The 223,672-nt window shown below is 70.7% G+C and carries 232 protein-coding genes, 4 tRNA genes and 1 pseudogene (2 of these 237 only partly in view); 72 read left to right on the forward strand and 165 right to left on the reverse strand.

Annotated elements, in window-relative coordinates; translation table 11 throughout:
- The 5 genes from H4696_RS29455 to H4696_RS29475 form a co-directional block, all read right to left on the reverse strand.
- Positions 1-43, reverse strand: the 5' portion of a protein-coding gene (locus tag H4696_RS29455) for an acyl-CoA dehydrogenase family protein (protein ID WP_192782604.1). The gene continues 1,064 nt to the left of window position 1, outside the view; 43 of the gene's 1,107 nt are visible here — the first part of the coding sequence; the start codon lies at positions 41-43; its stop codon lies off the left edge, out of view.
- Between the two features lie 56 nt (positions 44-99).
- Complete coding sequence (gene yhjD, locus H4696_RS29460) at positions 100-1,110, reverse strand: inner membrane protein YhjD (RefSeq protein ID WP_086865623.1); 1,011 nt, start codon at positions 1,108-1,110, stop codon at positions 100-102.
- 45 nt (positions 1,111-1,155) lie between these two features.
- The gene (locus H4696_RS29465) at positions 1,156-1,653 is read right to left on the reverse strand and encodes an ATP-binding protein (protein ID WP_086865622.1); all 498 of its coding nucleotides are present in this window, start codon (positions 1,651-1,653) and stop codon (positions 1,156-1,158) included.
- Positions 1,650-2,684 (reverse strand): tryptophan--tRNA ligase, encoded by a 1,035-nt coding sequence (trpS, locus tag H4696_RS29470; protein ID WP_086865621.1) that lies wholly within the window; start codon positions 2,682-2,684, stop codon positions 1,650-1,652. Before trpS ends, H4696_RS29465 begins: the two co-directional genes overlap by 4 nt.
- A gap of 173 nt (positions 2,685-2,857) precedes the next feature.
- Positions 2,858-3,235 carry a hypothetical protein gene (locus H4696_RS29475; RefSeq protein WP_086865620.1) on the reverse strand — a complete coding sequence of 126 codons (378 nt, stop codon included), beginning with the start codon at positions 3,233-3,235 and terminating at the stop codon, positions 2,858-2,860.
- Between the two features lie 524 nt (positions 3,236-3,759).
- Here H4696_RS29475 and H4696_RS29480 point away from each other — a divergent pair.
- Positions 3,760-4,394 (forward strand): annotated as a pseudogene (locus H4696_RS29480) (chitinase); the annotation flags it as partial.
- Between the two features lie 57 nt (positions 4,395-4,451).
- On the opposite strand, the gene H4696_RS29485 reads toward H4696_RS29480, so the two are convergent.
- The gene (locus H4696_RS29485) at positions 4,452-4,952 is read right to left on the reverse strand and encodes a MarR family winged helix-turn-helix transcriptional regulator (RefSeq protein WP_086865149.1); all 501 of its coding nucleotides are present in this window, start codon (positions 4,950-4,952) and stop codon (positions 4,452-4,454) included.
- Between the two features lie 82 nt (positions 4,953-5,034).
- Between H4696_RS29485 and H4696_RS29490 the strand changes: the two genes are divergently transcribed.
- Positions 5,035-5,508 (forward strand): cupin domain-containing protein, encoded by a 474-nt coding sequence (locus tag H4696_RS29490; RefSeq protein WP_086865148.1) that lies wholly within the window; start codon positions 5,035-5,037, stop codon positions 5,506-5,508.
- Here the strand turns inward: H4696_RS29490 and H4696_RS29495 are convergent.
- Positions 5,505-6,311, reverse strand: a complete 807-nt coding sequence (locus H4696_RS29495) for an exodeoxyribonuclease III (RefSeq protein ID WP_086865147.1) — start codon at positions 6,309-6,311, stop codon at positions 5,505-5,507. The genes H4696_RS29490 and H4696_RS29495 overlap by 4 nt on opposite strands.
- Before the next feature lie 91 nt (positions 6,312-6,402).
- On the opposite strand from H4696_RS29495, the gene H4696_RS29500 reads away from it, so the two are divergent.
- The 3 genes from H4696_RS29500 (at position 6,403) to H4696_RS29510 (ending at position 8,705) form a co-directional block, all read left to right on the forward strand.
- Complete coding sequence (locus H4696_RS29500; RefSeq protein WP_086865146.1) at positions 6,403-7,152, forward strand: MBL fold metallo-hydrolase; 750 nt, start codon at positions 6,403-6,405, stop codon at positions 7,150-7,152.
- Between the two features lie 343 nt (positions 7,153-7,495).
- On the forward strand, positions 7,496-8,077 hold the full coding sequence (locus H4696_RS29505; protein WP_086865145.1) for a TetR/AcrR family transcriptional regulator: 582 nt from the start codon (positions 7,496-7,498) through the stop codon (positions 8,075-8,077).
- Between the two features lie 79 nt (positions 8,078-8,156).
- Entirely contained in the window at positions 8,157-8,705 is a 549-nt protein-coding gene (locus H4696_RS29510) for a permease (protein ID WP_192782606.1), read from the forward strand.
- 4 nt (positions 8,706-8,709) lie between these two features.
- On the opposite strand, the gene H4696_RS29515 is transcribed toward H4696_RS29510, so the two are convergent.
- Both H4696_RS29515 and H4696_RS29520 read right to left on the reverse strand, forming a co-directional pair.
- Positions 8,710-9,006 carry an SH3 domain-containing protein gene (locus H4696_RS29515; protein ID WP_086858088.1) on the reverse strand — a complete coding sequence of 99 codons (297 nt, stop codon included), beginning with the start codon at positions 9,004-9,006 and terminating at the stop codon, positions 8,710-8,712.
- Positions 9,007-9,188: 182 nt separating this feature from the next.
- On the reverse strand, positions 9,189-10,412 hold the full coding sequence (locus tag H4696_RS29520; protein WP_013222746.1) for an NADP-dependent isocitrate dehydrogenase: 1,224 nt from the start codon (positions 10,410-10,412) through the stop codon (positions 9,189-9,191).
- Positions 10,413-10,669: 257 nt separating this feature from the next.
- Between H4696_RS29520 and H4696_RS29525 the strand changes: the two genes are divergently transcribed.
- The 4 genes from H4696_RS29525 to H4696_RS29540 are packed head-to-tail and all read left to right on the forward strand — an operon-like array spanning position 10,670 to position 12,896.
- Positions 10,670-11,179 carry a hypothetical protein gene (locus H4696_RS29525; RefSeq protein WP_086858089.1) on the forward strand — a complete coding sequence of 170 codons (510 nt, stop codon included), beginning with the start codon at positions 10,670-10,672 and terminating at the stop codon, positions 11,177-11,179.
- 25 nt (positions 11,180-11,204) lie between these two features.
- A complete protein-coding gene (locus H4696_RS29530) occupies positions 11,205-11,585 on the forward strand; it encodes a DUF2203 domain-containing protein (protein WP_086858090.1) in 381 nt (126 codons plus the stop codon).
- Positions 11,586-11,595: 10 nt separating this feature from the next.
- Positions 11,596-12,213, forward strand: coding sequence for a class I SAM-dependent methyltransferase (locus H4696_RS29535; RefSeq protein WP_086858101.1), 618 nt, complete (start codon positions 11,596-11,598; stop codon positions 12,211-12,213).
- On the forward strand, positions 12,210-12,896 hold the full coding sequence (locus H4696_RS29540; RefSeq protein WP_086858091.1) for a hypothetical protein: 687 nt from the start codon (positions 12,210-12,212) through the stop codon (positions 12,894-12,896). Before H4696_RS29535 ends, H4696_RS29540 begins: the two co-directional genes overlap by 4 nt.
- On the opposite strand, the gene H4696_RS29545 is transcribed toward H4696_RS29540, so the two are convergent.
- Together H4696_RS29545 and H4696_RS29550 are read right to left on the reverse strand one after the other, a co-directional pair.
- On the reverse strand, positions 12,886-13,374 hold the full coding sequence (locus H4696_RS29545; protein WP_249026915.1) for a hypothetical protein: 489 nt from the start codon (positions 13,372-13,374) through the stop codon (positions 12,886-12,888). The two genes, H4696_RS29540 and H4696_RS29545, sit on opposite strands and share 11 nt — an antisense overlap.
- 83 nt (positions 13,375-13,457) lie before the next feature.
- Entirely contained in the window at positions 13,458-13,871 is a 414-nt protein-coding gene (locus tag H4696_RS29550) for a DUF2000 domain-containing protein (RefSeq protein WP_086858093.1), read from the reverse strand.
- A gap of 50 nt (positions 13,872-13,921) precedes the next feature.
- On the opposite strand from H4696_RS29550, the gene H4696_RS29555 reads away from it, so the two are divergent.
- Both H4696_RS29555 and H4696_RS29560 read left to right on the forward strand, forming a co-directional pair.
- Positions 13,922-14,698, forward strand: a complete 777-nt coding sequence (locus H4696_RS29555) for an AraC family transcriptional regulator (RefSeq protein WP_086858094.1) — start codon at positions 13,922-13,924, stop codon at positions 14,696-14,698.
- A gap of 31 nt (positions 14,699-14,729) precedes the next feature.
- Positions 14,730-15,311, forward strand: a complete 582-nt coding sequence (locus H4696_RS29560; protein WP_086858102.1) for an HhH-GPD-type base excision DNA repair protein — start codon at positions 14,730-14,732, stop codon at positions 15,309-15,311.
- Here the strand turns inward: H4696_RS29560 and H4696_RS29565 are convergent.
- Together H4696_RS29565 and H4696_RS29570 are read right to left on the reverse strand one after the other, a co-directional pair.
- Entirely contained in the window at positions 15,308-15,859 is a 552-nt protein-coding gene (locus H4696_RS29565; RefSeq protein ID WP_086858095.1) for a hypothetical protein, read from the reverse strand. The genes H4696_RS29560 and H4696_RS29565 overlap by 4 nt on opposite strands.
- 4 nt (positions 15,860-15,863) lie before the next feature.
- Positions 15,864-16,382 (reverse strand): TrmH family RNA methyltransferase, encoded by a 519-nt coding sequence (locus H4696_RS29570; protein WP_249026916.1) that lies wholly within the window; start codon positions 16,380-16,382, stop codon positions 15,864-15,866.
- A gap of 112 nt (positions 16,383-16,494) precedes the next feature.
- Between H4696_RS29570 and H4696_RS29575 the strand changes: the two genes are divergently transcribed.
- Positions 16,495-16,683 (forward strand): DUF1918 domain-containing protein, encoded by a 189-nt coding sequence (locus H4696_RS29575; RefSeq protein ID WP_086858096.1) that lies wholly within the window; start codon positions 16,495-16,497, stop codon positions 16,681-16,683.
- Here the strand turns inward: H4696_RS29575 and H4696_RS29580 are convergent.
- The gene (locus tag H4696_RS29580; protein WP_086858097.1) at positions 16,680-17,858 is read right to left on the reverse strand and encodes an MFS transporter; all 1,179 of its coding nucleotides are present in this window, start codon (positions 17,856-17,858) and stop codon (positions 16,680-16,682) included. The two genes, H4696_RS29575 and H4696_RS29580, sit on opposite strands and share 4 nt — an antisense overlap.
- A gap of 108 nt (positions 17,859-17,966) precedes the next feature.
- Here H4696_RS29580 and H4696_RS29585 point away from each other — a divergent pair, with 108 nt between their 5' ends.
- Both H4696_RS29585 and H4696_RS29590 read left to right on the forward strand, forming a co-directional pair.
- A complete protein-coding gene (locus tag H4696_RS29585; protein ID WP_086858098.1) occupies positions 17,967-18,290 on the forward strand; it encodes an ArsR/SmtB family transcription factor in 324 nt (107 codons plus the stop codon).
- 183 nt (positions 18,291-18,473) lie between these two features.
- Entirely contained in the window at positions 18,474-19,655 is a 1,182-nt protein-coding gene (locus H4696_RS29590) for an MFS transporter (RefSeq protein WP_086858099.1), read from the forward strand.
- Here H4696_RS29590 and H4696_RS29595 read toward each other — a convergent pair.
- Positions 19,652-19,975 (reverse strand): DUF3017 domain-containing protein, encoded by a 324-nt coding sequence (locus tag H4696_RS29595; protein WP_086858100.1) that lies wholly within the window; start codon positions 19,973-19,975, stop codon positions 19,652-19,654. The two genes, H4696_RS29590 and H4696_RS29595, sit on opposite strands and share 4 nt — an antisense overlap.
- Complete coding sequence (locus tag H4696_RS29600; protein ID WP_086858104.1) at positions 19,972-20,829, reverse strand: bifunctional methylenetetrahydrofolate dehydrogenase/methenyltetrahydrofolate cyclohydrolase; 858 nt, start codon at positions 20,827-20,829, stop codon at positions 19,972-19,974. The genes H4696_RS29595 and H4696_RS29600 overlap by 4 nt, the downstream gene beginning before the upstream one ends.
- Before the next feature lie 187 nt (positions 20,830-21,016).
- Between H4696_RS29600 and H4696_RS29605 the strand changes: the two genes are divergently transcribed.
- Positions 21,017-23,917 carry a TNT domain-containing protein gene (locus H4696_RS29605; protein ID WP_192782608.1) on the forward strand — a complete coding sequence of 967 codons (2,901 nt, stop codon included), beginning with the start codon at positions 21,017-21,019 and terminating at the stop codon, positions 23,915-23,917.
- Positions 23,918-23,963: 46 nt separating this feature from the next.
- Here the strand turns inward: H4696_RS29605 and H4696_RS29610 are convergent, their stop codons facing one another.
- Together H4696_RS29610 and H4696_RS29615 are read right to left on the reverse strand one after the other, a co-directional pair.
- Positions 23,964-24,551, reverse strand: coding sequence for a pentapeptide repeat-containing protein (locus H4696_RS29610; protein ID WP_086865555.1), 588 nt, complete (start codon positions 24,549-24,551; stop codon positions 23,964-23,966).
- 28 nt (positions 24,552-24,579) lie between these two features.
- Positions 24,580-25,047 (reverse strand): VOC family protein, encoded by a 468-nt coding sequence (locus tag H4696_RS29615; RefSeq protein ID WP_086865554.1) that lies wholly within the window; start codon positions 25,045-25,047, stop codon positions 24,580-24,582.
- 77 nt (positions 25,048-25,124) lie between these two features.
- On the opposite strand from H4696_RS29615, the gene H4696_RS29620 reads away from it, so the two are divergent.
- Genes H4696_RS29620 through H4696_RS29630 form a run of 3 tightly spaced genes read left to right on the forward strand, consistent with a single transcriptional unit; the run spans position 25,125 to position 27,118 of the window.
- Positions 25,125-25,961, forward strand: a complete 837-nt coding sequence (locus H4696_RS29620) for a helix-turn-helix domain-containing protein (RefSeq protein WP_143265516.1) — start codon at positions 25,125-25,127, stop codon at positions 25,959-25,961.
- Positions 25,927-26,358, forward strand: coding sequence for an acyl-CoA thioesterase (locus tag H4696_RS29625; RefSeq protein WP_192782609.1), 432 nt, complete (start codon positions 25,927-25,929; stop codon positions 26,356-26,358). Before H4696_RS29620 ends, H4696_RS29625 begins: the two co-directional genes overlap by 35 nt.
- A 31-nt stretch (positions 26,359-26,389) precedes the next feature.
- Positions 26,390-27,118: a class I SAM-dependent methyltransferase gene (locus H4696_RS29630; protein WP_086858955.1), complete on the forward strand. Its 729-nt coding sequence runs from the start codon at positions 26,390-26,392 to the stop codon at positions 27,116-27,118.
- 1 nt (position 27,119) lies between these two features.
- On the opposite strand, the gene H4696_RS29635 is transcribed toward H4696_RS29630, so the two are convergent.
- The 4 genes from H4696_RS29635 to H4696_RS29650 all read right to left on the reverse strand — a co-directional run bounded on the left by H4696_RS29635 (position 27,120) and on the right by H4696_RS29650 (position 33,427).
- Positions 27,120-30,431 carry an error-prone DNA polymerase gene (locus H4696_RS29635; protein ID WP_086858956.1) on the reverse strand — a complete coding sequence of 1,104 codons (3,312 nt, stop codon included), beginning with the start codon at positions 30,429-30,431 and terminating at the stop codon, positions 27,120-27,122.
- Positions 30,431-31,039: a hypothetical protein gene (locus H4696_RS29640; RefSeq protein ID WP_086858957.1), complete on the reverse strand. Its 609-nt coding sequence runs from the start codon at positions 31,037-31,039 to the stop codon at positions 30,431-30,433. The genes H4696_RS29635 and H4696_RS29640 overlap by 1 nt, the downstream gene beginning before the upstream one ends.
- 2 nt (positions 31,040-31,041) lie before the next feature.
- Positions 31,042-32,649 carry a DNA polymerase Y family protein gene (locus H4696_RS29645; protein WP_476693079.1) on the reverse strand — a complete coding sequence of 536 codons (1,608 nt, stop codon included), beginning with the start codon at positions 32,647-32,649 and terminating at the stop codon, positions 31,042-31,044.
- A gap of 79 nt (positions 32,650-32,728) precedes the next feature.
- Positions 32,729-33,427, reverse strand: a complete 699-nt coding sequence (locus tag H4696_RS29650; protein ID WP_086858958.1) for a hypothetical protein — start codon at positions 33,425-33,427, stop codon at positions 32,729-32,731.
- A 226-nt stretch (positions 33,428-33,653) separates the two neighbouring features.
- On the opposite strand from H4696_RS29650, the gene H4696_RS29655 reads away from it, so the two are divergent.
- Together H4696_RS29655 and H4696_RS29660 are read left to right on the forward strand one after the other, a co-directional pair.
- Entirely contained in the window at positions 33,654-34,115 is a 462-nt protein-coding gene (locus H4696_RS29655; protein ID WP_086858959.1) for a GNAT family N-acetyltransferase, read from the forward strand.
- Between the two features lie 64 nt (positions 34,116-34,179).
- Positions 34,180-34,938, forward strand: coding sequence for a hypothetical protein (locus tag H4696_RS29660; protein WP_086858961.1), 759 nt, complete (start codon positions 34,180-34,182; stop codon positions 34,936-34,938).
- Here H4696_RS29660 and H4696_RS29665 read toward each other — a convergent pair.
- From H4696_RS29665 to H4696_RS29705, 9 genes are all read right to left on the reverse strand, one after another.
- Positions 34,935-35,696: a hypothetical protein gene (locus H4696_RS29665; protein WP_192782610.1), complete on the reverse strand. Its 762-nt coding sequence runs from the start codon at positions 35,694-35,696 to the stop codon at positions 34,935-34,937. The two genes, H4696_RS29660 and H4696_RS29665, sit on opposite strands and share 4 nt — an antisense overlap.
- A 90-nt stretch (positions 35,697-35,786) precedes the next feature.
- On the reverse strand, positions 35,787-37,346 hold the full coding sequence (gene purH / locus H4696_RS29670; RefSeq protein WP_086865345.1) for a bifunctional phosphoribosylaminoimidazolecarboxamide formyltransferase/IMP cyclohydrolase: 1,560 nt from the start codon (positions 37,344-37,346) through the stop codon (positions 35,787-35,789).
- Positions 37,336-37,953, reverse strand: a complete 618-nt coding sequence (gene purN / locus H4696_RS29675; RefSeq protein ID WP_086865346.1) for a phosphoribosylglycinamide formyltransferase — start codon at positions 37,951-37,953, stop codon at positions 37,336-37,338. Before purN ends, purH begins: the two co-directional genes overlap by 11 nt.
- A 77-nt stretch (positions 37,954-38,030) precedes the next feature.
- The gene (locus H4696_RS29680) at positions 38,031-39,470 is read right to left on the reverse strand and encodes a cell division protein PerM (RefSeq protein ID WP_143265482.1); all 1,440 of its coding nucleotides are present in this window, start codon (positions 39,468-39,470) and stop codon (positions 38,031-38,033) included.
- Between the two features lie 143 nt (positions 39,471-39,613).
- Positions 39,614-40,405, reverse strand: a complete 792-nt coding sequence (locus tag H4696_RS29685) for a DUF5336 domain-containing protein (protein ID WP_086865347.1) — start codon at positions 40,403-40,405, stop codon at positions 39,614-39,616.
- A 207-nt stretch (positions 40,406-40,612) separates the two neighbouring features.
- Positions 40,613-41,503 carry a succinate--CoA ligase subunit alpha gene (gene sucD / locus H4696_RS29690; RefSeq protein ID WP_086865348.1) on the reverse strand — a complete coding sequence of 297 codons (891 nt, stop codon included), beginning with the start codon at positions 41,501-41,503 and terminating at the stop codon, positions 40,613-40,615.
- A 1-nt stretch (position 41,504) separates the two neighbouring features.
- Complete coding sequence (gene sucC / locus H4696_RS29695; protein ID WP_086865349.1) at positions 41,505-42,674, reverse strand: ADP-forming succinate--CoA ligase subunit beta; 1,170 nt, start codon at positions 42,672-42,674, stop codon at positions 41,505-41,507.
- 132 nt (positions 42,675-42,806) lie between these two features.
- Positions 42,807-43,100: a hypothetical protein gene (locus tag H4696_RS29700; RefSeq protein WP_225955841.1), complete on the reverse strand. Its 294-nt coding sequence runs from the start codon at positions 43,098-43,100 to the stop codon at positions 42,807-42,809.
- Positions 43,090-44,886, reverse strand: a complete 1,797-nt coding sequence (locus H4696_RS29705; RefSeq protein WP_192782611.1) for a hypothetical protein — start codon at positions 44,884-44,886, stop codon at positions 43,090-43,092. Before H4696_RS29705 ends, H4696_RS29700 begins: the two co-directional genes overlap by 11 nt.
- A gap of 1,040 nt (positions 44,887-45,926) precedes the next feature.
- Here H4696_RS29705 and H4696_RS29710 point away from each other — a divergent pair.
- Complete coding sequence (locus H4696_RS29710) at positions 45,927-46,607, forward strand: M23 family metallopeptidase (RefSeq protein ID WP_086862096.1); 681 nt, start codon at positions 45,927-45,929, stop codon at positions 46,605-46,607.
- 753 nt (positions 46,608-47,360) lie between these two features.
- On the opposite strand, the gene pcrA is transcribed toward H4696_RS29710, so the two are convergent.
- The gene (gene pcrA, locus H4696_RS29715; RefSeq protein WP_086862095.1) at positions 47,361-49,775 is read right to left on the reverse strand and encodes a DNA helicase PcrA; all 2,415 of its coding nucleotides are present in this window, start codon (positions 49,773-49,775) and stop codon (positions 47,361-47,363) included.
- Between the two features lie 465 nt (positions 49,776-50,240).
- Here pcrA and H4696_RS29720 point away from each other — a divergent pair, with 465 nt between their 5' ends.
- From H4696_RS29720 to H4696_RS29750, 7 genes are all read left to right on the forward strand, one after another.
- Positions 50,241-50,666, forward strand: a complete 426-nt coding sequence (locus H4696_RS29720) for a DUF1707 SHOCT-like domain-containing protein (protein ID WP_086862754.1) — start codon at positions 50,241-50,243, stop codon at positions 50,664-50,666.
- A 166-nt stretch (positions 50,667-50,832) separates the two neighbouring features.
- Complete coding sequence (locus H4696_RS29725) at positions 50,833-51,129, forward strand: chorismate mutase (RefSeq protein WP_086862755.1); 297 nt, start codon at positions 50,833-50,835, stop codon at positions 51,127-51,129.
- A 64-nt stretch (positions 51,130-51,193) separates the two neighbouring features.
- Positions 51,194-51,511, forward strand: a complete 318-nt coding sequence (locus tag H4696_RS29730) for a hypothetical protein (RefSeq protein ID WP_086862756.1) — start codon at positions 51,194-51,196, stop codon at positions 51,509-51,511.
- Positions 51,512-51,845: 334 nt separating this feature from the next.
- Positions 51,846-53,198 (forward strand): hypothetical protein, encoded by a 1,353-nt coding sequence (locus H4696_RS29735; RefSeq protein WP_086862757.1) that lies wholly within the window; start codon positions 51,846-51,848, stop codon positions 53,196-53,198.
- A gap of 259 nt (positions 53,199-53,457) precedes the next feature.
- A complete protein-coding gene (locus tag H4696_RS29740; protein ID WP_086862758.1) occupies positions 53,458-54,315 on the forward strand; it encodes a hypothetical protein in 858 nt (285 codons plus the stop codon).
- Between the two features lie 215 nt (positions 54,316-54,530).
- Positions 54,531-56,150, forward strand: coding sequence for a serine/threonine-protein kinase (locus H4696_RS29745; protein ID WP_086862759.1), 1,620 nt, complete (start codon positions 54,531-54,533; stop codon positions 56,148-56,150).
- 13 nt (positions 56,151-56,163) lie between these two features.
- Positions 56,164-57,264 carry a serine/threonine-protein kinase gene (locus H4696_RS29750; RefSeq protein ID WP_192782612.1) on the forward strand — a complete coding sequence of 367 codons (1,101 nt, stop codon included), beginning with the start codon at positions 56,164-56,166 and terminating at the stop codon, positions 57,262-57,264.
- Here the strand turns inward: H4696_RS29750 and H4696_RS29755 are convergent.
- Entirely contained in the window at positions 57,261-58,163 is a 903-nt protein-coding gene (locus H4696_RS29755) for a LysR family transcriptional regulator (RefSeq protein WP_086865731.1), read from the reverse strand. The two genes, H4696_RS29750 and H4696_RS29755, sit on opposite strands and share 4 nt — an antisense overlap.
- Positions 58,164-58,267: 104 nt before the next feature.
- On the opposite strand from H4696_RS29755, the gene H4696_RS29760 reads away from it, so the two are divergent.
- A complete protein-coding gene (locus tag H4696_RS29760) occupies positions 58,268-59,170 on the forward strand; it encodes an EamA family transporter (protein WP_192782613.1) in 903 nt (300 codons plus the stop codon).
- Here the strand turns inward: H4696_RS29760 and H4696_RS29765 are convergent.
- Positions 59,167-59,835, reverse strand: a complete 669-nt coding sequence (locus H4696_RS29765; RefSeq protein WP_476693080.1) for a response regulator — start codon at positions 59,833-59,835, stop codon at positions 59,167-59,169. The genes H4696_RS29760 and H4696_RS29765 overlap by 4 nt on opposite strands.
- Before the next feature lie 19 nt (positions 59,836-59,854).
- Positions 59,855-61,147, reverse strand: a complete 1,293-nt coding sequence (locus H4696_RS29770; RefSeq protein ID WP_225955843.1) for an ATP-binding protein — start codon at positions 61,145-61,147, stop codon at positions 59,855-59,857.
- Between the two features lie 134 nt (positions 61,148-61,281).
- On the opposite strand from H4696_RS29770, the gene H4696_RS29775 reads away from it, so the two are divergent.
- Both H4696_RS29775 and H4696_RS29780 read left to right on the forward strand, forming a co-directional pair.
- On the forward strand, positions 61,282-62,562 hold the full coding sequence (locus H4696_RS29775) for a PspC domain-containing protein (RefSeq protein WP_086856210.1): 1,281 nt from the start codon (positions 61,282-61,284) through the stop codon (positions 62,560-62,562).
- Positions 62,555-62,797 carry a hypothetical protein gene (locus H4696_RS29780; RefSeq protein ID WP_086856211.1) on the forward strand — a complete coding sequence of 81 codons (243 nt, stop codon included), beginning with the start codon at positions 62,555-62,557 and terminating at the stop codon, positions 62,795-62,797. The genes H4696_RS29775 and H4696_RS29780 overlap by 8 nt, the downstream gene beginning before the upstream one ends.
- A 61-nt stretch (positions 62,798-62,858) precedes the next feature.
- On the opposite strand, the gene guaA is transcribed toward H4696_RS29780, so the two are convergent.
- Positions 62,859-64,415 carry a glutamine-hydrolyzing GMP synthase gene (guaA, locus tag H4696_RS29785; RefSeq protein WP_086856212.1) on the reverse strand — a complete coding sequence of 519 codons (1,557 nt, stop codon included), beginning with the start codon at positions 64,413-64,415 and terminating at the stop codon, positions 62,859-62,861.
- Positions 64,416-64,525: 110 nt separating this feature from the next.
- On the opposite strand from guaA, the gene H4696_RS29790 reads away from it, so the two are divergent.
- Together H4696_RS29790 and H4696_RS29795 are read left to right on the forward strand one after the other, a co-directional pair.
- On the forward strand, positions 64,526-65,071 hold the full coding sequence (locus tag H4696_RS29790; protein WP_086856213.1) for a DinB family protein: 546 nt from the start codon (positions 64,526-64,528) through the stop codon (positions 65,069-65,071).
- A gap of 67 nt (positions 65,072-65,138) precedes the next feature.
- A complete protein-coding gene (locus tag H4696_RS29795; protein ID WP_086856214.1) occupies positions 65,139-65,570 on the forward strand; it encodes a hypothetical protein in 432 nt (143 codons plus the stop codon).
- On the opposite strand, the gene H4696_RS29800 is transcribed toward H4696_RS29795, so the two are convergent.
- A complete protein-coding gene (locus tag H4696_RS29800) occupies positions 65,558-66,154 on the reverse strand; it encodes a rhomboid family intramembrane serine protease (protein ID WP_086856215.1) in 597 nt (198 codons plus the stop codon). The two genes, H4696_RS29795 and H4696_RS29800, sit on opposite strands and share 13 nt — an antisense overlap.
- A gap of 74 nt (positions 66,155-66,228) precedes the next feature.
- Between H4696_RS29800 and H4696_RS29805 the strand changes: the two genes are divergently transcribed.
- Positions 66,229-67,263: a zinc-dependent alcohol dehydrogenase family protein gene (locus H4696_RS29805; protein WP_086856216.1), complete on the forward strand. Its 1,035-nt coding sequence runs from the start codon at positions 66,229-66,231 to the stop codon at positions 67,261-67,263.
- A 56-nt stretch (positions 67,264-67,319) separates the two neighbouring features.
- A complete protein-coding gene (locus H4696_RS29810; RefSeq protein ID WP_086856217.1) occupies positions 67,320-68,765 on the forward strand; it encodes an aldehyde dehydrogenase family protein in 1,446 nt (481 codons plus the stop codon).
- On the opposite strand, the gene H4696_RS29815 is transcribed toward H4696_RS29810, so the two are convergent.
- The 3 genes from H4696_RS29815 to H4696_RS29825 form a co-directional block, all read right to left on the reverse strand.
- Positions 68,762-70,288: an FAD-binding oxidoreductase gene (locus H4696_RS29815; protein WP_249026828.1), complete on the reverse strand. Its 1,527-nt coding sequence runs from the start codon at positions 70,286-70,288 to the stop codon at positions 68,762-68,764. The two genes, H4696_RS29810 and H4696_RS29815, sit on opposite strands and share 4 nt — an antisense overlap.
- 99 nt (positions 70,289-70,387) lie before the next feature.
- Complete coding sequence (locus tag H4696_RS29820; RefSeq protein ID WP_249026829.1) at positions 70,388-71,098, reverse strand: maleylpyruvate isomerase family mycothiol-dependent enzyme; 711 nt, start codon at positions 71,096-71,098, stop codon at positions 70,388-70,390.
- A 10-nt stretch (positions 71,099-71,108) separates the two neighbouring features.
- A complete protein-coding gene (locus H4696_RS29825) occupies positions 71,109-72,821 on the reverse strand; it encodes a GMC family oxidoreductase (protein ID WP_086856220.1) in 1,713 nt (570 codons plus the stop codon).
- Positions 72,822-72,987: 166 nt separating this feature from the next.
- Between H4696_RS29825 and H4696_RS29830 the strand changes: the two genes are divergently transcribed.
- Entirely contained in the window at positions 72,988-73,188 is a 201-nt protein-coding gene (locus H4696_RS29830) for a DUF397 domain-containing protein (RefSeq protein WP_086856221.1), read from the forward strand.
- Positions 73,189-73,339: 151 nt separating this feature from the next.
- Here the strand turns inward: H4696_RS29830 and H4696_RS29835 are convergent, their stop codons facing one another.
- The 4 genes from H4696_RS29835 to guaB form a co-directional block, all read right to left on the reverse strand.
- Positions 73,340-74,473, reverse strand: a complete 1,134-nt coding sequence (locus tag H4696_RS29835; protein ID WP_086856222.1) for a GuaB3 family IMP dehydrogenase-related protein — start codon at positions 74,471-74,473, stop codon at positions 73,340-73,342.
- Between the two features lie 81 nt (positions 74,474-74,554).
- Entirely contained in the window at positions 74,555-75,079 is a 525-nt protein-coding gene (locus tag H4696_RS29840; RefSeq protein WP_086856223.1) for a hypothetical protein, read from the reverse strand.
- A gap of 74 nt (positions 75,080-75,153) precedes the next feature.
- Entirely contained in the window at positions 75,154-75,606 is a 453-nt protein-coding gene (locus H4696_RS29845) for a DUF3574 domain-containing protein (protein WP_169734804.1), read from the reverse strand.
- A 74-nt stretch (positions 75,607-75,680) separates the two neighbouring features.
- On the reverse strand, positions 75,681-77,192 hold the full coding sequence (gene guaB, locus H4696_RS29850) for an IMP dehydrogenase (protein ID WP_192782615.1): 1,512 nt from the start codon (positions 77,190-77,192) through the stop codon (positions 75,681-75,683).
- 129 nt (positions 77,193-77,321) lie between these two features.
- Here guaB and H4696_RS29855 point away from each other — a divergent pair, with 129 nt between their 5' ends.
- Positions 77,322-77,717, forward strand: a complete 396-nt coding sequence (locus H4696_RS29855; RefSeq protein ID WP_086856224.1) for a DUF5319 domain-containing protein — start codon at positions 77,322-77,324, stop codon at positions 77,715-77,717.
- A 62-nt stretch (positions 77,718-77,779) separates the two neighbouring features.
- Here H4696_RS29855 and H4696_RS29860 read toward each other — a convergent pair whose 3' ends face one another.
- The 5 genes from H4696_RS29860 to H4696_RS29880 form a co-directional block, all read right to left on the reverse strand.
- On the reverse strand, positions 77,780-78,709 hold the full coding sequence (locus H4696_RS29860; RefSeq protein ID WP_192782616.1) for an anti-sigma-D factor RsdA: 930 nt from the start codon (positions 78,707-78,709) through the stop codon (positions 77,780-77,782).
- On the reverse strand, positions 78,710-79,282 hold the full coding sequence (locus H4696_RS29865; RefSeq protein WP_072474704.1) for a sigma-70 family RNA polymerase sigma factor: 573 nt from the start codon (positions 79,280-79,282) through the stop codon (positions 78,710-78,712).
- 397 nt (positions 79,283-79,679) lie between these two features.
- Positions 79,680-80,276 (reverse strand): response regulator transcription factor, encoded by a 597-nt coding sequence (locus H4696_RS29870; RefSeq protein ID WP_003073605.1) that lies wholly within the window; start codon positions 80,274-80,276, stop codon positions 79,680-79,682.
- 131 nt (positions 80,277-80,407) lie between these two features.
- Entirely contained in the window at positions 80,408-81,265 is an 858-nt protein-coding gene (locus H4696_RS29875) for a hypothetical protein (RefSeq protein ID WP_192782617.1), read from the reverse strand.
- Between the two features lie 479 nt (positions 81,266-81,744).
- Positions 81,745-82,689, reverse strand: a complete 945-nt coding sequence (locus tag H4696_RS29880) for a MerR family transcriptional regulator (protein ID WP_338078706.1) — start codon at positions 82,687-82,689, stop codon at positions 81,745-81,747.
- 209 nt (positions 82,690-82,898) lie between these two features.
- On the opposite strand from H4696_RS29880, the gene H4696_RS29885 reads away from it, so the two are divergent.
- Positions 82,899-83,201, forward strand: a complete 303-nt coding sequence (locus H4696_RS29885) for a WhiB family transcriptional regulator (protein ID WP_043792619.1) — start codon at positions 82,899-82,901, stop codon at positions 83,199-83,201.
- A 122-nt stretch (positions 83,202-83,323) separates the two neighbouring features.
- On the opposite strand, the gene groL is transcribed toward H4696_RS29885, so the two are convergent.
- Both groL and groES read right to left on the reverse strand, forming a co-directional pair.
- Positions 83,324-84,937 (reverse strand): chaperonin GroEL, encoded by a 1,614-nt coding sequence (gene groL, locus H4696_RS29890; protein ID WP_086857308.1) that lies wholly within the window; start codon positions 84,935-84,937, stop codon positions 83,324-83,326.
- Positions 84,938-85,035: 98 nt separating this feature from the next.
- Entirely contained in the window at positions 85,036-85,329 is a 294-nt protein-coding gene (gene groES, locus H4696_RS29895; RefSeq protein ID WP_004559922.1) for a co-chaperone GroES, read from the reverse strand.
- Positions 85,330-85,637: 308 nt separating this feature from the next.
- Between groES and H4696_RS29900 the strand changes: the two genes are divergently transcribed.
- On the forward strand, positions 85,638-87,512 hold the full coding sequence (locus H4696_RS29900; protein WP_420831518.1) for an N-acetylmuramoyl-L-alanine amidase: 1,875 nt from the start codon (positions 85,638-85,640) through the stop codon (positions 87,510-87,512).
- A 21-nt stretch (positions 87,513-87,533) separates the two neighbouring features.
- Here H4696_RS29900 and H4696_RS29905 read toward each other — a convergent pair whose 3' ends face one another.
- Together H4696_RS29905 and xrtP are read right to left on the reverse strand one after the other, a co-directional pair.
- On the reverse strand, positions 87,534-88,910 hold the full coding sequence (locus tag H4696_RS29905) for a glycosyltransferase family 2 protein (RefSeq protein WP_086861810.1): 1,377 nt from the start codon (positions 88,908-88,910) through the stop codon (positions 87,534-87,536).
- Positions 88,907-89,416, reverse strand: coding sequence for an exosortase P (gene xrtP / locus H4696_RS29910; RefSeq protein ID WP_192783088.1), 510 nt, complete (start codon positions 89,414-89,416; stop codon positions 88,907-88,909). The genes H4696_RS29905 and xrtP overlap by 4 nt, the downstream gene beginning before the upstream one ends.
- Before the next feature lie 362 nt (positions 89,417-89,778).
- Between xrtP and H4696_RS29915 the strand changes: the two genes are divergently transcribed.
- The 4 genes from H4696_RS29915 to H4696_RS29930 all read left to right on the forward strand — a co-directional run bounded on the left by H4696_RS29915 (position 89,779) and on the right by H4696_RS29930 (position 92,750).
- Positions 89,779-90,546 (forward strand): choice-of-anchor P family protein, encoded by a 768-nt coding sequence (locus H4696_RS29915; RefSeq protein WP_086861811.1) that lies wholly within the window; start codon positions 89,779-89,781, stop codon positions 90,544-90,546.
- Positions 90,547-90,557: 11 nt separating this feature from the next.
- Entirely contained in the window at positions 90,558-90,737 is a 180-nt protein-coding gene (locus H4696_RS29920) for an LPXTG cell wall anchor domain-containing protein (RefSeq protein WP_086861812.1), read from the forward strand.
- Positions 90,738-90,833: 96 nt separating this feature from the next.
- Positions 90,834-91,985: a non-hydrolyzing UDP-N-acetylglucosamine 2-epimerase gene (gene wecB, locus H4696_RS29925; RefSeq protein ID WP_086861813.1), complete on the forward strand. Its 1,152-nt coding sequence runs from the start codon at positions 90,834-90,836 to the stop codon at positions 91,983-91,985.
- 309 nt (positions 91,986-92,294) lie between these two features.
- Positions 92,295-92,750 (forward strand): hypothetical protein, encoded by a 456-nt coding sequence (locus H4696_RS29930; protein WP_086860099.1) that lies wholly within the window; start codon positions 92,295-92,297, stop codon positions 92,748-92,750.
- 393 nt (positions 92,751-93,143) lie between these two features.
- Here the strand turns inward: H4696_RS29930 and H4696_RS29935 are convergent, their stop codons facing one another.
- From H4696_RS29935 to tsaB, 4 genes are all read right to left on the reverse strand, one after another.
- Positions 93,144-93,323 carry a hypothetical protein gene (locus tag H4696_RS29935; protein ID WP_143265071.1) on the reverse strand — a complete coding sequence of 60 codons (180 nt, stop codon included), beginning with the start codon at positions 93,321-93,323 and terminating at the stop codon, positions 93,144-93,146.
- Positions 93,324-94,014: 691 nt separating this feature from the next.
- Positions 94,015-95,061 carry a tRNA (adenosine(37)-N6)-threonylcarbamoyltransferase complex transferase subunit TsaD gene (gene tsaD, locus H4696_RS29940; protein ID WP_086860103.1) on the reverse strand — a complete coding sequence of 349 codons (1,047 nt, stop codon included), beginning with the start codon at positions 95,059-95,061 and terminating at the stop codon, positions 94,015-94,017.
- On the reverse strand, positions 95,061-95,540 hold the full coding sequence (rimI, locus tag H4696_RS29945; RefSeq protein ID WP_086860105.1) for a ribosomal protein S18-alanine N-acetyltransferase: 480 nt from the start codon (positions 95,538-95,540) through the stop codon (positions 95,061-95,063). The genes tsaD and rimI overlap by 1 nt, the downstream gene beginning before the upstream one ends.
- Entirely contained in the window at positions 95,537-96,199 is a 663-nt protein-coding gene (tsaB, locus tag H4696_RS29950) for a tRNA (adenosine(37)-N6)-threonylcarbamoyltransferase complex dimerization subunit type 1 TsaB (RefSeq protein WP_086860125.1), read from the reverse strand. The genes rimI and tsaB overlap by 4 nt, the downstream gene beginning before the upstream one ends.
- Positions 96,200-96,299: 100 nt before the next feature.
- Between tsaB and H4696_RS29955 the strand changes: the two genes are divergently transcribed.
- The 3 genes from H4696_RS29955 (at position 96,300) to H4696_RS29965 (ending at position 100,098) form a co-directional block, all read left to right on the forward strand.
- On the forward strand, positions 96,300-97,727 hold the full coding sequence (locus H4696_RS29955; RefSeq protein ID WP_086860107.1) for an acyl-CoA synthetase: 1,428 nt from the start codon (positions 96,300-96,302) through the stop codon (positions 97,725-97,727).
- Positions 97,720-99,048, forward strand: a complete 1,329-nt coding sequence (locus tag H4696_RS29960) for a carboxyl transferase domain-containing protein (RefSeq protein ID WP_086860109.1) — start codon at positions 97,720-97,722, stop codon at positions 99,046-99,048. Before H4696_RS29955 ends, H4696_RS29960 begins: the two co-directional genes overlap by 8 nt.
- 87 nt (positions 99,049-99,135) lie before the next feature.
- On the forward strand, positions 99,136-100,098 hold the full coding sequence (locus tag H4696_RS29965; protein WP_086860111.1) for a serine hydrolase: 963 nt from the start codon (positions 99,136-99,138) through the stop codon (positions 100,096-100,098).
- Positions 100,099-100,131: 33 nt separating this feature from the next.
- Here the strand turns inward: H4696_RS29965 and tsaE are convergent, their stop codons facing one another.
- The 8 genes from tsaE to glmS form a co-directional block, all read right to left on the reverse strand.
- A complete protein-coding gene (tsaE, locus tag H4696_RS29970; RefSeq protein WP_192782619.1) occupies positions 100,132-100,593 on the reverse strand; it encodes a tRNA (adenosine(37)-N6)-threonylcarbamoyltransferase complex ATPase subunit type 1 TsaE in 462 nt (153 codons plus the stop codon).
- Complete coding sequence (locus H4696_RS29975; protein WP_169734980.1) at positions 100,590-101,690, reverse strand: alpha/beta fold hydrolase; 1,101 nt, start codon at positions 101,688-101,690, stop codon at positions 100,590-100,592. Before H4696_RS29975 ends, tsaE begins: the two co-directional genes overlap by 4 nt.
- Entirely contained in the window at positions 101,687-102,802 is a 1,116-nt protein-coding gene (gene alr, locus H4696_RS29980; protein WP_086860113.1) for an alanine racemase, read from the reverse strand. The genes H4696_RS29975 and alr overlap by 4 nt, the downstream gene beginning before the upstream one ends.
- A gap of 29 nt (positions 102,803-102,831) precedes the next feature.
- Positions 102,832-103,923, reverse strand: coding sequence for an ABC transporter ATP-binding protein (locus H4696_RS29985; protein ID WP_086860115.1), 1,092 nt, complete (start codon positions 103,921-103,923; stop codon positions 102,832-102,834).
- A 3-nt stretch (positions 103,924-103,926) separates the two neighbouring features.
- Positions 103,927-105,354: a xylulokinase gene (gene xylB, locus H4696_RS29990; RefSeq protein WP_086860117.1), complete on the reverse strand. Its 1,428-nt coding sequence runs from the start codon at positions 105,352-105,354 to the stop codon at positions 103,927-103,929.
- Complete coding sequence (locus tag H4696_RS29995; protein ID WP_086860119.1) at positions 105,344-106,180, reverse strand: DeoR/GlpR family DNA-binding transcription regulator; 837 nt, start codon at positions 106,178-106,180, stop codon at positions 105,344-105,346. Before H4696_RS29995 ends, xylB begins: the two co-directional genes overlap by 11 nt.
- A gap of 92 nt (positions 106,181-106,272) precedes the next feature.
- Positions 106,273-107,712, reverse strand: a complete 1,440-nt coding sequence (locus H4696_RS30000; RefSeq protein WP_086860121.1) for an NAD(P)H-hydrate dehydratase — start codon at positions 107,710-107,712, stop codon at positions 106,273-106,275.
- A gap of 15 nt (positions 107,713-107,727) precedes the next feature.
- Positions 107,728-109,590: a glutamine--fructose-6-phosphate transaminase (isomerizing) gene (glmS, locus tag H4696_RS30005; protein WP_086860129.1), complete on the reverse strand. Its 1,863-nt coding sequence runs from the start codon at positions 109,588-109,590 to the stop codon at positions 107,728-107,730.
- 332 nt (positions 109,591-109,922) lie between these two features.
- On the opposite strand from glmS, the gene H4696_RS30010 reads away from it, so the two are divergent.
- Positions 109,923-110,747, forward strand: a complete 825-nt coding sequence (locus H4696_RS30010) for a dienelactone hydrolase family protein (protein ID WP_192782620.1) — start codon at positions 109,923-109,925, stop codon at positions 110,745-110,747.
- Positions 110,748-110,781: 34 nt separating this feature from the next.
- Here H4696_RS30010 and H4696_RS30015 read toward each other — a convergent pair whose 3' ends face one another.
- The 5 genes from H4696_RS30015 to H4696_RS30035 all read right to left on the reverse strand — a co-directional run bounded on the left by H4696_RS30015 (position 110,782) and on the right by H4696_RS30035 (position 116,116).
- Complete coding sequence (locus tag H4696_RS30015; RefSeq protein ID WP_086860123.1) at positions 110,782-111,258, reverse strand: hypothetical protein; 477 nt, start codon at positions 111,256-111,258, stop codon at positions 110,782-110,784.
- 19 nt (positions 111,259-111,277) lie between these two features.
- A complete protein-coding gene (locus tag H4696_RS30020) occupies positions 111,278-113,827 on the reverse strand; it encodes a WXG100 family type VII secretion target (RefSeq protein WP_192782621.1) in 2,550 nt (849 codons plus the stop codon).
- Positions 113,827-114,108 carry a hypothetical protein gene (locus tag H4696_RS30025; RefSeq protein WP_086857626.1) on the reverse strand — a complete coding sequence of 94 codons (282 nt, stop codon included), beginning with the start codon at positions 114,106-114,108 and terminating at the stop codon, positions 113,827-113,829. Before H4696_RS30025 ends, H4696_RS30020 begins: the two co-directional genes overlap by 1 nt.
- Positions 114,109-114,285: 177 nt before the next feature.
- On the reverse strand, positions 114,286-114,546 hold the full coding sequence (locus tag H4696_RS30030; RefSeq protein WP_086857641.1) for an acyl carrier protein: 261 nt from the start codon (positions 114,544-114,546) through the stop codon (positions 114,286-114,288).
- Positions 114,539-116,116 (reverse strand): fatty acyl-AMP ligase, encoded by a 1,578-nt coding sequence (locus tag H4696_RS30035; protein WP_086857627.1) that lies wholly within the window; start codon positions 116,114-116,116, stop codon positions 114,539-114,541. The genes H4696_RS30030 and H4696_RS30035 overlap by 8 nt, the downstream gene beginning before the upstream one ends.
- A gap of 30 nt (positions 116,117-116,146) precedes the next feature.
- On the opposite strand from H4696_RS30035, the gene H4696_RS30040 reads away from it, so the two are divergent.
- Entirely contained in the window at positions 116,147-117,028 is an 882-nt protein-coding gene (locus tag H4696_RS30040; protein ID WP_086857628.1) for a cytochrome P450, read from the forward strand.
- On the opposite strand, the gene glmM is transcribed toward H4696_RS30040, so the two are convergent.
- The 3 genes from glmM to rplM form a co-directional block, all read right to left on the reverse strand.
- Positions 117,014-118,348 (reverse strand): phosphoglucosamine mutase, encoded by a 1,335-nt coding sequence (glmM, locus tag H4696_RS30045; protein ID WP_086857629.1) that lies wholly within the window; start codon positions 118,346-118,348, stop codon positions 117,014-117,016. The genes H4696_RS30040 and glmM overlap by 15 nt on opposite strands.
- Before the next feature lie 173 nt (positions 118,349-118,521).
- Positions 118,522-119,043: a 30S ribosomal protein S9 gene (rpsI, locus tag H4696_RS30050; protein ID WP_086857630.1), complete on the reverse strand. Its 522-nt coding sequence runs from the start codon at positions 119,041-119,043 to the stop codon at positions 118,522-118,524.
- Between the two features lie 14 nt (positions 119,044-119,057).
- Positions 119,058-119,510 carry a 50S ribosomal protein L13 gene (gene rplM / locus H4696_RS30055; RefSeq protein ID WP_086857631.1) on the reverse strand — a complete coding sequence of 151 codons (453 nt, stop codon included), beginning with the start codon at positions 119,508-119,510 and terminating at the stop codon, positions 119,058-119,060.
- A 260-nt stretch (positions 119,511-119,770) separates the two neighbouring features.
- Between rplM and H4696_RS30060 the strand changes: the two genes are divergently transcribed.
- Complete coding sequence (locus H4696_RS30060; RefSeq protein ID WP_086857632.1) at positions 119,771-120,664, forward strand: hypothetical protein; 894 nt, start codon at positions 119,771-119,773, stop codon at positions 120,662-120,664.
- A 29-nt stretch (positions 120,665-120,693) separates the two neighbouring features.
- The gene (locus H4696_RS30065) at positions 120,694-121,407 is read left to right on the forward strand and encodes a DUF4333 domain-containing protein (protein WP_086857633.1); all 714 of its coding nucleotides are present in this window, start codon (positions 120,694-120,696) and stop codon (positions 121,405-121,407) included.
- A gap of 78 nt (positions 121,408-121,485) precedes the next feature.
- Here H4696_RS30065 and H4696_RS30070 read toward each other — a convergent pair whose 3' ends face one another.
- The 5 genes from H4696_RS30070 to eccCa all read right to left on the reverse strand — a co-directional run bounded on the left by H4696_RS30070 (position 121,486) and on the right by eccCa (position 128,869).
- Positions 121,486-121,779 (reverse strand): WXG100 family type VII secretion target, encoded by a 294-nt coding sequence (locus H4696_RS30070; RefSeq protein WP_086857634.1) that lies wholly within the window; start codon positions 121,777-121,779, stop codon positions 121,486-121,488.
- A gap of 53 nt (positions 121,780-121,832) precedes the next feature.
- A complete protein-coding gene (locus H4696_RS30075; RefSeq protein ID WP_086857635.1) occupies positions 121,833-122,153 on the reverse strand; it encodes a WXG100 family type VII secretion target in 321 nt (106 codons plus the stop codon).
- Between the two features lie 254 nt (positions 122,154-122,407).
- Positions 122,408-122,755: a hypothetical protein gene (locus H4696_RS30080; protein ID WP_086857636.1), complete on the reverse strand. Its 348-nt coding sequence runs from the start codon at positions 122,753-122,755 to the stop codon at positions 122,408-122,410.
- A 14-nt stretch (positions 122,756-122,769) separates the two neighbouring features.
- A complete protein-coding gene (locus H4696_RS30085; RefSeq protein ID WP_086857637.1) occupies positions 122,770-124,752 on the reverse strand; it encodes a type VII secretion-associated protein in 1,983 nt (660 codons plus the stop codon).
- Between the two features lie 103 nt (positions 124,753-124,855).
- Positions 124,856-128,869: a type VII secretion protein EccCa gene (eccCa, locus tag H4696_RS30090; RefSeq protein WP_086857638.1), complete on the reverse strand. Its 4,014-nt coding sequence runs from the start codon at positions 128,867-128,869 to the stop codon at positions 124,856-124,858.
- A 468-nt stretch (positions 128,870-129,337) separates the two neighbouring features.
- Here eccCa and eccD point away from each other — a divergent pair, with 468 nt between their 5' ends.
- Both eccD and H4696_RS30100 read left to right on the forward strand, forming a co-directional pair.
- Complete coding sequence (gene eccD, locus H4696_RS30095) at positions 129,338-130,702, forward strand: type VII secretion integral membrane protein EccD (protein ID WP_086857640.1); 1,365 nt, start codon at positions 129,338-129,340, stop codon at positions 130,700-130,702.
- A 20-nt stretch (positions 130,703-130,722) separates the two neighbouring features.
- Entirely contained in the window at positions 130,723-132,351 is a 1,629-nt protein-coding gene (locus tag H4696_RS30100; protein WP_192782622.1) for a S8 family serine peptidase, read from the forward strand.
- 27 nt (positions 132,352-132,378) lie between these two features.
- On the opposite strand, the gene H4696_RS30105 is transcribed toward H4696_RS30100, so the two are convergent.
- The 3 genes from H4696_RS30105 to eccB all read right to left on the reverse strand — a co-directional run bounded on the left by H4696_RS30105 (position 132,379) and on the right by eccB (position 135,479).
- Entirely contained in the window at positions 132,379-133,461 is a 1,083-nt protein-coding gene (locus H4696_RS30105; RefSeq protein ID WP_169735059.1) for a WXG100 family type VII secretion target, read from the reverse strand.
- On the reverse strand, positions 133,458-133,778 hold the full coding sequence (locus H4696_RS30110; RefSeq protein WP_249027083.1) for a hypothetical protein: 321 nt from the start codon (positions 133,776-133,778) through the stop codon (positions 133,458-133,460). The genes H4696_RS30105 and H4696_RS30110 overlap by 4 nt, the downstream gene beginning before the upstream one ends.
- Positions 133,779-133,841: 63 nt before the next feature.
- On the reverse strand, positions 133,842-135,479 hold the full coding sequence (gene eccB, locus H4696_RS30115; protein ID WP_086862312.1) for a type VII secretion protein EccB: 1,638 nt from the start codon (positions 135,477-135,479) through the stop codon (positions 133,842-133,844).
- Between the two features lie 699 nt (positions 135,480-136,178).
- On the opposite strand from eccB, the gene eccE reads away from it, so the two are divergent.
- The gene (gene eccE, locus H4696_RS30120) at positions 136,179-137,360 is read left to right on the forward strand and encodes a type VII secretion protein EccE (protein WP_169735060.1); all 1,182 of its coding nucleotides are present in this window, start codon (positions 136,179-136,181) and stop codon (positions 137,358-137,360) included.
- Positions 137,357-138,076 (forward strand): hypothetical protein, encoded by a 720-nt coding sequence (locus H4696_RS30125; protein ID WP_086862313.1) that lies wholly within the window; start codon positions 137,357-137,359, stop codon positions 138,074-138,076. The genes eccE and H4696_RS30125 overlap by 4 nt, the downstream gene beginning before the upstream one ends.
- 70 nt (positions 138,077-138,146) lie before the next feature.
- On the opposite strand, the gene truA is transcribed toward H4696_RS30125, so the two are convergent.
- The 40 genes from truA to H4696_RS30325 all read right to left on the reverse strand — a co-directional run bounded on the left by truA (position 138,147) and on the right by H4696_RS30325 (position 163,313).
- Positions 138,147-138,974 carry a tRNA pseudouridine(38-40) synthase TruA gene (gene truA / locus H4696_RS30130; RefSeq protein WP_086862314.1) on the reverse strand — a complete coding sequence of 276 codons (828 nt, stop codon included), beginning with the start codon at positions 138,972-138,974 and terminating at the stop codon, positions 138,147-138,149.
- Positions 138,975-139,047: 73 nt separating this feature from the next.
- The gene (rplQ, locus tag H4696_RS30135) at positions 139,048-139,602 is read right to left on the reverse strand and encodes a 50S ribosomal protein L17 (protein WP_086862315.1); all 555 of its coding nucleotides are present in this window, start codon (positions 139,600-139,602) and stop codon (positions 139,048-139,050) included.
- Between the two features lie 40 nt (positions 139,603-139,642).
- Positions 139,643-140,713 (reverse strand): DNA-directed RNA polymerase subunit alpha, encoded by a 1,071-nt coding sequence (locus H4696_RS30140; protein WP_004558887.1) that lies wholly within the window; start codon positions 140,711-140,713, stop codon positions 139,643-139,645.
- Positions 140,714-140,815: 102 nt separating this feature from the next.
- Entirely contained in the window at positions 140,816-141,421 is a 606-nt protein-coding gene (gene rpsD / locus H4696_RS30145) for a 30S ribosomal protein S4 (RefSeq protein ID WP_086862316.1), read from the reverse strand.
- A 23-nt stretch (positions 141,422-141,444) separates the two neighbouring features.
- Positions 141,445-141,852: a 30S ribosomal protein S11 gene (rpsK, locus tag H4696_RS30150; protein WP_004558885.1), complete on the reverse strand. Its 408-nt coding sequence runs from the start codon at positions 141,850-141,852 to the stop codon at positions 141,445-141,447.
- 18 nt (positions 141,853-141,870) lie between these two features.
- Positions 141,871-142,056 carry a hypothetical protein gene (locus H4696_RS30155; protein ID WP_013222623.1) on the reverse strand — a complete coding sequence of 62 codons (186 nt, stop codon included), beginning with the start codon at positions 142,054-142,056 and terminating at the stop codon, positions 141,871-141,873.
- A complete protein-coding gene (rpsM, locus tag H4696_RS30160) occupies positions 142,053-142,433 on the reverse strand; it encodes a 30S ribosomal protein S13 (protein WP_034285908.1) in 381 nt (126 codons plus the stop codon). Before rpsM ends, H4696_RS30155 begins: the two co-directional genes overlap by 4 nt.
- A 205-nt stretch (positions 142,434-142,638) precedes the next feature.
- Positions 142,639-142,752 carry a 50S ribosomal protein L36 gene (rpmJ, locus tag H4696_RS30165; RefSeq protein ID WP_004558882.1) on the reverse strand — a complete coding sequence of 38 codons (114 nt, stop codon included), beginning with the start codon at positions 142,750-142,752 and terminating at the stop codon, positions 142,639-142,641.
- Positions 142,753-142,785: 33 nt separating this feature from the next.
- The gene (gene infA, locus H4696_RS30170; protein WP_004558881.1) at positions 142,786-143,007 is read right to left on the reverse strand and encodes a translation initiation factor IF-1; all 222 of its coding nucleotides are present in this window, start codon (positions 143,005-143,007) and stop codon (positions 142,786-142,788) included.
- 265 nt (positions 143,008-143,272) lie between these two features.
- Positions 143,273-144,049 carry a type I methionyl aminopeptidase gene (gene map / locus H4696_RS30175; RefSeq protein WP_086862321.1) on the reverse strand — a complete coding sequence of 259 codons (777 nt, stop codon included), beginning with the start codon at positions 144,047-144,049 and terminating at the stop codon, positions 143,273-143,275.
- 44 nt (positions 144,050-144,093) lie between these two features.
- Positions 144,094-144,648: an adenylate kinase gene (locus H4696_RS30180; protein ID WP_086862317.1), complete on the reverse strand. Its 555-nt coding sequence runs from the start codon at positions 144,646-144,648 to the stop codon at positions 144,094-144,096.
- Positions 144,645-145,952 (reverse strand): preprotein translocase subunit SecY, encoded by a 1,308-nt coding sequence (gene secY / locus H4696_RS30185; protein WP_086862318.1) that lies wholly within the window; start codon positions 145,950-145,952, stop codon positions 144,645-144,647. The genes H4696_RS30180 and secY overlap by 4 nt, the downstream gene beginning before the upstream one ends.
- 256 nt (positions 145,953-146,208) lie before the next feature.
- Entirely contained in the window at positions 146,209-146,820 is a 612-nt protein-coding gene (locus H4696_RS30190; protein WP_249027085.1) for a LysE family translocator, read from the reverse strand.
- 22 nt (positions 146,821-146,842) lie between these two features.
- Complete coding sequence (locus H4696_RS30195) at positions 146,843-147,616, reverse strand: hypothetical protein (RefSeq protein WP_225955845.1); 774 nt, start codon at positions 147,614-147,616, stop codon at positions 146,843-146,845.
- Positions 147,617-147,917: 301 nt separating this feature from the next.
- Entirely contained in the window at positions 147,918-148,364 is a 447-nt protein-coding gene (rplO, locus tag H4696_RS30200; protein WP_086857318.1) for a 50S ribosomal protein L15, read from the reverse strand.
- On the reverse strand, positions 148,361-148,546 hold the full coding sequence (rpmD, locus tag H4696_RS30205; RefSeq protein WP_033291195.1) for a 50S ribosomal protein L30: 186 nt from the start codon (positions 148,544-148,546) through the stop codon (positions 148,361-148,363). Before rpmD ends, rplO begins: the two co-directional genes overlap by 4 nt.
- A gap of 1 nt (position 148,547) precedes the next feature.
- Positions 148,548-149,192 (reverse strand): 30S ribosomal protein S5, encoded by a 645-nt coding sequence (rpsE, locus tag H4696_RS30210; RefSeq protein WP_004558874.1) that lies wholly within the window; start codon positions 149,190-149,192, stop codon positions 148,548-148,550.
- A 34-nt stretch (positions 149,193-149,226) separates the two neighbouring features.
- Positions 149,227-149,625 (reverse strand): 50S ribosomal protein L18, encoded by a 399-nt coding sequence (gene rplR / locus H4696_RS30215; RefSeq protein WP_169734862.1) that lies wholly within the window; start codon positions 149,623-149,625, stop codon positions 149,227-149,229.
- Positions 149,626-149,627: 2 nt separating this feature from the next.
- Entirely contained in the window at positions 149,628-150,167 is a 540-nt protein-coding gene (gene rplF, locus H4696_RS30220; protein WP_086857320.1) for a 50S ribosomal protein L6, read from the reverse strand.
- Between the two features lie 16 nt (positions 150,168-150,183).
- Positions 150,184-150,582, reverse strand: a complete 399-nt coding sequence (rpsH, locus tag H4696_RS30225; protein ID WP_004558871.1) for a 30S ribosomal protein S8 — start codon at positions 150,580-150,582, stop codon at positions 150,184-150,186.
- Positions 150,583-150,667: 85 nt separating this feature from the next.
- Positions 150,668-150,853 carry a type Z 30S ribosomal protein S14 gene (locus H4696_RS30230; protein ID WP_004558870.1) on the reverse strand — a complete coding sequence of 62 codons (186 nt, stop codon included), beginning with the start codon at positions 150,851-150,853 and terminating at the stop codon, positions 150,668-150,670.
- Between the two features lie 4 nt (positions 150,854-150,857).
- Complete coding sequence (rplE, locus tag H4696_RS30235; RefSeq protein ID WP_086857321.1) at positions 150,858-151,421, reverse strand: 50S ribosomal protein L5; 564 nt, start codon at positions 151,419-151,421, stop codon at positions 150,858-150,860.
- Entirely contained in the window at positions 151,421-151,735 is a 315-nt protein-coding gene (rplX, locus tag H4696_RS30240; RefSeq protein WP_086857322.1) for a 50S ribosomal protein L24, read from the reverse strand. Before rplX ends, rplE begins: the two co-directional genes overlap by 1 nt.
- On the reverse strand, positions 151,735-152,103 hold the full coding sequence (gene rplN, locus H4696_RS30245) for a 50S ribosomal protein L14 (protein WP_004558867.1): 369 nt from the start codon (positions 152,101-152,103) through the stop codon (positions 151,735-151,737). The genes rplX and rplN overlap by 1 nt, the downstream gene beginning before the upstream one ends.
- A 79-nt stretch (positions 152,104-152,182) precedes the next feature.
- The gene (rpsQ, locus tag H4696_RS30250; protein WP_086857323.1) at positions 152,183-152,461 is read right to left on the reverse strand and encodes a 30S ribosomal protein S17; all 279 of its coding nucleotides are present in this window, start codon (positions 152,459-152,461) and stop codon (positions 152,183-152,185) included.
- Positions 152,458-152,703, reverse strand: coding sequence for a 50S ribosomal protein L29 (gene rpmC, locus H4696_RS30255; RefSeq protein WP_086675500.1), 246 nt, complete (start codon positions 152,701-152,703; stop codon positions 152,458-152,460). The genes rpsQ and rpmC overlap by 4 nt, the downstream gene beginning before the upstream one ends.
- Positions 152,703-153,122, reverse strand: coding sequence for a 50S ribosomal protein L16 (rplP, locus tag H4696_RS30260; protein WP_004558864.1), 420 nt, complete (start codon positions 153,120-153,122; stop codon positions 152,703-152,705). Before rplP ends, rpmC begins: the two co-directional genes overlap by 1 nt.
- Before the next feature lie 3 nt (positions 153,123-153,125).
- The gene (gene rpsC, locus H4696_RS30265; protein ID WP_086857324.1) at positions 153,126-153,953 is read right to left on the reverse strand and encodes a 30S ribosomal protein S3; all 828 of its coding nucleotides are present in this window, start codon (positions 153,951-153,953) and stop codon (positions 153,126-153,128) included.
- Complete coding sequence (rplV, locus tag H4696_RS30270) at positions 153,953-154,369, reverse strand: 50S ribosomal protein L22 (RefSeq protein WP_086857325.1); 417 nt, start codon at positions 154,367-154,369, stop codon at positions 153,953-153,955. Before rplV ends, rpsC begins: the two co-directional genes overlap by 1 nt.
- A 31-nt stretch (positions 154,370-154,400) precedes the next feature.
- The gene (gene rpsS, locus H4696_RS30275) at positions 154,401-154,682 is read right to left on the reverse strand and encodes a 30S ribosomal protein S19 (RefSeq protein WP_003102083.1); all 282 of its coding nucleotides are present in this window, start codon (positions 154,680-154,682) and stop codon (positions 154,401-154,403) included.
- A gap of 18 nt (positions 154,683-154,700) precedes the next feature.
- Complete coding sequence (gene rplB, locus H4696_RS30280) at positions 154,701-155,537, reverse strand: 50S ribosomal protein L2 (protein ID WP_086675502.1); 837 nt, start codon at positions 155,535-155,537, stop codon at positions 154,701-154,703.
- 15 nt (positions 155,538-155,552) lie between these two features.
- A complete protein-coding gene (rplW, locus tag H4696_RS30285; protein ID WP_003102087.1) occupies positions 155,553-155,864 on the reverse strand; it encodes a 50S ribosomal protein L23 in 312 nt (103 codons plus the stop codon).
- Positions 155,861-156,550 carry a 50S ribosomal protein L4 gene (gene rplD, locus H4696_RS30290; protein WP_086857326.1) on the reverse strand — a complete coding sequence of 230 codons (690 nt, stop codon included), beginning with the start codon at positions 156,548-156,550 and terminating at the stop codon, positions 155,861-155,863. The genes rplW and rplD overlap by 4 nt, the downstream gene beginning before the upstream one ends.
- Complete coding sequence (gene rplC, locus H4696_RS30295) at positions 156,547-157,203, reverse strand: 50S ribosomal protein L3 (protein ID WP_086675504.1); 657 nt, start codon at positions 157,201-157,203, stop codon at positions 156,547-156,549. Before rplC ends, rplD begins: the two co-directional genes overlap by 4 nt.
- A gap of 31 nt (positions 157,204-157,234) precedes the next feature.
- Positions 157,235-157,540, reverse strand: coding sequence for a 30S ribosomal protein S10 (gene rpsJ, locus H4696_RS30300; protein WP_003102098.1), 306 nt, complete (start codon positions 157,538-157,540; stop codon positions 157,235-157,237).
- A 406-nt stretch (positions 157,541-157,946) separates the two neighbouring features.
- A complete protein-coding gene (gene tuf / locus H4696_RS30305) occupies positions 157,947-159,140 on the reverse strand; it encodes an elongation factor Tu (protein ID WP_086857327.1) in 1,194 nt (397 codons plus the stop codon).
- Positions 159,141-159,269: 129 nt separating this feature from the next.
- Positions 159,270-161,369 carry an elongation factor G gene (fusA, locus tag H4696_RS30310; RefSeq protein WP_086857328.1) on the reverse strand — a complete coding sequence of 700 codons (2,100 nt, stop codon included), beginning with the start codon at positions 161,367-161,369 and terminating at the stop codon, positions 159,270-159,272.
- A 63-nt stretch (positions 161,370-161,432) separates the two neighbouring features.
- On the reverse strand, positions 161,433-161,903 hold the full coding sequence (gene rpsG, locus H4696_RS30315) for a 30S ribosomal protein S7 (RefSeq protein ID WP_003102106.1): 471 nt from the start codon (positions 161,901-161,903) through the stop codon (positions 161,433-161,435).
- Positions 161,903-162,277 carry a 30S ribosomal protein S12 gene (gene rpsL, locus H4696_RS30320; RefSeq protein ID WP_003102113.1) on the reverse strand — a complete coding sequence of 125 codons (375 nt, stop codon included), beginning with the start codon at positions 162,275-162,277 and terminating at the stop codon, positions 161,903-161,905. The genes rpsG and rpsL overlap by 1 nt, the downstream gene beginning before the upstream one ends.
- Positions 162,278-163,157: 880 nt before the next feature.
- Complete coding sequence (locus H4696_RS30325) at positions 163,158-163,313, reverse strand: hypothetical protein (protein ID WP_086857727.1); 156 nt, start codon at positions 163,311-163,313, stop codon at positions 163,158-163,160.
- 161 nt (positions 163,314-163,474) lie between these two features.
- Here H4696_RS30325 and H4696_RS30330 point away from each other — a divergent pair, with 161 nt between their 5' ends.
- Genes H4696_RS30330 through H4696_RS50345 form a run of 4 tightly spaced genes read left to right on the forward strand, consistent with a single transcriptional unit; the run spans position 163,475 to position 166,194 of the window.
- Positions 163,475-164,038, forward strand: coding sequence for a YbaB/EbfC family nucleoid-associated protein (locus H4696_RS30330; RefSeq protein WP_086857726.1), 564 nt, complete (start codon positions 163,475-163,477; stop codon positions 164,036-164,038).
- Complete coding sequence (locus H4696_RS30335; RefSeq protein WP_086857725.1) at positions 164,038-164,379, forward strand: hypothetical protein; 342 nt, start codon at positions 164,038-164,040, stop codon at positions 164,377-164,379. The genes H4696_RS30330 and H4696_RS30335 overlap by 1 nt, the downstream gene beginning before the upstream one ends.
- Positions 164,380-164,392: 13 nt before the next feature.
- Complete coding sequence (locus H4696_RS30340; protein ID WP_086857724.1) at positions 164,393-165,583, forward strand: WXG100 family type VII secretion target; 1,191 nt, start codon at positions 164,393-164,395, stop codon at positions 165,581-165,583.
- Complete coding sequence (locus tag H4696_RS50345) at positions 165,583-166,194, forward strand: hypothetical protein (RefSeq protein ID WP_225955846.1); 612 nt, start codon at positions 165,583-165,585, stop codon at positions 166,192-166,194. The genes H4696_RS30340 and H4696_RS50345 overlap by 1 nt, the downstream gene beginning before the upstream one ends.
- Here H4696_RS50345 and H4696_RS30350 read toward each other — a convergent pair.
- Positions 166,178-166,402 (reverse strand): hypothetical protein, encoded by a 225-nt coding sequence (locus tag H4696_RS30350; RefSeq protein WP_086857723.1) that lies wholly within the window; start codon positions 166,400-166,402, stop codon positions 166,178-166,180. The two genes, H4696_RS50345 and H4696_RS30350, sit on opposite strands and share 17 nt — an antisense overlap.
- A 58-nt stretch (positions 166,403-166,460) precedes the next feature.
- Here H4696_RS30350 and H4696_RS30355 point away from each other — a divergent pair, with 58 nt between their 5' ends.
- Positions 166,461-166,940: a GNAT family N-acetyltransferase gene (locus tag H4696_RS30355; RefSeq protein ID WP_249026896.1), complete on the forward strand. Its 480-nt coding sequence runs from the start codon at positions 166,461-166,463 to the stop codon at positions 166,938-166,940.
- On the opposite strand, the gene H4696_RS30360 is transcribed toward H4696_RS30355, so the two are convergent.
- The 6 genes from H4696_RS30360 to H4696_RS30385 form a co-directional block, all read right to left on the reverse strand.
- Positions 166,933-167,391, reverse strand: coding sequence for a hypothetical protein (locus H4696_RS30360; protein ID WP_086857722.1), 459 nt, complete (start codon positions 167,389-167,391; stop codon positions 166,933-166,935). The two genes, H4696_RS30355 and H4696_RS30360, sit on opposite strands and share 8 nt — an antisense overlap.
- 56 nt (positions 167,392-167,447) lie before the next feature.
- Positions 167,448-167,666 (reverse strand): hypothetical protein, encoded by a 219-nt coding sequence (locus H4696_RS30365; RefSeq protein WP_086857721.1) that lies wholly within the window; start codon positions 167,664-167,666, stop codon positions 167,448-167,450.
- Between the two features lie 14 nt (positions 167,667-167,680).
- Positions 167,681-167,887, reverse strand: coding sequence for a hypothetical protein (locus H4696_RS30370; RefSeq protein ID WP_086857720.1), 207 nt, complete (start codon positions 167,885-167,887; stop codon positions 167,681-167,683).
- 24 nt (positions 167,888-167,911) lie between these two features.
- Positions 167,912-169,597, reverse strand: a complete 1,686-nt coding sequence (locus H4696_RS30375) for a hypothetical protein (protein ID WP_086857719.1) — start codon at positions 169,595-169,597, stop codon at positions 167,912-167,914.
- A 50-nt stretch (positions 169,598-169,647) separates the two neighbouring features.
- A complete protein-coding gene (locus H4696_RS30380; RefSeq protein ID WP_086857718.1) occupies positions 169,648-171,495 on the reverse strand; it encodes a hypothetical protein in 1,848 nt (615 codons plus the stop codon).
- A gap of 306 nt (positions 171,496-171,801) precedes the next feature.
- Entirely contained in the window at positions 171,802-172,443 is a 642-nt protein-coding gene (locus tag H4696_RS30385; protein WP_225955847.1) for a zinc ribbon domain-containing protein, read from the reverse strand.
- 346 nt (positions 172,444-172,789) lie between these two features.
- Here H4696_RS30385 and H4696_RS30390 point away from each other — a divergent pair, with 346 nt between their 5' ends.
- Entirely contained in the window at positions 172,790-173,563 is a 774-nt protein-coding gene (locus H4696_RS30390) for a M15 family metallopeptidase (protein ID WP_086857716.1), read from the forward strand.
- Between the two features lie 49 nt (positions 173,564-173,612).
- Here H4696_RS30390 and H4696_RS30395 read toward each other — a convergent pair whose 3' ends face one another.
- The 17 genes from H4696_RS30395 to rplJ form a co-directional block, all read right to left on the reverse strand.
- A complete protein-coding gene (locus H4696_RS30395) occupies positions 173,613-174,224 on the reverse strand; it encodes a hypothetical protein (protein ID WP_086857715.1) in 612 nt (203 codons plus the stop codon).
- 253 nt (positions 174,225-174,477) lie between these two features.
- The gene (locus H4696_RS30400) at positions 174,478-174,909 is read right to left on the reverse strand and encodes a hypothetical protein (RefSeq protein ID WP_143264988.1); all 432 of its coding nucleotides are present in this window, start codon (positions 174,907-174,909) and stop codon (positions 174,478-174,480) included.
- Between the two features lie 87 nt (positions 174,910-174,996).
- Positions 174,997-178,908, reverse strand: coding sequence for a DNA-directed RNA polymerase subunit beta' (locus tag H4696_RS30405; RefSeq protein WP_192782623.1), 3,912 nt, complete (start codon positions 178,906-178,908; stop codon positions 174,997-174,999).
- Positions 178,909-178,994: 86 nt separating this feature from the next.
- Positions 178,995-182,498: a DNA-directed RNA polymerase subunit beta gene (rpoB, locus tag H4696_RS30410; RefSeq protein WP_086860672.1), complete on the reverse strand. Its 3,504-nt coding sequence runs from the start codon at positions 182,496-182,498 to the stop codon at positions 178,995-178,997.
- Between the two features lie 966 nt (positions 182,499-183,464).
- Positions 183,465-184,442 carry a hypothetical protein gene (locus H4696_RS30415; protein ID WP_086860674.1) on the reverse strand — a complete coding sequence of 326 codons (978 nt, stop codon included), beginning with the start codon at positions 184,440-184,442 and terminating at the stop codon, positions 183,465-183,467.
- An 82-nt stretch (positions 184,443-184,524) separates the two neighbouring features.
- On the reverse strand, positions 184,525-185,103 hold the full coding sequence (locus H4696_RS30420) for a hypothetical protein (protein WP_086860676.1): 579 nt from the start codon (positions 185,101-185,103) through the stop codon (positions 184,525-184,527).
- Positions 185,104-185,139: 36 nt separating this feature from the next.
- Complete coding sequence (locus H4696_RS30425; RefSeq protein WP_086860678.1) at positions 185,140-186,405, reverse strand: MCE family protein; 1,266 nt, start codon at positions 186,403-186,405, stop codon at positions 185,140-185,142.
- The gene (locus tag H4696_RS30430) at positions 186,405-187,583 is read right to left on the reverse strand and encodes an MCE family protein (protein WP_086860680.1); all 1,179 of its coding nucleotides are present in this window, start codon (positions 187,581-187,583) and stop codon (positions 186,405-186,407) included. The genes H4696_RS30425 and H4696_RS30430 overlap by 1 nt, the downstream gene beginning before the upstream one ends.
- Positions 187,580-188,764: an MCE family protein gene (locus H4696_RS30435; protein ID WP_086860682.1), complete on the reverse strand. Its 1,185-nt coding sequence runs from the start codon at positions 188,762-188,764 to the stop codon at positions 187,580-187,582. Before H4696_RS30435 ends, H4696_RS30430 begins: the two co-directional genes overlap by 4 nt.
- Positions 188,761-189,747, reverse strand: a complete 987-nt coding sequence (locus H4696_RS30440; RefSeq protein WP_086860683.1) for an MCE family protein — start codon at positions 189,745-189,747, stop codon at positions 188,761-188,763. Before H4696_RS30440 ends, H4696_RS30435 begins: the two co-directional genes overlap by 4 nt.
- Positions 189,744-190,772 carry an MCE family protein gene (locus H4696_RS30445; protein WP_086860685.1) on the reverse strand — a complete coding sequence of 343 codons (1,029 nt, stop codon included), beginning with the start codon at positions 190,770-190,772 and terminating at the stop codon, positions 189,744-189,746. The genes H4696_RS30440 and H4696_RS30445 overlap by 4 nt, the downstream gene beginning before the upstream one ends.
- Positions 190,769-192,094, reverse strand: a complete 1,326-nt coding sequence (locus H4696_RS30450; protein WP_086860687.1) for an MCE family protein — start codon at positions 192,092-192,094, stop codon at positions 190,769-190,771. The genes H4696_RS30445 and H4696_RS30450 overlap by 4 nt, the downstream gene beginning before the upstream one ends.
- A complete protein-coding gene (locus tag H4696_RS30455) occupies positions 192,091-192,927 on the reverse strand; it encodes an MlaE family ABC transporter permease (protein ID WP_003060266.1) in 837 nt (278 codons plus the stop codon). Before H4696_RS30455 ends, H4696_RS30450 begins: the two co-directional genes overlap by 4 nt.
- 4 nt (positions 192,928-192,931) lie before the next feature.
- Positions 192,932-193,684: an MlaE family ABC transporter permease gene (locus H4696_RS30460; protein ID WP_013222532.1), complete on the reverse strand. Its 753-nt coding sequence runs from the start codon at positions 193,682-193,684 to the stop codon at positions 192,932-192,934.
- A gap of 38 nt (positions 193,685-193,722) precedes the next feature.
- Entirely contained in the window at positions 193,723-194,928 is a 1,206-nt protein-coding gene (locus H4696_RS30465) for an ABC transporter ATP-binding protein (RefSeq protein WP_086860689.1), read from the reverse strand.
- A 386-nt stretch (positions 194,929-195,314) separates the two neighbouring features.
- Positions 195,315-195,701, reverse strand: coding sequence for a 50S ribosomal protein L7/L12 (gene rplL, locus H4696_RS30470; protein ID WP_086860691.1), 387 nt, complete (start codon positions 195,699-195,701; stop codon positions 195,315-195,317).
- Between the two features lie 49 nt (positions 195,702-195,750).
- Positions 195,751-196,305, reverse strand: coding sequence for a 50S ribosomal protein L10 (gene rplJ / locus H4696_RS30475; RefSeq protein WP_086860692.1), 555 nt, complete (start codon positions 196,303-196,305; stop codon positions 195,751-195,753).
- A 308-nt stretch (positions 196,306-196,613) separates the two neighbouring features.
- Between rplJ and H4696_RS30480 the strand changes: the two genes are divergently transcribed.
- On the forward strand, positions 196,614-197,516 hold the full coding sequence (locus tag H4696_RS30480) for a hypothetical protein (protein WP_086860694.1): 903 nt from the start codon (positions 196,614-196,616) through the stop codon (positions 197,514-197,516).
- Between the two features lies 1 nt (position 197,517).
- Here H4696_RS30480 and H4696_RS30485 read toward each other — a convergent pair whose 3' ends face one another.
- The 6 genes from H4696_RS30485 to H4696_RS30510 all read right to left on the reverse strand — a co-directional run bounded on the left by H4696_RS30485 (position 197,518) and on the right by H4696_RS30510 (position 201,115).
- A complete protein-coding gene (locus H4696_RS30485; RefSeq protein WP_086860696.1) occupies positions 197,518-198,291 on the reverse strand; it encodes an alpha/beta fold hydrolase in 774 nt (257 codons plus the stop codon).
- A gap of 70 nt (positions 198,292-198,361) precedes the next feature.
- Positions 198,362-199,081 (reverse strand): 50S ribosomal protein L1, encoded by a 720-nt coding sequence (rplA, locus tag H4696_RS30490; protein WP_086860697.1) that lies wholly within the window; start codon positions 199,079-199,081, stop codon positions 198,362-198,364.
- Between the two features lie 80 nt (positions 199,082-199,161).
- Positions 199,162-199,599, reverse strand: coding sequence for a 50S ribosomal protein L11 (gene rplK, locus H4696_RS30495; RefSeq protein ID WP_043781763.1), 438 nt, complete (start codon positions 199,597-199,599; stop codon positions 199,162-199,164).
- Positions 199,600-199,674: 75 nt separating this feature from the next.
- Positions 199,675-200,511 (reverse strand): transcription termination/antitermination protein NusG, encoded by an 837-nt coding sequence (nusG, locus tag H4696_RS30500; RefSeq protein WP_086860699.1) that lies wholly within the window; start codon positions 200,509-200,511, stop codon positions 199,675-199,677.
- 64 nt (positions 200,512-200,575) lie between these two features.
- Complete coding sequence (secE, locus tag H4696_RS30505; protein WP_086860701.1) at positions 200,576-201,016, reverse strand: preprotein translocase subunit SecE; 441 nt, start codon at positions 201,014-201,016, stop codon at positions 200,576-200,578.
- 26 nt (positions 201,017-201,042) lie between these two features.
- A tRNA-Trp gene (locus H4696_RS30510) sits at positions 201,043-201,115 on the reverse strand.
- Positions 201,116-201,321: 206 nt separating this feature from the next.
- Here H4696_RS30510 and H4696_RS30515 point away from each other — a divergent pair.
- The 4 genes from H4696_RS30515 (at position 201,322) to H4696_RS30530 (ending at position 204,560) form a co-directional block, all read left to right on the forward strand.
- Positions 201,322-202,251: a TIGR03619 family F420-dependent LLM class oxidoreductase gene (locus tag H4696_RS30515; protein ID WP_169734997.1), complete on the forward strand. Its 930-nt coding sequence runs from the start codon at positions 201,322-201,324 to the stop codon at positions 202,249-202,251.
- A 64-nt stretch (positions 202,252-202,315) separates the two neighbouring features.
- Positions 202,316-202,666: a GntR family transcriptional regulator gene (locus H4696_RS30520; protein WP_086860703.1), complete on the forward strand. Its 351-nt coding sequence runs from the start codon at positions 202,316-202,318 to the stop codon at positions 202,664-202,666.
- Positions 202,663-203,619: a hypothetical protein gene (locus H4696_RS30525; RefSeq protein WP_086860704.1), complete on the forward strand. Its 957-nt coding sequence runs from the start codon at positions 202,663-202,665 to the stop codon at positions 203,617-203,619. Before H4696_RS30520 ends, H4696_RS30525 begins: the two co-directional genes overlap by 4 nt.
- 35 nt (positions 203,620-203,654) lie before the next feature.
- Positions 203,655-204,560, forward strand: coding sequence for an SGNH/GDSL hydrolase family protein (locus tag H4696_RS30530; protein ID WP_086860706.1), 906 nt, complete (start codon positions 203,655-203,657; stop codon positions 204,558-204,560).
- Here the strand turns inward: H4696_RS30530 and H4696_RS30535 are convergent.
- From H4696_RS30535 to H4696_RS30560, 6 genes are all read right to left on the reverse strand, one after another.
- Positions 204,557-204,955 (reverse strand): MaoC family dehydratase, encoded by a 399-nt coding sequence (locus H4696_RS30535; protein ID WP_086860708.1) that lies wholly within the window; start codon positions 204,953-204,955, stop codon positions 204,557-204,559. The genes H4696_RS30530 and H4696_RS30535 overlap by 4 nt on opposite strands.
- Entirely contained in the window at positions 204,952-205,401 is a 450-nt protein-coding gene (locus tag H4696_RS30540) for a MaoC family dehydratase N-terminal domain-containing protein (RefSeq protein WP_143265107.1), read from the reverse strand. The genes H4696_RS30535 and H4696_RS30540 overlap by 4 nt, the downstream gene beginning before the upstream one ends.
- A gap of 78 nt (positions 205,402-205,479) precedes the next feature.
- On the reverse strand, positions 205,480-205,644 hold the full coding sequence (gene rpmG / locus H4696_RS30545; protein WP_005152047.1) for a 50S ribosomal protein L33: 165 nt from the start codon (positions 205,642-205,644) through the stop codon (positions 205,480-205,482).
- Positions 205,645-205,693: 49 nt separating this feature from the next.
- A tRNA-Met gene (locus tag H4696_RS30550) sits at positions 205,694-205,766 on the reverse strand.
- 50 nt (positions 205,767-205,816) lie between these two features.
- Positions 205,817-205,889: transfer RNA gene (locus tag H4696_RS30555), tRNA-Thr, on the reverse strand.
- 80 nt (positions 205,890-205,969) lie between these two features.
- Positions 205,970-208,624 (reverse strand): putative bifunctional diguanylate cyclase/phosphodiesterase, encoded by a 2,655-nt coding sequence (locus H4696_RS30560; RefSeq protein WP_086860712.1) that lies wholly within the window; start codon positions 208,622-208,624, stop codon positions 205,970-205,972.
- Positions 208,625-208,924: 300 nt separating this feature from the next.
- Here H4696_RS30560 and H4696_RS30565 point away from each other — a divergent pair, with 300 nt between their 5' ends.
- The 3 genes from H4696_RS30565 (at position 208,925) to lon (ending at position 213,291) form a co-directional block, all read left to right on the forward strand.
- Positions 208,925-209,863 carry a GNAT family N-acetyltransferase gene (locus H4696_RS30565; protein WP_169734998.1) on the forward strand — a complete coding sequence of 313 codons (939 nt, stop codon included), beginning with the start codon at positions 208,925-208,927 and terminating at the stop codon, positions 209,861-209,863.
- Between the two features lie 70 nt (positions 209,864-209,933).
- Entirely contained in the window at positions 209,934-210,788 is an 855-nt protein-coding gene (locus H4696_RS30570; protein WP_086860716.1) for an SAM-dependent methyltransferase, read from the forward strand.
- A gap of 100 nt (positions 210,789-210,888) precedes the next feature.
- A complete protein-coding gene (gene lon / locus H4696_RS30575) occupies positions 210,889-213,291 on the forward strand; it encodes an endopeptidase La (protein WP_086860718.1) in 2,403 nt (800 codons plus the stop codon).
- A gap of 70 nt (positions 213,292-213,361) precedes the next feature.
- Here the strand turns inward: lon and H4696_RS30580 are convergent, their stop codons facing one another.
- Together H4696_RS30580 and H4696_RS30585 are read right to left on the reverse strand one after the other, a co-directional pair.
- Positions 213,362-214,168: a class I SAM-dependent methyltransferase gene (locus H4696_RS30580; protein WP_086860781.1), complete on the reverse strand. Its 807-nt coding sequence runs from the start codon at positions 214,166-214,168 to the stop codon at positions 213,362-213,364.
- Between the two features lie 263 nt (positions 214,169-214,431).
- Positions 214,432-214,514, reverse strand: a tRNA-Tyr gene (locus H4696_RS30585).
- A gap of 129 nt (positions 214,515-214,643) precedes the next feature.
- On the opposite strand from H4696_RS30585, the gene H4696_RS30590 reads away from it, so the two are divergent.
- On the forward strand, positions 214,644-215,135 hold the full coding sequence (locus tag H4696_RS30590) for a YajQ family cyclic di-GMP-binding protein (protein WP_086860720.1): 492 nt from the start codon (positions 214,644-214,646) through the stop codon (positions 215,133-215,135).
- 31 nt (positions 215,136-215,166) lie between these two features.
- Here H4696_RS30590 and H4696_RS30595 read toward each other — a convergent pair whose 3' ends face one another.
- From H4696_RS30595 to H4696_RS30610, 4 genes are read right to left on the reverse strand one after another with little or no spacing between them, the layout of a single operon-like run.
- Complete coding sequence (locus H4696_RS30595; RefSeq protein WP_086860722.1) at positions 215,167-216,369, reverse strand: tyrosine-type recombinase/integrase; 1,203 nt, start codon at positions 216,367-216,369, stop codon at positions 215,167-215,169.
- Positions 216,359-217,759: a replication initiator gene (locus H4696_RS30600; RefSeq protein WP_249027007.1), complete on the reverse strand. Its 1,401-nt coding sequence runs from the start codon at positions 217,757-217,759 to the stop codon at positions 216,359-216,361. The genes H4696_RS30595 and H4696_RS30600 overlap by 11 nt, the downstream gene beginning before the upstream one ends.
- 2 nt (positions 217,760-217,761) lie before the next feature.
- Positions 217,762-218,271, reverse strand: coding sequence for a hypothetical protein (locus H4696_RS30605; RefSeq protein ID WP_143265108.1), 510 nt, complete (start codon positions 218,269-218,271; stop codon positions 217,762-217,764).
- Positions 218,268-218,672, reverse strand: a complete 405-nt coding sequence (locus H4696_RS30610) for a hypothetical protein (protein WP_086860783.1) — start codon at positions 218,670-218,672, stop codon at positions 218,268-218,270. The genes H4696_RS30605 and H4696_RS30610 overlap by 4 nt, the downstream gene beginning before the upstream one ends.
- Before the next feature lie 147 nt (positions 218,673-218,819).
- Here H4696_RS30610 and H4696_RS30615 point away from each other — a divergent pair, with 147 nt between their 5' ends.
- Both H4696_RS30615 and H4696_RS30620 read left to right on the forward strand, forming a co-directional pair.
- Positions 218,820-219,587 carry a GntR family transcriptional regulator gene (locus H4696_RS30615; RefSeq protein ID WP_086860728.1) on the forward strand — a complete coding sequence of 256 codons (768 nt, stop codon included), beginning with the start codon at positions 218,820-218,822 and terminating at the stop codon, positions 219,585-219,587.
- Positions 219,584-220,087: an HIT family protein gene (locus H4696_RS30620; RefSeq protein WP_211299691.1), complete on the forward strand. Its 504-nt coding sequence runs from the start codon at positions 219,584-219,586 to the stop codon at positions 220,085-220,087. Before H4696_RS30615 ends, H4696_RS30620 begins: the two co-directional genes overlap by 4 nt.
- Before the next feature lie 375 nt (positions 220,088-220,462).
- On the opposite strand, the gene H4696_RS30625 is transcribed toward H4696_RS30620, so the two are convergent.
- Both H4696_RS30625 and H4696_RS30630 read right to left on the reverse strand, forming a co-directional pair.
- Complete coding sequence (locus tag H4696_RS30625) at positions 220,463-222,028, reverse strand: SIR2 family protein (protein ID WP_086860730.1); 1,566 nt, start codon at positions 222,026-222,028, stop codon at positions 220,463-220,465.
- A 284-nt stretch (positions 222,029-222,312) separates the two neighbouring features.
- Entirely contained in the window at positions 222,313-222,972 is a 660-nt protein-coding gene (locus H4696_RS30630; RefSeq protein ID WP_086860732.1) for a hypothetical protein, read from the reverse strand.
- A 179-nt stretch (positions 222,973-223,151) separates the two neighbouring features.
- Here H4696_RS30630 and H4696_RS30635 point away from each other — a divergent pair, with 179 nt between their 5' ends.
- On the forward strand, positions 223,152-223,672 hold the beginning of the coding sequence (locus H4696_RS30635) for a sialidase family protein (protein WP_192782624.1). It continues 616 nt past the right edge of the window; 521 of the gene's 1,137 nt are visible here — the first part of the coding sequence; the start codon lies at positions 223,152-223,154; its stop codon lies off the right edge, out of view.

Below are 223,672 nucleotides of genomic sequence, written 5' to 3' on the forward strand. Positions count from 1 at the left end.
GCGTCTTGGCGAGCGCGGCGCACTCGCGGGCGGCATCCAGCATGAAACCTCCGGTTCAGATTTCTTACCGGTTCAGTTTCTTTACCGCCTGGTCCGCTGTCAAGGCTTGCGGCGGCCGCCGAACCACGCGAGCAGCGCCCCGGCGCCGAACGCGCCCGCGACGGCCCCGAGGCCGGGCCCGCGCTGCACGGTGACGTTCTGCTCCAGCCGCACCGGCGGCGGGGGCTGGACGACCTTGTGCTGGTTCTCCTTCGCCGTCGCGGTCCACGCCGTGACCAGCAGCAGGAAGCGGGAGACGAGGTTCGCGAACACCAGCAGGCCGATGACCGGCCCGAACAGCGCGAACGCCGGCGACTTCGTCACGCTGGCGAGGTAGAAGGTGGCGGCCTGCTGCAGGATGACGAACCCGACGGCGGCGAACGCGGCGCCCTTCACGGCGCTGCGCAGGGCGACGCGCTCGCGGGGCAGCCGCGCGATCACCCAGAGGAAGACGAGGGTGTTGGCGGCCAGGCCGAGCACGATGGTCGCGCCGCGGAGCAGGACGATCGCCCAGGTCTGCTGCTCGAGCCCGACGAGCTCGAGCAGGAACTGCCCGACCCCGCCGCCGACCGCGGTCAGCGCGAACGAAACGACCAGCGCCACGCCGAGCCCGACCAGCGCGACGAGGTCCTTGGCGGTCTGCTTGACGAACGGCTGCGACTGCTTCTCCTGGCCCCACTGCGCGGTGAGCGCGTCACGCAGGTTCGCCATCCAGCCGATGCCGGAGTAGAGGGCGATGAGCAGACCGAAGATCCCGACCCCGCCACCGGACTTGAGCGCGGCGTCCACGATGCCCTTGACCAGGCTGCGCAGGCCTTCGGGGACGGAGTTGTTGATGCTGTCGGAGATCTGCTTGATGATCGCCGGGTCGTTGTTGACGACCAGCCCGACCACCGCGAAGGCGACCATCAGCAACGGGATGACCGACAGCACGCTGAAGTAGGTGATCGCGGCGGCGTAGTGGTTGCCGTACCGCTCGGTGAAGGCGTCGTTGGCGCGGATCAGGTGATCGAGCCACGGGTACTTCCTGCGCAGGCGCGGCAGGAGCTTTTCCTTCTCTTCGTTCGGCACTGTAAAACGCTAACCACGCCCGGTGACTCCTGCAACGCGAGCGGCTCACGTGAGGGAGGTTCGCAGCGCTTCGTAGGCGTCCGCACCGGTCAGGACCCGCGCTCGACGGCTCGCGGCGAACGCCTCGACCGCCGCGTAGCTCCGGGCGAGTTCGGCGCTGCTCAGCGGCGTGGCCGTCTCGATTTCCGAGTCGCGCGCCTCGAAGCGGCGCCGGACCACTTCGAGGCCGGGGAGCAGCACGAACTCGTGGAAGGCTGCCCCCGTTTCGCGGGCCAGCGCTTCGAGGCGCTCCGGGAAGCCCGGGCGGGCCACGAGCTGCGGTACGACGACGTCGTGCCCCGCGGTCAGGTGCGTGCGCGCGGCGGCGACCGCGATGTCCCGGGCCAGCGGCCCCGCCTCACCGGGATTCGCGCGCCACCCGCCGATCATCGCCCGGACCCGGTCGACGTCCAGCGCCAGCGCCGGCGGGTGGGCGTCGGCGTAGCGCCGGGCGAGCGTCGACTTGCCGCTGCCCGGCGGGCCGTTGAGCAGGATCAGCTTCACCGCACCGGCGGCAGGAACCCGATCCGCTGGTAGGTCTTGGCCAGTGTCTTCGACGCCACCTCACGGGCGCGCTCGGCACCGGCGGCGAGGACCTTGTCCAGCTCCGCAACATCGTCCAAATAGGACTTGACGCGCTCCTGGATCGGCGTCACCCACTCGACGAACACCTCGCCGAGGTCCTTCTTCAAGTCGCCGTAGCCCTTGCCTTCGTAGTCGCCTTCGAGGTCGGCGATCGTCCGCTCGGTGAGCGCCGAGTAGATGCTGAGCAGGTTCGACACGCCGGCCTTGTTCTCGGCGTCGAACTTGACCTCACGGCCGGTGTCGGTGACCGCCGAGCGGATCTTCTTCGCCGAGCGCTTCGGGTCTTCGAGCAGCTCGACGAGACCGTTCGCGGTGGACGCCGACTTGCTCATCTTGCTCGTCGGGTCCTGCAGGTCGTAGATCTTCGCGGTGTCCTTGATGATGAACGGCTCGGGCACGACGAACGTCTTGCCGAGGCGGTTGTTGAAGCGCTGCGCGAGATCGCGCGTGAGTTCGAGGTGCTGGCGCTGGTCCTCGCCGACCGGGACGGCGTCGGCCTGGTAGAGCAGGATGTCCGCGGCCTGCAGGATCGGGTAGGTGAAGAGGCCGACGCTGGAGCGGTCGGAGCCCTGCTTGGCGGACTTGTCCTTGAACTGCGTCATCCGGCCGGCCTCGCCGAAGCCGGTCTGGCACTCGAGGACCCAGCTCAGCTGCGCGTGCTCCGGCACGTGGCTCTGCACGAACAGGGCGCTGCGCTGCGGGTCGATGCCGATGGCGAGCAACTGCGCGGCCGAGACGCGGGTGCGCTGCCGCAGCACCTTCGGATCCTGCTCGACGGTGATCGCGTGCAGGTCGACCACGCAGTAGAAGGTCTCGTGGGTGTCCTGCATCCGCACCCACTGGCGCAGGGCACCGAGGTAGTTCCCGAGGTGGAACGAGTCGGCGGTGGGCTGGATCCCGGACAGGACCCGCGGACGGCGTGCGGCTGCGACGGTCTGCTCTTCGGACACGGTGGGATTCTTCCAGGCGGGAGGAGAGCCCGGGTTGCGAGGGCCCTCGGCGGCGCCGGGCCGTCCTTCCGACGTTGGCTCAGAGGGTCAAGCGAGCGTCGTCCACGCTCCACGGACGCGGCTGACCAGCTGAACAGGCGCGCGCGAGTCACCCCCGTATGCGAGCCGACGGGTCAGGCGTGCGGGTGCTGGGTGAGGAACGGGCGGGTCGGCGTGGCGTCGGGCTCGCCGAGGACGGCTTCCGCCATGGCCGTGACCGGGCCGGGGGTTTCAGGGGTGGCCGGGGCGGCTTCGGCGACGCGGTTCTTGCGGCGCTGGCGCAGCACACCCAGTGTCATGCCGACGATGCCGAGCGCGACCGCGACCAGGCCCACCGGGCCGAGCACGCCGAAGCTCTCCGCGGTCGTTTCGGCCTGTGCGGTCGTCGTGACGTCGGCGAACGCGCTGCCGCCGCCCGCGACGAGCAGGGTGGCCGGGACGAGCGCCACCACCGCGGCCGCGCGGAAGACGCGCAGCGTGGACCGCAACAGGAGATGACCTGGGTTGCGCACCGGAGTGCCTCCCGCGATTGACGAGCGAAACGCTCACCCATCCGAGTGAGACGCTGCGTGTTGCTGGTCAAAAAGCTACCGAGCGTGTCAAGACCTGTCGGTCCGATCGGCTCGGGGGCTGAGACTAGCGCCCAACTCATACCACGGTCCGGGCACCCCTGCGGTTCACTCCAACCGCCCAAGTGGGTGTTGCGGAGGACGGAACGCTCGCACTCAAAGTAGAGACTGACTGATTCGTGTCCACTCGATCGTCACCCGATCGTCGCAAGAACGGCTCACGGTGCGCCATTCGCTGCAGCGCCCACTGCTCCGATCGCGTCGTCTTAATCGGAAAACTTTTCACACGATAGTGATTGGTCTATACCTCTTGGAGTAGCCCATTCGGCTCGGTCGGACCGCGCACGACCGGCGTGATCAAGAGGAGTCCCGAATGTCGATTACCCGGTTCTTGAAGCGCGCCGGAGTGGCGGTGAGCGCGCTCGCCGCGGCGAGCGCCGCCGTCGTGCTCCCGGCCACCAGCGCGGCCGCCGCGGCCGACGCCTCATTCGTCGTCAGCGAAGCCCAGTTCGACCAGATCTTCCCCAACCGCAACAGCTTCTACTCCTACAGCGGCCTGACCGACGCGCTGTCGGCCTACCCCGGCTTCGCCACCACCGGCGACGACACGATCAAGAAGCAGGAAGCGGCGGCGTTCCTCGCGAACGTCAACCACGAGACCGGCGGGCTCGTCTACATCGTCGAGCAGAACACCGCGAACTACCCGCACTACTGCGACGCGAGCCAGTCCTACGGCTGCCCGGCCGGCCAGGCCGCCTACTACGGCCGCGGCCCCATCCAGCTCAGCTGGAACTTCAACTACAAGGCCGCCGGCGACGCCCTCGGCATCGACCTGCTCGGCAACCCGTACCAGGTCGAGCAGGACTCGGCCGTCGCGTGGAAGACCGGGCTCTGGTACTGGAACACGCAGACCGGGCCGGGCACCATGACGCCGCACGACGCGATGGTCAACCAGCGCGGGTTCGGCGAGACCATCCGCAGCATCAACGGCTCCATCGAGTGCAACGGCGGTAACCCCGCCCAGGTGCAGAGCCGGATCGACAAGTACACGCAGATCACCGGGATCCTCGGGGTCCCGGCCGGAGACAACCTGTCCTGCTGAGCCGGGCGCGGCGAGAAGGGCCTTCCCGGCAGCCCGCCGGGGAGGCCCTTTTCGCGCTCACGCCTGGGGATCGAGGTGCCCCAGCAGCTTGCGCAGGACGTCGTCCAGCAGGCCCAACTCCTTTCCGGACAGTCCGGACAGCAGCTCGGAGACGTTCGCGGTGTGCTCGGTCATCGCCGCGTCGACGGCGTCGAAACCCTTGTCCGTCAAGCGGATGCGGAAGCTGCGGCGGTCGTTCGGGTCGAGCGCGCGCTCGACGAAGCCGGCCTTCTCCAGCCGGTCGAGCCGGCTCGTCATGCCGGCGCGGGACATCATCAACGTCGCGGACAGCTCGGACGGGATCAGCGTGTACGGCGTCCCGGACCGGCGCAGCGCCGCCAGGACGTCGAACTCCCCGCGCTGCAGGCCGAACTTGCCGAACACGCGCTCCTGGGCCGGGCCGAGCACGAGCGCCAGGCGGCCCATCCGGCCGGCGACGCCGATGGCGGTCAGGTCGAGGTCGGGGCGTTCACGGTGCCAGGCCGATACGACGGCGTCGACGGCGTCTTCGTCACTCACCCGGCCCACTCTATTCGACGTCAGCACTATTCGCTGCCTGATAGTTTGACAGCAAACTATCAGGCATGGAACCATCTTGGGCATGACGACATTGCTGGTACGCCACGACGAAGCCGAGCAGCTCGGCTCGACCCCCGACACGATGACCCTGCTCGCGGACGTCTCGCAGACCGGCGGGCACCTGAGCACGAACCGCGCGTCCCTCGGCCGCGGGCACGACGGGGCAACCCCGCACTTCCACACCTCGTCGGCCGAGATGTTCTTCATGCTGGACGGCGAGCTGGACGTGCTGAACGGCGACGACGTCGTGACGGTGCGGACCGGCGACATGCTGTTCGTGCCGCCGCACACCACTCACGCGTTCGGCGCGACCGCGCGGTCGGGCGCGGACGTGCTGATCGTGTTCACGCCCGGCGTCGAGCGCTTCGAGTACTTCCGGATGATCGACCGGATCCGGCGTGGCGAGGCGTCGCCGACGGAGATCCTGGCGTCGCAGAACCGGTTCGACAACCACTTCGTGGACAGCGCGGCCTGGCGCGCGGCCCGCGCGGCCTAGATGTCGTAGGTGGCGGTGACCGGCGCGTGGTCGGACCAGCGCTGGTCGTACGCCGCCGCGCGTTCGACCACGACCTCGACGACCTTCTCGGCGAGACCCGGTGTCGCGAGCTGGCAGTCGATGCGCCAGCCGGAGTCGTTGTCGAAGGCCTGGCCGCGGTAGGACCACCAGGTGTAGGGGCCGGGGCCGTCGGGGTCGAGCCGGCGCTGGACGTCGGTGTAGCCCGCCTCGGTGTAGACCCGGCCGAGCCACTCGCGTTCCTCCGGCAGGAAGCCGGAGTTCTTGCGGTTGCCGCGCCAGTTCTTGAGGTCGACGGTGTCGTAGGCGATGTTCCAGTCGCCGACGACCACGACCTCCCGCCCGGCCGCGGCGGCCTTCGCCCGCAGCTCGACCAGGTAGGGCAGGAACGCGGCCATGAAGCGCTCCTTCTCGTCCTGGCGTTCGGTGCCGACGTCCCCGCTGGGCAGGTAGAGGCTCGCGACGACCACACCGGGCAGGTGGACCTCGAGGTAGCGCCCGCTGTCCTCGAACTCGGGCTCCCCGAAGCCGACGCGCACCTCCTCGGGCTCGATGCGGCTGTACACGGCGACGCCGTTGCGCCCCTTGACGGCCGACGGCGCGTGCGCCGTGAACCACCCTTCGGGCTCGACGACCGACGCGGGGAGCTGCTCCGCGGTGGCGCGCACCTCCTGGCAGCAGACGACGTCGGCCTTCGTGGCGGCGAGCCACTCGACGAAGCCCTTCTTGGCGGCGGCACGCAGGCCGTTGACGTTCACGGTGGAGACGGTCAGCACGCCTCGCACGCTACCGGCCGGGCGGACGCGTCCGGACCATCGGGGCCGGTCGGCGAAAACCGTGCCGCGCCGCCGCGCGCGCTCTGCCAGACTGCCGCGCATGGGTGACGCCGTGAGCAGCCTGACCGTGCTCGGCAGCTGCGGCGCGTGGCCGGAACCCGGCCGGGCGTGCGCCGGATTCCTGCTCTCGCACAACGGGTTCCGCGTCGTGCTCGACCTCGGGTACGGCGCCGCGTCACGGCTGTTCGCGCACTGCCGGGGCCGGCTGCCGGACGCCGTCGTCGTGACGCACGAGCACCCGGACCACTGCGCCGACGTCAGCGCGCTCGGCCGTGCCTGGCACTACACCGGCCCGCCTGGCGAGCGCTTGCCGCTGCACTGCACACCCGGCACCCTCCGCCGGCTCGAGGCGATGGAGCCGCGGCCGCACCCGGCGGAGCTGTTCGCCGTGCACGACCTCGGCACCCCGGCCGACGTCGGGCCGTTCCGCCTCACGCCCTACCCGCTGCCGCACCACCAGCCGAACTTCGGCGTGCGCCTCACCGCGCCCGGCCTCACCGTGGCCTACACCGGGGACACGGGACCTTCGCCGCTGCTGGCCGACCTCGGCCGCGACGCGGACCTGGTCATCTGCGACGCCACCCTCCGCACCCCACCGGCGGAGGGGGAGCCTCGCTATCTGATGACCGCCGCCGAAGCGGGCCAGTGGGCGGCGAGAGCGAGCGCTCGGCGGTTGCTGCTCACGCACTTCTGGCCGGGCACCGATCGTGCCGCCGCGGCCGAGGAGGCTCGGGCCGAGTTCGGCGGTGAGGTGCTGATCGCGGAGGAGGACCTCACGATCAGGCTCTGACGCCGAGCCAGTCCGCCGAAGATCTCCCCTCGCGCTCGGACCCCCGTCCGAGGGCGTTCCCCAGGTTCGATCGTCGCGCGCCACCGAAGCCCGCCGATCCGCACCGCACCTCACCGGCTTTCGCTGCCCGCGAGACTCCCCCTGGAGACCTCGCGGACGTCACGTCCGGCTCGTGCCGCATTCAGTTGTCGCCCGTCCCCGGGCGGTGCCTCCTCTCCGACAGCCATGGGCCGTCACCTGCGGTTTTTGACGTGATCAGTTCTAGCAGCCACCACCGACAAAAACGGTGCCTTGACGCTCCAAGCTACGAGCATTAGCTTTAAGGCTATGCAGAGTAGTCACGATGTCCCCTAGAGCCGGCCTGACCACCGACGCGGTCGTCAGCCTCGCCATCGCCGTCGTCGACGAAGCCGGTCCCGAAGCCCTCACCCTCGCCAAGATCGCCGAACGGGCCGGGGTCGCCGCACCTTCCCTGTACAAGCACGTCAAGAACCTCGCCGACCTGCGACGGCTCATCGACCTCCGCGTCGTCAAGGAAATGGCCGAAACCCTCCGCACCGCCGCGACCGGCCGCGAAGGCGAGGACGCCGTGGCCGCGCTGGCCGATGCCTACCGCGGCTACCTGCGGCAATACCCGCGCCGCACCCACGCGCTCGTCACCGCGCCGGACGAAACCGACACCGAGCTGAGCGACGCGACCCACGCGGTCGCCGAGGTCGTGTTCGCCGTGCTGCGGCCGTTCGGCTTCGACCACGGCCAGGCCGTGCACGCAACACGCTGCATCCGCGCCGCCGTCCAGGGGTTCGCCGGGCTCGAAGCGTCCGGCGGCTTCGGACGCCCGGAAGACGTCGGCGAAAGCTTCGAAGTGCTCAAGAAGATGCTCGTCCAGGGTCTGGCGAGCTACGCAGAACAGGAAACGAAATGAGCTTCATCCTCGCCGTGCTCCTCTTCACCGTCGGGCTGGGCGTGCTCGACGCCCGCTTCCCGTGGACGGAGGCCCGCGGATGATCGCCGGTCACTTCGGGCTGGCCGCCGCCGTCAAGGCGGGCCGGCCGTCGATCCCCGTCTGGACGCTCATGCTCGCCACCGCCTGGCTCGACGTCGTGTTCGCGCCGCTCTACCTGAGCGGCGTCGAGACGGTCGACGGCGCGGGCTACGGCGGCGGCGTCATCCACGCCGACTACACGCACTCGCTCGTCGGCGCGCTCGTGCTCGCCGCGCTCTTCGGCGCGGTCGCGGCCATCAAGCTCGGCCGCGAAGCCGGGCTGATCCTCGGCAGCGTCGTGTTCTCGCACTGGCTGCTCGACCTCGTCGTGCACCGAGCGGACCTGCCGATCCTGCCCGGCAACGCCGGTGACCTGCCCACGTTCGGCTTCGGGCTCTGGCGGCTGCCCGCCGTCTCGGCCGTCGTCGAACTGCTGATGCTGGCGATCGGCATCGGCCTCTACTGGCGCGCCGCCGCGAAAAGCGATCCGAAGCGCGCTCGCACACTGGGCCTCTCGGCCGCGGCGTTCGGTGTCGCCACCCTCGCGGCCGATCTGCTCGGCGTCTGAAGGATCAGCAGGTGGAACCCTCGACAGGCTGGGTGAAAGCGGCCGCCACCCACTTGTCGTCGGCCACCTTCCGGAACCCGTTCTGCACGCCCGGCAAGGCGTCGAACTGGGCGTCGCGGAGGTACTTGCCGACGATCTTGGCGTTGCCATCCGCCGTCTCGCGGGCGTTCAGGACGTCCGCGGTCACGGTCACCTTGCAGCCGGTGGCCGAAGCGCCCGAAGCCTGCTTGCCCGTGTTCATGGCGTACACGACGATGACCAGGACGATGGCGCCCAAGATGATCAGAGTCTTCTTCGACATGCCTTCCTCCAACCAGCGAGCCCCGTCCCCCGCCAAGGGTAGGCAATCCTTTACCCGGACCGACAGCGCCGTACGCAGCAACCACCCGGAGGCGCCAATCAAGGCGTTTCACCGTGACGCGCTGTACACGAAGAAAGCCCCCTTCCCGACGAATCGGGAAGGGGGCTCTTCGAGGGGAGAACTCAGCCCTGGGCGATCTTCTTCGCCAGGTTGTCGTCCAGCGTCGCGAGGAACTCCTCGGTCGTCTGCCACGGCTGGTCCTTGCTGATGAGCAGCGCGAGGTCCTTCGTCATCTGGCCGCTCTCGACGGTCTCGACGACGACCTGCTCCAGCGTGTTCGCGAAGCCGATCAGCTCCTGGTTGCCGTCCAGCTTGCCGCGGTGCTCGAGGCCGCGGGTCCAGGCGTAGATCGACGCGATCGGGTTGGTCGACGTCGGCTTGCCCTGCTGGTGCTGGCGGTAGTGCCGGGTGACCGTGCCGTGCGCGGCCTCGGCCTCGACGGTCCGGCCGTCCGGCGTGCGCAGCACCGACGTCATCAGGCCGAGCGAGCCGAAGCCCTGCGCGACCGTGTCGGACTGGACGTCACCGTCGTAGTTCTTGCACGCCCAGACGTAGCCGCCCTCCCACTTCATCGCCGCGGCGACCATGTCGTCGATCAGGCGGTGCTCGTAGGAGATGCCCTTGGCGTCGAAGTCGGCCTTGAACTCGTTCTGGAAGATCTCCTCGAACACGTCCTTGAACTGGCCGTCGTAGGCCTTGAGGATGGTGTTCTTGGTGGAGAGGTAGACCGGCAGGCCGCGGTCGAGGCCGTACTGCAGCGATGCGCGCGCGAAGTCCTCGATCGACTTCTTGAAGTTGTACATCCCCATGGCGACGCCGCCGCCCTCGGGGAACTGCGCGACCTGGAACTCCATCGGCTCGGAGCCGTCGTCCGGGGTGTAGCTGATGGTCAGCTTGCCCGGGCCGGGGACCTTGAAGTTGGTCGCCTTGTACTGGTCGCCGTGGGCGTGGCGGCCGATGATGATCGGCTTCGTCCACGTCGGCACCAGCCGCGGGATGTTCTGGATGACGATCGGCTCGCGGAAGATCACGCCGCCGAGGATGTTGCGGATCGTCCCGTTCGGGGACAGCCACATCTTCTTGAGGCCGAACTCCTCGACGCGCGCCTCGTCGGGGGTGATCGTGGCGCACTTGACGCCCACGCCGTGCTTCTTGATCGCGTTCGCGGAGTCGACCGTGACCTGGTCGTCGGTGCGGTCCCGCTCCTCGATACCCAGGTCGTAGTAGTCCAGGTTCACGTCCAGGTACGGGTGGATCAGCTTGTCCTTGATGAACTGCCAGATGATGCGGGTCATCTCATCGCCGTCGAGTTCGACGACGGTGCCCTGGACCTTGATCTTGGCCATGAGCAGCGGTGCTCCTTCCGCGGATCTTCGCGTTACTTCGATACGTCTCGCCGGTAGCGGTACAAGCGTACTGCTTGACCGAGCTGGATGGTTCCAGTAGTGGCCGGTATCAAGTCTCCACCCGCCACTTGTGGCACAGCTCACGGGGCCGAGCCGACCGCTCGGCTCAGCCGACCGCTCGCCGAGCGAGCGTCGCGTTCCGGGGTGAACCAAGGCACGATGCCACCCGTGAACTCATCATGCGGGAGGTGACGGCCATGTCGACCCATCGGTACGCCGACTACGAAGACGATTACGAAGACTACGAAGACAGCACCGACGTTCTCGGCGAACGGCCGCGCCGAGGTGGCGCGCACGTCGTCAGCGCGCTGGGCGGGCTCGTGCTGACGCCGGTGGCCCTCGGACTGCTGAGCTGGGGCGGGCTGCGCCAGCAGCAGCTGGTCCAGGCCACCCTCAGCACCAACCGCGACGCGCTGGGCATCGCGCTGCTGGCCGGCGGGGCGATCCTGCTGCTGGTCGTCGCCGCGCTCGGCGCGCTGTCCGCGGTCGGCCCGATCCTGGGCGGGCTGATCTACGGCGTGCTGCCCGGCGTCGCCGCCATGGCGGTGCCCGAATGGGGGTTCCGGCTGGTCAACCTGATGCCGAAGAGCGACATCGCCTACGGCGTCATGGACTTCCTCTTCATCGGCGGGCTGCTCGGCGTGGGCTTCCTGCTGGTCGGCAGCGGACTGGCCAACGCACTGGTGCGGCGGCGGCGCGAGAGCTGAACCCCGCCGGTGGCAAAATCGGCGGATGGGACTGTTCACCGTCGCGGAAGCACGCGACGAACTGGCGCGGCTGCGGCCGGTCCTCGACGAACTGGTGCGCGTCCGCGCCGACGCGGCCGAGCTCGCGGCGTCGCTGCGCCCGGGCGGCCCGGCCACCGCGCTGGGCGGGCTGCCGGAGTGGAAGGCCGCGCAGGCCCGCCTCGACGAACTCATGACGACGGTGCAGCGCACCGGTGCCGAGCTCAAGGGGTTCGCGCCGCTGCTGGTCGACTTCCCGGCCGAGCTCGACGGCACCGACGTGCTGCTGTGCTGGCTCGAGGGTGATCGCGAGCTGGGCTGGTACCACCGCACCGACCTGGGGTTCGCCGGCCGTCGTCCGCTGAAAACCGCTGGTGGGCCCGGCTAGGTTGGGGTCCGTGGACCACGACTCGAGGGCAGCCCTCTTCGACAGCACGGCCGAGCACTACGACGAAGACACCTTCCACGCTTCCGTGGCCGACGCGCTGGTCGAGCCGCTGCCGGCCGAGCCGGGGCTCGTGCTCGACGTCGCCACCGGGACCGGCTTCGCGGCGTACGCGGCGTTGCGGCTGAAGCCCACTCGCGTGCTGGCGGTCGACTTGTCGCCGGCGATGCTGGCGCGCGCTTCCGCGAAGGCGCCTTCGCTGGACCCGTCCGGGGTGATCTCGTGGCAGGTCGCGCCCGCGGTCCCGATGCCGGCGGCGGACGGCTCGGCCGACGTCGTGCTGTGCGCGTCCTCGCTGCACTTCCTCGGCGCGGTCGCGTTCGCGGACTGGCTGCGCGTGCTCCGGCCGGGTGGGCGGCTGGCGTTTTCGGTCGTTTCGGGCGCGCGGTTCAAGCCGTCGGGCGCGTTCGCGGACTTCGTGCCCCGGGACCTGTCCTTCCCGACCGACGAGGCCGGGGCGGCGGCGCTGGCTTTTTCGGCGGGGTTCGTGGACGCTTCGGCGCGGACGTTCACCGTCGAGGGCGGCGACCGGGTGCGCAGCGTGTTCCTGGTGCACGCGACGGCTCCGTGAAGCTGGAACGGTTCGCCGACGGCCACCTGACCGAGGCCGTCGCGGACGGGAGCCGGGTTTCGCTGCGGCTCGAGGCCTACGTGGAGTACCGGCTCGTACCGGGAGAGATCTCGGTCGTCGAGGTCTTCGAGCTGAGCGCCGACCCGGCCGAGCTGGACGCGGCCGAGCCGCCGTCGGCGGACCACGCGCTGGAAGAACCGTGGAGCTGGGAACACGACGGCCTCGTGACGGTCGAGTTCATCGCCCCGCTGCGGATCCGCGTGACGGCCGCCGCCTTCGAACTGAAGTCGCTGGGGGTCGAGCCGCGGCCGGTGCCGCCCCGTCCGGACCCGAGGCGCTGCACGTTCGAGTCCGCCGACGCGCTCGACCTCGCGACGCGGCTCGACTCGGACGTCGTGTGGCGCACCTACGGCGGCGAGACTGGCACGCCCGCCGATCCCGGCGGCTGGTTCCTCCAGCGCCGGGACCGGCTGGCGAATTCGCTCACCGGTGTCTTCTGCCGGGCGACGGACCCGGTCGCGTTCGAGCGCCACGACGCCGACGACGAGCTGTGGCACGCGGTGCGGCTGCTCGGCCGCCACGCGAGCCGCGTGCGGTCAGGCAACTGCGTTTTCGCGCCCGCGGACTGGGTCACCTGGGTGACCACCGGGGCGCTGCCACCGGTCGGGCGGCTCAGGCCGTGAAGTGGACCTCGCCGCGGGTCGCCGGGCCGTCCGGGCTGCCGCAGCGCTGGACGAACGTCAGGTCCACGCCGGTCTCGTCGAGGCGGTCGATGGTGAAGTCCGCGTAGTCGTCGCCGCAGCCGAAGCCGGCGGTGACCGCCGAGAAGCCCGGCGTGCTCAGCGCGGGGTCGTCCGGGCTGCGGTAGCGCGCGCCCGTGTACGTCCCCGTGTGGAGGGTCTCGCCGGCCGGGGCGCTCAGCTCGACGCGCAGGTAGTCGAAGTTCGCATCGACGTCGATCGTCAGCTTGCCGTCGCGCTGCCACACGTTGATCTCGGCGCCCGGCGACGTGTAGTGGGCGCTGCCGACCATCGGCCAAGCGCCCGCTTCCGAGGTGTAGTCCACCGTTCGCAGCGGGTCCGCCGAAGCGACCGGGACGAGCGCCAGGCCCAGCCCGGCCGCCGCCGTCAGGACCACGCCGGCGCGATGCAGTGATTTCACGGATTCTCCCCATTTCCGGCCGCTTTTCGCGGCACGCCGATCATGCTGGCAGCGCGCCCGGGCGCCGTACAGGGGGTTTCTACTCACCGGTGCAGGGAAGCGCCCTTGAGGATCTTGTCGACCGCGTTCTTCGGGCCGTGCACCGCGAGCCCGGCCAGCGCCAGCTTCTCCCCCGGCACCGCGCGCACCGCGGCCCGGTTGTCGACGTCGTTGCCGGTGTGGAACAGCTCGTCGGTGAAGATCGAGAACCGCAGGCCGCGGCTCAGCGCCCGCGCGTGCGCGGTGGTCAGGACGGCCGCGGTGCCCGAGAACACCAGCACCGGCTGGCCGAACATCGGCAGGTACTCCGTGCCGTCGGCGTCCGCGTAGGGCTCGCCCATCAGCTCCGGCGTCACGTGGGCGATTCCGCTCACCAGGAACGCGGTGACGTTCAGCCGCTGCCAGGACGCCAGGTCGTCGCGGAGCAGGACGGCGATCTTCGTGTCGAAGGAACTCATGCCCCGAAGACTCGCCCGCCGGCCACCCGCGCGTCTTGTACGTTCTTGACATGGCCCACGTCGAAGCCTGGCGGCCGGCGGTCCCGGGGATCGCCGAGGTCTTCCACGCCCGCTTCACGACGCACGCCTACCCGCTCCACACGCACGACACGTGGACGCTGCTGATCGTCGACGACGGCGTCATCCGCTACGACCTCGACCGCCACCACCACGGCGCGCTCGGCCCGGCCGTGACGCTGCTGCCGCCGAACGTCGCCCACGACGGCCGGGCCGCGACCAGCCACGGCTTCCGCAAGCGCGTGCTGTACCTGGACACGTCGGTGCTCGGCGACGACCTGATCGGGGCCGCCGTGGACCGGCCGAGCGTCGCCGACGGCCTGCTGCGGACTCGCATCCACCAGCTGCACGAGTCCCTCGCTCACGTCGGCGACGCCCTGGAGGCCGAGAGCAGGCTCGCGCTGGTGGCCGACCGGCTGCGGACGCACCTGGGGCGGCCGGTCGCCCCGGAGCCGAAACACGGGCTGGCGGAGGATCTGCGGGAACTCCTCGACGCGAAGCTGCCCGAAGCGCTGACACTCGCGGAAGCCGGGGAGACGCTCGGCGCGCACCCCGCGTACCTCGTCCGCTGCTTCGGGGCGCGGTTCGGGCTGCCGCCGCACCGGTACCTGACCGGCCGGCGCGTGGACCGCGCCCGTCGGCTGCTGCTCGATGGGGCGCCGGCGGCTGAGGTCGCCGCGGCGGCGGGGTTCGCCGACCAGGCCCATCTGACGCGGCACTTCAAGCGGTACCTGGGGACGACGCCGTCGCGGTACGCGAAGGCTCGGTGAGCTGCCCGCAGCCTGTGTCAAGATGACGGGCATGCTGCGCGAACTGCACCTCACCGGCGACCCGGCGGGCGACAAGCTGCTCAACGAAGACCCGTTCGCCCTGCTCGTCGGGATGCTCCTGGACCAGCAGTACCCGATGGAGCACGCCTTCGCCGGCCCGCGCAAGATCGCCGACCGGATGGACGGGTTCTCGCTGCAGAAGATCGCCGCCACCGATGTCGAGGCGTTCGTCGAGATGTGTGTCGTGCCGCCGGCCATCCACCGCTACGGCGGGTCGATGGCCCGCCGCGTCCACGCGCTCGCGCAGCACATCATCGAAAACTACGACGGCCGCACCGAGGGCATCTGGCTCGACGGGCGGCCGAAGCCCGACGGGCCCGAGGTGCTCAAGCGGCTGAAGGCCCTGCCCGGGTTCGGGGAGCAGAAGGCCAAGATCTTCCTCGCCCTGCTGGGCAAGCAGCGCGGTGTCACCCCGAAGGGCTGGCGCGAAGCGGCCGGCGCGTACGGCGACCGCGGCTCGCGCCGGTCGATCGCCGACGTCACGAGTGCCGAGACCCTCGCCGAGGTCCGGGCGTTCAAGAAGGCCGCCAAAGCCGCGGCCAAGACGGGCTAACGCACCCAGACGCGCAGCGGACCCAGCGGCTGGGCGCCGTGGTCGAGCGCGATCCGCAAGGCCTCGCCGTGTTCGTAGCCGACCACCGGGACGCCGGGGAAGGCGGACGCCACCGCCGCGACCGCGCCCGGCCAGGCCGCGGCCGAGCCCGAGAAGTTGGACAGGCCGACCACGCCCTCGCCGCGGTGGGCCACCACCTCGTGCTCGCCATGGGACAGCAGCGCGACCGACGGCCCCAGAGGTGACGCGGTCCGCTGCCAGCCCGGTTCGGGAACTCCCGGGCCGCAGGCGAGCCACGTCGCTTCGAACAGCACCGAAAAGCCCGGCAGGTCCAGGGTCTCGAAGCTGTCCTTCACCGAGCAGCCCGCGGAGCCGTCGACGAACGGGAGGACGTCGGCGGCCGTGGCGTCTCGGGTCAGGGTCACCGCGTCCGGGTAGTACTCCGGGGTGCGGGTCGGGCTCGTCCACGCGCGCGGGCCGAACCGGCCGCCGCCGCACACCAGGGCGCACCACGACGCGTTCTCCGCGACTGTCCACTTCAGACTCATCAGGTCACACCAGTCCGGCCAGTTTGTAGAGCACGAGGCTGCCCGCCACGGCGACGTTGAGGCTGGCGCCCATGCCCACCATCGGGATCTCGACGACGCTGTCGAGCAGGTCGAGGACGTCCGGCGGGATCCCGGTGCCCTCGTTGCCCAGCACGGCGATCGTGCGGCCGCGGGCCGCGGGCAGGTCGGCCAGCCGCACCGCTTCCTCGGCCAGCTCGACGCCGACCACCCGCGTGCCGGCCGCCCGTTCGCGCTCGAGCCAGCCCGGCGGGTCGTGCACCCAGTGCACGCATGCCGGGCGCCGCAACGTGTTCCCGCGTCGCAGTGCTTCGGGCACCCACGGGAACCGCGGGACGGCCAGGCACGCGCCGACCGCGTCGCACGTGCGCAGCAGCGTGCCGAGGTTCGCGCCGTGCATCGGCCAGAGCGGGGCGGCCACCAGGTGGCCCCAGCAGGGATGGGCGTTGCGCCGCCGGGTCTTCCGCAGCTCGCCCGGCGTGCGGACCCGGACCGAGGGGCTCACCGGCGCCGAGGCGCGGCGCCTCCGAATTCGCTGATCACGCCATAGAGCCTAACCCGTTCGCCGGGACCGGGCACTGGATTTCGCTCCTACCCTGGATGCGGAGGTGAAGCCCATGCACGCAGGAGTGGGAGACGAAATCCAGGTCCACGGCCGGACGGTCGGGTCGGCCGAGCAGCACGGCGAGATCCTCGAAGTCCGCGGGCCCGACGGCGCGCCGCCCTACCTGGTCCGGTTCGCCGACGGGCACGAGGCGCTCGTCTACCCCGGGCCCGACTGCGAAGTCCAGGCCCGCGCCGACTAACCGACCGCGACCGGTTCCCGGGACTCGCGGACGCGCCCCCACGCCGCGCCCACGAGCAGCAGCGCGACGAGGGTCAGCGCGGCCGCGACCTCGGGCAGCAGCAGCGGGCCGCCCGAGGTCAGTACCGCGCCGCCGGCGATGCCGGACAGGCCGACGCCGAGGTAGATCGCGGACGCGTTGAGCGAGAGCACCAAGCCGGCGTGGCCCGGGGACAGCTCGATCAGGCGGTGCTGCACCGGCGGGTTGAACGACCAAGTCGCCAGCCCCCAGACGAACAGCGAGACGCCCGCGGCGATCGGCGTCACCGTCGTGAGCGGCAGCAGCGCCATCACGACCGTGATCGCGGCCGTCACGACGAGCAGCGGTGCCCGCGAACCCCAGCGGTCGGTCACCCGGCCGCCGGCGAAGTTGCCGACCGCGCCGCCGACGCCGTAGCAGAAGAGCAGCACGGTGACGGCCGTGCCGTGGACGCCCGCGGTCGCGGCCAGCAGCGGGGACACGAACGTGTAGACCATGAACGCGGCGAGGCAGCCGAGGACCGTCACGGCCAGCATGACGAGCACACGCGGGTCCCGGCCCGCGGCGAACCGCTCGGCGAGGCGCACCTTCGGCGGCGCGGCGACGGCGGGCAGCGCGAACCGCACGGCCAGCGCGCTCGCCAGGGAGAACGCCGCGACCAGCGCGAACGCCGTCCGGTAGCCGAGGTGCTGCGAGATCAGGCTGCCGAGCGGGACGCCGAAGATGAGCGCGACCGTGAGGCCGCCGAACACCAGCGCGACGGCGCGGCCGCGGCGTTCGGGACTGCTGAGCTCGGCCGCCACCGCGCTCGCCGCCGGCGTGAACACCGCCGCGCCGATCGCGGTCACCACCCGGGCCACCAGGAGGGAGCCGTAGCCGGGCGCGAGCGCCGCGAACAGGTTGCCGGCGGCGGTGACGACGAGGGCGGCGACCAGCAGCGTGCGGCGCTCCCAGGTGCCGGTGGCGGCGGCGAAGATCGGCGACCCGATCGCGTACGCGATGGCGAAGGCCGTCACGAGCTGGGCGGCGGCCGTGGCCGAGACGTGCAGCTCGCCGGTCAGCGCGGGCAGCAGCCCGGCGACGATGTAGCCGCTGGTCCCGACGCCGAACGCGCCGAAAGCGAGGACCGAGATCCTCGAGGACGTGGGTGTGGACATGGCGGAGGCCCCCAAGCGAAGCAGGGATTGGTTCGACGAACGTCGTAGTTCGACAGTCACCGTACTACGAGGCTGCCGCAATTTCGACAGGCGTCGTACAATGGGCGCATGGCCAAGACCGCCGCGCTGCCGCCGATCGTCCACCCCGCGCTGGACGAGATCACCGTCGAAGGCGTGCTCCGCGCCCTCGCCGACCCGGTGCGACTGGACATCGTCCGCCAGCTCGCGGCGGCGGACCACGAGATCGCGTGCGGCGGGCTGACCGTGCCGGTGACCAAGTCCACACTCACCCACCACCTGAGCATCCTGCGCCACGCCGGGGTCGTGGCCGGCCGCCAGGAAGGCACCACGCGGTTCAACGCGTTGCGCCGCAACGACCTGAACACCCTGTTCCCGGGCCTGCTCGACGGGGTTCTGGCCGCTCCGCGCTGATCACCGGCGTTACGGTGTGGATCGTCACCCGATATCGGGATGACAACCGCCCCCTTCGCTTGTTGGACTGTCCGTAGGCAGCTCACGGCGCTGGGGCCGAACGGCTGTCTTTCTTTTTGCCCCCTGACTGAACCGATCCAGAGATCGGCCAAGCAATCGATTTCTCACCCTGGAAGGAGTGCCGTGCCCGTCGCGCTGCTCGCGCTCGCCATCGGAGCTTTCGGCATCGGGACCACCGAGTTCGTCATGATGGGCGTGCTGCCCCAGGCGGCCGCCGACTTCGGCGTCGACATCCCGACCGCCGGCTACCTCATCTCCGGTTACGCCCTCGGCGTCGTCGTCGGCGCCCCGCTGCTCACCGCGGCCGCCGTCCGGTTGCCGCGCAAGACCATGCTGCTGGCCATGATGGGCCTGTTCACGCTGGGCAACGCCCTCTTCGCGCTCTCCCCCAACCAGGAGTTCGGCGTCGCGTTCCGGTTCCTCGCCGGCCTGCCGCACGGCGCGTTCTTCGGCGCCGGCGCGGTCGTCGCCTCCAGCCTCGTCGGGCCGGGGCAGCGCGCCAAGGCCGTGTCGATGATGTTCCTCGGCCTGACCCTGGCGAACGTCATCGGCGTGCCGCTCGGCACGCTGCTGGGCCAGCAGGTCGGCTGGCGCGCCACCTTCGGCGTCGTCGCCGTGATCGGGCTGGCCGCCATCGCGGCGATCGCCAAGCTGGTGCCGCACCAGGGCAAGCCCGCCGACGCGTCGCTGCGCGGCGAGCTCGGCGCGTTCAAGCGGCCGCAGGTGCACCTCGCGCTGGCGATCGTCACGTTCGGCCTCGGCGGCGTGTTCGCGTGCCTGTCCTACATCACGCCGATGCTGACCGACGTCGCCGGCTACTCGCCGTCGAACGTCACGCTGCTGCTGTCGCTGGCCGGCGTCGGCATGACGATCGGGAACCTGCTCGGCGGCCGCCTGGCCGACCGCGCGCTGATGCCGGGCCTGTACGCCGCGCTGCTGTCGCTGGCCTGCGTACTGGGCATCTTCACGATCACCGCGCAGGGCAAGGTCGGCGCCGCGATCACGATCTTCTTCGTCGGCGTCGCCGGGTTCATGATCGGCCCGATGATGCAGGCGCGGATCATGGAGAAGGCGGGCGGCACACCGTCCCTGGTGTCGGCCGCCGTCCAGTCCGCGTTCAACATCGCCAACTCGATCGGTGCGTACCTGGGTGGCCTGGTGATCGCGGGCGGCCTCGGCCTGGTCGCCCCGAACTGGGTCGGCGCTTTGCTGGCGGTCTTCGGCCTGTCCTTGGCGATCGTCTCGGGCACTTTGGACCGCCGCGAGGCGAAGGCCGAACGCCGTGAACTCGTGATGGCGTCCTAAGAAGACGCGAACGGGCCGCCGATGATCGTCAAGGCCACGTACAGCACCGCGGCCGCCAGGCCGGTGTAGGTCACGACGTCCACGACGCGGCCGCGGATCGCGAGCAGGCCCGCCCTCGCGGCCGGGAGCACCGCACGCATGACCCCGGCGAGGAGGAGCGCGACGCCGATCAGCGCCGCGCCCTCCCGCCAGTGGTACTGGACGATCCGCAGCGTGGCGACGGCGGCCACCAGCAGCACCAGCGCGAACGGCAGCTGCGTGAAACGGGCTTTCCCGCCCCGGCGGTCCCCGACGTCCCGCCGGTCTTCAGTCATCGTCATCGGCCCAGGAGCGAGCGCTCCGCCGCTTCGACGACGTTGCTGACGAGCATCGCCCGGGTCATCGGGCCGACGCCGCCGGGGTTCGGCGAGAGCCAGCCGGCCACCTCGGCCACGTCCGGGTGAACATCGCCGGTGAGCTTGCCGTCCACGTGGGACACGCCGACGTCGAGCACCGCGGCACCCGGCGCGACCATGTCCGCCGTGATGATCCCGGGCACCCCGGCCGCGGCGATCACGATGTCGGCGCGGCGGACCTCGGCGGCGAGGTCGCGGGTGCCGGTGTGGCAAAGGGTGACAGTGGCGTTCTCGCTGCGGCGGGTCAGCAACAGGCCCAGCGTGCGGCCGACGGTGATGCCGCGGCCGACCACGGTGACCTGGGCGCCGTTCAGCTCGACGCCGTGGCGCTTGAGCAGCTCGATGATCCCGTACGGCGTGCACGGCAGCGCCCCGCGCTGGCCCAGCACGAGCCGGCCGAGGCTGACCGGCGCGAGGCCGTCGGCGTCCTTCTCCGGGTCGATGCGCTCGAGCACGCGGTTCGCGTCGAGGTGCTTCGGCAGCGGCAGCTGGACGATGTAGCCGTGGCACGCCGGGTCGGCGTTCAGCTCGTCGATGACGGCTTCGAGCTTCTCCTGGGTGACGTCCGCGGGCAGGTCGCGGCGGATCGAGTTGATCCCGATCTTGCCGCTGTCGGCGTGCTTCATCCGCACGTACGAGTGCGACCCCGGGTCGTCGCCGACCAGGACGGTGCCGAGGCCCGGCGTCACCCCTTTCTCGGCCAGAGCCGCGACGCGGGGCGCGAGCTCCGCGAAAATGGCGTTCTTGGTGGCTTTGCCGTCGAGAATCTTCGCCGTCACGCCGCCCATTCTGGCAAAGCGACCCCCGCGCGTCGCTTCCAGGCGCGGGTGGTCGCTGCCCGTAGACTGGCCACTACCCCACACGGTCCATTCGCGACGCTCGCCGCGATCAAGCTGTGATCTACCGCACTTCGCATCACGCGAGGTCAGACCGGGTACCACCGGGTCGTCGAGCGGCAAAACCCACATGCGGGGTGCACACGCGCGCGCGAACAGTCAAAATGTCCCCGTGGCACAACCGACGACGCAGCTGAACGCGACCGAGCAGGACACCCTGGTCAAGCAGATCGGACTTGCCCTGCTGCGTGCCGCCCCGCGCGACTGGCGCAAGGTCACCGCGGAGTACCGAGCCGTCGGGAGGTACCACGAGCTGACCGGCGAGATCGTCACCGAAGACGGGACGGTCCACGAGTGGCTCGCCACCCACGACATCGCCACGCTCTTCGGCAGGCTCCGCGGTGGCATGTACCGCGACGGCCGCGGCACCTGGTTCAACGCGCGGTACCAGCTCGACCACCCCTCGAGCTACAACCTCGAGTACAACCGCGACGAACCCGTGTGGAACCTCGCGCCGCCGCCGCAGGCCTACTCCGACGAGCTGCGGATGTTCCCGCGCACCGAGGACAACGTGCCCGAGTGGCTGATCCGGCGGATGTCCGGGCTCGGCCCGGAGCAGCCGGGGCCGCACTTCCGGATCGCCCGGATCTTCGACACCGTCGGCCCGGCCGGCCGTCCCGTCATCAACCGGCCCGACCTCGAGGTCGACGAGCAGGACCGGCTGCTGGAGTACCTCGAGCGCGCGCCGCTGGTGGTGCCCGAGCGCGGGTACGACATCGACCGGCTGGCCGCGACGCCGGAGGCGACCGTCCCGGTCGCCTTCCACAGCGACGGCCAGTGGATCTGGCCCGCCGCCGTCAACTTCTACCTGCACAAGTACGGCGTTTCGCCCGAACCGGACCTCGTGGAGCACGTCCGCGCGGTCGGGTTCAAGCTGCCGCCGGTCGACGAGCCGACGCTGCAGGCCGCGGCGGGTTACCTCACGCGGGGGAACCAGCCGCCGCCCCCGCCGCGCCCGGCCGGACCGCCGCCGCACCAGGGGCCGCCGCCGCAAGGACCGCCGCCGCAGCAGCAGGCTCCTGCGGGCCCGCCGCCCGCCGCCGCCGTCGCGCCGCCGGTCGTCCCGCCGCAGCCGCCCGCGCCGGTGGAGGCTCCGCCCGCGGCGCACGCGCCGGTGGAGCCGGAAGCCCCGGCCGAGGAGCACGAGTACGCCGAAGAGGGTCAGTACGCCGAAGACGGCTACGACGACCAGGAGTTCGACGACCGCTTCGCCGAGGACGACCAGTACGGCGAAGAGGACTACGACCAGCAGGCCGAGCACGCCGCCGGGACGAACGGCTCGTCGCCGGAGCCGGGCCGGGTGCCCGACCTCGACGAGACCGCGGAGTACGTGCCCGACCAGCCGATCGGGCACGAGCAGGAGCCGCGGGACGGCGAGCACGCCGCGTTCCGGCCCGCTGAGGCCGCCCAGGACGAGGCCGGGCACGCGTTCGACGCCGGCCCGGCGCCCCGGCACGACGAGGAGGCGCACGCCGCCTTCCAGCCGCCGCGGCACGACGCCGAGCCCGCGGGCTTCGAGCCGCGCCATGACGACGAGGCCGCGCACGCCTTCACGCCGGGCCAGGCGCGGCACGAGGACGAGCCGCCGTTCCGGTCCGGCCACGACGACGAAGCCGCGCACGCCTTCCAGGAGTCCGCGTTCCAGCCCCACGACGAGGACCAGCCGCGGCACGACGAGGAACCGGCCCACGCCTTCGCGCCGGGCCAGGGCCGGCACGAGGACGAGCCCGCGCACTCCTTCCAGCCCGGTCAGCCGCCGCGGCGGGAGGAGCAGTCCGCGTTCGACCCGGGCCCGCCGACCATGATCACCCAGCCCGAGATCCCCGGCGTCCTGCCGGTGCCGGAGCCGCCGGCACCGCAGCCCGCCGCCCAGGCGGAGCCGCCCGCGCCGGCCCCCCGGTCCGGTCGCCGGGCGCTGCGCCGGGAGACCCCGGACCACCCGGTGCTCGCCGGGCTGCAGGCCAAGCTCGACGAGCTCGACGTGCCCGAAAGCGGCTACAAGCTGGGCGAGCCCGCCGAGCACGGCTGGAGCGTCGAACAGGTCGACGACGGCTGGCGCGTCGGCTGGTACGACGGCAAGCTCAGCAACCCCGCGGTGTTCGGCGACGCCGAGGACGCGGCCGCGTTCATGCTCGGCAAGCTGCTGCTCAACCCCGAGGGCCACGTGCCGGCCGAGGAGCCGCCCGCGCCGGAGCCCGAACCGGAACCCGAGCCCGAGCCGGAACCGGCGCCGCAGCGGGTCGTCGCGACGCTGTCGCCCGAGGTCGCGACCGGCTCGTACCCGGTCCGCAAGCCCGAGCCGGTGCCGCCGCAGGAGCAGACGGCGTTCACCAGCGCCGAGGAGCTGTTCGGCGACCTCGAAGACGACGAGCCGCCGGCCCCGCCGCGCCAGCCGGTCCCGCCCGCGCCGGTCCCGGCCGGGCCGCCGCCGGTGGCGCAGCAGCAGGTCGCGCCGCCGCCCGCGCCGCCGCGGCGTGAACCGCCGTCGGCGCCGACCGTGCTGGCCCCGGTGCCGCCGGGCGTCCCGCCGGTCCAGCCCCCGGCCGCGCCGCCGGTGCCGCCGCGTCCGGAACCCGCTCGCCCGGCCGTCAACGGCGCGGGTGGCGGTGGCCAGCAGCAGTGGCCGATCGGGCCGATGGCCGGCGAGCCGCCGCTGACGCTGTTCCGCGGCAAGGAACTGCGCGAGCTGCCCGCGGGCAGCGAGCTGGACCGCTTCGGCGGCCCGACCGGCAACCTGACGTACGCGGCGGGCACGCCGTTCGCCGAGCGGTCGCTGGTGCCGGAGTGGGTCAACCGGCCGTACCACGTCTACCGCGTGCAGCGGCCGCTGGAGACGCTCGCCGGCGTCGCGATCCCGTGGTTCAACCAGCCCGGCGGCGGGTCGGCGTACCTGCTGCCGGCGTCGATCGAGGAGCTCCTCGCCGAGGGCGACCTGATCGAACTCGACCCGGGCGAACCGCCCGTCGACTGACGTTCACCCCGGAAACCGGCGGCTCCGGCCGCCGGTTTCCGCGTGTTCAGCGGATGACGAGCCCGTGGGCGGCGGCGAAGGCCAACGCCGTCTCGACGTCCACTTCGGCACCCCGCAGGTCGGCCTGGACGAGCGCGTTCGCGTCGAGGCGCGCGCCGCGCAGGTCGGCGCCGTCGAACTTCGCGCCATGTAGCCGGGCTCCGGTCAGGTCGCTGTCGCGGAGGTCGGCGCCGGAGAGGTCGGCATCGGTCAGGTTGGCCTCGCGCAGCCGCAGCCCGGACAGGCCCAGCTTGCGCAGCCGCGCCTTCGCGAGCGACGCCAGCGAAAGGTCGCATTCGGTCAGCGCGATCCCGCCGAACCCGCAGTCGGTGAACGAGGTGCCCAACAGCGAGCACGACGTCCAGCGGCTTTCGGCGAGCACCGTCCGCTCGAAGGTGCACGAGCGGAACGCCGACGCGTCGTGGCGCGAGCGCGACAGGTCGGCCCGGTCGAACACGCAGTCGTCGAAGGTGCAGCCGCGGGTCCGCAGCCCGCTGAGGTCGGCCCCGGTGAAGTCGCAGCCGGTGAACCGACGCTTTTCCCACCACTGCCCCGACAACACCGCTTCGCGGTAGTCCTCCCCGGTCTCCAGCACGGGCCCAGGGTTTCACACGCGCCCGCCGTCAGGGCTGCGCACCCTGGACGTACGCCATCGCCTCGATGTGCTCCGGCAGCCGCGCGCGACGCGCCATCTCGGCTTCGTCGAGGTCCTCGAGCCGGGTCTGGATCCACCACAGGTTGCCGAACGGATCGCGGACGCGGCCGACGCGGTCGCCGAAGAACAGCACCGTCTGGCGCGTCACCTCGGTGGCGCCCGCGGCGATGGCGCGGCGCTGGGTTTCTTCGCTGTCGGGCACGTAGAGCCGAAGGAAAGCCGGGGTCTCGGCCCAGCCGGCGGGTGCGTCGAACGCCATCACGACAGCGTCGCCGATGCGGACCTCGGCGTGCCCGATCTTCCCGTCGTCGCCGACGACCCGGCCGAGTTCCTCTGCGTCGAAGGCCCGCTTCAGGAAGTCGAGCAGCGCGGCGGTGTCGCGGCCGATGATCCACGGGGTGACGGTCGTGTAGCCGGCGGGAACGGGGCTGGCCATGGTTTTCCTCCTCGGTCGGGTGCCGGGCACGCTAGTGCCGAAATAGGACAGTTCCCGGCCGCTGCATACTGGGGTCCATGGGAGTTCCCCTGCGGCCGCTGGCGGTGGCCGGGGCGCGGTCGGTCTATCGCGAAGTCGCCCCGCCGCCCGCGCTCGCCGACGTGCTGGCCTGCGGGTGGCACGGGCGCACCGGCTGGGCGCGGCCGCTGCGCGTCCTGCCGGACGGTTGCGCGGACCTGGTCTGGGACGGCGCCGCGCTCACGGTCGTCGGCACCGTCGGCGTCCCGCTGCGGTTGTGGCTCCCGGCGGCCGAAACCCGCGTCGGCGTCCGGCTGCGCTGCGGTGCCGCCGCGGCGGTCCTCGGCACGCCGATGCCGGAGCTGCCCGCGGGCGCGACCAGGCTGAGCGACCTCTGGGGCGCGCAGGCCCGGCGTGCCGAAGACGCCCTCGCCGCCACCGCCGATCCGGTGGCGCGGCGGCGAATCCTCGAAGCGCTCGTCGCCGGCCGGGGCGTGACGCCGGATCGCCGGGTGCTGGCCGCGATCCACGCGCTGGGGCGTCCCGAGGCGCGGGCCGCCGACGTCGCCGACGAGGTGGGCGTGAGCGAACGCGCACTGCGGCGGCACCTCGTGCACGCGGTCGGCGCCGGGCCGAAGCAGGTGCACCGGATCCGGCGGTTCCAGCGCTTCCTGCGCCGGCTCGAACCCTTGGTGGCCCGGCGGACGTCGCTGGCGGGCGTGGCGGCGGACCTCGGGTACGCCGACCAGTCCCACCTCGGCCGCGACTGCCGCCGTCTGTCGGGTTCTTCGCCCGCGGCGCTCGTCCGGGTGGCCGAAAAGTTCCAGACGACCGCCGCGTCGCCGGGCCAGGATCCGGGGCATGGCTTTCCAGGTGACCATTCCCGTGCGCTGTGACGACATCGACGCCAACGGCCACGTCCGCGGCCCGGCCTACCTGGCGTACGCCGATCACGCGCGCTGGTCGTGCGTGCAGGCCGCGGGGATCGACCTGGCGGAGCTGGCCGCGCGCCGGATCGGCCCGGTCAACCTGGAGACGACGATGCGGTTCCACCACGAACTCGTCCCTGGCGGCGAGGTGACGGTCAGCTGCTCGTTCCAGTGGGGCGCGGGGAAGACTTCGCGGGTGACGCAGGAGTTCCATGTCCCGGACGGCACTTTGGTGGCTTCGGTGTCGTCGGTGTCGGGCCTGCTCGACCTCGACCGGCGACGGCTGGTCAGCGACCCGGCGGCGCACTGGCGGGAGCTGGCCGCGCGACCGGAACTGCTCGGGCTGGCCCCGAAAACCGGGTGATCTTCGCCGCGTCGGTCACTACGGTGGCGGCGTGCCCGACCACGACTACGTCGACCCCGGCCTCGCAGCGCTCTACGACGCTTTCAACCCGCGCGAAATCTCCGGCGACTTCGAGTTCTACCTGCCGATGATCATGGCGGCGAACTCGGTGCTGGACGTCGGCTGCGGCACCGGGTCGCTGCTGCACTGGGCTCGCGAATCCGGGCACCAGGGGCGCCTGGTCGGCCTCGACCCGGCCGAGGCCATGCTCGCGCAAGCCCGGCGCCGCGATGACGTCGAGTGGGTACTGGGCGATTTGTCGACCGCTACTTGGGACAGCGAGTTCGACTTCGCCGTGATGACCGGCCACGCGTTCCAGGTCCTGTTGACCGATGACGAGCTGCGCACGGCCTTCGCGGCGATCCGGCGCGCACTGAAGCCCGGTGGCCGCTTCGGGTTCGACACCCGCGACCCGGCGGCTCGCGGCTGGGAGCGGTGGACGTCCGCCCACGTGTCCGAAGTGGTCACGGCCGACGGGATCACGGTCCGGTCGTGGAACGAGGCGGGGCCGTTCGAGAACGGGTACGTCAGCTTCACGACGACGTACGAGAGCCCGGCCTGGGACGCGCCGCAGTACAGCGAAAGCACGTTGCGGTTCCTCGACGTCCCGTCGCTGGGCGAGTTCATCGCGGAAGCCGGGCTGGTGGTCGACGAGCAGTACGGCCACTGGGACCGCCGCCCGGCCGGTCCGGAGATCATCACCATCGTCCGGCGGCCCTGACTCACCGGAAGTCGCGGGACTTCGCCTTGATCCGCATCTGCAGTGGCTCGACGCGGTCGGCGAGGACGCTCACCACGCCGTCGGCCTTCTCCACCACGCCGCGGATCAGGAGCGCCGGGCTGCTGCGCGCCACGCGGTGGTAGCGCTGCCACAGGCCGAGCGTGCAGATCACGTTCACCATCCCCGTTTCGTCTTCGATGTTGAGGAAGGTGACCCCGGCCGCGGTCGCCGGGCGCTGGCGGTGGGTCACCGCGCCGCCGATCAGGACGCGGGCGCCGTCGTCGAGGGCCGCCAGGCCGCTCGCCGGGACGACGCCCAGCTCGTCGAGGTGGTCGCGGATGAACTCGGTCGGGTAGCTGTCCGGGGACACGCCCGTCGCCCAGACGTCGGCCGCCGCGAGGTCGAGGCCGTCCATGCCCGGCAGCACCGGTGCCCGCCCGCCGACCAGCCCGGGCAGCTTCTCCGGCCGTTCGCCGGCGACCGCGCCCGCGGTCCACAGCGCCTGGCGGCGGTCGACGCCGAAGCCCGCGAACGCGCCGGCCGTGGCCAGTGCCTCGATCTGCGGGGTGGTCAGCCGGACGCGACGGGCGACGTCGGCCAGGTCGCGGTAGTCGCCGTTTTCCTTGCGCTCGGCCACAATCCGCTTCGCGACGTCTTCGCCGATCTTCCGCACGGTGCTCAGCCCGGTCCGCACCGCGTGCAGCTTTCCCTTTTCCGGCAACGGTTCCAGCGTCGCGTGCGGCAGACTGCGGTTGATGTCCGGGCCGTGCACGGTGACGCCGTGGCGCCGCGCGTCGGCGACCAGCGACTGCGGCGAGTAGAACCCCATCGGCTGCGCGCGCAGCAGGCCGGCCAGGAACGCGTCCGGGTGGTAGTACTTGAAGTAGGCGCTGGAAAACACCAGGTGCGCGAAGCTCAGCGCGTGGCTCTCCGGGAAGCCGAAGTTCGCGAACGCCTTGAGCTTCAGGAAGATCTTCTGCGCCAGCTCGTCGTCGACCCCGTTCGCGGCGGCGCCTTCGAGGAACCGCTGCCGCAGCCGGTCCATCTTGCGGTCCGAGCGCTTCGAGCCCATCGCGTGCCGCAGCTGGTCGGCCTCCGCCGCGGTGAAGTTCGCGACGTCGAGCGCGATCTGCATCATCTGCTCCTGGAACAGCGGCACGCCCTTGGTCTTGTGCAGTGCCTTCTCCAGCAGCGGGTGGTCGTAGCTCCACTCCTCTCGCCCCTGCTTGCGGCGGATGTACGGGTGCACCGAGCCGCCCTGGATCGGGCCGGGCCGGATCAGCGCCACTTCGACGGCGAGGTCGTAGAACTCCTTGGGCCGCAGGCGCGGCAAGGTCGCCAGCTGGGCTCGGCTTTCGACCTGGAAGACACCGATCGCATCGGCGTTGCAGAGCATCTCGTAGATCTTCTCGTCGGCGAGGTCCAGCTCGGCGAGGTCGACGAGCTCGCCCTTGTAGTCGCGGACGAGGTCGATCATGTAGTGCAGCGCGGACAGCATGCCGAGGCCGAGCAGGTCGAACTTGACCAGCCCGGCGGCGGCGCAGTCCTCCTTCTCCCACTGGATGACGCTGCGGTCGGCCATCCGGGCCCACTCGACCGGCACGACCTGGCTCACCGGCTCCTGGCACATCACCATCCCGCCGGAGTGGATGCCCAGGTGGCGCGGGAAGTCCTCGAGCGCGAAGGCCAGCTGCACGACCTCGTCCGGGATGTCGTGGTCGTGGTCCTTTTCGGTGCTGCGCAGCGAACCCCAGCGATCGATCTGCTTGCTCCAGGCGTCCTGCTGGCCCGGTGAGTAGCCCAGCGCCCGCGCCGCGTCGCGGACCGCGGACCGGGCGCGGTAGGTGATCACGTTCGCGACCTGGGCGGTGCGGAGGCGGCCGTGCTTGGCGAAGACGTACTGGATGGCCTCCTCGCGGCGGTCGGACTCGATGTCGAGGTCGATGTCGGGGTAGCCGTCGCGGTCCGGGGCGAGGAAGCGCTCGAAGAGGAGTTCGTAGGCGACGGAGTCGACCTTCGTGATGCCGAGCGCGTAGCAGACGGCCGAGTTCGCCGCCGAACCGCGGCCCTGGCAGAGGATGTCGTTTTCGCGGCAGAAGCGCACGATGTCCCAGACGATCAGGAAGTACCCGGGGAAGCCGAGCTCTTCGATGATCTCGAGTTCGTGCTTGATCTGGGCTTTCGCCTTTTCTTCGTGGGGTTTGCCGCCGAAGCGTTCCTCCGCGCCTTTCCAGGTGAGCTCGCGCAGGTACGTCGTTTCGGTGTGGTCGCCGGGGACGTTGAACGGCGGCAGCTTCGGGGCGAGCAGCTTGAGCGGGAACGCGCATTCCATGCCCAGCAACGCACTGCGCCGCACCGCGCCGGGGTAGCGCCGGAACAGGACGTCCATTTCGGCGCCGCTGCGCAGGAACGCCGTGCCGGCCGCGGGCAGCCAGCCTTCGAGCTCGTCGATGCCACGCCGCGCGCGGATGGCGGCGAGCGCGTCGGCCAGCGGCGCCCGTTCGGGACGGGCGTAGTGCGCGGCGGTGGTGGCGACGGTCGGCAGGCCGAGCTCGTCCGCGAGCCGGCTGAGGACGTCGTTGTGAGTGCTGTCGAGCGGCTGCCGGTGGTCGGTGAGCTCGACGTAGACGTGGTCGCGCCCGAACCGGTCGACGAGGATCCGCAGCTGCTCGGCGGCGGCAGCCGGGCCGTGCGTGACGAGCGCCGAGCGCACCGCCCCCTTGCGGCACCCGGTCAGCACGACGCACTGCCCGGCGACCTCCTCGGCGACCGCGCCGAGGTCGTAGATGGGTTTGCCCTTCTCGGCGTCGGAGTGGATCTGCCCGGCGGTGATGGCGCGGCAGAGGGCGCGGTAGCCCTGGTCGCCGCGGGCGAGCAGGAGGAGGTGCTCGCCTTCGGGATCGGGGACGCCGTTCTGCGGGTTCCGCAGGCCGAAGCTGAGTTCGGTGCCGAAGACGGTGTTGACGCCCAGTTCGCGCGCGGCTTCGGCGAAGCGGACGACGCCGTACATCCCGTCGTGGTCGGTGAGGGCGATGGCGTCCAGCTTGAGGCGCGCGGCTTCCTCGACCAGTTCTTCGGGGTGGCTGGCGCCGTCGAGGAAGCTGAAGTTGGAGTGGCAGTGCAGTTCGGCGTAGGGCACGCGGACGGCTTCCCCGCCGTCGTCGGTGCCGCGCGCCGGGAGGTCTTGGGGACGCCGGTAGCCCTCGCGGTGGCGGCCCCAGGCGGGACTGTCCCCGTGGTCGCCGGGCGGGAGGTCGCCGGCGAGGGTGCGGGCGAGGTCCTTCCAGCGGACGGGTGGGTTGTTCCAGCCCATCAGCGGCTCCCAGGCTCATCCCGCTGCGGGTTTTCGGCCGCGCGGCGCCGGCGGTGCCAGTTGGCGGGGTGGTTCCAGCGGCTGCGGGCTTCGGCTTCGCTCATCGGGCTCGGCGGCGTTTGCGGCTCGGCGGCTTCCTCGCGACCAACGCTGGACGCGTGGTTCCAGCGGTTGCGGGCCTCTGCCTCGCCCATCGGCGAGTTGGCGTCCTCCGCCCTACGACCGGCGTTGGACGGGTGGTTCCAGCGGCTACGGGCTTCCGCCTCGCTCATCGGCGGCTCGGCGGCTTCCTCCCGACGACCGGCGTTGGACGGGTGGTTCCGGCGACTACGGGCCTCCGCCTCGCTCATCGGACGAGTCCGGGGGCCGCTGAGGCGGCAGCCGTTCTCCCGCGACGGGCGGGGCAGCGGGATCACCACCGCCAAGCCAGCGTCGTCGTCGGGCGCGGCTTCGGTGTGCGGCAGGTGCCCCTGGACCTGCCAGCGGTCCGCCGGGTGATGGTCGCGCGTTTCGTCCGGGGCCGGGATCTCCCGGAGCCAGCGGGGCTCGGCGGTTTCCGGCTCGGCTCGCAGCCAGTCGCGCAGGCGTCGTGCGTAGTCCTCGTCCATGCTCAGTCGTACACTCCCTCGACCGTCCACAGTGGATTTTCCGTGCCCGCGCAGTGCACGAGCACCGCCTCGGGTGGCTCGTCGCCCTCGCCGGCGAGCACCAGCTGGAGCCGGGCGCGGCGGGGGCCCGGGTGGCGGCGGTCCGGCGTCAGCGGCCACGGGCCCGCCCAGCCCACGACCTTCCGGCGCGTGCCGCCCGCGATCGTCAGGTCGCACGGGGGTGCCGTGAGCCGGTCGCGGGTTGTGAGGCCCACGCCTCGGCCGTCGGCGTCGAAGACCTGGGCGGGGACCGGGCGGTCCAGGACCGTCGCCGGGGACGGGGCGGGCAGCCGGCCCGGCCAGGTCGCGTCCGGCGGGTTCGTGCGCTCGCGGGGGTCGCCCCACGGCACCAGGCGGACGCGGCCCGCGGGGTCGCGGCCACCGTCGAGCAGGGGCGTGAGCACGCCCTCGGGCCCCAGGAGGCCCTGGACGCGGACGAACGCGCGGGCCGCTCGCTCGTCTTCCTCGTCGGAGCCGCCGTTCTGCCAGAGGTCGAGCTGCAGCGACCGGCCTTCGACCGTCTCCTCCGGTTCGAGGCGCAGCCGCACCACGCCGGACGTCGGGCGCTGGCCCTGTGGCGCGCGAAGCCAGCCCTCGAACTGCCAGCGGACGCGGTCGGCGACGCCCGCCGGGGTCAGCGGTTCGGCGCAGCGCCACACGCGGCCGAGGTGTTCGCCGTCTTCGGTGACCGCGTGGATGCCGAGGCGGGTGCAGGCCAGGCCGTGCCCGGCGAGGGCCGCGCAGAACCGCGTCGCGAGGCCCTTCGCGAGGAACGCGGCGACATCGACCCGCTCGACGACCGGGTCGAACTCCTCGGTCAGCGTCAGCTCCGGCGGCGGGCGACGGCGCAGTGGCGGCCGTTCGGAGCGGCCACGCGCCAGGCGGTGGGCGAGCAGGCCGGCCGTGCCGAACCGGTTGGCGACGTCGCGCTCCGGCAGTTCGGCGAACGCGCCGAGCGTCTTCAGGCCGAGGCGGCGCAGCAGGTCGACGAGCTCCGCGCGTTCGGCGCCGGGCTGGTCGAGCTCGGTGACCGGCAGCGGCGCGAGGAACTCGGCGACGCGCCCGGGCTCGACGAACTCCCCGCAGCGGGCGGCGAGCGTCGCGGCGAAGAGCCCCTCGGCGATCCCGACCTGGCATTCGACGCCGGCCGCGGCCGAGACCTCGTCGACGAGCCGCTCGACGAGCGCGTGTTCGCCGCCGAAGTAGGGAGCGGCGCCGTCGACGGGCACCGCGACGAGCCCCGGCCGCACGACTTCGACGCCGACGACGAGCGCCTCGACCGCCCGCGCGACGGGCTCGAAGAGCCGCGCGTCGCGTCCGTCGTCCGCGGCGAAGACGACGAGTTCGGGACAGTTCGACTGCGCCTCCCGCCGCCGCATCCCCCGCCGGATCCGGCTCCGGCGCGCGACGGCGTTGCAGGCGACGACCCGGTTCGCGCTGAAGACGGCCGCGGGTTCGGTGACGGGGGTACCCGCGACGGCCGCGGCGGCGACCGCGGGCCAGTCCGGGCACCAGAGGACGAGCATCCGGGCGGGGGTGTCGGCGGTGCCGCGCTGGGCTGGGACGGTCATGCGACCGCCGCCGGGAATCGCTTCAGCGCACCGAGGCGCCACTCGGGCAAGACCGTCCGAACCGGACGCAAGGCACCACTCATGCCGTCGCCTCTACGCCGACTTCCACGCTGCTGACCACCGGGGCCACCCCGCCCTCCGGGCCGGGCAACAGCAGCTCCGTAGATACCGGACGGGCGGCGGACCCTCGCCCGTGGACGCGGATCGCCGCTCGACGTTGCCGCAGGTGGCCGTAGCCCTCCTCCGGGCCCGTCCACGCCTCACGGCGGCACGACAGCTCGACGTCCGCTCCCGGCCAAGCCCCCGACGTCAGCAGCACAGCTCCGCGATGGCGGGCACGCGCCGATAGGCGCCGGGCCACCGAGGGCAGCACCGTCTCCGAATGGACCGCCACCACGTCCACGCCGTCGAGCAGCGCCGCCACCACCGCCGGGAACTCCGCGGCCGGGCGGGGAACCAGGGCCAGCCGGGACAGGTTCGCTCCGTGCTCGGCCGCTGCCGCCAGCCCCAGGGACGGCATGCCGACCACCGCCGCCCACGAACCCGACGCCGTGGCCGGGGCGAGGAGGGCGAGCAGCAGCGATGTCGAGCCGTGGACCGCCACCGTGCTCCCGCGCCGGAGCCCGGCGGCGGGCAGCAGCCCGGCCAGTGCCGGGGCGACCGGGAGCACCCTTCCCGTCGCCCGCGCACGCTCGGCCTGCGCCGCCACCCGGCTCGCCGTGCTGACCCCGGGCAGGGCCGCCAGCCGGGCCACCGGCGGCTCCACCACAGCGGTCACCGCACGCACCTCCCCACCACGGACTGGGCCGGCGGTCGGGCCTCTCCCAAAACGCGACCGACGGCACTGGTCCGCCGCGGGGAAGGCGGCGGCACTACGTCGAACACGTGTTCGACATGAACCATGAAACCGCGAACCGGAACCCCTGTCAAGTCACCCACAAGCGGCGTCCTCACCACCACAAACCAGTTGCCCGGGCCGCGGCGGAACAACTAGACAGACCCGCGTGGAGCTCACCGACGCCCGGCCCGAAGACGCACCGGAACTGCTGGTCCTGCAACGCTGCTGCTGGGTCCAGGAAGCCCTCCTGAACGACACCCTCGCCATCCCCGCGCTGCACGAATCCCTCGAAGACGTGCGCGACTGGACCAAGACCTGGTCGGCTTGGACCCTGCGGGAGGACCACCGCCTGATCGGCGCCGTCCGCGCCCGGCTCGAAGCCGACCGCTGGGAACTCGGCAGGCTGATGGTCGCCCCCGACTTCGCCGGACGGGGGCTCGGCCGCCGCCTCCTCGCGCACGCCGAGGCGCAGGCGCCCACCGAGGCCCGCCGGTTCGCCCTCTTCACCGGGGCCCGCAGCACCCGCAACATCACGATGTACCAGCGGGCGGGCTACCGGCTGACCGACGCACCCGAAGCCGGCGGCCACATCGCGGGCGCCGTCTACCTGGAGAAGGACCGCCAATAACCCGGTCCGCCCACCCCGCGCCACGGCGTCGGCTAGATTGCCCGGTGGACTTTGGGGGGTGGCGATGACCGAACGGCGGAGACGGCCGGTCTTGTGGATCGTCGGCGCGCTCGTCGCGGCGGGCGCGGTGCTCGCCGTCGTGCTGACCGCCGGTGGCGGGGTGCCCGGCGCCACGGCCGCGGCCCCGGGACCGACGACCATGGGCGCGGAGTGGCGGTCCTTCCGCGCCGACGTCACCGGGATCCGCCCCGGGCCGGACGAAACCACCCTGTTCGTGCAGGTCGCGCTGCCCGGCAAGGACCCCGGCTGCGTCCGGGAGCCGCGGATCGAGCAGCTCGTCGAGGCGAAGACCGACATCCGCGCCGACGTCGTCTATTCGACCCGGCCCGCGGCGGGCGGCTGCCAGGACAAGGTGCCCGCCGAGCTGCGGCTGACCACGTCCGCGCCGGTCGCCGACCGGACCGTGATCCTCAACGCCGACACCGGCAACGCCTGGCACAAGCTCGGCGCCGGCTGGGGCCACTGCGACCGCCAGGGCACCTGCGCGCCGCCCGCCGACCACTGCGACCCCGCGTGGATCGGCGCCGCGGTGTCCGCCGCGGGCGCCGAGAGCGCCGGGACCACCCGCGCCTGCGACCCGGCCTGGCTGGTCGTCGACCTCCTGGTCCGGCAGACCGAAGCGCCGACCCGCACCGCTTTCCGCTGGGGCGACGGCGGCTGGACGTCGTTCGCGCAGACGAAGTCCGCCGGCTGCGCGGAAATCCGGGCGGCCGACCCGAAGTTCCCGGCCGCGCTCTGCAAGGCGCTGCCCGCGCCCGCCTAGCGCGGCAGCTTCTTGACGACCTCGGCGCCGATCGCCTTCACCGTCGCGTCGGAGTCCTCCTGCGGCATCGGCGAGTTCGAGAAGAACCCCTTGTCCCAGCCGGAAACCTCGACCGTGACCAGGTTCGCGCCCGCGAGCACGTGCAGCTCGGCCCCGCTGAACGCGCTCTTGGTGACCAGGCGGACCAGCGCCGCCTTGTCGCCGATGCCGGGCACGGCGATCGGCGCACCTTCCGGCTTCGGCGACAGGAAGTTGTCCTTCGCCTGCCGCTCCGCGTCTTCGCCGGAGTACTCGACGACGCGGACGTTCAGGGTCGCGTCGCGGACGTTCTCATCGGGGCCCGGCTTGAAGCCGCAGCCGATCTGCTTCAAGCCGGGCAACGTGTCGCCGCTGTCCGGGTTGCCGCCGACGTAGCTCGGGAACCCGGCCTTTTCCAGCACCGGCGCCGGGATCGCGCACTCCGCGGCCGGCGCCACCGAACTCGGCGCCTTGCCCGTGCTCGCGTAGTAGTCGCTCGCGAAGATGCCCAGCGGGATGCCCGCGCCGAGCAGCACGACGACGCCGCCGATGACCCCCAAGACCAGCCCGGTGCGCTTCTTCTTCGGCGGCGGCATCGGCGCGCCGTACCCGGGCGGCGGATACCCCTGCTGCGGCGGGTAACCCGGCTGCTGCGGGTAACCCGGCGGTGGGTACCCGGGCTGCTGCGGATGGCCCGGGTACCCCTGCTGACCCTGTCCGTACTGCGGCGGTTGCTGCATCGAGCCCTCCCTCTCGAAGCGCGGGGTCGCTGACATCCGGGGCTTCGCCCCGGGGCCGGGGGCTCCGCCACCCGGAGCCCCCGAAAGCGGTCAATGCGCGAAGTGGCGCGTCCCCGTCAGGTACATGGTGACGCCCGCCTTCTCCGCGGCCGCGATGACCTCGGCGTCGCGGACCGAGCCACCGGGCTGCACGATCGCGCGGACACCCGCCTCGACCAGCACCTCCAGGCCGTCCGGGAACGGGAAGAACGCGTCCGACGCGCCGACCGAGCCCTTGGCCCGGTCGCCCGCCCGCGCGACCGCGAGCCGCGATGAGTCGACGCGGTTGACCTGGCCCATGCCGACGCCGACGGTCGCGCCGTCGGCGGCCAGCAGGATCGCGTTCGACTTGACCGCGCGCAGCGAGCGCCACGCGAACTCGAGGTCGCGCAGGGTCTGCTCGTCGGCCGGGGCGCCGGTGGCGAGCTGCCACGACGCCGGGTCGTCACCCGGCGCGTCGATCGCGTCGGCGGTCTGCAGCAGCACGCCGCCGGAGATCGGGCGGAACTCGATGGCCGACGCCGGGGCCGCGGGCAGCTTGAGCAGCCGGATGTTCTTCTTGCGCTGCAGGATCTCCAGCGCTTCGGCGTCGAAGTCCGGGGCCAGCACGACCTCGGTGAAGACCTTCTCGATCTGCTCGGCCGCCTCGCGGGTGACCGGCCGGTTCGTCGCGATGACGCCGCCGTAGGCCGAAACCGGGTCGCACGCGTGCGCCTTGCGGTGCGCCTCGGCGATGTCCGCGCCGACCGCGATGCCGCACGGGTTGGCGTGCTTGATGATCGCGACGGCGGGCTCGGCGAAGTCGAACGCGGCGCGGCGCGCGGCGTCGGTGTCGACGTAGTTGTTGTAGGACATGGCCTTGCCGTGCAACTGCTCGGCGTGCGCCAGGCCCGGGCGGTCGCTCTTGTACAGCGCGGCCTTCTGGTGCGGGTTCTCGCCGTAGCGCAGGACGTCGGCGCGTTCCCAGGTGGCGCCGAGGAAGTCCGGGAAGCCGGCGTCGTCCGCGGGCGCGTACGAGCTGGCGAACCACGAGGCGACGGCCGTGTCGTACGCCGCCGTGTGCGCGTACGCCTGAGCCGCGAGCCGCTTGCGGTCCTCGAAGTCGAAGCCGCCGTCGGCGACGCGCTCGAGCACCCAGCCGTAGCGGGCCGGGTCGACGACGACCGCGACGCTGCCGTGGTTCTTCGCCGCCGCGCGGACCATGGCCGGGCCGCCGATGTCGATGTTCTCGACGCAGTCTTCGGGGCTCGCGCCGGACGCGACGGTCTGCGCGAACGGGTACAGGTTCACCACGAGCAGGTCGAACGCCGCGATGTCGAGCTTGCGCAGCTGCTCGACGTGGTCGGGGTTGCCCTGGTCGGCCAGCAGGCCGGCGTGCACGCGCGGGTGCAGCGTCTTGACGCGCCCGTCCAGCGACTCCGGGAAGCCGGTGACCTCTTCGACCGGCGTGACCGGGACCCCCGCGTCGGCGATGACCTTCGCCGTGCCGCCGGTGGAGACGATCTCGACGCCGGCCGCGTGCAGGCCGGTCGCGAGGTCCAGCAGGCCCGCCTTGTCCGAGACGCCGATCAGCGCCCGGCGGACCGGACGCCGTCCCAGGTCAGTGCTCACGAAATGTCACCTTTCGTCCGTCCACGGTGCAGCCACCGCGGCCGAGTCGCTCGATCGTTTCCACCAGCAGCCTGCGTTCGACGGCCTTGATCCGTTCGTGCAGGACGTCTTCGGTGTCGTCGTGCTCCACGACGACGGCTTCCTGGGCGATGATCGGCCCGGTGTCGACCCCGGCGTCCGCGAAGTGCACGGTCGAACCGGTGACCTTGACCCCGGCCTCCAGCGCGTCGCGGACCGCGTGCATCCCGGGGAACGACGGGAGCAGCGCCGGGTGCGTGTTGACCACGGTGAACCGGCCGAGGAACTGCTCGCCGAGGATCTTCATGAACCCGGCGGAGACGACGAGGTCGGGCTGGTACGCCGCGACGGCCTCGGTCAGCGCCTTGTCCCAGGCGGCCCGGTCGGGGTGGTCGGCGACGCGGACGGCGAACGACGGGACGCTGAGCCGCTCGGCGCGGGTGAGGGCTTCGATGCCGGTGCGGTCGGCGCCGACGGCGACGACCTTGGCCGGGAAGCCGGACCGGCCGGTGGCGTCCAGCACCGCCTGCAGGAGGGTGCCGGAGCCCGACGCGAGCACGACGAGCTTCACCGGAGTGGGCAGCTCCAACCGTTGAGACAGAGCGGGCTCCTTGCCGCGGGCGGTGCGCAGCCGGGCGCACGGCGCTTCACCAGGTCGCGTCAACCCTAACGGTCGGTCTCGTCCGGCTCGACGTCGCCGCAGGTCTCGGTGCCTCCGGTCACAGCTTCGTCCTCGGCGGGCTCGTCCTCGAGGCCCAGTTCGGCATCGGCCTCGGCTTCGAACTCCGCGTCCTCGCCGGGTTCTTCCTCGGCTTCATCCTCTTCGGACGCTTCGAGTTCCTCGACCGCTTCGGCCGCTTCTTCGACGTCGACCTCGTCGGCGTCTTCGAAGGCTTCGTTGTCTTCGAGCGCCTCCGGCGGCGGCGCGGGCGGCTCGTGCTCGCCCGTGAAGAACGCGACGAACGACCCCGGGATCACGATCCAGCAGAACGCGACGACGGACGCGACCCCCACCGGCACGCTCACCGGGTCGAACGGGCCGTCGCCGAGCCGCCCGCCGGACAGCGTGCCGAGCAGGACGCAGCCGAGCGCGACGAGCGCGCCCGCCACCGCGACCGCGCGGATGCGCTGGGCCGGGTCGGCGTCGACCTTGCGCAGCGACCAGCCGACCAGCGCGCCGGTCGCCGCGGGCAGCACCAGCAGGGCCGGCCACCAGGCCGCGTGGTGCTCGGGCAGGCCGCCGAGCAGCGGGACGCCGGGCACGGCGCCACCGCGGTAGCCGAACATCCCGACGTTCAGCTCGCCGATCGAGAACCCGGGCCCGGTGACGAACGACAGCGCGGCGGCGACGGCGTTCGGCAGGTACAGCACCGATAGCAGGAAGAGCCCGAAGCTGGTGCCGAAGGCGGGCTCGTAGATGTCGGACACGGTCGCCCAGGACACCGCGGTCGCGACGGTGAACACGGCGGCACCGCAGGCCACGAGCACCGCGAACCCCAGCGCGCCGGCCCGGAGCCCGCGCAGGGCGAGGGGGTCGAGGCGGTCCGCGACGAAGTCCGGCAGCCCGCACGACCGGGTGAGGCCGGTGCTCGCGGCCGCCGCGGCGAGCAGCCCGGGGACGGCGAAGGCGACGATCGGGTTCGCCGACACCGGCGAGCCTTGCATGCCGAGCGCGATGACCAGCCCGAACACGGCGTGCGCGCCGGTGATGGTGAGCAGCACGGGGAGCGCTTCGCGGACCGAGCGGCAGCGGAGGCGCTGGGCGGCGCCGGCCGCGGTCCGCGCGGCGAGCATCGCCGCGCCGAGCGTCGGCAGCAGCGGCAGCACGCCGAGCGGGTGGCCGCCGAGGCCGAGCCGGACCTGGTGCGCGGCGAGCCAGCCGGGAGCGGCGGCCAGCAGCACGCCGGTGCCGGAGAAGACGGTGCGGTCGGCGGTGAGCGCGACCAGGGTCAGCACGGTCGCGACGGCGGCGTAGCCGGTGACCAGCGGGCCGAGGGCGGCGGCGAGCAACACCCGCACCCGCGCCGCCCGGGAGAGTCCGACGTCGGGATCGAGGTCGCTCACCGGCTCCTCGCGGGCGTCGGTGAGCAGGTCCATGATCCGCACCCTGACATCCGCGCTGGTCCGTCCGGGTGAGCCACGCCGCCGCCGTCCGACGTGGGGAAGCTAACCCACCCGGTCGAGTAACACCCGAAGTGCAAAACACCCGCTGTGACACTCTGCGTCACAGCGGGTGTTCCGGGACTACGTCAGTTGGACTTGCCGAAGCCACCGGGCGGGGTGCCCGGGTTGTCCGACGGCGGCTGCTGGAAGAACGACCCCTGCTGCGGGGCGTACGTCGTGGCCTGCTGCCCCGGCGGCGGCGTGGTCGACGGCGGGTTCGGCGAGCCGTACTGGCCCGGCTGCGAGAACGGCGCCGACGGCTCCCCGGTCTGGGCGACCGGGCCCGGGCCGTGCCCCGGCTGGCCGAACTGCTGGCCCGGCTGGCCGTATTGCTGCTGCTGGCCGGGCTGGCCGTACTGCTGCTGCTGCTGGCCGCCGTAGGACGGCGCGGCGGGCTTCGGCGACGGCGGCTTGATCACGTCGTGCTCGATGAGCAGCGCGCCGACCGCGACGGCCATCTGCAGGATCGCCAGGATCAGGATGACGGTGACGATGCCCGGCGTCGTGGGCAGCGCGACCAGCGAGTCCAGGGCGTCGAGCGCGCCGAGCACGCTGAACAGCGCCACGAACGGCAGCGTCTTCGGGCCCTTCGGCAGCGCGTGCAGCCCGGCGAGCAGGCCCGCGGCCAGCAGGAACGTGGTGGCCAGGCCGACGTCGGCGTTGTCGGAGAAGCCCAGGAAGTACTGGACGAGGCCGAAGACCGCGACGACCAGGGCCAGCAGCAGCGGAAGGTTCTGCGGCAGGCCCCCCGGGCCCGAGCTCGAAGGCGCCTGCGGCGCGTGCTGCTGCTGGGGGAAGCCACCGGTGGGCGGCGGTCCGGGGGGCTGCTGGCCGCCACCCTGCTGGGGGTAGCCAGGCCCGCCGCTGGGGAAGGTCATCGGATGCACTCCTGTCGGTTCGACCGGCACTCCGGGGCACGCGGGCACCCGGGGGAAGACGAGGCGGCTTGTGTGCGCAGAACGCTAGCGCACTCTCAAGCCCTCAGCCCACCAGACGCGTGAATACCTCAGGAGGTTTCGTCCCCAAACGGAGCAGGGCCGGGCACCTTGTGGGTGCCCGGCCCTACCTGCGGTTACGCGCTGTCGTCAGCCGAGGCTGTTGTACAGCTCACGCGCGAGGACGGCGGTCTCGCTCGGGGTCTTGCCGACCTTGACGCCGGCGGCCTCGAGGGCCTCCTTCTTCGCGGCGGCCGTGCCGGAGGAGCCCGACACGATGGCGCCGGCGTGGCCCATGGTCTTGCCCTCGGGCGCGGTGAAGCCCGCGACGTAGCCGACGACCGGCTTCGTCACGTTCTCCTTGATGTAGGCCGCGGCGCGCTCTTCGGCGTCGCCACCGATCTCGCCGATCATCACGATGACCTTGGTCTCGGGGTCCGCCTCGAACGCCTCGAGGGCGTCGATGTGCGTGGTGCCGATGATGGGGTCACCGCCGATGCCGACCGCGGTGGAGAAGCCGATGTCCCGCAGCTCGTACATCATCTGGTAGGTCAGCGTGCCGGACTTCGACACGAGGCCGATCTGGCCCGGGCCGGAGATGTCGGCCGGGATGATGCCGGCGTTCGACTTGCCGGGGCTGATCACGCCGGGGCAGTTCGGGCCGATGATCCGGGTCGTGTTGCCCTTCGCGACCGCGTGCGCCCAGAAGTAGGCGGAGTCGTGCACCGGGATGCCCTCGGTGATGACCACGGCGAGCGGGATCTCGGCGTCGATCGCCTCGAGGACCGCGTCCTTGGCGAACTTCGGCGGCACGAAGATGACCGACACGTCGGCGCCGGTCTCCTTGATCGCCTCTTCGACGGTGCCGAAGACCTTGAAGTCCTTGCCCTCGATGGTGACGGTCTGGCCGGCCTTGCGGGCGTTGACGCCACCCACGATGTTCGTGCCGGACTTCAGCATCTTGGTCGCGTGCTTCATGCCCTCGGAGCCGGTGAGCCCCTGGACGATGACCTTGCTGTTCTCGTTGATGAAGATCGACATCTCACGCACCTGCCGCGGCGAGCTCGGCAGCCTTGTCGGCCGCGTTGTCCATTGTGTCCACCACGGTGACCAGCGGGTGGTTCGCGTCGGCCAGGATCTGGCGACCCTCGACGACGTTGTTGCCGTCCAGGCGGACGACCAGCGGCTTGCTGGCCTCATCGCCCAGGATCTTCAGCGCCTCGACGATGCCGTTCGCCACCGCGTCGCAGGCGGTGATGCCACCGAAGACGTTGACGAAGACGCTCTTCACGTCGGTGTCGTTGAGGATGACGTCCAGCCCGGCCGCCATGACCTCGGCCGACGCGCCGCCGCCGATGTCGAGGAAGTTCGCCGGCTTCACGCCGCCGTGCTTCTCGCCCGCGTACGCCACGACGTCCAAAGTGGACATGACGAGGCCCGCGCCGTTGCCGATGATGCCGACCTGGCCGTCGAGCTTGACGTAGTTGAGGTTCTTGGCCTTGGCCTTCGCCTCGAGCGGGTTCTCGGCTTCCTTGTCCACCAGGGCCTCGTGGCCCGGCTGGCGGAAGTCCGCGTTCTCGTCGAGGGTGACCTTGCCGTCGAGGGCGATGATCTTGTCCTGCGGGTCGCGGACCAGCGGGTTGACCTCGACCAGGGTGGCGTCCTCGGAGACGAAGGTCTCCCAGAGCTTGACGACGACGTCGGCGGCCTCGTCGATGATCTCGGCCGGGAAGTTGCCGGCCTTCAGGATCTCGAGCGCCTTCGCCTTGTCGACCCCGGCGATCGCGTCGACCGGGATCTTCGCGAGCGCGTCGGGGCGCTCGACCGCGAGCTGCTCGATCTCCATGCCGCCCTCGGAGGACGCCATCGCCAGGAACGTGCGGTTCGCGCGGTCCAGCAGGAAGGAGAAGTAGTACTCGGACGCGATGTCCGAAGCTTCGGCCACGAGCACGCGACGCGTGATGTGGCCCTTGATGTCGAGGCCGAGGATGGCTTCCGCCTTCTCCTTCGCCTCGTCGGGCGTCTGGGCCAGCTTGACGCCGCCCGCCTTTCCGCGGCCGCCGACCTTCACCTGCGCCTTGACGACGACCTGGTTGCCGATCTGCTCCGCGGCGGTCTTGGCTTCTTCGGGGGTGCTAGCCACCGAGCCCGGCAGAACCGGTACTCCGTGGGCGGCGAAGAGATCCCTCGCCTGGTACTCGTAGAGGTCCACTACTCCAGTCTCCTGACGACACGCCACTGTGGTGGTCCGCGTAACCGGACCGCGCTGTCGGACCAGTCGAGGTTAGCGACCTGCGTGAACGGCGGGGACTCCGCACCTGGTGAAGTCGGTCACCGTCCGCGGTCAGACGGTGTTCTCGCGGTGTGAGACCGCCCACCGGGCCGCCTCTTCCGCGGTGGTGAAGACGGGAAAATCCGACAGCGCGGCCGCGAGCGCTTCGGTCGGCGCGGCGCCGAGAACGCCCACCGCGTCCGGGTCTTCCTGCTCGGCGGTGCGCAGGATCTGTTCTTCGGTGTCCAGGGGTCCGGCGTGGACGACCTCGACGCCTTCGTCGCGCAGGAAGCGGCCCAGCGCGACGGCGGCCGGATCGGGCCGGGCGAACTCGACGAGCAGCACCCGGCGGCGCTCACGCGTCACGGCGCTCGCCCCGACGTCCGCCCGCGGCGGCCAGCCCGGCCGCGATCAGCAGTGCGGCCGCGGCGGCGAGGGCGAGCCAGAACCCGGTCGCCGGGCTCGCGCCGCCGAGCGTCCCGCCGACGAGCGGCAGCTCCGCGGCGTGCAGGCCGGCGAGCACGGCGGCACCGGCGAGCAGCGCCGCCGCGGGCCTCGGCCGGGACCGCAGCGCGAGCGCGCCCGCGCCGACGACGGCCACGGCGGCGGTCAGCAGCCCCCACGACGGGGTGTCGAAGTCCGACCACAGCCCGGGTGCGACGTAGCCGGGCACGGTGAAGACGGGCAGCCCGAAGCCGGCGACGGCCAGCACGGCCCCGGCGACGACCGGTGTCAGCACGTTCTTGTCCGGCTCGGCGGCGTTCCCGGCGTCCTCGCGTTCGACGACCCCGGTCCCGGCGGCGGCGAGCGCGGTCACGGCCGCGAGCACGAGCGCGGCGAACGTCCAGGCGGCACCGGCCCCGAGGTCGTAGGCGAAGGCGGGGGCGGCGGCGCCCCCGAACCCGCCGAGGTTGCCGGCCTGGGTGGCGGTCAGCGCGGTGTTCAGGACGGCGGTGCCGGCGAGGACGATGCCGGCCCAGAGCAGCCCGAGCAGCGGCCGCGCGCCCGGAGCGGTCTTGGGGACGAGCACGCCGAGCGCGGCAACCGCCAGCACGACGGCGGCGACGAGCAGGTACCACCGAGCCGGGCTCTCGGCGGCGGCGCTGACCGGCGCGGTGGCCCCGGGGTTCAGCGCGGTGACCGCGACCTGCGGCGCGAAGCTCCCGATCACCGCGGCGACCGCCGTGGCGAGGCCGAGCAGGCCGGTGACGAGCCGCCACCAGAAGAGACCGGGGATCTTCAGGTCGGCTTCGTCGTGCGCGGGTCGTTCGGCGAGCCGGGTGAAGGCGAGCGCGGCGATGACGGCCGTCGCGAGGAGCGCGAGGGCGGGTCCCCAGGTGACTTCCAGGTCGCTCCGGTAGAGCCCGGCCAGCACGGGCGGCAGCGCGACGCCAAATGCGCCGGCGGCCAGCCCGAGCAGCGTCCCGCGCGCGGTCCGTTCGGCGGGCGCGGCGAGCGCGAGCGCACCGGCCAGCGGCAGCGCGGCGGCGAGCAGGAGGTACCCGCCGAGGGCGGGCCAGGGTCCTTCGAAGGACGCGCGCGCGAGGAGGAAGCCGTTGGTGGAGAAGACGGGCATGGTCAGCAGGCCGACGGAAGCGGCGACGGCGAGCAACGGCACGAGCAGCCGCCACCGCCGCCGTTCGGGCTCGTCCCCGGTCCGGCTCGCCCGCCAGGCCGCGACCCCGGCGGCCCCGGTGAGCAGGTGCCCGGCGACCAGCAGCCAGAACCCGGCCCCGACGGCCGACCCGCCGACGAACCGGTCGGCGAGGTAGAGCTCGGGACGGACGGCGAGCGGGCCGTTGACGGCGAACTGGAGGTCGAGCACCAGCCGCCCGGGAGCGAGCGCGGCGAGCCCGAGGACGATCCCGCCGGCCAGCGCGGGCCGCTTCCGTCCGGCCACGATCGCGGCGACGACGGGAGCCAGCGCGAGGACGGCCAGCCAGGGCCAGCTGGCGAACCCGGGTCCGGCGTCCGGGGAGACGTGCGCGATAGCGCCGGCGGTGAGGGCGAGGGCACCGGCGGCCGCGAGGCCGAGGGCAAGGGTCTGGGGGCGGTCGTCTTCGGCCCAGGTCTGCGGGGGTGTCCGCGCGCCGGTGGGACGAGACGGGGAGCCGGGGGCGCTTCGGCCTGGGGGTTCTGAGCGTGGGGGCATTGCGGGCGACGCTAGCAAGGTTGGGCGGGGTGGGAGGTGTCATCGGGGTGCGAGTCGGCGAACGGGCCGGGAGGGATTCGGTGAGCGGGCAGGCTCGATCGGCGCCGGGGAGGCAGAGGGCGGGAGAGCTTGGGCGCGGCGGCGGGCTCGGGTCAGTCGCCGACAAGGTGAGGTGGGACCGGTCGGCGGGACCGCGGGCAGGAATCGCGAGGCCAGGCGGCGCGGAGCCACCCGGAAGCGAGCGGCGTGGGCGCGGAGACCAGCCGATGGCGCCGCGGGCAGGAACCGGTGGGCAAGCGGTGCAGGGCCGCTAGGTGGCGAGCGGGGCCGGCGCGAGATACCGCGCGGATGCCTCTCGCGTTACCGATGGGCGTGACCTCGCGGCCCCGTAGTGACCGGAAACAGGCGCGCAAGGGGACAAATCCGACAGATAATCGCGATCTTGCCCGGTCAGTCGGCGAGCGGTTCTCCTGCGTCGATGAACGGTCGAGTTCGGAGCGCCGCGGGAGGGGACTCAACCAGCCCGGAAAGCGTCCACAACCGACTCGAGGGAGTCGAAGATGCTTGAACATCCCCAGGCAAACCCTTATTCCGCCCCTCCGGGGCCGCCCCGGGCGCTGGTTGCCTTAAACCGTCCGCAAGAGCTGTAAGGCAAGTCACAACCAAAGCAGTAAACCCCTTCTAACTTTGGGTAATTTCCACAGGTGAGCGTCTCCTCGTCGCCACCCGAACGGCCGACCGGCGGGGCAGATCTTGCCGACAGCGGTACCCCTTCGTTACTGTCCCGGGGTCCCCATTACAGTCAGGTCACGAAGTAGGACACCGAGCAAACCACCCCCGAGGTTGGCTCACCGGGTTCCCCCGCCCGCAGTCCTCGACCCGGCTCCCCGACGATGGAAGGCCCTGTCTTGGCTTCACACCGCTCCCCCGGCGGCCAAGCTCCTTCCCCGGCATTGAAGGACGCACTGGAAGGTGCGGTCGTTCGTGTCCGGGGTGCGCACCGCATCGCCCCGCCCTCCTCGGCCCTTCGTGGCCGTGTCGTGGTCGCCGCCGTTGCAGCCGGAGCGTTCGCTGCCGCAGCGGCAGGACAGACCCTCAAGACCGTCACCGACTCCGACGCGGCCGTGACGCCCCTGGCCAACAGCCAGGACGCCAGCGCTTCCCTGACCGCGGGAGGTGCGGGCAGCGGGGGCGCCCCGGAGCTCCTGCCGACCGGCCACGCCGTCGACGCTTCCGCCGAGGCCGCGAAGATCGCGGACTCCGCCTCCATCACGCAGGCCCGTGAGCAGCGCGAAGCCGACGCCGCCAAGAAGGCCGCCGAAGAAGCCGCTCGCCCCAAGACCTGTCTCCCGGCCCACGGGACGTTCACCTCGGGCTTCGGTGCCCGGTGGGGCACGAGCCACCTCGGCATCGACATTGCCAACGCCATCGGCACCCCGATCTACGCCGCCTCCGACGGCACCGTGATCGAAGCCGGCCCGGCCAGCGGTTTCGGCCTCTGGGTCCGCGTCCAGCTCGACGACGGCACGATCCAGGTCTACGGCCACATGAACAGCTTCTCCGTCAAGGAGGGGCAGAAGGTCAAGTGCGGCCAGCAGATCGCCGAGATCGGCAACCGCGGCCAGAGCACCGGCCCGCACCTGCACTTCGAGGTGTGGCAGAACGGCACGAAGAAGATCGACCCCCGGCCCTGGCTGGCCGCGCGCGGCATCGTCATCTGAGTCACCTGAACCGCCTGATCCACCCGCTCCACCCCCGCCCGGCGGCACGACCGCCGGGCGCACGGAAAACCCTGTCGCAGAGCCAGGTTCCGTCGGCGACGGACTGAGCCGCGCAGTGGTCCGGACCTCATCGGACGCGGAAACAGCCGCAGCGGCACCGGAATCCACCGGGATGCCCGGAACCCCGCCGAGGCCGAGAAAAACCCTCCAGAGGCGCCTCAGCGCCCGCAACGCACTAGCGGTGCCCGCCCGGCAGACGCCGGATGAAGTACGCCACCGCGACCTGCCACACCGTGCACAGCTCCGCTGGCCGCCGCACGGGCAGCCAGCCCCAGGGCGCGACTCCCCTTGCGCCCCCCGCGGAGCGGACACGCGCGGCACTCCGGGCCCTGGTCGTCCAGCGGCGTCCCCGGCCGCAGGTGACGCAGTGCCCGTGCGCGCCCAGCTCGTGCTGCCTGAGCAGCGCTCGCCAGGCGGCGGCCAGCCGGCACGCCTCCGCTCCCGCACGCGGGGCGGTTCCTGAGGCCCCCGAAGGCTCCCGACCCCGATCGGAAACCGTCGACCGCAGGACTCCCCGCAGGTGGTTTTGTACCCCTTCGGCCAGCAGGTGAAACAGCACCGCGTCCACACCACACTACCCCCTCCGTCGAACCTTTGTTCGATCACGGGGTCAGTTGTACCGGGTGGGTACGACGATTCCGGCGGCGATCGCGGGGATCGCCGCCGGATTCACTCGTCCGGGTTGCGCTGGGGCTAGAGCTTCACCATCGGGACGCTGCCGATCAGCATCAGGCGGACCTTGCCCGCCGCGCCGAAGTCGATCGTCGCCGTCGCGCGGGGACCGACGCCGTCACAGGAGATCACCGTGCCCAGGCCGTACTTGTCGTGGCTGACCCGGTCGCCGACGTCCAGTTTCAGCGCCACCGTGTCCTTCCAGCCCTTGCCGAACGACGGCGTGCCCGACGAAGACGACGGCGAAGAAGTCCGCCTGCCACCCCACGTGGTCGCCGCGCGCGGGGTGCCCCGCGAGCCGCCGCCGAAGCCGAAGCCCGGGCTGGAGGGCTCCAGGCGCCGCCAGTCGACGAGGTCCGGCGGCAACTCGTCGAGGAACCGCGAAGCCGGGTTCATCGACGGCTGGCCCCACGCCGAGCGCGTGATCGCGCGCGAGACGTACAACCGCTTCCTCGCCCGCGTGATCGCGACGTACGCCAGCCGCCGTTCCTCGGCCAGCTCCGTCGGGTCGCCCAGCGCCCGCATGTGCGGGAAAACGCCGTCCTCCCAACCGGTGCAGAAGACCACCGGGTACTCCAGGCCCTTCGCGGTGTGCACGGTCATCAGCGTGACCACGCCCGCGCCGCCGTCGCCTTCCTCGCCACCGTCCGGCGAAGGCACCGAATCGGCGTCCGCCACCAGGGAAACGCGCTCCAGGAACGCGGGCAGCGAACCCGGTGCCGGCACCCCGGCCTCCACGACCAGCTCGGCGTTCTCGTCCGCGGCGACCTCGGCGGTGATCTCGGTGAACTCGCGCGCGACCGTCACGAGCTCGTCGAGGTTCTCCACGCGCGTGTGGTCCTGCGGGTCGTCCGACTCCTCGAGTTCGACGCGGTAGCCGGTCTTCTCCAGCACGGCTTCGAGGACGTCGTGCACCTCCGCGCCCTGCTCGACCAGCAGCCCCAGTTCGTCGAGCAGCCCGACGAACCCGCCGATCGCCTTGACCGAGCGCGGGTTCAGCAGCGGCACCTTGCCGTCGACGGCGTCCCGCAGCGCCTGCGCGAACGAAATCCGCTCGCGCTCGGCGTGCGTCGCCACGACGGCTTCCGCGCGGTCGCCGATGCCGCGCTTGGGCACGTTCAGCACGCGCCGCAGGCTGACCGTGTCCTCCGGGTTCGCCAGCACGCGCAGGTACGCGATCATGTCGCGGACTTCGCGCCGCTCGTAGAACCGCACGCCGCCGACGACCTTGTACGGCAGGCCGAGCCGGATGAAGATCTCTTCGAAGACGCGGGACTGGTTGTTGGTGCGGTAGAAGACGGCGACGTCGGAGTAGTCGGCCTCGCCCTTTTCCGCCAGTGAGTCGATTTCCCCGGCCACGAACGCGGCTTCGTCGTGGTCGTTGTCCGAGACGTAGCCGACGATCTTCTCGCCGTCGCCCGAATCCGTCCACAGCCGCTTCGCCCGGCGATTCGGATTGCGCTCGATGACGGCGTTGGCCGCGGACAGGATCGTCTGCGTGGAGCGGTAGTTCTGCTCCAGCAGGATGGTGTGCGCGTTCGGGAAGTCCCGCTCGAACTCCTCGATGTTGCGGATCGTCGCGCCGCGGAAGGCGTAGATCGACTGGTCCGCGTCACCGACCACGACCAGCTCGGCCGGCTCGACGCCCGCTTCGTTCGGCGCGGTCCCGGCCAGCTCGCGGACCAGCGTGTACTGCGCGTGGTTCGTGTCCTGGTACTCGTCGACCAGCACGTGGCGGAACCGGCGCCGGTAGTACTCGGCGACGTCCGGGAACGCCTGCAGCAGCGAAACCGTGCGCATGATCAGGTCGTCGAAGTCGAAGGCGTTGGCCTGGTTGAGCCGCCGCTGGTACTCGGCGTAGACCTCGGCGACGCGGCGCTCGAGGTCGTTGCCCGCGTTCGCCGCCGCCGTCTCCGGGTCGGTGAGCTCGTTCTTCAGGTTCGAGATGTGCACCGCGAGCGTGCGCGCGGCGTACCGCTTCGGGTCGATGTCGAGGTCCCGCGCCACCAGGGTGATCAGCCGCTTGGTGTCGTCGGAGTCGTAGATGGAGAAGCTCGACGACATGTCGAGCGTTTTGGCTTCACGGCGCAGGATCCGCACGCACATCGAGTGGAACGTCGACACCCACATCGCGTTCGCGCGGCGCCCGACGAGCGCGGCGACGCGCTCGCGCATTTCGGCGGCCGCCTTGTTGGTGAACGTGATCGCCATGATTTCGCCCGGGTGCACCCGGCGTTGCCCGAGCAGGTAGGCGATCCGGCGGGTCAGCACCCGGGTCTTGCCCGATCCCGCGCCCGCCACCACCAGCAGCGGGCCACCGGCGTGGGTGACGGCTTCGCGCTGGGCGGGGTTGAGGTCGTCGAGCAGCTCGGCCTGCCCGCCGGCGGCGGGCTTGCGCGCAGGGGTCGCGGCGGGGAGATCGAAGAGGGTGTCCATCGTCCGTCCACGCTACCCCGGGCGGGTAGGAGGGCGGCAGAGCGTGCCACGCGGCGGGTCTCGCGCGCGGACGGGCGGACGCGCGTCCGCGCGCGAAGGGCTCCTCACCCGGCGGGCAGCAGCGGGGCGGTCCGGCGGCGAACGCCATGAACGACTCGTTCATGTCGTCGGGCGCCAGGGCTCCGGCAAAGTCGCGTCGGTGCAGCCCGCAGCGTTGCACCAGCGTCTTGAATGACTCATTCAGGACCTCCGAAGACCTGAATGAGTCATTCAAGACGTCGGGCGAGCGGGTCACCGGCGGCAGAGTGGCCCGGCCGCGTGACTTTGCCGGGGCCCTGTCGTCGGGCGCGATGAACTAGTCGTTCGTGGCATCGCGGGCCGCCTCGGGTACCGCGCCGGGCGTAGCGGGGAGTGTCGCCTGCTGCCCGACGCGCCGAAGCCTTCCCGCGCGGAGCATCGGTGGACATGAACGAACCCAACCCCGCCCGGCTCCGGGCCGCCGACGCCGATCGTGAACGCGTCGCGAAGACCGTCCAGTCCGCCGGTTCCGAAGGCCGGCTCACCCTCGAAGAGGTCGAAGAGCGCCTCTCCCGCGTCTACGCCGCGCGGTTCACCGACGAACTCGCCGCGCTCACCACCGATCTGCCGCGGCCCGCGCCGCCGCGGGCGGGGTTCCCGCTCACCCGGGACGCGCTGCGGCGGCACCCGGCGCTGCGCTTCCACCTCGCCGTCGTGGTCGCGCTCTCGGTGCTGGCGATCGTCCGCTGGGCGGTGCTCGGCGCCGGCTTCTTCTGGCCCGCCTTCCCGATCTTCTGGCTCACCGTGAGCCTCGTGGTCCACGCGGGCGCGCGGTCGTTCCGGGAGCGGTCCGGTAGCGCTGTGCCATACTGAAGGCGTGCGGCACCACGCAGAGCGATTTTTTTACGGGATCCGGACTCCGGCTCCCGTGATCGCGTAGTGCCACCACCGCCATCACCGCCAGCCCCGGAGTCCTCGGACCCGGGGCTGCCGCCGTCCCTGGGGCCGGGCGGGTCCGGGATTCGAGGAAGAGGTCCCGATGAACGCACAAGCCACGAACGCCGACGGCCAGCCCGCCGAGCACACCCCCGCGGGCGATGACATCGCGGCGCTGCGCGAGGAGATCGACTGGCTGGACAAGGAGATCCTCCGGTTGGTGAAACGCCGCGTGGAGGTCTCCAAGACGATCGGCGCCGCGCGGATGGCCGCCGGTGGCACGCGCATCGTCTACAACCGCGAGATGGACGTGCTCGCGCGCTACCGCGAACTGGGCCCGGACGGCCGCCAGCTCGCCATGGCGCTGCTGAACCTCGGCCGGGGCAGGCTCGGCCGGTAACGGTTGGCCGAATTCGGGGACTTCCCGGAGGCACCGGCGGCCCGGGCACAGGCAGACTGGGGTCATGGACTGGCTCGTGAACCTCATCGCCGTCATCGTCGCGCTCGCGAGCGTGCTGGCCGCGCTGGGCCATGTGGGGTATCTGGCGCTGCTGAACAGCGCGGCGGGCAAGCGCGGCGCCAGCGGCGCTCCGGTCGGGCAGTACGTCCGCAGCCGGTGGGCCGTCGCGGGCGGCACCACCGCGGCTTCGCTGTTCGCCTGGTTGCTCACGGCCGGGGGAACGCCGCTCGACATCGTGGCGATCCTGATCGCGGGTGGTAGCGGCGTGGTGGCCACGAAGGCCCTGCAATCCACCCGGGATCGCTACCGCACGGGAGGCTGAATCCCCTGAACTGGCTTGATGGCGCTGCGTAAAACTCCGCAGCGTCACCTTCGCCCGATCGGTCGCGCCCGACCGAGTGAAACCTCTGCAACTTGCAAGTTTGGGGGCGACTTTCCCCGCCGGATGCTTTTAGGGTTTACGTCGTGAGGACCCTTGCGTCTGGGTCGGGCGATGCCCGCGAGACGCGCGGGGGCACCGGCCCCGCGCGTCCGCTGTCGCGTGCGCGTGCATCTGCGCAGGATTCCGAACGAGATTCCGCGCGTGAGGGTGCTCCTTTCGGGTCGTTCGGCCGCCGGATGGCGTCAGGACTCCTCCGCCGGGTGGTCGAGCCCACATGAGCAACGGCACGGAGTTCCACGGACGCGGCGCCGCTCCCGCGCACCCCGGACGGCACCGGCCCGGCGGCGCGGACACCTGGACGCCGCCGGTGCCGCCGCACCGTCCGGTGCGGCACCGCGCGACGCCGGTCGACCCGCCGGTGTCCGGCTCGCTCCCGCTCCCCCAGCAGGAGGCGTTTTCCCCGTCGCCGGGTGCCGGCGCCCGCCCCTTTCGGCGGCAAGGCGGACCCGGAACGCTTTCCGCCACCCCGACGTCCGGCTCGCTCCCGCCCCTCCCGCAGCCGTCCCGCGGCTCGGTCTCGGGGTCGCTCCCGCTGCCCCAGCCGCGGGACGGGCAGCCGCTGTTCCCGGCCGCGCACGGCAGCCTCGCCCTCGGCCACGGCGACCACGACGAGTACGGCTACGACGAGTACGACGACTTCGAGCCGGAACCGGCCGCGGCGCCACCCGCCGAGTCCCGCGCCGACCAGGCCGCACGCCGCACCCGCGTTTCGCTGTCCGCGCCCACCCCGCGCGGGGTCGACCTGGACGAGGACGACGTCCGCGTCTACAGCGCGCCCCCGCTCGACGGGCTGGGCGGCTTCACCATCGGCTCGGTGCCCGCGTCGGTGACGCCGCCGAAGACGTGGCGGAAGGCCGCCTGGTTCGCCACCGGCGCGTCCGGCGCCGTGGTCGTCGGGCTGCTGTGCGCGGGGTCCTTCCTGGTCGGGAAGCCGCCGGTGGACCAGGCCGTCCAAGGCTCGTGGCCCGGCTACCAGGGCGTGCCGACGGTCATCGACCCGACCGGCGAGCACCAGCCCCCGTCGGAAGGCGGTTCCGCGCCCGGCCCGGAGAACTCGGCCCGGCCGGACAACGACAACGCCGGTGACAAGAAGACCACCGGCAACGGCGGCGCCGGGCCGGCCGACAGTTCGGCCTCCACTCCGGGCAGCACCTCCGGCACCTCGGGGACGACACCCGGCACGACCACGCCGAGCAGCGCGCCGCAGAAGCCACCGGTCACGCCCGCCCAGCGCGAGACCCCGGTCAAACCGCCGTGGTGGTACTCCTTCCCGCCGGACGCCCAGACCATGGGCGACAACACGGAGAAGTTCTTCAACACGGTCACCACCGACCCCGCCTCGGCGTCGTCGGTGACCACCGGCGAGCTGCACGACCAGGGGCCGCACGCGCTCGCGGAGCGGTACGCCGGCATCGCCTACTTCGAGGTCAAGAAGGTCAGCATCGACCAGCAACGCGGCGTCACGGTGAACACCGTCGAGGTCACCCACACGGACGGGACCAAGACGATCGAAGAGCGCACCCTGACGTTCGGCGACGGCGACAAGATCGCGGCTGACGGCCAGTAACCGCACCTGCACGTGCGGTTCGCCCGTTCCGATGCACGTGCGGTGCGCCGAGCGGTTATGCCTGGTCCGGGTGGGTGACATAAGCTGCCGCTCGTCGTATCGCGACGGCATTCCGGCGACAGAGCCTGGTGGTCGCCGTCCGCACAGGGTTACCTGACGACAGCGGATCCGGAACCGGCCACGAGTCGGCCATCCGGACCAACGGAAGCTCGGCCGAACGGCCGGGTGACCGTCCCCGGAACCCAGAGCGAGGACTTTCGTGCTTGATCGGCAGCGCACACGGCGTGAGACACCCCACGCCGTCCGCGTCGAGGACGTCATCCCGGCCGAGATTCTCGACGGCGTCGGTGACGCCGACCGCGACTATCTCGAGCAGGTCTTCCGCGACCCGCAGAAGTTCGTGCCGCCGCGGCCCGAGCCGGCGCGCGAACCGGAGCAGGCCGAAGACGCCGGTGAGCCCGAAAGCAGGTTCGCCCGCCGCGCCAAGCTGGCCGGTCTCGTCGCCGCGGGCGCGCTCGTCGCCGGCGCGGTCATCGCCGCGCCGATGCTGACCAGCTCGCACCGCGCGGTGTCCGCCGGCGGGCAGTCCACCCCGGCCGGCTTCAGCGGGGCCGCGGAGCTCGGCGGCCTCGCCGTGCCGCAGCACCAGGCCGGCGGCGGTACCCCGGCGCGTCCGGGGCAGTCGACACAGAGCTCGCTGGGCGACGGCGGCACGTCGGCCGCCCAGAGCACCGAGGGCTCGCGGCAGGAGACGGCGCCGAGCACCGCCGAACCGGTTCCGGACCAGGCGGCCGACGCGCGCAGCGCGAGCCGGAAGATCCAGGCGGTCAAGGACTTCTACGCGGCCATCGCGCGGGACTCGTCGGGCGCGCTCGCGCTGCTGAGCCCCGACCTGGCGGGCGGCGCGGCCGGCGAACTCGTCCGCACCTGGAGCTCGATGGACGCCATCGACGTGCAGGAAGCCGACACGCAGATCAACCCGGACGGCTCGATCCTCGCGGTCGCGACGATGCGCCGGCCGGACGGCGGCCTGCTGCGCGTGACTCAGCTGTTCCGGGTCGCCGACACCGGCGGATTGATCACCGAGGCCGAGCTCGTCTCGGCCCAGTACATGTAGCCCTCGGCGATCATCCCTTCACCCCTGGTTCAAGTGCCCGTGCCGGATTCGTGTGCGCAGAGTGAGCGCCTAGCCTTGTCACGGGCCGGTCTCGGAAAAGCCGGCACAGAGCCCACGACATGTGCATACGCTCCAGCGACGCGGCGTGCTCGTGGCCGCGTCACCAGGCACCTATCCTCACGCCCTGGTGAAGTCGGAGCCCAAAGGGAGGTCGCGTGAGCGACGAGGGTCGTCTGGTCGCCGATCGGTACCGCATCGTCGGCCGGATCGGCACGGGCGCGATGGGGGCCGTCTGGCAGGCGCACGACGAGGTCCTGGGCCGCACCGTGGCGATCAAGCAGCTCCTGCTCCAGCCGCACCTGGACGAGCACGACAAGGAAGACGCCCGGCAGCGCACCATGCGCGAGGGCCGGATCGCGGCGCGGCTGCACCACCCGAACGCGATCTCCGTGTTCGACGTCGTCACCGACGACAACGGCCAGCCCTGCCTGATCATGGAGTACCTCAACTCCACCAGCCTGGCCGCCGTGCTGCAGGAACGCCGCACGCTGCCGCCGACCGAGGTGGCGCGCATCGGCGCCCAGGTCGCCGCGGCGCTGCGCGAGGCGCACGCGGTCGGCATCGTCCACCGCGACATCAAGCCGGGCAACATCCTGCTCGCCGGCAACGGCACCGTGAAGATCACCGACTTCGGCATCTCGCGCGCCAAGGACGACGTCACGGTCACCAAGACCGGGATGATCGCCGGCACCCCCGCCTACCTGGCCCCCGAGGTCGCCATCGGCGGTGACCCGGGCCCGGAGTCCGACGTCTTCTCGCTCGGCTCCACGCTGTACGCCGCGTGCGAGGGCCAGCCGCCGTTCGGGCTGTCCGAAAACACGCTGAGCCTGCTGCACGCGGTCGCGGCCGGGCAGATCAACCCGCCGCGCCAGTCCGGGCCGCTGGCCAGTGTGCTGGCCGTGCTGCTGCACCCGGACGTCGAGCACCGGCCGACCGCCGAGGAGTGCGAGGAGCTGCTCGCGGCCGTCGCGCGCGGCGAGACGCCGCTGGGCGGCCCGGCGGAGGACACCATGCTGGCGCCGGCCGCCGGTGTCCTCGGCGCGGCCGCCGTCGCGGACCCCAACGCGACCCAGATGTTCGACGAGATCCCCGCCGGGCACTCGGGCAGCCTGCTCGACGGGCAGGCGCCGACCCAGGCCGTCCCGTACTACGACGAGGACGACTACCCGGAGGGCACCGGCTACCCGGAAGACGACTACGACGGGTACGACCACTACCCCGAGGACAACCGCCACGGCGGCGTGCCGCCCGGGCTGGCCGCGACCCGCGCGGTGGCGGTGCCGCCGCACGGCCAGGACCCGTACGCGGACGACCAGTACGACGACTACGACGACGAGCCGGCCCCGCCGCCCCCGCCGCGGCCCCGCCCGCAGACGCGGCCCGACGATGACGACGAGAAGCCCGGGGCGTGGAAGCGCCCGGCGATCATCGGCGGCGTCGTGGTCGTGGGCCTGGTCGCCCTCGTCGTCTGGCTGCTGAGCCCGAACAACCCGGAGGCGCCGGCCGCGCCGGTGTCGAGCAGCAAGCCGACGCCCGCCGCGACGTCGGAGTCGCTGCCGTCGACGACGGACGTGCCGACCAGCACGGTCGAACTGCCGTCGAGCACGGAGGAACAGACGTCTTCGTCGAAGAAGACGACCTCGCGGGCCACCGAGCCGGAGCGGACCACGACTCCGAAGACGACGCCCAAGTCGACGCCGCCGGACACGACCCCCGTCGAAACGACGCCGACCACTCCCGTGACGCCGACCACCACCACCCCGGCCGGCACGTGACCGAGGATCCGACTTGAGTTCTGAAGGCACCATCGTCGGCGGCCGGTTCCGGCTGGACCAGCCGATCGGCCGTGGCCGCGCGGGCATCGTGTGGCTGGCGTTCGACACGCGGCTGTTCCGCACCGTCGCGATGAAGCGGATGTACCTGCCGGTCGGCGGCGGTGACCGCGCCGAGCAGGCGCGCGCGGCCGCCATGCAGGAGGGCAAGGACGCGGCCCGGATCGAGCACCCGTGCGCGATCAAGGTGTTCGACGTGCTGCCGGAGGGCCAGGACGTCTGGCTCGTGATGGAGTACATCCCGTCCCGCAGCATGGCGACGTTCCTCGCCGAGCACGGCAGGCTCACCTCGGACCAGGCGGCGGCGCTGGGCATCCAGCTCGGGAACGCGCTGGCCGCGATCCACACCGCCGGGTTCGTCCACCGCACGCTCGAACCGGGCACGGTGCTGCTGGCCGACGACGGCGGCGTGAAGCTCACCGACATCGGCATCAGCGGCGGCGGGCCCCACGCGGCGTATGTGGCGCCCGAGGTCGCGCGGGGACTGCCGCCGACTCCGGCCGCGGACGTCTTCTCCCTCGGCGCGACGCTGTACACCGCGGTCGAAGGCGTGCCGCCGTTCGGCGACGACGGCCAGTCGTCCGAGCGCCCGCCGCAGAACGCGGGCGTCCTCACCGAGGCGCTGCGCAAGATGCTGCGCTCGGACCCGACCACGCGCCCGACGATGGCGGACACCGTCCGCTCGCTGAAGGCGATCACCGAGGGCCGCGAGACGGCGTTCATCCCGCCGACCGCGCCCGGGATGCCGCCGCCCCCGCCGCCGCCGTTCAACCCGGGGCTGGCGCCCGCCGCCCCGCCGATGCCGCCGTCGGGTCCGCAGTTCCAGCAGCAGATCCCGCTCGCGCCGCCCGCACCCGGTTACGCCGGCGCGGAAGCGACCCAGCGGATGCAGCCGGTTCCGCCGCAAGCAACGCAGTACGCGCCGCCGCCCCCGCCCGCGGCCCGGCCGGCCGAGGCGTGGAACCTGCCGGTGTCGAAGAAGACGCTGATCACCGTGGCCGCGATCCTCGCGGCGGTGCTGGTCGGCATCCTCGTTTCGGAGCTGTTCTTCGTCTAAGCCACCTTGGCGGTCGCCGCGCGCATGGCTTCGAGCAGCGTGCGGACGGCCGGGTGGCCCCAGGCGCGCGACGTGACCGCGGCGTGGATCGTGCGGACCGGCTCCGGGTTCCGGATCCGGCGGACGACGACGCCGGGGTGCTGCGCGCCGAGGCCGAGCTCCGGGATGAGACCGACGCCGATGCCGGCGGCGACGAACCCCTGCGCCGTCTGATAGTCCTCGGACTCGACGACGACGTTCGGCGCGAACCCGGCGGACGCGCACGCGCTGTCCAGGATGTCCCGGCAGATGCCGGGCAGGCCGTCGACGCCGACCCACGGCTCCTCGGCGAAGTCCGTCAGGTCCAGCACGCGCTTGCGGGCCAGTGGGTGGGTCTTCGGCAGGACCGCGCGGTACGGGTCGTCGAGCAGGTGCACCAGCTCCACGCCCTTGGCGGGCGGAGTCCGGCGCGGGAAGACGGTGATCGCGACGTCGGCGTTGCCCGCTTCGACGTCCGTCATCGGGTCGTCGGGCTCGACGAGCTTGAGGTCGAGGTGTACGCCGGGGTGCTCGCGGCGGACGGCGGCGATCGCGGGCGGCACCAGCGACGCGCCCGCCGTGGCGAAGTAGCGGATCGAGACGCGGCCGGTGCGGCCCTCCTTGAGCTCGGCCAGCGCCGCCTCGGCCTTGGCCAGCTCGGTACTCAGCGTCTCGGCGTGCTCGGACAGCAGCGCGCCAGCCGGGGTCGGCCGGACGCCGCGCCCGACGCGTTCGAGGAGTTCGGTGCCCGCTTCGCGTTCCAGCGCGGAAAGCTGCTGGCTGATCGCGGACGGCGTGTAGCCCAGGTTGCGGGCCGCGGCGGTGATCGACCCGCTGGTGATCACGGCGCGGAGTACCTGCATGCGGCGGACGTCGAGCATGCCCGGATCTTACAGCTGGGCTTAAGTGTTCCTGCAGTTATTTTCGCTTGTCCTTACGTCTGGCGCGGGCGAAGCTGGCGCTTGATCGGCGAAGGAGGCCTGGGGTGGGCGAGACGAAGACCCTGCTGAGGATCGGCGCGCTGGCGTTGATGTGGGGCTCGAGTTTCTTCTGGATCAAGCTGGGGCTGGGGATGTTCTCACCGGTCCAGCTGGTGCTGGCGCGGCTCGTGCTGGGCGCGGCCATGCTGCTGGTGCTGTGCCGGCTGCAGCGGGCGCGGCTGCCGCGCGACCGCCGGATGTGGGGCCACCTGGCGGTCGCGGCGTTCTTCCACAACGCGCTGCCGTTCCTGCTGTTCGCCATCGGCGAGACGACGGTCGATTCGGGGATCACCGGCGTGCTGAACTCGACGACGCCGCTGTGGGTGCTGCTGGCGGCGCCGCTGATGGGGACGTCGTCGCGGATGACCGGGGCGCGGCTGGCGGGCCTGCTGATCGGGCTGGGCGGGATCCTGCTGATCTTCGCGCCGTGGCAGGCGTCGGGCCTGCTGAGCTGGGGCGCGCTGGCGTGCCTCGCGGCGGCGGCCAGCTACGGCTTCGCGTTCGTCTACGAGGGCAAGTACCTGTCGGACTCGTCGTTGTCGCCGTACGCGACCGCGGCGGGCCAGATGCTGCTGGCGAGCGGGTTCCTGGTGCTGGCGCTGCCGGTCGGCGGGCTCACGCCGGTGCACGTGTCCCCCGGGCCGCTGCTGGCGATCCTGGTGCTGGGGATCGGGTCGACGGGCTTCGCGTTCGCCCTCAACTACCAGCTGCTGGCGAGCGAGGGCGCGGTGGCGGCGTCGGTGGTGGGTTACCTGCTGCCGGTGGTGTCGGTGCTGCTGGGGGCGCTGTTCCTGGGCGAGCAGCTGCACCTGCGGGTGATCGCGGGCATGGTGGTGGTGCTCGGCGGCGTCGCGTTGACGCGGCTGCCGAAGCGGGTGCCGGTGGAGCCGGTGCTGGAACGGGTCTAGACGAGACGGCGGTCGGAAGCCCAGCGGGAGAGCTCGTAGCGGTTCGACAGCTGGGTCTTCCGCAGCACGCTCGAGACGTGCGTCTCCACCGTCTTCACCGAGATGAACAGCTCCGACGCGATTTCCTTGTACGCGTAGCCGCGGGCCAGCAGCCGCAGGACGTCGCGCTCGCGGGGCGTCAGCAGGTCGAGCTCGGGGTCGTTGATCGGGGCCGAGCCGGGGCGGTCGGCGAACGCGTCCAGGACGAAGCCGGCCAGGCGCGGGGAGAACACCGCGTCGCCGTCCGAGACGCGGACCACCGCGCGGACCAGTTCCTTCGACGAGATCGTCTTCGTCACATAGCCGCGGGCGCCGGCGCGGATGACCGCGATGACGTCCTCGGCGGCGTCCGAAACCGACAGCGCCAGGAAGACGACGTCCGGCAGCTCCGGGCGGACGCGGCGCAGCACCTCGGCGCCGCCGCCGTCGGGCATGTGCACGTCGAGCAGCACGACCTGCGGCTTCGTCCGCGCGATGCCGGCGACGGCTTCGGCGACCGAACCGGCCTCGCCGACGACGCGGACCTCGTCGGTGATCGAGTCGAGCTCGGTGCGCACCCCCGCGCGGAACAGCGCGTGGTCGTCGACGAGGAACACCTTGACCGGTTCACGCTGGCTTTCCGTCACGTCGTCGAGCATAGCCGCCTCACGCCGCTCCCTTGCCCGCTTTCACCGGCATGGCGAGCTGCACCTCGGTGCCCTCGCCCGGCGCGGTCCGGACCTTGCAGGTGCCGCCGTGCCGGGTCATCCGGCCGCGGATCGAGTCGGCGAGGCCGTGGCGGTCGTCCGGGACGAGGTCGGGGTCGAAGCCCTTGCCGCGGTCGCGGACGAACACCGTCACCGCCGTCGGCTCGACCTCGGCGAAGACGCTGACCTCCTCGACGCCGGCGTGCTTAGCGGCGTTGACGATGGCTTCGCGGGCGGCCTGGACGAGCGCGACCAGCGACTCGTCGAGTTCCGCATCGCCGACGACGACCTGGCCGACGGAGATGGCGAAGGTGTCCTCGACCTCGCCGCACGCCGTCGCGAGCGCTTCGGACAGCTGGCCGGTGGCTTCCTCTTCGTTCTCGACCGGCTTGCCGTAGCCGTTGGGGCCGTAGAGCCAGCCGCGCAGCTCGCGTTCCTGGCTGCGGGCCAGGCGCGCGACCTCGCGGGGCTGCTCGCTCTGCTTCTGGATGAGCGCGAGGGTCTGCAGCACGGAGTCGTGCAGGTGGGCGGCGATCTCGGCGCGTTCGTCGGTGCGGATGCGGGCCTTGCGCTCGTCGGAGAGGTCGCGGACCAGCCGCAGCCAGAACGGCACGGTCAGCACGGCGACGCCGATCAGCGTGGCGAGGACCGCGATCAGCGCGAACTGGACCTGGTCGAGGGTGCCGCTGCGCAGCACGACGACGGTGATGCCGGTGATCACCAGCGCGACGCCGGCGACGATCCGGATGGCGGCCGACCAGCCGCCCCCACCGAGGAAGGCGCCCGCGAAGCCGTCCTTCGCCCCGACCCGCCAACGGCGGCGCTGTGACTCGTCGGCCTCCCGCCAGACGACCGCGAGACCGAGCATGGCGACGGCGAGCGGCACGGCGACCCAGCCGCTGATGAACCCGGTGAGCGTCCCGCTGGCGACAGCGAGGCCGACCCCCAGCGCGATCAGGCCGAACGCCTGCTGCCGTTCCTTCGGCGTCGGCGCCTCGGCGGCTTCCTGGGACTGCTGCTGCACGAACACCCAGAGCAGCCCGTAGGCGAGCAACCCGGCCCCGTTGAGCGCGGCGAGCAGCGCGAAGGCCGTCCGCACCCACAGGACCGGAACCCCGAGGTGATCGGCGAGCCCGCCGGCGACCCCGGCGATCGCCCGCCCGGAGCGCCGCCGGAACATCTTGGGCTTTTCCGGGACGACGACCGCCTGGTCGGTGGCTACGAGGTCGAGGGAGTCCTGCACGCCGTCCATGGTCACACGCTGGGGCTTGGGGTTCCATCGGGGAAACCCCTGATCCACCGGCCCGGGCCCGGGATCCGGGACCGGGGAAACCTCAGGGACCATCCCGGATGTCCCGCCGCCGCCGGTGCCGCATGCTTCTCGGTATGAGTGGTGCGAGCGAAAGCCGGTCCTCGAAGCCGGGGGTCTTGAACGGCTTCGAGGAGACCGTCAAGGACTTCTGGGCCAGCCGGCCGCGGCGGCCGCAGGCGGGGCGGAAGGTGGCCGGGGTGGCCGCCGGGTTCGGGTACCGGTATGGGGTGGATCCCGTCGTCGTGCGGATCGCGCTGGTGGTCGCGACGATCTTCGGGGGCTTCGGCCTGACCTTCTACCTGCTGGCGTGGCTGTTCCTGCCCGGCGAAAACGACGAGGTGTCCGGCTTCGAGAGCCTCATCGGGCGCGGCCGGTCCTCGGTGTCGCCCGCCTTCGCCGTCGTGCTGGCCGTGCTCACCGTCGTCAGTGCCGGCGGGATGTTCAGCTCCACCTGGTTCGACGGTGGCGGCCTGATCGGCTTCGCGCTCATCTCCACCGCCCTCTACCTGCTGCACCGCAGCCGCGGGCACCTGAACCGGCCGGCGCCGGTCGTGCTGCGGACGCGGAGCGAGGCCTTCACCGGGAACGGAGCCTTCACCATGACCGACACCGCCGAGGCGCCGTCGCCGGCGCGGGGGTTCGACCCCCTCGCCGCCGACCCGGCCGGCTGGGACCTGCCCGACGCGCCGGCGGAGCCGCCGCAGCCGACTCCGCCGCCGTCCTACCGGGCGCCTGAGCGGCGGCCGCACTCCAAGGTGGGCTCGGTGACCTTCGCGGTCGCCGTGCTGACCGCCGGCGCCGGCGTGCTGCTGAACCTCAACGGCGTGGACTGGTTTTCCGCGCAGCACATCATCGGGCTCGTGCTCGGCGTGGTCGGCATCGGCCTGGTCGCCGGTGCCTTCGCCCGCGGCGGGGGCGGCCTGATCGGGCTCGCGGTGCCGCTGGCGATCGTCGGGATGATCCTGACGACGGCACCGTTCGAGAACCTCGACTTCCGCGGCGGTGTCGGCGACATCAAGCCGAACCCGGCCACGATCGCCGACGTGCAGCCGCTCTACCAGCACGCGGCCGGCGACATCGACCTCGACCTGAGCAAGCTGCCCGCCGGCGACCCGTACTCGACGACGATCTCCAACGGCGCGGGCGACAGCACCGTCATCGTGCCGGCGAACGCGGACGTCACCTACGAGTGCCACACCGGCGCCGGCTCGGCCGAGTGCTTCGACCGCTCGACCGACGGCATCAGCCAGGGCGCGCTCAAGGGCACGGACAACGGCTCCGACGGCGTCGGCGGCCAGAAGATCACCCTGAAGGTGGACAACAGCGTGGGCAGCGTGGAGGTGCGACGTGGCTGAGCAGAACCCCTACGTCTACGACGAACCGGCGGACACCCAGCCCGCCAAGCGCGGCGGCGTGAACGTCTTCACCCTGATCGTCGGGATCGCGACGCTGCTCGTGTCGGCCTACGTCCTCTCGGACGGCGCCAGCTGGCTGCCCTCGTTCGACTTCCGCTGGGTGATCGCCGGCGGCGCGGTGTTCGTGGGGCTGCTGCTCCTCGGCGCGTCGTTCGGCGGCAAACGCCGGCGCTGAAAGAAAAACCCTCGAGGCCCCGGATCCCACGCCGGGGCCTCGAGCCTTGTCTACAGTGGACTCACTCCCACTCGATGGTGCCCGGCGGCTTGGACGTCACGTCCAGCACCACCCGGTTGACCTCCGCCACCTCGTTGGTGATGCGCGTGGAGATCCGCTCCAGGACGTCGTAGGGCAGCCGCGTCCAGTCCGCGGTCATCGCGTCCTCGGACGACACCGGCCGCAGCACCACCGGGTGCCCGTAGGTCCGGCCGTCGCCCTGGACGCCGACGCTGCGGACGTCCGCGAGCAGCACCACCGGGCACTGCCAGATGCTGCGGTCCAGCCCGGCCGCCGTCAGCTCCTCGCGGGCGATCAGGTCGGCCGCGCGCAGGGTTTCGAGGCGCTCGGCGTCGACCGCGCCGATGATCCGGATGCCGAGGCCGGGGCCGGGGAACGGCTGGCGCTGCACGATCGTCTCGGGCAGGCCCAGCTCCAGGCCGACCCGGCGGACCTCGTCCTTGAACAGCAGCCGCAGCGGCTCGACCAGCTCGAACTCGAGGTCGTCCGGCAGGCCGCCGACGTTGTGGTGGCTCTTGATGTTGGCCGTGCCCTCACCGCCGCCGGACTCGACGACGTCCGGGTACAACGTGCCCTGGACCAGGAACTTGTAGTCGCCCTGGGCCTTGAGGTCGCGCTCGGCCTGTTCGAAGACGCGGATGAACTCGCGGCCGATGATCTTGCGCTTCTGCTCCGGGTCGGTGACGCCGGCGAGCGCGTCGAGGAAGCGGTCACGCGCGTCCACGGTCACCAGGTTGACGCCGGTGGCGGCGACGAAGTCGCGCTCGACCTGGGTCCGCTCCCCCGCGCGCAGCAGGCCGTGGTCGACGAACACGCAGGTCAGCCGGTCGCCGATCGCCCGCTGCACGAGCGCGGCCGCGACGGCGGAGTCGACGCCGCCGGAGAGGCCGCAGATCGCGCGGCCGTCGCCGATCTGGTCGCTGATCCGCTGGATCTGCTCCTCGACGATCGACGACGTCGTCCACTGCGGCTTGATGCCGGCGATGTCGTGCAGGAACCGGCGCAGCACCTCCTGGCCGTGCGGCGAGTGCGCCACCTCCGGGTGGTACTGGACGCCCGCGAAGCGGCGCTCGACGTCCTCGAAGCCGGCGACCTCGGCGCCGTCGGAGGACGCGGTGACGACCGAGCCTTCCGGGGCCTTGGTGACGCTGTCGTTGTGGCTCATCCACGCGGGCTGGTGCGCGGGCAGGCCGGCGTGCAGGACGCCGCCGTCACCGGTCACGCGGACCTCGGTGCGGCCGAACTCGCGGACGCCGGTCGGCTCGACGACGCCGCCGAGCGCGCTGGCGAGCAGCTGGTGGCCGTAGCAGATGCCGAAGATCGGGACGCCCGCTTCGGTGAGCTTCGGGTCCATGCCCGGCGCGCCTTCGGCGTACACGCTCGAAGGGCCGCCGGAAAGGATGATGGCCGCGGGGTTCTTCGCGAGGATCTCTTCGGTGGACGCGGTGTGCGGCACGACCTCCGAGTAGATCTGCGCCTCGCGGACGCGCCGGGCGATCAGCTGCGCGTACTGCGCCCCGAAGTCCACGACGAGAACCGGACCGGTGGGACTGGGCACCTGGCGACCTCCTGGCGAGAAGCGGGAATCGGAGTCCATCGTCCCAGGTGGGCCCGGTCACTCCCGATTCAGGGCCGCCCCTGTCCGCGATCAGGCCTACGGTCCCCGGTATGGCTGTGAACTGGACCAAGGAACTTACCGACCAGCTCGACTTCCACTGGAACGTCCACACGCGCCCGAAGCTCGAGGGGCTCACCGACGACGAGTACTTCTGGGAGCCGGTCACGGGCTGCTGGACCGTGCGGCCGCGCAAGTCGGACGACGAACCCGGCACCGGGCCGTTCACCATCGACTTCGCCTTCCCGGAGCCGACTCCCCCGCCGGTCACGACGATCGCGTGGCGGCTCAACCACATCCTGGTCGGCGTCCTGGGCATGCGGACGGCGTCGCACTTCGGCGGCCCGGCGATGACCTACGACGATTACCCGTACCCGGGGACCGCCGGGGAGGCGCTGGCGCTGCTGGACGAGTACTACGCCCGGTGGGTTGCCGGCGTCCGCTCGCTCGACGAGGAGGCGCTCGCGCGGCCGTGCGGCCCCGCCGAAGGCCCGTATGCGGAGTACCCGATGGCGACGCTGGTGCTCCACATCCACCGCGAGATGATCCACCACTGCGCCGAAGTCCTGCTGCTGCGCGACCTCTATCGCCATCGGTGAGCTGTAACGGGGAGTCACCGTCGGCCCGATTCACGGGTATCGAGGTTGGCTTCCGAGGGGGACCCGCATGCTCTACCGACTCCGCCCGCAAGGCGCCCTGACCTGGTGCGACGTGCCCGGTTACGTGGTCTGCCGCGCCGACGACCAGCCCCCGCCAGACTGGGAACGGCTGTCGTGGGTGCCCGCCGAGACCCGTGCGTTCAGCACCGACCTGCTGCGGATCGCGCTCCGCTACGGCGCCCGCTCGGGCAGCGGGATCATCCTGGACGCCCGGCACACCGAAGACCTCGGCCGGGCCGACGAGCTGCGGTGCGAACGGATCGCCGCCGCGCAGGCCCGCGCGGAGCAGTGCGAAAGCGTGGACGAGCACCTGGAGTGGGAACGCACCGAGCGGGCGGCCCGCCAGGCCGAACTGGACCTCGCCGAGCTCCTGGCGGTGCCGCCGCAGCCGCACCTGGTCGCGCACTGGTGCCGGCTCGGCGGGCGCTACCCCGACTGACGTCGTGGCAGGAGCAGGAAGCCGAGGGCCAGGCCGAGCAGGGCCGGGACGCCGTGGTTGTCGTGCACCAGCGTGTCCACCACGGCCAGCACCGGCACCGCGAACGCCAGGACGCGGAACTGGACCGGCAGCACCACGCCGTAGCGGCGCGAAGCCACCATCACGACCGCGGCCAGGCCACCGAGCAGGCCCGCGACGCACATCGAGTTGCCCGCCCCGACCGGGTTGAGCCAGACGTAGCTCGTGAACTGGCCGAAGAGGCCGCAGCCGAAGTAGAGGACCAGCCAGCGGGCGCGGCCGAACACGCGCTCGGCCAGCGTGCCGAACACCGCCAGCCAGAGCAGGTTCGACACCAGGCCGAAGGCCCAGGCGTCCTGGAAGAACATGCCCGTCACCAGGCGGTACCACTCGCCGTCGTCGATGCGGACGGCGTCGCGGACGACGTGGTCGTAGAGCGGCGAGTGCAGCAGCTGCGCGATCCCGCACGCCAGCGTCACCGCGAACACCGCGGCCGTCAGGTACGGGCGGCGGGCGGCGCCGGCGAGGGCCGCGAACGGGTTGCGGGATGCGGCGCGCGTGCTCATGGACGAAAATCTAGGCGCGTCCCCGCCGCCGCACCCCCGACGTTTGTCACGTTCAGCCCAGGGAAGGCCCCAGTATGCGAGCGACAGTCATCTACGGCGCCGGCGACGTCCGGGTCGAGACCGTTCCGGACCCGAAGCTGGTCGAGCCGACCGACGTCGTGCTGCGGGTGGTGCGGTCCTGCATCTGCGGCAGCGACCTCTGGCCCTACGCCGACATGCCGCCGCGCGAGCACGGGCGGCGGATCGGCCACGAGTTCCTCGGCGTCGTCGAAGAGACCGGCGCCGACGTCACCACCCTCAAGAAGGGCGACCTCGCCGTCGCGCCGTTCGTCTGGTCCGACAACACCTGCGAGTTCTGCCGCGAAGGCCTCCAGACGTCCTGCCTGCACGGCGGCGGCTGGGGCGCGAAGGGCGTCGACGGCGGTCAGGGTGAGGCCGTGCGCGTGCCGCAGGCGGACGGCACGCTGGTCAAGCTGCCGCACACCGAGGACGACGACCTGCTCGCGTCGCTGCTGACGCTGTCGGACGTCTTCTCCACCGGCCACCACGCCGCGGTGAAGGCGCGCGTGAGCGAAGGCCAGAACGTCACCGTGATCGGCGACGGCGCGGTCGGGCTTTCCGCCGTCCTCGCGGCGAAGCGCCTGGGCGCCGACCGGATCGTCCTGATGGGACGCCACCGGGCACGCACCGACCTGGGCCGCGAGTTCGGCGCGACCGACGTCGTCGCCGAGCGCGGTGACGAGGGCATCGAGAAGGTGCGCGAGCTGACGAACGGCCAGGGCACGCACGCCGTTCTCGAGTGCGTCGGCACGAAAGGCGCGTTCGAAATGGGCGTCGGGGTCGTGCGGGCGGGTGGCGCGGTCAGCCGCGTCGGCCTGCCGCAGTACGAAGACGCGCCCGCCGGCGTGGGCGTGTTCCGGCGCAACGTCACCATCACCGGCGGCGTCGCGCCCGCGCGGCACTACATCCCCGAGCTGCTGCCGGACGTCCTCGACGGCAAGTACCGGCCGGGGCGCGTCTTCGACCGGACCATCGACGTCGAGGGTGTCCCGGACGGCTACCGCGCGATGGCGGACCGCGAAGCGCTGAAGGTGCTCATCAAGCCGTGACCCGTCCGGGTGGGGATGTTCTTTCGAGGGTTCCCATCCGGATTACGTTGGTGGGCATGGACATGATCACGCCCGAGCCGCGCCCCGCCTGGATCGCCGGCCGCCCCGAAGCGGGCGCCACCACCCTCGTCGTGCACCACCCGTACGACGGCAGCGAGGTCGCCACGGTCGCCGTGCCCGGGCCGGAGCAGGTCGAGCGCGCCGTCTCGGCCGCGGTGTCGGTCGCCAAGGAGCTGCGCGGCACGCCGGCGCACGTTCGCGCGGGCGCGCTCGACCACGTCTCGCGCGTGCTCGCCGGGCGCGCCGAGGAGATCGCCGAGGTGATCACGGCGGAGAACGGCAAGCCGCTCAAGTGGGCCGAGGCCGAGGTGAAGCGCGCGGTTTCGGTGTTCCGCATCGCCGCCGAGGAGGCCCGCCGGTTCACCGGCGACGTCCAGCGCCTCGACACCGACCCCGCGGGCGAAGCGCGGCTGGCGCTGACCCGCCGCGTCCCGCGCGGGCCGGTGCTCGGCATCGCGCCGTTCAACTTCCCGCTGAACCTGGTGGCGCACAAGGTCGCGCCCGCGCTGGCGATCGGCGCGCCGATCATCGTCAAGCCCGCGCCGCGAACGCCGTTGTCGTCGCTGATCCTCGGCGAGATCCTGGCCGAGACGGACCTGCCGGAGGGCGCGTTTTCGGTGCTGCCGCTGGGGAACGAGGAGACGCAGCAGCTCGTCGCCGACCCGCGGCTGCCCGTCGTGTCGTTCACCGGCTCGGGCCCGGTCGGCTGGTCGCTGAAGGACGCGGCGCCGCGCAAGCACGTCGTGCTCGAACTCGGCGGCAACGCGGCGGCCGTCGTGCTGCGTGACTGGCCGGACCCCGAAGGCGCCGCGCACCGCATCGCGACTTTCGGCAACTACCAAGCCGGGCAGTCCTGCATCGCGGTGCAGCGGGTGATCGTGGACGCCGCGGTGGCCGAAGAGTTCGTGCCCGCGCTGCTGGAAGCCGTCGAATCGCAGCGCACCGGCGACCCCTACGACCGGCACACCGACGTCGGCCCGGTCGTCGACGAAGCCGCCGCCGAACGGATCGTCGCGTGGGTCGACGAAGCCGTCGAGGCGGGTGCGAAGGTGCTCACCGGTGGCACCCGCGACGGCGCCACCGTCGCCCCGACCCTGCTCACCGACGTCCCGCCGGACACCAAGGCCTGGCGCGAGGAGATCTTCGGGCCGGTGCTCGCGGTGTCCGTTGTGGACGGTGTGGACGAGGCTTTCCGGTCGGTCAACGACTCCGCGTACGGCCTGCAGGCCGGCGTCTTCACCACCGACGTCCAGCTGGCGTTCCACGCCTCGGCGGAGCTCGAGGTCGGCGGCGTGATCATCGGCGACGTCCCGTCCTACCGCGCCGACCAGATGCCCTACGGCGGCGTGAAGGGTTCCGGTGTCGGCCGCGAAGGCGTGCTGGCCGCGATGCACGACCTGACCGAGGAGCGCGTGACGGTCTTCACCGGCATCGACCTTTAAGCGACGACGCCCTGCCCGAACCGGAAGACGTTGTCGGGGTCGTACTTCTTGGCGACGTCCTGCAGCCGCTGCGCGTTGTCGCCGTAGTAGGCGGTCTTCCAGTCGGGCAGGGCCGGGTCGATGTAGTTGACGTACCCGCCGCCCGCACCGGCCGCGGCGAGGCCGGCGGCGACCTCCCCCACCGACTGTGCGACCTTCTCCTGCGTCTTCGCCGTCGCGGGCGCGTAGATCTGGACGCTGGCCAGCGCGTCACGGTGCCAGAACGCGGTCGCGTTCTTCGCCGGTTCGCCGACCTTGCCGCCGAGCCCGTCGATGAGCAGGTCGGTGCCGGCGCGGCCGTCGGCGAGCGCGACGACCTTCGCGGCGTCCACCGGGCTCGTGATGATCCGCGACGACGCCACGAACGACTGCCGGTTCGAGCTGCCGGAGAAGTAGTTCATCGCGCCGAGGAAGTCGAGGCTCTTCACGGTGCGCTGGGTCGGCCGCGCGCCGGCGTTGGTGGTCAGGTTGTTGAGCAGGGTGTTCAGCCCGGACGCCCCGCCGACGTAGCAGCCGCCGACGCGGCACTGCACCGGCGAGCCGCCCGAAATCACGCAGTTCGCCCAGAGTTCCGGCGGCATGGCGGCGATCCACTGCTGCCACGCGGCCAGCACGTCGGCCGCGGACCCGGCCGGGAAGTGCAGCGAGAAGACCGTCAGGTCCGGCGCCGGGTCGGTGTCGAAGGTGAACTCGGTGACGATGCCGAAGTTGCCGCCGCCCCCGCCGCGCAGGGCCCAGAACAGGTCCGGCTCGGAGTCCGCGGCCGCCTTGAGCACCCGGCCGTCGGCCATGACGACCTGCGCGGAACTGAGGTGGTCGCAGGTCAGCCCGTACTTGCGGGAGAGCACGCCGATGCCGCCGCCCAGGGTCAGCCCGGCGATCCCGACCGTCGGGCAGGACCCGGCGGGCAGCGCGCGCCCGGCCCGCCCCAGCGCGGCGTAGACGTCCTTGAGCTTCGCGCCCGCGCCGATGACGGCCTGGCTGCCCTGGACGTCGATCTTGTCCAGCCCGGCCACGTCGACGATCACCCCGCCCTCGGGCACCGAGTAGCCGGCGTAGCTGTGCCCGCCGCTGCGCGCGGCGATGCTCGCGCGCCCGGCCACGGCCTTGACGCTGGTCTGGACGTCCTTCGGCGTCGATGCCGTCACCACGGCGACGGGGTTCCGGGTGTCGAAGAGCGGGTTGAACGCGCGCTTGGCGGAGTCGAAGCCGTCGGCGCCCGGACGCAGCAGGTTCCCGCTCAGCTGGCTGCGCAGGTCGTCCCAGTTCGGCGGCCCGGTCGGCAGCCGCGAGGTCGGCGGCCCGGACGTAGTGGGCGGCGGCGCGCTCGACGCGACCGGCGACGGCGTGCCGCCCGGCCCGCACGCGGCGGCGACGGCACCGGCCGCCGACACCCCCGCCACCCGGAGGAACGTCCTTCTGTCCACAAGGGGGTGGACGCGCGGCCGTCCGGCGGGTTGCGCCTGGTCGTGCTCACTGTCCACAGCGGACTCCTCGGGGGCCGGGACGCCCAGTCTAGGTCGGCGGGCGGGCGGCAACACCTCGGCGCCCCACCCGGTACACGTACCGCGGCGGCCCGGCGTTCAGGACCAGGCCGGGATCCGCGGCACGGTGCCGTCCAGCTCCGCGCCGTCGGAGCGCCCGCTGAGCCAGGCCAGCAGCTGCCCGGCGGTGCCGGCGACGGTCGCGCCCGGGGCCGCGCCCATCGTCCACTCGAAACCGTCGGCGACCAGGCGCACCGCGGGCAGGTGCGCGCCGCGGGAAGTGATGGCGTGCTGCACGACGTCGTCGGTGAGCGGGCCGAGCAGCCCGAGCACGCGATCGAGGTCGTAGCCGCGGTCGAGGTCGGCGAGGTGGATGGTCAGCTCGGACAACCGCATCCGCGCGACGACGGTCCCGGTGACCGGCACGCCCTGCCGGTTGCGGGCCTCGCGCGCCCAGGCGTCGTCCGGCATCGCCGCGGCGTACTGCTCGAAGCGCCCGGCGGACGCGACGAAGTCGGCCAGGAGATCCGCGGCCGGGTGCTGCGCGCAGGCTTCGATGTCGGCGTCCCGCGCCTCGGCACTGGGGTACATCGGCGTCTCGACGCCGGTGTCCGCCCAGGTCAGCAGGTTCTTGAGGCCGTCGGCGTTGCGGGCGAGGTGGGCGAGCACGTGCGCCCGCGACCAGCCGGGCAACGCGCTGGGCGCGCGCAGTTCGGGTTCGCCGAGACCACCGATGGCCCTGGCCCATTCGTCGTCGAGCTTGCGAACTCCGTCGAGGAGCGCGTGTGCCTTCTCGGATGCCGTCGTCACGGCGTCGAGTCTAGGAGGATCGGCGCAGCGCGGCGGGTGCTTCCGCGGGGACCGCGGGGTTCTTCGGCGCCACCGGCTCCAGCCGGACATAACCCGCGTCCTGTGCGGGTCGCTGGTCCGCCTCGCCCTTGTTCGGCCAGAACGAGAACGCCCGCTCGGCCTGTGCCGTGATCGTCAGGGACGGGTTCACGCCGAGGTTGGCCGTGATCGCCGCACCGTCGACCACCGACAGGCCCGGGTAGCCGAACACGCGGTGGTACGGGTCGATGACGCCCTCGTCGGCGGTGGCGCCGATCGGGACGCCGCCGATGAAGTGGGCCGTCAGCGGGATGTCGAAGATCTCGCCCCAGGTGCCGCCCGCGATGCCGCCGATGTGGTCGGCCGTGCGCTCGTTGGCCTCGTGGCCGGCCGGGATGAAGCTCGGGTTCGGCTCGCCGTGCCCCTGCTTCGACGTGTACTTGCGGCGGCCGAACAGCCCGCGCCGGGTGTACGTCGTGATCGAGTTGTCGAGGCTCTGCATCACCAGCAGGATCACCGTGCGCTCGGACCAGCGGTAGCCGTTGAGCAGCTTCGCCGTCTGGATCGGGTGCTTGACCATGAAGCTGACGGCCTGCCGCCAGCGCGGCACCGGCGAAGCGCCGTCGGTCGCGATCGTCTGCAGCATGCTCATCGCGTTGCTGCCCTTGCCGTAGCGGACCGGCTCGATGTGGGTGTTCTCGTCCGGGTGGATCGACGACGTGATCGCGACCCCGCGGCTGAAGTTCCGGCTCTCGTCGACGTCGGTCCGGGCGGCACCGATGATGGCCTCGGAGTTCGTCCGGGTCAGCTCGCCGAGCCGGCGGGACAGCTTCGGCAGCGTGCCGGTGTCCTTCAGCTTGTGCAGCAGGTTCTGCGTGCCCCAGGTACCCGCGGCGAAGACGACCTTCTCGGCCGTGATCGTCGTGCGGAACTTCTTCGACGTCGTGCCGGTCTTCTTCAGGTCGACCTCGTACCCGCCCTCGACCGGGCGCACGGACGTCACCGTCGTGAGCGGGATGACCTTCGCGCCGTCCTGCTCGGCGAGGTAGAGGTAGTTCTTGACCAGGGTGTTCTTCGCCCCGACGCGGCAGCCGGTCATGCACGAGCCGCACTCGGTGCAGCCGACGCGCTCGGGGCCGGCGCCGCCGAAGTACGGGTCCTTCGCACGCTCGCCCGGCTTGCCGAAGTACACGCCGACCGGCGTCGGGTGGAACGAATCGGCGACGCCCATGTCCTTCGCGACTTCGCGCATGACGACGTCCGACGGGGTGATCGTCGGGTTCGTGACGACGCCCAGCATCCGGCTCGCCTGGTCGTAGTGCGGCGCGAGCTCGGCTTCCCAGTCGGTGATGTGGGACCACTGCTTGTCGCGGTAGAACGGCTTGAGCGGCCGGTACAGCGTGTTCGCGTAAACCAGCGATCCGCCGCCGACGCCGGCGCCCGCGAGCACCATGACGTCGTTGAGCATGTGGATGCGCTGGATGCCGTAGCAGCCGACCTGCGGCGCCCACAGGTAGCGCTTGAGGTCCCACGACGTCTTCGCGAACTCGTCGTCGGCGAACCTCCGCCCGGCCTCTACGACGGCTACCCGGTAGCCCTTCTCGGTGAGCCGCAGCGCCGCGACGCTGCCGCCGAACCCCGACCCCACCACGACGACGTCGTAGTCGGGGCCACCCGCACTGGTGGTGGTGTTACTGGCAGTCACACCTGGGAGCGTAACCCGGGGTCCACGTTCTGACCAGAGGTAAGTTACTGGCCGGTCACCCTTCTGGACGCTTACAGGAACGCTCTTGGTGGGTACTTATCTAAGTGCTCGATGTCCACGTCGGCGATGCACCGCCGGTCGGGACACGATCCCAGGAGGCACCACGATGAGCCCACGAAAGCTCACCGGTTGGCGCAAGTCGAGCCACAGCCACTTCGAGGAGAACGCCTGCGTCGAGGTCGGCACCGGTCCCGGCGTCGTCGGCGTGCGGGACACCAAGCAGGCGGCGCTGGCCGCCCGCCCGGTGCTCGTCTTCTCCAGGACCGCTTTCGCCGCGTTCCTCGACCACCTCACCGACGGACGGTGAGGCCCACCCTAGCCGCGCTGATTGCCACGTTGAGGTTCGGCAGGAGACCGCGCTGCCTCGCGACCGGCCACCCACATCCGCGGCATCGCGGCGGGCTGCGATGCCGCCCGGCACGCCCGCCCCCACACTGCCGCAAGCGCCGGGAGGGGGCTCACCGACGGACGGTGAGGCCCACCCGCTGGAATTCCTTGAGGTCCGAGTAGCCCGTCTTCGCCATCGCGCGGCGCAGGGCACCGAAGAGGTTCACCACGCCCTCCGCGTCGGACGACGGGCCGAACAGCAGGGTCTTGAGGTCGACCGCGTAGTCCGGGCCCGCCGCCACGCGCGAGCGCGGGAGGGACGGGTGCGCGGCCGCCGCGGTCCAGTACAGGCCCTGGCCGGGCGCGTCCTGTGCGGCGGCCAGCGGGGAGCCGAGCATGACGGCGTCCGCGCCGCACGCGATGGCCTTCGCGATGTCGCCCGAGGTCGTCATGCCGCCGTCCGCGAGGACGTGGACGTAGCGGCCGCCGGTCTCGTCGAGGTAGTCGCGGCGGGCGGCCGCGGCGTCGATGATGGCCGTCGCCATCGGGACGCCGATGCCGAGGACGCGGTCGGTGCTGGTCACGCCCGGCGTGTAGCCGTGGCCGACGATGACGCCGGCGGCGCCGGTGCGCATCAGGTGCATCGCCGTGCGGTAGTCGCTGACGCCGCCGGCGATCACCGGGACGTCGAGGCGGCCGATGAACTCCTTGAGGTTCAGCGGCTCGGCGTCGCGCTGCACGTGCTCGGCGGAGATGATCGTGCCCTGCACGACCAGGATCTCGACGCCGGCCGCGATCAGGTCCGGGGTCAGCTCGGCGGCGTGCTGCGGGCTGACGCGCGCGGCCACCGTGACGCCGGATTCGCGGACCGTCTTGATGGCCTCGCTCAGCAGGTCGAGCCGGATCGGCGCGGCGTGCAGCTCCTGCAGCACGCGGCCGACCGCGGTCGGGTCTTCGAGGTCCTCGGCCGCGCGGACCAGCTGGAAGATGGCGTCCTCGACGTTCGCGTGCCGCGCCCACAGGCCTTCGGCGTTGAGCACGCCGAGCCCGCCCAGCTCGCCGACGGCGACCGCGGTGCCGGGCGAGACGATCGCGTCCGTCGGGTGCGTGACGAGCGGCAGGTCGAAGCGGTAGGCGTCGATCTGCCAGGAGGTGGACACCACCGAAGACGACCGGGTCCGCCGTGACGGCACGATCTCGACGTCGTCGAGGTCATACGCCCGCCGCGCGGTGCGGCCCATCCCGATCTCGACCAGGTCCCGCACGTGAAGCCTCCTCCGACGACGACAATCTGCCGTGCCCCATTGTCGCTAGTCCGCGTGGGTGACCTGCGCACGGGGGTGGCACTACACGCGGACGAAGACCGCGATCGGCGCCAGCGCCGCCCCCAGCGCCAAGGCCAGCCAGGTCGCCACCGGTGGGTAGACGTTGAGCCGCACCGCGCCGAAGTACACCGCGCCCAGCGCGAGCAGGGCCGCGGCGATCAGCAGGACCGGCCGGACGACGCCCGGGCGCAGGTCGACCACGCCGCCGCCCGCGCGGAGGTAGGCGATGCCGCCGTCCGCCGTGGAGACGTCGAGCACGACCGGCTGGCCGGCCGGCAGGTCGAGGCCCGCGTCGACGGCGGTGACGTGGTACTGCCGCCCGCCCGCGACGATCGAGAGCGTGTGGCTGAGCCCGCCCTCCCCGCCGACCGGGAGCGCGCCGCGCTCGTGGGACACCACGAACCCTTCGACGCGGTACGTCGGCGCGTCCCGCCCGGCCAGCACCTGGCACATCAGGCAGACGATGCCGCCGAGGAACAACGACACCAGCGCGACGGCCGTGAAGAACACCGCGCGCAGCACCCGCGTCAAGCGGCCGACCGTCATGCCCCCCAGTGCACACTACGACGGCCACGCAAGGCGATAGGCCGATCACCGTAAGCACTCTATGTCACCATAACTCAGAATGAGACCCGCTCGACGGAGTCCGAACGCAGCACTGACTCCTGCTCGAACTGCTTCCGGTAATCGGCGCGGATCTCCTCGATCTCCCGCTCGGCCGCGCGGTCGGCGAACGGGTACAGCAGCACGATCACGTGGGTGTGCTCCCGCACGATCGCGCCGGACCCGCCCCGCCACTGGCCGCTGCCGTCGAGACGCGTGAAGCCGTCCGGGAACGCCGGGGTGATCTCCCGGTCGGAGAACGCCGCGAACTCCTTGTCGGTCACCTCGGTGCCGTCCGGCTTGCCGGTGCCGAAGAACAGCTCCGTGCGCTTCCAGACCTCCCCCGGCGACTGCGCCTGCGCGAACGCGGGCGCGGCCGGGGTGCCGGCGGCGGACGCCGTGATGCCGCCACCGAGGCCGACGAGCGCTGCCGCCGCGGCCGTCACCAAAGTCCGTCGTGGCATCGCCATGCGTCCCCTCCTCGAATCGCCGCGGCCGAGTGTCCCGGCCGCGGCGGCCGGAGGGGAACGAACGAAAGGGCGGACTAGCGGGTGGTGTAGTTCGGCGCCTCGACCGTCATCGTGATGTCGTGCGGGTGGCTCTCCTTGAGCCCGGCCGCGGTGATCCGCACGAGCTGCGCTTCCTGCAGCTGCGCGATCGTCTGGGCGCCGGCGTAGCCCATGCCCGCGCGCAGGCCGCCGATCAGCTGGTGCACGACGTTCGACAGCGGCCCGCGGAACGGGATCCGGCCTTCGATGCCCTCCGGGACCAGCTTGTCCTCGTTGAGCACGTCGTCCTGGGCGTAGCGGTCCTTCGAGTAGGACTTGGCCTCGCCGCGGGACTGCATCGCGCCCAGCGAGCCCATGCCGCGGTAGACCTTGAACTGCTTGCCGTTGACCAGGATCAGGTCGCCGGGCGACTCGGCGGTGCCGGCCAGCAGGCTGCCCAGCATCACCGTGGACGCGCCGGCCGCGATGGCCTTCGCGATGTCGCCCGAGTACTGGATGCCGCCGTCGCCGATGACCGGGATGCCCGCCGGGCGCGCGGCCTGGTCGGCTTCGTAGATCGCCGAGATCTGCGGCACGCCGACGCCCGCCACGATCCGGGTGGTGCAGATGGAGCCCGGGCCGACGCCGACCTTGATGCCGTCCGCGCCCGCGTCGACCAGCGCCTGCGCGCCCGCCCGCGTCGCGACGTTGCCGCCGACGATGTCGACCGAGTCGCCCAGCTCCTTCTTCAGCAGCGAGACGGTCTCGACCACCGCGCGGGAGTGCCCGTGCGCGGTGTCGACCATCAGCACGTCGACCCCGGCGTCGGCCAGCGCCATCGAGCGCTGGTGCCCGTCCGGGCCGACGCCGACCGCGGCGCCGACGATGAGCCGGCCGTCCGGGTCCTTCGTCGCCTTCGGGTACTGCTCGGTCTTCACGAAGTCCTTGACCGTGATCAGGCCGCGCAGCTTGCCCGCGCCGTCGACGATCGGCAGCTTCTCGATCTTGTGGCGGCGCAGCAGCCCGAGCGCCGCGTCCGCCGAGACGCCGACCTGCGCCGTGACCAGCGGCGGCTTCGTCATCACCTCGGACACCGGGCGGCTGTGGTCGACCTCGAACCGCATGTCGCGGTTGGTGATGATGCCCACCAGCGTCCCGGCCGCGTCGGTGACCGGCACGCCGGAGATGCGGAACTTCGCGCACAGGGCGTCGACCTCGGCCAGCGTCGCGTCCGGCGAACAGGTGACCGGGTCGGTGACCATGCCGGCCTCGGACCGCTTGACAACCTCGACCGCGGCGGCCTGCTCGTCGATCGGCAGGTTGCGCTGCAGGACGCCGATGCCGCCCTGGCGGGCCATCGCGATCGCCATGCGCGCTTCGGTGACGGTGTCCATCGCCGCGGACACCAGGGGGACGCCGAGGGTGATGTTCCGGGTCAGCCGGGAGCTCGTGTCGACGCCGCTGGGAACGACATCCGATTCGGCCGGCAGCAGCAGCACGTCGTCGAAAGTCAGGCCGAGCATGGCGAACTTGGCCGGAACGGGGGCGGTGATGCCGTCGCTGGTCATAGCGGGTGAAGGGCCTTCCTGGCGCGGGATGAGCGGGGTCGCTGTGGCGACTCGGAGCCTTCTCCTCATGATATCCGGGCGCCGCGCCCGCCCCGGGCGGTGGGCGAGCCGTCTCGACCGCCGGGTACCGTGCAGGCCGTGGCGCACGATGTCCTGCCCCCAGACCCGTTCGCGGACGATCCGGACGACCCGGCCCGCGCCTTCGGTGACGACGAGGACCGGCTGGACGAGCCGATCAGCGACTCCGAACGCACCGAACTGCTGGCCGACCTCTCGGATCTCGCCGTCTACCAGGCGCTCCTCGAACCCCGCGGGGTACGCGGGATCGTCGTGGACTGCGGTGAATGCGACGAACCGCACTACCACGACTGGCACCTGCTGCGGGCCAGCCTCGAGCAGCTGCTGGCCGACGGGCGGATGCGCCCGCACGAGCCGGCCTACGACCCGAACCCCGGCGACTACGTCAGCTGGGACTACTGCCGCGGCTTCGCCGACGGCGTGACGGCCAACGAAAGCGCCTACTGAGCGCCTCCGCACCGACGAAAAAAGCCCTGGTGAGTTTGCTCACCAGGGCTTTTTCGTAGCCGTTATTCGCCGCCGACGCTCTGCTGCTCGCCCGCGGTCTCGCTGCGCGGGGTGCCCGGTTCGTTCCCCGTCGCGCCCGTCGTGGTCGGCGGCGGGGTGGGCGTCGGGGTCGGGGTCTCGGTGGTGGGCGGCGGAGGCGTCGGGGTCGGCGTCCCGCTGCCCGGCAGGCTGGTGGTGCCGCTGCCGCTGCCCGGGATGGACGTCGCCGAGCCCGCCGGCGGCACCTGCGTCGACGACGCGCCGGGCGGCACCGTCGGCACCGAGGTCTGGATCGGGCCCTGGACCGGCGCTTCCGGGTTCTGCAGCTGTGCGGCGAGCTGCCGGTGCTGCTCCATCAGCTGGTCGCGGTTGTCCTCGTCGCTGACCTGGGACAGCGCGGCCTGTGCGGCGTCGAGGGCTTCGCGGGCGGCGTCGAGGTTGCCGCCGGCGATGGCCAGGTTCGCCTTCTCGAGGTCGAGCTTCGCGTTCGCGGCGGCCTCGACCGAGCGGGTGTGATCGGAGTACAGGACCTTCGCGAGGCCCCAGAGGGTGTCGCCGGGTTCCGCGGAGCGCGCGGCCAGCCCGGTCCCGGTGAACGCGATCGCCAGCACGGCGGCGGCGACGGCGATGGGGACGAGCAGCCTGCGGCGGCGTCCGCTCGAGGCGTGCCGCTTCGCGAGAGCGGCGGTGCTGACGGTGCGCACGGCGGTGTCGACGTCGACGAGCTCGGCCAGCGGCTCGCTGTCGATGTCTCTTCGCCACGCGACCAGCAACGCGTTCAGCTCCTGGTCGCCGAGGCCGTCGGCCAGCGCCGGGTCGGACCCTCCGAGCGCGTCGAGCAGCGCGTCATCGGCTTGCACGGCTGACAGGTCGGCGGCGAATTCCGCCTCCGAAGCCGTCAGGCCACTGCCGAAGACGTCGTCCGGCTCGAAACCTCTCTCGTGACCGGTCACTCAGATCACCTCCTCCGCGGCCAGGACCTTTCTCAGCCGCGCGAGGGCGCGGTGCTGGGCGACGCGGACGGCACCGGGGGTGGAGCCGACCGCGTCCGCGGTCTCCTCCGCCGACAGGCCGACAACCACGCGAAGCACCACGATCTCCCGCTGCTTGTCCGGCAGCACCTGCAACAACTGGGACATCCGCTCGTTCAGCTCACCTTGCAGCGCGCGCTGCTCGGGGCCGACCCCACCTTCGATCTCGTCGGGTATCTCGGCCACCGGCTCGGCTCGGTTGCGCGCCGCCGCGCGGTGCGCGTCGGCCACCTTGTGCTGGGCGATCCCGTAGACGAAGGCCAGGAACGGGCGGCCTTGATCGCGGTACGAGGGCAATGCCGTGAGCACCGCGAGACACACCTCCTGCGCAACGTCGTCCGCCGAAGCGAACGATCGCTCCTGCCTGCCAACCCGAGCGCGGCAATACCGCACTACCAGTGGACGGATAGCAGCCAGCAGCCGCTCCACTGCCTGGGGATCTCCCTCGACAGCAGCGGCGACCGGTTCATCCAGTCCATCCCCCACATTGGCCATCGCAGACAACAGTCCCAGTGTTACGCGTAGGTGTGCAAAGAACCCGGCTCGTGGTCGCCTCCACCTCGAACCGGTGACCGCTACCGTACCTTCGGTCCGCTCCGGGCCGACGCGCGCGGTGTTCCCGGGCGCGGCGTGACTCCCGGAGCCGCGAAAATACGGATTTTCCTGCAAACCCGCGGCCTTGGTCGACGATTCAACGAGCGAACCGGGTCACGGGTACGAGATCCGTCGGAGGGACGGGTGCCGCGGCGGCGAACCGTCGCGGGGGCTGCCTCATCGGGCGCCGGAGTGTGATGGGGACCACACAGGTACGGGCCAGGGCGGTGCGCCCTGGCCCGTCGTCACCTGTATTCCGGCCGTGTCAGGATCGAGGAGAACTGCCGCGGGGACGGGGTCAGCTGACCAGGCCGCGGCGGAAGCCGTGAGCCACGGCCTGCGCGCGGTCGCGCACGCCGAGCTTCCGGAACAGCCGCCGGGCGTGGGTCTTCACCGTGTCCTCGGACAGGTAGAGCTCGCGGCCGATCTGGCCGTTGCTCTTGCCCTGGCTCATCCCGCGGAGCACCTGGAGCTCGCGCTCGGTCAGCTGGACGCCCGGGTCGGACGGCTGACGGGGCGCGGGCACCGAAGTGCTCGCGAGGGTGTGCGCGAGGGCGGCGACCAGCTCCGGCCGGGACGCGTCCCAGCGGAGGTAGCCGCGCGCACCGCCGGCGATCGCGGCGGCGATGCTGCCCGCGTCGTCCGGGGCGCCGAAGACGATGACGTTCGCCTGGGGGTTGGCCGAGACGAGCCGCCGGGTGGCTTCGACACCTGTCGGAACCGCGCGCTGCGTTCCGACCAGCACGACGTCGACGGGCTGACGGGAGTACCGGGCCAGCAGCTCGTCACCGTGCGCTACGCAGTCGATGCGACTGACCCCAGGGACCGCGGACATCACTCGGGTGAGCCCTTCACGGACACTGCGTCGGTCATCGCAGATCAAGACCGTCGTCACGGGGTTTCCTTCCTGCAGCCGGGTGACATTCCTCTTCCCCTATCGGACGCTTTAGCCCGAACCTTGACACGATCCGGTGGCTTTTTTTGAAGTTTCTTAGCCCGGATGCCGGAACACCCCATTCCGACGGCTCAACCACCCGGGTCGGGCACCCATGGCGATTCCCCCGCGATCCTCCTCCCGCAAGGATCTGCGCTTCGTAACACTGCGTGCAACACCTGGGCGACTCTGAATCGATACTCCTCGGCGTGTCCTGGGCGCAGGTCGGCCGCGACGAGGGCGGCGGGCCACAAAAGTGAAAGCAGTTCGCATTCCTCCGCGGTCGCCATCGCATTTCCGACAAGACCGTCCGAAATCTCCCGGTGATCGGGACGCCCGGCCGCCCGCACGGCGACTGCCAGCACAATCCCGGATTTCACCGCGTGCCGCCGCGCACCCCGCGCGAGCGCCGTTTCGAATGCGCGCTCGGCATGTGGGACGGCGTCAGCGCCCTGACCTGCGGCGAGCTCGATCTCGGCCCCCACCCAGCCCCCGCGGACGCAGGCCCGCCACCCGGCGTGCTGCTCGGCGGCCCGCGCGGCGAGCCGCCGGGCGGCCTTCTGCCGGCCCAGGGCGAGGTTGTCGGCGGCGAGGCCGAGGAGCGCGTCGGCCCGGGCGCCGGCGGCGTCGAGGCCGTCGGGGTCCGGGGCGGAGTCGAGGGTGGCGGCTTTGGCGAAGGCCTCGCCGTCGAGGGCGCGGGCCTGGCGGTGGCCGCCCAGCTGCCGCCGGTGAGAGGCGAGGGTGGCGGCGGCGAGGGCGGCGGTGAGGGGGTCGCGGTCTGCCCGGAGGCGGTCGAGGAGGGTCGCGGCGGCCGCGTAGCGGCCCTGGGCGCCGAGCACGATCGCGGCGAGCAGCCGCTCCCTTGGGCTGCCGCCGCTGCCGCGCAGGACGGCGGGATCGGGCAGCGGGTCACTCCCGAACGCGGCGGCCCTCAGGGCGGGTTCGTGCACCCGTCCTTTCTAGCGGTTCCCACCGACAGAAACATGATCGAACTGCCGCCGGCCGCCCCGGACCGGAGGACTCCCCCTGCCGGTGACGACAGCTCCGCCAAGGTCGCCGGCAACACCGGCCCGAAAACGTCATGAACGGGTCGTTCACCGCACCCGACGTCAGGGCTCCGGCAAAGTCGCGTCGGTGCAGCCCGCAGCGGTGCACCAGCGTCTTGAATGACTCATTCAGGACCTCCGAAGACCTGAATGAGTCATTCAGGACGTCGGGCGAGCGGGGCACCGACGGCGGAGCGGCCCGGCCGCGTGACTTTGCCGGGACCCCGGCCGTGATGTCGTGAACGACTCGTTCAGGTCGTCTGGTGAGGTGAACGACCCGTTCATGACGTCCCCGCGACGCCGAGCAGACCGCGCGACCGCGAGCCGAGTCCCCGCGCACCAGCCCGGCCGCCACCCGGGCGGCGAACAGGCCGAGGGCACAGCTAGTGGCGCCCGCCCACCAGGACGTGCTCGATGCGGTCCGCCGCGCCCGGCAGGTCGGCCAGCAGCTCCACCTTGTCCGGCAGCGCCGCCGGGTCCCACCCCGGGCCGCACGCGAACAGCCGGATCCGCTGCCGTCCCCGTGAGACCCGCGCGAACAGCCGCGTGTCCGCGACGCCGCGCCGGTTCGCCCACAGGACCACCGCGGCCGGCGCGCTCCGCCGCACCGCCACCGCCAGGACCTCCGCCGGCAGCGGGACGCCGAAGAGCTGGGCGCCGATCCGCCGTCCGGCCAGCGACGCCGCCAGCGCGTACATCGGCATGCTGTCGCGTTCCTCCGGGACGCAGCCGAGCAGCACCGGGCGGGTGTTGCGGGGCTCGTCCAGCACCGGGGTCGCGCGCACCAGGGCCGCGAACACGCACTCCGCGAGCAGGTACTCGACCTCCGCCCCCGCGCTCACCCCGCGCCAGCGGGCGCCCAGCGCCGACAGCACCGGCTCGAGCACGCCGGTCCACGCGGGGAGCACGCCGAGTTCGGTGATCGTGTCCGCGAGCATGCGCTGAACCGCGCCGACGTCCATCGCCAGCGCCGCCGTGCTCAGCCGGCGGGCGAGCCGGGAGCGGATCTCCGAACCGTCGTCGGCCACCGCCGCGCCGGCGGGTTCCGCGGGCTCCTCCGGCTGCGGCGGCCCGGAGCGCGGCATCTGCTCGAGGGCGTACTTCGCGGCTTCGGCCGTCGAAGCGCCGCTGAGGAGCGCTCGCTGCATCAGTTCGAGCCGGCCGATGTCGGAGCTGCCGTAGCGGCGGTGGCGGCCGTCCGTGTGGCGGCTGGGGCCCAGCCCGTAGCGGCGGTCCCAGGTTCGGAGGGTGGACGGGGCGACCCCGAGCCGGCGGGCGACGGAGGCCACCGGCAGGGTGGGTTCTTCGGTGCCCGACCCAGCTCCCACGAGCCTCAATATCCAGGCACTCAGCGGAGTCGGCAACCGGAGGCGAAATGCCTGCTCACACATCCGGGGGATGCCTAACGGCTGAATCAGGCCGGATCGCTTGAACAACTATTGGCGCGCTTCTAACGTTACCGCCGTTGCACCGAATGGAGTATCGGCACCACAGCAGAGCAGCTAGCGGCATCGACCGATTGACGGAGGCGGTCAGGATGGCAGACACGCGCAGGCTCCCAGGACCCAACGCCGACATGTGGGACTGGCAGCTCGAAGGGTCGTGCCGGGGGATGGACAGCGCGTCCTTCTTTCACCCGGACGGCGAGCGCGGCCCGGCGCGGGCACGGCGGGAGGCCAGGGCGAAGGCGGTCTGCCTGAGCTGCCCCGTCCTGGAGATGTGCCGCAGCCACGCGCTGGCGGTGCACGAGCCCTACGGCATCTGGGGCGGGCTCTCGGAGTCCGAACGCGAGCACCTCATCAAGTCCGACAAACGCGCGCTCAGCATGTCCGGCGGCTGAGCGCCCCACAGACATCGGAGGGCGGCACCGGGTGGGGTGCCGCCCTCCGTGCTTTCCGGAGTGCTTCCGGACAGCGGAACGGGGCGGCACCCCAGCAGGAGTGCCGCCCCGTTCCGTCGAACTCAGTGCGAGTGGCCGTGGCCCGCCGCGGCGGGCTCTTCCTCGGCCGGCTTCTCGACGATCGACGACTCCGTCGTCAGCACGAGACGCGCGATCGAGGCGGCGTTCGCCACCGCGGACCGGGTCACCTTGACCGGGTCGACGATGCCGGCGGCCAGCAGGTCGGTCAGCTCGCCGGTGGCGGCGTTGAAGCCGTGGCCCCAGCTCTGCTCCCGGACCTTGTTGACGATGACCGCGCCCTCGTGGCCCGCGTTGGTCGCGATCCAGAACAGCGGGGCGGACAGCGCGTCGCGCACGATGCGGACACCGGTCGCTTCGTCGCCCTCGAGGCCGAGGCCGCCCTCGAGCTCCTTGACCGCGTGCACCAGCGCCGAACCACCGCCGGGCAGGATGCCCTCCTCGACGGCAGCCTTGGTCGAAGCCACGGCGTCCTCGATGCGGTGCTTGCGCTCGTTCAGCTCGGTCTCGGTGGCCGCGCCGACCTTGATGACCGCGACGCCGCCGCCGAGCTTCGCGAGCCGCTCCTGCAGCTTCTCGCGGTCCCAGTCGGAGTCGGTCGTCTCGATCTCCTTGCGGATCTGCGCGACCCGCCCGGCGATGGCGTCCTTGGTGCCGTCACCGTCGACGATCGTGGTGTCGTCCTTGGTGACGACGATCCGGCGGGCCTTGCCCAGCGCGCCGAGGTCGACGTCGGCCAGCTTGCGGCCGATCTCCGCGGAGATGACCTCGCCGCCGGTGACGACCGCGAGGTCGTCCAGGAACGCCTTGCGGCGGTCACCGAAGAACGGCGCCTTGACCGCGACGGCGGTGATCGTCTTGCGCAGCGAGTTCACCACGAGGGTGGACAGCGCTTCGCCGTCGACGTCCTCGGCGATGATGAGCAGCGGCTTCTTGGCCTCGACGACCTTCTCCAGCACCGGCAGCAGGTCGGCCAGCGCCGAGACCTTCTCGCGGACGAGCAGGATGTAGGCGTCCTCGAGGATCGCCTTCTGCTCCTCCGGGTTGGTCGCGAAGTGCGCCGAGAGGAAGCCCTTGTCGAACTGGACGCCCTCGGTGATCACCAGCTCGGTCGCCAGGGTCGACGACTCCTCGATGGTGATGACGCCGTCCTCGCCGACCTTCTCGACGGCTTCGCCGAGCAGGGCGCCGATGTTGGCGTCACGGGAGGTGACCGTGCCGACCTGGGCGATGTTCTCGCGGCCCTTGACCGGGGTGGCCTTGGCCTTGAGGACCTCGATGACCTTCTCCGCGGCGGCTTCGATGCCACGGCCGATCGAGGTCGGGTTGGCGCCGGCCGCGACGTTGCGCAGGCCGACCTTCACCAGCGACTGCGCCAGCACGGTCGCGGTCGTGGTGCCGTCGCCGGCGACGTCGTTGGTCTTGGTGGCGACGCTCTTGGCGAGCTGCGCGCCGAGGTTCTCGAACGGGTCGTCGAGCTCGATCTCACGGGCGACGGTCACGCCGTCGAGGGTGATGGTCGGGCCGCCGAACTTCTTGTCGAGCACGACGTGGCGACCGCGCGGGCCGAGGGTGACCTTGACCGCGTCGGCGAGCTTGTTCACCCCGCGCTCCAGCGCGCGACGAGCGTCCTCGTCGAAACTGATCTGCTTGGGCATAGCGTGTTCCGCTGACCTTTCGGTATGTCGTGAACGCAAGAACGCCCCGCTCCCCGGCGTTGTGCGGGGCCCGGGGCGTCATGCGCTGCGAGCGGACGTCAGTTGATGACGGCCAGCACGTCGCGGGCGGACAGGATGAGGTAGTCCTCACCGTTGTACTTGACCTCGGTGCCGCCGTACTTCGAGTAGATGACGACGTCGCCGACGTTCACGTCCAGCGGGACGCGGTTGCCCTTGTCGTCGATCCGGCCCGGGCCCACGGCCAGAACCTTGCCCTCCTGGGGCTTCTCCTTGGCGGTGTCGGGGATGACGAGGCCGGAAGCGGTCGTCTCCTCGGCCTCGCTCGTCTGGACAACGATCTTGTCCTCGAGCGGCTTGATGTTCACGCTCACCGGGTTGACCTCCACGGTCGTCGAAAGCGTTGGCAGGATGTGGTTACGGCTCTACCACCCCCGCCGTCGCGGGTGCCGGGGCTGTCGGGCCGTGCGATTAGCACTCTAGCCACGTGAGTGCCAGCTTCGCAAGGAGGGTCCACCCGGCGTGCCGAAACGCCGCACGCAAGGGCCTGACCGGCGGTTTCCCGTCAGGAGGCCGTCTCCCCGGTGTTGAACGATCGAAGACGAGGAGCGGGCACAACCCTTACCCCCAGCGTGAGTTTCTGGTTAGGTTCTGACGTCTGGCACCTGAACCCTGGGGGTTTATGCCCATGCCTACCCGTCCCCTCCCGAGAACCGCGGCGCTCATCGCCGCCGTCACGCTCCTCTCCGGCCTGGCCACCGCGACGGCCCAAGCCGACACCACGAGCCAACGCCAACGCGACTTCACCGCCGCCGCGAACGAGTTCGGCGTCCCCGAGAACGTCCTGCTCGGCGTCTCCTACCTGGAGTCCCGCTGGGACTTCAACGCCGGAACACCCAGCACCTCCGCCGGGTACGGCCCGATGCACCTCACCGACGTGCGCGAAGCCGGGGTGGCCACCACCCACCACGACGAAGGCACCGAGGACCCACGCGGCGACGACGCCCGCCCCGCCCTGCACCCGCAGGCCGGCCCCGCCGCCCCACCACCGGGGCTGCAGACCGTCGACGAAGCCGCACAGCTGCTGAAGACCGACGCGCGGACGCTCCGCACCGACGCCACCCAGAACATCCGCGGCGGCGCCGCCCTGCTCGCGAAGTACCACGCCGGCCAGACCGGGTGGTACGACGCCGTCGCGCGGTACAGCGGCTCCACCGGCGACGCCGCGCAGGCCTTCGCCGACGAGGTCTTCGAGACCATCAAGACCGGCGTCGCCCGGACCACCGACGACGGCCAACAGGTCACCCTCGCCGCCGCCCCGGACACCCCAGTGCCCGCGCACGCGGGGAACCCCTCGAACGTCGAGTGCCCGCGGACCGTCGCCTGCGAGTCCGTTCCCGCTCCCTACCAGGAGCTGCCGGGCGACGACTACGGCAACCACGACCTCGCCGACCGGCCGGCGAGCCAGAAGATCGACCACATCGTCATCCACGACACCGAGGGCTACTGGGACAGCGTCCTCAAACTGGCCCAGGACCCGACGTACGTGAGCTGGCACTACACGATCCGCTCCACCGACGGCCTGATCGCGCAGCACGTGCCGACCAAGGACGTCGCGTGGCACGCCGGCAACTGGTACGTCAACGCCAAGTCCATCGGCATCGAGCACGAGGGCTTCGCCGCGAAGGGCACCTGGTACACCGAGGCGATGTACCGCTCGAGCTCGAAGCTCGTCGGCTACCTCGCGCGCAAGTACGGCATCCCGCTCGACCGCGCGCACATCATCGGCCACGACAACGTGCCGGGCACGGTCCCGTCGACGATCAAGGGCATGCACTGGGACCCGGGCCCCTACTGGGACTGGTCGCACTACTTCGACCTGCTGGGCGCGCCACTCGGCGGGTTCGGGCTGCCCGGTTCGTCGCTGGTCACCATCGACCCGGACTTCGCGAAGAACCAGCCCGTGTTCACCGGCTGCGACAGCCCCGGGACGCCGTGCGCGCCGCGGGGTTCGGAGGCGGTCGTGCTGCACTCGGAGCCGAGTGAGTCTTCGCCGCTGCTGAAGGACGTCGGCCTGCACACCGACGGCACACCCTCCACAATGGACGTTTCGGACGTCGGCAGCCGGGTGGCGACCGGGCAGCAGTACGCCGTCGCGGACGTCAGCGGCGACTGGACGGCGATCTGGTACCTCGGGCAGAAGGGGTGGTTCCACAACCCCCGCGGCGCCCGCGTGGCCAAGCCCGCGTTCGGCTGGGTCGCGACGCCGAAGCCGGGTCTCGCGACCGTGCCGGTTTACGGCCGCGCCTACCCCGAGCCGGGGGCCTACCCGGCGAACGTGACCGTGCAGGCCATCACGCCGTTGCCGTACACGCTGGCCGCGGGCCAGAAGTACTCGTCGGCGGGCACGGTGGGCTCGGAGTACTACTGGGCGACCACCTTCGACGTGGCCGACCACGTGGTGGTGAAGGGCAAGCTGAAGTACGTCCAGATCCAGTTCGGGCACCGGATCGCGTTCGTCAAGGCGGACGACGTCCGGATCGTCCCGGCGTTCTAGACCGGCCGGCGGAGGTCGCGCTCACGCGTCGAGCGCGACCTTCGCCCCCGCCGCCTGTTCGGTGTTGCGGCGCGTCTTCGCCCAGCCGTTGCGGCCGCGGACCAGCCGGAACAGCGCCCGCCACGACGTCACGTAGAACGTGTAGATGTAGGCCGCGTACGCGAAGCCGAGACCGATGCCGCGCAGGATGTTCTTGCTGCGCAAGCACTTCAGCTGGTAGATCGGGCCCCAGACGAGGAACGGCAGCAGCCCGAACGAGCCGTAGATGGCGAACAGGATCCAGGCGCCGCCGGTGAACCACGTCCACATCTGCGCCGGGTCGCCCGCGGTGCTCACCACCAGCAGGACGAACGGGATCGGGTAGAGCAGCGAGCCGAGCAGCTGCAGCCACGGCTGGGCGAGGTAGTACATCATCTCCGCCGCCCCGAGCGTGCTGACGTGCGGCGAATCCCAGATCCGGCGCAGGTACCGCGCGCACTGCATGGTGCCCTGGCCCCACCTGGTGCGCTGCACCAGGAACCGCCGCAGGCTGTACAGACCCTCTTGCGCCACATGGGAATCCGGGGTGAACCCGGTGCGCCAGCCTTCGGTGAGCAGGTGGACGCCGAGTTCGAAGTCCTCCAGCAGCGAGCCGCGCCACGGCTCTTCGGTGCTGCCCGCGATCGAGTCCAGCGCCGTCAGCCGGGTGAACTGGCCGTTGCCGCCCATCGAGATCGTGCCGGTGAAGCCGCGGGACGTCTGGATCGCCGCGATCGCCGTCCGGAACTCCAGGTCCTGCAGCTGCGCCAGCTTCAGGCCGAACCAGCGGCCGACCGGGTTGCGCGACGGCGGCGGCGTCGAAACGTTGCTCATCCAGACGTCGAGCTGCACCGCGCCGATCTCCGGGTCGCCGAAGAGGTGGTCCGCCGCGCAGACCTCCAGGCAGTTCGGCGCCGGGCGGCCATCGGCGTCGACGACCACCACGACTACGTCGTCGCGCGAGGGGTCCGGGCCCATCCAGTCGTTCAGCGCGCGGTAGGCCGCGTTGAGGGCGTCCCCCTTGCCGGTCCTGGCTTCGGGCCGCGTGCGCGGCACCAGGTGCAGGTACGGGTCGTACCCGCCGTGGCGGCGCCACAGCATCCGGACGACGCGGGCGGTGCGGTCCTCCGAGTCGTCGTCGACGACCCAGACGTGCGCCTTGCGGAACGTCGTGCGCAGGTAGCGGATCGTCTCGCGGATGACCGTCTGCTCGTCGCGGCACGGGACGAAGAAGTGCCACGTGAACTCGGCCGGGTCGCCGACCGGGGCGGGTTTGCGGCGCAGGTAGGGCACGACGATGACGACGACGTAGACCAGGAACGCCACGCTCATCGTGAGCGCGAAAGCCTGCGTGATGGCCAGCAGGACCTTGACGCTCATGCCTTCTTCTTCCGCGTGGCCAGCCAGACGAACAGGACGAGCGAGACGGCGCCGCCGAACACGCTGACCATCGAGCCGAGCAGCGTGTGACCCCAGTAGTAGCCCTCGTCGGTGCCGTAGGAGTGCACCAGCCCGACGATGGTGAGAATGCGCAGCTGGTTCACCAGCACGACGACGAGCGCGGAAATACCGAGCGAAAAGAAGAGCCGCTTCGCATTCGCGGGTCGGAAGTACAACATGATCATGGTCACAACGATCAGCGGCAGCAAAAGGAACGCCGAAGAACATTCCGGCGTCATTCTCAACCCGAACGGAGTAGCGCTCGTCAACCCAAAGTAAACGGACTCCCGATCGGGAGCGACATAAACACCCGATGTAGTGATGACGTCGAGGATCGCGCCCGCGAGCCGCACTTCCAGCTCGCGGTAGAACCGCTCGGCCAGCACCACCACGGCACCCGCGGCCGCCAGCGCGCTCAGCGCGATGACCAGCGGGAACCGTGCCATACCTGCGTTCGGAGCGCTCGCTACGGCCACGACGTTCCTCTCGGTGTCGGTTCTCGGATCAAGCTGCGGACCCCGGGGCGAGCGTAAAACACGACCGCCCCCCGTTTCCACCCGGAGGTGTGGTTTGGCTGCCCGTTCGGCAGATCCGACCGCGAACTTGCTAGGCCATCCGAGTGGTATCAAAACGACCTGCGGAAACTTCACCAGGTCATACCCGATCCGGTGATTAGGGAAATTTTGTGTGCTATTCGGGCCGCGCTTCGCGATAGTCGATTCGCGTGCCGACTCGAGGCAAGCCGGATCGATCCGCGCCGCCGTCACGCGATACCCCCGGAAAACCCAGCGAATTCGGAGGACAGTTGATGAAGAGCTCCCTCGTGCGCCGCGGCGGCCTGCTCGCCGCGGTCGTGGCGAGCGTCGTGCTCGCCGGCGCGGCCCCCGCGTCGGCCGCTCCCGGTGACGGGTCCGCGTACGGCGTGGACGTCGACGTGACGCTGCTCGGGCAGCCGGCGGTGAAGGCGGGGCCCCTCGCGGCCGCGAACACCGCGGGCCCGACGAGCAACAGCACGGCGAAGGTGAACCTGACCGGGATCCTGACCACCGGTGTGATCAACACCGAGGCCAAGCGCGACGACAACTCCGGCGCGGTGACCGCGAAGGCGAGCACCGCCGACGTCGGGCTGCCGCTGCTCAAGGCCCTCGGGCCCAACGTCGGCGCCAAGGCCGTCGAGGCGGTCTGCACGGCGACCCAGGAAGGCGTCAAGGGCAGCACCACGCTGGTCGGCGCGAACCTCGGCAGCGCCGGCGCGGTCGACGCCACCCCGGCGCCGAACACCCAGGTCAAGGTCGGGATCGGCGGGATCAACGTCGCGACGGTCATCCTCAACGAGCAGATCAAGAACAAGGACGGCAGCCTCACGGTCAACGCCATCCACGTGAAGCTGCTCGGCGGGGCCGTCGGCGCGCTCGGCTCGGGCGACGTCATCGTGTCGTCGGCGACCTGCGGCCCGGCCGCGCCGCCGATGCCGCTGGCGTCCGGTGCCGGCCTGTGGATCGGGCTCGGCCTGCTCGGCGCCGTCGCGGTGCCGGCCGGGACGCGCATCTTCCGCCGCCGCTCCGCGCAGGCCTGAGCGAGGCCCGCATGTACAAGATGCCGGGCGCCGGGGTCGGCGTGGCCGGTGGCGGGGTGGGCACCCTCGCCGCCACCGGTGCCGACATCGGGTGGTGGCTGGCCGTCGGCGTGCTCCTGGTCCTGCTCGGGACCACCGCGCTGATCGCCGTCCACCGCCGCAACCGCCGTCTCTCCCAGGCGCGGGATTGAGAGAAGGGCCGTCGGCGTGTGCCCCTCGCACGCCGGCGGCCCCCGCGGTGGAAATTTTCAGGGAAACTGGACTATGTGGAGAAGGGGCACCGCGGAGTGGATGTGATGTTGCTGGCCGGGACGCGGCCGGAAGCGCTCAAGCTCGCGCCGCTGGCGCTGGCGCTCGACGCGCACCCGGCGCTGCGGCCGGTCCTGGTCCACAGCGGCCAGCACCCGGGCATGGTGGAGCAGGCGCTGGAACCGTTCGGGCTGGCCGCCGACGCGTGGCTGGACGTGCCGCCGCGGGTCACCGGCGGGCAGGCGGAACTCGTGGCCGGGCTGCTCCCCGCGCTCGACGACGTGCTGCGCCGGCACGCCCCCGCCGCGCTGGTCGTCCAGGGCGACACCACGACGACGCTCGCGGGCGCGCTCGCCGCGTTCTGGCTGGGCATCCCGGTGGTGCACTTGGAAGCCGGGCTGCGCACGCACGACCTCGCGGCGCCGTTCCCGGAGGAGGGCGCGCGCCAGATGGTGTCGCGGATCGCGGCGCTGCACCTGGCCCCGACCCTCGGCGCGGCGGCCGAGCTGCGCGAGGAAGGCGTTGCGCGGCAACGCATCGCGGTCACCGGCAACACGGTCGTCGACGCCGTGCTGGAGATCGCGGCCCGGGACCTCCCGGCCCGCGACACGGCGCTGGCGTTGCTGGAGATGGAAATCGCCGAGGCCGGCGAGCGGCTGGTGCTCGTGACGTCGCACCGCCGGGAGTCCTGGGGCGAGCCGCTCGAGCGGACGCTGGCCGCGGTGCAGCTGATCGTCGCCGAGCACCCGGACGTGCAGGTGCTGTTCCCGGCGCACCCGAACCCGCAGGTCCGCGGCCAGGTCGAGGCGGCGCTGGACGGCCTGCCGCGGGTGACGGTCACCGACCCGCTGGAGTACCCGGACCTGGTCCGCGCCCTGCGGCTGGCGTCGCTGGTGCTGACGGACTCGGGTGGCATCCAGGAGGAGGCGCCGACGTTCGGCACCCCGGTGCTGGTGCTGCGCGACGTGACCGAGCGCGTCGAGGTCGTGGAGGCGGGCTGCGCGTGGCTGGTCGGTACGGACACCGAGCGCATCGCCGACACGGCGGCCCGCCTGCTGAGCGGCGAGCTGCGGCCGGCACACGTCGGAAACCCCTACGGCGAAGGCAATGCGGCGACGCTGGCGGTGGCCGCGATCGAGGAGCTGCTGGGTGTCGGCTCCCCGGCGCGCAACCAGGCTGTCGCCTCGTAGCTATTGCTCGCTAGCCCGTACGAGTGAACCCCACGAGCATACGGAAACCCTGCTGCCGAAGGGCAGGGAGCAACAAGCCCCTCATCCGGCCCCTGTCAGTGCTGCTCGAACCACGTCGGGGCGCGGTTTCCCGTCGCACCAGTGGCACGCCACCGCATCGGCCGCGGCTTGGTCGGTCGACTACGAGTCGGCTGAAACGGCGGCAGCTTTTGTGCTTGACCGCTCGCGTCGACTAAACCGGTCCTGCATCCCGTGCGTGTTCTCGTCGCGGCTCCTGTTCGGGCCGCGACGATGGCAGGGGAGAGAATCATGCTGAAGGACAAGGCGACGGCGAAGAGCGGCACGAGGAAGGTCGGCGCGATCGTGGCCGCGGCGGCTTCGGTTGCCGGGATGGTCTTCGCGGCTGCGCCCGCCACCGCGGCCACGACCGCCTACCCTGTGAGTTACTTCAACTTGAAGTATGGGGAGAGCTACTACAACGGTACGGCCACCTTCACCAATCGGTCGGTCGACGTCATCGGAGCGTTCAAAGCCAGCAACTCCCGGCGGATCTACGCACAAGCGTGGGCGGGCAACACCTCACTGGACTTCAAGAGCACCAGCCTCTGGACCAACCGGGCCGGGGAGGCACACCTTCCCCTCAGTGCCGACCGCGTTGGCGGGTCCGACGTCACCTGGGTCTACATGACGGACGAAAACGACAAACACCTCGCAGAACAGACCTGCTACCGCGGCTACACCTACTGCGTTGACGGTCTGCTCTAGATCGATCGTCAGGGCGCCCCGCGGATCGAGAGAGTGAAGGGCTGCCGGCGACAGCGGGGCAACAACGAAGTCGACACTCTGCACGTGATCGCGTAGGGGCACCTAGTCCGCAGGCAGGTTCGGATGACTCGGCGACCGCGTCCGGACCTGCTGGCGGGCTACAGGGGTAGCTGAATCGCGGCCGCCGCCCGCCCCTACATCAAGAAACGACTTCCCCGAAGAAGTCGCCCGCCGCGTCGGCCACGCTGAACCCGCCAAGTTCGCCAAGGCCGGCGTCAGCGTCGGCATCCGGGGCCCGGGAGACGTTCCCGAACGACGCCAAAGCTCAAGTCCGGCTGCTACCCGGCGCGCACAAAAGGGCCAGATGGAACGCCCATCAGCTCGTCGAGCTGGTCACCGATCGCGGCCGGGCCAACTCCGCCGCCGCCGGACAGCAGTAAAGGAGACGAACAGCGCGGCGATCAGGAGACCAGGGAGCGGGAACCGACGGGCGATGAGAACCACCGGCCGGGTGACCACACGGGCGTCGGCCGTCCTCAGCACGTCCCATTCGCCAGAGGTGTGCACCAGCATCAGAGTCTCCGTCCACATGCTGACCGCGGCCAACGAATTGATGGCAGAGGCGGTCAGGAGATTCAGGGCGACAGCATCACGTCTGCCTCGCACCCTTCGAGATCGCGATCCGGAACTCCTGGCCGGCCGCTACTCCCGGATCCACGGTGGATGGCTCCGCTACTGGAGTCCGCGACCTTCGACACGACCGAAGTGGTTCAGCTCGCCTACGCGCATGGAACAGTTGCGGCACTCCGCCAACCTGGACGGGAAGCTGCTGTACCGGCTCTTCCTCCTGGCGGCGGAACGCGCCCGGCAAACGTACCTGAACAGCGGCGGCGATCACTCGGCATTTGGTGGGCTGGACTTCAGGCCACGGATCCGGCTCAGAACAGCCACGCTGGAAGCCGTCGTGGATGTGCTTCTCAAGTACGCGGACAACCAACCAGCTGTGACGGAGACCGCGGGAGCAGCGGAGATGAAGACCGGTCCGATTGCCGTTCGGCTGGTCGGTCACGCCATCTTGGTGCTACCAATTCTGGTCTTCACCGTGGCCCTCGTGCCAGCGTTGACCGTCCTGCCATTCCCTCCAGCTGACCGCGATGAACAGATCATGGCGCTCGTCATTCTGGTCCGGCACTGGCACTGCGACCTGCTCGAAAAGTTCAAGTGTTGCGCAGACGGCCGACGACGGCAGCCGCTCACGAGCCTCCTAGAGCGAAACCACGTTCACCGGCAAGGCCGGGTTCGCGCTGAAGTCCAGCGCCGCCGTCGGGCGCTTCGCCGCCACCACGTGCGCGCCCAGCGCCGCGATCATCGCGCCGTTGTCGGTGCACAGGCGGGGGCGCGGGACGCGCAGCTCGATGCCCGCCGCCGCGCAGCGCTCGGCCGCCAGACCCGACAGGCGGGAGTTCGCCGCCACGCCACCGGAAATCACGATGGTGCCGATCCCCTGCTCCTTCGCCGCGCGGACCGCCTTCATCGTCAGCACGTCCGCGACGGCCTCCTGGAACGACGCCGCGACGTCGTCCACCGGGATCTCCTCGCCCCGCCGGGCCGCGCCCTCGACCCAGCGGGCCACCGCGGTCTTCAAGCCGGAGAAGGAGAAGTCGTTCTTCGCGTCGCGCGGGCCGGTCATGCCGCGCGGGAACGCGATCGCCGCCGGGTCGCCGTTCTTCGCCGCCTTGTCGATCGGCGGGCCGCCCGGGTACGGCAGGCCGAGCACGCGCGCGACCTTGTCGTAGGCCTCGCCTGCCGCATCGTCCACAGTGGACCCCAGCTCGGTGATCGACGACGCGATGTCGTCGACGCGCAGCAGCTGCGTGTGCCCGCCGGACACCAGCAGCGCCAGGCACGGGGTGGGCAGCGGCCCGTGCTGCAGCGTGTCCACCGCGATGTGCCCGGCCAGGTGGTTCACGCCGTAGAGCGGCACGTCCAGCGCCGTCGCGTACGCCTTCGCCGCCGAGACGCCCACGAGCAGCGCGCCCGCCAGGCCCGGCCCGGCCGTCACCGCGATGGCGTCCACATCGGACAGGGCGAGCCCGGCTTTCTCGAAGGCCCGCGAAGTCGTCGGGACCATCGCTTCGAGGTGCGCGCGGCTCGCCACCTCCGGCACCACGCCGCCGAAGCGCGCGTGCTGCTCGACACTGGACGCCACCTCGTCGGCGAGCAGCTCGACCGTGCCGTCGTCGTGCAGGCGGACCAGGCCGACGCCGGTCTCGTCGCACGAGCTCTCGATGCCCATGATGATGCGTGACATCAGCCCGCCACCCCGTCTCGCGTCCGCGCCGGGCGGACCATCGTGTACGCGTCGGCGCCGGAAGGCTGGTAGTAGCGCTTCCGGATGCCGAGCCGTTCGAATCCGTGGCTCTCGTACAGGCCGAGTGCCGTCGTGTTGTCCGTGCGGACCTCGAGGAAGACCGGCGCTTCGAACTCGTCGGCCCGCTCCAGCAGCGCGCGCAGCAGCGCCTTGCCGATCCCCTTGCCCTGGTACTCCGGGGCGACGCCGATCGTGTGCACGGTGGACTCGTACTCGCCGCGGCGGCGCCCGACGACGGCCAGCCCGGCGTAGCCGAGCAGTTCGTCGCCCTCGTCCGGGCGCGCGGCGAGGTAGAAGTGGCCCGCGTCCAGCTCGGAGTGGAAGGCGCGGGAGCTCCACGGGTCGTCGCCCGGGAAGAGGATCTGCTCGATCTCGACGCACCGGGCGATGTCCCGGCGGCGCAGCGGCTCGAGTCTCACCTCGCGGTCACCCGTTTCGGCGCGGCGGGCTCGGCGGCGTCCGGGCGGCGCAGGTAAAGCGGTGTCAGCGGCGCCGGCTCCGCCTTCGCCAGCAACGCGCTCCGGGCGGCCTTCACCAGCCCGGCGGGCGACGGGAAGCGCGGCTCGATCGGCTGGACGCCGAGTGCCTCCGCATACAGCACGGCGCCGTCTCCGGCTGCGACCTTGACGTCGGATTCGAGGTCGGCCGGGCGCTGGACGTGCGGGCCGTCGGTGCGGCTCCCGGCGCTGTCGTAGGCGGCCCAGTAGACCTCGCGGCGGCGCGCGTCGGTGCACACCAGGAAGGGGTCGGCCGAGGTGACGTCCGCGGCCAGCGCGTCGAGGCTGCAGACCGGGTACACCGGGAGGCCGAGGGCGTGCCCGAGCGCGGCGGCGGTCGCCATCCCGGCGCGCAGGCCGGTGAACGGGCCGGGGCCGACCCCGGCGACGATCGCGTCGAGATCCTTGAGCGCAACCCCCGCGGTTTCGGCGGCGGCCAGCGCGTGCGGCGTGATCAGCTCGCCGTGGGCTCGCGGGTCGACCGTGACGCGATCACCGCGCGTCTCGACCGCGTCGCCGGTTACCTCGACGACGCCCGCGGTGACCGCCGGGGTCGAGGTATCGATCGCCAGTACCAACACGGTGTCCCAGCCTACGACCAGCACCTTCGGCAGGTCTCTGCAGGGGACTGATCCGCACGGTAACGTGCGGATCAGAGTCCGACTCTGGGAGGTCCCCGCGGTGCCCGCCCCGTTGTTCCCCACCCTTGCCGAAGGTTCCGCCGGAGAAGCCCTGCGCTTCGGCGACCACGTTCTCACCTACGCCGACCTCGCCGCCGTGGCCGGGAGCCTCGCCGCCGAGCTGCCCCGTGGCCGCGTCGCCGTCTGGGCGACGCCGACCGTGCACACGAGCGTGGCGGTCGTCGCCGCGCTGCTCGCCGGGGTGCCGGCCGTGCCGCTCAACCCGAAGATCGGCGAGCGCGAGCTCGCGCACATCCTGGCCGACAGCGAGCCGCAGCTGGTGCTCGCCGAACCGGGCGCCGAGCTGCCCGCCGCGCTCGGCGAGCTGCCGCGCCGCGAGATCCCGCTGACCGGCGAAGCCACGACCGTTCCGGAAGAACCCGACGCCGAGACGCCCGCGCTGATCGTCTACACCTCGGGCACCACCGGGCCGCCGAAGGGCGTCGTCCTCCCCCGCCGCGCGATCGCGACCACGTTGGACGCCCTCGAAGACGCCTGGGGCTGGACGTCCGGCGACGTCCTCGTGCACGGGCTCCCGCTGTTCCACGTGCACGGCCTGATCCTCGGCATCCTCGGGCCGCTGCGCCGCGGCGGCTCGGTGCGCCACCTCGGCCGGTTCTCGACCGAAGGCGTCGCGCACGAGCTGGCGAACGGCGCCACCATGCTGTTCGGCGTCCCGACGATGTACCACCGCATCGCGGGCGAGGTCGGCACGGACCCCGCGCTCGCGGCCGCGCTCAAGGGCGCACGGCTGCTCGTGTCCGGGTCCGCGGCCCTGCCGGTGCACGACCACCAGCGGATCACCGCGGCGACCGGCCAGCAGGTCGTCGAGCGCTACGGGATGACCGAAACCCTGATGAACACCAGCGTCCGCGCCGACGGCGAGCGCAAGCCCGGCACGGTCGGCGTGCCGCTGCGCGGGGTCGACCTGCGGCTGATCGGCGACGCCGGCGAAGTGATCGACGAGCTCGAGACCGTCGGCGAGATCCAGGTGCGCGGGCCGAACCTGTTCACCGAGTACCTCAACCGCCCGGACGCGACCGCGGCGGCGTTCGACGACGGCTGGTTCCGCACCGGCGACATGGCGACGCGGGACGCCGACGGCTACGTCAAGATCGTCGGGCGCAAGGCGACCGACCTGATCAAGAGCGGCGGCTACAAGATCGGCGCGGGCGAGATCGAGAACGCGCTGCTCGACCACCCCGGCGTCGCCGAAGCGGCCGTCACCGGCGAGCCGGACGACGACCTCGGCGAGCGGATCGTCGCGTGGATCGTCCCGTCCGGCGAAGCACGGCCGAGTGTCGACGAGCTGGCCGACCACGTCGCGAAGCTGCTCGCGCCGCACAAGCGCCCGCGGGTCGTCCGGTACCTGGACGCTTTGCCGCGCAACGACATGGGCAAGGTCATGAAGCGGGCGCTCGGTGTCTAGGCTGCCGGCGCGCGAGGTCGTCGAAGCGATCGCCAACGGGTTCACGGAGTTCCCGACGCCGCTGCGCGACGAGCCGGCCGACGGGCCGATCGGCTGGCCGGGTTACCGCGAAGCCCGCTCCGCGGCGGAAGCGCGCACCCGCGAGAAGGAGTCGGTCGTCTGCGGGACGGCGAAGATCGGCGACGTCGAGGCCGTGCTGATCGCGTTCGAGTTCGGCTTCCTCGGCGGGTCGCTCGGGCAGCGCACCGGCGACCGGATCGAGGCGGCGTTCGCGCACGCCCGCGACGCGCGGCTGCCGGTGGTCTCGCTGATCGCGACCGGCGGCAGCCGCATGCAGCAGGGCATGCGGGCGCTGATGCAGCTGCAGCGCGTGGCACGGGCGGCGGCGCTGACCCGCGCGGCGGGCATCCCGCAGGTCTCGGTGCTGCGCGACCCGACGACCGGCGGCGGCTGGGCGACCCTCGGCGCGGGCGCCGACGTCGTGCTCGCGCTGCCGGAGGCGCAGGTCGGGTTCGCGGGCTCGCGGGTGCGGCCGCCGGAAGCCCCGGAGGCGTACACCGCGGAGGCGAAGCTCGAGTGGGGCCAGGCCGACGCCGTCGTCGCGCCGGCCGAACTCGGCTCGACGCTGGAACGCTGGCTGCGGCTGCTGACCGCGCGTTCTTCGGCGGCCGCTCCACCGCCTTCGGCGCTACGAGCCGCTTCGCTGCCTGCGACAGGTTGGGAGGCGGTCCAGGCGGCCCGTTCGCCGGAGCGAGCCCGGGCCACCGAGTACCTGGACGCGTACTTCGACTGGCGGGAAGACATCAGCGGCGACCGCGCGGGCGGCGTCGACCCGGGCGTGGCGTGCGGCTTCGGCTGGCGCGACGGCCGGACGATCGCCTACGCGGCGCAGTGCGGCACGCCGACGTCCCCGGCGGGCTTCCGCACGGCCGCCCGGCTGGTGCGGCTGGCGTCCCGGCTGGGCTTCCCGGTCCTGACGCTGGTCGACACCCCGGGCGCGGCGAACGACGCGGCCGCCGAGCAGGCGGGCGCGGGTCCGGCGATCGCGGCGATGTTCGAGGCGGTCGCGACGGCATCGATCCCGGTGACGACGCTGGTGATCGGCGAAGGCGGCTCGGGCGGGGCGCTGGCGTTCGCCGCGGCGGAGTCGACGTGGGTGGCACCGGACGCGTACTTCTCGGTGACGTCCCCGGAGGCCGCGGCGGCGATCCTCAAGCGGCCGGCGGAGGAGGTCCCGGAGATCGCCAACCGGCTGCACCTGCGGCCCCAGGACCTGGTGGACCTGGGCGTCGCGCGGGCGGTCGTGAGTCCGGCTCGATGATCGACGTCCGACCAGGCCCGCCGGCGGGTCCATCCGTGGTTGGATCTTGCGATGGGGTATCGACTCAACAGGCGAGCGGCGTTCGGCTTGGGGACCGCTGTCGTCGCCGGAAGCGTTCTGACCGGCTCCCCCGCGTTCGCGCAGGAAGCAGACATCGAGGCCAGCCCGGCCACACCGGACCGGGCCAGGCAGAAGGTGAAGCGCGTCTACGACGACGCGGCCGCCGAGGCGGGCGGCATCTGGAACTCCTACATCAGCGTGGCCGACCAGATGGCCGTCGACGTGGCGTCCGACGAGGTCGTCGAGGCGTACAGCGTCAACAAGGTGGCCGTCGCGGTCACCTTGATGGACAAGATCGACCGTGGCCTGCTCACGCTGGACCAGCAGGTCCAGGTGCCCGAGAGCATCGTCGTGCCGGGTGGCGACGGCATCATCATCCTGGACAAGGCGTACCCGAGCGCGTTCACGCTGGGCCACGTCCTGTCGCTGTTCCTCACCGTTTCGGACGACACGTGCGTCCGGCTGGTGGGGCTCGTGGTTCCGGCGGCCGAGATCAACCAGATCCTGGTGACCAAGGGCTTCCCCAAGACCCAGGTCACGCCGGTGGCCAACCCGAACCGCTACTTCCTCGGCCAGACCACTCCGCGCGAGACCCACGACCTGCTGAAGGCGCTGGTCGCGGGCACCTTGCTGAGCCCGGCGTCGACGGAGTACCTGCTGTCCATCCTGCGGTCGCAGGTGGCGTTCACCGACGGCATCCGCCGTGAGATGTCGTCCGCCGACCGGGCGAGGATCGCCACGAAGGCGGGCTGGCTGAACGACGGCCGCAACGAAGCGGGGATCATGTTCGACGCCGCGGGCAAGCCGGTGGTGATCTACTCGATGTTCGCGCACGGCCAGGCGAACCCGGAGGACTTCGGGGCCACGCACCCGGTCCGGCAGGCGAGCGCGAAGATGGGGCCGAAGTTCCTGCGCGCGGTCGACAAGATCGCGGGCGCCGGCACCAGGGCGTTCCGGGCACCGGCCTACCAGCCGTCCAACGGCGGCTGAGCAGCCGGCGGGAGTCCCGGAGCTGGTGTGGACTTACGCCTGCACCAGCTCCGGGACCCGCTCGGTCCACGTGCCGTGCGGTTCGAGGGTGACCTCGCGGACGTCGTCCTCGCGGCGGTCCAGCCGGACCACCAGGTAGTCGTCCGAGAGCCGCTCCGCGGAGCCCTCGCCCCACTCGACCACGATCGCCGAGCGCTCCAGGTCGGTGTCCAGGTCCAGGTCGTCGAGCTGGGAGAGGTCGCCGCCCAGGCGGTACGCGTCGACGTGCACCAGCGGCACGCCCGACGCGCCCGCCGGGTGGACGCGGGCCAGCACGAACGTCGGGGAACTGACGCGGCCACCGACGCCGAGGCCGTCGGCGATGCCGCGGGTCAGCGTCGTCTTGCCCGCGCCGAGCGGGCCCGCGAGCAGCACCAGGTCGCCCGCGCGCAACGCGCGGCCGAGCGCGCGCCCGAAGTCCATGGTCTCTTCGGGCGTGGGAAACACCATGCTCAACGCTGCCACCACCAGGTTCGCCGGGACGAGTTTTCGCCGTCCACACCGGAACAGCGTTGCAGGAGATCGATCAGATGGCTGTTCACCAGCTCGGGCTGCTCGAGCAGGACCATGTGCCCGGCGCCGCGGACGCGCACGAGTTCCGCGTCAGGCAGCTCGGCCGCGATCCGCTCGGCGTGCGCGAACGGCGTGAACCGGTCCGAGTCGCCGCCGATGACCAGCACTTCCGCGTGCTTCAAGCCGGCGAGCGCCGCGTACCGGTTGTGGCTGCCGAGCGTGTCGACGAAGTTCACGAGCCCGCGCACCGGCGTCACTTCGAGCATCTCGAGCATGAAGTCGACCAGCCGCGGCGCGACGTCCCGGCTGCCGAACGCCAGCCGGCGCACGGCCTGCCGCGTCAGCTGGCCGCCGGCCGCGCGGACGAATTCCACCAGCCCCGGCTGCCAGCCGGCGAGACCGCCGGCGGCGCGCGTCAGCGGGTTGTACTTCGAGAGCAGCGAGCGCGGCAACCCGCGTGCGCCCACTTCGCCCGCCGCCGTCGCGATGAACGCGACGCCGCAGACGCGGTCTTCGAAGATCTCGGGGAACTCGGCGGCCAGCTCCATGATCACCATGCCGCCCATCGAGTGCCCCATCAGCACGACGGGACCGTCCGGCACCACGGACCGCAGCACGCAGTCGAGGTCGCGCGCCAGCTGCTCGATCGTCGACGTCTCCGCGGAGGCCGCGCCGGACAGGCCGTGGCCGCGGTGGTCGTAGTACACCTGGCGCACGCGGGGCAGCCGCAGCGACGCGAGGTCGCGGCGCTGGAAGTGCCAGCAGCGGCGCGAAAGCGCGAAGCCGTGCACCCCCACGACCGTCAGTTCCGGTTCGCCACCGTCCTCCGGGTCGATCTCCTCGACCGAGAGCGGGGTGCCGTCCTCGGCCGCGACCGTCGACGTGCGATCCGGCTTCAGCTCCCCCAGCGGCTCGTCCACGTACGGATCCTCACTGTGCCGCCGCTGCTGCGCGGCGACGGCGATAGCGGCGGCGGCGGTCCCCGTGGCCACGGCCCCGACCCCGCCGGCGATGGCCAGCAGTCGACGTGAAGGTGTCACGAGCGCGCCCCCAGATACCGGCGCCGCACCCGCGGGCGGTACATCGAGGTGACGATCTCGTAGTCGATGGTGCCCAGCTTGTCGGCCCATTGCCGGGCCGTCGGCTCGCCGTGCGTCCCCTGGCCGAACAGGACGACCTCGTCGCCGACCGACGGCTCGTAGTCGCCGCAGTCGACCACCAGCTGGTCCATGCAGACGCGGCCGGCGACCGGCCGCCGTTGCCCGCCGAGCCACACGTCCATCCGCCCGGACAGCGACCGCGGGACGCCGTCGGCGTACCCGGCCGGGACCAGGGCGAGGTTCGTGTCGCGCGGCGTGGTCCAGGTGTGCCCGTAGGACACCGATTCCCCGGCTTCGACGCGCTTGACCAGCGCGACCGCGGACCGGAACGTCATGGCCGGGCGCAGGTCTTCGGCCTGCGGGACCGGGTTGAGCCCGTACATCGCGATGCCGGGCCGGACGAGGTCGAAGTGCAGGTCCGGCCGGGTGAGCAGGGCCGCGGAGTTCGCCAGGTGCCGCTTCGGGTCGAGCCCGGCGGCACGGGCGGCGTCGTAGGCCTCGGCGAAGCGCTTCGCCTGCATGTCGATGGAGGGGTGCTCGGGCTCGTCCGCGCACGCGAGGTGGGACCAGATCGCGACGACGTCGACCCGCGGTTCGGCGGCCGCCGCTTCGACCAGCTCGGCCCACGCGGCGGGCGGGCAGCCGTTGCGCGAGAGCCCGGTGTCGATCTTGAGGTGCACACGGGCCCGGGTACCCGGTTTCGCCGCGGCGGCGATGCGGCGTAGCTCACCCAGCGAGCTGGCGGCGAGGTCGACGTCCGCCTCGATGCCGGGCGCGAAGTCGACGTCCGGGGTGTCCAGCCAGCTGAACAGGCGGGTGGTGATCCCGGCCTCGCGCAGGGCGAGGGCCTCACCGAGCGAGCACGTGCCGAGCCAGCTCGCGCCGGCCTCGACCGCGGCGCGCGCCACCGGCAGCGCGCCGTGGCCGTAGGCGTCGGCCTTCACCACGGCCATCACCTCGGCGCCGGGCGCGCGGGCGCCCAGCAGGGTGAGGTTGTGGCGGATCGCGTCGAGGTCGATGTCGACCTGCGCGCGCGGGAAACTGGGAGTCATGGCGACTCCCAGTTTCCCATGACCCGAGGTCAGGGCAGGCGCGCCCCGGACGTGGCGGAGAACACGTGCAGCTCGTTCGGGCGGATCCGCAGGTGGAGGGTGTCCCCCATGGCCGGCGGCGTGCGCGGGTCGACCCGGACGACGACGTTGGGCCGGGTGTCGTCGGCGTCGGTCTGGGCGAGCTTGCCGTAGACGAAGGCGTCCGAGCCGAGCTCCTCGACCAGGTCCACCTTGATCGGCAGGGTGCCGTCTTCGTCGGTGGCGACCTCGAGGGCCTCCGGCCGGAAGCCGAGGGTCACGGTGTCGCCGTCGGCCGCGGCGATGGTCTCGCGGGTCAGCGGCACGCGCGCGCCACCCACCTCGGCGCCGTCGGCCGTGAGCTTCGCGGTGGCGAGGTTCATCGCCGGCGAGCCGATGAAGCCGGCGACGAAAGCGTTTGCGGGCTTGTCGTACAGGGCGCGCGGGGTGTCGCACTGCTGCAGCAGGCCGTCCGACAGCACGGCGACGCGGTCGCCCATCGTCATGGCCTCGACCTGGTCGTGCGTGACGTACACGGTCGTGACGCCGAGGCGGCGCTGCAGCGCGGCGATCTGCGTGCGCGTCGACACGCGCAGCTTCGCGTCGAGGTTCGACAGCGGCTCGTCCATCAGGAAGACCTGCGGCTCGCGGACGATCGCGCGGCCCATCGCGACGCGCTGGCGCTGACCGCCGGAGAGCGCCTTCGGCTTGCGGTCGAGGTACTGCTCGATGTCCAGCAGCTTCGCGGCCTCGAGCACCTTCTGCTTGATCTCGGACGCGGGGCGGCCGGCGATCTTCAGCGCGAAGCCCATGTTCTGCGCGACCGTCATGTGCGGGTACAGCGCGTAGTTCTGGAACACCATCGCGATGTCGCGCGAGCGCGGCGGCAGCTGCGTGACGTCGCGGTCGCCGATCCAGACGGCGCCCTCGTCGATGTCCTCGAGGCCGGCGAGCATGCGCAGGCTGGTCGACTTGCCGCAGCCGGACGGGCCGACCAGCACCAGGAACTCGCCGTCGGCGATCTCCAGGTCCAGCGCGTCGACCGCGGGGCGCTCCGAACCGGCGTAGCGGCGCGTCGCCTTGTCGTAGGTGATGGAAGCCATCGGTCAGTCCTCTCCGAGATTCCGCCGGACCCCGTACGCCGCTTCGCGGGCTTCGAGGTGGCGCTGCTGGATCCGGTGGCCCGCGGCGCGCTGCGCCTCGGTCGGCTCGTCCAGCTCGAGCGCTTTCTTGTTTCCTTGCCAGGACGGGGGTTCCGCACTGGAAGTCAGGGCCCACGCCGCCTGCCGCGCCGCGCCGATGGCGACGTACTCGGCGACTTCGGGCAGCTGCACGGGCACGCCGAACACCAGCGGCGCGACCGCGCGGACGGCGGCCGACTGCGCGCCACCCCCGATCAGCAGCACGCGGCGGACGTCGAGACCGTGCGCGCGGACCGCGTCGAGACCGGCGGCGAGGCCGCAGAGCATGCCTTCGACGGCGCTGCGTGCGAGGTTCTGCGGGGTCATGTTGGCCCTGGTCAGGCCGATCAGCGAACCGGTGGCGCCGGGCAGGTTCGGCGTGCGCTCGCCGTCCAGGTAGGGCAGGAACGTCAGGCCCTCGGCACCGGGCTCGCCGGCCAGGGCGAGCCGGTCGAACTCGCTCAGCGTCGCGCCGAGCATCGACGCCGTCGCGGTGAGGACGCGGGCGGCGTTGAGGGTGCAGGCCAGCGGCAGGAACCGGCCGGTGGCGTCGGCGAACCCGGCGACCTCGCCGGTGGCGTCGGCCGCGCCGGTCTCGGCGACGCCGAACACCGTGCCGCTGGTGCCGAGCGAGACGACGACGTCCCCGGCGCGCAGTTCGAGCCCGAGCGCGGCGGCCATGTTGTCGCCGGTGCCGGCGGAGACGAGCACGCCGTCCGCGGTGTGGCCGGCGGCGTCGGCCGGGCCGAGCACGGCGGGCAGCTCCGGCGTCCGGCCGCCGAAGGCGTGGCTCAGCACGTCGAGGCGGTAGGCGTTGTCGGACGGCGAGAAGTAGCCGGTGCCGGAGGCGTCGCCGCGGTCGGTGACCGGGTCGCCGCCGGTGAGCTTCCAGGTCAGCCAGTCGTGCGGGAGCAGCACGCGCGCGACGCGGTCGGCCAGCTCGGGCTCGTGGTCGGCCAGCCAGCGCAGCTTCGTCACGGTGAAGCTGGCGACCGGCACCGAGCCGACGGACTTCGCCCAGACGGACGGCCCGCCGAGCTCCTCGATGAGGTCGAGTGCCGACTGCGCGGAACGGGTGTCGTTCCACAGCAGCGCGGGCCGGACGACCTCGCCGGCGTCGTCGAGGGTGACCATGCCGTGCTGCTGCCCGCCGACGCCGATGGCCTTGACGTCGTCGAGCAGGCCCTTCGTGGCTTCTTGGAAGGCGTCCCACCAGGCGGCGGGGTCGACCTCGGTGCCCTCGGGGTGCGGCGCGCGGCCGGTGCGGACGATCTCCCCGGTGGCGGCGTCGCACACGACGACCTTGGTCGACTGCGTGGACGAGTCGATGCCGGCGACCAGCTCAGCTGTCATAGGGCTGCCCCTCTGCGACGTGTTCGACGATCTCGATCGCGGTGCCCGCGTTGAGCGCGGCCTCGATCTCCTCGGTGGGCGTGGCTTCGCCGGTGATCAACAGGTCGTAGTCGCCGACGTCGCCGTGCGCGTAGGTGGCGGTGCGGCCGAACTTCGAGTGGTCGACGACGAGGACGTTGTGGTTCGCGACCTTGAGGGCCGCCTTCTTGAGCTCGGCGTAGTCGCGGTCCGGGTGGAAGAGCCGCCCGACGGCGACCGCGGTGACCGAGACGAAGGCGACGTCGGCGCGGATCGAGTCGAGCAGGCCGAGCACCTCGGGGCCGGCGCAGGAGTCGTACTCGCGGGAGTAGCGGCCACCGGCGAGCACGACGTCGGCCCCGCCTTCGCCGAGGACACGCGCGGCCCGCAGGGAGTTGGTGACGACGGTGAGGCCGTCGATCTCCGCGAGCCGCTTGACCAGCGGGAGGAGGGTGGTGGAGTCGTCGACGAAGACGGTCTGCCCGGGGTGGACGTGCCGCGCGGCGGCCTCGCCGAGGGCGTCCTTCTCACCGCGGTGGAGGGTGTCGCCGAAGCGGGCGGCGGACTCGACGGTGAGCGCCGGGTAGGCCTCGACCTTGCCGCGGAGCTTGCGCAGGAGCCGGCGTTCGGCCAGGTCGTCGAGGTCGCGGTGCATGGTCATGAGGCTGACCTTGAAGCGCGCGGTCAGGTCGTCGATCCGCGCTTCGCCCTGCTCGATGACGTGGTCGAGGATCTCCTGCCGCCGCTGCTCGACGGCAGCATCGGACGGCCGGGTCTTCCGGTCTCCAGGTGCTGTGCCGCGGCTCACACGGCATTCTTACCAGATTTGGAGCCCGGAGTTAACAGAGAACTCGATAACTCTTCTCAAGCGACGCCCGCACTTTCACGTGAAAGTGCGGCTCAGGTCGTCAGGGAGCGGATGGCGCGGATGGCCTCCGGGATCGCGTGGACCAGGCCGGACGCCGAGGTCGGCGCGTTTTGGGCGGCGATCGCGCCGGCCAGCGAATGCACGTGAGCCGCCATCGCCGCCGCCTGCCACGGGTCCAGGCCGGCCGCCAGCAGGGCGCCGACCAGGCCGGACAGGACGTCGCCCGAGCCCGCCGTCGCCAGCCAGGCGCCGTGCGGCTTGTTCAGCGCGACCCGGCCGTCCGGGGCCGCCACCACCGTGACGTGCCCCTTCAGCAGCACCACCGCGTCGTACTTCTTCGCCGCTTCGCGCGCCGCTGTCACACGGTCCGCTCCCGGCTTGCGGCCCATCAGGCGCTCGTACTCGCCCGCGTGCGGGGTCAGGACCAGCGGCGTGTCCGGGTCACGGGCGTCGAGGACCTCCGGGGACTTCGCGATGATCGTCGTCGCGTCCGCGTCCGCGCAGACCGGGACGCCCTGGCCCAGCACGTGCCGCAGGACGTCGCGGCCGTCCGAGCCGGTGCCGATGCCCGGCCCGACCGCCCACGCCTGGACGCGGCCCGCGTCCGCGACCGTGCCGGTCGCGATGATCTCCGGCCACTGGGACCGGACGACGTCGGCCGCGTGACCGGCGTAGCGCACCAGGCCCGAAGTCGCGCGCACCGCCGAGCCCGCCGCCAGCACCGCCGCGCCCGGGTACGTCGCCGAACCCGCCGCGATACCGACCACACCCTGGCTGTACTTGTCGTCCGCCGGGCCGGGCACCGGCCAGGCCGCGGCGACGTCCGCGACGTCGAACCGCCGCAGGTCCGGGTCGGTCAGCTCGAGGCCGATGTCGACGAGCACGACTTCACCGCACCACGACGGCGCGAGCGCGTGCACCGGCTTGAGCGCGCCGAAGGTCACCGTGCGGGCCGCTTTCACCGCGGGGCCGTCGACCGCGCCGGTGTCCGGGTCGACGCCGCTGGGCAGGTCGACCGCGACGATCGGCGCTGCCACCAGCTCGACGAGCCGGGCCGCGTCCGGGCGCAGCGGGCCTTTGCCGGAAATCCCGACGATGCCGTCCACGACGACGTCGGCCTTCGCGATCCACTGTGGACCGTCCGCGGCGGGCACCGCCCGGCCGCCGGCCCGCTTCAACGCCTTGAGCCCGGCTTGGTGCGCCTTCTCGGGTTTGAGCAGGATCGCCGTCACGGCTACCCCGCGACGGCGCAGGAACGCCCCGGCCCAGAGCGCGTCGCCGCCGTTGTCGCCGGAGCCGGCCAGCAGCACCACCCGGCGTCCGGCGACACCGCCGGTGTGGTCTTCCAGGAAGTCGGCGATCTGCACGGCCAAGCCGAAGGACGCCCGCCGCATCAGCTCGCCTTCCGGCGTGACGGCGAACGCCCGTGCCTCCGCCTCGCGAATCCGTTCCGTGGTCCAGATTCCCTGCACGGCGAAGGCCTCCCGCTACTCGACAGTCACGGACTTCGCCAGGTTACGCGGCTTGTCGACGTCGTACCCGCGGGCGCGGGCGATCTCCGCGGCCAGCACCTGCAGCGGCACGGTGGACACCAGCGGCTGCAGCAGCGTCGGCACCGCGGGGACCTCGATGAGCTCGTCGGCGAACGGCCGGACGGTCTCGTCGCCCTCTTCGGCGATGACGATCGTGCGGGCGCCGCGCGCCTGGATCTCGCTGATGTTCGACACGAGCTTCGAGTGCAGCACCGCGCGGCCCTTGGGCGAAGGCATCACGACGACGACCGGCAGGCCCTCTTCGATCAGCGCGATCGGGCCGTGCTTGAGCTCGCCGGCCGCGAAGCCCTCGGCGTGCATGTACGCGAGTTCCTTCAGCTTCAGCGCGCCTTCAAGGGCGACCGGGAAGCCGACGTGGCGGCCGAGGAACAGGATCGCCTTCGAGTCGGCGATCCGGCGGCCGAGGTCGCGGACCTGCTCCACTGTGGACAGTACCTTCTGGACGGCCGCGGGCATGGCCTCCAGCTCGGCGAACTCGCGGGCAACCTCGTCCGGGTACTTCGTGCCACGCGCCTGCGCGAGCGCCAAGCCGACAAGGTAGTTCGCCGCGATCTGGGCGAGGAACGCCTTCGTCGACGCGACCCCGATCTCGGGCCCGGCGTGGGTGTAGAGGACGGCGTCGGACTCGCGCGGGATCTGCGCGCCGTTGGTGTTGCAGACGGCGAGGACGCGCGCCTTCTGCTCACGCGCGTGCCGGACGGCTTCGAGCGTGTCCGCGGTCTCGCCGGACTGGGACACGGCGACGACCAGCGTGTCGCGGTCCAGCACCGGGTCGCGGTAGCGGAACTCGGACGCCAGCTCGACCTCGACCGGCAGCCGCGTCCAGTGCTCGATGGCGTACTTCGCGACCAGGCCGGAGTGGTAGGCCGACCCGCAGGCGACGACGAAGACCTTGTCGACGTCGCGCAGGTCCTGGTCGGAGATGCGCTGCTCGTCGAGGATGATGCGGCCGGACTCGAAGTGCCCGCGCAGCGTGTTCGCCAGCGCCTCGGGCTGTTCCTCGATCTCCTTGAGCATGAAGTACTCGTGGCCGCCCTTTTCGGCGGCGGAGAGGTCCCAGTCCACGGTGAACGGCTTGGCCTGGGCGGCGTCGCCGTGGAAGTCCCGGACGTCGTAGCCCTCGCGCGTGATGACGACGAGCTGGTCCTGCCCGAGCTCGACGGCCTCGCGCGTGTGCTCGATGAACGCGGCGACGTCGGAGGCCACGAAGTGCTCCCCGTCCCCGACCCCGACGACCAGCGGCGACGACCGGCGCGCGGCCACGATCGTGTCGGGCTCGTCGGCGTGCGTCACGACCAGCGTGAAGGCACCTTCGAGGCGGCGGCAGACGGCGGCGACGCTCGCGGCGAGGTCACCCTTGGTGTCCCCGTCGGCGTAGGCGCGGGCGACGAGGTGCGCGGCGGTCTCGCTGTCGGTGTCGCTGGCCATCTCGACCCCGTCGGCCTCGAGCTCGGCGCGCAGCGCGGCGAAGTTCTCGATGATGCCGTTGTGCACGATGGCGACGCGCTGGGAGGCGTCCCGGTGCGGGTGCGAGTTGCGGTCGACGGGCGCGCCGTGGGTCGCCCAGCGGGTGTGCCCCATGCCGGCGGTCCCGGCGAAGGCGTCCCGCCCGACCTCGTCGAGCTCGGCTTCCAGGTTCGCCAGCCGGCCCGCCTTGCGCTCGACGGTCAGCCCGCCGGCGCCGTCGAGGACCGCGACCCCGGCCGAGTCGTAACCGCGGTACTCCATGCGACGGAGCCCGCCGAGGACGACGTCCAGAGCCGGGCGGTGCCCGACATATCCCACGATTCCACACACGCGCACCAGCCTAACGAGGGATGTTCTCCGCGCTGATGGGGTCCGGAAAGGGGAGTTGACCTGGGAAGATACGGGCTGTCGTGGTCCGGACCAATGTGCTGTCACCCACACGGGTACCGGGCCGCGGGTGGAGCGCCCCAATGTGGCGTTGGTTGCGTCAGACGCACCCAATGTGGCGTTCGGTGCGTCTGACGCACCGAACGCCACATTGGGGCGCTTGGGGCGGGCGCGCGGGCGCGGCGGAGCGGAGCGAGCGAGCGGCGCAGCGGCGGGATGCGGCGCGCCCGGGGCGGCGGCGCGCCGCTCGCGGGCGGGCACAGTAGGGTTCGGCCATGGCCAGCAAGCCCAAGCAGCTGCTCGCGGAGTTGACGCACCCGGGTCCGCACGAGGTCCTGCGGGGTGATCTTGCCCTGGTCGGGCTGCCCGGTGTGGTGTTCACGCCGCGGGCCGGGCTCGGCCTTCCCGCCATTGCCTTCGGGCACGGGTGGTTGCAGCCGCCGCACCAGTATCGGCAGCTGTTGCAGCACCTTGCCAGCTGGGGCATCGTCGCCGCCGCGCCGGCTACCCAAAAGGGGCCGCTGCCGTCGCACCGGTTGCTCGCCGCCGATCTGCTGACCACCCTCGACGTCGTCACCACCGTGCGGCTCGGGCCGGATGGCATCAGCGTCGATCCCGGCAAGCTGGGGCTCGCCGGGCACTCGACCGGGGGTGGCTCGGCCGTGCTCGCCGCGGCGCAGGACGCGCAGGCCGAGCACCCGCGGATCCGTGCGGTCGCCACCATCACCGCCGCGCAGACGCTGCCGCCGGCGCACGAGGCCGCCCGGGCCATCACCGTGCCCGGGATGCACCTCGCCGCGGACGGGGACCTGGTCGCGCCGGCCGTCGGGCACGCCGAAGCCATCGCGAACGGCTGGGGTGGCGACGACGTCCAGCTGCGGCTGCTCGGCAAGGCCTCGCACCTGGGCGTCACCGAGGGCAGGCACTGGTCGCAGCTGATCATGCACGGCAAGCCGCACCGCGGGACGCAGCAGCTGACCCGCGCGCTGTTCACCGCCTTCTTCCTGACGCACCTGACCGGCACCGACAAGTACCGGCCGCTGCTCGAGGCGGACGTCAAGCGCGCCCCGATCGAGCGCGAGGAAGAACCCGCGCACTGACGCGGAAAGGGCCCGGCCGGAGCCGGGCCCTTTCTCACACCAGCCAGCTGGTGCTGGAGAAATCGTCTTCGTCGTCCGGCTGCCGGGCGTGCCGGCCCCGCCGCGGCGGCTCCGGTGCCGAAGGGGCCGGGGGTTCCGGTACCGGCTCGGGACGCGGGGCGACCGCGGCCGGCACCGGCGCCGGCGTTCCGTAGCTCGGCGTCGGGTACGCCGTGTAGCCGGTGTCCGCTTCTTCGTCCTGGACGCCGAACTCCATCAGCGACTCGCGGGACTTGTCGGCCAGCGTCTTCTCCGTCGCCCAGCCACCCGCGCTCTGCTTGCGCTTGTTGAGCTCGTCCATGTGCTCGGCGTACTTCTGCGCGGCACCCATCTCCCGCTTCAGGCCTTCGCGCGCCTCGGCGGTGGCCTCGGCGACACGGCGTTCGCGCAGCCCCCGCTGCTCGTCCTGCTCCCGCGCCGCGGCCTCCATCGTCGAGATCGCCGCGCGATACCGGTCTTCGGCGCTGCTCATCGGCCCTCCTCAGCCCTCGTCACCGGTCGTACCGGATCGAACGGTCACCCTCGTCGTCGAGCGAGCCGCTGATCCGGCCCTTCGCGCCGCTCGTTTCGAACACGCCACCCTCGATGCGGTACTGGCTGGCCCCGCGCTGCTGGTCGCCGCCGCCACCGCCGCCCGGCGCGCCCCCCATGCCGCCCATCATCCCGCCCATGCCGCTCATCCCGCTCATGCCGGACGAGCCGCCCGCCGCGGCCTGCTGGTGCGCGCCGGCGTCGACCGGGGTCGCGCCCAGCCCGCCGCCGTCGGACATCGGCATCGACGCGTCGCTGCCCGTCTGGGCGCCCGGGTCGAGCGACACCGCGCCGGCGAAGTCCGCCGTCCCGCCGCCGCCGGTGACGGCGGAGCCGAAGTCGCTCGCCCCGGCCGTCGTCGTCGCGTCCCCACCGGCACCCGCACCGGCACCCGCGTCGGCCGTCGCCACGGCGGGTTCGGCCCCGACGCCGCCACTGCCGCCGCCGAAGTCACCGCTGACGTCGACCCCGCCCGGGGCGCTGAACCCGCTCGCCCCGCCACCGGCCGCTTCGCTGCGCGTGAAGCCCGGGTCCGGGTTGGCCGGCGCCGGGTCCTTCGCCAGCAGGGACTCGCCCTTCGGGTCGTGCTTGATGTCCGAGCCCGCCGGGTCGGTCTTTCCGTCGGTCTTTCCGTCCGCCTTGCCGTCCGACTTGAGGTCGTCCGCCTTGGGGTCGTCCTTCTCGTCGAGCGTGTAGGTGGTCGGCTCGCCCTTGCCGTCGTCGACGGTCACGATCGTCGGGCCGTCGGGACCCTCCGGCCGCTCGGCCGTGATCTTGAGGTTGCCGTCCTGGATGTGGATCTTGCCGTCCGCGCCGGGCTTGTAGCTGCCGTCGGCCGACGGCTGCCCGTCCTTGACCGCCTGCTGGCTGCCCTGCGGGCCGAAGCTGCCGTCGGCCTTGGCGCCGTCCTTGCCGTCCTTGCCGGCTTCGGCCTTGTCGTCGTCACCCCAGTCGAGGTGGTAGTCCTTCTTGTGGCCGTGGCCGTCGTCCACGGAGATGTCCTGCTTGCCCTCCTTGTCGGGCTCGGACATCTCGATCGTGTTGTCGCCCTTCTTGACCGACACCGTGTCGGTGTCGTCCATGTCCTTGATGGCTTCGCCGGTCTTCGGGTCGATCGGGTACGGCTCGCCGGTCGCCGGGTCGACTTCGAGGGGCTTGCCGGTGATCGGGTTCTTGCCGTCTTCCGGCTTCACGTGGTCGTCGGTCTTCGGCGGCTCGGTCGCCGACGGCGTCGTGCCGCCACCGCCGGTACCGCCCCCGGTGCCCCCGCCGGTCCCGCCGCCCGTGCCACCCCCGGTGTTGCCGCCCTTGTCGCCGCCGCCGGTGTGGCCGCCCTTGTCGCCACCGCCGTCGCCGGGCTTGCTTTCGTTCTTCGCCTCGGTCAGCTGGTTGCGGTAGCCGTCCATGTACCGCGCGAGCGCGCCGAACTGCTGGTCGATGGTGTCCTTGGCGGTCTTGCAGGAGCCGTCGAAGGCGTTGATCAGGCCCTTGTACTCCTTCGAGAAAGCACCGTCCCGCCAATAGCGGGTGACCTGGCGGCCGTATTCGATGTTCTCGTCGTTGAAGCCGCAGTCGTCGTTCTGCAGGCGCTCGGCGAGGTTCGACGGGTTGTTGTTCTTCGCGTTGACCGAGTCGATCCAGCTCGCGACCTTCATGAAGTCGTCGAACTCTTCGGTGTCCCCGTTGGCGATCTTGAGGACGTCTTTCGCCATCGGGATGTCGGCTTCGGCGATCACCGGGCGGTGCAGCTGCAGGACCTCGTCGACCTTCTTCTTGACGGCGTCGAAGACGTGCGTCACGGTCTGCGGGATCAGCTTCGCCGCGCCGTCGATCTGCTGCGAAAGCTCCTTGGCGTGCGGCTTGATCGTCTCGTCGTACTTGATTTCCGCCGCGTTGGCGCCCTTGCCCTTCCACTCCCCGAAGAGGGTCTGGAGCTCGGTGTCGCTCTTGCTCAGCGCGTCCTCGACGACCTTGTGCGCCTTGGTCAGGTCGTCGGCGTCGGAGAGGAACTTCTGGTACTGGATCCCGCGGTTCTCGTGGAACTTGTCCTTGAGTTCGGTCTGGGAATTTTTCTTCTCGCCCTCGCCGCCCTTGATCTGGTTCCAGACCTCGTCGGTCCACTTCGCGAGCAGGTCGACCGCGACGTTGCCCTGGTCGAGCTGCTCGTCGGAGCTCTTCGCGCCGACACCCAGCGTCGGCGTCGTGATCCCGTCCAGGTTCTTCTTCGCCTGGTCGCGCTCGTCGGTCTGGCGCTGGTGTTCCTGGTTCTTGGCCGCGGCTTCCTGCTGGGCTTCTTTCAGCGCCTCGTCGACGTCGGAGGACGAACCGGGGAGCCAGTCGTTCGTCCAGCTGTTGTCGGAGTAGTTCTCGATGTACTTCTTCGCGTACTCTTCTTCTTCGTCACTGAAGTTGAACGTGTCCTCGCCGTATTCGTCCATCAGCTTGGACTTGGCTTCCATCGACACGTTCGGGTCGTCGAGGACCTTCTTGATTTCGGCCCATTCAGCCATCAGCGGTTACCCCCGGCCTGGTTCGCCTGCGCGCCGGCGTTGGCTTCCTGCGCGGTGTACTTGGAGCCGGCCGACCCGATCCCGCTGCCGAGGTTCATGAGGGCGTTCGACAGCCCCGTCATGCCCGCGCCGATCTCGTCCATCCCGGCCTTGTACTTGCCGAAGTGCTCCTGGTGCACGCGGCCGAAGTCCACGGCGACGATCTCGGTCGGCGCGACCTTCTTCGCTTCGGCCGCCGGGTCGTCGGCGGCGTCCGCGAGGCGGATTTGCGCCCGCGTCATCGCCTCCGAACTCGCTGCATACCCGTCTGGCATGGTCGCTGCCCCCTTCGATCCCACAGTCCCTGGCTCGGGTTTTCAAGACTGTGACGCGCCCGGCCGCCGTTCGGTGCCGTCGCAGATGCACACAGAGTCTAGCGGTCGCTCCCGCGGTCTACCTGGGCTTCCGCCGAACTGCCCTCACCCGGTCGGGCGTTGCGCGGCGACCGCCTCGGAGATCACCTCGGCGACGCCGCGGACGTCCACCAGCCGGTCGAGCTCGTCGAGATCGACCGAAACGCCGTACGTCACCTCGACGCGCGAGAGCAGCTGGATCCGCTGCCGGGACGTCATGCCGAGCTCGTCGAACGGCGTCGAGTCGGTCAGCCGCTCCGGCGGGATCTCCAGCGCGAAGCAGATGGTCCGCTTGATCTCGTCGACGTAGGTGCCCGGGTCAGCCATGCCGCCCATTCTCGCCCCACCAGCGGTCGCGGGCGGCGGCGCGGGCCACCTTGCCGCTGGAGGTGCGCGGCACCGTGCCCGGCGGAACCAGCCACAGGGCGCGCAGCGGCAGGTCGTGTCCCACCGAGACGGCCCGCCGCACGGCCTGCTCCACGGACTCGTCCGGGGCCGTGCAGCCGGCCACGACCGCGACCCCTTCGCCGTCCGTCCCCGGGACCGCGAACGCGGCGACCCGGCCGGACCGGACGGCCGGGTGCGCGGCCTCGACGGTGGCTTCGATGTCCTGCGGGTAGTGGTTGCGGCCGTCCACGATGATCAGGTCCTTGAGCCGCCCGGTGACGTACAGCAGTCCTTCGTGGACGTAGCCGAGGTCGCCGGTGGCCAGCCAGCCGCCGGGCGCCAAGGGACGGTCCTGGCCCCAGTAGCGGTCGGCGACGTTCGGGCCGGACACCCGGATCTCGCCGACTTCCCCGTCCGGGAGCGGTTCGCCGGTCACTTTGTCGACGATCCGGATCCGCTGGCCGTACGGCCGCCCAGCGGACACCAGCCCGGACGTCGTCACGGTCGGGCCCTCGTCACCGGTGCTCGTGACGAAGACCGTCGCCTCGGCCAGCCCGTAGCACGGCTTGTGCGCCGTGCGCGGCAACCCGAACGGCGCGAACGCCCGCTCGAACGCCTCGACGGTGGCCGCGCGGACCGGCTCGCTGCCGTTCAGCACCGAGTTCACGTGCGAGAGGTCGACGGGCTCCAGCTCCCCCGCCGCTTCGGCGGCCAGGTCGAACGCGAAGTTCGGCGCCGCGGTGATCGCGCCCGGGTTCCCGGCCAGCAAGCGGATCCAGCGCAGCGGGTCGCGCACGAACTCCATCGGCGTGAAGAACACCGACCGCGAGCCGAGGAAGACCGGCGTGCCGATGAGCAGGACCAGCCCCATGTCGTGGAAGAACGGGACCCAGCCGGCCAGCGGGGTCGACGCGCCGGCGTGGTAGCAGCGGGTGGTCTGCCAGCAGCTGGCCACCAGCGCGCGGTGGGAGATCACGGCACCGGCCGGGCGGCGCGTCGAACCCGACGTGTACTGCAGGTACGCCGGGTCGGCCATCGCCACCGCGGCGGGCGGCTCGGCGTCGTCGGGCCCGATGTCCTCGATCGCGAGCACGACGCCGGGGCATCCGGCGAGCGCGGCGGTCTTCTCCAGCAGCTTCTTCGAGGTCAGGCACACCGACGGCCGGGCGTCGGCGAAGGCCGACTCGATCCGGGCGCTGTGGGTGCGGCCGGACGGGACCGACAGCGGCATCGCGACGAGCCCGGCGTAGAGCGTGCCGAGGAAGGCGACGACGTACTCGAGGTCCTGGCGGGCGACGATCGCCACGCGGTCGCCCGGCCGGGTGTGGCGCCGCAGCTCGCGGGCGACCCCGCGGACGCGCGCGAGCACCTGGGGCCAGGTCAGCGTGTGCTCGGCCGGGCCGGGGAAGGTCAGGCACGTGAAGGCCGGGCGGTCTTCGGCGGCATTGCGGAGCAGGTAGTCCGTGAACGGCGTGGCCAGGACCTCGTCCGGGACGGCTGCGGGCGGCACGGCCCCATCCTGCCCTACCGTGGGCGGGCGATGGACCAGTTCGAAGAGCACGGGATCGGCGTCGTCACCGGACGCGACGCGAGCGCGCGGGCGCTGCGCTCGCCGGACCTGACGTCGGATCCCGGCGTCGGCTCGCCCAGCGTGCTGCTGTGCGACGGCGAGGGCCACACCCGGTTACGCGGGGTGCTGCGGGAGATCATCGCCGGGCTGGAGCCGCTGCCTGCCCCGGTGCTCGCCGGGATCGAGGCCGTGGTGGCCGGGCTGGGTCCCGAGTTCGACCTGGTGCGCGACTTCGCGCGGCCGGTCGCGGGCGCGGTGACGGCGGCGGTGCTGGGGATCGCCCTCGACGACGGCTTCCTGGACCGCCTGGAGGCGACGACGGCGAACCTCGACGTCTTCGGCGGCACGGACCGGACCGGGCAGGCGGCCGCGTTCCGGCTCGCGGTGCAGCTCAGCCGCACCCCGGCCGGGCCGGGCGGCCTCACGGCGCTGCGGGACGCGCACGCGGCCGGACGGCTGGACGACGACGAGCTGATGTTCAACCCGGTGGTGCTCGCGCACGCCGCCTACGAGAACTCGCTGAACTTCCTGGCCTGTGCCGGGCTGGAGCTCGCCACTTCGGGACCGCGGACCGTGCGCGAGCTGGTGGCGGAGATCTGCCCGGCCCGGTACGTCCTGCGCTTCGGCGCCGGCGGCCCGGTGGCGATCTCGCTGGCCGACGGGCTGCCGTTCGGGCTCGGGCGCCACGCGTGCCCGGGTTCGGGCGTGGCGCTGGCCGAAGGCGAGATCGCGCTGGGAGCGCTGGCGAAGCTCCTCGCCGACGGCTGTGAGGTCACCGACGTCCGCTGGAAGACCCACCCGGTGTTCCACGGCCTGGCGAAGGCCGTGGTGACCCGGTCAGGAAACGGCTGAGACGACGCCGGCCAGGCGGTCGGCCGCCGCCTGGGCGGTGGCCTGGGCCGGGGCCTCGACCATCACGCGGACCAGCTGCTCGGTGCCGGACGGGCGCAGCAGCACCCGGCCCTCCTCGCCCAGCTCGGCTTCCACCTCGTCGACGGCGTCGCGGACCTCGGTCGAGCCGGCGACCGCGGTCTTGTCCGCGACCGGGACGTTCACCAGGACCTGCGGCAGCCGGTTCATCACGGCGGCGAGGTCGGCGAGGGACTTGCCCGTCTCGGCCATGCGGCTCATCAGGCGCAGCGCCGTCAGCAGGCCGTCACCGGTGGTCGCGTGGGCCGGGAGCACGACGTGCCCGGACTGCTCGCCGCCGAGCGCGTAGCCGCTCGCGCGCAGCTCCTCGAGGACGTACCGGTCGCCGACCGCCGTCGTGACGACGGTGACGCCGTGGGCCTTCATCGCCAGGTGCAGGCCGAGGTTGCTCATCACGGTCGCGACCAGCGTGTCCTTCGCCAGCTCACCGGACTCGGCCAGCGCGAGCGCCAGCACCGCCATGATCTGGTCGCCGTCGATCAGCTCGCCGGCGGAGTCCACGGCCACGCAGCGGTCGGCGTCGCCGTCGTGCGCGATGCCCAGGTCGGCGCCGTGCTTGACGACCGCCTCGCGCAGCTTCTCGGGGTGGTTGGAGCCGCAGTGCTCGTTGATGTTGACGCCGTCCGGGTCGGCGTGCAGCGCGACGACCTCGGCGCCGGCCCGGCGGTAGACCTCGGGCGCGGCGGCCGACGACGCGCCGTTCGCGCAGTCGACGACGACCTTCAGCCCGGCGAGCGAGTGCGGGGTCGCGCTCAGCAGGTGGGCGGCGTAGCGGTCGAGCGCGTCCTCGACGGCGGTGACGCGCCCGACACCGATGCCGGTGGGGCGGACCGCGTCGGCGGAGAGGCCGGCCTCGATCTCGTCCTCGATGCCGTCGGGGAGCTTGTGCCCGCCCGCGGCGAAGAGCTTGATGCCGTTGTCCGGCATCGGGTTGTGCGACGCGGAGATCATCACGCCGAGGTCGGCTTCGAGCGCGCCGACCAGGTACGCGACCGCGGGCGTGGGCAGGACGCCGACGAGGCGGACGTCGGCCCCGGCGGACGTGAGGCCCGCGACCACCGCGGCTTCGAGCATCTCGCCGCTGGCCCGCGGGTCACGGCCGACGACGGCGACCGGCCGGTGCGAGCGGTCGTGCGCAGCGAGCACGCGGGCGGCGCTCGCCGCCAGCGAGAGAGCCAGCTCCGGCGTCAGCTCGGCGTTGGCCAGGCCACGTACCCCGTCGGTACCGAACAGGCGTGCCATCGATCGACCTCCTTGTGGACCTACCACGACAACCTAGCGACCCTGACGGACCGCGTTCCCCCACCCCCGAGTGTCGCTCCGGAGCCCGGAAACGACACAACGACCAGAAAAAAACCGGAGCGCCCATCCGATGGACGGATGGGCGCTCCGGTGGGTTGCGCCTGAGGGCGCGATCAGCGCTTGCTGTACTGCGGGGCCTTGCGGGCCTTCTTGAGGCCGTACTTCTTCCGCTCCGTGGCGCGCGCGTCACGGGTCAGGAAGCCGGCCTTCTTGAGGGCCGGGCGGTCGTCGGCGTCGACCTCGATGAGCGCACGGGCGATCGCCAGGCGCAGCGCGCCCGCCTGACCCGAGACGCCGCCACCGTGCAGGTTGGCGAAGATGTCGAACGAGTCCGGCTTCTCGACCAGGACCAGCGGGTCCTTGATGAGCTGCTGGTGCACCTTGTTCGGGAAGTACTCCTCGAGGGTGCGGCCGTTGAGCTTGAACTGGCCGGTGCCCGGGACGACCCGGACGCGGACGACGGCTTCCTTGCGGCGGCCGACGGTCTGCGCGTTGCCGCCGGCGGCACGCGACGGGCGCGGCGCGGCTTCCGACTCGCTGGTGGCGACCGGGGTCTCGCTGGTGGCCACGGCGCCGGTCTCGGTCGCCTCGGTGGCCTCAACGACCTCGGGGGTCTCGGTCTCGGTGCTGGTCACAGACTGTTCCTCACTCACTGCGCGACCTGCGCGATCTTGGTGATCTCGCGCACCTGCGGCTGCTGCGCGGTGTGCGGGTGCTGCGGGCCGGCGTACACCTTGAGCTTCTTCGCCTGGGCGCGGCCGAGCTTGTTCTTCGGCAGCATGCCCTTGACGACCTTTTCGACAAGGTGCTCGGGCTTGGTGTCCAGCAGCTCGCCGAACGAGCGCTTCCGCAGACCGCCCGGGTAACCGCTGTGCCGGTACGCGAACTTCTGCTCGCGCTTGTTTCCGGTGAGCGCGACCTTCTCGGCGTTGACGATGATGACGAAGTCACCGGTGTCCACGTGCGGGGCGTAGGTCGGCTTGTGCTTGCCGCGCAGCAGCGTGGCGACCTCGGTCGCGAGCCGGCCGAGCACGACATCCTCGGCGTCGATCACGTGCCAGGCACGAGTGACGTCGCCGGGCTTGGGGCTGTACGTGGGCAAGGGTCTACCTCGTCGTCAACATTGCGTGTGGGTTCTGTGCGGGCCTAGCGCTGATGCGCCGCAACGCACAACGACATATGAAGATACCCCCACGTCCACCGCACCCGTGCATCGGGGGTGGGTGGGAGCGCCCATACTAGGCTTTCACCGGCCCGGGCGCAGCCGGACTGTACCCGGTTTTCCGGTCGAACCGCCTGCACGCGTCGCCACGACACGCGAGGATGGGACCATCCGGGCGGCACACGCGAGCAGGGGACGGCATGAGGAAACGACCGACGGCGATCTTCGTCCTGGGTGCCGTCCTGGCCCTGGTCAGCGCCTGCGGCCAGGCGAAGGCGGGCACCGCGCTGGCGAAGGGCGACGACGCGGCGGACTACGTCGGCGGCAAGTTCGAGCAGGTGATCGGCAAGCTGAGCGACGCCATCACCGACACGCGCGACGTCACCAACTCGCTGGACGCCTACTTCAAGTTCGACGAGAAGTGGATCCACAGCACGGTGACGTCGGCCCGCACCGGCAGCCCGGAGAACCGCGTCGTGCGGCACCGCTCGCAGAAGAACCCCGACGAGATCATCGACACGTACACGCCGGCGGACGGCACGGTCGAGTACACCTACCTCGGCCCGATGTACGTCCAGAAGGGCGTCTCGCCGACGGCGTGGGTGTCGATGCCGAAACCGGAGGCCGGGCTGGTCCAGCCGTGCGTCTGGGGCGGCGTGCTGACGCCGTGCCGGATGGCGGACTCGACCGTCGACGCCTACAAGGCCGACAAGCGGGCCGTGCGCGGCGCGAAGAGCCTCGGCGACGGCAAGACCGCGCTGACGGTGATGGTGCCGTTCGAGGTCTTCGTCAAGAACCGGGTCGAGATCCTGCCGAAGAGCATCACCGACCAGATCGGGCCGGAGCTGAAGAAGGCGCCGGTCCCGGCGACGATCACGCTGAACCCGGACGGCAGCCTGGTCTCGTTCGGGATGGAGGCCAAGTTCTCCGGCGACGGGCACAACCTCGAGCTCAAGTACGACTTCCGGTTCACCGGCAAGGCGAGCCTGCAGGACATGCCGAAGCTGCCGGACGCGTCCCAGATCACCGTGCTGCCCGACCGAGCGGCCATGAACGAGTTCTACCGCAAGCTCGGCGAAGCCCAAGGCAGCTGAAGCGTGACCACGACCCGAGGTGAGCTCCGATGACCCAGCCGCCGGACCAGCCGCAGCCGCGGTGGCAGCCGCAGCCGCAGCCGAACCAGCCCGCCTGGCAGCCCGAGCAGCAGGCGACCGGCCCGCACGCCGGGCAGTGGCAGCAGCAGCACGCCGACCCGGGCTCGGGTTCCTACACGGGCCCGTGGAACCAGGGGCCGCAGCCCGGCACGACGGGGTCGTTCTCGGGGCCGTGGCAGCCGGGTCCGCCGGCTCCGTGGCAGCCGCCGTCCCAGCCGACGCCGCAGCAGCCTGGCACGCCCGGTGGCGGGTGGCCCGCGCAACCCGCCCCGGGACAGCCGGGCCAGCCGGGTCAGCAGTACGGCGGCGGGTTCCAGCCGACGCAGTACGGCGGGCTGGGCGCGTTCGCCGCGGAACCGGCGAAGAAGCCGAAGTCCAAGAAGCCGTTGCTGATCGCGGGCGCGGCCGTCCTGGTGCTCGTCGTCGGCGGCGGAGCGGCGTGGCTGCTGGGCGCGTTCCGCGGGGACGTCCTCGAGCAACAGTCCCTTCAGGACGGTGTGGTCAAGGTCCTCAACGAGAACTACGGCGAGCCGGACGTGAAGGACGCGCAGTGCCCGGCGAACGAAGCCGCCCAGAACGGGACGACCTTCGACTGCACCGTCACGATCGGCGGGCAGGCGAAGAAGGTGACCGTGCGGGTGCTCAACGACCGGCCGGAGTACGAGGTCGGCGCCCCGCACTGAGTTTTTCCTGCCCCACAACGGAAAACGGCGGGCCCCGCACCGGAGTGCGGGCCCGCCGTGGTTTCCGGGGCTAGCGGCTCAGAACAGGCCCTCGACGGCCTTGTCCGTGCTCTGGTAGCCGTCGGCGATCTGCGGCAGGGCGGCGGCGATCTGCGCCAGAACCTGCTTCAGGTCCTCGAACTTCTGGTCCCAGTTGCGCTGGGCCTGGTCGTACTGGTCCTTCGCGGCACCGGTCCAGGTGGTGACCAGCGGCTTGAGGTCGTCCTTCAGGCGGTCGAACGCCTGCTGCAGCTCGTTGCCGGTGGTGCTGCAGTCTTCGGCGGCCGCGTGGATGGTGGCGTAATTGACGACAATGCCGGCGCCATCAGGCATGGTGTGCTCCTTTTGAGAATGCGGAAGTCAGGTGGTCTGGGTGAACGGGTGGGTCAGCCGAGCCGGTCGAAGCCGCGGTTGACGGCCTGCATGATCTCCTGCTGCTGCTGCTCGGAGCGCTCGTACTTCGAGCCGGCTTCCTTGAGCAGCTCCGCGATCTTCTGCAGGGCCTGGTTCATGCCGCGGGCGTCCTCGTCGAAGCGCTGCATGACGTGGTCGAACGCCTTCTGGGCCTCACCCTGCCAGCCGGCGCGGGTGGCCTCGATGCGGTCGCGCAGCGTGGAGAGGTTGGCGTCCATGCCGGCGCGCACCTCGGTGACGCGGCCTTCGGCCTCGGTGAACTGAGCCGGTGTTCCCTGGAATCCGACAGTCATGCCGGAACCCCCTTCGCAAGATTGATGATCGTCCGTACCAGGCTTGTTCGTTGTACGGCCCTACGACGCAGACATTGCCATGCCCGGTTCCCCCTTGTCGTGCTTTGCCCGCAAGTAGTTGCTTGCGTTAACGCTCGCCGCGGGAACCGATCGCCACGGGTATTCGAGCGGCGCCACGGCCCGGCGACGCGTCACCCGAAAATGTGTTCTCCACCAGCGGAGTTAGCACACGCACAGCGACCGTCGGCGCGCTCTCACTGATCGCGTTTCATGATTCGCATCTGGGAAAAGTCTTCGTCTTCGTCACCCGATCGAGGGGAGCGGGCCGGAGGTTGCGAAAGCGAAGGAACCGGATCGGGAACCACCGGGACGGCCAGCCCGCGGGCGCGGCGGAACCGTTCGGCGGCGGCGCGCAGCGCACCGGGCGTCGGGTCGCCGGACTTCGCCCCGCGGCCGCTGCGCTTGAGCAGCTCGGCGTTTTCGCTCCGGCGCCGCTGGCTGCGCGCCTTCGCGTTCCCCGCGACGCGACGGGCGTGCGTCACCGCGTCCTGCCCGATCCGCTTGAAGGACGCCGCGGCGCTTTCGAATTCTTCGGACGGCACCGCGTGCCCTCCTCTCAGTTGAGGATTTCGACCGTGGACACGGCTTGCGTGCACGCGACGGCCACCCGGTCCCGCAACTGCGCCGTCGCGTACTGGCAGCCGATGTGCACCCGCACCTTGCCCTTCGCCACGACGTACCAGTCGACCTGGAGATCCGGCCGGCCCGGTTTGCTTTCGTGGTAACCGATCACGGTCCGGCCGGCGTAGGACAGGCTCGGGGTGAACGCGCTCCAGCGGTCGGTGTCGGCGTCCGCGCTGCGCTTGAGCTCGTCGACCAGCTTCTGCGGATCGGCGGTCGCGTCGTAGTCCATCACGTATTCCTGCGCGACCAGCAGGTCGTTGCCGTCGCGGGATTCCTGCGGGTGGATCACGACCTGCCGGTCGGCGACCCGGTCGTCGGTCTGGACCCAGTCCCCCGGCGCGACGAACTTGAAGTCGTACTGCGAGAGCGTGCGGCCGCTCGCGGCGTCGTCCCCGGAGCTCTTGAACACGAAGAAGCCGGCGACGACGAGCGCGGCCACGACGACCACCGCGATCCCGGCGACACCCCACAGCTTCCGCTTGCTCTTCGCCGCCGGTTCCGGCGCGGGACGGCCGGGACTTGACGGCGGGCCGGGCTGCCCGGCGGGCGGGGTCCACGGGCGCGCCGCCGGCTGGCCGCGCGGCGGCGACGGCGGGGGCACCGGGCGGTTCGGGAACCCGCCCGGGGCGGGCGGGGTGCGCGGCGGGGCCGGGCGCGGGGCGACGTCGCCGGGCCGGACGACCTCCGTGCGCTGCGCCGACGGGCTGTGCGCGCCGCCCGGGACGGCGCCGAGCCGCGCCATCGTTTCGCCGGGGAGGGCGCCGGTGCGGTCCGGGTCCACCAGCACCGCCCGCAACGCGCCGCGCGCCACCACGGTTTCGGGCTGGTCGAGGCTCGTCGGCACGACGCCGGTGCGCTCGTGCACCAGCCGCGAGATCATCGGGATCCGGCTCGACCCGCCGACCAGGAAAATCGCTGTGAGCTGCTTCGGGCGCAGTCCCGCGTCACCGATCGCCGCGACCGTCAGCTCGACCGCGCGGCCCAGCGGCGCGGCGATCAGCCGCTCCAGGTCCTCGCGGGTGACGTGGGCGTCGGCGAACGGCGGTGGCATCGGCACGTCCGTGTAGGCGTGCCGCGAAAGGGTTTCCTTCGCGCCCCGGACGTCCTGGCGCAGCACGCGACGGCGGCGCCGGTCGACCATTTCGCGCCCTTCGACGAGCTGGCGCCACGCGTCCGGGTCCGCGGCGGACACCAGCGAGCCGACGTGCTCCAGCAGTGCCTGGTCGATGTCCGCGCCGCCGAACCCGGGGTCGCCGCGGGTGGCGAGGACCTGGAACCCGCCGCGCTGCGGCCGGCCGGCGCGGTCCCGCGCGGTCTCCGGCGGCAGCCGCCGGACCACGCTGACGTCCACCGTGCCGCCGCCGAGGTCCAGCACCGCGAGCGCGTCGCCGGGGCGGCCGCTGAACTCGACGGTGCGGTCGTTCGTCACGTCCTGCGGCGCGAACGTCGCCGCGTGGTAGACCGCCGCCGCGACCGGCTCCGGCACCAGCGCGACCTCGCGCGCCAGCCCGCCCGCCGCCTGCCGCAGCAGCCGGGTGCGGATCGCGCCCCAGTCCGCGGGGTGGGTCAGCACCAGCAGGTCGACCTCGGCTTCGCCGGCGAGCCGGCGCGCCTCGGCCACCGCGCGCCCCAGGACGGCGTGCACGACGTCGGTCACCCGCAGCACGCTGTCCCCGAGCAGCAGCTCGCCTTCGTCGATCCGCCGCTTCGGGTTCGGCTCGTACCGCGACGGGTCGACCGCCGCCTGCCGCTCGGCCTCCTGGCCGACGAACAACGTGCCGTCCGCGGCCGCGAACACCGCCGAGGACATCAGCGGCTGGCCGTCGATCACCACGACCTGCGGCTCGCGCCCGTTCACCGAGGCGACGACGCAGGTGCTCGATGTCCCGAAGTCCACCGCAACCCGGACCGTCACCAGCAGCTCCCGCAGTACTTGTCGCGTTCCCCCGCACCCCGCCGTCGGGGCGCCCCCACGGGGAGGAACCTACCCCCCGCCGTGAGGCGCCCCGCCGTCGTGCCTAGTCGGGCTGGATCCACGACACCTGGATCAGCTGCTTGCCGTTCTTCCGGGTCAGCAGGTTGCCTCGGCCGGGCGGCATCGCGCTCGGCTTGATGTTGCCGACCAGCGCGCCCTCGTCGCGGGAACCGTTCATCACCATGCCCGGCGCCGCGATCTCCTTGAGCTTGCCGATGATCGGGTCGTACATCGCCTTCGACGCACCACCGGTGCGCCGCACGACCACCAGGTGCAGGCCGACGTCCTTGGCCTGCGGCAGGAAGTCGGAGATCTTCCGCAGCGGGTTGGCCGTCGACGTGGCCACCAGGTCGTAGTCGTCGACCAGGATGAACAGCTCCGGGCCCTTCCACCACGAGCGGGTCTTCAGCTGTTCCTGGGTGACGTCCGGGCCCGGCAGGCGCCGCGTCATCGAGTTGAAGACGTCGCCGACCATGCTCTCCAGCTGGTTCGCCGACACCGCATACCCGAGCAGCGCGTCGCCCTGCACGAAGCCGAGCATCGTGCGCCGGTAGTCCACCAGCAGGATCAGCGCTTCCTGCGAGGTGTAGCGCTCCGAGATGCCCCGGGCGATCTGCCGCAGCAGGTTCGTCTTGCCCGACTCGCCGTCCGCGAACGCGTAGAAGTGCGGCTCGGCGTTGAAGTCGAGGTAGATCGGCTGCAGGTCTTCTTCGTTGACGCCGATCGGGACGAGCTTGGAGTCCCGCGCGGTGTCGAGCTTGAGCACGTCTTCGTAGGTGATCATCTCCGGCAGCAGGCGGACCTGCGGCGCGACCCGGCCGCGCCAGGCGCCCTTGATCTTCGCCACCGCATCCGCCACCCCGGCCGCGATCGTCTCCGGGTCGCTGGACCCGTCGATGCGCGGGAGACCGCCCAGCATGTGCAGCTTCTCCCGGGTCAGGCCCCGGCCCGGCCGCCCGGCCGGGATGTTCACCGCGACCCGGCGGTCGATGTCCGACTCGGTCGGGTCACCGAGGCGCAGCTCGAACCGGGTGCCCAGCATGTCCTTGATCGCCGGGCGGATGTCCGCCCACCGGTTCGCCGCCACGATCACGTGCACCCCGTAGGACAGACCCTGCGTGGCCAGCCGGGTGATCGTGGTTTCCAGCTCTTCGAAGTCATCCCGCAACGCCCGCCAGTTGTCCACGACGAGGAACGCGTCGCCGAACGGGTCCTGGTCCGGGCGGATCTCGCCGCGGCGCTTGCGGTTGCGGAACTCGGTCATCGAGTCGATACCCATCGCCCCGAACCGGCCCTCCCGCTCGGTGAGCAGGGTGGTCAGCTCGGCCACGATCCGCCGCGCCTTGTCCGGCTCGCGCCGGGCCACCGCGACGCCACCGACGTGCGGCAGGTCGGCCAGACCGGTCAGCGTGCCACCACCGAGGTCGAGGCAGTAGAACTGCGCTTCCTCGGGGGTGTGCGTGAGCGCCATCGACATGATCAGCGTCCGCAGCATCGTCGACTTGCCCGACTGCGGGCCGCCGACGATCACGCCGTGCCCGGCCGCGCCGGAGAAGTCCGCCCACAGCGGGTCGCGCCGCTGCTCGTACGGCCGGTCGATGATGCCCAGCGGCACCTGCAGCCGTCCGTTGCCGAAGAAGCCGACCGGGGACAGGCCGCGGTCGTCGGTCGGGTTCAGGTTCGGCAGCAGCGTGTCGAGCGAGTTGGGGTCCTTCAGCGGCGGCAGCCACACCTCGTGCGCCGGCGGGCCCTGCCCGACCAGCCGCGAGACGATGACGTCCAGCTCCGAGGGTTCGACCGCTTCTTCGGACTGCCGCTGTTCTTCCTTGGGGGCTTCCTCGATGAACTGCGGCTCCGGCTCCTTCGGCAGTTCCACGAAGTCCGGGACGAACAGCTGCGGCCGCTTGTCGGCGCGGACCACGGTCGCCGCCGGGCCCGCCGCCTTGAGGCCGGCCGGCCGGTACGGGCCCGAGACGTAGGAGGCCTTGAACCGCACCAGCGTCGAGGTGTCGTACTTCAGGTAGCCACCACCGGGGACCGACGGCAGCTCGAACGCGTCCGGCACGCCGATCGCGGCGCGGGATTCCGCCGCCGAGAACGTCTTGAGGCCGATCCGGTACGACAGGTGCGAGTCCAGGCCGCGCAGCTTGCCTTCCTCGAGGCGCTGCGAGGCGAGCAGCATGTGCATCTGCAGCGACCGGCCCAGCCGGCCGATGGCGACGAACAGGTCGATGAAGTCCGGCTTCGCCGACAGCAGCTCGGAGAACTCGTCACAGACGATGAACAGCGCGGGCAGCGGGTCGAGGTCGGCGCCGTTTTCGCGGGCTTTCTCGTACTCCCAGACGTTTTTGAAGTTACCGCCGTTCTTCAGCGCTTCCTGGCGCCGGTTCATCTCGCCGGCCAGCGCGTCCTTCATCCGGTCGACCAGCGTGACCTCGTCGGCGAGGTTGGTGATGACCGCGGAGACGTGCGGGGCCTTGTCCAGGCCCATGAACGTCGCGCCACCCTTGAAGTCGACGAGGACGAAGTTGAGCGTGCTCGACGAGTGCGTGGCCAGCAGACCCAGCACCAGCGTGCGGAGGAACTCGGACTTACCGGAACCGGTCGCGCCGATGCACAGGCCGTGCGGGCCCATGCCCTCGGCGGCGGCTTCCTTGATGTCGAGCTCCACCGGCTGGCCGTACTCCCCGACCCCGAACGGGACGCGGTAGCGGTCGCGGATCGGCCGGGGCCGCCACGCCTGCTGGACGTCGAAGGTCATCGGGTCGCCCGGGATGCCGAGCAGTTCCAGCAGCGAGGGGTTGGACAGCAGCGGCTCTTCGTCGCCGACGTCCTGCCCCGCCGCGCCACCGACGCGGTAGGGCGAGATGAGCCGGGCCAGCGACTCGGTCTCCACCAGGCTGAGGGTGTCGGGGCGGCCGAACCACTCGACACCGCCGGCGCTGCGGGCGCCGAGCCGGTCGGCCTCCACGACCAGCCGCAGGCCGCGGCGGGCGGCGAGGTTGCCGAGCGAGTCGGACAGGTCGATCAGCGTGACGCCGACCAGGCCCTCTTCGAGGACGATCTGCTCTTCGCGGGTCACTTCGGCGTCGTCGATGATGATGACGACGTGCGGCTGGTCCGGCGCCGGCGTGGCGTTGCGGGAGAAGCGCTGGCGGTCACGGAGTTCTTCGTCGAGCCAGTTTTCGATCTGGGCCAGCGAACCGGCCATCATGCGGAGCTGGCCGATGCCGTCCGACAGGGTCGGGTGCTGGGCGTGCGGCAGCCACTTCGCCCACTCCCACTCCTCCTTCGCGCGGCCCGCGGTGGCGACCGCGACCAGCACGTCGTCGGGGCTGTGGAAGGTGACCATCTGCGCGAGCATCGCGCGGGTCAGGCCGCGGGTCAGCGCCCGGTCGCCCTGCATGCTCACCGCGGCGAACCCGCGGAGGGTGATCTGGGTGGGCAGGTCCGGCACGATCGAGTGCGCGCGCACGAACCGGCGCAGCGCGAGGGTGGCGATCGGCTCCAGCTCGTCGACCGGCCCGGTCTGCGGCGGGACCAGCCGCGTCGCGAGGCGGTGCGAACTGCGGCCCACGCGCAGGTGCAGGAAGTCCTGGTCGTTCTGGCGGCGTTCCCACATCCGGCGGCTGGCGGCCAGCGACCACAGCGACTGCGGGTCGGGGTGCACCCACTCGAGCGCGGCGCGCTGGTCGACCATCGCCTCACGCGCGCGGTCACGCATCTGGCCCAGGTAGCGGAGGTAGTCCTTGCGGTCTTCGTCCATCTCGGCGCGCTTGGCGCCGCCGCCCTTGCCACCGCCGCCGGCCATCATCCCGAGCGTGCCGACGACCATCATGCCGCCCATGGCCATCATCATCGGGTTCCGGTTGCTGGCCTGGAACATGAAGACCATCATCCCGAGCGACGCGACGATCATCACGACCGGCAGCGCCTTCATCACGATGTTCCCGGGGATGACCCGGGGCACCTCGGGCGGCGGCTCGAGGTGCACCTCACCGCCCGGTGGGCGCGGTGCCGCCAGCCGCGGCGACTTCTTGAACTGCAGCGTGCTCATCGAAGGACCCCTCATTCAAACTCGACGATGGCTGCCACCGCTTGGTGCGCAAGGTGCGCGAACAACCTATCGAACGTGCTGGCGGAATTCCGGCGGATGCCGCAACCGCTCCCGACCTCGCCCCGCGAGTGTACGGCCCGGCACCGACAGTAATCCCACCTCGCGGCCGCCGACCTGCGGATGACGGTGAACGGGGCGTCCACGCCCTCCGGATCCCGACCTGGCTCGACTATGCCCTCCGCGGCGTCCTGAATGAGTCATTCAGGTCTTCGGAGGTCCTGAATGACTCATTCAAGACGCCGGAGGAGCCGTCACCGGGCCGGGCCACCGGTGACCTGAGCTGGGCTCGACGGTGAATTTCGGACGTTCGATGATGCCGGTGCCGGGGTTCGGTATAAGTTCCCCCGGGAGCAGTCTCAACCGAGCGGGGGCAGTGCAGTGGCTACGGGCACGACAGTTTTCAGCAGGGTGACGGTCGTCGCGCCCTCCACGCGGATCGACGTGGCGCTGCCCGCCGACGTCGCGGTGGCCGACCTCCTGCCGATGCTGCTGGACATGGCCAAGGAAACGGCACCCGACGGCGGAGCCCGCCACGGTGGCTGGGCGCTCGCGAAGCTCGGGGACGCGCCGCTCGACCCGAGCCGGACGCTGGCCTCGCTCGGCGTCGTCGACGGTGAGCTCCTGCAGCTGCGCAAGCGCAACGAGAACCCGCCGCCGCCGCTGTACGACGACGTCGTCGACGCGATCGCCGAGTCCTCCCCCGACAGCTTCCGGCCGTGGACCAAGGAGACGGCGAACCGCTTCGGGCACGTCGCGGGCGGGCTGGCGCTGATCGTCGCCGCCGTCGCGCTGTTCATGAGCGGCTCCTTCTACGGCGGCAGCGCGCTCGGCGCCGCCATCGCGGGCGGCATCGGCGCGATCGCGTGCGTCGCGATCGGCGCCACGCTCGCCAAGGGCTACCAGGCGGAAGCGACCGGCGTGCTGATCGCCGCAGCGGGCGGCCTGCCACTGGCGTTCGTCAGCGGCTTCTACACCGTGCCCGGCCTGTCCCTGCGGGCGAACCTGCTGCTCGGCGCGGTCCTCGTGATCATCGTCGCATCCGTCTGCATCATGGTCATCGGCGCCGGCATCACGACGTTCATCGCGGCGGCCACCGCCGGCACCTTCGGGGCGCTGGCGTTCCTCTTCGGCACGCTCATCGCGCACCCGGCGGCCGGCATCGCGGCTGGCACCGTCGCGGTCGCCCTCGCCTGCATCTCCATCCTGCCGCGCGCCACGATCTGGCTCGCGAAGCTGCCGCTGCCGCACGTCCCGAGCAACGCGGAAGAGCTGAAGGAAGACTCCGGCTTCCCCGACTACCGGGCGATCGAACGCCGCACGGCGGTCGCGCACGACTACATGACCGGCCTGATGGTCGGCTGCGGCGCCACGGTCGCCATCTCCGCGGTCATCGCCGCCGGCGCGCCCGGCGCGTTCGGGATCATCCTCGGCGTCGTCGCGACGCTCGTCCTGCTCCTGCGCGCCCGCGCGTACGCCAACGGCAGCCAGGCGATCGCGCTGCTCACCACCGGCCTGGTCTCGGCGACCGGGATCGGCGTCGGCTGGCTGGTCTCGGCGAGCGCCCAGAACCGCCTGCTCTACGTCTTCGGCGTGCTGATCCTGCTCGCCGCGGGCGCGCTCGTGGTCGGCGTGATCTTCCCGAACCAGCGCTTCTCGCCGCCGCTGCGCCGGACCGTCGAGATCATCGAGGCGCTCTGCATCGCGTCGGTGCTCCCGCTCGCCCTGGGTGTGATGGACCTCTACACCACCCTGCGGCACCTGAACTTCAAGTGACCGGATCGGGTGAATCTGGAATGGCTGCTCCCCGGCGTTTCGGCGTCACCGCACGGACCACGACCGCCCTTTTCGCCGGCGTCATCGGCGTTCTCGCACCGCTGGCGACCGCGCTGCCGAGCTGGGCGCAGACGGACCCGGCCAACGGCTACTTCGCGACGCCACCCCCGGTGGACGACAGCAAGCTGATCCCGGACTCGCGCCAGCCGGACAAGAAGTACAAGCAGTCGAAGGGCTGCGTCCAGCGCAGCACGCTCGGCCAGAACGTCGAGATCAAGTACCGGCCGTGGGGGCAGGACTACCTGCAGATCGCGAAGGCGCAGGAGATCGTCAAGGGCGCCACGGACGGCGGCGTCGGCCGGGGCGTGCGCGTCGCCGTGGTCGACACCGGCGTCACGCCGCACCCGTGGCTGCAGGACCGGCTCAAGCCCGGTGGCGAGTACGTGTCCAAGCAGAACGGGAAGCCGGACGGCCTCGAGGACTGCGACGGCCACGGCACCGAGGTCGCGGGCATCATCGCGGCCAAGCCGGACAACCCGGAAGTCGGGTTCGTCGGCGTCGCCCCGGACGCGACGATCGTGTCCTACCGGCAGCTGAGCGAGAACTACGAACCCGACACCTCGACTCCGACGCCACCGCCGCCGAGCAGTTCGAGCGGGGCGCCGTCGTCGAGCACCAACCCGCCCGCCGGGTCGAGCTCCGCCCTGCCGCCGAGCAACGGCGGTGGCGGCGGCTCTGGAGAAGGCGACCAGACCTCGCCCGGGCAGTCGAACGGCGGGCGCCAGCTGGAGAAGGCGGGCACCGCGGGCACGCTGAAGACGCTGGCCGAGATCATCCGCGGCATCGCCGAGCGCAACGAAGCCGACATCATCAACATGTCGGTCGACAACTGCCGTCCGGCGACCGGGTCGATCACCGAAGGCGAGCAGCAGGTCCAAGCCGCCGCGCACTTCGCGGCGGAAAAGGGCGTCGTGATCATCGCCGCCGCCGGCAACGCGACCGACACCTGCCCGCAGAACGACCAGCCGGACGCCAAGCGGCCGAAGACGATCGTCACGCCACCGTGGTTCGCCGACGACGTGCTGTCCGTCGGCGCGATCGACGAGTTCGGCGGGGTCGCGCCGTTCAGCGTCCACGGTCCGTGGGTCGGGGTCGCGGCGCCGGGGACGAAGATCGTCTCGCTCGACCCCGCCGAGGGGTCCAACGGCCTGGCGAACCTGACGTTCGAAAGCGGTGACAAGGCCAGCGAAATCCAGGGCACCAGCTTCGCCGCGCCCTACGTGGCGGGCTTGGCCGCGCTGGTCAAGGCGAAGTACCCGAACCTGAACGGCCGGGGCATCGTCAACCGGATCAAGGAGACCGCGCAGCACCCCGCCGCTCCCGGCGGGCGCGACAACTTCGTCGGCTTCGGCGTGATCGACCCGGTGGCCGCGCTGACCGCGACCCTGCCGTCCGAAGTCGGCGGCATGGCCCCGATCCCGTCGCAGCAGATGGCGCAGCTGCCGCCGGCGAACGACCGCAGCTCGACGCCGGTGATCGTGGCGCTGGCGGGCACCGGTGGTGGCGTGGTGGCGTTGCTGATCACGCTCTTCGTGATGCGCACGCTCCGCCGCAACCGCCCGGCCGAGACCGGACCGGCCCGCCGCTGAAAGTGGCGGCCCGCGAGGGCCGTCACCTCACGGCGCGGGCGGCTTCTTCTGGTCCTGCGCCGGCTTTTCGTCCTCGCCGATCACCGGCGGGGCGACCAGACCGGGCTCCCCCAGCAGTTCCGACGTCTTCGTCACCGGCCGCGTCTTGGGCTGGCGGCGGCCACCGCCACCGCCGCCGAACGCGCCGAAGCCCATCATCGGCATCATCGGGACGCCGCCTGCCGTCGACTGGTTCGCCGCGTGGTCCGGGGCGGGCGCGGGCTGCGGGGCGTCGGCGGGCTGAGCGTTGTCGGGCGTGCCCGCGCCGGTGTGCTTCGGCTCCGCCGAGGACGGCGACGTGCCCTCTTCCGACGACCCGGCCGCGTTCCCGGCCGACGACGGCGTCGTCGTCGCTTCCTCGGCCGCGGCGTCGTTCAGCGCGCCGTCGTGCAGCTTGAACTTCTCCTGCGGGTACCGGTGCCGGATCTCGATGCTCCGCGAAGCCGCGTCGGGGTCGTCGACGCCTTCGCAGAGCCGGTCGAACGCCTCCAGGACGTCCCGCGCGGTCTCGTACAGCGCCTTCGCCGACTCCTGCGTCTCCTCGAGCTGGGCCCGCGCCCGCCGGGCGCCGCCGCTCGGGAGGAGCATCGTCTCCGACGTCAGGTCCGCCGCGTCCACCAGGACTTCGACGAGGTCGACGACGACGTGGCGGACCGACTCGACCAGCTCGTCGAGCGCGCCCGCCAGGACGTTGAGCGCTTCTTCGAGGTCACCGCCCGCCGCCCCGATTTCGCGGATGTAAGCCACGAACGAATCCGCGTCGCGGCCCTCCCAGCCCGCGTCGAGGCGGCCCAGCTGGTCGTCGAGCCGGGTGGACACCTCGGCCGCGACGGACGCCGCCGCGCGCAAACGGTCCGCTTCGGCGCCGAGGTCGGCCCAGCGGCCGATCAGCGGGCGGAAGTACGTCTCGACGGGGTCGATGACCCCCAGCTGCCGCGAGAGGTCCGTGAGGTAGCCCAGGTACGGCTCGGCCGCCGCGGTGATGTCCTCGCCCTGCGGGACCGCCACCGCCACCGGCTGCTGCTTCGCCATGGGGTGCGGGATGGACTCGGTCGAGCTTTCGGCGATCATCCCTCGAGCCTCCCGGCCCGCTTGATCAGCTCCGCGGCGTCGGCGTCCTGGCCGTCGTGGCGCACCGTGACCTGCCGCAGCGCTTCCGCCGCCGAGCGCAGAGCCTCCGCGCCGTCGGCCAGCTGGCGCCGCAGCGCCCCGGCCGCGCGCCCGTACGACTCACCGAGGCCGATCCCGGCCCCCAGCGCCCCGTAGGACTCCGCGGACACGCCCTCGCCCCCGACCTCGGCCGCCGCCGCGTCCAAGTCACCCGCGGCCGCCTCGGCCGTCTTGGCGTACTCGGCGACGACGACGCCGTCCATCCTCAAGCCGGCCACGGCGCACCTCCGCTCAGCTGTTGCGTCCGGGCTGTGACGCCCGGGGCGGACCGGCGGTTCCGGTCAGTTCCCCGCTTGGGCGGTCGGCGTCGCGAACGAGCCGGCGTTCGGGTCGATCGGCACGGAGTCGAACTGCTTGAGCACGTCCTGGGTGTTCAGCGACGCCCCGGTCGGCAGCAGCCCGATGACCGACTCCGGCGCGGGCTGCCGGTTGTTCAAGCCGATCGCGTCGGCCGTCGCCGCGTCCGGGACGCTGTAGCGGATGCCCCGGTCCGAGATCAGCTGGATGGTGCCCTTGCCGAAGCTGTCCTTGCCGGTCGCGGACTGGACCACCGCGGCGAAGCCCGGCTTGAGGTAGAAGCCGTTGATCGGCACGCGGTTCGGGCCCGGCGTGGTCACCGTCATCGGGGTGAACTTCTCGCCGCTGCCCTTCTGGCCCGGCAGCTGCGTGTCGACGTACACCGAGGTGTGCGCGTCCCGGTCGGTGCCGGACCCGACCAGCGACCAGCCCAGGCAGGCGACCGAGGAGTTCTTCGTCGCGTCGAGGATCGTCGGGACCGAGCGCGGGAAGTCGTCGACCGGGATGTAGTCCTTGTCGGTGGGCTGCAGCACGCGCACACCGGCCAGCTTGTCCAGGCCGAGGACCTGGATCCGGCCCGCGCTGCCGTTCTTCGCGACGCGGATGATGTCGGCCACCGCGTTGGAAACCTTCTGGATGCCGGACGTGGTGATCGCCCAGTAGTCCGGCTGCGCGCCGGTCGGCTGCGTGGAAAAGACGTCGCCGGCGGTCAGCCCGTCGAAGTCGGCCGGGGGCTGGCCGGGCTCGATCCGGGGCGGGGCCAGGCGCGCGACCTCCGGGATCGCGTTCAGCAGGCCCGGCGTGATCTTCCGCGGCGTCGGCGGCAGCTGCAGCGCCGTCCGGACGGCGTCGTTGGCGTTGTCGACGTCGATCTCCGCGCGCACGGTGTTGGCGTTCGGCCGGTTCCGCGAGCTCGGCAGCCGGTAGACGAGGTAGGTCTTGCCGTTGTCGGCCTTCGCCAGCAGCGCTTCGTTTTCACCCAGTTCGGTGCCGAGACCGGACGGCGCGATCCCGCCGAAGACGTAGGTCTTGGTCTTGCCGGTGTCGGGGTTCGGCAGCGACGGGTCGAGCTGGACCTGGTCGCACACCGACCAATTCGGGGAAATGCGCTGCGAATCCGACGGGATCAGCTGCGGGCCGTCCGGAATTCCGGTGAGTTTGTCGCGCGGAATGGACTCCAGCTGGGCGTCCGAAACGACCGTGGGATTCTTCACACTGGCCGGGCTCGCCGCGGCGGGCGCGGCCGGTGCCGCGGTCGCGCCGCCGCTGCCGGCGCTCGACTGCTTCTGCTGCGCCAGCAACAGGAGCCGCGCGGACGCGAGGTTGAACGTGGGGATCAGCTTCTTCGGGTTGCCCGCCACGACGTAGACCGTGCCGGACTGCTCGCCGATCACGATGTTCCCGGCCTCCGGCACCGAAGGCGCCGGGCTGAGCAGGCCCCAGACGACGAACACGATCATGCCGAGCGCGCCCAGCACGACCCCCACGATGGTGGCCCTCGTGTGGGTGCGCATCGGGTCGTGCAGCATCACGGCGTCCCGCCGGACCAGCGCCGACTGCATCCTCCGTAGGACGAACTGATACGCCTGAACCTGAGACTTAGTCGTGGGTGTTGATGGCATTCTCGACCTACAGCTCTCCCCGTCGCGGTACGGTTCCGCAGGATAGCCGTACGGGGACCGTCTGGTGTGGGGTTTCTACCAACTCAAGCTAGTGTCGGACACCCCGGGACCCGGCTTCCGGGTACGCAGCAAGCACGAGGGGAAGAGAAAGCGCGGATGTCCGTCACCAACCCTCCACGTCCGCCTGGCCCGCCCGGGCCCCCGCCGCCCGGTCGCCAGCCGGGCCCGCCGCCGCGTCCGGTGAGACCCGGTGGTCCCGGCGGCCCCGGAGGCATCCCCGGTGGACCAGGAGGCGTCCCTGGCGGACCCGGTGGACCCGGTGGTCCCGGTGTACCCGGCGGGCCCGGTGGTGGTCCGGGCGGTCCCGGCATGCCCCCGCGTGGCCCTGGTGGTCCCGGCCCCGGTCCTGGTGGCCCCGGCGGGCGTCCTGGTGGACCCGGCCCGGGTGGTCCCGGTAAGCCTGGTGGCCCGGGTGGTCCCGGCGGCGGTCCGGGTGGTCCTGGTGGTCCGGGTGGTCCCGGCGGCGGCGGTCCTGGCGGCCCGGGTGGCCCCGGCGGCGGCGGACCCGGCGGCCCAGGTGGTCCCGGCGGCCCGCAGGGACCCGAAGACGGCGGCAGCCCCGCTCCCCCGTCCGGCGCGACGCGGCTGGCCGCGCCGGCGCGGCGCCGCTCGTCCGGCGTCAACCTCGGCCCGCTGCCCGTGGCGAACCTCGTCGTGCTCGAGGTCGGCCTCGCCATCGGGCTGGTGCTGCTCGCGATCGACATGTCGCTCAAGTACGTCGGGATCGGCATCGTCGGCCTCGCCCTCATCGTCGCGCTGCTGCGCTGGCGCGGCCGCTGGTTCACCCAGTGGGTCGGGCTGACGCTGCGCTACTCGTTCCGGTCCCACGACCGGACCGCGACCCCGCTGCCGCCGAGCACCGTCGAGGAGCTCGCGGCCGAAGAGACCACCGTGACCGGCCCGGACGACGCCCGCGTGAACCTGCTCCGCATCGCGGTGCCGGACCTCGTCGTGGCCCACGGCGTCGACCACGAGCGCCAGCAGGTCGGCCTCGCCTGGAACGACGGCACGTGGACGGCGGTGCTGCTCGTCGAGCCGACGCCGGCGCTGATCACCCAGGCGGGTGGCGCGCCGAGCCTGCCGCTGTCGGCGCTCGCCCCGTGCCTCGAAGACCGCGGGGTCGTCCTCGACTCCATCCAGATGATCTGGCACTGCTACCCGGGCAGCGCGGCGCTGCCGTCGGACTCGCCGGCCCTCAGCTCCTACATGGAGGTGCTCGGGCCGCTGCCCGCGGCGGCGCGGCGGACGACGTGGGTCGCGATCCGGCTGGACCCGAAGCGCTGCCCGGCGGCGATCCGGGAGCGCGGCGGCGGCGTCGTCGGCGCCCACCGCGCGCTGATCGGCGCGCTTTCGCGAGTGCGCAACGCACTCGAGTCCCAGGGTGTGCCGACGCGGCCGCTCGACCCGGACGAGCTGCTGCGCGCCGGCATCTCGGCCGCCGAGCTCACCGCCGTCGCCGGTTCGCCGAACAAGGTCACGCTGCAGGAACGCTGGTCCGGGGTGACCGCGGCCGGCATCGGCCACGCGAGCTACGCGATCACCGGCTGGCCGAAGGGCAAGATCGCCGGCAGCCTCGACGCGCTCACGAGCGTCCGCGCGCTGTCGGCGACGCTCGCGATGTCGATTTCCCCGGCGTCCGACGAAGGCAAGATCGGGCTGCGCGGCGTGGTCCGGCTGAGCGCGCGCAACCCGCGTGAGCTCGACGCCGCCGACCAGCGGCTGCACGGGCTGTCCGAGCGGCTGGGGGTGGACCTGACCCCGCTGCGCGGGCTGCAGGTCTCCGCGTTCGCCGCGACGTTGCCGATCGGAGGTACGGCATGACTTCCCGCGTCCGCGACGCCGGGCAGAACACCGGGGTGTCGCCGGAGTTCACCGTGGACCCCGCGATGCTCGACGCGATCAGCCCCTCGGGCGACCGCGGCGGCATCGTGCTCGGCTCGGGCCTCAAGGGCGAGCCGCTGACGATCTCGGCGCTGCGCTCGACCCCGACGCGGATCGTGCTGGTGGGCGGGCTGTACCTGGCCCGCCAGGTGGCGATGCGCGCGATGGCGGTCGGCGCCTGGGTTGTGGTGGCGACGGGCCGCCCGACGGAGTGGCAGGTGCTCTCCCGCGCGGCCGGCAGCCGTGACGGCCGGCCGTCCCCGCTGGTGCAGATCCGCCGGCTGTCCCCGGTCGAGCTGCCGAGGCCGTCGGAGGACGCGCCGCTGCTGGTCGTCACCGACGGCGGCCCGACCCCGCAGGACCTGTTCCCGCCGCGGTCGCCCTGGCAGACGACGATCTACGTCCTCCCGTACCTGCACCCGCAGGCGGGCGCGACGGCCAACGCGGCGGACCTGGTGCTGATGCAGCGCCTCCCGGCGGGCCAGGCCGAGCTGGCGGCGCGGATCTGGCGCCTCCCGCCGCAGATGATGCGGCAGCTGACGACGTTGAAGGACGACCAAGTCGTGGCACTGGGCCGCAACCTCTGGCGCCCCCTGCGCCTGGTGACAACAGGCAAGGAGCAGCAGCTCCTGGGCCCGGTCCGCCGCGGCGACTGACCTGCCGAACTGCCGTGAAGGCCTCCTTACCGGTCATAAGTGCCGGTAAGGAGGCCTTCACGGCTTTTGGCTAGGGGGCGGTGCGGACGTTGCGGGTTTGGTCCGCGCGGGCGGCGAGTTCGGCGTCCGGCGGGTAGTCCACGCCCAGGAGGGTGAGGCCGTGGGCCGGGGCCACCGCGCTGTCGCGGATGCCGCTCTCCAGCACCTTCGACGGCCACGCGTCCGTGCGGCGGCCGTCGCCGACCAGCAGGAGGACGCCGACCAGGCTGCGGACCATCGAGTGGCAGAACGCGTCCGCCGAGACCCGGACCTCCAGCAGGTGCTCGTCCACCCGCGTCCACTCCAGGCGCTGCAGCTCGCGGATCGTCGTGCCCGTGTCGCGCTGCTTGCAATAGGCCGCGAAGTCGTGCAAGCCCAGCAGTTCCGCAGCCGCCGCGTTCATCGCGTCCGTCGACAGTGGACGGTTCCAGGCCAGGGTGTCGTGGCGGCGCAACGGATCCACGCCCCACGGCGCGTCCGAGACCCGGTAGCGGTAGTGACGGCGGATGGCCGAGAACCGCGCGTCGAAGCCCTCGGGCGCGATCCGGGCGCCCAGCACCCGGACGTCGCCCGGCAGGAGGCGGTTCCAGCGGCCCGTCATGCGGGTCAGATCGGGGATGCCCTCGGCGGACACGGGGATGCGGCCGGAGGGCTCGGAAAGGGGCACCACGTCGACGTGCACCACCTGCCCGGTCGCGTGCACCCCGGCGTCCGTGCGGCCCGCCACGACCACGGACTTCGGGACCGACGCCCCGGGCGGCTGACGCTGCAGCGCCTCCTCCAGGAGCCCCTGGACGGTCCGGCGGCCCGGCTGGCGGGCCCAGCCCGAGAAGTCCGTGCCGTCGTAGGAGACGTCCAGGCGCAGACGAACGAGCCCGCCCTCCCCAGCGGGAGTGGCGGGCTCGTCCGGTGTGCTTCCAGCCGTCAGGACGTCAGTCCTTCTTGGCGTCCGCGTCGTCCGAAGCCGGCGCTTCGGTCTCGGCGGCGGTGTCCTCGGCCTTGGCCTCGTCGGCGGCGGGAGCCTCCTCGGCCGGAGCCTCGGTGGTGGTCTCCTCCGCGGCCGGAGCGGCGGCCTTCTCGTCCTTGGCGAACTTCGTCTTGCGAGCGCGCTCGGCTTCCGAAGTCACCGTCTTCTCGGACACCAGCTCGATGACGGCCATGGCGGCGTTGTCGCCCTTGCGCGGCATCGTCTTGGTGATCCGGGTGTAGCCACCGGCACGCTCCGCGAAGTGCGGACCGATCTCGGCGAACAGCTTGTGCAGGACGTCCTTGTCACGGACGACCTTCTGCACCAGACGGCGGTTGTGCAGGTCGCCCCGCTTCGCCTTCGAGATCAGCTTCTCGGCCAGCGGGCGGACCCGCTTCGCCTTCGCCTCGGTCGTCGTGATCTTGCCGTGCTCGAACAGCTGCGTGGCCAAGTTGGCCAGGATCAGCCGCTCGTGCGCGGACGACCCGCCGAGCCGGGCTCCCTTGGTAGGGGTGGGCATTGGTTCTCCTAGTTCAGCTCACAGCGTCCGGGCGAAGGCCTCAGAGCTGCTCGGTCTCTGCGTAGTCCTGGCCATCGTCGTGGCCGTCCGAAATCCCGTCGGCGATGCCACCGACACCCTCCGACCAGCCTTCACCGTCGTAGCTGGCGGCCGCCGCGGTCGGGTCGAACCCGGGCGGGCTGTCCTTCAGCGCGAGGCCGAGGCCGACGAGCTTGAGCTTGACCTCGTCGATCGACTTGGCGCCGAAGTTGCGGATGTCGAGCAGGTCCGCCTCGCTGCGCGAGACGAGCTCGCCCACCGTGTGGATGCCTTCGCGCTTGAGGCAGTTGTACGACCGGACGGTGAGGTCCAGGTCCTCGATCGGCATCGCGTAGGCGGCGATGGTGTCCGCCTCCTGCGGCGACGGGCCGATCTCGATGCCCTCGGCGTCGACGTTCAGCTCGCGGGCGAGACCGAACAGCTCCACCAGCGTCTTGCCGGCCGACGCGACCGCGTCGCGCGGCGTGATCGACGGCTTGGTCTCGACGTCCAGGATCAGCTTGTCGAAGTCGGTGCGCTGCTCGACACGGGTGGCCTCGACCTTGTAGGTCACCTTGAGCACCGGCGAGTAGATCGAGTCGACCGGGATCCGGCCGATCTCCGCGCCCGCCTGCTTGTTCTGCAGGGCCGGAACGTAACCGCGGCCGCGCTCGACGACGAGCTCGATCTCGAGCTTGCCCTTGCCGTTCAGCGACGCGATGTGCAGATCCGGGTTGTGCACGGTGACACCCGCCGGCGGCACGATGTCGGCCGCCGTGACCTCACCCGGGCCCTGCTTGCGCAGGTACATGGTGACCGGCTCGTCCTCTTCCGAGGACACCACGAGCTCCTTGAGGTTCAGGATGATGTCGGTGACGTCTTCCTTCACCCCGGGAACGGTGGTGAACTCGTGCAGCACGCCGTCGATGCGGATGCTCGTCACGGCCGCGCCCGGGATGGACGACAGCAGCGTACGACGCAGCGAGTTGCCGAGCGTGTAGCCGAAGCCGGGCTCCAGCGGTTCGATGGTGAACCGGGAGCGGGTCTCGTTGACCGTCTCTTCGCCGAGAGCCGGCCGCTGGGAAATCAGCATTCCTTGTTTTCCTTTCCAGACGACGCCCGCCATATGACGTCGAAGGGATGGCGCGGCGGCGGCGCACCTGTTGCGCCGCCGCCCGGTCCGACCGGGGCCGGACTACTTCGAGTAGAGCTCGACGATCAGCTGTTCCTGAACCGGAACGTCGATCTGCGCACGCTCCGGCAGCTGGTGGACCAGCACGCGGAGGTTGGACTGGACGACCTGCAGCCACGCCGGGATGGGGCGCTCGCCGAAGGACTCCTTGGCCACCACGAAGGGCAGCATCGAGAACGACTTCGGCCGCACGTCGATGATGTCCCACTTGGTGACCTGGTACGACGGGACGTTGACCTTGACGCCGTTGACCAGGAAGTGGCCGTGGCTCACCAGCTGACGCGCCTGGCGGCGGGTGCGGGCGATGCCGGCGCGGTAGATCACGTTGTCCAGGCGGGACTCGAGGATCTGCAGCAGGTTCTCACCGGTCTTGCCCGGACGCCGGACGGCTTCCTTGTAGTACCGGACGAACTGACGCTCGAGAACGCCGTAGGTGTAGCGAGCCTTCTGCTTCTCCTGCGACTGCAGGAGGTACTCGGACTCCTTGATGCGCCCGCGGCCGTGCTGGCCCGGCGGGTAGGGGCGACGCTCGAAAGCCTGGTCGCCGCCGATGAGGTCAACCTTGAGGCGACGCGAAATACGCGTCGCGGGGCCGGTGTAACGAGCCATTTCTTCTTACTCCTCCCCGTTCCTCAGACCCGGCGCCGCTTGGGCGGGCGGCAGCCGTTGTGAGGCTGCGGGGTCACGTCCTGGATGGTGCCGACCTCGAGGCCGGCCGCCTGCAGCGAGCGGATCGCCGTCTCGCGGCCCGAACCCGGGCCCTTCACGAAGACGTCGACCTTCTTCATGCCGTGCTCGGCGGCCTTGCGGGCAGCGTTCTCGGCGGCCATCTGCGCGGCGAACGGGGTGGACTTACGCGAGCCCTTGAAGCCCACGTGACCACTCGACGCCCACGCGATCACGGCACCGGTCGGGTCCGTGATCGAGACGATGGTGTTGTTGAAGGTGCTCTTGATGTGCGCGTGACCGTGCGCGACATTCTTCTTTTCCTTGCGGCGGACCTTCTTGGCCCCGGCCGCAGTACGAGACTTCGGTGGCATGTTCTGAGGGTTCTCCTGTTAGCGCGCGTTCTCTTGGTGAGCGGCGACCGCTTCGGCCTGGCCGCGCCGGATGATCGAACCGGCGTCGGTGTACAGGTTGCGGAGCGCCATCGGGCGGGCGTAGAGCGCCTTGGGCGAGACACAAGCCGAGCCGCGGCGCTGAACGCCACCCATCTGCACGACCTTCTTGCCCTGGACGCTCACTTCTTGCCAGCCTTCTTCTTGCCGGCGACCGTCTTCTTCGGACCCTTGCGGGTACGGGCGTTGGTCTTCGTGCGCTGACCACGGACGGGAAGTCCGCGGCGCCAGCGAAGGCCCTCGTAGCACCCGATCTCGATCTTCCGACGGATGTCGGCGTTCACCTCGCGGCGAAGGTCACCCTCGACCTTGAAGTTCTCTTCGATGTACACACGCAGCTTCGCGAGGTCGTCATCGCTGAGGTCTTTGACGCGGGTGTCCGCGTTGAGCTCGGCAGCCTTGATGAGCTGCTTCGAGCGGGTACGGCCGATGCCGTAGATGTACGTAAGCGCGATCTCCAACCGCTTCTCGCGGGGGAGGTCTACGCCAGCGAGTCGTGCCATTGGCGCTGATGCTCCTTCATTGAATTCATCTTCAGGTCTGCTCCCCGTCCGGTTCCGGGACCGACTCGCCTGTCGTGCCCTCGGCTTGCGCCTCGGGTGTCCCAGCCCCGGCCTGAAGCCCGGGGGTGAACCGGTTCACTCACGTGAGCCGGCAGGTGCGGGGAGGTTGTGTAGCCGTCAATCCACTCTGGTCGAGTGCGAGTGATCAGCCCTGCCGCTGCTTGTGCCGCAGGTTCTCGCAGATCACCATGATCCGGCCGTGACGGCGGATCACCTTGCACTTGTCGCAGATCTTCTTGACGCTCGGCTGGACCTTCACGTCTTCTGCTCTCCTAGTAGCTGCTCTTCGTGATCACTTGTAGCGGTAGACGATGCGACCACGAGAGAGGTCGTAGGGCGAGAGCTCCACGACAACCCTGTCCTCGGGCAGGATGCGGATGTAGTGCTGCCGCATCTTGCCGCTGATGTGTGCCAGGACCTTGTGACCGTTCTCCAACTCGACGCGGAACATCGCGTTGGGGAGCGGCTCGACTACGCGGCCTTCGACCTCGATGGCCCCGTCTTTCTTCGCCATGTCCTCCGCATTTCCTTGTCATCGACCGTCTGTCGCCACACCGTGATCAACTCGAGCACTAGTGCTGGGTTGGGTGTTGCGTGGCACACTGGTGCCCGAGTCCCAAGATCGTGAATTCACGAGCGCGCAGGATCCGGGCGCGATAAGTGCGCCGACTTGACAGTGTACGCATGCCGTGTCGCGACCCCCAAACCGGGGGTGACCATGCTAAAGGACCGTGCAGGTGGACGTGATCGCGATCACCTCGTGTGGGTGAACGTGCAGGTCAGGCGTCTTCCGGGGCGGTGAGCACCCAGGGACCCTCTTCGGTGATCGCCACCGTGTGCTCCCAGTGGGCCGCACGCGAGCCGTCGGCCGTGACGACCGTCCAGCCGTCGTCCAGCTCGCGGGTCTCGCCACCGCCGCCGGTCAGCATCGGCTCGATCGCCAGCGCCATGCCGGGCTTGAGCCGCGGGCCCTTGCCGGGCTTGCCGACGTTCGGCAGGAACGGGTCCATGTGCATCTGGCGGCCGATGCCGTGGCCGCCGTACTCGAGGATCATCCCGTACTCGATGCCGTCGTCGCGGCCCGCGCGTTCGGCGGCCGACTGGACGGCGTAGGAGATGTCGGTCAGCCGGCCGCCGGCGCTGACCGCCTCGATGCCGGCCCACATCGCCGCTTCGGTCGCCGCGGAGAGCGCCAGGTCGGCGTCGGAGACGGCGCCGATGGCCAGCGTCACGGCGGAGTCGCCGTGCCAGCCGTCGAGGATCGCCCCGCAGTCGACGGAGATGATGTCGCCGTCGGCCAGCACCTGGGTCTTCGCCGGGATGCCGTGGACGATCTGCTCGTTCACCGACGCGCAGATCGATGCCGGGAAGCCGTGGTAGCCCTTGAACGACGGCACCGCGCCGGCGTCCCGGATCGTCTGCTCGGCCAGCTCGTCGAGCTCGGCGGTGCTGACGCCCGGTTTCGCCGCGGCGCGGACGGCCGCCAGGGTACGGGCGACGACGAGACCCGCCGCCCGCATCGCCTGCAGCTCGTCCGGGGTCTTGACCTCGATCATGCGCCCGCGGCGGAGCACTTGCAGAACACGCAACCCTCCGAGATTCACGTGCGGTCGCGCAGCGCTTCCAGGACCCGGCCGGAGATCTCCTCGACGCTGCCGACGCCGTCGACGGTCACGAGGATGTCGGCGTAGTACTCCAGCAGCGGCGCGGTGTCCGACACGTAGATCTGCTGACGGCGGCGGATGACCTCTTCGGTGTCGTCCGCGCGGCCGCGCGACATGAGCCGGCCGACGACGACGTCCTCCGGCACCTGCAGCTGGATCACCGCGTCGAGCGAGACGTCGGTGTCGCCCAGGATCTCCCCGAGGACCTCGGCCTGCTTGGTGTTGCGGGGGAAGCCGTCGAGCAGGAAGCCGACCTTGGCGTCCGGCTCCGCGAGCCGCTCGCGGACCATTTCGTTGGTCACCGAGTCGGGCACGAGCTCGCCCGAGTCCAGGTAGCGCTTCGCCTCCTGGCCGAGCGGGGTCTCCTGGCCGACGTGCGCGCGGAACAGGTCACCGGTCGAGATGTGCGGGATCCGCAGCTGCTCGGACAGGGCCACCGCCTGCGTGCCTTTACCCGCGCCGGGCGGACCGACGAGAACCAGCCGCGTCACTTCAAGAACCCTTCGTAGTTGCGCTGCATCAGCTGGCTTTCGATCTGCTTCACGGTGTCGAGCCCGACACCGACCATGATCAGCACAGCCGTGCCGCCGAACGGGAAGTTCTGGTTGTTCCCGCTACCGGTCAACGACAGGAAGAAGTTCGGGAGGATCGCGATGATGCCCAGGTACAGCGAGCCCGGCAGGGTGATCCGGCCGAGCACGAAGCTCAGGTACTCCGCGGTCGGGCGGCCGGGGCGGATGCCCGGGATGAACCCGCCGAACTTCTTCATCTCTTCCGCACGCTCGTCCACGTTGAACGTGATCGTGATGTAGAAGTACGTGAAGAAGATGATCAGCGCGAAGTACAGCGCGATGTGCACCCAGCTGGACTGGTTCACGATGTAGTTCTTGATGAAGACCTGCCAGCCGGAGTTGGCGTTCTGGTCGCCGACGAGGCGGCTGATCAGGTCCGGCAGGTACAGCAGGGACGACGCGAAGATGACCGGGATGACGCCGGCCTGGTTCACCTTGATCGGCAGGTAGGTCGACGTGCCGCCGTACATCCGGCGGCCGATCATGCGCTTGGCGTACTGCACCGGGATCCGGCGCTGGCCCTGCTCGACGAAGATGACGCTGGCGATGATGATCAGGCCGAAGATGCAGACGACCGCCAGACCGACGCCACCGGCGTTGCTGAGGATGTTGCCGCCCTCGGACGGGATGCGCGCCGCGATGTTCAGGAAGATCAGGACCGACATGCCGTTGCCGATGCCGCGCTCGGTGATCAGCTCGCCCAGCCACATCATGACGGCGGTACCCGCGGTCATCGTGATGACGATGAGGGACAGCGAGTAGATGCTGTTGTCCGGGATGATCGGCTGGTCGCAGTCGGGGAAGAGCTGCTTGCGGTCCGCGAGCGCGACCACGCCGGTGGCCTGCAGGATCGCCAGCGCGATCGTCAGGTACCGGGTGTACTGGGTCAGCTTGCCCTGGCCGGACTGGCCTTCCTTCTTCAGCTCCTCGAACCGCGGGATGACCACGGTGAGCAGCTGGATGATGATGCTCGCCGTGATGTACGGCATGATGCCGGTCGAGAAGAGCGACAGCTGCAGCAGCGCACCGCCGCTGAACAGGTTCAGCAGCTGGTAGACGCCTTCCTGGCCGCCCTGGGAGCTACAGGCCTGCACGGCTCCGTACGAGATCCCGGGTGCCGGAATGGTCGCACCGATTCGGTAGACCGCGACGATGGCTAGCGTGAACAGGATCTTCTTGCGTAGATCCGGCGTCGCGAGAGCCGAGCGGAAGGCGCTGAACACGCGGGGGACCTCCTCGGCGTCGTCGGCCGTCCTCAACCGACGATCGGCTTGGCCGGCACGGTGGCCGGCGGGAACACACAGCACTACTGGCACGCAAGCCAGGAACGCTTCGGGGCACACTCGTCCCGAAGCGTGTCGCCGACTCTAACAGCTTCACCGGGCGTGTCCGCAGTCCGTGTGCGTTTTCCGTACCAAGGTTGCTCCGGCGGGTTGATCCACATCGGCGTCTTGGCGGTATTCCTTGACAGAATGTGGATCAAGCGTTGGCTGACGCGAGCACGCCGGCCAGCCCGACGAGCACCACCCCGGTGCCGCGATCGACGGTGCGCCGGGCCCGCCGCGACAGCTTGGCCTGCCGCGCGGCGGCGCCGACCCCGACGTAGACCGAGCCCGCCAGGAACTCGGCCAGCAGGTACACCGCGCCCAAAAGCGCGATCTGCCCCGGAACCGGCCCGCGACCTGCGTCGATGAACTGCGGGACGAACGCGGTGAAGATCAGGATCGCCTTCGGGTTGGTGATCGCGACGCCGAACTCCTTTCGGGCGACGCGCCACGCGCCGGCGGGCCGGGTGTCCGGTTCGCGCGTTTCGGCCGTCGACCGGAACAGGCGCACGCCGAGGTAGAGCAGGTAGGCGACACCGGCCCACTTGATGATCGTGAGCGCGGCCTCGGAGGCGGCCAGCAACTGTCCCAAACCGGCCGCGACGGCCGTGATCAACAGGGTGAACGCGGCCAGCCTGCCGCCCAGTCCGGCGAGGGCGCGGCGAACACCGTGCGTCATGCCGTGGTGGAGACCCAGCAGGTTGTTCGCCCCTGGCGTAAGCGCGATGAGCAGGGACGCCCCGAAGAAGACCAGCAGCCACGACACGTTTTCACGGTAACGCCGTCGGTCAACCGGGTTCTTCGGGCGGGAGCACGGTGATCGCGACCCCGCTGGGCGGTGTCGGCGTATCGGCGTAGGCGACGGCCGGATCGGCCCAGTCGCGGTTCCGGACGGACAGGTGCGCCACGACCGCGGCGGCGACGGCCACGGCGGTGGCCAGTACCAGCAGCCACATGCCGGCCCCGGTGACGACTTCGAGGTCGACGGTCCCGACGAGCGCGCTCAGCTCGAACCGGTTCATCGCGACGGTGCTGACCACGCCGGCGGTGAAGAGGGCGGCGCCACCGATGACCCACCGCCCGCGCGCGGGCCGCGAGAAGGCCACGAAGGCGGCGGCGAACAGCAGGACGGCGGCGAGGACGAGCGGCACGCCCAGTGGCGCGCCCGCGCGGTCGGTGGCGTCCTGGCCGGGGATTTCGATGGTGGTGCCCCAGGCGGTCTGGGTGATGGCCAGCCGGGTTTCGAAGGACCGCTGGCGGAGGTTGAGGTGCTCCTGGACGCGGAAGAGCGGCAGGAGGGTCCCGGCTACGGCCAGGAGGGCTGAGAGGAGGGCGAGGGCGGGTGGGAGGAAGCGCAGAACCCCGGCGGCGGCCGGCTTCGGGGATTCGGTGGGGGCTTGCTGGGGTGGTTGTGGTGGGTGGGGCTGGGGCGGCAGGCCGGGCAGCTGTGCGACGGGGAACGGCGCAGGTAGCGAAGGCTGTGGCGGCTCGCCGGAGAAGCCGGCCGACGCAGGTGGTGAAGGCTGTGCGGCTGGAACACCCGGCGGTCGCGGTGCCTCCACCGGGAAGTCCAACGGCGCCGGTGCCGCGGGCTGCCCTGCCTCCGCCGAAGACTCCCGAGCCTCGGCCTGCGCCTCGACCCTCGGCGTCTCCCCCGCGGGTGCGCCCGCACCAGGCTCGAGGCCGCCAGGGCGGGGTGCCTCGACCGGGAAGCTCAGCGGCGACCCTGTGGGGTCAGGCGGGTCCTGCGGTGATCTGTCCACTCCCCGATCCTCCGTCCGGATCCGCCTCCCGGCAAGGAACCCGGACACGCCGAAGGCCCGCCCGGCGCGAGCCGGGCGGGCCTTCGAAACGTGGAACAGCTCAGTTGGTGGTGGCCGAACCGCCGGCCGCCTCGAGCTTCTCCTTGGCGGAGCCGGAGAAGGCGTCCGCCGTGATGTCCAGCTTGACGCCGTTCAGGTCGCCGTTGCCGAGGACCTTGACCAGCTTGCCCTTGCGGACCAGGCCGCCCTGCACGAGTTCCTCGGCGCCGATCTTGCCGCCGTCCGGGAAGACGCGGGCGATGTCGCCCACGTTCACCGGCTGGTACTCGGTGCGGAAGCGGTTCTTGAACCCACGCAGCTTCGGGAGCCGCATGTGGATGGGCATCTGCCCACCCTCGAACCCGGCGGGCACGTTCTTCCGGGCCTTGGTGCCCTTCGTACCGCGACCGGCCGTCTTGCCCTTCGAACCCTCACCACGACCGACGCGCATCTTGTCGCGCTTGGCACCCGGAGCCGGGCGCAGGTGGTGGATCTTGATGGCCGTCATGCCTTGACCTCCTCGACCTCCACCAGGTGGCGGACGGTGTGGATCAGGCCGCGCACCTGGGGGGTGTCTTCACGCACGACGCTCTGGCGGATCTTGCGCAGCCCGAGGGTGCGCAGCGACTCGCGGTGAGCGTGCTTCGTGCCGATCTTGCTCTTGACCTGCGTGACCTTGAGCTGAGCCATGTCAGACCCCCTGGCCGGCACGCTGGCGCAGCATCCGGGCCGGGGCGACGTCCTCGAGCGGCAGGCCACGGCGGGCCGCCACCTCTTCGGGACGCTGCAGGCCCTTGAGGGCCGCCACGGTCGCGTGCACGATGTTGATCGCGTTGTCGGAGCCGAGCGACTTCGACAGCACGTCGTGGACACCCGCGCACTCCAGCACCGCGCGCACCGGGCCACCGGCGATGACGCCGGTACCGGCGGACGCCGGACGGAGCAGCACGACACCGGCGGCCTCCTCACCCTGGATCGGGTGCGGGATGGTGCCGCCGACGCGCGGGACGCGGAAGAAGTTCTTCTTCGCTTCCTCGACGCCCTTGGCGATGGCCGCGGGAACTTCCTTGGCCTTGCCGTAGCCGACGCCGACCTGACCGTCGCCGTCGCCGACGACCACCAGGGCGGTGAAGCTGAAGCGACGACCACCCTTGACGACCTTGGCGACGCGGTTGATCGTCACGACCTTCTCGAGGTGCGGGGTCTTGTCCTGGGCCGCCCCGCCACGACCGCTGTCGCGCCGGTCACGGCGGTCGCGACGGTCACCGCGGTCGTTGCCGCCCTGCCCGCCGGGTCCACCCTGGCCGCCGCCGAATTGCCGTGTACGTCCCGGCATCAGGCTTTCCTTCCGTTAACAAGCTTCTGCATCGTCAGAACTCCAACCCCGCCTCGCGGGCGGCGTCGGCGAGCGCGGCGATGCGGCCGTGGTAGGCGTTGCCGCCACGGTCGAACACCACAGCCGAGATCCCGGCGCTCTTGGCACGCTCGGCGACGAGGGCCCCGACCTTGGCGGCCTTGGCCTTCTTGTCGCCCTCGAACGTCCGGAGGTCCGCCTCGAGGGTGGACGCCGACACCAGCGTGTGGCCGGCGAGGTCGTCGATGACCTGCACGGCGATGTGCCGCGAGGACCGCTTGACGACCAGGCGCGGACGCTGGTCCGTGCCCGAGACCTTCTTGCGGAGGCGGAAGTGCCGACGGGCCTTCGCGACGCGGCGGCGGGTCGAGATGTCCTTGCCGACCGGCTTGCGCTTCGTAGTCGTGTCGCTCATGATCACTTACCCGTCTTTCCGACCTTGCGGCGGATCTTCTCGCCCTCGTACCGCAGGCCCTTGCCCTTGTACGGGTCCGGGCGCCGCAGCCGGCGGATGACCGCCGAGATCTGGCCGACCTTCTGCTTGTCGATGCCGGAGACCGAGAACCGGGTCGGGGTCTCCACCTTGAAGGTGATGCCCTCCGGGGCTTCGATCTTCACCGGGTGCGAGTAGCCGAGGGCGAACTCGAGGTCCGAGCCCTTGGCCTGCACGCGGTAACCCACGCCGTGGATTTCCATCTTCTTCTCGTAGCCGGCGGTGACGCCGACGACGAGGTTGTTCACCAGCGTGCGGGTGAGTCCGTGCAGCGCCTTGGAGTTGCGCTCGTCGTCCGGGCGCTTGACCAGCAGCGTGCCGTCTTCGTCGCGTTCGACCGTGATCGGCTCGGCGACCGTGTGCTCCAGGGTGCCCTTGGGCCCCTTGACCTTGATGTGCTGACCGTCGATGGTCACCTCGACCCCGGAGGGGACGGCGACCGGCAGCTTTCCGATGCGTGACATGTCTGTGCCCCCTTCCTTACCAGACGTAGGCGAGGACTTCGCCGCCCACGCTGTTGCGCTTGGCCTGCCGGTCGGTCTGGAGGCCGCCGGACGTCGAGATGATCGCGATGCCCAGGCCGCCGAGAACGGACGGCAGTTCGGTCGATTTTGCGTAGACCCGCAGACCGGGCTTGGAGACGCGCCGCAGGCCGGCGATGCTCCGCTCACGGTTGGGGCCGTACTTGAGTTCGACGACGAGGTTCTTGTGCTTTTCGCCCGGCTCGTCGTGGTAGCCCGCGATGTAACCCTCGCGCTTGAGGATCTCGGCGATGTTCGCCTTGAGCTTCGAGTGCGGGAGCTTGACCTCGTCGTGGTACGCCGAGTTCGCGTTACGCAGACGCGTCAAGAAGTCTGCGATGGGGTCGGTCATCGTCATGGTGACCTGTCAACCTTTCTCGCCTGGTTCCCCGCCCGCCGGAGCGGGCGGGGCCTGTGGCGAATCTGGAGTTAAAAAGAAGCTCTTACCAGCTGGACTTGCGGACGCCGGGCAGCTCGCCCGCGTGCGCCATCTCGCGAAGGCAGATCCGGCAGAGCCCGAACTTGCGGAACACGGCGTGCGGGCGGCCGCACCGCTGGCAGCGGGTGTAGGCGCGCACGGCGAACTTCGGCTTCTTCGCGGCCTTGTGGACCAGTGCTTTCTTGGCCATCGGCTCAGTTCTCCTTGAACGGGAAGCCGAGCTTGCGCAGCAGCGCCCGGCCCTCGTCGTCGTTCGTGGCGGTCGTGACGACGGTGACGTCCATGCCGCGGGGGCGGTCGATGGAGTCGGGGTCGATCTCGTGGAACATCGACTGCTCGTTGAGACCGAAGGTGTAGTTGCCGTGGCCGTCGAACTGCTTCGGCGAAAGCCCGCGGAAGTCGCGGATACGCGGCAGCGCGATGGTCAGCAGCCGGTCGAGGAACTCCCACATCCGGTCGCCGCGCAGCGTGACGCGCGCGCCGATCGGCTGGCCCTCGCGCAGCTTGAACTGCGCGATGGACTTGCGGGCCTTCCGGACCTCGGGCTTCTGACCGGTGATCAGGGAGAGGTCCTTGACCGCGCCCTCGATCAGCTTGCTGTCACGGGCGGCGTCACCGACACCCATGTTCACGACGACCTTCACCACGCCCGGGATCTGGTGGACGTTGGCGAAGGAGAACTCCGCCTGCAGCTGGCCCTTGATTTCCTCGCGGTAGCGCACCTTGAGGCGCGGCGAGGTCTTCTCTGCGGTGGTCATCAGATGTCCTTACCGTTCCGGCGCGAGATCCGGACCTTCTTGCCGTCCTCGCCGATGCGGTAACCCACCCGGGACGGCTTGCCGTCCGAGTCGACGACCATCACGTTCGAGACGTGGATGGGCGCCTCCTGCGTGACGATGCCGCCGGACTGCGCGCCGCGCTGGGTCTGGCTGATCCGCGTGTGCTTCTTGATCCGGTTCACGCCCTCGACCAGCACGCGGTCGCGCTCGGGGTAGGCCTGGATGACCTTGCCCTTGGCGCCCTTGTCCTTGCCGGCGATGACGACGACCGTGTCGCCCTTCTTCACCTTCATCACAGCACCTCCGGCGCGAGCGAAATGATCTTCATGAACTTTCGGTCGCGCAGCTCGCGGCCCACCGGGCCGAAGATGCGGGTGCCGCGGGGCTCGTTGTCGTTCTTGATGAGCACGGCGGCGTTTTCGTCGAACCGGATGTAGGAACCGTCCGGACGACGACGCTCCTTGACCGTGCGGACGATGACGGCCTTGACGACGTCGCCCTTCTTCACCCCGGCAGCCGGGATGGCGTCCTTCACGGTGGCGACGATGATGTCGCCGATGCCGGCGTAGCGCCGCCCGGAACCACCGAGAACGCGGATGCAGAGGATTTCCTTCGCACCCGTGTTGTCGGCTACCCGAAGCCGCGACTCCTGCTGGATCACGTCAACTCCTGTATGTCGCGCCGGTTCTCGCCCGACGAGCGAGCCTTGCGGAACTAAGAACTCTTGAAAAGAGCCCTGCTTACTTGGCCTTCTCCACGATCTTCACCAGGCGCCACCGCTTCGTCGCCGACAGCGGGCGGGTCTCCATCAGAAGGACCCGGTCACCCTGGCCCGCCTCGTTGTTCTCGTCGTGCACCTTCACCTTGGAGGTGGAGCGGACGACCTTCGAGTAACGGGGGTGCTTCTTGCGGTCCTCGAGCTCGACCACGATCGTCTTGTTCATCTTGTCCGAGACGACGTAGCCCTCGCGGACCTTGCGGTCGTTCCGGGCCGGCGTCTCGGTGGTGGGCTCGCTCATGCGGCACCTTCACTCTCGGCGTCGGGGGCAACGGACAGGCCGAGTTCGCGCTCGCGCATGACCGTGTAGATCCGCGCGATGTCCGTGCGGACGGTGCGCAGACGGCGGTTGTTGTCGAGCTGCCCGGTCGCCATCTGGAAGCGGAGGTTGAAGAGCTCCTCCTTGTATTCCTTCAGACGCAGGACGAGCTCTTCCGCGGTGAGCTCACGCAGCTCCGATGCCAGAGCACCAGCGTTCGCCATCAGAACTCACCACCTTCACGGGTCACGATGCGGCACTTCATGGGCAGCTTGTGGATCGCGCGGCGGAGCGCCTCACGGGCGGTCTCCTCGTTCGGGAACGAGATCTCGAACATCACGCGGCCCGGCTTCACGTTGGCGATCCACCACTCGGGCGAACCCTTACCGGAACCCATGCGGGTTTCGGCCGGCTTCTTCGTCAGCGGGCGGTCCGGGTAGATGGTCGTCCACACCTTGCCGCCACGCTTGATGTGACGGGTCATGGCGATACGAGCGGACTCGATCTGCCGGTTCGTCACGTAGCTGTGCTCAAGCGCTTGGATGCCGTACTCGCCGAAGCTGACCTTCGTGCCACCCTTGGCGGCGCCGTGGCGCTTCGGGGAGTGCTGCTTCCGGTGCTTGACCCTGCGCGGGATGAGCACGTCTCAGCCCTCCGTCTTTTCTGCGGTCTCGGTGGCCGGGGCCGCCGGGGCCTCGGTCGTGGCGGCAGCGGCCGCCCGACCGGCTTCGGTCGAGGTGGCGGTGGTGCCCGACGCGCCGGAACGACGCGGGCGGGACGGCCGGTCGCTGCGCTCGCGACGCGGCGCGCGCTCGGCGGCGTCACGGGCTTCGCGGGCCTTCAGGCCACCGACGAGCTCACCCTTGTAGATCCACACCTTGACGCCGATGCGACCGAACGTCGTCTTGGCCTCGAAGAAGCCGTAGTCGATGTCGGCGCGCAGCGTGTGCAGCGGGACGCGGCCATCGCGGTAGTGCTCGGAGCGGGACATCTCGGCACCGCCGAGACGACCGCCGCACTGCACGCGGATGCCCTTGACCTGCGGCGAGCGCATGGAGGTCTGGATCGCCTTCCGCATCGCGCGGCGGAACGCCACGCGGTTGGAGAGCTGCTCCGCGACCGCCTGGGCGACCAGCTGGGCGTCGGCCTCGGGGTTCTTGACCTCGAGGATGTTCAGCTGGACCTGCTTCTTGGTCAGCTTCTCCAGCGCGCCGCGGATCCGGTCGGCCTCCGCGCCGCGGCGGCCGATGACGATGCCCGGCCGGGCGGTGTGGATGTCGACGCGGACGCGGTCACGGGTGCGCTCGATCTCGACCTTGGAGATGCCGGCGCGCTCCATGCCCGTCGCCAGCAGCTTGCGGATCTTGACGTCCTCGGCCACGTACTCGGCGTACTGCTTGTCGGCGTACCAGCGCGACTTCCAGTCCGTGGTGATACCCAGGCGGAAACCGTGCGGGTTGATCTTCTGGCCCACTACCGGCCACCTGCCTTCTTCTTGCTCTGAGCCTTCTGCGCGACGGCCGGACGCGACTCCACCTCGACGGTGATGTGGCTGGTCCGCTTGCGGATCCGGTACGCACGGCCCTGGGCCCGCGGGCGGATCCGCTTGAGGGTCGGGCCCTCGTCGGCGTACGCGTTCTTGACCCAGAGGGTGTCCGGGTCCAGCTGAAGGTTGTTCTCGGCGTTGGCCACGGCGCTGGCGAGCACCTTCGCGACCGGCTCGCTGGCCGCCTGCGGGGCGAACCGGAGCACGGCCAAGGCGTCGGCGGCGCTACGTCCCTTGATGAGCTCGATCACCCGGCGCACCTTGGTCGGCGAGTCCCGGACGAAGCGAGCCCGCGCGTAAGCCGTAGGCAGGGCCTCGACCGTCGCGTCGTTCTGGGCGTTCATCGCTACTTCCCTTGTCTGGTTTCGTGCCCGCTCAGCGGCGGCGCGACTTGCGGTCGTCCTTGATGTGGCCCTTGAAGGTCCGCGTCGGGGCGAACTCGCCCAGCTTGTGACCCACCATGGCCTCGGTGACGAACACCGGGACGTGCTTGCGGCCGTCGTGCACGGCGATCGTGTGACCCAGGAAATCCGGGATGATCGTCGAGCGGCGCGACCAGGTCTTGATGACCGTCTTCTTACCCGATTCGTTCAGCGCGTCCACCTTCTTGAGCAGGTGGTCGTCCACGAACGGGCCCTTCTTGAGGCTACGTGGCATGTTGTTCTACCTCCCTGCTCAGCGCTTGTTCTTGCCGGTGCGACGGCGGCGGACGATGAGGGCGTCGGACGGCTTGCGCCGGCGCGTGCGGCCCTCGGGCTTACCGTTCGGGTTGACCGGGTGGCGACCACCGGAGGTCTTGCCCTCACCACCACCGTGCGGGTGGTCGACCGGGTTCATGACGACACCGCGGACCGTGGGGCGCTTGCCGCGCCAGCGGTTGCGGCCGGCCTTGCCCCAGTTGATGTTGGCGTGCTCGGAGTTGCCGACCTCGCCGACCGTGGCGCGGTTGCGCACGTCCACGTTGCGGATCTCACCCGAGGGGAGACGCAGCTGGGCGTACGGACCGTCCTTGGCGACGAGCTGCACCTTCGCGCCCGCGGACCGCGCCATCTTCGCGCCGCCACCGGGGCGGAGCTCGATCGCGTGGATCACGGTGCCGACCGGGATGTTGCGCAGCGGCAGGTTGTTGCCCGGCTTGATGTCGGCCCGGGGGCCGTTCTCGACGGTGTCGCCCTGCTTCAGCTTCTCCGGCGCGATGATGTAGCGCTTCTCGCCGTCGGCGTAGTGCAGCAGCGCGATGCGAGCCGACCGGTTGGGGTCGTACTCGATGTGCGCCACCTTGGCGGGGATGCCGTCCTTGTCGTTGCGACGGAAGTCGATGACGCGGTACGCACGCTTGTGGCCGCCACCCTTGTGCCGGGTGGTGATCTTGCCGGACGAGTTGCGACCGCCCGAACCGCTCAGCGGACGAAGCAGCGACTTCTCCGGGGTGGAGCGGGTGATCTCGGCGAAGTCCGAGACGCTCGAACCGCGACGACCCGGGGTCGTCGGCTTGTACTTGCGGATGCCCATTGTCAGCTCAGTCCTTTACGCGGTGGGTCCGCCGAAGATCTCGATCGCCTTGCTCTCGGGCGAAAGAGTCACGATGGCGCGCTTGGTGTCCTTGCGCTTGCCGAAGCCCGCGCGAGTCCGCTTCCGCTTGCCCTGGCGGTTGGCCGTGTTGACGCTGACCACCTTGACGCCGAACACCTTCTCGACCGCGATCTTGATCTGGGTCTTGTTGGCGTCCGGGCGGACGATGAACGTGTACTTGTGGTCCTCGAGCAGCCCGTAGGACTTCTCGGAGATGACCGGCGCGAGCAGGATGTCGCGGGGGTCCGGAATGGCGACCGAACTCACTTCTCGTCACTCCCTTCCGTGACCTCGCCCGACCGCGCGGAAGCCTTGACGGACTTACCGCGGACGGGGCCGGCGACGAACGCGTCGTACGCGGCCTTGGTGAACACGACGTCGTCGTTGACCAGCACGTCGTAGGTGTTGAGCTGGTCCGCCCAGAGGATGTGCACCTCGGGCAGGTTCCGCAGGGAAACCCAGCTCAGCTCGTCGTCCCGGTGCAGCACCACGAGCACGCGCTTCGCGGCCGTGACGGCGGCGAGGGCGGCCTTGGCGGCCTTGGTCGACGGCTTCTCGCCCGTCACCAGCTCGGTGACGACGTGCAGCTGGCCGGCGCGCGCCCGGTCGGAGAGGGCGCCACGCAGAGCGGCGGCCTTCATCTTCTTCGGGGTGCGCTGGGAGTAGTCACGCGGCGTGGGGCCGTGGACGACGCCACCGCCGACGAACTGCGGCGCGCGGGTCGAACCCTGGCGGGCACGACCGGTGCCCTTCTGCCGGTACGGCTTCTTGCCGCCACCGGAGACCTCACCACGGGTCTTCGTGTCGTGCGTGCCCTGGCGCGCGGCGGCCTGCTGGGCCACCACCACCTGGTGCATCAGCGCGACATTGGCCTGCACGTCGAAGATCTCCTCGGGGAGGTCCACGGTGCCGTCGGCTTTACCGGCCGGGGTCTTCAGCTCGACGCTTGTCATTCGGAGTTACCACCCTTCGCGGCGCTGCGCACGAACAGCAGGCCGCCCTTGGGACCGGGCACGGCGCCCTTGATCAGCAGCAGGCCGTCCTCGGCACGCACGGCGTGCACGGTCAGGTTCTGCGTGGTGACCCGGTCGTTGCCCATCCGGCCCGCCATGCGCAGGCCCTTGAAGACGCGGCCGGGGGTGGCGCAGCCACCGATCGAACCCGGCTTGCGGTGCACGGCCTGGGCACCGTGGCTCGCGCCCTGGCCCTTGAAGCCGTGGCGCTTCATGACACCGGCGTAGCCCTTGCCCTTGCTGGTACCGGTCACGTCGACCTCGACGCCGGCGGCGAACACCTCGGCGGTGATCTCCTGGCCGACCTCGTAGGTCTCGGCGTCGGTGGTACGCAGCTCCGCGAGGAAGCGCCGCGGGGTCACGCCCGCCTTGTCGTAGTGGCCGGTGCGCGGCTTGTTCACCTTGCGCGGGTCGACCGCGCCGAACGCCAGCTGCACGGCCTTGTAGCCGTCCTTCTCCTGGGTCCGAACCTGGGTGACCACGTTCGGACCGGCCTTCACGACGGTGACCGGGACAACCCGGTTCTGCTCGTCGAAGACCTGGGTCATGCCGAGCTTGGTGCCCAGGATGCCCTTCATCTGCCTGTCAGACATGAGTCTCTTATCTCCGCCGCTCGCCCAACGCTTACTGGATGTTGACGTCGACGCTCGCCGGCAGGTCGATGCGCATGAGCGCGTCGACCGTCTTCGGCGTCGGGTCGAGGATGTCGATCAGACGCTTGTGCGTGCGCATCTCGAAGTGCTCGCGCGAGTCCTTGTACTTGTGCGGCGAGCGGATGACGCAGTAAACGTTCTTCTCGGTGGGCAGCGGCACCGGCCCGACAACCCGGGCGCCGGTGCGCGTGACCGTCTCCACGATCTTGCGCGCCGAGGTGTCGATCGCCTCGTGGTCGTAGGCCTTGAGCCGGATGCGGATCTTCTGTCCCGCCATGGTGGCTGCTCGTTCCTTGTCGTCTCGTGCCGCTATCTCACAAACCCCGCCCGGATGTCGCCACCCTGGCTGGGTTTCCGCAGTTCAACGGCCCTGTCCCCGGTCCACGCGGTCGGGCGTGTCGCGCCCGACGCACAGACGGATCCCGCGGGATCGTCGTCTTGCCTGGTCTTCCTCAACGTGAGGAGGCTATGAGCCGGCTGGCCGTCTCACCGCCTTTGCCCGCTCGCCTACCCGAAGGAAGAGGCTCGGCGGACCGTGGCCACTCGCGCCAGGGCGGCCGGACCCCCGTGGAGAAAACCCCGACGAGGATCGGCCGCCCCAGGACGAGCAACCTGAATAGTGTCGCACACGTGATTTGACGCCCTTGAGCCGGGGGTGTATTACCCCCGGCCGGGGCGTGAAATCACTTGTTGATCTTGGTGACCTGACCCGCGCCGACGGTCCGGCCACCCTCGCGGATGGCGAAGCGCAGACCCTCGTCCATCGCGACCGGCTGGATCAGCTGGACCGAGATGTCGGTGTTGTCGCCCGGCATGACCATTTCGGTGCCCTCGGGGAGGGTCACGACGCCGGTCACGTCGGTGGTGCGGAAGTAGAACTGCGGGCGGTAGTTGTTGAAGAACGGGGTGTGACGGCCACCCTCGTCCTTCGACAGGATGTAGACCCGGCCCTCGAAGTCGGTGTGCGGGGTGGTGGTGCCCGGCTTCACGACGACCTGGCCGCGCTCGACGTCCTCGCGCTTGATACCGCGGACCAGCAGGCCGACGTTGTCGCCCGCCTGGCCCGAGTCGAGCAGCTTGCGGAACATCTCGACACCGGTGACGGTGGTCTTGGTCGACTTCTCGCGGATACCCACGATCTCGACCTCTTCGTTGACGTTGATCTGGCCGCGCTCGACGCGACCGGTCACCACGGTGCCACGACCGGTGATGGTGAAGACGTCCTCGATCGGCATCAGGAACGGCTTGTCGAGCTCGCGCACCGGGTCCGGCACGTTGTCGTCGACGGCGGTCATCAGCTCGAGCACGGCGTCGGCCCACTTCTCGTCGCCCTCGAGGGCCTTGAGACCGGACACGCGCACGACCGGGGCGTCGTCGCCGGGGAACTCCTGCGAGGACAGCAGCTCGCGGACCTCGAGCTCGACGAGCTCCAGGATCTCCTCGTCGTCGACCATGTCGGCCTTGTTCAGCGCGACCACGATGTAGGGCACGCCGACCTGGCGGGCGAGCAGCACGTGCTCACGGGTCTGCGGCATCGGGCCGTCGGTCGCCGCGACCACGAGGATCGCGCCGTCCATCTGCGCCGCACCGGTGATCATGTTCTTGATGTAGTCCGCGTGACCGGGGGCGTCGACGTGCGCGTAGTGACGCTTCTCGGTCTGGTACTCGACGTGCGAGATGTTGATCGTGATGCCGCGCTGCTTCTCTTCCGGCGCGTTGTCGATCTGGTCGAACGCCCGCGACTCGTTCAGCTCCGGGTACTTGTCGTGCAGCACCTTGGTGATCGCCGCGGTCAGAGTCGTCTTGCCGTGGTCAACGTGGCCGATGGTGCCGATGTTGACGTGCGGCTTGGTCCGCTCGAATTTCGCCTTCGCCACTGGAATGTCCTCCTGGACTGATTTGCTTCGTGCTCAGCGGGCGGCGTGGCTGCCGCCCGCTGAATGTTCCTTCGTCGGTGCTGCGGACGTTCAGGAGAGTCCCTTAATGCCCGCGAGCGCTGGGGGGAGTTACTCCCCCGTCGCCTTCGCGATGATTTCCTTCGCGACGTTCGCGGGAACCTCGGCGTAGGAGTCGAACACCATGGAGTAGTTCGCCCGGCCCTGGGTGCGGGACCGGAGGTCACCGACGTAACCGAACATCTCCGACAGCGGGACCAGCGCCTTCACGACGCGGGTGCCCGACCGCTCCTCCATGGCCTGGATCTGACCACGGCGGGAGTTGAGGTCACCGATGACATCGCCCATGTAGTCCTCGGGCGTGGTCACCTCGACCGCCATCATCGGCTCCAGGATCACCGGGCCGGCCTTCTTCGCGGCTTCCTTCATCGCCATGGAACCGGCGATCTTGAACGCCATCTCCGAAGAGTCGACCTCGTGGTAAGCACCGTCCAACAGGGTGAACTTCAACCCGACGAGCGGGTAGCCGGCCAGGACGCCGTACTGCATCGCGTCCTGCGCGCCCGCGTCCACCGAGGGGATGTACTCCCGCGGCACGCGACCACCGGTCACCTTGTTGTCGAACTCGTAGAGCGCGCCGTCGGTGCGCTCGAGCGGCTCCAGCTTCACGATGACCTTCGCGAACTGGCCGGAACCACCGGTCTGCTTCTTGTGGACGTAGTCGAGCTTGTCGACCGTCTTCTTGATCGTCTCGCGGTACGCGACCTGCGGCTTGCCGATGTTCGCCTCGACCTTGTAGTCGGACTTCATCCGGTTCACCAGCACCTCGAGGTGCAGCTCGCCCATACCCGCGATGATCGTCTGGCCGGTGTCCTCGTCCAGCTTGACCTGGAACGTCGGGTCCTCTTCGGCCAGCTTCTGGATCGCCAGGGACAGCTTCTCCTGGTCGGCCTTCGTCTTCGGTTCGATCGCGACCCGGATGACCGGCTCGGGGAACGTCATCGACTCCAGCACGATCGGGTTCTGCGGGTCCGCCAGGGTGTCACCCGTGGTGGTGTCCTTCAGCCCGATGACCGCGTAGATGTGGCCGACCTGGGCGTCGTCGACCGGGTTCTCCTTGTTGGAGTGCATCTGGAAGATCTTCCCGATGCGCTCCTTGCGCTCCTTGGTCGCGTTGATGACCTGCGCGCCGGCGGCGACCTTGCCCGAGTACACCCGGATGTAGGTCAGCTTGCCGAAGAACGGGTGCGCGGCGATCTTGAACGCGAGCGCGGCGAACGGCTCGTCCACCGAGGCCTTGCGGGACACGACGGTCTCACCGTCGGGCAGCAGGCCCTCGACGGCCGGGACGTCCAGCGGCGACGGCAGGTAGTCGATCACCGCGTCGAGCATGGGCTGCACGCCCTTGTTCTTGAAGGCGGAGCCGGCCAGGACCGGGAACGCCTCGCGGGTGATGACCAGCTTGCGGATGCCGGACTTGATCTCGTCCGTCGACAGCTCTTCGCCCTCGAGGAACTTCTCCATCAGCGCGTCGTCGGTCTCGGCGACGGCCTCGATCAGCTTCTCGCGGTACTCCGCCGCACGGTCGGCCAGCTCGGCCGGGATGTCCTCGACCGAGTAGTCCTCGCCCTTCTGGACCTCGCCGCGCCAGGTCAGCGCCTTCATGCGGACCAGGTCGACGACGCCTTCGAAGTCGTTCTCGGCGCCGATCGGGAGCTGGATCGCCAGCGGCTTGACGCCGAGGCGCTCGGTGATGGTCTTCAGCGTGTAGTAGAAGTCCGCACCCAGCTTGTCCATCTTGTTGACGAAGCAGATGCGCGGGACGTCGTATTTGTCCGCCTGCCGCCAGACCTGCTCGGACTGCGGCTCGACACCTTCCTTGCCGTCGAAGACGGCGACCGCGCCGTCGAGCACCCGCAGGTTGCGCTCCACCTCGACGGTGAAGTCGACGTGCCCGGGGGTGTCGATCAGGTTGATCTGGTGGTCGGCCCAGAAGGTGGTGGTGGCAGCCGAGGTGATGGTGATACCCCGCTTCTGCTCCTCCTCCATCCAGTCCATGGTGGCGGCGCCGTCGTGGACTTCACCGATCTTGTAGTTGACCCCGGTGTAGAACAGGATCCGCTCGGTGGTCGTCGTCTTGCCGGCGTCGATGTGGGCCATGATGCCGATGTTGCGGACCTTGTTCAGGTCGGTCAGCACTTCACGTGCCACGAGAGTGTTCCCCTGTTCTCAAGCTTGGGGCCCGGCATGGCTTGGTCGACAGCCGGGCGGTCATCACCAGCGGTAGTGCGCGAAGGCCCGGTTGGACTCGGCCATCTTGTGCGTGTCCTCGCGACGCTTCACCGAGGCACCGAGGCCGTTGGAAGCGTCCAGGAGCTCGTTCTGCAGGCGCTCGATCATCGTCTTCTCGCGGCGGGCCTGCGAGAAGGAGACCAGCCAGCGCAGCGCCAGGGTCGTGGAGCGGCCCGGCTTGACCTCGATCGGCACCTGGTAGGTGGCGCCACCGACGCGGCGGCTCTTCACCTCGATGGTGGGCTTCACGTTGTCGAGAGCGCGCTTCAGCGTGACGACCGGGTCGGTGCCCGTCTTCTCGCGAGCGCCTTCGAGCGCGCCGTACACGATGCGCTCGGCCAGGGACCGCTTCCCGTCCTTCAGCACCTTGTTCACCAGCTGGGTGACCAGCGGGGAGGCGTAGACGGGGTCGGAGATCAGCGGCCGCTTCGGGGCCGGACCCTTGCGGGGCATTAGCTCTTCTCCTTCTTCGCGCCGTACCGGCTGCGCGCCTGCTTGCGGTTCTTGACACCCTGCGTGTCGAGCGAACCGCGGATGATCTTGTAACGGACACCCGGAAGGTCCTTCACACGACCACCGCGCACGAGCACCATCGAGTGCTCCTGCAGGTTGTGGCCCTCACCGGGGATGTAGGCGGTGACCTCGATGCCGCTGGTCAGCTTCACACGCGCGACCTTGCGCAGCGCCGAGTTCGGCTTCTTGGGGGTGGTCGTGTACACGCGGGTGCACACGCCGCGCCGCTGCGGGCTCCCCTTGAGGGCCGCGGTCTTCTGCTTGGCAGCCTTGTCCTGGCGGCCCTTGCGGACCAGCTGCTGGATCGTGGGCAATGGACCAGCTTCCTGTCGTGATCTGCTTCTTCGTGTCTTCACCGGCCCCCGCGGTCGGGCGTGTCGGCCCGCGTCACGGTCTGACGACCGGTAACTTCCCGGAGGGATTTCCGTCGGAACCCCGACCTGCCGAAGCCGGTGACCGGGTGCCTGAGCACCCCGCCCATGCCGCACGGCACGCGGAGCGGCCCGACGCATGCCGGGCACGGTCTCCAAAGATACCCGCCCGGATCCGGACGGAGCGCGGCGGGGGGTCTGAAGGTCGGCGAACGTCCAGCGTACCTCTCGGCACCGCCCGGCCGGGGGATGTTCCGAAGTCCGGTCGCACCGGTGTGGCGGCCGCACGTTGGGTTCTGCCGCCGGTGTTCATAACGCGTGTGGACCGCGGGATGTTCCGGCGGTCGGGGGCTGGCTTCGACGGCGCTGCCGAGGTCATGAACGAGTCGTTCACGACGTCGGACGCCAGGGTCCCGGCAAAGTCGCGCGGCCAGGCCACTCCGCCGCCGGTAACCCGCTCGCCCCACGTCCTGAATGACTCATTCAGGTCTTCGGACGTCCTGAATGACTCATTCAAGACGCCGGCGCACCGCTGCGCGCCGCACCGACCCGACTTTGCCGGGCCCCTGACGTCGGACGCGGTGAACGGATCGTTCATGGCACCGCGCCGGGCGCTCCGAGACCCGGCGGGTGCCGCGCTGCACACCCGGCACGGCAACGCCCCGGAACGCGGGGCCCCTCCGAGCGGCGCCGGTGGGCCGCGCCGGGCCGGGCGGAGCTGCCGGAACGCGACGGTCCGGAGGTCTTGAATGACTCATTCAGGACCTCCCAAGACCTGAATGAGTCATTCAAGACGCCAGACCACGTGTCCGGGAGCGGTGCGTCAGTCCTCGTCGGGCTTCGCGTGGTCCGGCTTGCCCGGGTTCGGGTCGCGCGACAGGTCGATCAGCGGGTGCACGCCCGCCCCCTCGGGCGCCGCGTGGCTCCCGGTCGACTTCGGCTCCTCGTCGGGCCGGCCGGCCCCTTCGGTGCTGGTCATCACACACTCCTAGCGTTCATCCCTGCTTCCCCTTGCGGCCGGAAACCTACCCATTACCCGACCGGGTGACGCAGTGGGATCGGATCGGCCGTTCCGTGCGTCACACCGCCGGTGAAGGGCCACGATGGGCACGGACACGCGATCGGGAGGGGACGAGGGGCATGGCGGCCGAGTTCGAGCAACTGGTGACCGAGTTCGAGCGGTTCCAGTCGAGCATCCGGAACGTCGACGACCGGTTCGCCGGTCTCGGGGCGATGCAGCAGCAGCTGTCCGAACTGCGGGCGGGCGCGTCGTCGCCGGACGGCGGGGTGACCGTCGTCACCGGGCCCGGGGGCGCGGTGCTCGACGTCAAGTTCACCGACGCCGCGCTGGCGAAGGGCCCGCAGGCGCTGTCCGCGGCCCTGATGGCGACGCTGCGGGAGGCGGTCGGCGAAGCGGCCCGGCGGCAGGCCGTGCTCGTCCAGGAGCACCTCGGCGACGACATCGGCCTGGTCGACCAGGTCCTGGAGACCCAGGCCGAGGCGTTCGGAACCACCGTCGAAGAAATGCGGTCGAAGCTGGCGGAAGAGGCGCCCGCCCGTGAGCGGCCGGCCGCGCCGGAGGACTTCTCGGAGGAGCGGGTGCTGCGGCCGTCCGACGACGCCACGCCGCCCCCGGCACCGCCGGCGGCCGGGGGGTCCGCGGGCGACACCTTCCTGAAGAACCTGTTCGACGAGGAGGACTGATGCCCGACGGGACCGGCGGCTACCAGGTCGAGGTCGACGCGCTGCGGAAGTACGTCGGCGTGCTCGGCAAGTACAAGGACCAGGGCGCGAAGTTCACCGAGAAGGTCGGCCAAGCCGACGTCGGCGACAAGTCGTGGGGCGTGGTGGGCCTGTTCACCAAGCACGGGTACGACGAAACGCTGCACGAGCTGCGCGACCTGCTGGCGTCGATGGCCGAGGGCCTGACGTCGGCGCAGGGCAAGTTCACCGACGCGGCGAACGTCTACCAGGGCACCGAAGACGACCACAAGGCCTTCTTCGGGCAGGTCGAGGTCCTGCTCGACGGCCCGAAGAAGCCCTGAGGGGGCCACGACGATGGCGGAGTACCAGGACGTCGCGAGCGGCGTGAACATCAAGAGCGACGATCCGAACACGGTGCTGGGGGTGAACGTCGACAACGCGGTGAAGGCCGTCCCGTTCGCCGGCAGCGCCGTCACCGTGGGCAAGGACGTCGTCTCCGTGTACCAGGCGTTCACCGCGCCCCACCCGGACGGCGTCGACATCGCACTCGGGCTCGGCACGATCGCGACCGACACGACGTCCTTCATCCAGTCCAGCGCGAGCACCATCACCGACATCGCCACCGACCCGCTCGGCTGGCTCGTCGGGCAGGGGCTGAACTTCCTGATCAGCGCCGTCCAGCCGATCCAGGACGCGATCCACTTCGTCAGCGGCGACGGGCCCGCGCTCGCCACCGCGGCCGGCAACTTCGGCGCCATCGCCACCGGGCTGGACGAGCTGGCGAAGAACTTCGCCCAGGTCGCCGACACGTCGCTGGCGGCGTGGAAGGGCGACGCCGGTGACGCGGCGCGCAAGTCGCTGGGCGAGTTCGCGCACGGCATCGGCGGCGTCTCCGCGAAGTCCGGCGACATGGCGCAGATGCTGCAGCTGAGCAGCATGCTGATGAGCTTCGTCGAGGACCTGATCAAGGCGATCCTCACCGAGCTGGTCACCTGGCTGATCATGATCTGGATCCCGGCGCTGGCGGCCGCGGTGCCCACCTGCGGGGCGTCGGTCGCCACCGCGGGCACGGCGTCGGAGGTGAAGCTCGGCACGACCGCCGCGAAGACGACGAAGAAGGTCTCGAAGGTCCGCGAGCTGCTGCAGAAGATCCTCGACTGGCTGCAGAAGATGAAGGCCAAGCTGGCGGCGACGAAGCTGGGCAAGGTGTTCGCCGAGGGCAAGACCGCGGAGAAGCTGGCCGAGATCGGGCAGCGCGACGCCGGCATGGGCCTGGTCGACAAGCTCAAGGGCGCCGAAGGCATGATCGGCAAGCGGGCCGGGAAGAACGCCCTGTCCGAGATCGCGAAGAAGGGCGGGGAGGCGGCCGCCAAGGGCGTCTTCGGGTTCAACCCGGCCAAGCCCGGCGACAACCCGGCCAAGACGCTCAACGACCATCTCGGCAAGCTCAACAGCCACGTCAAGAACGCCAAGAAGGCGAGCGACTACGGCGAGACCGGCACCGGCCAATCCGACGATGAGACGCGCGAGGACCTGGACTTCTGATGGCGGGCGTGGTGGCGGTCGTCGCGATCGCGGCGGTGTTCGCGGTGGTGGCGGCGATCTGGTGGCGGTCGCACACGAAGTTCGTCGACAGCCGCAAGGAGCACTGGTTCAAGGCCTTCGCGGCCGAGCGCGGCGGCACCTTCGACAGCGGCGTCCCCAGCGACGCGCGGGCGGTGCCGACCTTCGGGGTGCTGCACCCGAGCGGCCGCCCGCTGGCCGGGAGCACCCACACGACGTGGGTCGAGTTCCGCCACGGCGACCGCCCGGTCGTCGCCATCGACGCCCAGGAGCCGTACCGGCACTTCGACGACCACACCTACTTCCGCGACATCCACGTCACGCAGGTGCGGGTGCCGCCGTGCCCGGAGCTGCGGATCACCGCGGGGCAGGTGTCGATGCCGACGGACGCGCGCCTCGAAGGCGAGCTGACCCGGTGGCTGGCCGCCAACCCGCACTTCGCCCAGCGGGACGTCGTCGTCGAGCACGGGTCGGCGCGGACGTGGGGGCAGGGCTGCGCGACCCGGCAGAACATCGTGGCCGAGGCCGGCTACCTCGACAGCTTGGCGGACAGCCTGCCCGCGGCGCTGTGGAGCGTCAGCGGCGGCGCGTAGTGAGGTGGGTCAGGCCCGCCGACAACGCGAACACCAGCCCCAGTCCGACGATGTACGGGCCGGCCAGCAGGGCGAAGCCCGCGCCGATGTTGGCGTCGGGCTGATCGGACGTCGACCGGAAGCCGATCGCGCCCACCGACAGCAGGATCGCGCCCACCGTGATCAGCAGGACGGCCACCACCGCCAGGCGCTTCGTGACAGGCGTCATCCCCCCATCGTGCCCGGGCCACGGGGAATTCGCTGGACAGCGACCCCAGGATGAGGACGTGGACTGGAAGATCACCCGGATCGACGTCGCCCACCCGGACGCCGTCGCGATCATGCGCGACTACATGGACGAAGTCGCTTCGCGCTATTACGGGCGTCCGATCACCGAAGCCGAGCTCGCGCAATACGTGGCCGAAGAACCGGGCACCGACCTGGTGCCGCCCACCGGGGCGTTCCTCGTCGGGTACCTCGACGGGGACGTCGCGGGCTGTGCCGGGACCCGGGTCGTCGCGCCGGGGATCAGCGAGCTGACGAAGGTCTTCGTCAAGCCGGCCCACCGGGGTACCGGCGGCGCGCCCGCGCTGGTGGCGGCCGCCGAGGAAGCCGCGCGGCGACTAGGTTCCCGGCTCATGCGGCTCGACACCCGCCACGACCTGTTCGAGGCCCGCGCGCTCTACGCGAAGGTCGGCTACGCCGAGGTCGAGCCGTTCAACGACGGGCAGTTCGCCGAGCACTGGTTCTCGAAGGCCCTCAGCTGACGCAGGCGGCAACTTCGCCCGGCGCCGACTTCTGCGTCTTCACCACGTGGCCGCCGACCGAGACGCGGCATTCGACCGCGCCGCTCCCCTGCCCGAGCAGCTGGATGGACCCGGGCGCCGCCCAGCTGAGTTCCTTCCGCCACGGCAACGGGACCGCGAGTTCCTGGTGGACCAGGCCGAGGCCGTTCGAGTCGTAGACGACCGTCGCCGTGCCGGTGCCCGCCAGCTCGTACGTCACCTGGTAGCCGGCCGGCGCCGGCGGGGTCGACGTGTACGTCGCCGTCGCCAGGATCGTGCGCGGCGGCACCGACGACAGCGACGGCTCCCCCACCACCGCGACCGGCGGGGCCGGTGGGGACGAGCCGTCGTCGCCGAGGATGAAGCTGCCCGCGGTCACCGCGGCGATCGCGATCACGGCGATGCCGAGCCTGCCCACCAGCTGCCGGTTCATGGGGACTCCCAAGGAAAAGGGGGCGGCCCCTCGGGCGCGAGGGGCCGCCGCCGGGGTCAGAAGGAGGGCAGGAGCTTGCCCGGGACACCGTTGACCGACTGGATCAGGCCGAGCACCGGGACGCCGAGCGGGGCGAACGTCCAGATGTTGTTCAGGCCACTGGTGTCCGGCTCGTCGACCACGACGACCCCGGGGGCATCGGCGGCCAGCGCGGGCGCGGCCGCGCCGAACAGGGCCGCACCGGTGAGGATCGCGACAGCGAGGGTCTTCTTCATGGGTTCTCTCCGTTTCAGGAAACTGCGGTGATCAGGTCGAAGACGGGGGCGAGCAGGTCGACCGGCTGGCCGAGCGGGCCGAGCACACCGCCGAGGTCGACGCCGGGCACGAGCCAGACGGAACCGTCGGTCGGGTCGGCCGAGGCGACACCGGCGGCGAGGCCGGTGAACGCCGTCGCCGCGACGAGCGGCAGCAGCACGCGGGCAGCGAGACGCTTCATGCTTTTCCTTTCCTTGCGGGGGTTTCAGCGGAGAACCGACGTGATCGGCACGATGGTTCCGTCGGGGACCCACTGGCCCGCGTAGTCGCGGTCCATCACCATTCCGGTGGCGTGGGGTTCGGTGGGGTACATCGGCATGGCGTTGACCTGGGCGGCGGCGAAGATCTGCACGTCCCCCGCCGAGTGGTCGGCGCCCAGCCAGGTCCGGAAGCCGCCCAGTGTCGGGCTTTCGCCGCCGAAGCGGTCGCCGACCGCCACGGCGTACCCGACCGCGGTCGCCTCGCGCGGGTCGAACCGCAACGGCAGCGAAGCGCTCGCCACGGCGTTGACGATCGGCCCGTTCAGCAGCCACGGCGCCAGGTACAGCCCGTACTGGTGGGTGGGTTCGAGGCGTTGCAGCTCGGCCGCCCGCGTCATCGCGGTGTACCCGGCGGCCCAGCCGGAGACGACGACGAGCGCGGTGTCGGGCCCGGCGTCCGGCCGCACGGCGAGTCCCGTGCGCGCCGCCGTTTCCCGCACCAGCTTCGCGGCCGCGACACCGCGCGGGGAGCCGTCCTCGACCAGCGTGAGCGCGGACGGCTTCCGCCCGGCGAGGAACTCGACGAGCTTGACCAGCGCTCCCCCGTCTTCCGGCGTCAGCGCGTCGGACGGGCAGGCGCTCAGCACGTCGGCGCGGCCGGCGACCAGGCCGCCGAGCGCCGCCGAAGCGCACTCCGGCGCGTCGGCGTCGGTGATCGCCGGGCCGGGCGCGGTCCCGGCGTCGACCTCGACGACGCTAGTCGTGTCACCGCGGCGGATTTCCAGGTCGCTGCGGCCGGGCGGCAAGTCGACCTCGGCCCACGTGCCCTCGGCGCCGGGCCGCGCGACGGCCTTGGTGACCAGGCCCCCGCGCACGCCGGCGGACAGGTCGTCGCCCGCGCTCGCCGGGAAGTGGACGACGTTGCGGCCCGGCCGCTGCGGGCTGACGAGCACCGGGAACCCGGCCTCGTCGGCCAGCAGCGGGACGCCGGGCACGGGCAGCGGCGGGGGCGCCGGGATCGCGCCGAGCGCGCTCCACGCGACGAACCCGAGCGCGACGCCGAGCACGCCGAACCGGTAAGCGCGGGCTTTGAAGACCCCGGCGAGCACGCTCACCACGACCGGCAGCACCACGACGGCGACCACCGCGAGCCCGAAGAGCGTCGAGTAGAGCCGCCGGTCGAAGCCGAGGCCGGACAGCCCGAACCGGACCGCGCCGGCCAGGACCAGCAGGCCGCCGAGGGTGAGCGCGAGCGGCCCGGGCCGGACGGCCGCCGTCGTGACCGGCCCGAGCAGCGCGAAGCCGAACCACACGGCCGCCCCGGCGACGAACACCGTGTCGATCGCGAACTCGACGCCGGTGCCGCCGAGCGACGTCTCCAGCACGACGAGCGCCAGCAGCGCGGCCGACGTCCAGCGGGTGGCCCGAGGGAGGAGCGGCACCGCGACCGCGAGCACGACGTGGATCGCCAGCGCGATCACGTTGACGTCGACGGCGAAAGCCGACACCACGGCGAGGAGCGCCGAAACCCCGCCGAGGACGTACAGCGTGCGAGGCGGCCGCTGTCCCGGCGGCCGCAGGAGGCCACCGCCGGCGAGGAACGCCGTGGACAGCAGCAGGGCCAGCCGGAGCACCACCGCCAGGACGTCCACAGTGGACGAACCGGTGGGCGCGGAGTGGTCGTGTTCCATCGGGACCTTCCGGGGAGAGGCGGGCGGGGCCACGGCCCCGCCCGCGTCGGCTACTTGATGTCGGCGTCCGCGACCACGAACAGCTCGGAGTGCGGCTTGGCGTTGCCGAAGTCCCCGTGCGGCCACGACTTGCGGTTGAAGTTGATGCCGACCTGGCCGGTGAACTCGTCCCGGAAGTTCGGGTCGACCGACACCTTCCCGTCCGGGCCGAGGTTCAGCAGGTTGACCTTGTGGTCACCGTCCAAACCGGACCGGGCGACGAAGTAGTTCGACACCGCGAGGTGCTGCGGCGACGTGGTTTCGTGGTAGAAACCGTCGCTGCCGAGCGCCCAGTTGTCGTAGGCGCCCCAGTGCGGGCCCGCGCCCGGCGTGCCGGGGTTGATCGGGGCCGCGCCGACGACGGTCGGCAGGTCGCCGCCCCCGCCCTGCTGCGCCTTCGCCTTGGTGTCGACCCGGCCCTGGATGTCCTCGATCCGGTCGCCGGCGTTGACCAGCTTCTGGATGTCGAGGACGTAGACGCCGCCGGTGGTGCCGGGGTCGTCGGCCCAGAGGGTGCCCTTCTGCCGCCCGACGATCGCGCGGTAGAGGTACTTGTCGTCCGGGCTCGTCTGGATCCAGCCGCCGTTGGAGCTGGCGCCGTTCGAATCGTTGTTCGCGTAGATGGACTTGTTCGCGGCGCCGTCGTCGAACACCTCGATCCAGTGCGGCTCGGCCGCGGTGATGTCCGGCGTGTAGAACACCGCGCCGCCCTGCATGGTCTGGGCGAACGCGCCCTTGTGACCCGGCAGGTTGGTCACCGTGGTCTCCATGACCGCGCGGCTCTCGGCGTGCAGCGGGTCGGCGGGATCGGCGCGCGGGCCGTCGGCCAGGTACGACACCGACTTGAGCTTCGGGTGGTTGCGGTCGGAGATGTCCCAGGTCCGCACGGTCGGCCGGCGCAGGTACGGCGACGGCTGCTTCACCGGGTCGAGGATGATGTTGCGCGGCTCGGCGTAGTCGCTCGTGACGAGCGTGTTCAGGTCCTCGCGCGCCTGGATGCCGTGCGGGTTGGCGCAGGTCGGCGTGCCCAGCTGCGGCAGGTTGTCGCAGAGCTTCTTGTTGTCGCCCTGCGGGGTCGCCGCCGGGGACTCCGAGAGCACCTGCGCGTTCTGTCCGAAGTGGACGACTTCGCCGGGGCTGCCCGCGAAGCCGTTGCCGATCTGCGTGGAGCCGTCGGCGTAGGCGTGCGGGCCGGGGACGACCGGGCCGCCCATGTAGGTGCCATACGCGGTGCCGTCCTTGAGCACCCAGTAGGCGTCCGGGACACTTCCGCCGAGCGTGTTGGTCGGCAGGCTGACACCCTTGAGCTTCAGCTGCGGCAACGCGCTGACGTCGAAGGCGTACGTCGCGGCGGCGAACAGCGCGCCGGCGTAGATGGTGTCGCCCTTGTGCCACACGTACTGCATGTGGTGCGGCTCGTTCTCGACGAGCGGCCCGACGGTGGCGGTGTTGACGACCTTGCCGTACGTCGGCGAACCCTGCGTCGCGTCGATGACGGCGAGGAAGTCCGGGCCGGGCAACGCGTTCTTGACCTTGTTGAGCCCGCCGCCGAGCGTGCCCGGCAGGTTCTTGACGTCCTTGACGAGCGTGTCGGCGATGTTCTCGTCACCGGCCCAGACGAGCAGCCACTTCTTGGGCGTGCCGGCCGCCGAGCGCGCGAGATCCTTGGTCACCAGGTGGTTCTGCACCCAGTACTGCTTGCCGTCGGACGCGGTCTTCGCGTCGGTGACGGTCTGGACGTCGGCGTAGGCGCCGGTGGACGAACCGGTGTACGTGACCGCACCGGCCGCGAGGGCGAGAGCCGCGGCGCCGGTCACCACCTTTCGCCACCGGCCCGGACGCGACGGAGTTGATCGCATGGTTCTCCCTATTCTGGGCAGACGGAAACCGTTGGGACACAACGGAAAGCTGACGTCAGCAGACCTGAACGGGATATTCGCCCCAAGCGGGCGACGGGTCCAGCCGTGATCAAAGAATGAGAACGAACCCGAACGGGTTAATCTCCCACGACGTGGGCCGAGTTGACGCGGCTCACTAGGCCGAATGGGTGAGCAGGGTATCTAGACCAACCGGCGGTGTCACGGTTGGTCACAATGGCGCAGCCCCGGCGCCTGAACGCCGGGGCTGCTCGTTATTCATTCGTTATGTAGTGCCGGGAACTTCGCTCAGAGTTTGGCGCCGCAATCCGAGCAGAACAGCGCTCCCGGCTTGTTGCCCTCGCTCCCGCAGCCGCCGCAGCCGACCTTCAAAGCCAGGGAAGTACCGCAGGACGAGCAGAACTTGCCGCCGTCGGCCTTGAGACCGCAGCCGGGGCAGGTGACCTTGGCACGGGTGTCGAGGTCGAGGTCGGTGGTCCAGTCCTTTTCGCGGGCCTTGTCCCAGATCTGGTCGCGCTGGGCCGACGCCTGGGCGCGCGAGATCTCCTCCGCGACGCTCGGCGAGCAGCGCAGGCACTGGCCGATCTCCTCGTTCCAGCACTGGTCGTGGCACATCCAGTCGCCGCAGCCACGGCACTGCCGGAAGCTCGGCGTGATCTCCTGGACGGCGGCGGCCAGCGCCTTGTCCTTGGCCGGCGAGTTCGTCGCGCGGTCGTACCGCCACTGGTCGGCGGAGTTGCTCAGGTCGCGCAGCGTGCCGCCGAAGAACGAGCCGACGGCGCGAAGCACGCTTCGCCCGGTCTCGACGTTGTCGCGCTGGAACGCGGAGCGGAAGCCGTTCCCGCAGCGCTCGCAGCGGAACTCGAACTGGTACCCCTGCGTGTTGGAGAGGTCCGCGAAGTTGTCCGTGAAGGGCACAGAGTCAGCCACGGCCCATCTTCGCCACCCGGCCGCGGCGCCGGGGACGAGAGATTTGCCGACAACGACGCGGCTACCAGCCGTTACGGGATGCCGGCAGGGCCAACGGAAGCAGCGCCAGAACGCCGCCGACGACCGCCACGAGCGAGTACCCACCACCGGCAAACAGCTGTCCGGACCCCAAACCGGCCAAAGCGGACGCTGACCAGACGACCGCGTCGACGGTGCTGCCGACGCAGTTCGAAGGCCGGCCGGTGCAGCCGCCGTCCGACGACTTCGTCCGCGCGACGACGTCGGAAGGCTGGTCGTGACCGGTCTGGCGGCTGCGCGGCCGGGGCTCGGCTGATAGACGAGAGGGATGCCGATCTTCCGCGTCTTCGCCGTCGCCCTCGCCGCCTTGGCCGGGGTCGCCGTCCCCGCTCCCGCCCGGGCCGCCCCGGCCGCCGAGTTCGTCGCGCTGTCCGACGTGGCGCCGTCGATCCGGCAGGACATCCGCTACGCGACCCGGCACAACTTCGTCGGGCAGCGGATCGACGGCTACCTCGAGCCCACCTGCATCCTGACCCGCCAGGCGGCCGACGGCCTGCGGCAGGTCCAGGCGCAGGTGCTCCGGCAGGGCTACACGCTCAAGGTGTACGACTGCTACCGCCCGCAGCGCGCGGTCGACCACTTCGTGCGGTGGGCGAAGGACCTCGCCGACGAGAAGATGAAGGCGGAGTTCTACCCGAACGTCGAGAAGGACCGGCTGTTCGAAGACGGGTACATCGCGGAGAAGTCCGGCCACAGCCGCGGCAGCACGATGGACCTCACGCTGGTGAAGCTCCCGCCGCGCCACCAGCGGCCGTACGTTCCCGGCGAGCCGCTGAAGCCGTGCTTCGCGCCGCAGGACCAGCGGTTCCCGGACAACATGGTCGACATGGGCACGGGCTACGACTGCTTCGACCCGCTGGCCCACACGGACAACCCGGCGATCACGGGGGTGGCGCGGACGAACCGCGACGTACTGCGGAACGCGATGACGGCGGCGGGCTTCCGCAACCTGCCCGAGGAGTGGTGGCACTACACGCTGAACGGCGAGCCGTTCCCGGACACGTACTTCGACTTCCCGGTGGCCCGCTGCAGCCTGCGGTGAACGGCGCCCCCGGTCCACTGTGGACCGGGGGCGCCGCACCGCCGGGACGTCAGCAGTCCGCGGGGTTGACCGGCACCTCCGGCGGCGGCGCGTCGCCTTCCTCGGCGGCGATCCGGTACGCGTAGTGGTTCGACGGCGGACCCTGGACCGCGATCCCGGTCGGGTTCTCGTACTTGGTCCTCCAGCCCGCCGGGGTCAGGAAGTACAGCCGGTACTCGGGGCCCGGAGCCACGTTCTCGAAGAGGAAGTGCCCGCCGGCGTCGCTGGTCTGCCGGCCCGCGACCGGGCAGTGCCGGTCGGACACCAGCACGACCTCGGTGCCGGCCAGCCCCTGCGCGATCCCGCCTCGGTCGTCGAGCACCCCGATGCTGCCCTCGACGACGGCCTGCCCTCCCGGCACCGCGGCCTCGGCGCGGGCGTTCGCGTGGTTGTCGATGTCGACTTCGCTGTACCCGAAGTCGCCGCGGTTCCACACGAGATCACCCCACCCGGGGCCGGTCGCGTTCAGCAGGTGACCGTCGCCGACGCGGTTGCACGCGGCCACGATGCCGGTGAGCGGGGTCGGGCCCGAGTTCGCCAGCGTCACGGTGAGGTGGGCCAGGTCGCCCGGCTGGTAGCTGTCCTGGGTGAACGCCAGCGACGCGGTCAGCGCGCCGTTCAACGGCGGCGCGCCGCCGTACGAGCAGGTCCGACATGTCCGCCGCGATCCGGAGGGTCTGCCACGGGACCAGCCAGCCGTCGACGACCTCGCCGCCGAGGGTGTAGTCCCCGGCCGGGAGGTCGAAGGTGAACTTCCCTTCCCCGTCGCTCGTGGCCGCGTAGGTCCTGGTGTTGTGGACGTACCGCAGGGTGAGCGTGGTACCGGGGAGCGGTTCGCCGCCGTCGAGGGCGCCGTTGCCGTTGCGGTCGGCGTATCAGACGCCCGTCGCGCGGCCGGGCACCTTCGTGACCGGCACCCGGGAGTCGAACGAACCGACCCCGAACCCGGTCCCGTCGAACACCCGGCCGCGCAGGGCCGTCGTGGTCTGCTCGGGGTCCCGGACCTGGCCGGACACCGTCAGCTCGAACGACCCGCCGGCCTCGATCGTCAGTCCTGGCCGGTTTTCGAGCGCGCCCCAGCCGCCGTAGGGGACGAACAGGTCGATCGGGTCGAAGTCCTGGAAAACCGTGAGCCCGGTCGCCCGGCCGGAGCCGTTGTTCGTCAGCCTGACCGTGGCGTGGATTTCGTCGCCGGTCCCATAGGACGGCTTGTCGAACGTGATCGAAACACCGCTCCGGTCCGAAGCCGCCATCGCCGTGACGAGCGCGGCGAGCAAAACCGCCGCTCTTCGCCCGGCGGAACGCATGACAAATGAAGTGGTTTACGCGGTTCCGGCCACACGGGAAAGGCCCCCGCCGGGAAACCCGGCGAGGGCCTTTCTCATGACTCAGCTTCAGCGGAAGTCGCGGCCGAAGTCGTAGTCGTCCAGCGGAACCGCGGCACCGGTGCCCGTACCGAACACGTCCGGGGTGTAGTAGCCGTCGTCGTAGGACGGGATCGCGTAAGCCGCGACCCGCGCCTCCTCGGTCGGCTGCACCTGGATGTTGCGGTACTTGTTGATGCCCGTACCGGCCGGGATCAGCTTACCGATGATCACGTTCTCCTTGAGGCCCACGAGCTTGTCCGAACGGCCGTTGATGGCCGCGTCGGTCAGGACTCGCGTGGTCTCCTGGAACGAGGCCGCCGACAGCCACGAGTCCGTGGTGAGCGACGCCTTCGTGATACCCATCAGCACCGGACGGCCCGAAGCCGGCTCGCCGCCCTCGGCGACCGCGGCCCGGTTCGTCGCCTCGAACTTGGTCCGCTCGGGCAGCTCGCCCGGGAGGAAGTCCGTGGCACCGGAGTCGATGATCGTCACGCGGCGCAGCATCTGCCGCACAATGACCTCGATGTGCTTGTCGTGGATCGACACACCCTGCGCCCGGTACACCTTCTGGACCTCGTCCGTCAGGTGCATCTGCGCCTCGCGCGGCCCCATGACCCGCAGGACCTCGTGCGGGTCCGGCGTGCCCTCGAGCAGCTGCTGACCGACGTTGACGTGGTCGCCGTCGCCCAGCGGGCCGTTCGGGGTGTTCGCGAGCCGCTGACGCTTGGACAGCTTGTCGAAGACGATCTCTTCGCCGCCGTCGTCCGGGATCAGCGTGATCTTCCAGAACCGCTCGCTCTCCTCGATGCGCACGCGGCCATCGACGTCGGCGATCGGCGCCTTGCCCTTCGGGACACGAGCTTCGAAGAGCTCCTGCACACGGGGCAGACCGGTCGTGATGTCGTCACCGGCGACACCACCCTGGTGGAACGTACGCATCGTCAGCTGCGTGCCCGGCTCACCGATCGACTGGGCCGCGACGATACCCACGGCCTCGCCGACGTCGACGAGCTGACCGGTCGCCATCGAGCGGCCGTAGCAGGTCGCGCAGATGCCGACGGCCGACTCGCAGGTCAGCACCGAGCGGACCTTGACCTTCGAGATGCCGCTGGAGAGCAGCTTCTCGATGGCCGGGTCGCCGATGTCGTCGCCCGCGTTCAGCACGACGTTGCCCTTGGCGTCCACCGCGTCCGTCGCGAGGTTCCGCGCGTACACGGAGGTCTCGACGTGCTGGTCGCGCAGGACCTTGCCGTCGCCGATGTCCTCGCCGATCGGCATCATGATGCCGCGGGTGGTGCCGCAGTCGATCTCGCGGACGATGACGTCCTGCGAGACGTCCACCAGACGACGGGTCAGATAACCCGAGTCGGCGGTGCGGAGCGCCGTGTCCGCCAGGCCCTTCCGGGCACCGTGCGTCGCGATGAAGTACTCCGCCACCGACAGGCCTTCACGGAAGTTGGCCTTGATCGGACGCGGGATGTACTCACCCTTCGGGTTCGACACCAGGCCACGCATACCGGCCAGCGACCGGACCTGCGTCATGTTACCGGCGGCGCCCGACTTCACGATCATGGCGATCGGGTTGTCGTCCGGCAGCGCCGTCTCCATGATCTTGTGGACCTCTTCGGTGGCCTGCGTCCACACCTTGACGAGCTCGTTGTTGCGCTCGGTGTGCGACAGCTGACCGCGCTGGTAGCGCTTCTCCACCTGGGAGGCCTTGCCCTCGTACTCGTCGAGGATGGCCTTCTTGCCCACCGGGGTGAGCACGTCCGAGATGGCGACGGTGACGCCCGAGCGGGTCGCCCAGTAGAAACCGGCGTCCTTCAGGCGGTCCAGGGTCTGCGCGACCTGGGTCATCGAGTACCGCTCGGCGAGGTCGTTCACGATCGCGGCCTGACGCTTCTTCGGCATCGGCTCGTTGATGAACGGGTAGTCCGCCGGCAGCAGCTCGTTGAACAGCACGCGGCCCAGGGTCGTCTCGGCCAGCCACGGCTTGCCCGGCTCCCAGCCCTTCTCCGCGAGCGCCGCTTCGTCAGCCTTCGCCGGCTGACGGTCGGTCACGCGGATCTTGATCGGGGCGTGCAGGCCCAGCGCCTTGCGGTCGAAGGCCATGATGGCCTCGGCCGGCGACGAGTACGCGTTGCCCGCGCCCTCGGCCTTCTCGTTGAGGCGGGTCAGGTGGAACAGACCCGTCACCATGTCCAGTCGCGGCATGGCGAGCGGACGGCCCGACGCCGGCGAGAGGATGTTGTTCGCCGACAGCATCAGGATCCGGGCCTCGGCCTGCGCCTCGGCCGACAGCGGCAGGTGCACCGCCATCTGGTCACCGTCGAAGTCCGCGTTGAACGCCTCGCAGACCAGCGGGTGCAGCTGGATGGCCTTGCCTTCGACCAGCTGCGGCTCGAAGGCCTGGATGCCGAGGCGGTGCAGCGTCGGCGCGCGGTTCAGCATCACCGGGTGGCCGGTGATGACCTCTTCCAGCACGTCCCACACCTGCGGCCGCGAGCGCTCCACCATCCGCTTGGCGGACTTGATGTTCTGCGCGTGGTTCAGGTCGACCAGCCGCTTCATGACGAACGGCTTGAACAGCTCGAGCGCCATGTCCTTCGGCAGACCGCACTGGTGCAGCTTCAGCTGCGGGCCGACGATGATGACCGAACGGCCCGAGTAGTCGACGCGCTTGCCGAGCAGGTTCTGGCGGAACCGGCCCTGCTTGCCCTTGAGGAGGTCGGACAGCGACTTCAGCGGCCGGTTGCCCGGGCCGGTGACCGGACGCCCGCGGCGGCCGTTGTCGAACAGCGCGTCGACGGCCTCCTGCAGCATCCGCTTCTCGTTGTTGACGATGATCTCGGGCGCGCCGAGGTCGATCAGCCGCTTGAGGCGGTTGTTCCGGTTGATCACCCGGCGGTACAGGTCGTTCAGGTCGGAGGTCGCGAAGCGGCCACCGTCCAGCTGCACCATCGGGCGCAGGTCCGGCGGGATGACCGGGACGGCGTCGAGCACCATGCCGCGCGGGTCGTTGCCGGTGGCCTGGAACGCCGCGACGACCTTGAGCCGCTTCAGCGCGCGGAGCTTCTTCTGCCCCTTGCCGTTGCGGATCGTGTCGCGCAGGCTCTCGGCCTCCGCGGCGACGTCGAACTCGGTGGCCAGCTTCTGGATGGCCTCCGCGCCCATGCCGCCGGTGAAGTACTCGCCGTAGCGGTCGACGAGCTCGCGGTAGAGCAGCTCGTCGGCGATCAGCTGGCGGGTGTCGAGCTTCGTGAAGGTCGTCCAGACCTCCTCGAGGCGGTCCAGCTCGCGACCGGCGCGGTCACGCAGCTGGCGCATCTCGCGCTCGCCGCCTTCCTTGACCTTGCGGCGGACGTCGGACTTGGCGCCCTCCGCCTCCAGCTCGGCCAGGTCGGCTTCCAGCTTCTGCGCGCGGGCTTCGATGTCCGCGTCGCGCTTGGTCTCGAGGTTCTTGCGCTCGACGCCGATCTCGTTCTCGAGGGTCGGCAGGTCGTTGTGGCGCAGCTCCGTGTTCACGCCGGTGATGACGTAAGCAGCGAAGTAGATGATCTTCTCGAGGTCCTTCGGCGCCAGGTCCAGCAGGTAGCCGAGGCGCGAGGGAACACCCTTGAAGTACCAGATGTGGGTGACCGGGGCGGCCAGCTCGATGTGGCCCATCCGCTCGCGGCGCACCTTGGCGCGGGTCACCTCGACGCCGCAGCGCTCACAGATGATGCCCTTGAAGCGGACGCGCTTGTACTTGCCGCAGTAGCACTCCCAGTCCCGGGTCGGACCGAAGATCTTCTCGCAGAAGAGGCCGTCCTTCTCGGGCTTGAGCGTCCGGTAGTTGATGGTCTCCGGCTTCTTGACCTCGCCGTACGACCACTGACGGATGTCGTCGGCCGTGGCGAGACCAATGCGGAGCTCATCGAAGAAGTTGACGTCCAGCACGTCTAGATCCCCTTGGGGTTGTTTCGGCTAGAGGGGTTGGCGGGCGAGGCGGGCCCCGCGGGAGGCAGGGCCCGCCTCAGCTCGCATCAGTGCACGACGTCGTCCACCGAGGGCGACTCGTTGCGGGACAGGTTGATGCCGAGGTTGGCCGCGGCGCGCTCGAGGTCCTCGTCGTCGGAGTCGCGCATCTCGATCGCCGCGCCGTCGCTGGAGAGCACCTCGACGTTGAGGCACAGCGACTGGAGCTCCTTGAGGAGCACCTTGAACGACTCCGGGATGCCCGGCTCGGGGATGTTCTCCCCCTTGACGATGGCCTCGTACACCTTCACGCGGCCGACCACGTCGTCCGACTTGATCGTCAGCAGCTCCTGCAGCGTGTAGGCGGCGCCGTACGCCTGCATCGCCCAGCACTCCATCTCACCGAAGCGCTGGCCACCGAACTGCGCCTTACCACCCAGCGGCTGCTGCGTGATCATCGAGTACGGACCGGTGGAGCGGGCGTGGATCTTGTCGTCGACCAGGTGGTGCAGCTTCAGGATGTACATGTAGCCGACGGCGACCGGGTACGGGTACGGCTCGCCGGAGCGGCCGTCGAACAGCGTGGCCTTGCCGTTCTCCTTGACCATGCGCTCGCCGTCACGGTTCGGCTTGGTCGCGCTGAGCAGCCCGGTGAGCTCCTCTTCCTTCGCGCCGTCGAACACCGGGGTGGCGGTGTTCGTGCCGGGCGCGACGTCGTAGAGCTCCTCGGACAGGTTCTTCGCCCAGTCCGGGTTGCCCTCGATCGTCCAGCCCTGCGAGGCCAGCCAGCCCAGGTGCAGCTCGAGGATCTGGCCGATGTTCATCCGTCGCGGCACACCGTGGGTGTTCAGGATGATGTCGACCGGGGTGCCGTCCTCCATGAACGGCATGTCCTCGACCGGCAGGATCTTGCCGATGACACCCTTGTTGCCGTGCCGGCCGGCGAGCTTGTCGCCCGGCTGGATCTTGCGCTTCTGGGCCACGTAGACGCGGACCAGCTCGTTGACGCCCGGGGGCAGCTCGTCGTCGTCCTCGCGCGAGAACACGCGGATGCCGATGACCTTGCCGGTCTCGCCGTGCGGCACCTTCAGCGAGGTGTCGCGGACTTCGCGGGCCTTCTCGCCGAAGATCGCGCGGAGCAGGCGCTCTTCCGGCGTCAGCTCGGTCTCGCCCTTCGGCGTGACCTTGCCGACCAGGATGTCGCCGTCGCGGACCTCGGCACCGATGCGGATGATGCCCCGCTCGTCGAGGTCGGCCAGGACCTCCTCGGAGACGTTCGGGATGTCCCGGGTGATCTCCTCGGCGCCCAGCTTGGTGTCGCGGGCGTCGATCTCGTGCTCCTCGATGTGGATCGACGTCAAGACGTCGTCCTGCACCAGGCGCTCGGAGAGGATGATCGCGTCCTCGTAGTTGTGGCCCTCCCACGGCATGACCGCGACGAGCAGGTTCTTGCCGAGCGCCATCTCACCGTTCTCGGTGGACGGGCCGTCGGCGATGACCTGACCCTGCTCGACCCGGTCGCCCTCGTTGACGATCGGGCGGTGGTTGAAGCAGGTGCCGTGGTTCGAGCGGCGGAACTTGTACAGTCCGTAGCTCTTCCGCGTGCCGTCGTCGTGCATGATCGTGATCAGGTCCGCCGAGAGCTCCTCGACGATGCCGGCCTGCTCGGCGACGAGCACGTCACCGGCGTCGACCGCGGCGCGCAGCTCCACACCCGTGCCCACGTACGGGGCCTGGTTGCGCAGCAGCGGCACGGCCTGGCGCTGCATGTTCGCACCCATCAGGGCGCGGTTCGCGTCGTCGTGCTCGAGGAACGGGATCATCGCCGTCGCGACCGAGACCATCTGCCGCGGCGAGACGTCCATGTAGTCGATGTCGAGCGGGTCGATCAGCTCGACCTCGCCACCCTTGCGGCGGGCCATGACCCGGTCTTCCACGAAGGTGCCGTCGTCCGAGATCGGCGCGTTGGCCTGGGCCTTGACGTACCGGTCCTCTTCGTCCGCGGTCAGGTAGTCGACCTGGTCGGTGACCCGGCCCTCGACGACCTTGCGGTACGGCGTCTCGATGAAGCCGAACGGGTTGACCCGCGCGTACGAGCAGAGCGAGCCGATCAGGCCGATGTTCGGGCCTTCCGGCGTCTCGATCGGGCACATGCGGCCGTAGTGCGACGGGTGGACGTCCCGGACCTCCATGCCGGCGCGCTCACGGGACAGACCACCCGGGCCGAGGGCCGAGAGACGACGCTTGTGCGTCAGGCCCGACAGCGGGTTGTTCTGGTCCATGAACTGCGACAGCTGCGAGGTGCCGAAGAACTCCTTGATCGCCGCGCCGATCGGGCGGATGTTGATCAGGGTCTGCGGCGTGATCGCCTCGACGTCCTGCGTGGTCATGCGCTCGCGCACGACGCGCTCGGTGCGGGAGAGGCCGACCCGGATCTGGTTCTGGATCAGCTCGCCGACCGTGCGCAGGCGCCGGTTGCCGAAGTGGTCGATGTCGTCGGTCTCGACCGGGATCTCGGTGCCGTTCGCGGCGTCCATCTTGTCCTCGCCGGCGTGCAGCCGGACCAGGTACTCGATGGTGGTGACGATGTCCTCTTCGGTCAGCGTCCCGGTGTCGTACGGCGTCTCGAGGCCCAGCTTCTTGTTGACCTTGTACCGGCCGACCTTGGCCAGGTCGTAGCGCTTCGCCTTGAAGAACAGGTTCTCCAGCAGGGTCTGCGCGCTCTCCTTCGTGGGCGGTTCGCCCGGGCGCAGCTTGCGGTAGATGTCGAGCAGGGCCTCGTCGGTGCCGGCGGTGTGGTCCTTCTCGAGGGTCGCCAGCAGCGTCTCCGAGAAGGAGAAGCGCTCGCGGATCGCCTCGGTGGTCCAGCCCAGCGCCTTCAGCAGGACGGTGACCGGCTGGCGGCGCTTGCGGTCGATGCGGACGCCGACGGTGTCGCGCTTGTCGACGTCGAACTCGAGCCACGCGCCGCGGCTCGGGATCACGCGGACGCTGAAGACGTCCTTGTCGGTCGTCTTGTCGACGTCCTTCGAGTAGTAGACGCCCGGCGAGCGGACCAGCTGGGACACGACGACACGCTCGGTGCCGTTGATGATGAACGTGCCCTTGTCGGTCATCACCGGGAAGTCGCCCAGGAAGACCGTCTGGCTCTTGATCTCGCCCGTGTTGTTGTTGACGAACTCGGCCGTGACGAACAGCGGCGCGGCGTAGGTCATGTCCTTGTCCTTGCACTCCTCGATCGAGGCCTTGACCTCGTCGAAGCGCGGAGCGGAGAAGGACAGGGACATCGAACCGGAGAAGTCCTCGATCGGGGAGATCTCGTTCAGGACCTCTTCGAGGCCGCCGACCGGGTTTTCTTCACCTTCTTCGACACGGCGTTCGAACCACGCTTCGTCCCCGGTGAACCACTGGAACGACTGGATCTGGACGTCGAGCAGGTTGGGAGTGCTGAGGGGTTCGCGAATCTTTGCGAAGGAAACCCGCTTGGGCGCGCCGGGGATTCCCGTGGACTCCGAGCGAGATTCAGCCGAGGTGGTCGCAGCAGTGGCCTGGTTCGCGGGAGAGACTGCCAAGATGCGTCCTTCCGGGGACAATGAGCGGTGACGGCCGCCATAGCAACAGCTATGAGCGACTGTCAAGGGTGCCGTGTGCCCACTATCCTAACTACCGGCTCCGGGCAGCCTGAAAGAGGGCAGCGCAAAGAGGCAGTCTAGCCCGAACGGCGCGGTCTGTCCAGGGGGCGCTCCCGATGGGGCCCAGCCTGCCTCGCGACGTCTTCAGGTATGCCTCCAGGCGAGCCGGTTGTCCCTCCCGCAAGGGCCGCCGGTTTCGCCGTCGGGAGTAAGCGTGAACCCAGCGGCGCCGAGAGTCAAGATGCCACACGGGGGTCGGCCCGGTTGGCGCAGCGTTGAAGAGGGTCAGCGGAGCGTAAGCGGCCGAATATCATGCAGGTTACTGGCTGGTAGCGCCAGTAAAGCGGTTCGACCTGCGGTTTTTCCACGGATTCCGTCGTTGTGGCTGTGCCGTACGCCACCCGGCACGGGCGGAGAAGTTCTCCTCGGGGCGGTTTGGAGGGTGTCGCGGAGGGCCGTTCGGAGGAGGGGTCGGGCGAGTCACAGCGGTCACTCGTGCCCCAGGCGACACGGGCGCGGAGAGGGGTCTCGCGGGGCCGTGACGGACCTCTCGGCGGTCGTTCCGGCCGCCGGTGGTCCGGGCCACCCCGGCCGGGTCGCTGAACGCCGTACAAGAGCGCCTGGGCGGCCACCGGGCTCAGCCACGCGCGAAGCGCGGAGGTCGCCCGGCCCAGGCCCACCGACGCGGCGAGGGCCCGCTCCGCTCGTCTCGTGAGCGGAGGGCCCTTCAGCGCGGACGCTCCCGCCCGAAGCTGCTTCGTCGGCGAAGGCGACGCGACCCAGAGGTCTTGAATGAGTCATTCAGGACCTCCGACGCCCTGAATGACTCATTCAAGACGCGGGCCCACGACGCGACGAAGGGCCCGCTCCGCTCATCTCGAGAGCAGAGGGGGCCCTTCAGCGCGGCTACTTGCTCGGCGAAGGCGACGCCGGCGCCGAGGACGCCGGTGCCTGGCTCGCCGCCGGGACCTTCGGCGCGTTGTACGTGTCCATGTCCGTGATCTTCCACTTGTCACCCTGCAGCTGGGCGTTCAAGTGCAGCTGGGCCGTGCCCGCCGTCGTCTTCTTCGTGTCCGTGCGGGTCGAGGTCTGGTCGACGAAGACCATCACCTTCGCCAGGTCGCCGTTCAGCATGATGACCGCCGAACGCGTCACCTTGCAGGTCACGACCATCTTCTGCTCCGGCGCGAGCCGCTTGACCTCGCCCATCAGGGAGTTGTACTTGGCGCGGACGTCGTCGTTGGCCAGCAGGTCGTTGGCCGCGTCCTCGGTCTTCTTGATGTTGTTGAAGTCGTAGGAGAACAGCGCCTCGGCCGCCTTCGACACGGAGTCCTTGACCTGCGCCGTCTTCGCGACGTCCAGCAGCGCTGTGTTGCTGGTCGCCGAGGAGACCTGGACCTCTTCGTACTTGAACCAGAACGCCAGCCCACCGAGCACCAGCGCGACGAGCACCAGCGCACCCGCCACGACGTACGGCTTCTGCACGCGCGAGCCCGCGGCCGGCTCCGCCTCCGAAGCGGTGTCCGCGACCGCGACCTCGGACTCTTCGGTCGGCTTCGCGATGCCCGTGTCGCGCTTCTTCCGGCGCGGTGCGGGGCGGGCGGGGGTCTCTTCTTCCTCGGCGACCGGCTCGCCGGTGAGCGCGTCGACCTCGGGCTCCTCCTCGGTGCCGACGGCCGCGAACACCGCGGTGTCCTCGGCGGACGGCGCCGTGTCGAGCTGGCCGGTCGTGGCTTCGAACGGCTCGGGCTTGGCGGCCGGCCGCGGTACCGGGCGCGGGGCCGGCCGGGGGCGCGGCTTGCGCGGCTCGGCGGGCACGGCGGGGAGCTGGCCGGTCCGCTCGGCGGCGGACTCGTCCGTCGACGGCTTGCGCAGACCGGCCACGCGCGGCCGGCGCGACGGCGGGGTGCTGCTGCTGCGAGGCGGCTGGCGGCGGGAGGGGGGCACTACGGGCTCCTTCTGGGTGTTACTGGCCGGCCGCGACGAGCGGGACGCTGTCGATGCCGGACAGCTTCCACGCGTCGCCCACGCGGGTCATCGACACCTCGAGGCGCAACGGCTTGGCGCTGCTCTTGTCACCCTGGGTGACGGTCGTGGCGATGGCGGCGAGGAAACTGGCCTTGCCTTCGTGGTCGTCCAGCTCCTCGACGGCGATGTCCTGGACGTCCGTGGTGACCTTCGTCTTGGCGTCGGCGAGCGCCTTGCGGAACGTCGGCGCCGACTGGTCGATCTGCTGGGCCATCTTGTCGTCCGACACCGACTTCTGCCGGGCGAAGAAGCCGTCGAGGTCGGTGTAGTCGACCTCGGTGTAGGCCTTCAGCGCGTTGCTGCCCGCCTTGACGACGGCCTCGCGCGAGGCCGCCAGGTCGGCGTTGTCGTCGGCCGCGGCCGCCCACCACTGGATCCCGAAGAACGCGGCGGCGATCAGCGCGGCCAGTGCCAGCGCGCCGGCGCCGAGCACCAGGGTCCGCGAGGAAGACGGCTCCTCGGCCGGCGGCGGGGTGCCGCCGGTGTCCTCGACGGCGGCCGGCTCGTCCGTACTCATGGCACTCCAGGGTAGGTGGCGGTCATCAAATCCACGTCAGGCCAGTCCGAGCAGCGCACCCAGGCTGTTCAGGCTGACGCCGGGGCTGCCGACGATGCCCGGCACGCCGCGGGTGTTGCGCTCCTCCGCCAGCTCCTCGGCCGGCCGGTTCGCGTTGGCCGAGACGTCGGCGTCGGACGGCGCGACCGGGACCCCGCCGTACGGCGCGTTCTGCGAGCCGCGGACGTTGATCGGGCTGCCCTTCGGTTCGGCACAGTACGCTTTGTCGTCCGCGGGCCGCGGCGACAGGTTGTTCCCGGTCCGGTACTGCGAATACGGCATGTAGCCCTTGGTGCAGGCCGGCGGGTTGAACAGGTTGAGCACCAGGCCCAGGTGGGCGGTCCCGTCGCCGGGTGCGACGCTGCTCGCCGCGCCGGCCAGCGCCGGGTAGGTGACCAGGCCCTGCTCGATGCCGTCGAGCCGGGTCACCGTCAGGTTGGCCGTGGTGAGCAGGTTCGCCGTCAGCGCGCCCAGGCCCGGCCCGGACTCCTTCAGCACCTGGCTGACCTGGGCGGCCACCTGCGGCGTGATGCCGATGAGCTTGCGCAGGTCGCCGTCGGAGTTCTTCAGCGTGCCGGTGAGCTCGTTGAGGCTCTTGCTGAACGACGCGAAGTTCGCCGCCTCGTCGTTCTGCGTGTCGAGCACCTTCCCGCCCTGGTCCAGCAGCTGGATCGTCTGCGGGAGGTACTCCTGCGCGGTCGTGGTGAAGCTGCGCGCGGTGTCCAGCAGCTTCTGCAGGTCGCCGCCGGTGCCGCGGAAAGCGTCGTAGGACTCGTCGACGACCGTGCGCAGCGAGTCGACCGGGACCGACGCGGCGAGCGAGTCGAGGTCGCCGATCAGCCGTTCGGTGCTGACCGGGGTGGTCGTCTTGGCCGCCGGGATCACCGAACCCGAGGCCAGGTACGGGCCCTTGTCGGCCTTCGGCTTCAGGTCGACGTACTGCTCGCCGACCGCCGACCGGTTGGCGACGACCGCGTCGAGGTCCGCCGGTACCTGGGGCGCCGACGGGTCGATGTTCAGGTCGGCCTCGAGCCCGGTCGGGGTGAGCCGCATTTCGCCGACCCGGCCGATGTTGTAGCCGCGGTAGGTGACTTCGGCGTTGGTGAAGATGCCGCCCGACTCGTTGAGCTGCAGCTTCACCGTGTAGCCGTCGTTGCCGAACACGGTGCCGAGGCCGGCGAACCGGATCAGCGCGTACACGATCGCGACGACCGAAATGACCGCGAAGGCGATCAGCTGGATCTTCGTCCTGCGCACCAGCATCAGCCCGCACCTCCCGACAGGAGCCCGAAGAGATTGCCGAGGCCCGGCTGCGACTGCCCGGACTGCTGCCCGTCACCGGGGATCGGCAGTGGCGGCGGCTGGTTGGCGGGGGTGCCCTCGACGCCGCCGGTGAGCCCCGGCAGCGGGATCTGCCCGGCGAGCGCGTTCTGCCTGCTGTTGCCGAGGTTTTCGACGACGGTCTTCAGGTTCAGGTCCACCTTCGCGAACAGGTTGAAGTAGTCGCCCTTGACGTCGTTGACGGCCTGGTCGCTGAACGGGAACGTCAGCAGGATCTGCAGGGCCTTCGGCAGGTCGTTGCCCGCCTCGCCGAGCTTCTGCAACGTCGGGGTCAGCGCCTTCAGGTCGGCGACGAGGTCCTTCTGCGAGCGGTTCACGGTGTCGGTGGCGACGCCGGAGAGGTTGTCCAGCGCCTGCAGCATCGTGACCAGCTGGCCGCGCTGCGACTCCAGCACGCCGAGGCCGGGCGCCAGGTTGTCGACCGCGCCGACCAGCTTGTCCTTCTGGCCGTTCAGGGTCGAGGACAGCCGGTTCAGCCCGTCGAGCGCGCGGGTGATGTTGCGCGACTGCTGGTCGAGGTTCGTGACCAGCTGGTTCGCGTTGTCCAGCAGCGCCTTGATGTCCGGCTCGCGGCCGGAGGTGGCGTTGTTGAGCTCCTTGGTGATGGTGTTGAGCTGGTCGACCCCACCGCCGTTGAGCAGCAGCGACAGCGCGCCGAGCAGCTCTTCGACCTCGACGCTGCGGTTCGTCCGGGCCAGCGGGATGGTCGCGTTGTCGGCGAGCTTGCCCTGGGCCTGGTCGTCGCCCGGCGACGCGAGCTCGACGTACTTCTCCCCGAGCAGGCTCGACTGCTTGACGTTGGCCAGCGCGTTGGCCGGCAGCTTGACGTCGCCGTTGACCTTGAGGGTTACCAGCGCGTGCCAGCCGTCCTTGGTCAGGCCGACGTTCTCGACCCGGCCGATCGGCACCTCGTTGACCTTCACCCCGGCCTGCGGGGTCAGGTCGAGCACGTCCCGGAATTCGACGTTCACCGTGTACGGGTGGTCGCCGAGGTCGGCGCCGCCGGGCAGCGGCAGGTCGTAGATGCCCTTGAACGCGCAGCCGGAGAGCACCAGCGCGGACGCCGTGGCGAGCGCTCCGACGGTCAGCAGCTTCCTCACTGGCCACCTCCCGTGCCGTAGAGCTGCCCGGCGATGGGCAGCGGCAGCGGCGGGAGCTTGCCCGCCTGCAGCGCCTGGACCGTCTGCGCCACGGACGGCAGCGGGACCAGCCCGTCGACCACGCCGGCAATGCCTTCGCAGATGTTGCCGAGCGCGTCGAGCGCGTCCGGGGTCTGCTTGAGCAGCCGGCAGATCATCACCAGCGGGGGCTGGGTCAGCTCGTTGAGGTTCGGCCGGGCGTCGAGCGTGCCCGCCGCGCCGTTGTAGGTGTTGACCAGGTTGCTCAGGCCGACCGGGGCGACGTCGAGGATCTCGGCGAGCGAGCTGCGCTGGTCGACGAGCACCTTGGTGACGCCGGCCAGCTTGTCCACGTTGGACTTCAGCCGGTCGTGGTTGGCGTCGATGAACGACTGCACCGCGGTGAGCGTGGTGCCCAGCTGCTGCACGGTCGCGGCCAGGTTGTCCTTTTCGGACGCCAGGTAGCCGCTGACGTCGGCGAGCTGGCTCTCGAAGTTGCGTACCGACTTGTCGGAGTCGGCCAGCGTCTGCGAGAACTTCCCGAGGTTCTCCACGGTGGAGAACAGGTCGTCCTTGTTGCCGGCCAGCGTTCCGGCCGCCTGGCCGAGCTTGGTGATCGTGTCGTGCAGGGCCTGCCCGTTGCCGTCGACGTTGGCCGCGGCGGTGTTCAGCAGGTTCGACAGCGAGCCGTTCTTGTTGGCGCCGTTCGGGCCGAGGGTCTCGCTGACCCGGGCCAGGCTGGACGCCAGCTGGTCGACCTCGAGGGGAACCTCGGTGCGGTCGAGGCCGATCACCGCGCCGTCGGAGATCCGCGGGCCGCCGGTGTAGGCCGGGGCGAGCTGGACGTAGCGGTCCGACACCAGCGACGGCGCCACGATGAGCGCCTTCGCGTCGGCCGGGACGGCGACCGAGCGGTCGTACTCGAGCTCGACCTTCACCTGGTTGCCCATGGGCTGGATCTTGGTGACCGTGCCCATGTCGACGCCGAGCATCCGCACGCTGTTGCCCTCGTACAGGCCGACGGCGCCGGCGAAGTACGCGGTCAGGTGGTTGCGGCCGGCGTCCTTGAGGGTCCACCAAATCCCGCCGGCGACGACGAGCGCGAGGACGATCGCGATGGTGAAACCCCTGGTGAGGGTCTGGCCGAAGCGGGTGTCACTCATTTCGTGTAGCACCCCTCTTCGTTGATCGGGCCGAACGACGGCAGCAGCAGACCGCAGATGTAGTTGTCGAACCAGCGCCCGTTGCCGATGGTGTTGGTGAAGACGCGGATGAACGGCGCGAACTTCTTGATGCCGTCGGCCAGGGAGTCCTGGTTGCGCTGCAGCATCGACGTCAGCTGGTCCAGCGAGGTCAGCACCGGGTCGAGCTGCTTGTCGTTGTCGTCGATCAGGCCCTGCAGCTGCGTCGCCAGCTCACGGGAGCCGTCGAGCAGCGCTGTGATCGCCTCTTCGCGCTTGGACAGCTCGTCCAGCAGCTTGTTGCCGTCGGTGAGCAGCTTCTGCACCTCGGCGTCGCGGTCGACCAGCGTCTGCGACACCTCGCGGGTGTTGGCCAGCAGGTTGGACAGCTGCTGGTCGCGCGAGGCGATGGTGTCCGAGAGCTTCGACAGGCCCGAGAGCGCGCCCTTCACGTCTTCCGGCGTGTTGGCGAAGGTCTGCGAGATGGTGTCGAAGCTCTGCGCCAGCTGCTTGGTGTCGATGTTGTCGACGGTCTGGGAGAGCCCGCGGAAGGCGTCGAGCACGTCGTAGGGGGCCATCGTGCGGTCCCGCGGGATCGCCGTGCCCGGGTTGAGCGCGCCCTGGCCCTGCGGGTCCAGCGACAGGTACTTCTGGCCCAGCAGCGTCTTGATCTTGATCGCGGCGCTGGTCCGGTCGCCCAGCCAGGCGTCCTTGACCTTGAACGACACCTTGACCGACGCGCCGTCGAGCTCGATGTCGCTGACCTTGCCGACCTTGACGCCGGCGACCCGGACGTCGTTGTCCTTCTGCAGCCCGGAGGCTTCGCTGAACTCGGCGGTGTAGGTGGTGCCGCCGCCGATCACCGGCAGGTCGTCGGAGTTGAGCGCGGCGAGGAAGCCGAGCGCCAGCACGACGATGCCGACCAGGGCGATCGGGACGGGGTTGCGCTTCTGGAAGGACTTCATCCCTTGCACCTCTCCCGGTTGGCCGGGATCAGGGGCAGGGGCACGTCGTTGATCAGCGGCGGCAAGCTGACGCTCCCGGTGAACTCGCAGGCGTAGAAGTTGAACCAGGAGCCGTAGTCCGCGGTGCGGGTCAGCGTGCTCACCTTGGTCGGCAGGAACTGGATGAAGTGCTCCAGCTCCGGCTCGTTCTTGTTGAGCTGGTTCGTGAGGTTGCCGAGCGCGCTGATGTCGTTCTTCAGCGGCTCGCGGACCTCGCCGAGCAGCCCGGACGTCGTCTGGGCCAGGTTGCCGAGGCTCTCGATGGCGTCCCCGATCGGCTTGCGGTCCGCGGCCAGCCCGGAGGTCAGCTGCTGCAGCTTGACGATCAGGTCGTTCAGCTGCGGCGTGTGCGCGTTGACCGTGTCCAGCACCGAGTTGAGGTTGTCGATGACCTCGCCGATCACCTGGTCCTTGTTCGCGATCGTGGTGGCCAGCGACGCGGTGTGCGAAAGCAGGCTTTCGACGGTGCCGCCCTCGCCCTGCAGGACCTGGATGACCTCGTACGACAGCTTGTTGACGTCGTCCGGGTTGAGCGCGGTGAACAGCGGCTTGAAGCCGTTGAACAGCTCGGTCAGGTCCAGCGCCGGCGTGGTCCGCTCCAGCGGGATGGTGCCGCCGGGGCCGAGCGTCTTGCCGCCGCTGTTCTCCCCCTCGCCGAGGGAGACGTAGCGCTGGCCGACCAGGTTGCGGAACTTGATCTGCGCGGTCACCCCGGCCGGCAGCTGCCAGCCGGCGTCGACCTCGAACTCGACCTCGGCCTGGCGCTTGTCGACGATCTTGACGTCCTTGACCTGCCCGACCCGGACGCCGGCGATGCGGACGTCGTCGTTGGGCAGCAGGAGCGTCGCGTCGGTGAAGCGCGCCTTGTAGGCGTTGGTGCTGGTGGTGTTGATGTTGGCGATGCTGATCCCGAGGATCGTCGTGAACAGCACGGTGACGACCACGAAGATGCCGAGCTTGATCAGCGGCGCGAGCAGGCCCCTCACTTGACCGTCACCTCCGCGCCCCGGTACAGCGGGCCGACGAGCAGGGCGCTCCAGCCCGGGACGTCCGCGGCGTTCATGCCCAGCTGCGGGCCGAGCAGGTCGGCCAGGAAGCCCTGTTCCGCGCTCGAGTACGCCAGGTCACCGGCACCCGCGCCGTTGCCGGCCGCGTCCGCCTTGAACTTGGCCGGGTTGAGGCCTTCGCCGACGGTCTTCGGGGCGGCCTGGTGCTTCGTGCCGTCCTTGAACGCGCCGTCCGGCGGCTCGGACGGGAACGGCTTCGGGATGTCCTTCATGTCGTAGCAGCGCGGCCCGCGCTTGTCCTCGAACCGCGGCTCTTCCTTGCCCGCCTCGTACGGCGCGCGCGGCACGATGATCTCGATCGTGGCGTGCAGGCCGGGCTTGTCGGTGCCCTTGCCGAGGGCCTGGTCGATCAGCGGGACGTTGTCGGCCATCTGGGAGATCACGCAGGGGTACTCCGGCGCGTACTTCGCCAGCAGCTCGGCCGTCGGCCGGGCGGTGTCGGCGAGGGAGATGATGTTTTCCTTGTTGTTCTGCAGGAACGTCTGCAGGTCGATCGAGGCCTGGGTCAGGCTGCCGTAGAGGTTCGACAGGTTCTGCTGCTGGTCGACCACGGTCCGGGTGGTCGTGCTCAGGTTGTCGAGGCTCTGCACCAGGTCCGGCGCGGCGTCCTTCAGGTGGTCGGAGAACTCCGCGAGCGCCTTGAGGTTGTGCTGCAGCTCGGGCTCGTGCGGGTTCAGCTCGCCGATGTAGGTGCCCAGCTGCGTCAGCGTGTCGCCGAGCTGGTCGCCGCGGCCCTGCAGGGCGGTCGAGATCGCGGTGAGCGTCGCCGACAGCTTCTGCGGCTGCACGGCCTGCAGCACCGGCATCAGGTGCTCGAAGGCCTGGTCCAGCTCGACCGCGCCCGACGTGCGGTCCTGCGGGATGACGTCCCCGCTGGCCAGCGTCTTCGACGACGGGTCCTTCGGGATCTCCAGGGAGACGAACCGCTCGCCGAAGAGCGTCTTCGGCAGGAACCGCGCCGAGACGTTCTCCGGGATCAGCTTCGCCGACTCCGGCTTGAGCGCGAGCGTGAGCTCGGCGCCCTCGTCCGTGGCGACGATGTCCTGGACGGACCCGACGATCAGCCCGCGCACCTTGACGTCGGACTGCTTGATCAGCTGGTTGCCGATCTTGTCGGCCTGGAGCTTGACCGTGACGACCGGCGTGAACGCCTTGTCGTAGAGCGCGATGGACAGCGCCACCCCGCCGACCATCACGGCGATGAGCAGCAGGCCGAGCAGCCTGCGTCGGAGCGTCCTCATCCCGCGATCCTTACCGTGACGTCGGTTCCCCAGATGGCGAACCCGATGAAGAAGTTCATGATCGACACCGTGACGATGGACAGGCGCACGGCCTTGCCGACCGCGACGCCGACCCCGGCCGGGCCACCGGTGGCCCGGTACCCGAAGTAGCAGTGGGACAGGATGATCAAGACGCTGAAGAGCAGCACCTTGATGAACGAATAGAGCACGTCCTGCGGCGGTAAGAAGAGGTCGAAGTAGTGGTCGTAGGTACCGGCCGACTGGTTGTAGATGTAGATGACGACCAGCCGTGACGCGAGGTACGAGCTCAGCAAGCCGATGATGTAGAGCGGGATGACCGCCACGAACCCGGCGATGATCCGCGTCGTCACCAGGTACGGCAGGCTCGGCACGCCCATGACTTCCAGCGCGTCGATCTCCTCGGAGATCCGCATCGCGCCCAGCTGCGCGGTGAACCCGGCGCCGACCGTGGCGCTCAGCGCGAGGCCGGCGACCAGCGGAGCGATCTCGCGGGTGTTGAAGAACGCGGTCAGGAAGCCGGTGAAGGCCGACGTCCCGATCGAGTTCAGCGCCGAGTAGCCCTGGAGGCCGACGAGGACACCGGTGAACAGCGTCAGGCCGACCATCACGCCGACCGTGCCGCCGATGACCGCGAGCGAGCCGGACCCGAAGCTCACCTCGGCCAGCAGCCGGAGGACCTCTTTGGTGTAGCGGCGCAGCGTCCGCGGCGTCCACAGCAGCGCCCGGCCGTAGAACGACATCTGGTCACCCAAGGTGTCCAGCGTCTGGAGGGGTCGATTGGCGACGCGTTTCGCGCCCTGGAGGAACGTCATGGCGCTAGTCCAGCTTTCCGGGCACGATCTGCAGGTAGATCAGGGTGATCACGAAGTTCACGACGAACAGCAGCAGGAACGTGATGACCACCGACTGGTTCACCGCGTCCCCGACGCCCTTCGGGCCGCCGGAGGGGTTCAAGCCCCGGTAGGACGCGACGACGGCGGCGATGAACCCGAAGATCAGCGCCTTGAGCTCACCGACCCAGAGGTCGGGCAGCTGCGCGAGGGCCGAGAAGCTCGCCAGGTACGCACCCGGCGTCCCGCCCTGCAGCACGACGTTGAAGAAGTAGCCGCCCAGCACGCCGATGACGCTGACCATGCCGTTGAGCAGCAGCGCGACCAGCATCATCGCGAGGGTGCGCGGCACGATCAGCCGCTGCACCGCGGAGACGCCGAGCACCTCCATCGCGGCGATCTCTTCGCGGATGGTCCGGGCGCCGATGTCGGCGCAGACGGCGGAGCCGCCCGCGCCCGCCACCAGCAACGCGGTGACCAGTGGACTGGCCTGCTGCACGGTGGCGAGCACGGAGCCCGCGCCGGTGTAGGACTGCGCGCCCAGCTGGCGGGCGAGCGAGCCGAACTGCAGCGAGATGACCGCGCCGAACGGGATCGCCACGAGGGCCGTCGGCAGGATGGTCACGCTCGCGATGAACCACGACTGCTGGATGAACTCCCGCAGCTGGAACGGGCGCTGGAACAGGCCGCGGACGATGTCCAGGCCGAGAGCGAACAGGTTCCCGGTCTCTCGGAGCATCCCGATCCCGGGGATCTTCGCCTGTGTTGCGGGAGAGCTCACCGGCCACCTGGCCCGTTGTCGCGCGGCGGCGGCATCCGGTGCGAGCCGGGTCTCGGCGGCTGGCCGCCGCCCGGGATGCGCGCCACCTGGTCGGCGGGCAGCTGCCCGTGGTGCTGGTTCGGGACGCCGTCACCCTGCGGGCGGGCGCCGGCCGGCACCTGCTGCTGTTGCTGCTGCTGGGCCTGTGCGACGCGGCGGGGGCTGACGCCGTAGTGCCGCTGCTCCTCCGGGCTCAGGGAGGCGATGATCCCCTCCTGCGCGGGCTGCGGCAGGCGGTGCAGGACCTCCATGACCCGGTCCTTGCGGCGGACCGCGCCCATCCGCTGCGGCACCCCCGGCGTCGTCTGCATCTGCGGCGGCACCCCGGAGATGTCCTCGACCCCGCCCGCGTGGTGGCCGGCGTCGAACATCGCCTGCTCGGCGGCCATCTGGGCGGAGTCCTTCTCCTCGGACATGCCGATCGGGCCCTGCATCCGGCCGTTGAGGAACTGCTTGACGACCGGCTCTTCGCTGGTCAGCAGCACCTCGCGCGGGCCGAACATGACCAGTTCCTTGCGGAAGAGCATGCCCAGGTTGTCCGGCACCGTGCGGGCCAGGTTGATGTTGTGCGTGACGATCAGGAACGTCGCGTCGATCTGCGCGTTCACGTCGAGGAACAGCTGCGAGATGTAGGTGGTGCGGACCGGGTCGAGGCCCGAGTCCGGCTCGTCGACCAGGATGATCTCGGGGTCGAGCACCAGTGCGCGGGCGAGGCCGGCGCGCTTGCGCATACCGCCGGAGATTTCGCCCGGAAGCTTCTTGTCGGCGCCGTTCAGACCCGTCATGTCGAGCTTTTCGAGGACGATCCGGCGGATTTCCGTCTCGGACTTCTTCGTGTGCTCGCGCAGCGGGAAAGCGACGTTGTCGTAGAGGTTCATCGAGCCGAACAGCGCGCCGTCCTGGAAGAGGACGCCGAAGAGCTTCCGGATCTCGTAGAGCTTGTGTTCGGAGCAGGTGACGATGTCGACGCCGTTGATCACGCAGCGGCCGCGGTCGGGCTTGAGCAGCCCGATCATCGACTTCAGGAACACCGACTTGCCGGTTCCCGACGGTCCGAGCATCGCCGACACCTCGCCCGGGGGCAGGGTCAACGTGACGTCCCGCCAGATGGCCTGCTTACCGAAGGACTTGGTCAGACCTTCGATGACCACCTCGGCACCCATCGCACCTCCAGGAGCTGTTCCGCGTCATTGCGCCCGCTGCCACACCCATGCCACCCCACGTCGGCGGCGGGTGCGGGCTGTGCAGCACGAACCCGCGTCAACCAGGTGCAACGAGCTGAGTGCGAACAGGTTACTCACCAGTTTTCTTTTCTGGCCAGACCCGGTTCCATCGTCACCCCGCCGTGATCGGCAACTGGAAGCACCGTAGTCCATTCGGGGCAACGACGCAGATCTCCGCGGCCCCGAACCCTCGATTTAGGGACCCGGGGCCAATCGGACACCGCTCCTAGGGGGTCCGCCTTGACCAGGCAAAACGGAAGGGGCGGGCATCCGCGTGGATGCCCGCCCCTTCTCGAGGTGGTGCTTCGGCGCTTACGCGCCCGCAATCACTTGATGGAGATCTTGGCGCCCGCGGCCTCGAGCTTCTCCTTGGCGGCCTCGGCGGCCTCCTTGTCGACCTTCTCCAGGAGGGCCTTGGGAGCGGCCTCGACCAGCTCCTTGGCCTCCTTCAGGCCCAGACCCGAGACGACCTCGCGGACGACCTTGATGACCTGGATCTTCTTGTCGCCGGCGCCCTCGAGGACGACGTCGAACTCGTCCTGCTCCTCGGCGGCGGCGGCCGGAGCGGCACCCGGGGCGGCGGCCACGACGGCGGCCGGCGCGGCGGCGGTGACGTCGAAGGTCTCCTCGAACTCCTTCACGAACTCGGACAGCTCGAGGAGGGTGAGCTCCTTGAAGGCGTCGATCAGCTCGGCGGTGCTCAGCTTCGCCATGATGGCTTCCTCTCAGAAAAACGAACTAGACGTTCGGGGTGGGGGTGGTTCAGCTCTCGGCGGGTGCTTCGGCTGCTTCGGTACCGGCGGCGTTGCGCTGCTTCTCCTCCAGCGCGGCAGCCAGGCGGGCGACCTGGGACGCCGGCGCCTGGAACAGCGCGGCGGCCTGGGACAGCTTCGCCTTGAACGCGCCCGCTGCCTTGGAGAGCAGGACCTCACGGCTGTCGAGATCGGCGATCTTGTTGATCTCGTCCACGGACAGCGCTTTGCCGTCCATGTAGCCGCCCTTGATCACAAGCGCGTTGTTGTCCTTCGCGAAGTCGCGAAGCGCCTTGGCGGCGTCGACCGCTTCACCCTCGACGAAGGCGATGGCGGTGGCACCGACGAACAGGTCCTCGAGCCCCGTCACGCCCGCGTCTTCCGCGGCGCGCTTGACGAGGGTGTTCTTCGCGACCCGGTACTTGGCACTGGTGCCGAGAGCGCGGCGCAGCTGGGACAGCTGGGACACGGAGAGGCCGGTGTACTGGGTAACGACGGTGGCCGAGCTGTTGCGGAAGCTCTCCGCGATCTCGGCGACGGCCGCCACCTTGTCGGGCTTCGCCATGGTCGCCTCCTCTCTTGGCTAGTGTTTCCACTGGCGTCGAGGAGCCCCCAAACGACGAAACGCCCACGCGCGAGCAGGCGCGGGGCGTCATTCCGGCACGCGTGCCGGAGCCTCGTTCCTCCTGCGCGGGCCGCCCGGCGAGTGCGGGACCTTCGTTCCCCACGGAAGCGGGGAAAACCAGCGGTCTTCGGTAGAACCGTCGACAACTATACCGGGTGGTTCGCGGGCGCTTCTCCCGGGGGCCGCCCTGACCTGCGTTTAGGGCGGCTGGGGGTTCCCCGCGACGGCCCGGAGGGCATCATGGTGACGTGGCGGAGCAGCGCGATGACGGAAAGCCGGGCTCGGAAGTCGAACCGGCGGGCTCTTCGACGCCCGCTTCACCGCCGGCTCAGCCACCGATGGACCCGGCGCAGCTGGAGCAGTTCCGCCAGTTCCAGCAGTTCCAGGACTACCTGCGCTTCACCCAGTCCCAGCAGGGCAACCAGCCGGCCCCGCCCCCGGACGCCGGCGTCGTCCAGGCCCCGCCGTCCCAGCCGGCGCCGCAGCAGGGCGGCGCCCAGCCGCCGATGATCCCGCCGGGGTACCAGCTGGTGCCCGCCGAGCGCCGCCGCGCGCCGAAATGGGTGAGCTGGCTCGGGAAGAAGGTCCTCGCCTGGGTCCTGGCGCTGGTGATCCTGGCCGTCGCGGGCACGTGGCTGTACAACCACTTCTTCCCGAACGACTCGGGGAAGACATCGGCCCAGCTCGCCCAAGAGGGCGGCGGGAAGTACCACACGAACCACTTGTTCTCGACGAACCCGTACGAGGCGGTGCGGTTCGTCTACCACAACATCGCCCAGGGCCGGATCGCCGACGCTTGCGGCCGGTTCCAGAACGAGGGCACGCGCGACATCCAGACGCAGTTCGCGCAGGACATCGCGCAGACGTTCCGCCAGAACGCCGCCCAGACCGACTGCAAGAAGGCCGTCGAATTCCTCACCACCCAGGTGACGAACAAGAACGACTACGCCGAATCCCTGCCCTCGAGCGTCTCGGCGCCGCTGCCCGGCGACACGGTGACGATCGATTCCTGCACCTTCTCCGTCCAGGGCGGCCCGGCGCTGGGCGTCTTCACGGTGTCGCAGGTCGACAAGGGGCAATGGCTCATCACCGGCCACGCCATCGGGCCGGCGAAGTGCAGCGGAGTGCCCACGACGTCGCCGACCGGCTGACTCAGCGCGGGTGGGGCGCCGACAGGAACGCCAGCAGTGCCTCCGAGAACGCCGGCGACATCACCGCCGTCATGTGGTCGCCCGGGATGCGGACCAGCCTCGCGCCCGCGATCGCCGCCGCCAGCCTTTCCGGCTCCGCGGCCAGCTGATCCTGATCACCGGCCAGCACCAACGTCGGCACGCCGATCGACGACAGATCCAGGTGCCCTTCCTTCGACGCCAGCGCCACCGCCGCCAGCGCGCGCCGGTCGCCGCCGGTCGCGTCGGCCAGCAGGCGGAACGGGACACCCGATGGCGGGACTGTCGACGGGTCCTCCGCCAGCAGGGCAGAAGCGATGTCCGCCGGCTTCACCACGCGGAGGTCGACGCCGCCGAAGTCGACGATGCCCGAGCCCACGCCGCCTGTAGCCAGGCAGCGGATGCGCTTGTCCGCCGCCGTGGCGGAGAGGGCGATGATCGCGCCCATCGAGTAGCCCACCATCGAGACCTCGTCGAGGGCCAGCTCGTCCAGCAGGGCCGAGACGTCGCGGGCCATCGAGTCTTCGGTGTAGCAGGCCTCGTCGTGCGGCTTCTCCGAACGGCCGTGGCCGCGCGCGTCCAGGGAAATCACGGTCAGGCCGGCGGCACGCAACGCCGCCACGACGCCGGTGGAGATCCAGTTCGCGTTCGTGTCGGCCGCGAAGCCGTGCTGGAGCAGCACCGGGCGGTGGGCGCCGTCGCCTTCCCACACGGTGTAGTTCAACCGGAGCCCGTCGAACGACGCGAAAGTCGGCATGCCGTCCATCAGACACGAAGAAAGGGCGCCCCCGCAGCAAGCGGGGACGCCCTTTCTGGTGATGTCCGACTCAGACGGCAGCTTCCTCGGCGAGGAGGTTGCGGGTCCGCAGCGGGTCGACCGGGATGCCCGGGCCCATCGTCGTGGTGAAGGTGACCTTCTTCAGGTAGCGGCCCTTCGCCGAGGACGGCTTGGCGCGGAGGATCTCGTCCAGCGCGGCGGCGTAGTTCTCGACCAGCTTCTCCGTGTCGAAGGAAGCCTTGCCGATCACCAGGTGCAGGTTGGCCTGCTTGTCGACGCGGAAGTTGATCTTACCGCCCTTGATGTCCTTCACGGCCTTCTCGACCGCGGGGGTCACCGTGCCGGTCTTCGGGTTCGGCATCAGGCCACGCGGGCCGAGGATGCGGGCGATGCGGCCCACCTTGGCCATCTGGTCCGGCGTCGCGATCGCGGCGTCGAAGTCGAGCCAGCCACCCTGGATGCGCTCGATCAGCTCGTCGGTGCCGACCGCGTCCGCGCCGGCGGCTTCGGCCTCGGCGGCCTTGTCGCCGACGGCGAAGACGATGACGCGGGCGGTCTTACCGGTGCCGTGCGGCAGGTTCACGGTGCCGCGGACCATCTGGTCGGCCTTGCGGGGGTCCACACCGAGACGCATCGCGACCTCGACGGTCGCGTCCATCTTGGTCTTGGAGGTCTCCTTCGCCAGCTTCGCGGCCTCGAGCGGCGCGTACAGGCGCGCCTTGTCGATGAGCTCCGCAGCCTGGCGGTATGCCTTGCTGTGCTTGGTCATGCTTCTGTCCTTACTTCAAAAACGGATCAGTGTGGTGTCAGAGCCAGCACTCGGCTCTCCCACGGGTAGTGCTGCGAACGTCAGGCGTCGACGACCGTGATGCCCATCGACCGGGCAGTGCCGGCGATGATCTTCGCGGCCTGGTCGATGTCGTGCGCGTTGAGGTCGGTCTCCTTGGTCTTGGCGATCTCGCGGACCTGGTCCCAGGTGACCTTGGCGACCTTGGTCTTGTGCGGCTCGCCGGAGCCCTTCTCCACGCCCGCGGCCTTCAGCAGCAGCTTGGCGGCCGGCGGCGTCTTCAGCTTGAAGTCGAACGACCGGTCTTCGTAGACGGAGATCTCGACCGGGACGACGTCCCCGCGCTGCGACTCGGTCGCGGCGTTGTAGGCCTTGCAGAACTCCATGATGTTGACGCCGTGCTGACCCAGCGCCGGGCCGACCGGCGGCGCGGGGTTGGCCGCACCCGCCTTGATCTGCAGCTTGATGATCGCCGCAAGCTTCTTCTTCTTGGGTGGCATTTCTTTTCCTGTCCTGTACTACGTTCCCCGCGTACCTGCCGTGGACGTGGGGACTGCGGCCGAGAAGGCCGGCCGTCAGATCTTGGAGACCTGCGTGAACGACAGCTCGACCGGGGTCTCCCGGCCGAAGATCGACACCAGGACCTTCAGCTTCTGCCCGTCGACGTTGACCTCGGAGATCGTCGCCGGCAGCGTCGCGAACGGGCCGTCCATGACCGTGACCGACTCGCCGATCTCGAAGTCGACCTCGACGGCCGGGGCACCGAGCGGCGCGGACGCGGCGGACTCGCCCTTGCTGGCCTTGGCCGGGGCTTCCTTCTCGACCTGCGGGGCGAGGAACTTCAGCACCTCGTCCACGGTCAGCGGCGACGGCCGCGAGGTGGCGCCGACGAACCCGGTGACACCCGGCGTGTTGCGCACCGCGCTCCACGAGGCGTCGTTCAGGTCCATCCGGACCAGGATGTAGCCGGGCAGCACCTTGCGCTGCACCTGCTTGCGCTGGCCGTTCTTGATCTCGGTGACCTCTTCGGTCGGGACCTCGATCTGGAAGATGTAGTCCTCGACGTCCAGGGTCTGCGTCCGGGTCTCGAGGTTGGTCTTCACCTTGTTCTCGTAACCGGCGTACGAGTGCACGACGTACCACTCGCCGGGCGCGGCGAGGAGCTCGGCGCGCAGCTTGGCGACCGGGTCCTCGTCGTCGGCCTCGGGCTCGGCGGCCTCGTCGGTCACGTCGTCATCGGCGGCGGCCTCGTCGGAAGCGCCCTCGTCAACGGAAGCGGCTTCGTCGACCTCGTCGGACACCTCGACGGGCTCCAGGTGCTCGGACTCCTCGTCACCGAGTGCTGCGTGCACCTGCTCGTCGGAAAGCTCGGTCAGGTCGTGACCGGCTGATGTGCCGTTGTCGGAGGTCACGTTCCGTCCTCTCAGTTGATCATTGCCGGGTCGGTCAGGCCGGCCCGCGCGGCACGGCGGCGGGTCAGCCGAAGATCGCGCCGATGCCCTTCTTGAACGCGAAGTCCAAGACGCTCACCAGTGCCACCATGAACACCACGAAGACCAGCACCACCGCGGTGTAGGTGACCATCTGCTTGCGGTTGGGCCAGATGACCTTGCGCAGCTCCGCCCACACCTCGCGGATGAAGCGCATCAGCCGTGCGAACACGGAGGCCTTCTTCGCCTTCTGATCCCGCTTCGGAGTCGGAGCGCCCTTGGCGTCGGGGGCGGTCTTCTCCCCCGACTTCCCGGCCGGGCGGGTCTTGTCGTCCGCACGTGCCGCGGACTTGCCCGCCGGACGAGCGGTCGCACGGCGCTCACGCCGGGCAGCGGCTGTGACGGGACGGGACGGGCTCTCGGGCTTCTGCCCGTTGCCGTCCTGCTCCTGCTCGCCGCCGCTGGCGTCGCTGTCGCTCACGACCACTCCTCCGCTCCACCAGTTCCGTTACGCAGGGGTGACAGGACTTGAACCTGCAACCTGCGGTTTTGGAGACCGCTGCTCTGCCAATTGAGCTACACCCCTGTGGAGTCCCGATCGCTCGGAGCCCCGGAGGACGCATTCCATCATCCCCACCATCCAGGCGGGGATGACCGTAGTGCGTTCCAAGTCCCGAAGTCTACGGCAAGCCTCGCGAGAGCTCGCAACCGCGCCCCCCGATCGACCGCCGAACCCCGGCCGGCCTGCGGAAAACTCTCCGCCGACGACGTGATCATGCCAGGATGTCCGCCATGACGGACACCCCCGGTCGGATGGCGGTGGCCGGGACGCGCCTCGGGCTCGCGCTGCCCCAGTACGGCACCCTCGCCGACCCCGCCGCCGTCGCGCGCTTCGCGACCGCCGCGGAGGACCTCGGCTTCGGCTCGCTCTGGGTCGGCGACCGGATCCTGACGCCCTTGGCGCCGTCGGACCTGTACCCGGGCGGCGGGACGCCGGAGCACCCGTACCCCGAGGAGTTCGAGACCTTCGCCGACCCGTTCACGACGCTGGCCACCGCGGCCGCCGTGACCCGGACGGCCCGCCTGGGGATGAGCGCGCTGACCGGCCCGGTCTATTCCCCGGTCCTGCTCGCCAGGGCCCTGACCTCGCTCGACCTGGCCAGCTCGGGACGGCTGGACGTCGGGTTCGGGCTGGGCTGGCTGCGCGAGGAGTACTTCGCGACCGGCGTTCCGTGGGAGGGCCGGGGCAAGCGGCTCGACGCGGTGCTCGACGCGCTGGAAGCGTTGTGGACCGGCGACCCGGTGGCGCACGAAGGCCCGCAGTGGCGGATCGCGCCGTCCACGGTGGGCCTGCGCCCGGCACAGGACCCGCGGCCACCGGTGCTGCTCGGCGGGTTCTCCCCGCCGGCGCTGGCCCGGGTCGGGCGCCGCGCGGACGGCTGGCTGGCCGGGTGGATGCCGAAGCAGCACCTCGACGGCCTCTGGTCGGTCGCCCGCGAAGCCGCCGAGCGGGCCGGGCGCGACCCGGGCGCACTGCGCCGGGTGCTGCGGATCAACCCGCGCCAGGGCACCGGCGTCGAGACCGCCGCCGACGTCCTCCCCTGCCTCGACGTGGCCCGTGAGCTGGGCATTTCCGAAGTGCTCGTCGACCTGCACTACGTCGCGCGGGACGTCGACCACGCGGTGGAGCTCGCCGCGGACCTCATCGCCAAGGCGACCTGACGCACCTCGCCGAATGTGACGCAAGTCTCCTTCGTCGCGCAATAGTTCTATTATAGTTAGAACTATGTTCGTCCGGATCGATCCGACTTCGACCGTCCCGCTCTTCGAGCAGGTCGCGGCGTCGCTCCGCCGTTCGCTGGCCGACGGCAGCCCCGCGCCCGGGGAGCAGTTGCCGCCCGCCCGCGAGCTGGCGGCGTCGCTGGAGATCAACGTCCACACGGTGCTGCGGGCGTACGCGGTGCTGCGCGACGAGGGCCTGATCGACCTGCGGCGACGGCGCGGCGCGGTCGTGCTCGGCGGGGCTTCGGCCCAGGCCCGGCTCGCCGAACTGGTCGCGGAACTGGTCCGCGAGGCGAAGCGCGCGGGCGTCGGCCTGGACGAACTCACCGGGGTGCTGAAGGAGAAGTACACATGACCAAGCTGATCCGGGTCCTGCTCGCCACGGCCGTGCTGCCGGGCGCCGCGCTCGCCGTCTCGGGCGTCCTCGCGGACGCGTGGGCGGGCCGGTTGCCCGATCCCCTCGCGACGCACTGGAACAGCGCGCCGGACGGCTCGACGCCGCTCGGGGTGTTCGTCACCGTGTGCCTGGCGCTCGGCGCGGCCGCCGTCCTCCTCCTCGCGACGACGGCGGTCACCGCGCTGCGCCGGGGCCGGCCGCTGCCCCGCCCGACCGTCGGCGTGGGTGCCGCGTTCGCGGCGCTGCCCTCCGCCGTGCTGCTCTCGGTGCTCGGTTCGAACCTCGACGCGCCGGACTGGCACGCGGCGCGCGGCGGCGCCTCGGTCGTGCTCTTCATGCTGGGCGCGGCCGTCCTCGGCGCCGCGGCGGCGGTCGTCGGCGGTCTGCCGGCACCGGTCCGCGAAGAGTCGGCTCGGCGGCCGAGCGTCGGGCTCGAGCCCGGCCAGCGCGCGTTCTGGTCGGGCCGGGCGGCGAACCCGGCGATGCTCTGGGCGCTCCTGCTGGTCCCGGTGGCGATCGCGTTCCTGCCCGCCGGGCTCCCGTGGCCGACGGCCGCCTGGATCGCGTTCGTCGGCACCGCCGTCGCGGCCCTGACGTACCGGCTGAAGGCGACCGTGGACGCCCGGGGCGTGACGATCCGCTTCGGCCTCCTCGGCTTCCCCTGGCGGCACCTGAAGCTGGCGGACATCCGCGAAGCCACCGCGCGCGAGCTGACGACGTTCGGCGACGGCGGCCTGGGCCTGCGGTTCAACCCGGTGACCGGCACGACGGCGTACAAGGTGCGCGGCGGGCCCGCCTTGCGGCTGGCGCTCGAAAACGGCCGGACCGTGCTGATCAGCGTGGACGACCCGGAGACCGGCGCCGGGCTGGTGAACGACCTCGTCGCCCAGCGGATCACCCGGATTGGCTAGCTCGCCGGACCCCCTCCTTCGGTAGAAACGAAGAAGTGGCGAAGAAAAGCGGTGGGGGCGGCTGTCTCGTCGTCGTGCTCGTGCTCGCACTCCTGGGCTTCGGGTACTACAAGTGGCAGCACGGCTCGTCGTCGGCGCCACCGGACGGCGCGGACACCGGCGGGGGCAGCGGCCGGTACGTGGCGCTGGGCGACTCGTACACGTCGTCGCCGCGCACCGGGCGGCAGGCGGGCACCCCGGCGGGCTGCCAGCGCTCGGACGACAACTACCCGCACCTGGTCTCGGCGAAGCTGAAGCCGGCCCAGTTCGCCGACGTCAGCTGCGGTGGCGCGACCACCGCGCACCTGACCGCCCCGCAGAAGACCGACGACGGCACGAACCCGGCGCAGCTGGACGCCGTCACCAAGGACACGACGCTGGTGACCCTCGGCATCGGCGGCAACGACGTCGGCTTCTTCGCGTACGCGGCGGGCTGCACGACGGCGCACTCGACCGCGTCACCGTGCAAGGACAAGCTGACCGCGGGCGGGCACGACCAGCTCGCCGAGCGGATCGACGCGGCCGCCCCGAAGGTCGGCGCGATCCTCGACCGCATCCACACCAAGGCCCCGAAGGCGAAGGTCGTGGTCGTCGGCTACCCGACGGTTCTCCCGGACGGCGACGGCTGCTGGCCGGTGCTGCCCTTCGGCAGCGGCGACATCGCCTACTTCCGCGAAGCGCTGGGCAAGCTGAACAAGATGCTCGAGGACCAGGCGGACAGTCACCGCGCGGGCTACGCGGACACCGCGACGCCGGGCAAGGGCCACGACGTCTGCTCCGCGTCCGACACGCGGTGGGTCGAGGGCCTGCTGCCCGCGTCGCCGGCCGCCCCGCTGCACCCGAACGCGCGGGGTGAGCAGGGCATGGCCGACGCCGTGCTGGCGGTGCTGAAGCTGCCTTAGACCCGGACGAGCGCCTGCGGCTTCCCGAGCACCGTCTTGCCGTCGAACTTCACCACGAGGTCGATCCGGGCGGTGCCGTCGTCCTTGACTTCGCCGACCTTCCCGGTGATCTCCACGAGCGCGCCCTCGGGCGTGTTCGGGACGACGACCGGGCGGGTGAAGCGGGCGCTGAAGTCGACCATCCGGCCCGGGTCGCCGAGCCAGTCGGTCACGACGCGGCCGGCCACGGCCATGGTCAGCATGCCGTGCGCGATGACGTCCGGGAGGCCGACGTCCTTCGCGAACGCCTCGTTCCAGTGGATCGGGTTGAAGTCCAGCGCCGCGCCGGCGTAGCGCACCAGCTGTTCGCGGGTGATCCGGACCTCGAGGGCGGGCAGTTCGTCGCCGGTGTTCACGCGTCCTCCCCCCGCACCACGAGCTGCGCGCGCGTGGTGGCGATGTGCGCGCCGCCGCCGTCGGTGATTTCGGCGCGCAGGTTGATGAAGTCGTTGCCCGCCCGGGCCATGATCCGGTCGATGTGGGTCGTCAGCAGCAGCGTGTCGCCGGCGTGCGCCGGGCGGCTGTAGCTGAACTGCTGGTCGCCGTGGACCATCCGCGAGTAGTCGAGGCCGAGCTCGGGGTCCGAGACGATCGAGTTGATCGACGCGAGGTTGATGATCGTGAGGAACGTCGGCGGCGCGATGACGTCCGGGTAGCCGGCCGCCTTCGCCGCTTCGGGATCCCGGTAGAGCGGGTTCGCGTCGCCGATCGCGTCGGCGAACTCCCGGATCTTCTCCCGGCTCACTTCGTAGCTGGTCTTCGGCGGGTAGACCCGCCCGGTGAACGACTCGTCCAAAGGCACGCCGGCCAGGCTACCAACAGCAAAGAGCCGCCCCGGTGGTCCAGGGCGGCTCTTCGAAGCTGGTGTGAACGCGCTACGTCAGCGGGTTTCCTTGTGCGTCCGGTGCGTACCGCAGTTCGGGCAGAACTTCTTCATCTCCAGGCGATCCGGGTTGTTGCGCCGGTTCTTCTTGGTGATGTAGTTGCGGTGCTTGCACTCTTCGCACGCCAGCGTGATCTTGGGTCGCACGTCGGTGGCAGCCACAGCGTTTCCTTCTCTCTCAGGTCCGGGGGCCAGCCCCGTCGTTACCGCGTAGCGGTGGCCGGACTTGAACCGGCGACACAGCGATTATGAGCCGCTTGCTCTGCCAACTGAGCTACACCGCCCTTACATGACCCAAGCCGCGACACGCAGGCGTGACGCGGCTGAGGTCGAGAGCCCCTTTACGGAATCGAACCGTAGACCTTCTCCTTACCATGGAGACGCTCTGCCGACTGAGCTAAAGGGGCCTGGCCTCTCGCGAGGACTTGGAAAGATTAGCAAGGGCCGTCACCCGCCCGTGCAACCGGGGTCCCCTTAGCACGAAACCTCAGGTCAGCAGGGTCAAGACGGTCTCGGAGTGGCGTCCCGGCGAGCGCGCGGTGCGGGCCTGCAGCCACGCCTCCAGGCGGTCTTCCGGCAGCGGCCGCGAGATCAGGTAGCCCTGGGCGACGTCGCAGCCCATCGCCTCCAGCTGGTCGCGCGCGACGTCCTCCTCGACGCCTTCCGCCACCACCGTCAGCCCGAGCGAGTGGCCGAGTTCGACGATCGAGCGCACCACCGCGAGGTCACCGAGGTCGGTGCCCATGCCGAGGACGAAGCTCTTGTCGATCTTGACCTGGTCGACCGGCAGCTGCCGCAGGTACGCCAGCGACGAGTAGCCCGTGCCGAAGTCGTCCACCGCCAGCACGATGCCCAGCGAGTGCAGCTCGCGCAGGATCGGCAGCGCCTTCTGCGGGTCGGACATCACACCGGACTCGGTCAGCTCGAACGTCAGCAGCTCCGGCGGGATGCCGTGGTGCTCCAGCTCGCGGGCGACCTTGTTCGGGAAGTCCTCGTCGGCCAGGTTCCGCACCGACAGGTTGACCGCGACCGAGATCCGCAGACCTTCGTCGAGCCACTTGCGGCAGCGCTTGAGCGCTTCGCCGAGCACGAACGACGTCAGCACGCCGATCAGGCCGGCCGCTTCGATGGCCGGGACGAACTCGTCCGGGCCGAGCCGCCCGAACTCCGGGTGCACCCAGCGGACGAGCGCCTCGACGCCGGCCACCTGCCGGTTCGGCAGCGTGATCTTCGGCTGGTAGTGGACGCTGACCTGGCCGTCCTCGAGGGACTGCCGGAACTGCGTGACCATCTGGAAGCGGCGCAGGAAGATCTGGCCCATGCTCGGCACGTAGCCGCGGACCTCTTCGCCGCCCTTGGTCGCGCGGACGGCGACGTCGGCGCGCTGCAGCAGGCCTTCGATGTCGACGACGTCGCCCGACTCCTCCGGGGTCGTCGTCGCGTAGCCGATCATCGCGTTCGCCTCGACCGAGAGCCGGTCGACCGGGTACGGCGCGGAAAGCCCTTCGCGCAGCCGTTCCGCCGCGTGGTGGGCGTCCTCGGGCGGGCAGCCGGCGAGCAGGGCCGCGAAGGACGCGCCTTCCAGCCGGGCGAGCGGGACGTCGGGGCCGAGCGCGTCGCGGATGCGGCGGGCGGCGGCGATGACCATCCGGTCGGCCCAGGCGTAGCCCAGCGCGTCGCTGACCGTGGAGAAGACGTCGAGGTCGATGCGGAGCACCACGGCGTTGCCGAAGTCCCGCAGCGGTTCCTTCGCCACCTGCCGGAAGCCCAGCCGGTTGAGGTGCCCGGTGAGCGGGTCGTGGTAGGCGTCGTGGCGCAGCGTCGCCAGCAGCCGCCGGTTGTCCAGCGACGTCGCGAGGTGGCTGGCCATCGTGCCGAGCAGCTGGACGTCGTACTTGCCGAAGCCGCGCCAGCGGGACAGCCGGTCGTGCGCCTCGACGACGCCGAGCAGCTGGTTCGCGCTGCGCAGCGGGACGACGAGCGCCTCCTGCGCGCCGCGGTCGAGCAGCGCCGCCCGGACGTCGGGGTTGGCCTCGGTGATCCGGAAGTGCCGGACGTGCGCGCCGGGCAGCCGCAGCAGCGGGTCGTCGGCGGCGGGGTCGGCGGGCGGCAGGTCGTCGCCCGCGACGACGACGCGCAGCGGGTCCTTCGCCTCCAGCCGCAGCCGCAGCACCACGCGGCCGGCGGCGAGCTGGTCCTTGATGCGCTCGGCGATCGTCGCCCACTCGCGGACGTCGACGCCGCCGACGAGCTCGTCGGCGCGACCGGCCGGGCGGGCCGCGGCCAGCTGGCCGGAGCGGGCGACCATCAGGCTGACGTCGGAGAGCGCTTCCATGTCCCGCTGCTCGCGCAGCAGGTCCGAATAGGCCCAATACAGCGCCGTCAGGCCGAGGAAGACCGCGAGGACCAGCGGCCACGCCTTGGGCGTGTTCGAAATGACGAGGTAACCGGAGAGGCCGACGGACGCGTTGACGAACCCGACGACCAGGATCCGCGCGGTGAGCCGGACCGCGGTGCTGACCCGCATCCGGCGCCGCAGCACGCGGACCGCGGCCAGCGCGAGCAGGGTGCTCACCAGCGGCGCGGTCAGGGTGCCCGCCAGCGCGGCGACCCACGGGAACTGGTCCCCGCCACCGGCGCCGACGGCGTACTTGACCAGCCCGGCGACGGCGAACGCGCCGGTGATCTCCAGCAGGAACGCGCCCGCGTTGTAGAGGACGCGGCCGGCGACCTTCCGCGCGAGCAGCGTGCCGATGCCGGCGACCAGGTGCGCGGCCAGCACGACTTCGAACGGCGCGATGAAGAACCCGATGACGAGCGGGATCTCGGTGAAGGAGATGGTCCACGAGATGCCGCTGCGGACGTCGACGTTGATGCCGAGCTGCTCGGCGAGCAGGAACGCGACGGCGAGCACTGGCCCGATCCACAGCAGCTTGCTGTCCCAGTGGAACGGTTGCCACGAGCCGACGGCGAACGCGGCGACGAGACCCAGGCTCAAGACGGCGAACGTGTACGCGCGGAACCGGCGTTCGTCCGTGCGGGCTTCGGCGGAGGCGGCGGGTTGTGGTGGTGTCCCGGAAGCGGCTCCCGGCCCGGGCTGCGCCTGCGCGACGGCGTCGCCGTGGGCGTTGGTGTCCGGCATCCGACCTTCCCTCCCGGCTTGTCCACCGGTGCTGATTCGTGACTTCGGGTGTGGACAAGGGCCATACCGTACCCCGGAGGGCGTACCCGTGTCCCTTTCGAGACAGTAGGAGATCACCCCAGGGTTAACAATGCCTCGAACGCGCTGACCTGCGTGGACCAAGGGGTGAAACAGTGTGGTAACCGAGGCTGCGCCTCGGGCCGGGGGCTCCGCCACCCGGAACCCCCGAAATCGGGGGGGTGTGCGGCGCTCGGGTGGTTCTCTGCGCACAGGGGACCCGGTAGCGCTTGAATGTGCCCCATGCACAGCGATGCGATCGCCACCGAACACGCGGCACGGCTCGCGGCGGTGGACTCCCTGCTCCCCGGCTCGATCCCGTTCGAGGCGGCCGAAAACGCCGTGGTCCTGGAGGTGGCGACGGGTGACTCCGCCGCGTCCGGGCTGGCTTCGCGCGTCCAGGTCGACCGCGACGCCCCCAACGCGCCCTGGCGCGCGCTGACCGAGCACCGCCTCGACCTCCAGCTCGCCGGACCCCGGCCGGCGGGCGCGCTCGACGCCCTCCTCACTCGATGGGATGAACATCTGCGCGCGGTCGCCGAGCACGGCGACACGGAGACCGCCGCGATCGTCCCCCGCGCGAGCCGGGACGCCGCCGGCGCGCGCGAAATGCTGCACCACGGCTTCGCGCCGCTGCGGGTGGTCGCCGTGCGGCCGTCCCAGCGGATGGTGCCGGCGACCCCGCTCGGCACCCCGGGGGTCAAGATCCGCCGCGGCGAGCCCGGCGACCTCGAAACCGCCGTGGCGCTCGGCATGGAGCTGCACTCCTACGACGCCCAGTACGGCACGGTGAACTGGCGCACCGGCGTCGAGGACATCCTGGCCAAGGACCTGGCCGAGCAGCTGAACCGGCCCGAACCGCCACTGTGGATCGCCGAGCTGTACGGCCGCCCGCTCGGCATGGTGAACGTCCAGCACCCCGGCGAGACCGGCTGGATCAGCGACCGGGTCGCGGCGGGCCGCGTCGGCTACCTGTCGTCGCTGGCGGTCGCGGAGACCGCGCGGTCCTCCGGCGTCGGCACCGCGCTGGCCGCGCACGCCCACCACGTCCTGGACGAGGAGGGCGCCGACGTCGTCCTGCTGCACCACGCGGCGGCGAACCCGCTGTCGACGCCGTTCTGGTACGCGCAGGGGTACCGGCCGTTGTGGACGTACTGGCAGCGCCGCCCGGCCGTTCGGTGAACAAACGGAGGATTACCGGCGGCGCGCGGTCCTTATAGGCTGGCCCCCGCCAGAGCGAGGGGAGCCGGGAGTGAGCGACCAGCGGGATTCCGCGCCGAGAGCGCCCGAGGGCGTCGACACCGAGAAGCCGTCCGCGGCCCGGATCTACGACTGGTACCTGGGCGGTACCCAGAACTGGGCCGTGGACCGCGAGTTCGGCAGGCGCATGGAGCAGCAGTGGCCGCTGGTGCGGCCCGGGTCCAAGCAGAACCGCGAGTTCATGAACCGCGCGGTCCGGGCGGCCCTGCGGGCCGGGATCCGGCAGTTCATCGATCTCGGCTCCGGCGTCCCGACGGCCGGCAACGTGCACGAGGTCGTCGAGGCCGAGCTGCCCGACGAGCACGACGCCAAGGTCGTCTACGTCGACTACGAGCCGGTCGCCGTGGCGCACGCGACGCTGATCCTCGAAGAGGGCGCGGCGACCGACTGGGCCGGCATCGTCCAGGCGGACATGCGGGACGCGAAGGCCGTCCTGCGCGCGGAGGAGACGAAGCGGCTCATCGACTTTTCGCAGCCGGTCTGCCTGATGATGATGGCCGTGCTGCACTTCGTCGGCCCGGACGACGACCCCGAGGGCATCCTCGCGGCGTACCGCGAAGCGCTCGCGCCCGGCAGCTGGCTGGCCATCTCGCAGATGAGCGAGGGCGACGGCAGCGGCGAGACGCTCGAAGGGCTGCGCTGGTTCGTCGAGCAGTACCGCAAGACCAGCAACCCGGTCTGGCTGCGCGACCGCGAAGAGATCGAGCCGCTGTTCGGCGACTGGCCACTGCTCGAACCCGGCATCGTGCACCTGCCGGACTGGCGGCCCGACCGGAAGCTGAACGCGCTGGAGGCGGAAGCCCGCCCGTACGCCTGGTGCGGCATCGCGGCACGACCAGGCGGCTGACCTGCGATTTTCGTGATCGCTGTGGGCGAACGCACCATCGGAAACAAACACACCCATCGGAGAGTTGAGCACAGCAGACTCAACTAACCGAGGAGTGCACATGTCCGACACCCGCCTCCTGCCCGTGCTCCCGCTCGATGACGACGTCGTGCTGCCGGGCATGGTCGTCCCGCTCGACCTGAGCGACACCGAGACACGGGCCGCGGTGGAGTCCGCCCAGGCCAACACCCCGACCCAGGCGTCCTTCCCCGGGATCCGGTCGACCGGCACCGCCAAGGCCGAGGTCCTCATCGTCCCGCGCGTCCACGGCGAGTACGCCGAGTTCGGCACCGTCGCCACGGTCGAGCGCATCGGCCGCGTGCCCGGCGGCAAGGCCGCCGTGCTGCTGCGCGGCACGTCCCGCGCGCTCGTCGGCCGGATCGCCGACGGCCCGGGCGCCGCCCGCTGGGTGCACGCCGAGGACGCGCCCGAAACCACGAACGACCAGACCGCGAAGCTCGCGGCCGAGTACAAGGCCGTCGTCATCTCGATCCTCCAGCAGCGCGGGGGCTGGCAGCTGATCGACGCAGTCCAGCAGGTCGAAGACGCCTCCGCGATCGCCGACCTCTCCGGCAACGCGCCGTACCTGTCCACCGACCAGAAGCTCGAGCTGCTCGGCGCCCTGGACGTCACCGCACGCCTGGAGAAGGCGCTCGAGTGGAGCAAGGAGCACCTGGCCGAGCTCGAGGTCACCGACACCATCCGCAAGGACGTCGCCGAGGGAATGGAGAAGCAGCAGAAGGAATTCCTGCTGCGCCGCCAGCTCGAGGCGATCCGCAAGGAGCTCGGCGAGCTCGACGGCACCGCGCAGGACGACGACTACCGCGCCCGCGTCGAGGCCGCCGAACTGCCCGACGCCGTCAAGAAGGCCGCGCTGGCCGAAGTGGACAAGCTGGACCGCACGTCCGAGCAGTCCCCCGAAGGCGGCTGGATCCGCACCTGGCTGGACACCGTCCTGGAGCTGCCCTGGAACGAGCGCACCGAGGACGTCTACGACATCGCGGCCGCGCGTGCCGTGCTCGACGCCGACCACGCCGGTCTCGACGACGTCAAGGAACGCATCATCGAGTACCTGGCCGTCCGGAAGCGCCGCGCGGAATCGGGCCTCGGCCCGGTCGGCGGCCGGCGTTCGGGCGCGGTGCTCGCCCTCGCGGGCCCTCCCGGGGTCGGCAAGACGTCGCTGGGTGAGTCCGTCGCGAAGGCCATGGGCCGCAAGTTCGTCCGCGTCGCGCTCGGCGGCATCCGCGACGAGGCGGAGATCCGCGGCCACCGCCGCACGTACGTCGGCGCGCTGCCCGGCCGGATCGTCCGCGCCATCAAGGAAGCCGGCTCGATGAACCCGGTCGTGCTGCTCGACGAGATCGACAAGGTCGGCGCCGACTACCGCGGCGACCCGACCGCGGCGCTGCTCGAAGTGCTGGACCCGGAGCAGAACCACACGTTCCGCGACCACTACCTCGAGGTCGAGCTGGACCTGTCCGACGTCGTGTTCCTGGCGACGGCCAACGCGCTCGAGACCATCCCCGGCCCGCTGCTGGACCGCATGGAGCTCGTCACGCTGGACGGCTACACCGAGCACGAGAAGGTCACCATCGCCCGCGACCACCTGCTCCCCCGCGAGCTGGAGCGCGCCGGCCTGGGCACGGCCGACGTCACCTTGACCGATGCCGCGTTCAGCCGGATCGCCGCCGAGTACACCCGTGAGGCGGGCGTGCGCGCCGCGAACCGGACCATCGCGAAGGTGCTGCGGAAGATCACGACCAAGGTGGCGCTGGACGAGGTTTCGCTGCCGCTTTCCGTCGACGCCCCGGACCTGGAGACCTACCTGGGCCGGCCGCGGCACCTCCCGGAGTCGTCGCTCCCGGCGTCGACCCAGCGCACGGCGACCCCGGGTGTGGCGACCGGCCTGGCGGTGACCGGTGCCGGCGGTGACGTCCTCTACATCGAGGCGTCGCTGGCCGACGAGGAGTCCGGCGCGTCCGGGCTGCAGCTGACCGGCCAGCTCGGCGACGTGATGAAGGAGTCGGCGCAGATCGCGCTGTCCTACCTGCGCTCGCACGGCGCGGAGCTGGAGCTGCCGGTGGGCGACCTGAAGAAGCGCGGCATCCACGTCCACGTCCCGGCGGGCGCGGTGCCGAAGGACGGTCCGTCGGCGGGCGTCACGATGACGACGGCGCTGGCGTCGCTGCTCTCGGGCCGCGTGGTCCGCGCGGACGTCGCGATGACCGGCGAGGTGTCGCTGACCGGCCGGGTGCTCCCGATCGGCGGCGTCAAGCAGAAGCTGCTGGCCGCGCACCGGGCGGGGATGAAGACGGTGATCATCCCGCAGCGCAACGAGCCGGACCTCGACGACGTCCCGGCCGAAGTGCTGGCCGAGCTGGACGTCCACGCGGTGGCGAACGTCCGCGAGGTCCTCGACCTCGCCCTGACCCCGGCGTCCACGCCGGTTCCCCAGGCGGCGTAACCCCGAACGCCGCCACCCGACGAACGGCCGGTTTCCCCTTCCCGCGGGGAAACCGGCCGTTCGCGAGTGTTCAGAGCCGCCGGGCGGCGATCAGGTACCCGGTGCCGAGCCGGCCCGCGATCCCGCGCGCGACCGTCCGCTCCGGACGGTCCGGCCGGCGGACGAGCCGGTCGAACGGCGGCAGCAGCGCGGTGACGTCGTAGAAGAGCGTGTCCTCGGCCTGCAACCCGGCCCGCCACAGCTCGTGGCGCAGCCGCCGCGGCGGGTACGCCCGGATCCCGGTGCGGCGCGCCCCGTGCCGCCGCGGGACGTGAAAGGCCTCTTCGAGCCCGCCGAGCATCCGGCGAGCCGGCCAGTACAACCCCCATTCGACGAGCCGGTACGGACTGCGCGGGTTGAGCATGGTGACGACGACGAGCCCGCCGGGCCGGACCACCCGGGCGATTTCGTGCAGCGCGGGCCCGATGTCCACGTATTCGAGCACGCCCATCGCGAGCGCGATGTCGAAAGCGCCGTCGGCGAACGGCATTTCCCGGATGTCTCCGACGGAGAAGTCCGCACCTTTTCCGGCACGCCGCCGAGCCGCGTCGACCATCGCGGCGGACCGGTCGCACCCGGTCACGGCGAAGTCCCCCGGCCGGTCGTCGAGCAGGTGCCGCACCATCATCCCCGGCCCGCACCCGACGTCGAGGAGCGCGCCGCCCGGGTGTTCCCGCAGCACCTGGTCGACGGCGTGGAGCCGCGAACGGTGGTACCGCGCGGTCGGCCCCGCCCCGGAATAGGCACCGGCGTAGTCGGCGACGAGCTCGGCATCGGCGTACTGGACCCGCACGAGCTGCTCGCGCGTCGGGTGTTCGAGCGTCCCGGGTACCGGCATGTGCACCTCCACTGGATTGTCCCCTGCCCCCTGCAGGGGTCGGGTGGATCCCGCAGGCCGTTACCGATTCACGGAAATATTTCAAAATGCGAGCGAAAGGGCGAACGAATCTTCACCCATTTCGCGGCACAATACCCGCCGAATCGTGTGGTCAATCGCAGTCGAGGTTATTCATCGACAATTCGCACAATCACGGCATAGCTGACGAACGACGAAAAAGCCCCGTGTCACGGCTCACATCGTGACACGGGGCTTTCCCGGGGTGGCGGGTGAGGGATTCGAACCCCCGTAGGCGTAAGCCAACTGGTTTACAGCCAGTCCCCTTTGGCCACTCGGGTAACCCGCCAAGGCCGGGCGAACCGGCCGGGGAGAAGCTTACCCAACCGTCCCGGACGGGGGTCAACCGGGATACCCATCCCCCGGTGGGGGCTAGGCTGGGTGGCCCCTGACAAGCGAGTACGAGGTGTGAGGACACGTGGCGGATCCCTCTTTCGACGTCGTGAGCAAGGTCGACCGCCAGGAGGTGGACAACGCGCTCAACCAGGCGAGCAAGGAGCTCGGAACGCGCTTCGACTTCCGCGGCACGGGCACGACGATCAACTGGTCCGGCGAGGAGGCGATCGCGATCGAGTCCGAGACCGAGGAGCGCGCCCTGGCCGCGGTCGAGGTCTTCAAGGAGAAGCTGATCAAGCGCAACATCTCCCTGAAGGCGTTCGAAGCGGGCGAGCCGGCCCTCTCGGGCAAGATCTACAAGATCGGCGGCAAGATCCTCCAGGGCATCGCTTCGGACAAGGCGAAGCAGATCGCGAAGTTCATCCGCGACGAGGGCCCGAAGGGCGTCCAGGCCCAGATTCAGGGCGACCAGCTGCGGGTGTCGGGCAAGAAGAAGGACCAGCTGCAGGACGTGATCGCGTTGCTGAAGGGCAAGGACTTCGAGATCGCGCTGCAGTTCACGAACTACCGGTGACGCACCCTCGTTGACCTGCGGGTATCTGGTTTCAGGTGCCCGTGGGTACAACGTCGGTACAACCGAGCGCGGAGTCGACGAGCGTCCGCGTCTGGTCCACCGCGTCCGGCCAGTAGCCGACGTAGGTGTTGAGCGTCACCGTGGGCGTGGTGTGGCCCATCGCGAGCTGAACGGTCTTGACGTTGGCTCCGCCGAAGATCAGCACCGTGGCGAAGTAGTGCCGCAGGTCGCGCAAGCCGAAGCCCTCCGGCAGGCCAGCGGCCTTCACGGCCGGGCGCCAGATGTACGACCAGTCGGCCCGGTGGATCGGGCGGCCGTCGCCCCGGGTGAACACGAGGTTGGCGGGCCGCCGGATCGGCCGGCGGGGGTCGGTCTCGTCGTCGATCTCCTCCGGGACTGACCGGAACGTCTCCAGGTGGGCGCGCAGGGAGCCAGCGACCAGCGTCGGCAGCTCGTTGGCCCGGCGACTGGTCTTGGTCTTCGGCGGCGCGAGGTACGGTGTCCGGCCGGACACCACGGTGAGCTGGTGCCGGACCTCCACCTCCATCGCGTCGAAGTCGATCGCGTCCCGCTCCAGGCCGAAGATCTCGCCGCCTCGCCAGCCACAGCCAGCCGCCAGGTAGACGATCGGCCGGTAGCGCTCCGGCAGCGCGTCGTGAAGCGCATGGACCTCTTCGGGCCGCGCGATGTAGTACTGGGCGTCCTCGATCTCCGGCAGCCGAATGCCAACGCAGGGCGAGGTCCCGATGCGCTTGTCGGCGACGGCCGCGTTGAACAGCGGGACGAGCGTTCCAAAGTAGACGACCGCGAGCGTGCTCGGAGCCAGCTTCGCGGCTCGATCCTTTACCCAGCCCCGAATGTGGGAGCTTCGGATCTGGGCGATCGGGAGGTCACCGAGCACCGGGACCAGGTGCCGGCGGATGACGCGCTCCGTGCGTTCGGCCGTACTTGGGCGGTGTAGCAGCGTCTGCCGCCACTGGTCCGCGTAGTACTTGAACGTCAGCCGTCCGGCGCGGGGGTCGACGTACTGGCCGCGCGAGATGTCGGCGTGCATGTTCGCGTCGTGCCGGTCGGCGTCGGCGCGGCGCTCGAATAGCTCAGTACGGTCCTGACCGGTGTCCGGATCGACCCAGCGGACACGCCAGCGCTTACCGCGTCCGTGGCGCTTCGAGCGCAGCCTTTCGCCGGTCTCCGCGTCGCGTTTGCGCAGGTACCAAAGGTCGTCAACGGCCATGTGGTCCCCCGCCGTCGTCGTCCTGGCCGTCGAGCTTGCGCCGGGCGAGGTGCAGTTCGGCGAACACGGCGGCGAGCCGTCGTTCGGCGTCGTTGTGGTAGCCGATGCCGGTCATGGCCCAGTCGTTGACGACGGTCAGGACCTCGGTGTCGGCGATGCCCAGGGCCTCGCGCTGCTCATCGAGGCGGTACTCCGCCCGCGTCCGGCGGATCTGCCCGAACGTCGTGGAGTAGCGGCGGGACTTGGTCAGGAAGTGGCCCCGGAACCCGAGCATGTGCGCCCACTTCCGGAGGTTCAGCTCCCGGTACTCGGGCAGGCCGCCGAGCCGCCAGGCGGTGCGCATGAGCTGCTTGTGGTGCTCGGTGATCGGAAGCTGTTCGATGTGCTCCGCCGAGCGGATGCGGTAGTCGGAGCCCTCGGTCAGGCGGGTGCCCTTGGTGGCGTACTTGGCGACGTAGCCCGCGACGCGCCGGTCGTGCCAGCCGCCGTCCGAGTCCTCCGAGGTGCCTTCCGACGCGGCGATGGGCTCCACGTCGACCTGGTCACCCCACGTCAGCTCGACCACACCGACCGCCGAAGAGTCGGGGGTGCGCACGACGACGGAGGCCGCCGCGTCCTCAATCACGGCGGTCAGAAGGTCGTCGGTCACTTCGGCCGGCGGGGGCGGTCCGTCCGGTCCCTCGGGGCCATCGACGCGCACGACGGCGTGGAAATGGATCAGGCCGCGCCGCTGGTACTCCGCGACCTTGGCGTAGGACAGGCGCATGAACTCGCGCAGCTCAGCTGGACGCAGTCCGAGAGCGCGAGCGAGCTTGCGACCCACGGCGATGGTGAAGCGGCGCCACAGCTCCCCCGCGTGCGCCTGCCACAGCACCGACCCGACGTAGTCGTAGGTCTCGGGGTCCAGGGGCGTGCCGAGAACGTCGTCGTACTGGGAGTGCAGCTCGCCACAGGAGCAGCGGCGCACGTGTCCATTGCGGAACGGTCGCGAGTGGACTTTCCCGAACGACGGCGCGGTCAGCGTCGCCAGCACCCGCAGGTGACCGGTGACGGTCTCGGGGACGCCCTTGCCCCCGGCCATGCCCGCGCGGATGAGGTGGAACGTGTCGTGCGCGTAGTGAGCGGAGCAAGACTCGCACACCGACGCGCGCCGGTTCTTGCAGGGGACGAACACGCTGCCGGACAGCTCGGCGACGACCTTGCCGGAGGAGTCGACCACAGTGGAGCCCCCGGCCATCCGAACCGGCTTCGCGCAGCCCCGAGCGGCCTTGACCTTCCCAGCCCAGGTGTCGAAGTTCGCGCGGGCGAGGATGTGCGCCAGGGCCGGGTCCAGCGTGCCGGACTCCGAGAACGCGGCCACCATCTCGCCGAAGCCAGCCGGAGCAGCCACCATCAGGCAGCCACCCCCGCCCGAGCGGCACCCGGCCAACCGGTCCGGGTCGAGCGGCGGTCACCCCACACAACGGGACGGAAGGCCGAGTGGGTGCCGTCCAGGCAGGGCACTTCAAGGACTTCCCCGCGCTCCACGAGGTCGTTCCAGCGCTCCGGCGACACGCCCATGTTCAGGACCAGGTCCTGGACCAGCTCGGGGAGGTCGGTGAACCGCAGATCGCAGAACCGGTGACCTGTCTCGGAGTCCATGTCGGACAGCCGGAAGCGCTCACCCGGCAGGCGGCGAACCTGGGCGCAGTGGCGTTCCTGCTGCGCCACGACCATGTCGGAGTAGGAGCCGAACCGGCCCTCTCCCCGGCAGGTGCGGCAGGCGATGCCGGACCCGGGCGTGACCGTGCCCATGCCCGAGCACGACCAGCACGGCGTCCACGCGATCACGGGAGCCTGAATGTGCGGCTGCCCGCAGCGGGAGCAGTCGAAGGTGAGCATGTCACCGAGCTGCATGGTCACGCCCAACCTCCCACGCACCCGCACAGCACGGCACCGCCGACGCGGCCGGTCATCGAGCCGTCCTCATCGCACATCGCGCCCGTACCCCAGCAGTCCGGGCACACACCGGCAGGAGCCTGGCGACCGACCCGGTTCGCGACAGCGCGGAGGAACGGCGCCAGCGTGTAGTACTGGAACGGGCCGACCACGGTGTAGGTCTCACCCGCGTCCACGAGCGCTTCCCACTTCGCCTCGGTCAGCCCGATGACGTCGGTGATCACGTCCTCGATGTACGGCGGCAGGTCACCAAACTTGTTGCGGCCGAACGGTTCCAGCGTCAGCGGGTTCTCGTCGGAGAACCGGAACCGCTCCGGGATCACCGTCACGTACCGCTCGTCATCCAGCAGTGCAAGAGCGCCCATGTTCGCCTCCGTCGTCGCGCCGAACCCGGTCAACCTCCCTAGGGAGGTATCCTCAGATTGCACCTCCCTAGGGAGGTTGTCAAGCAAGGTGTGGAGGTCTCACTAGGGAGGCCGTACGCTGGACGCTGACGCAGCGAAGGAGACCCCGTGTCGGAACGGCTACCGCTCAGCAGACGGATCGCGGCCGACCTGCGCGCGGCGATCATGCAGGGCGAACTCGCCCCGGGTGCCGTGCTCCCGTCCGAGCGGCAGCTCATCGCCCAGTACGGCACGACGAAGGCGACCGCCGGCAAGGCGATTGCCTTCCTGGTCTCCGAGGGCCTGGTGACGACTGAGTTCGGACGCGGCACCTTCGTCCGACGCCGTCCACCTCTCCGTCGCGTCTCGGCAGCACGACGCCACGCGGCCCACCGGGACACCGGAAAGCCCGTCTTCGACGTCGGAGCGATCGAGCAGGGCCGGGTTCCGTCGCGCCGGATTCTCTTCGTCGGGCGCGCTCCCCTGCCCGCGAACGCAGCTCATTGGCTACGCGCCTCACCCGGCGACGAGGCAGTCGTGCGCCGTCGCTTGCAGTTCCTCGACGAAGAGCCGGTCGTGGTCTCCGCGAGCTACTACCCGCTGTGGCTTGCGGCGGACACTCGCCTTGAGTCTCCCGAAGCGCTGCCGGAGGGGCCCGACGAGCTGATCGAGGCGCTCGGGCACGCGTTCTTCCGAGGGGTCGAGGTGTTCAGCGCCCTCATGCCGACCCCAGAGGAGACGGAGTTGCTCAACCTCCACGCCGGCGTGCCAGTGATGCACATGTGGGACGTCGACTACGACAAGGACGGCAGACCGTTGCAGGCCGCTCACGACGTCTACGCGGGCGACAAGCACGAGTTCATCTACGAGTGGAACGAAGGCGACATTCAGCCATGACGAGCGAGTGGCCGGGCAACTGGGCTGATCGGATCAGCGGCCAAGCCTGTGAGATGTGCGAGTCGAAGCGCTTGGACGAGGACGCCTACGGCATCCGGATCTTCGAGACGGCCGATGTGGACGCCGTGCTCCAGCGAGCCGACATCCAGCGCGGCTACACGCTCGTGATCTGGCGGGGGCGTCACGTCGTCGAGCCGTTCGAGCTGAGCGAGTCGGAGGCGCAGGGGTACTGGAAGGCGACGTTGACGGTGGCGAAGGCGCTAGCCACGTTCTACCGGCCGCTGAAGATGAACTACGAGACGCTGGGGAACACCGTCCCGCATCTCCACACGCACCTAGTGCCGCGTTTCGTCGAGGACCCTGCTCCGGGGAGGCCGTTCCCGCTGCTGCCTCAGAGTGGCGACGAGTCCCAGATCGACCCCTCGCAACTTGCTAGCGACGCCGCAGCGCTTCGGGCTGTCCTCGGTCGAGCCGCTGCCCGTGAGGCGGAGGCTTGGTGAGAACTTTCTCTACAGGATCAAGGCGGCCCCTCCGGGGCCGCTCGGCCCCAGCTCTATGCCCCGGCCAAGCCCTCGCGGGGGCGTGCGGCCTGGCGGCCGGTCCCCCGCGAGTCGGCCGGGGCGAGCGGGCCGATGGACGAGGTAAGCCGCGGATCCGAGAAGAGATGTCCTCGCCGGACGGCAGGCTCCGGGATGGCCAAGCTCGTCAGCGGACAGGGCTTGTGGGGCCGTCACCAAGCGGTCATCCCGCCGCCTGACTCGATGGCTATCGCGGTGAACCGGGGCCGCAAGCTTGACAAATTCGCCGGCGGCGTCGCGGTGGGTTGCGGCCCCGGTTCACCGCGATAAAGACGCCATCAGGCGACGGGATGACCGCTAGCCCTCGCCATTGAAATCACTCAGCTTCGCACCATATTCAAGTCGGTCATACTTACACGCAAGCTTGTAGGCACTCGTGTCTATCAGTCCAGGCTTATTAACGAATAAATCCAAAAGGAACAACCTGAGAGCTTCAACATCCTCGACGGAATCGAATGTGCAACCCAAGCCGAAAGATAGAATCTCGGGCGCACTTCTCTTTGCATACTCCACAAAGGGAACACCCTTAGAGTCGGAGTTCGGGAAATACGGGGGAATGTCAGCCATTTCCATAAGTTGCTGCGCACGCTGAGGCAAGTCAGAGGTATCCCTCAACTCGCCACCATGAGAAACCGCATAAAGGTAAAGCGGGTAGAATATCGGCGCCCACTTGATAGGCGACTTAAAGGCCACGGGTAGCACATGCTCAATCAGCTTCTCTGCGGGATGGTTCTCTTCCCGCTTGAGCATCGCAATCGTAAAATCTCTGCGCGAGAAGCCGACGTAGCCCTTTTCGGAAAGCGCAGCCCGAGTGCCGACACCTACAACGACATCTACGTCGTCCAGCCGCGTCTGGTCGTCAATGTCGAGGACATGAATCCGGCCAGCCGGAGGCTCCGTGAACGCAAGCTCGTACACCTCTTGTTTGAGCTGTCGCAACATCTTCAGTGGGAATCGTCGCGGCAATTCAGCCATCACCGTAAAAAAGGGAGTAAAGTCGTCTGCGACACATTCGATCACGTTGATGTTGTGTCCGCGCAGCAGCATGGGCGCCATGCGATACCCAGGGGGAGTAGCCGAACTCGGTCGACGAATGAATATAAGACGCTCATTCAGACGCTCGATGTTTGCCACCGAGATGCAATCCAGCAGCTTACCCAGCAACTCTTGGATATGACTATCAGTTAAGCTGTACCCCAGGAAGACGATCGGGTTCTCAACAAAGAAGGTAAGAACCTTGGCCAGAAGATAGGGATTTCGAGCCTCGTACTCTACGTAGTCTTCATGGGTTAGAACTAAAGAGCTAGGCTCTTCCATGCTCCCATGGATCTTATAAATCTCGCCGATCCCCTGAGTTTCAGCAAAAAGAACCGACTCTTGCCCTACAAAAGTATGATAACTCGGGAAGCTCTTTTCCAAAAGATGATCCCAGTTCGTTGTCAAAACTGCATGGGCATTAACCCTTGCCAGCGACTCCATCTCAGCCAGCAACTCCGAGGGCAAGCTCGGAGAATCGAAGCCCTCGATGTAGCGAGATATTTCAATCTTCAAAGGGTCGCTAAAATGCTGAACTAGATGCTCATTTTGGGCACGAGAATCCGCGTAGACATCGTCCGTCCACCACAACTCATAGAGATCACGAGCGATCTCGGTGGCCACACCGGGAAGCCCAGTCTGACTCTTCCCCTCATAGTAGGTGATCGGCTTGCCCATCGTCGCCGAGAAGTGACTTAGTAACCCGCGCCAGTCAGGCAAGCCCAAGTATCGACGAGATATTCCGGAGCCAACAAACAGGACCGGCAGAGTGCGCGAACTCTTGATGTGCGCAGCGAACTGCTCGACAGCTCGGACTTCCTCGTCCATTCGATCCTCCGCCAACGTTGCTCACAGAAAGATCGCCTGGGCAAGCGGCGCTGTTACACGTCCAATAACGACATCGGCGCACGCTTGGAAGCGCACGGCACGGTCGACAACAACCTGGGTACAAATCCGGTACAGATGACACCAACCAGCGACGACAGACGACGACCGCCAACAGGCACAAACCCGCAGCTCAGAGCCCCGCACCACGGCATCACTCAAGGCAGGACGCAGTTCACGAACTACCGCTGACGTCACCGCGGGCACCCGGCTGACCGGGTGCCCGCTCAGGACGGCGTCAACGTCCAGCTCGCCTCATACCCATCCACCTTCAAAAACCCCGGCCCCCGAACATCCCGCTCCACCTGCACATCCCCGATCTGGTTCAGCAGCAGATCCCGGAACTCCCCCGCGTGGATCCACAGCGCGATGTTCCCCCGCGTCTTCGCCGCGAACCGCACCCGAGTCACCCCCGCCGGCAGCCGGAGTACCGCCTCGCCCTTGCCCTTCGACTCCTGGCCCGGCGCCGTCGTCGGCAGGCTCCGGAAGTCCGAAATCGTCGCCGTCCACGGCGCGTTCGCGTGCACCGTCACCCGCTTTGTCGGGCGGTCCTCGTACGTGTTCAGCCACGTCGTGCCCTTGTACGCGCCGATCGCGTTGACCAGGCCGTGCTCGCCGCCGTCCGAGTCGATGATCACGTTCGAGGTGCACTTCGGGCAGTCGAACGTGAAGAACCCCATCTGGTCGGCCGGCCAGCTGGTCTCGAACTCGCCGCTGCCCTTGCCCGTGTGCGTCTCCGTCGGCACCTCGCGCGGCGCCGGGGGCGCGGTCGTGATCGGCGTCGGGACCGAAACGCCGGACGCGGACTCGATCGTCCCGTAGCCGACGCTGGGGGCGCACCCCGCCGCCAAGGCCAGCACGAGGACGCCGAACAACCGTAGTTTCATCGTTCCCCCTCCGGTGATCTTTCGACCTACCGCGCCTCCGCGTTACCGTCACGCGCCGCAACCGGTCACCCGATGGCGCACAGCAAACCCCTCGAACGCGCGAATGGGCCGTGTGACTGTCCACGGCGGACCCGATCAGCGTGTTGTAATCGCGCGGTCACCGCATGGAGAGGGTCAGGATGCGCCGTTTTCTCGTCTTCGTGCTCCCGCTGACGCTCATCGCGACGCTGCTCACCCCCGCGAGCGCGGCCGAACGCAAACAGCTCGTCCCCGGCTACGGCTCGTACGCGCGGCTCATCCGGCTCGAGCACTCGATCATCGGCCGCGGGCGCATCGTCGCCACGCTGACCAGCGAAGACGCCGGCGGCAAGTTCACGCCGGTGATGGAGAGCACCGACGAGGGCGAGACGTTCCACAAGATCGGCGAGATCCACGACCCCGACGGCCGGTACGGCATGTGCTGCGGCACCGTCTACGAGCTGCCGCAGCGGGTCGGCCGGCTCCGCGCGGGCACGCTGCTGTGGGCCGCGTCCTACCGGCAGGACGCCGGGCCGCAGCGCCGCGTCGGGATCCGGATCTGGGCCAGCAAGGACGGCGGCCGCGCGTGGAGCTTCCTGTCCGAGGCCGCGCGGTCGCACAACATCGACGGCATCTGGGAGCCCGAGTTCACCGTCGACGCCGGCGGCACGCTCTGGCTCCA

It is taken from the genome of Amycolatopsis lexingtonensis (assembly GCF_014873755.1).
Classification (GTDB): Bacteria; Actinomycetota; Actinomycetes; order Mycobacteriales; family Pseudonocardiaceae; genus Amycolatopsis; species Amycolatopsis lexingtonensis.

Excerpts from the sequence above, each read along its gene's own strand:
- H4696_RS29490 (WP_086865148.1), top strand. The coding sequence starts at position 5,035 with ATGACGACATTGCTGGTACGCCACGACGAAGCCGAGCAGCTCGGCTCG.
- H4696_RS29500 (WP_086865146.1), top strand. The coding sequence starts at position 6,403 with ATGGGTGACGCCGTGAGCAGCCTGACCGTGCTCGGCAGCTGCGGCGCG.
- H4696_RS29505 (WP_086865145.1), top strand. The coding sequence starts at position 7,496 with ATGTCCCCTAGAGCCGGCCTGACCACCGACGCGGTCGTCAGCCTCGCC.
- H4696_RS29510 (WP_192782606.1), top strand. The coding sequence starts at position 8,157 with ATGATCGCCGGTCACTTCGGGCTGGCCGCCGCCGTCAAGGCGGGCCGG.
- H4696_RS29515 (WP_086858088.1), bottom strand. The coding sequence starts at position 9,006 with ATGTCGAAGAAGACTCTGATCATCTTGGGCGCCATCGTCCTGGTCATC.
- H4696_RS29520 (WP_013222746.1), bottom strand. The coding sequence starts at position 10,412 with ATGGCCAAGATCAAGGTCCAGGGCACCGTCGTCGAACTCGACGGCGAT.
- H4696_RS29525 (WP_086858089.1), top strand. The coding sequence starts at position 10,670 with ATGTCGACCCATCGGTACGCCGACTACGAAGACGATTACGAAGACTAC.
- H4696_RS29530 (WP_086858090.1), top strand. The coding sequence starts at position 11,205 with ATGGGACTGTTCACCGTCGCGGAAGCACGCGACGAACTGGCGCGGCTG.
- H4696_RS29550 (WP_086858093.1), bottom strand. The coding sequence starts at position 13,871 with ATGAGTTCCTTCGACACGAAGATCGCCGTCCTGCTCCGCGACGACCTG.
- H4696_RS29555 (WP_086858094.1), top strand. The coding sequence starts at position 13,922 with ATGGCCCACGTCGAAGCCTGGCGGCCGGCGGTCCCGGGGATCGCCGAG.
- H4696_RS29560 (WP_086858102.1), top strand. The coding sequence starts at position 14,730 with ATGCTGCGCGAACTGCACCTCACCGGCGACCCGGCGGGCGACAAGCTG.
- H4696_RS29565 (WP_086858095.1), bottom strand. The coding sequence starts at position 15,859 with ATGAGTCTGAAGTGGACAGTCGCGGAGAACGCGTCGTGGTGCGCCCTG.
- H4696_RS29575 (WP_086858096.1), top strand. The coding sequence starts at position 16,495 with ATGCACGCAGGAGTGGGAGACGAAATCCAGGTCCACGGCCGGACGGTC.
- H4696_RS29580 (WP_086858097.1), bottom strand. The coding sequence starts at position 17,858 with ATGTCCACACCCACGTCCTCGAGGATCTCGGTCCTCGCTTTCGGCGCG.
- H4696_RS29585 (WP_086858098.1), top strand. The coding sequence starts at position 17,967 with ATGGCCAAGACCGCCGCGCTGCCGCCGATCGTCCACCCCGCGCTGGAC.
- H4696_RS29595 (WP_086858100.1), bottom strand. The coding sequence starts at position 19,975 with ATGACGATGACTGAAGACCGGCGGGACGTCGGGGACCGCCGGGGCGGG.
- H4696_RS29605 (WP_192782608.1), top strand. The coding sequence starts at position 21,017 with ATGCGGGGTGCACACGCGCGCGCGAACAGTCAAAATGTCCCCGTGGCA.
- H4696_RS29615 (WP_086865554.1), bottom strand. The coding sequence starts at position 25,047 with ATGGCCAGCCCCGTTCCCGCCGGCTACACGACCGTCACCCCGTGGATC.
- H4696_RS29620 (WP_143265516.1), top strand. The coding sequence starts at position 25,125 with ATGGGAGTTCCCCTGCGGCCGCTGGCGGTGGCCGGGGCGCGGTCGGTC.
- H4696_RS29625 (WP_192782609.1), top strand. The coding sequence starts at position 25,927 with ATGGCTTTCCAGGTGACCATTCCCGTGCGCTGTGACGACATCGACGCC.
- H4696_RS29635 (WP_086858956.1), bottom strand. The coding sequence starts at position 30,431 with ATGGGCTGGAACAACCCACCCGTCCGCTGGAAGGACCTCGCCCGCACC.
- H4696_RS29640 (WP_086858957.1), bottom strand. The coding sequence starts at position 31,039 with ATGGACGAGGACTACGCACGACGCCTGCGCGACTGGCTGCGAGCCGAG.
- H4696_RS29645 (WP_476693079.1), bottom strand. The coding sequence starts at position 32,649 with ATGACCGTCCCAGCCCAGCGCGGCACCGCCGACACCCCCGCCCGGATG.
- H4696_RS29660 (WP_086858961.1), top strand. The coding sequence starts at position 34,180 with ATGACCGAACGGCGGAGACGGCCGGTCTTGTGGATCGTCGGCGCGCTC.
- H4696_RS29665 (WP_192782610.1), bottom strand. The coding sequence starts at position 35,696 with ATGCAGCAACCGCCGCAGTACGGACAGGGTCAGCAGGGGTACCCGGGC.
- H4696_RS29685 (WP_086865347.1), bottom strand. The coding sequence starts at position 40,405 with ATGACCTTCCCCAGCGGCGGGCCTGGCTACCCCCAGCAGGGTGGCGGC.
- sucD (WP_086865348.1), bottom strand. The coding sequence starts at position 41,503 with ATGTCGATCTTCATCAACGAGAACAGCAAGGTCATCGTCCAGGGGCTC.
- H4696_RS29705 (WP_192782611.1), bottom strand. The coding sequence starts at position 44,886 with ATGCCCCCACGCTCAGAACCCCCAGGCCGAAGCGCCCCCGGCTCCCCG.
- pcrA (WP_086862095.1), bottom strand. The coding sequence starts at position 49,775 with ATGGACACCCTCTTCGATCTCCCCGCCGCGACCCCTGCGCGCAAGCCC.
- H4696_RS29720 (WP_086862754.1), top strand. The coding sequence starts at position 50,241 with ATGAACGAACCCAACCCCGCCCGGCTCCGGGCCGCCGACGCCGATCGT.
- H4696_RS29725 (WP_086862755.1), top strand. The coding sequence starts at position 50,833 with ATGAACGCACAAGCCACGAACGCCGACGGCCAGCCCGCCGAGCACACC.
- H4696_RS29730 (WP_086862756.1), top strand. The coding sequence starts at position 51,194 with ATGGACTGGCTCGTGAACCTCATCGCCGTCATCGTCGCGCTCGCGAGC.
- H4696_RS29735 (WP_086862757.1), top strand. The coding sequence starts at position 51,846 with ATGAGCAACGGCACGGAGTTCCACGGACGCGGCGCCGCTCCCGCGCAC.
- H4696_RS29755 (WP_086865731.1), bottom strand. The coding sequence starts at position 58,163 with ATGCTCGACGTCCGCCGCATGCAGGTACTCCGCGCCGTGATCACCAGC.
- H4696_RS29770 (WP_225955843.1), bottom strand. The coding sequence starts at position 61,147 with ATGGACGGCGTGCAGGACTCCCTCGACCTCGTAGCCACCGACCAGGCG.
- H4696_RS29775 (WP_086856210.1), top strand. The coding sequence starts at position 61,282 with ATGAGTGGTGCGAGCGAAAGCCGGTCCTCGAAGCCGGGGGTCTTGAAC.
- H4696_RS29790 (WP_086856213.1), top strand. The coding sequence starts at position 64,526 with ATGGCTGTGAACTGGACCAAGGAACTTACCGACCAGCTCGACTTCCAC.
- H4696_RS29795 (WP_086856214.1), top strand. The coding sequence starts at position 65,139 with ATGCTCTACCGACTCCGCCCGCAAGGCGCCCTGACCTGGTGCGACGTG.
- H4696_RS29800 (WP_086856215.1), bottom strand. The coding sequence starts at position 66,154 with ATGAGCACGCGCGCCGCATCCCGCAACCCGTTCGCGGCCCTCGCCGGC.
- H4696_RS29805 (WP_086856216.1), top strand. The coding sequence starts at position 66,229 with ATGCGAGCGACAGTCATCTACGGCGCCGGCGACGTCCGGGTCGAGACC.
- H4696_RS29810 (WP_086856217.1), top strand. The coding sequence starts at position 67,320 with ATGGACATGATCACGCCCGAGCCGCGCCCCGCCTGGATCGCCGGCCGC.
- H4696_RS29830 (WP_086856221.1), top strand. The coding sequence starts at position 72,988 with ATGAGCCCACGAAAGCTCACCGGTTGGCGCAAGTCGAGCCACAGCCAC.
- H4696_RS29840 (WP_086856223.1), bottom strand. The coding sequence starts at position 75,079 with ATGACGGTCGGCCGCTTGACGCGGGTGCTGCGCGCGGTGTTCTTCACG.
- H4696_RS29845 (WP_169734804.1), bottom strand. The coding sequence starts at position 75,606 with ATGGCGATGCCACGACGGACTTTGGTGACGGCCGCGGCGGCAGCGCTC.
- guaB (WP_192782615.1), bottom strand. The coding sequence starts at position 77,192 with ATGACCAGCGACGGCATCACCGCCCCCGTTCCGGCCAAGTTCGCCATG.
- H4696_RS29865 (WP_072474704.1), bottom strand. The coding sequence starts at position 79,282 with ATGGCCAATGTGGGGGATGGACTGGATGAACCGGTCGCCGCTGCTGTC.
- H4696_RS29885 (WP_043792619.1), top strand. The coding sequence starts at position 82,899 with ATGGCAGACACGCGCAGGCTCCCAGGACCCAACGCCGACATGTGGGAC.
- groL (WP_086857308.1), bottom strand. The coding sequence starts at position 84,937 with ATGCCCAAGCAGATCAGTTTCGACGAGGACGCTCGTCGCGCGCTGGAG.
- H4696_RS29900 (WP_420831518.1), top strand. The coding sequence starts at position 85,638 with ATGCCCATGCCTACCCGTCCCCTCCCGAGAACCGCGGCGCTCATCGCC.
- H4696_RS29905 (WP_086861810.1), bottom strand. The coding sequence starts at position 88,910 with ATGAGCGTCAAGGTCCTGCTGGCCATCACGCAGGCTTTCGCGCTCACG.
- xrtP (WP_192783088.1), bottom strand. The coding sequence starts at position 89,416 with ATGGCACGGTTCCCGCTGGTCATCGCGCTGAGCGCGCTGGCGGCCGCG.
- H4696_RS29915 (WP_086861811.1), top strand. The coding sequence starts at position 89,779 with ATGAAGAGCTCCCTCGTGCGCCGCGGCGGCCTGCTCGCCGCGGTCGTG.
- H4696_RS29920 (WP_086861812.1), top strand. The coding sequence starts at position 90,558 with ATGTACAAGATGCCGGGCGCCGGGGTCGGCGTGGCCGGTGGCGGGGTG.
- H4696_RS29930 (WP_086860099.1), top strand. The coding sequence starts at position 92,295 with ATGCTGAAGGACAAGGCGACGGCGAAGAGCGGCACGAGGAAGGTCGGC.
- H4696_RS29935 (WP_143265071.1), bottom strand. The coding sequence starts at position 93,323 with ATGCTGGTGCACACCTCTGGCGAATGGGACGTGCTGAGGACGGCCGAC.
- tsaD (WP_086860103.1), bottom strand. The coding sequence starts at position 95,061 with ATGTCACGCATCATCATGGGCATCGAGAGCTCGTGCGACGAGACCGGC.
- alr (WP_086860113.1), bottom strand. The coding sequence starts at position 102,802 with ATGACTCCCAGTTTCCCGCGCGCGCAGGTCGACATCGACCTCGACGCG.
- H4696_RS29985 (WP_086860115.1), bottom strand. The coding sequence starts at position 103,923 with ATGGCTTCCATCACCTACGACAAGGCGACGCGCCGCTACGCCGGTTCG.
- xylB (WP_086860117.1), bottom strand. The coding sequence starts at position 105,354 with ATGACAGCTGAGCTGGTCGCCGGCATCGACTCGTCCACGCAGTCGACC.
- H4696_RS30010 (WP_192782620.1), top strand. The coding sequence starts at position 109,923 with ATGGCCAGCAAGCCCAAGCAGCTGCTCGCGGAGTTGACGCACCCGGGT.
- H4696_RS30015 (WP_086860123.1), bottom strand. The coding sequence starts at position 111,258 with ATGAGCAGCGCCGAAGACCGGTATCGCGCGGCGATCTCGACGATGGAG.
- H4696_RS30020 (WP_192782621.1), bottom strand. The coding sequence starts at position 113,827 with ATGGCTGAATGGGCCGAAATCAAGAAGGTCCTCGACGACCCGAACGTG.
- H4696_RS30025 (WP_086857626.1), bottom strand. The coding sequence starts at position 114,108 with ATGACGCGGGCGCAAATCCGCCTCGCGGACGCCGCCGACGACCCGGCG.
- H4696_RS30030 (WP_086857641.1), bottom strand. The coding sequence starts at position 114,546 with ATGGCTGACCCGGGCACCTACGTCGACGAGATCAAGCGGACCATCTGC.
- H4696_RS30040 (WP_086857628.1), top strand. The coding sequence starts at position 116,147 with ATGGACCAGTTCGAAGAGCACGGGATCGGCGTCGTCACCGGACGCGAC.
- glmM (WP_086857629.1), bottom strand. The coding sequence starts at position 118,348 with ATGGCACGCCTGTTCGGTACCGACGGGGTACGTGGCCTGGCCAACGCC.
- H4696_RS30060 (WP_086857632.1), top strand. The coding sequence starts at position 119,771 with ATGAGGAAACGACCGACGGCGATCTTCGTCCTGGGTGCCGTCCTGGCC.
- H4696_RS30065 (WP_086857633.1), top strand. The coding sequence starts at position 120,694 with ATGACCCAGCCGCCGGACCAGCCGCAGCCGCGGTGGCAGCCGCAGCCG.
- H4696_RS30070 (WP_086857634.1), bottom strand. The coding sequence starts at position 121,779 with ATGCCTGATGGCGCCGGCATTGTCGTCAATTACGCCACCATCCACGCG.
- H4696_RS30075 (WP_086857635.1), bottom strand. The coding sequence starts at position 122,153 with ATGACTGTCGGATTCCAGGGAACACCGGCTCAGTTCACCGAGGCCGAA.
- eccCa (WP_086857638.1), bottom strand. The coding sequence starts at position 128,869 with ATGAGCACGCTGCAGTTCAAGAAGTCGCCGCGGCTGGCGGCACCGCGC.
- H4696_RS30100 (WP_192782622.1), top strand. The coding sequence starts at position 130,723 with ATGGCTGCTCCCCGGCGTTTCGGCGTCACCGCACGGACCACGACCGCC.
- H4696_RS30105 (WP_169735059.1), bottom strand. The coding sequence starts at position 133,461 with ATGATCGCCGAAAGCTCGACCGAGTCCATCCCGCACCCCATGGCGAAG.
- eccB (WP_086862312.1), bottom strand. The coding sequence starts at position 135,479 with ATGCCATCAACACCCACGACTAAGTCTCAGGTTCAGGCGTATCAGTTC.
- H4696_RS30125 (WP_086862313.1), top strand. The coding sequence starts at position 137,357 with ATGACTTCCCGCGTCCGCGACGCCGGGCAGAACACCGGGGTGTCGCCG.
- rplQ (WP_086862315.1), bottom strand. The coding sequence starts at position 139,602 with ATGCCCACCCCTACCAAGGGAGCCCGGCTCGGCGGGTCGTCCGCGCAC.
- H4696_RS30140 (WP_004558887.1), bottom strand. The coding sequence starts at position 140,713 with ATGCTGATTTCCCAGCGGCCGGCTCTCGGCGAAGAGACGGTCAACGAG.
- rpsD (WP_086862316.1), bottom strand. The coding sequence starts at position 141,421 with ATGGCTCGTTACACCGGCCCCGCGACGCGTATTTCGCGTCGCCTCAAG.
- rpsK (WP_004558885.1), bottom strand. The coding sequence starts at position 141,852 with ATGCCACCGAAGTCTCGTACTGCGGCCGGGGCCAAGAAGGTCCGCCGC.
- rpsM (WP_034285908.1), bottom strand. The coding sequence starts at position 142,433 with ATGGCACGACTCGCTGGCGTAGACCTCCCCCGCGAGAAGCGGTTGGAG.
- infA (WP_004558881.1), bottom strand. The coding sequence starts at position 143,007 with ATGGCGAAGAAAGACGGGGCCATCGAGGTCGAAGGCCGCGTAGTCGAG.
- map (WP_086862321.1), bottom strand. The coding sequence starts at position 144,049 with ATGATCGAGGTCAAGACCCCGGACGAGCTGCAGGCGATGCGGGCGGCG.
- rplO (WP_086857318.1), bottom strand. The coding sequence starts at position 148,364 with ATGACGGCCATCAAGATCCACCACCTGCGCCCGGCTCCGGGTGCCAAG.
- rpmD (WP_033291195.1), bottom strand. The coding sequence starts at position 148,546 with ATGGCTCAGCTCAAGGTCACGCAGGTCAAGAGCAAGATCGGCACGAAG.
- rpsE (WP_004558874.1), bottom strand. The coding sequence starts at position 149,192 with ATGCCGGGACGTACACGGCAATTCGGCGGCGGCCAGGGTGGACCCGGC.
- rplR (WP_169734862.1), bottom strand. The coding sequence starts at position 149,625 with ATGAGCGACACGACTACGAAGCGCAAGCCGGTCGGCAAGGACATCTCG.
- rplF (WP_086857320.1), bottom strand. The coding sequence starts at position 150,167 with ATGTCACGCATCGGAAAGCTGCCGGTCGCCGTCCCCTCCGGGGTCGAG.
- rpsH (WP_004558871.1), bottom strand. The coding sequence starts at position 150,582 with ATGACGATGACCGACCCCATCGCAGACTTCTTGACGCGTCTGCGTAAC.
- H4696_RS30230 (WP_004558870.1), bottom strand. The coding sequence starts at position 150,853 with ATGGCCAAGAAAGCACTGGTCCACAAGGCCGCGAAGAAGCCGAAGTTC.
- rplE (WP_086857321.1), bottom strand. The coding sequence starts at position 151,421 with ATGACCACCGCAGAGAAGACCTCGCCGCGCCTCAAGGTGCGCTACCGC.
- rplX (WP_086857322.1), bottom strand. The coding sequence starts at position 151,735 with ATGAAGGTGAAGAAGGGCGACACGGTCGTCGTCATCGCCGGCAAGGAC.
- rpsQ (WP_086857323.1), bottom strand. The coding sequence starts at position 152,461 with ATGAGCGAGCCCACCACCGAGACGCCGGCCCGGAACGACCGCAAGGTC.
- rpmC (WP_086675500.1), bottom strand. The coding sequence starts at position 152,703 with ATGGCGAACGCTGGTGCTCTGGCATCGGAGCTGCGTGAGCTCACCGCG.
- rplV (WP_086857325.1), bottom strand. The coding sequence starts at position 154,369 with ATGAACGCCCAGAACGACGCGACGGTCGAGGCCCTGCCTACGGCTTAC.
- rpsS (WP_003102083.1), bottom strand. The coding sequence starts at position 154,682 with ATGCCACGTAGCCTCAAGAAGGGCCCGTTCGTGGACGACCACCTGCTC.
- rplB (WP_086675502.1), bottom strand. The coding sequence starts at position 155,537 with ATGGGCATCCGCAAGTACAAGCCGACGACCCCGGGTCGTCGCGGTTCG.
- rplD (WP_086857326.1), bottom strand. The coding sequence starts at position 156,550 with ATGACAAGCGTCGAGCTGAAGACCCCGGCCGGTAAAGCCGACGGCACC.
- rplC (WP_086675504.1), bottom strand. The coding sequence starts at position 157,203 with ATGTCTGACAGGCAGATGAAGGGCATCCTGGGCACCAAGCTCGGCATG.
- rpsJ (WP_003102098.1), bottom strand. The coding sequence starts at position 157,540 with ATGGCGGGACAGAAGATCCGCATCCGGCTCAAGGCCTACGACCACGAG.
- rpsG (WP_003102106.1), bottom strand. The coding sequence starts at position 161,903 with ATGCCCCGCAAGGGTCCGGCCCCGAAGCGGCCGCTGATCTCCGACCCC.
- H4696_RS30325 (WP_086857727.1), bottom strand. The coding sequence starts at position 163,313 with ATGACCAGCACCGAAGGGGCCGGCCGGCCCGACGAGGAGCCGAAGTCG.
- H4696_RS30330 (WP_086857726.1), top strand. The coding sequence starts at position 163,475 with ATGGCGGCCGAGTTCGAGCAACTGGTGACCGAGTTCGAGCGGTTCCAG.
- H4696_RS30335 (WP_086857725.1), top strand. The coding sequence starts at position 164,038 with ATGCCCGACGGGACCGGCGGCTACCAGGTCGAGGTCGACGCGCTGCGG.
- H4696_RS30340 (WP_086857724.1), top strand. The coding sequence starts at position 164,393 with ATGGCGGAGTACCAGGACGTCGCGAGCGGCGTGAACATCAAGAGCGAC.
- H4696_RS50345 (WP_225955846.1), top strand. The coding sequence starts at position 165,583 with ATGGCGGGCGTGGTGGCGGTCGTCGCGATCGCGGCGGTGTTCGCGGTG.
- H4696_RS30350 (WP_086857723.1), bottom strand. The coding sequence starts at position 166,402 with ATGACGCCTGTCACGAAGCGCCTGGCGGTGGTGGCCGTCCTGCTGATC.
- H4696_RS30360 (WP_086857722.1), bottom strand. The coding sequence starts at position 167,391 with ATGAACCGGCAGCTGGTGGGCAGGCTCGGCATCGCCGTGATCGCGATC.
- H4696_RS30365 (WP_086857721.1), bottom strand. The coding sequence starts at position 167,666 with ATGAAGAAGACCCTCGCTGTCGCGATCCTCACCGGTGCGGCCCTGTTC.
- H4696_RS30370 (WP_086857720.1), bottom strand. The coding sequence starts at position 167,887 with ATGAAGCGTCTCGCTGCCCGCGTGCTGCTGCCGCTCGTCGCGGCGACG.
- H4696_RS30375 (WP_086857719.1), bottom strand. The coding sequence starts at position 169,597 with ATGGAACACGACCACTCCGCGCCCACCGGTTCGTCCACTGTGGACGTC.
- H4696_RS30380 (WP_086857718.1), bottom strand. The coding sequence starts at position 171,495 with ATGCGATCAACTCCGTCGCGTCCGGGCCGGTGGCGAAAGGTGGTGACC.
- H4696_RS30390 (WP_086857716.1), top strand. The coding sequence starts at position 172,790 with ATGCCGATCTTCCGCGTCTTCGCCGTCGCCCTCGCCGCCTTGGCCGGG.
- H4696_RS30400 (WP_143264988.1), bottom strand. The coding sequence starts at position 174,909 with ATGCGTTCCGCCGGGCGAAGAGCGGCGGTTTTGCTCGCCGCGCTCGTC.
- H4696_RS30420 (WP_086860676.1), bottom strand. The coding sequence starts at position 185,103 with ATGAGTACGGACGAGCCGGCCGCCGTCGAGGACACCGGCGGCACCCCG.
- H4696_RS30425 (WP_086860678.1), bottom strand. The coding sequence starts at position 186,405 with ATGCTGGTGCGCAGGACGAAGATCCAGCTGATCGCCTTCGCGGTCATT.
- H4696_RS30435 (WP_086860682.1), bottom strand. The coding sequence starts at position 188,764 with ATGAGTGACACCCGCTTCGGCCAGACCCTCACCAGGGGTTTCACCATC.
- H4696_RS30440 (WP_086860683.1), bottom strand. The coding sequence starts at position 189,747 with ATGAAGTCCTTCCAGAAGCGCAACCCCGTCCCGATCGCCCTGGTCGGC.
- H4696_RS30450 (WP_086860687.1), bottom strand. The coding sequence starts at position 192,094 with ATGAGGACGCTCCGACGCAGGCTGCTCGGCCTGCTGCTCATCGCCGTG.
- H4696_RS30455 (WP_003060266.1), bottom strand. The coding sequence starts at position 192,927 with ATGACGTTCCTCCAGGGCGCGAAACGCGTCGCCAATCGACCCCTCCAG.
- H4696_RS30460 (WP_013222532.1), bottom strand. The coding sequence starts at position 193,684 with ATGCTCCGAGAGACCGGGAACCTGTTCGCTCTCGGCCTGGACATCGTC.
- H4696_RS30465 (WP_086860689.1), bottom strand. The coding sequence starts at position 194,928 with ATGGGTGCCGAGGTGGTCATCGAAGGTCTGACCAAGTCCTTCGGTAAG.
- rplL (WP_086860691.1), bottom strand. The coding sequence starts at position 195,701 with ATGGCGAAGCTGAGCACCGCCGAGCTGATCGACGCCTTCAAGGAGCTC.
- rplJ (WP_086860692.1), bottom strand. The coding sequence starts at position 196,305 with ATGGCGAAGCCCGACAAGGTGGCGGCCGTCGCCGAGATCGCGGAGAGC.
- H4696_RS30485 (WP_086860696.1), bottom strand. The coding sequence starts at position 198,291 with ATGCCGACTTTCGCGTCGTTCGACGGGCTCCGGTTGAACTACACCGTG.
- rplA (WP_086860697.1), bottom strand. The coding sequence starts at position 199,081 with ATGACCAAGCACAGCAAGGCATACCGCCAGGCTGCGGAGCTCATCGAC.
- rplK (WP_043781763.1), bottom strand. The coding sequence starts at position 199,599 with ATGCCACCCAAGAAGAAGAAGCTTGCGGCGATCATCAAGCTGCAGATC.
- H4696_RS30515 (WP_169734997.1), top strand. The coding sequence starts at position 201,322 with ATGACGGACACCCCCGGTCGGATGGCGGTGGCCGGGACGCGCCTCGGG.
- H4696_RS30520 (WP_086860703.1), top strand. The coding sequence starts at position 202,316 with ATGTTCGTCCGGATCGATCCGACTTCGACCGTCCCGCTCTTCGAGCAG.
- H4696_RS30525 (WP_086860704.1), top strand. The coding sequence starts at position 202,663 with ATGACCAAGCTGATCCGGGTCCTGCTCGCCACGGCCGTGCTGCCGGGC.
- H4696_RS30560 (WP_086860712.1), bottom strand. The coding sequence starts at position 208,624 with ATGCCGGACACCAACGCCCACGGCGACGCCGTCGCGCAGGCGCAGCCC.
- H4696_RS30565 (WP_169734998.1), top strand. The coding sequence starts at position 208,925 with ATGCACAGCGATGCGATCGCCACCGAACACGCGGCACGGCTCGCGGCG.
- lon (WP_086860718.1), top strand. The coding sequence starts at position 210,889 with ATGTCCGACACCCGCCTCCTGCCCGTGCTCCCGCTCGATGACGACGTC.
- H4696_RS30580 (WP_086860781.1), bottom strand. The coding sequence starts at position 214,168 with ATGCCGGTACCCGGGACGCTCGAACACCCGACGCGCGAGCAGCTCGTG.
- H4696_RS30595 (WP_086860722.1), bottom strand. The coding sequence starts at position 216,369 with ATGGCCGTTGACGACCTTTGGTACCTGCGCAAACGCGACGCGGAGACC.
- H4696_RS30610 (WP_086860783.1), bottom strand. The coding sequence starts at position 218,672 with ATGGGCGCTCTTGCACTGCTGGATGACGAGCGGTACGTGACGGTGATC.
- H4696_RS30620 (WP_211299691.1), top strand. The coding sequence starts at position 219,584 with ATGACGAGCGAGTGGCCGGGCAACTGGGCTGATCGGATCAGCGGCCAA.
- H4696_RS30625 (WP_086860730.1), bottom strand. The coding sequence starts at position 222,028 with ATGGACGAGGAAGTCCGAGCTGTCGAGCAGTTCGCTGCGCACATCAAG.
- H4696_RS30630 (WP_086860732.1), bottom strand. The coding sequence starts at position 222,972 with ATGAAACTACGGTTGTTCGGCGTCCTCGTGCTGGCCTTGGCGGCGGGG.